We start from the raw sequence: 230,686 nt of genomic DNA on the forward strand, positions 1-230,686 counted from the left end.
CTGGTGCCCGGGCCGGGCAACAACGGCATGCACGTCCACGTCGGCGTGCCGGACCCCGACACCGGCGTGCAGGTGCTCAACCACGTGCGGCCCTGGCTGCCGATCCTGCACGCGGTCACCGCCAACTCGCCGTTCGCCCGGGGAGCGGACACCGGATACGCCAGTTGGCGGTCGATCGAGTGGGAACGCTGGCCCTCGGTGGCACCGACGCCCTACCTGGTCAACCACGAGCACTACCAACGACTGATCCGTCAGCTGATCGGCAGCGGCGTGATGCTCGACGAGGGGATGCTCTACTGGTACGCCCGGCTGTCGGCCAAGTACCCCACGGTGGAGCTGCGCATCGGTGACGTCTGCCCGACCGTCGACGACGCGGTCCTGGTCGCCGCCCTGGTCCGCGGACTGGTGGCGACCGCGCTCGACGACATCGCGGCCGGACGGCCACCGCTGCCCACCGATCATCACCTGCTGGTCGGCGCGCACTGGCGGGCCGCCCACGACGGGTTGGAGGGAGAGGCGGTCGACCTGTCCAGCGGCGAGCTGCGGCCGGCGTGGGACGTGCTGCACCAGCTTGTCGGGCGGCTCGGGCCGGCCCTGGAACGACACGGCGACCACGCCGAGGTGACCAGGCTGTTGGAGGGGCTGCGCCGGCACGGCAGCGGTGCCGCACGGCAGCGTTCCGTGTACGCCCGCAACGGACGGTTGGAGGATGTGGTGAGGGACGTGGCGCGACAGACCCGGGGCGAGGACCCGGCCTGACGAAGGAGTGGGTGCCGTGACGGAACGGTTGATCGTCATCGGCGGTGACGCCGCCGGCATGTCGGCCGCGTCGCAGGCGCGTCGGCGCCGGGGCCCGGACGACCTGGAGATCATCGCGTTCGAGCGGGGGCATTTCACCTCGTACTCGTCCTGCGGCATCCCGTACTGGATCAGCGGCCTGGTGACCGACCGGGAGCAACTGGTGACCCGGTCGCCGAAGACGCACCGCGAGGACTTCGCCATCGACGTGCGGATCCGGCACGAGGTGGTCGGGATCGATCTGGTCCGCCGCGAGGTGGTCGCCCGCGACCTGGACGGCGGCGGTGAGGTCCGCGAGCCGTTCGACACCCTGATGTACGCCGCCGGAGCGGTGCCCAAGAAGCCGGCCTGGGCGCGCACCGACACCGCCGGGGTGTTCGGGGTGCAGACCCTCGACGACGGTTCGGCGCTGCGCAAGTGGCTGGACGCCGACCCACAGCCCCGTCGGGCGGTGGTGGTGGGCGGCGGCTACATCGGCGTCGAGATGGCCGAGGCCCTGGTCCGGCGTGGATTGTCGGTCACCCTGGTCGAGCGCGGCGAGCAGCCGATGTCGACCGTCGACCCGGACATGGCCCGGCTGGTCACCGAGGCGATGCGGGGACTGGGCGTGGACATCCGGACGAACGTACGGGTCACCGATCTGTCGGCACGCGACGGCCGGGTCTGCGAGGTGGTCACCGACGACGGCCCGATCCCGGCCGACCTGGTGGTCCTCGGTCTCGGCGTACGCCCCAACACCGAGCTCGCCGCGGCGGCCGGTCTGCCGCTCGGGCCGACCGGCGGGATCCGGACGGATCGCCGGATGCGGGTGTCCGGGGTGCCCGGGGTGTGGGCCGCCGGGGACTGCGTGGAGACGCTGCACAAGGTCAGCGGGCTGCCCGTGCACGTACCGCTCGGCACCCACGCCAACAAGCAGGGCCGGATCGCCGGGATCAACATCGGCGGCGGGTACGCGACCTTCGCCGGGGTGATCGGCACGGCCGTGACGAAGGTCTGTGACCTGGAGGTGGGGCGCACCGGGCTGCGGGAGGACGAGGCCGAGGCGGCCGGCTTCGAGTTCGTCTCGGTGATCGCCGAGTCGACCAACCGCGCCGGTTACTACCCGGGCGCGCGGAAGATGACGGTGAAATTGATCGCCGAGCGTCCCAGCGGGCGGCTGCTCGGCGCCCAGATCGTCGGCTGGTCGGAGGCCGCGAAGCGGATCGACACCCTGGCCGTGGCGCTGTGGAACAAGATGACGGTGGATGACATGACCGCGTTGGACCTCGCCTACGCACCGCCGTACGCCCCGGTCTGGGATCCGGTGCTGGTCGCCGCCCGCAAGGCGGTGGACGCGCTCGCCCGCTGAGCGCTTCTTGTCGGTGGGGCCGGTTAGCGTGTGCGCGCCCACCCGGTCAGCGGTGGTGCCGACCCCTCCGGAGGAATGCCCATGTCGCAGGAGACGACCTACCTCGAACTGTCCGAAGTGGACGGTGGAGCGCACAAGTTCTACGAGGTGGTGGTCGACGACGCCACGATGACCGTGCGGTACGGGCGGATCGGTGACCAGGGCCAGGTGAAGACCACCGGCTACCCCGACAACGCGCGGGCCCGGGCCGCCGCGGCGAAGAAGATCGGCGAGAAGGTCCGCAAGGGGTACGCCCCGGCGGTGCCCGGAGTACGCCAGAAGCGGGCCGTCTCCCGACGGCAGATCGTCAGCACCCGCTCGACCGCGCGCACCGCTCCGGTGCTCTGGCGGTACGACTCCGGCGCACCGGCCTTCGGCATCTTCGTCGACGGGCGCACCTGCATGGTGGGCAACGAGCGGGGCGTGATCACCACCCTCGACCATGACGCCCGGGTGCTGGACCAGGTCCGCCTGCCCGACGGGGTCAAGTGCATCGTCGCCGACGACGCCTGGATCTACGCCGGCTGCGACGACGGCAACGTCTACGACCTCTCCGGCAAGATCCCCCGGGTGGCGTACGCGATCGCGCCCGACATCGACATCTACTGGCTCGACATCCACGACGGCGTGCTGGGCGTCTCCGACGCCGACGGCGGGATCGCCGCCATCGACCACGAGGACGAGTTCCTCTGGCGGCGGGCCGGGCGCGGCCGGTCGGCCTGGATGGTGCGCTGCGACGCCGACGCCGTCTACCACGGCGACTCGACCGGGGTCAGCGGGTACGACTGGCGCACCGGTCGGGAGCTGTGGCACACCCGCACCGGCTCGGTCCTCTTCGGCTGGCAGGAACGCGACGCGGTGTTCGCCGGCACCGCCACCCGCGAGGTGGTACGCCTCGGCAAGGACGGCGGGTCGGCACGGCGCACCTACCGCGCCGACGCCCCGGTCTTCTCCTGCGCCACCGCCTCCGACGGCCGGTACGTCTTCGCCGGGGACAGCCAGTCCTCGATCTACTGCTTCGCCGCCGACGGCACCCGGCTGTGGAAGCTCGGCACCGGCTGCGGCTCGGCCTACTCGATGCAGTACCACGATGAGCGGCTCTACGTGGTGACCACCAGCGGTCACCTCGCCTGCATCGACGCCAGCGAGCCGGCGATCCGGGCGGCGGAGGCGGGCAGCGTGCCGGAGGTGGTCGACGTCAAGGCACCGGCCCGGTTGCCGGAGCCCGCCGCCGTCACCCAGGTCGAGGTGGTCGGCGACACCGGCGGCGGCGTGGTGGTCGAGTGCGTCGAGCACGGCGGCCGGCTGCGGGTCCACGTGCTCTCCACCGGCTACCGCCGGGACTGGTCGGTGCAGTTCCCCAAGGGCATCCGCGAGCCCGGGGCCCGCTACCTGGTCACCGAGGTACGCGAGTCCGGCCGGGGCGGCTTCTACCGCGCGTACGGCGACATCCGCCGGCTCCGCTGATGCCGGCTGCCACGGTCGTTCGGGCTCGGCCACCATGAGCCGGTGAGCGACGCTGCCGTCCAGCCGGTCGACCCCGGTGCCGTGTCCGGTACCGAGCAGGTCGACCGGCTGGCGGGCCGGCCGTTGTGCTGTCGTCCCGGGTTCGGCGACCATGAGCCGGTGACCGAGGCGCTGCGGATCCCCGACGGGCTCGCCTGGTTGCGCGGCATGGCGGGCGGGCCGCAGTGGTTGGCCGAGCTGCCAGAGCTGTTGGCCACCTGCGCCCGGCGCTGGTCGCTGCGGCTCGGGCCACCCTTCGGGTACGCCTGCGCATCGCTGGCGCTGCCGGCCGACCTGCCGGACGGCACCCGGGCGGTGCTCAAGGTGCAGTTCCCCGACGCGGAGAGCGAGCACGAAGCGCTCGCGCTGCGCCACTGGGGCGGCGACGGCGCCGCCCGGCTGCTCGCCCACGACCCCGAGCTGCGGGCCCTGCTGGTGGAACGCTGTGACCCCGGCACCCCGCTGCACGCGTTACCGCTCGACGAGGCGCTCGACGCCGTGGTGGCACTGCTCCCCCGCCTCTGGGTGCCGGCCGGTCAGCCGTTCCTGTCGTTGGCGGAGGCGGCGGCCGGCTGGGCGGCCCGGCTGCCGGTCAAGTGGGAACGCGTCGGCCGCCCCTACGATCGCCGGCTGGTCGACGCCGCGCTCGACCTGCTGGCCGGGCTGGCCGGCAGCCAGGGTGAGCAGGTGTTGGTCAACCAGGACCTGCACGCGGGCAACGTGCTGTGCGCCGAACGCGAGCCGTGGCTGGTGATCGACCCGAAGCCACTGGTCGGCGAGCGGGAGTTCTCGGTGGTGGCGATGGTGCGCGGCACCGAGCTGGGTCACTCCCGGGCCGCCGTTCGCCGCCGGTTGGACCGGCTCAGCGCCGAGTTGGGGCTGGACCGCGAGCGGGTACGCGGCTGGACGATCGGCCAGACCCTGGCCTGGAGCATCGACGGCGACCGGGTCTTCACCGATCACGTCGAGGTCGCCCGCTGGCTCCTCACCTGAGCCAACTCGCTGAAATCCTGGTCCGCAACGGCCCCGTGGAGGGCGTACCGCACCAAGATTCAGGACTGGCAGGTGGGGCACCAGTAGAGGTTGCGGGCGGTGATGGTGCCCCGGCTGACCGGGGTGCGGCAGACGTGGCAGGGCTGGCCGGGACGGCGGTAGACGTACACCTCTCCCCCGTGCCGGTCGACGCGAGCCGGGCGACCCATCGCCTCGGGCAGGTGCGCGGCGCGGACGGTGTCGATCCGGCCGGTGTCGACCGCGAGCGTCATCAGCTCGACCAGGTCGGCCCAGAGCACCTGCCAACCGGCCGGAGTCAGTTCCCGGCCGGACAGCCTCGGCGGCAGGCCGGCGCGGAACAGCGCCTCGGTCACGAAGATCAACCCGGTGCCGGCCACCACCGACTGGTCCAGCAGCAGTGCCGCCAGCGGCGACGCGCTGCGCGCGATCCGGGCGTACGCCCGCTCCGGATCGGCGTCGGCGCGCAGCGGGTCCGGGCCGAGACGGGCCCGCAGCGCCGCGACCTCCGGCGGGTCGAGCAGTTCACAGGCGGTCGGACCGCGCAGATCGAGCCAGTGCCGGTCACTGGTCAGGCGCAGCCGGATCTGCCCCACCGGCTCCGGCGGCTCCCCGTCACCGTCGGTGACCTTGCCGTAGAGGCCGAGGTGCACGTGCAGCGTCAGCCCACCGGCATAGTGGTGCAGCAGGTGCTTGCCGTACGCCTCGGTGCCGTCCAGCACCTCGCCGGAGATCCGGGCGGCACCCTCGGCGAAGCGGCCCTGCGGGCTGGCGGCGAGCACCTTGTCCCCGGCGAACAGCTCGGCGTGCCGGGCCGCCAGGCGATGGATGGTGTGTCCCTCTGGCACGCCGCCAAGGGTAAAGGAAGGGCACCTTATTAACGCCTGGTGTATAGCAGGGGGCCCTTCTTAACGACACTCAGCGCAAACCGCGCCGCACCTCGTCGACGAAGGCGGCCCAGGCGTCGGGAGCGACGGTGAGCACCGGCCCATGCGGGTCCTTGCTGTCGCGCACGGCCACCACGGCGGGCAGGTTGGTGGCCACCTCGACGCAGTCGCCACCGCTGCCGCCGCTGCGGGTGCTCTTGCGCCAGACGGCACCGGCAAGATCAGACATGATGCTCCTCGATGATCGTCTGGACGAGCTTCTCCGATTCTGCCGCATCCGGGGCTAGCGCTTCCAGGTCTGACCAGACGTGCTCGAAGGCGGCCACCTCCGCCGGCTTGTCGAGGTAGAGCGCGCCGGTGATGTTCTCCAGGTAGACCGTGGTCGGCTCGGTCGACGCCCGGCCGAGGGAGCGCGGGAAGTCCAGCAGGACGAAGGTGCCGGTCTCGCTGGCCAGCGGCGGCCCGGCGGTCAGCGGCAGTACCCGCAGCGAAACGTTCGGCAGCGCGGCGACGTCGAGCAGGTGGCGCAACTGCTCGGCCATCGCCCGCCGGTCGGGAATGGTGCGGCGCAGCACGGCCTCGCTCAGCACCACCTTGAGGGTGGGCGCGCTGGGCAGTCGCCGGACCAGGATGTGCTGTCGCTGGAGGCGCACCGCGACCAGTTTCTCCCGCTCCTCGCCGGTCATGGTCGGATTCTTGCGACGGAAGAGTTCGGTGGCGTATTCGCGGGTCTGGAGCAGCCCGGGGATCAACTCGGCGTCGTATCGCCGGATCAGCGATGCTGACGATTCCAGGCCCACGTAGAGCGAGAACCAGGACGGCACCACGTCACCGTAGGAGTGCCACCAACCCCTCGCGCGAGTTTCCTTCGCGAGACCGGCGACGATCGCCTTCATGTCCTCCGGGACTCGATAGAGATCGCACATGACCCGGGCGTCCACCACCCGTACCGGCACCAGGCCCTTCTCGATGCGCCAGATCTTCTGTCGGGAGCAGTCCAGGGCCGCCGCTGCCGCGTCGAGCGTGACGGCGGCCTCCTCACGCAGCTCGGTGAGCAGCCGGCCGAGCTGACGCCGGGGCACGGTGGAACCGCTTGTTTCATCCGTCATGCAACATCACCGCATTCCTGGAGCAACATCGGACGTTTCCTTTCTCGCCGATTCCGCGTGCATTCATCGCGCGCCATTTCCGATTCAGGCTATTGACGGGGCGAGGAGTTGCGCAAGGCACGCGCCCGAATACATGCTGGCGGCACGCGCGCCTTGACCGGAAATGGCCGGCACACCTCGCCGATTCTCCGGCGGAATTCCTACTTGAATCGTGAAAGAGGATTCCCATGACCATGCACGGGCCGACGCTGCCCACCTGGAGTTGCGCCGGATGCGGCCGGCCCTGGCCCTGCGCCCGGCGGCGGATCGAACTGCGCGCCGAGTACGACCAGGCACCGGTGTCCCTGGCGCTCTACCTGGGTGCCTGTCTCGTCTCGGCCAGCCACGACCTCGGCTGGTCGACCGCCGGCACGCTGCACCAGCGTTTCCTCGGCTGGCTGCGGTGAGCACGGTCAACGCCGGTGACCTGCTGCGCCTCACCCGGGCCGCCAGTGTGCAGTTCCACCGGCCGGTGCTCTTCCGGGTGATCCGCGAGTTGGACTGGACCACGTACGACGGCTGGTTCTGGTTGGACGGATACCAACTCGACGAGCGGGGCCAGGCCGTCGCCCGCCGGTCGGTGTTCCTCCGGCGCGCCGGCATAACCCTGCTCCGGGCCGCACCCCGACCACCCGCGCACCGGCCCGTGCCAGCCGCGCCCCGGCCCGCGCCACCCACGCATCAGTCTGTGCCAGCCGTGCCCCGGCCGGTCGTCGCTACTCGACGGTAGGAGCCTGCCAGCGTCGTCTGGTTCAATTGCCGGTCGGGCCGCCGGCACGGTGGGCACCACGTCGACTCGATGGGGACGGTGGGTCATGACGGATCGGATGCGCCGTGCGGTGGTGGTCGGCAACAGCGACGGGATCGGGCTGGCGTTCACCCGCAGGCTGCTCGCCGACGGCTGGCGGGTCACCGGACTGTCCCGGCGGGACAACCCCATCATCGTGCCCACGTACACCCACCACACCGTCGATGTCACCGCGCCGGACTATCCGGACGTGCTGGGCAAGGCGATCGACGAACTCGGCGGGGTGGACCTGTGCGTCTACGCCGCCGGCATCGGCGAACCCGTGGACCCGACCGACCTGGACGCGCAGACGCGCACCTTCGAGGTCAACCTGATGGGTGCGGTACGGACCACCGCCGTGGTGGTGCCGAGAATGCTGGCCGCCGGAGACGGGCACTTGATCGGGATCTCCAGCCTCGCCGACCGGCTGGTCTCCCGGGAGGCACCCGGCTACGCCGGTTCCAAGGCCGGGCTGTCGTCGTACCTGATGGGTTTGTCGGGGTCGCTACGCCGGCAGGGCGTGCACGTGACCACCGTGCGGTTCGGCTTCGTCGACACCAAGATGGCCAAGGGCTCGTCCCGACCTCTGATGATCCCGCTCGAGCGGGCCGTGGAGATCCTCGCCCGCTGCGTCCGCAACCGCCCCGCCCTCGTCTCCCGCCCCCGCCGCATGGCCCTCCTAACCTCCGCCCTGGCCCCCCTAACCCGCCCCCACTAACACCCCACCCCACCCCACCCCACCCCCACCCCACCCCACCCTCGCCTCGGCGATCTTGCAGTTATGGTCGCGACAAAAGCATGTCAATGGCACATATCGGCGACCATAACTGCAAGATCGCGGGGAACGGGTGGGTGGGAGGGGAGGGCGGGGGTGTCGGGTGGGTGGGGAGGGGGTACCTCCGGGGTGTTGTGGCGTGGCTGGCGATACGGGGCCGATGCCGCCGCCCACGCATCGACCAGGAGGTGAAGATCATGAGATTTCCTTCGCTGTCGCGCCGGACAGAACCGGCGTCGCCGGCAGACGACGAGCACGGCCGGACCGGGACGGTCGCCACCGACACCCGGCCGGACGGGCGACGACCCGACGTCGAGGGCCGTACCGAGGACGGCGCGGTTCGTCAGTCCGACGCGGAGCGGACCGCCGAGGCCCGCGCCGCCACCGCGCGCTCCACGGTTTTCGGTTCCCGCCGCGCCCGTGCCACCGCCGAGTCCGAGAACCCCGACCGGGCTGCCACCACCGAGAGCGCCGCCCGCGACCGGACCGTTGACGGCACGCGCACCGCCACCCCCGACCGGACCGTCGACGGCCACCGGACCGACGGCCTCGGCCGCACCCTCGACCGTGACGGGACCGTCGACGGCAGGGGCACGACCAGCCACGACCGGACCGTCGACGGCAGGCGCACCATCGATGGCGACCGGACCGTCGACGGCCAGCGCACGACCAGCCACGACCGGATCGTCGACCCGGACCGGACCGTGGAGGCCGACCGGCTTTCCGACGCCGGTGAGCGGGACGGCATCGTCGACGCTGACCGGACCGGCGACGCCGGTCGGGACGTACCGCCGGCGCCGGTCGGCCCGCGACCCCGGGCCAGTCTGCTGGCCACGCTCGGCCTGATCGTCGGCGTCGCCGGCATCCTGTTCGTGCTCACCGGCGCCCTCGCCGGGTACGGCATCGCCGTGGGCGCGGCCGGCGCCGTGCTCGCCGTGCTCGGGTTGATCGCAACCCGGCGGCGGCACATCGCCGGCAAGTCCGACGCGCTGCTGGGCATCGGCTTCGGCCTCGGCGCGGTGGTCCTGGGCGTGCTGGCGATGACCGGGCAGTACGACTGGCCGACCACCGACGGCGACATGGTGGTCCGCTTCCGCGAGTGGCTTGATTCACAGTTTGTCGGTCGCCTGTAGAGGGCACATCTTCGCCCGCCGGTGGTTCACCGGCACCGGCCGGTGGAGAACCGGCCGTAGCCCGACCAGCTCTGGTGGTTCACCAGCCGGGCGCACACACTCGTCAGGGGCGGCGGTTCGCCGCCCCTGACGTATGTCCGGGGGCGGTCGCCGGCCCCGGACATCTGCCTCCGGAGAGGCTGGCCCACGGCAGACGCCCAGGGCGCAGTCACCGCCGTCTCGCGACAGCAGCGTCACCGCCACCACCAGGGTGGACCGCCATGCGGCACGAGCTGCCGCATGGCGGCCCCTCGGAGGCGGCCCGACGCCCCAGGTTGCGGCATCCCGCGCGGGGAAACGCCGGGCAGTCGGCGGCACCGGCGGGCCGGTGTGCTGGAGCGGATCCGACTTGCGCAACGAAAGACCGCTGTGTCGGTGTGAAACGCAATGATCTGCCGCTGAATGCAAGGGTTCGCGGTGGATTCTGCTCGTCGGCCACGCATACGGTTGAGCCACGGCGCCAGCCCGTGGGCCGACGGTGGCCGGGCGCGCCCGACTCTTGGAGCAGGACACATGACGATGGACGCCACCCGCCAGCGCTTCTTGATGTGCCGGCCGACGTACTTCGCCGTCGACTACGCGATCAACCCGTGGATGGATCCGACCGCCCCGGTCGACGTCGACCTCGCCGTGCGGCAGTGGGAGCGGCTGCGCCAGGTCTACCTTGACCTGGGCCACACCGTCGAGGAGATCGCACCGGTGCCCGGCCTGCCCGACATGGTCTTCGCCGCCAACGGCGGCACCGTGATCGACGGCAAGGCCATGGCGGTGCAGTTCCGGGACCCGCAGCGCGCCGACGAGGCCCCCGCGTACCGCGCCTGGTTCGAGGCCGCCGGCTTCGAGATGTACGACCCGAAGCACGTCAACGAGGGTGAGGGCGACATCCTGCTGGCCGGTGACCACCTGCTCGCCGGCACCGGCTTCCGTACCGCACACGCCTCGCACGCCCAGCTCCAGGAGGTCTTCGGCTACCCGGTGGTCACCATGCAGCTGGTCGACCCGCGCTTCTACCACCTGGACACCGCGCTGACCGTGCTCGACGAGCGGACCGTGGCGTACCTGCCGGAGGCGTTCTCGCCCGGCAGCCAGGCCGTGCTGCGCCGGCTCTTCCCCGACGCGGTGCACGCCACCATGGCCGACGCGAAGGTGCTCGGGCTCAACGCGGTCAGCGACGGGCGGCACGTGGTGCTGCCCGAGCAGGCCACCGGCCTGGCCGCCCAGCTACGCGACCGGGGCTACCAGACCATCGGGGTCGACCTGTCCGAGCTGCGCAAGGCCGGCGGTGGCCCGAAGTGCTGCACGTTGCGACTCCGTCAGGGAAAGGCGAGCCGATGATCGAGGACATGCTGCGGACCCCCGCCGCGGTGCAGGACGCGGAGCGCCACACCGCGCACAACTACCACCCGCTGCCGGTGGTGATCTCCTCCGCCGAGGGTTCCTGGGTGACCGACGTGGACGGCAAGCGCTACCTCGACTGCCTGGCCGGCTACTCGGCACTGAACTTCGGTCACCGGCACCCGACGCTGATCGCCGCCGCGCACGCCCAGCTCGACAAGCTGACGCTGACCAGCCGGGCGTTCATCCACGACCAGTTCGCCGACTTCTGCCGGGAACTCGCGGCGCTGTGCGGCAAGGACCTGGTGCTGCCGATGAACACCGGGGCCGAGGCCGTGGAGACCGGCATCAAGGTGGCCCGCAAGTGGGGCTACCAGGTCAAGGGAGTGCCGGCCGGTCAGGCCAACATCGTGGTCGCGGAGGGCAACTTCCACGGGCGTACGACCACCATCGTCAGCTTCTCCACCGACGAGGACGCGCGGGCCGACTTCGGGCCGTACACCCCGGGCTTCCGGATCGTCCCGTACGGCGACCTGGCCGCGCTGACCGACGCCATCGACGAGCACACCGTCGCCGTGCTGCTGGAGCCGATCCAGGGCGAGCAGGGCGTGGTGGTGCCGCCGGAGGGCTACCTGCCCGGCGTACGGCGGGTGTGCACCGAGCGCGACGTGCTGTTCATCGCCGACGAGATCCAGTCCGGCCTGGGCCGCACCGGCACCACGTTCGCGTGCGAGCAGGAAGGCGTCGTGCCGGACATGTACCTGCTGGGCAAGGCGCTCGGCGGCGGCATCGTGCCGGTCTCCGCGGTGGCCGCCGACGCCGACGTGCTCGGTGTGCTCAGGCCGGGCCAGCACGGTTCCACCTTCGGCGGCAACCCCCTCGCCTGCGCCGTGGCGACCGAGGTCGTCCGGCTGCTGGCGACCGGCGAGTTTCAGCGCCGCTCCACCGAGCTGGGCGAGCGGCTGCACGCCGGGCTGCGCGGGCTGATCGGCAAGGGTCTGGTCGCGGTACGCGGCCGGGGCCTCTGGGCCGGCCTGGACATCGACCCCGCCCTGATGAGCGGCCGGGATGCCTGCGAACGGCTGATGGAGCGGGGTGTGCTGGCCAAGGACACGCACGGTTCGACGATCCGCCTCGCCCCGCCGCTGGTGATCACCGAGGAGGAGATCGATCACGCGGTGGCGCAGGTAGCCGCCGTGCTGGCCGGCTGAGCGGTCGTACCACCGGACGGGCGTCGGGACCACGGTCCCGACGCCCGTCCGTCGTTCGCGTGGTCGCTCAGCGCGGCAGCCGCATCGCCATGGTCGGCGCCTCGGACATCACCGAGTCCGGGTTGTACGGCGCACCCGCCGGGAACTCGTTCGGGCGACCGAGCTGCACCCCCGGGTACAGCTCGACCATGTCGCCGGCGCCGAGCACCCGGGACTGTTGCGGGGCCAGCGGGATCCGGTCCGCCTCGGCGAGGGAGCCGGCGGGGCGCACGCCCGAGCCGTTGGTGCTGACGTCGGTGGCGACAACGTCCACGCCGCGCAGCTCCAACCGCAGGTGGTTACGGCTGATCCAGCGCCGCGCCTCGTCGTTGAGCCACTGACCGAGCACGATCCCGCCGGAGCCTTCCGGCGCCCGGCCGATCATGACCGGCTGCTCCTCGGTGAGTACGAAACGGCGGCGGATCAGGCCACCGACGCGTACCGCGAGGACCTCGCTGCGCGGCCGGGGACCGGCGTCACGCAGCCGCGAGCCGTGCCGGGGGCAGGTGGGTACGCCGTTGCGCAGCGACGGTGGCGGTTGCCCGGTGGGTGCGCGGTCGATCCGGGCCAGGTCGGCGAAGGCACCGCCACCGCCGGCCCCACCGAACAGGGTGCAGCCGGATTCCGGGCAGCGCCATTCCCGGGAGAGCAGCTTGGCGGCGGCCGGTGCGGGTGGCCCGGCCACCGGGGTGTGACCGCCACCGACGTGGGCGATGAAGACCGGACCGCCGGCCCCCGGCACCGGGGCGACGACCCGGCCCGGCTGCTCCACCAGCCAGGGAAAGCGCCCGCGCAGGCCGTCGAAACGGACCCGGCTGAGCACCGGCAGGCCGAGCAGGTCGGCCACCTCCAGCATCCGGTCACCGGGGTTGTCGAGCACCTCCACCAGGCCGTCGTCGGCCCACCGGCGCACCACCATCCGCTCGTTGGAGGTGAGATCGGCGTCGGAGAGCATCCCCCGGTGCACCACCGCGTACACCGGGACGCTGTCCTCCTCCAGGCTGCGCGCCAGCGCGTCGATGACCATGCCGAGGCGCAGCGAACTGGCCGGGCGTCCGCCGTCGAGATCCTGGTAGCGAATGACCTCGGCCAGGTCCAGCACCGCACGGGCCAACTGCGGGTCGGTGCAGACCCGCCCCTCGATGGCGTCCAGCACCTTGCTGATCTCGAACCTCATCGGGCACCCTCCACGATCTCGTCGATCCGCCGGGCCAACCGCACGTCACGCATGGTGACGCCCCCGGCCGAGTGGGTCACGCAGCGAAAGGTCAGCGTGCGCCACCGGATGTCGATGTCGGGGTGATGGTCCAGTTCCTCGGCCGTCACGGCGACCCGGTCCACCACCGCGATGGCGTCCGGAAAACTGGCCAGTTCCACGGTGCGGGTGATTCCGGCGGGGTCTCCCGACCAGCCCGCCAGCCCACCCAGCTCGTTTCGCACCGCCTCGGCGGTGAGCACCTCTGCCATGGCCGCACCCTACCGGTGCCGGCCGGCACCGCCACCAGCGGCGATCGACCGTCCGGGGGACATCTGCCGTCCCGGACGGTCGTCGCCGACCCGCTCGACACCCGCACCGCCACGATCCGCTGGCACGGGTGCCGCACGCGGCCTCAGGACTCGCGGTCGAACAGCCGCTTGGACCAGAGGTATCCGCCCAGCGCGATCACGGCGCACCAGGCGAGCGCGATCCAGGCGTTGTTCCCGATCGGCGCGTCCGTCAACAGGCCGCGCAGGGTCTCGATGATCGGCGTGAACGGCTGGTACTCGGCGAACCAGCGCAGCCCGACCGGCATCGAATCGGTGGGTACGAAGCCGCTGCCGAGGAACGGCAGCAGGACCAGCGGCATCGGCAGGTTGCTCGCCGTCTCGACGCTCTCACTGACCTGGCCGAGCGCGACGGACAACCAGACGAGTGCGAAGGTCACCGCCGCCAGGAACCCGGTGGTGGCCAGCCACTCGACCGGTCCCGCGGTGGGCCGGAAGCCGACCAGCAACGCCACCCCGATCACGATCGCCAGACCGATCGCAGCCTGGATCATGCTGCCCAGCACGTGCCCGGTCAGCACCGAGACGCGGGCGATGTGCATGGTGCGGAACCGGGCGATGATGCCCTCGGTCATGTCCATGGCGATCGAGATGGCGGTTCCCTGGATCGTGGCCGCGATGGTCATCAGGATGATCGCGGGCGCCACGTAGTTGACGTACGCGGCGCGTCCGCCCGCCGCGCCGTCGACTGCCGCCCCGCCGAGTCCGGCGCCCAGCATGCCGCCGAAAACGTAAACGAACAGCAGTAGGAAGACGACGGGCATCCCGACGAGCATGAGCGTCATCGACGGGTACCGCAGCATGCGCTTGAGGTTGCGGCGCAGCATCGTCGCCGAGTCGCGGAGCGGGTGCAGACGGAGGTTGGCCGGAGCCGGGCCGGCGAGAGTGGAAGTGCTCATCGGGTGGTCACCTTCTCGTTGGTGGAGGTGCCGGTGAGGGCGAGGAAGACGTCGTCGAGATCGGGGGTGTGCACGGACAGCTCGTCGACCTCGATGGCCCGGTCGTCGAGCCGGCCGAGCAGGGTCTTCAGCGAGCGCAGGCTGCCGTCGCTGGGCACCCGCAGGGCGAGCGCGTCGTTGTCGCGCGCCGCCTGATCCAGCACCCGCAGGGCCGCGTCGCGGCCCTGCGGATCGGTGAACCGCAGGCGTACGTGGCCACCGGGGATGCGGCGCTTCAACTCCTCCGCGGTGCCCTCGGCGACCACCCGTCCGCGGTCGAGCAGCGCGATCCGGTCGGCCAGTTCGTCGGCCTCCTCCAGGTACTGCGTGGTCAGGAAGATGGTGACGCCGTCGGCCACCAGTTCCCGGATGGTCTGCCACACCGCCCGCCGGCTGCGCGGGTCGAGCCCGGTGGTCGGCTCGTCGAGGAAGATCAGTTGCGGGCGTCCGACCAGGGTCATCGCCAGGTCGAGCCGCCGCAGCATGCCGCCGGAGTAGGTCGATGCCGGCTTGCCGGCCGCCTCGGTCAGGTCGAAGAGTTCGAGCAGCTGGGCGATGCGCTGCCGGCGCTCGCCCCGGTCGAGGTGGTGCAGGTCCGCCATCATCCGCAGGTTCTCCGCACCGGTGAGCAGCTTGTCCACCGCGGAGAACTGGCCGGTGACACCGATCGCGGCGCGTACCGCGTCCGGCTCGCGGGCGATGTCGTGCCCGGCGACCCGGATGTCACCGGCGTCGGCACCGACCAGGGTGGAGAGGATCTTCACGGTGGTGGTCTTTCCGGCGCCGTTCGCGCCGAGCAGCGAGAAGACCGACCCCCGCGCCACGGTCAGGTCGAGCCCGTCGAGCACGACGTGGTCGCCGAAGGACTTCCGTAGCCCGCTCACCGCGATCGCCGGCGGGGATTGCGTGATCGTCATGGTTTCCCTTTCCGAGCCGGTCGGATGGTCAGGAGCGGTGGATGGTGATGTCGCCGTACGAGGTGCGGCCGCGCACCTCGACCGTCTCGTCGTTCTCGTCGGGTCGGGCGGCGTTCTCCAGCAGGTTGCGCACGTTGCCGAACCCGGTGTTCACCTCTAGCCAGGCGGCGGTGCCCTCGGCGATGCCGATGTCCAGGTCGCCCGCGGCGGTGCCGAGTACGACCGAACCACGGACCACCTCGCCGAGGTGGATGCTGCCGTTGGAGGTCTTCACGTCCACGCCGCCGCCGGCCCGCTCGATGGCGATGGCACCGTTGGCGTTGCGGACCCGCACGTCACCGGAGACCGCGTCGATCGCGGTGTCGCCGTTGGAGTTCTTGACCTCCGCGACGCCGTCGATCCGGCCGATCTGGATCTTTCCGGAGCCGGTGGAGATCTCGGCGTCACCGGTGACGACGTCGGCGGTGACGTGACCGAAGCCCGTGTGCAGGCGCAGCGGGCCGGTGTGTTCGAGCGAGACGTCGCCGGTGGTCTTGAGCCGGCACTGCCCCAGCCGGCCGGCGCAGCGGATGTCGCCCATCTGCAGGTGTGCGTCCACGTGGGAACCGCTGGGCAGTTCGATGGTCAGGTCGACCGCCTTGGTCTTCCTGGAGAAGTCGAAGGTGCGCTTCGGCCCGGTGATCCGGAGCGTGCCGTCGGCGTGGTCGACACGGACCTGGGCGGCGGCCTGCACGTCCGACTCGTCGACCGGGTCGCTCGGGCGTACCTCGACGACCGTGTCGGTCCGGTCGCTGGCAGCGATCCGTACGGTGCTGACGGCGAGCTCGACGGTGACGGAGATCGGTTCGGGCGTCTCGAAAACTGGCATGGTTGTCCCCGCTTCCTGGGTAGGTGGACGTCCCCGCAGGTCGGGGGCGTGACGTGTGGGATGGCGTGCGGTGCGGTCAGCGCACCCAGCCGGTGAAGCCCTGCTTGGCCCGCTTCCCGCCGCGTGGCGCGGGACGCAGGTCGCGGTCGGGCCGCTGCAACGCGGCGGCGGCCGACCGGACCAGCCAGGCGTTGACGGACCGGCCCTCCTTGGCGGCCGCCTCCTCGATCGCGGCCTTGAGTTGCTCGGGCATGCGCACGTTGATTCGCGCCGCCGGGCCGTCCTCGGCGATCAGCAGATCACCCTCCGGCCCGCCGCCGACCGTCGCCGCAACGTCCTCCACGGCCCCGTCCGACTCGGCCGGCGGCAGGGTCACGACGAAGTTCGGGTCGCGCCCGCGCAGTCGTAGTTCCACCGAACCCGGGGCCAGGTCCCGGGTGATCTCGTCGGCGGCGGCCGACAGCGCGTCGAGCAGGGTCATCCGGATCGCCGATTCGAGCGAGCCGGTCAGGCGCTCGACAAGCGCACGCGTCTCCTCGCCGCCGGCTTCGGCGAGCGTGGCGAACTCGCGCCCGAGGTTGCTCACATACGTTGTCAGGTCCATGGTGCCATCATGGCACACAGATGGCACACCAACAAGCCGGATTGGCTCACAAAATGCGCCAGGCGTGGCACCATCAGGTGCCACGCCTGGTCAAGGGTCAGCGTCAGCTCATCCGGCCGACGGCGGTGCGCAGCCGGAGCAGATCGCGGCGGCGGCGCTCGTAGGTGGCCGCCAGCCCGATCAGCGCCAGTCCGGCCGCGCCCAGGAAGGCCCATCGGGGCAACAGGTCCCAGCTACGGGCCAGCTCGTTCAGGGCGAGCAGGACCAGCGTGACCCCGCCGAGCACCACCGGCGCCTGCCAGCGGCGGACCGCCCCGAGCAGCGTCGCGGCGAGAGCGGCGGTGCCGAGCAGCAGCCGTCGCCACGGTTGCGGATCGGCGCCGAACAGCACGGAGACGAGGCTGGGCAGCAGCACGGCGGCCAGGCCGGGGCCGAGGGCCAGCCAGCTGTTGAGCCCCGGCCGGGTACGCAACGCCGCCACACCGGCCGCGAGTGCCACCGCCGCCAGCGGCACCGTGTACGCCTCCAGCGCGTGCACCCCACCCGCCACCAGCAGCAGCCAGACGGCCAACAGTTCGCTGCCGCCGCCGATGCCGGCGAAGACCCAGCGTCGCTCGATCGACTCGCCCCGCCGCAACAGCCGGACGCCCATCACGGCGCCCCACAGCACACAGACCGTCGCGGCGTGTCGAGGTGCGCCCAGGGTGAGCAGCAACGCGAGCAACGCCACCGCCTGCGCGGCGGCGTCCAGCACCCGACGCACCGGTACCGGAGCCGGTCGGGAGGGCAGCACGGCGGCGAGGGCGAGGGTGAGGGCGGCGACGGCGAGCACCGCGAAGGCGGCCACGCGTGGCGGCTGCCCGCCGGCCAGCGGGGCGGTGATCGCGAAACCGGTCGCCGCCGCCACGGCGACCAGCCAGCCCAGGACGCGTACCGGCACCTGGCGCGCGGCGACGGCGACGGCCGTCGCCACGATCACCAACAGACCCAGCCCGCCCAGGGTGCCAGCCCGGGTGGCCTGAAGGTTGAGCATCCCGACCACCGCCAGGACCAGCCCGACCGGCACGGCCGTACCGACGTACGGTCCGCCCGGGTTCAGCAGCGCGACGGTCAGCAGCAGCGCCACCCCGCCCAGCAGGGTCACCGCCGGCACCACGGGCCACGGCGCGGCGGCCGCGACCAGCAGCACCGGCCCGGCTGCGGCCACGAAGGGCAGCACGATTGCGGCGGTCCGCCAACCAGCCGCGCCACCGGCCCGGCCGCCAGCGGCTCGGCCACCACCGCCGTTGTCACGGCCGCCCGAATCAGCACCGGCACCCGCGCCAGCGGAGTTCCGGTGGGACGGCGGCCAGGCGGCCAGGACCGCCGCCAACGCCAGCAGCGTCAGGGCCAGGCCGACCGGGAGCGCGTCCGACGACGGCTGGGTCGCCGGGGCACCGGACCACGGGACGGGCGGCGGTCCGTACGGCGTCAGCAGGGCGGACACCACCGTCGGCACGGCCGCCAGCGCCGCCACCGCGGCCAGACCCAGCCCGGCCACCGGCAGCATCCCCCACGGGCGGGTGCGGAACCCGGCCAGCGCGACCAGCGCCGCCGTCACCGCCGCGTACACCGTCACCCGTTCGGCACCCGGTACGACCAGGGGCGACAGACCGGTCAGCACCGCCACCACCGCGAGCCCGGTCGAGGCGTACCCGGTCAGCTCGGGCCAGGAGCGGCGCGCCGCGAGCAGCGCGACCGCCGGCGCCGCGACGGCGGCCAGCGCGGCCCGGGCCTGCCACCACGGCGGGGCACCGGCACCGATCATCGCGATCGCCGCTCCGGCCGGCACCACCAGCACCGTGGCGGCCAGTCCGCAACCGGCCACGGCCCGACGCACCGGGTCGCCGTGCCGACCGGCCACCGCCACGCCGAGGCCGACCGCCAGGATCACCGCGCAGGCGGCACCGGCGCCGGCCGGCGCGGCCAACCCGACCAGCAGCCCGTGCCCGAGCAATGCCGCGCCGGCCGACGCCGACGCCACCACCGTCACCCGGGACAGCGCCGGCCGGGCCACCGAGGCCACCAACAGCACCGCCCCGACCGCGAGGTCGATCGCGACCACGGCCGGCCACGGTGCGGCCCAGGCCGCCGGCACCGTGAGCGCGGTAGCGGCGAGGCCGACCGCCACCACCGCCGGCCGGGCACCCCGGGGCAACAGCCAGGCGACCGCGGCCACGGTCAGCGCCGCCGCCACCGGCAGCTGCCAACCCCACGCGAACGCCGGACCCGCCGTGGCCCCCCGCCACGGCGGCACCGAACGGACCACGGCGGCACCGGCGAGCAGCACCCCCGCCAGCGCCGTCAGCAGCCCTCCGCCACCCGCGACCAGCAGCGCCCCGGCCCGGGGGCCGGCGCGCCAGCCGGACGGAAGCAGCCGCACCGCGCCGGCCAGCCCCACCGCCACCAGGGCCGCTACCAGCAGCCACACCGACGCGCGCAGCTCCACCACCGGGCGGATGACCGCGCCGGCCAGCACCGGCACCAGCGCAGCGCCCGCCAGTGCCCGCGCCGGCCCGCCGCCGGCCAGCAGGGCCGCGCCCAAGGCGGTCAGCGCCACCAGCAGCATCGGCACGCCGGCCAGCAGCGCCACCCCGCCCGCTCGGCCGACCAACAGCGGCACCAGCGCACCGCCCGCGGCGAGCAGCAGCCAACCGGCGAACCCGACCCAGGCCAGGATGCCGCCGGCCAACCGCATCGCGGGTGTCGTCGCGGCCCCCTCGTCCGCGACGACACCGGTGCGCCTGCGCAGCGTGACCACCACCGCCAGGTCGACCAGCGCCGCCCCGACGAACGCCACCGCCCAGCCGGCCGGCTCCGGACGGAACTCGGCGGCGAGCAACGGCAGCAGCGGCTGGACGACCAGTAGCGCGGCGAACCACGGCACGGCCAGTCGGCTGAGTCGGGCGTAGCCGGCCGCCACCGCCGCGCCGACCGCCGTGACCAACGCGGCGTACCGGCTGCCCGGCCAGGCGGTCAACCCGAACAGGTCCACCGTCCAGGCCGCGTACCCGTCGAGCAGCACCAGCAGCAGCCCGACGGCGGCGAAGGTCTCCGCGGTGCCGCGCAGCCCGCGCCACCGCGCGACCAGCGGCACGGCCAGCAGCAGCAGGGTGAACGCCAGCAGAATCAGTGCCCGCCCGGCCACACCGACCGACGCCCAGGCCACCGCCGTGAAGACCGTCGCCGCCGTGCCGAGCAACAGACCACCCAGGACGAAGAGCAGACCCTGCACGGTCCGGGTGGAGGCTTCCGCCCCGCCGGGGCGTGCCGGCGGCGCGACGGGCGGCCATCCGGCGGCGGGCAGCGCCGGGCCGGCCGAGACCGGCAACGGCGGCACCGCCCCCGGCCGCGCCGGCACGCCGACGGTCCCGGCCGGGGGCGATCCGACGGGGGCCGACCCAGCCGGGAGCGGGCCGGCCGGCAACGATCCGGCGGGAACCGCCCCGACCGGGAACGGGCCGGCCGGGCGAGGTCCGGTGCGGGTCGGGAACTCCGCCCGGACGGCGGCGGCCAGCTCACCCCGCCGTCGCCGGAGGGTCGCCAGTCTGCCGGCCAGTCCCTCGTACGCCTGGCGGGCCTGCCGCACCTCGCCATCGAGCAGGACGATCTCCCGGTCGAGCCGGATCACCTCGGCCGCGGGCGGGTACGGCGGCCGGCCGCAGCCGGTGCAGCCGAAGTCGAGATTCGCCGGTGCGCCGCAGGCCGGGCAGGGGTAGGCGTTGTCCACGCCGTCATCCTCGACGGCGGCACACCTGCGGCGCCAGAGTGCGCGTACTCAGGGACGGGTGTGCTCGAACACCCAGGCCGCGTACCCGGGATGGCCGCAGTCCACTCTGCTGACCAGGATCTCCGGCACCTCGTAGGGGTGGCTGGCCCGCAACTGCTCCACCAACGCGTCGACCCGGTCGGGTGCCGTCTTGAACTGCACCGACCACTCGGTGCTGGTCTCCACCCCGGACCGCCACCAGTACGTGCTGTCCACCTGGCCGCCCACCTGCGCGCAGGCCGCCAGCCGTCCGGCCACCGCGGCGGCGGCCAGCAGATCGGCGACCGAGCGCGCGTCGACCACCGTCGTCACCACGCTGATCTGCTCCACCTGGGCACCCTACGTCTCGTCGTCGTGGTTGGTGGCGATCCACTCGTCCATCCGACTCCACCATTCGTAGAGCCAGTCGATGCGCTGCTGCCGGTCGGTCGGGACCTCCTCGGGCGGCACCGACCAGAACCGCATCACCAGCCGCTTGTCCATCGGCAGTTCCCGCCACACGTCGGTGACGGTGAGCATCCGGTCCAGTCCCGTGTGGGCCACGAAGATCACCCCGGCGTCGGGTGCCGCGTCCAGCGCCGCCAGCAGCCCGCCCGGCTGCGGGGCGAGCACGTGCCGCATCGCCTCCGCCTTCAACGCCATCCGCTCGTGCCCCCGGTCCCGCAGCCGCGCGATGGCCCGCAGGCGGCGTTTCGGGGTGAAGTTGCTGCCCTCGGGAAAGATCACGAAGGCGTCGTCGTCGTCCAGTCCGGTGGCGAGGTGCCCGATCTGCTCGGTAAGCGAGCCCCGGCCGTCGCGGCCCGGCGCGATGAACCGGCTCGGCAGCCGGTTGAGCAGCACGTCGATCGCCGGATCCCACTGGAGGGTGTCCTTGAGCACGATCCGTGGCTCGCGCTGGAACCAGTTCACCAGCGCGTGGATCAGGATGAACGAGTCGCCCGGCCCGGCGTGCCGGCACAGCACCAGTTCCGGTCGGCCCGGCAGGGCGGTGTCCGGGTCGGTACCGACCACGTCGATGCGCAGCCGCAAGGTCCACCGGGCCTGCCAGAAGAACACCCGCAGGAACCAGCCGGCCAGCACGTAGTGGGCACGCTGGAAGGCCGGTGAGCGTACCTGCCAGCCGAAGCCGGAGCCGACCCAGAGCAGGAAGAGGCAGAGCAGCGCCGCCGCGTCCCACACCAGGTAGAAGCAGCCGATCCAGAGCAACCGCAGCGGGCGCAGGTGCCCGGGGACGAACGGGGACGCGGCGAGCGCCAGCAGGGCCCACACCGGCACCGTGGTCACCAGCAGGATCGCCAGCAGCACCACGCCGGGTGCCAGCAGCAGTCGGCGCAGCCAACGCGGCGGTAACGGCATCAGCGTTCCAGGTTCGCCAGGTAGTGCCGGGAGGCCGAGTAGGCGCGGCTGATCCGCCGGCCCACCGCCGCCATGTCCCGGTACGCCCACGGCGTGTCGTCGCGCGGCTCCAGCCCACCGGTCGGCAGCACGTGCACCTCCACCCCGTCGGGCAGCGCGGCCATCTCCCGGGCGAACCGGTGCCGGCGGGCGATCTCGAAGGCGACCTGCGCGATCTCCCAGGGCCGGCGGGGCGGTGCCAACGCCCGTTCGATCCGGCCCACCTGGAGTACGAAGATCCGGCCGGCGCCGGCCGCGACCGCCTCGCCGATCGGGATCGAGTTGACGATCCCTCCGTCCACGTAGTGCTGGTCGCCGATGCGGGCCGGCGGCAGCAGCCCCGGTACCGAGGCGGACGCGAGGACGGCCGGCACCACGGGGCCGCTGACGAACCAGTGCTCGGCGGCCCGTTCGATGTTCGCCGCGCAGCAGCGGAAGGGGACTCGCAGATCGGCGAAGGTTGTCTGTGCGCCGAGTTCGCTCTCCAGCAGCTTGCGCAACGGCCGAGGCGAGTGCAGGTGGGTGCGGGCGGCGAAGCGCCGCAACTGCCGGGCGACCGAGTCGCCGTACACCTCGCTGGCCTCGGGAGAGGCCCAGAGCCGTACCAGCCGGTCGGTCACCGCCTCGGACGGGTCGGCGGCCACCAGGGCGCCGTTGACCGCCCCGATCGACGTGCCGAGCACCATGTCCGGCTTGATCCCGGCCCGGAACAGGGCCCGCAGCATGCCCACCTCGACCGCGCCCAGGACGCCCCCGCCGCCGAGCACGAAAGCCACCGGTCCCCGCGCCATGCCGTTCATCCTGGCACGGCCGCGCCGCGGTGGCCCCACCCCGTACCTTCCCGCGACGTCGAGCGCCGGCGGCCCCGGGCGACGCCCACCCGCGGTGTCGGCCGCGGTACCCGTCGCGTCCGGGGCCGTTGACAGGTGGGCAACATTCGCGCAACCTGATACCGCTCCCACCTATGAGGCAGGTGCGATCCGTGAAGCCAGCACTGCAGCCCGGCCGGTTGCTGGCCACCAGATACCGGCTGATCGACCAGATCGGCGCCGGTGGCATGTCGGTGATCTGGCGGGCCCACGACGAGGTGCTCGACCGGATGGTCGCCCTGAAGGTGCTGGCCCCGTCGCTGGCCGCCGACGCCCGGTTCCGGGACATGGTGCGCGAGGAGGCCCGGGCCGCCGCGCAGCTGGTCCACCCGAACGTCACCTCGGTGCACGACTACGGCGAGACCGTGTCGCCGGACGGCGCGATCACCTCCTTCGTGGTGATGGAACTGCTCTCCGGTGAGGAACTGGAGTTCCGGCTCACCGAGGGACCGCTGCCGTGGCCACAGGCGGTGGAGATCGGCGCCCAGGTCGCCGATGCGCTCGCCGCCGCCCACCGGCTCGGCATCGTGCACCGGGACATCACCACGGCCAACGTGATGATGACCCAGGTCGGCGCGAAGGTGCTCGACTTCGGCATCGCCACCCGGATCGGCGCGCCCGACGACGACGAGGACGGTGCCACCTTCGGCACCCCGGCGTACGTGGCACCGGAACGGCTCGATGGTGCTCCGGCCCAACCCGCGACCGACGTCTACTCGCTCGGGGTGCTGCTGCACGAGACCCTGACCGGGCGGGTGCCGTATCCGGCGGACACCTGGGACGAACTCAGCGCCGCGCTCGCCACCGGCTCACCGCCAACCCTGGCGGGGGTGCCGGGGTTGCCTCCGACGGTGGCCGAGGTCTGTCTGCGTTGCCTGTCCCGGAATCCCGCCGACCGCCCCACCGCCCGGCAGGTCGCCACCGTGCTGCGCGACCAGATGCTGCCCGCCGATCCCCAGGCCAGCACGATGCTCTCCCCCACCGTCACCCTGCCCATGGTCGGCGCGAGCAACACCGCTGCGCCGATCCCGGTCTGGGTCGTTCCGTCGGTCGCTGCGGCCGGGTCCCCCGGCCCCGCCGGTCTCCACCCCGGCATCGACGGTGTCAGCGGCCGGGTGGCGCCCGCCCCCGGTGGCGTCACCGGCGGGACCGGCGACCGTCCGGGTGCGGACGACGCCGATGACGCCCGGGAGCGTGGCGCGGGAGCCGAGAGCGCGGGAGCCGCGCCGGAGCCCGGCGCCGACCCCGGACGGGGACGACGACTGCCCCGCCCGGTGCACGTCGCCGGTGCCGACCCCGGGCGACGACGGCTGAGGCGGCCGCTGCTCGTCGCGGCCGCCGTGGCCGTGCTGGTCGCGGCGGCGCTGGCGGTGCCGGCGCTGCTGCCGGAGAGGGGCGGACAGCCCACCGTTCTCCCCACCGCCGGGCCGACCGTGACATCCGACCCGGTCCTGCCGGACGGCACCGCCAGCGCCGAGCCGACCGCCGCACCGCCGAGCACCTCGCCCACGCCACCGGTGTCGACCGGCGTACCGAGCCCACCCGTTGGCGGCGACAGCCTCGTCGAGGCTGCCAACCGCCTGGAAGCGCTGATCGGTGCCGGGCTCGCCGACGGCGGCATCCGCGACGACGTCGGCATCGACCTGCGTAACGAGCTGCGCAACCTGACCCGGGCGGTGGCCGGCGGCGAGGGCGAGTTGGGACCGGGCGTCGCCCGGCTACGTGAGAAGGTCTCCACCCGCCTACGCGAGGACGGCCTGAGCCCGGCGTACGCGCGGCAACTGGACGCGGCGATCACCGCGCTCGGCGCCGCGCAGGTCTGATCGGCGCGGACCCGGTCAGGCCGGGGCGATCCGGGCCGGCTCGCGCCCCGCGTGCGGCGTCGTGGCGGCGAGGAACCGGCGGTACACCTCCTCGTAGCCGACGGCCATCCGATCCGTGGAGAACGTTTGCGCCACGTGCGCCACGCAGTCCTCCGGGTCCAGAGTGGACGCCCGCTCCAGCGCCGCCGGCAGTTCCTCCGGCCGCTGGCAGATCAGCCCGCTCACCTCGGGACGGACCAGTTCCGGCACCGCGCCCCGGTTCAGCGCCACCACGGGTGTCCCGGTCGCCATCGCCTCCAGCATCACGATGCCGAACGGCTCCTCCCACTGGATCGGCATGATCAGACAGCGTGCCTCGACCAGCAGCCGCAGCACGGCCTTCCGGTCCGCGTCGAGCACCACTGTCACGTCCGGCCCGAGCATCGGCCGGATCACCTCGTAGTAGTAGCGCCGCTCGGCGGGCTCGCTGCACTTGCCGGCCAACACCAGTGGCAGTCCGGCCGCCCGGCAGGCGCGGATGGCCAGTTCCGGCCCCTTGTCCGGGCTGAACCGGGCGAGCCACAGCACCGGCCCGTGACTGGGGGCGTCCTTACGCGGGAAGTCGTCGAGGCTCATCGCGTTGTGTACGGTGCCGACCCAGGGCAGGTGCGGATTCAACGCCCGCTGGGTGTGTGAGATCGCCACCAGGCCCACTCCCCGGTCGGTGTCGCTGAGCACCGTGCCGTACTCGCCCACCGGGTTGCCGTGCACCGTCGCCACGGTGGGCACGTCGCGCCGCCCGGCCACCAACGGACCGATCGTGGTGTGATCGTGCACGATGTCGAAGTCGGCCGCACTGAGCAGGTGGTTGACCCGGGCCAGGTGGGCAAGTTCGGGCAGCGCCTCACCGAGGCGGTCGAACTGCAACTCGTCGAGGGTGGCGAGGAAGTCGGCGGCCGTGCCGTGCCCGGCACCCGCGCCCATCAGGGTCACCGCATGCCCTCGGGCGATCAGACCGTCGACCAGTCCGGCCACCACCTGCTCCAGGCCGCCGTAGCCCGGTGGCGGCACCGACAGCCAGGGTGGCACGACCATGGCGATCCGCAACCGGTGCTCGCGCGCAAGGTTGTCGGCCACGTGCCCTCCCTGTCGCTCTCCGGAGGCCGTCGCCCCCGAACGGCTTCCGGGGGTGGGATCGAGCGTCTTCCCGGTCCCGGCGTCCACAAACCGGACGCCGGCCGTGGTCAGCCGGCCGTGGTCAGCCGCCCACCAGCAGTTCGTCCCGTACCGCGCACACGCCCTCGGCCGACCACGCGATCCGTTCCGCCTGGTCCCTCTCCCACCAGGAACGCACCACTCCGCTCAGGGTCACCGAGTCGCCGCTTACCTGCACGGTCACCCGTTCCGTGCCGATTCCCCGCATCAGGGCCCGCTGCACGGCACTGCGGATCCCGTCGACGTCCACGGGGGCGGTGGGCCGCACCTCGACCAGGTTGGTGACGCCCCGTACGCCCCGCAGCCGGCGCAGCTCCCGCTCCGCGGTACGCCGCTGCCAACCGAACTCCACCTCGCCGCGCAGCATGAGCCAACCGTTGGAGACGGTGAGGTCCAGCCGCTCGGCCGGCACGAAGCTGTTCCACTCCAGCGCCCGGCTGGCCGCGAGCGCCAGTTCGCCGTCGGTGATCTCAACCGGCCCGGTCGGGCGTACCTCGATGTCGTCGGCGACCGCCCGCACACCGCGTACCCGTTGTGCCCCGCGCACCGCCGCCCACCTGCGGGCGGCGCTGTCCACGCCGCCGGTGAGCGTCACCACCCCTTCGTGCACGCTCACCCCGATGTCGGTCGAGCGCACCTGGGCGTCCCAGGCCAGTTCGTCGAGCACATCGCGCTGGATCCGGTCGTCCGTCCGAGTCGCCGTCACCGTGGTCATGGCACCCCCATCCGCCGCCACGAGGTCTTCTCCGCCGAGGCTGCCGTCGGGCAGGGTGAGCCCGGCTCACCCGCTCCGGGTGAACCGGTCCCGCAACGGAGGAAGGGCGGCGGGTGTCGCGGCCAACCCCCTTGGCCGCGCCACCCGCCGCCCCGGAGGGAGGAAGCAGGTTTCTGTCCGTTAGGACGCTTCGGCGAGCGTCACGGTTGCCGTCGCCTCGGCACCGTTTCGCTGGTAGGTCACCTCGACCTGGTCACCGACCTTGCCGGCCTGGACGGCGGCCACCAGGTCGCTGGAGTCGTTGATCACCTTGTCGCCGAACCGGGTGATCACATCGCCCTGTTGCAGCCCGGCCCGCTCGGCCGCGCTGCCCGGGTTGACCGCGCCGACCAGAGCACCGCCGTCGGGCGCGGCGTTCACGCTGACCCCGAGCGACGGGTGGCTGATCTTCTCGCCACGCTGGAGCTTCTCCGCGACGTCCTTGGCCTTGTTGCTCGGGATGGCGAAGCCCACGCCGATGTTGCCGGTGTTGCCCTGTCCCGCGGTGGCGATCGCGGTGTTGATACCGATCACCTCGCCCCGGGTGTTGACCAGCGCCCCACCCGAGTTGCCTGGGTTGATCGGAGCGTCGGTCTGCAGCAGCCCGGAGATCGAGCTGACCGCCTGGCCGGGGAGCTGCTGCCCGCCACCGGCCTGGATGGTGCGGTCCCGGGCGCTGAGGATCCCCGCGGTGACCGAGCCCTGCAGGCCGAGCGGGCTGCCCAGCGCGAGCACCTGGTCGCCGACCTGCATCGCGTCGCTGTCGCCGAAGGTGGCCGGTTGCAGATCGGTCAGTCCGTTGGCCTTCAGCACCGCGAGGTCGGTCTTCGGATCGGTGCCGACGACCTCGGCCTGGGTACTGGTGCCGTTCGCGAAGATCACCCGGACGGTGTCGCCGCCCCCGGCGATCACGTGGTTGTTGGTCAGCACGTAGCCGTCGGCGCTGAGCACCACGCCGGAGCCCTCACCACTGCCGGTGCTGATGGAGACGACGCTGTCCTGCACCGACGCGGCGATGCGCGGCAGGTCGGCACCGTCGATCACGGGCGCGGCGTTGTAGGTGCGGGTGATGCCGCCGCCGTCGCTCAGCGCCAGGGCGAGCGCCCCACCGGCGACGCCGCTGCCCAGCATCAGCGCGAACACCGCCACGCCGGCACCGGCCAGCTTCGCGATCCGGCCGGGGCGGGGCCCGCTGGACGGGGTGGGTGCCCACGGGCCCGGCTGACCGGGGTGGCCGCTCGGCGTGCCGGCGACCTGCCCCGGATACCCGGGCTGCCCGACGCCGGGCGAGGTGGGCTGAGCACCGCTCCAGCCGGGCTGGCTCGGATACCAGGGGGCACCGGGGTAGCGGGCGCCCGGCTGGTACGGGTGCTGGTAAGCATGCTGGTGCTGGTGAGGGCCGGCCGGCGCCCAGGTGGGCTGACCGGAGACCGGCTGCGCCGGCGGGTGCGAGCCGGTCCCGTCGCCGGGGCCGGGCCGGGCCGGCGCGTCCGGACCGCCAGGACCGCCCGACGACGGGTCGACGGCACGCACCGGAACCGTCGGCGCCTCGACCGTCGGCTCGGCGTCGCGCTGAACGGCAGGCGGGGAGTCGGACCGCGCGTACTCGGCGCGGGACAGCTCGGATTGCGACGGCTCGGCGTCGGTGGGGGCCGGCCGGCGCGGGTCGGACTCGTACTCGGTCATGCTCCTACCTTCTCCCATCGCTCTGCGTCCCGCCTTGGACCGACCTGAGGATTGGCTGAAAATCACTCATGGTCAATGTCCGTGGCCGGTGCGAGTGGCAGACGTACCCGGAAGGTGGCGCCACCGCCGGGCGTACCGGTCACCTCGACCGTGCCCTGGTGCACGGTCACCAGCGCGGCGACGATGGCCAGCCCGAGACCGGTGCCGGTGTTGCCGTCGGTCCGGCGGGTACGTGAGGCGTCCACCCGGTAGAAGCGCTCGAAGACCCGTTCCGCCTGCTCGGCGTTGAGCCCCGGGCCGGTGTCGGCAACCTCAATCACCGCCAGGTTGCCGGGCTCGGCGCGCAGCCGCAACGTCACCGCCGCCTCGGGCGGGGTGTGCCGCAACGCGTTGGTCATCAGGTTGCCGATCACCTGGCGCAGCCGGGCGTCGTCGCCCCGCACCACCAACGGCCCGGAGCCGGGCTCGATCTCCAGGTCGATGCGCCGGTCCGGGGCCATCGCCCGGGCCGCCGCGACGGAGTCCGCGGCCAGCACCGGCAGTTCCACCGGCGCGAGCGACAGCGGCCGTTCGCGATCCAACCGCGCCAGCAGCAGCAGGTCCTCGACCAGCAGTCCCATCCGGGCCGCCTCGTCCTCGATCCGGCGCAGCAGGTCGGAGGTCTGCTCCGGGGCCCGGGCCGCGCCCTGGCGGTACAGCTCGGCGAAGCCGCGGATGGTGGTCAGCGGCGTACGCAGCTCGTGCGAGGCGTCCGCCACGAACTGCCGCATCCGTTCCTCCGAGCGACGGGCCCGGGCCTCGGAGGCGCGGGCCGCCTCGGCGGCCTCCCGGGCGACGACCTCGGCGGACCGGGCGGCGGACTCCGACGCCGCCCGCGCGGTGAAGGCCATCTCGATCTGGCTGAGCATCGCGTTGAGGGCCCGGGAGAGCCGCCCCAGCTCCGACGTCGGGCAGGGCTGGCCGTCCTCCGGATCGGGTACCCGCCGGCTCAGGTCGCCACCGGCGATGGCGGCGGCGGTCCGTTCGATCTCCACCAGCGGCTTGAGGCTGGTCCGGACGATCGCCGCGCCGATCGAGGCGAGCAGCACCAGCACCGCCCCACCGACCAGCATGTCGATCCAGATCAGCCGCTTCACCGCCCGGTCCACGTCGGTCAGGTGCTGCCCAATCGCCGCCCACTGGCCGTTGGGCAGCTCGGTGTAGAGAATTCGCCAGCGCACCTCGCTGCCCTGGGCGCGGACCGTGCGCGGCTCTCCGGCCAGCCGTGCAAAGCCTGCGGCGTCACTCGGCCACGAAGGCAGGTCGGCCGTGTCGAACCGCCGGCTGTCGAAGTCATAGCCGATGATCCCGCCGGTGCTGCTGCTGGTGACCACCACGAGGTAATCGGTGGGAATGCCAAGCGACCCCTGCCGGCCGGCAACCACCGCGCTCTCGATGGTGCGAGCGGAGCCAGCCAATTCGTTGTCAACCTGCTCCACCAGGTAGCTGCGGAGAAAAAAGGTGGTCAGTGAGCTGATCACCAGCAGCGCGGCGGCGACCAGGGTCAGCACGGCCGCCACCAGCTTGACCCGCAGCGGAACCGAGCGGATCCGGAGCTTGGCCTGTTGTAACCCGTTCACGCCGCCGGCTTGCGTAGCACGTACCCGACGCCGCGCAGGGTGTGGATCAGTCGGGGGTCGGTCGTGTCGACCTTGCGACGCAGGTACGAGATGTACGACTCGACGATGTTGTCGTCGCCCCGGAAGTCGTAGTTCCACACGTGGTCGAGGATCTGCGCCTTGGACAGCACCCGGTTGGCGTTGAGCATCAGGTAGCGCAGCAGCTTGAACTCGGTCGGCGAGAGCTGCACCCGCTGACCGGCGCGGTACACCTCGTGGGTCTCCTCGTCCAGTTCCAGGTCGGCGAAGGTGAGCCGGGCGGGTGCCTGCTCGCCGGTGCTGGTACGACGCAGCACCGCCCGGATCCGGGCGGTCAACTCCTCCAGGCTGAACGGCTTGGTCACATAGTCGTCCCCGCCCAGGGTGAGCCCACGGATTTTGTCGTCGGTGGCGTCGCGGGCGGTGAGGAACACCACCGGCGTACGCGTGCCGCCCTCGCGCATCATCCGGATCACCTCGAAGCCGTCGAGGTCCGGCAGCATCACGTCGAGCACCACGAGGTCGGGCCGGTGGTCCCGGGCCGCGCTCAGTGCGGCACTGCCGCTGGTGGCGGTGGCCACGTCGAACCCCGCGAAACGCAGGCTCGCGGAGAGCAGTTCGAGGATGTTGGGATCGTCCTCGACGACGAGCAGTCGCGCCTCGGTCTGGGTAGCGGCCATGCCGCCCATCATCCGCGCAGACACTGCGTCGGCGCTGGGCGGAGCCTGAAAAAAACCTGTGAGCGGCGTGGGTCGCGGGTCAGGCGGCCAGCGGCAGCTCCCGCTCCGGCGTACCGTCCGGCGAGCTGCCCGCCACCTCGGTGCCGGCCCGCGCCGACGACCCGCCGACCGGCGGCCGGGCCGGCACGGGCGGCACGGTTCGTACCGCGTCCGACCGCGCCGGCACCCGTACCGGCGCCGCCTGCGGAGCCACCCGCGCGGCTGGCGACGACGGTACGAGATGCACCGCCGATTCGGCGACCCGGGCGAGCGCGCGCCGATCGGCGGACCGCCCCGGGTGCAGCGGCGCGGCGACGTCGACACGGACCGTCAACTCCCGGGCGGCGAGCATCCGCCGCACCGACCGCAGCAGGGTCTCGTCGCCGACGAACGCCGGTGCGGTGGTCGTCTCGCCGGTCACTCCGCAGCGGTAACCGATCCGCACCGGCACGACGGGAGCCCCGGCGTCGATCGCGGCCTGGAACATCGCCGGCCGGAAGCCGGTCTTCGGCCGGCAGGACGTCGCGGCACCGCACCAGGTGGTGCCTTCGGGGAACACCGCGACCGAACGGCCCGCCCGCAACGCGGCGGCGACCCGTCCCACCGTCGCCGGCAGCTCGCGGGGGCGGGAACGGTCCACGAAGACGGTGCCGGCCGCCCGGGCGAGCAGCCCGATCAGCGGCCATCGCCCGACCTCGTGCTTGGCCACCAGCCGGGCCGGCGCGACCGCGAACAGAGCCAGGATGTCCCACCACGAGACGTGGTTGGCGACGACCAGGGCACGGCGCCGGGGCAGCCGACCGCGCACCTCGAGGCGTACGCCGCAGGCCCGTGCGGTGGCCCGTGCCCAACCGCGCAGCGCGGCCTGCCGCTCCCGGACCGGCAGCACCGGGAGCAGGACGGCCAGGCCGACGCCGAGCCCGAGCATGCCGAGCAGACCGGCGGCGCGGCCCAGTTGCCGGGCCGCCGGGACGGCGGGGGCCTCGCCGGGCCGGGGCAGGCAGTCGGGGCCGCAACCGGAACTCGGCCGCCACAGCGGATGCGCCAGCGTGGTCACGGCTGCCCGCCGAGGAAGTGCCGCAGGTAACGCGGGTTGATCCGGTCCATGGAGAGCAGTACGTAGAAGTCGGCCACCCCGAAGTCAGGGTCGTACGCCGGCTCCCCGCAGACCTGGGCCCCCAGCCGCAGGTACCCGCGCAGCAGCGGCGGGACGAGCTTGGCCGCCCCCGTGACCGACTCGGTCGGCACGCCCGGCTCGGCGAACCAGGGCCGCAGTGGACGGACCCGCAACGGCGGCGGTGACAGGTGCTTCGCCCGCGCCTGGGCCCAGACCTCGGCGGCGGCGAGCCCACCGTCGGACACCGGCACGGAGGCACACCCACCGAGCCAGCGCAGCCCGCGCAGGTGCAGGTAGCGGGCGATGCCCGCCCACATCAGGTTGATCACCGCGCCGCTGCGGTGCTCGGGGTGCACGCAGGAACGGCCGGCCTCGACCAGGTGCGTACGCAACGGATCGAGCGCGGTCAGGTCGAATTCGCCCTCGGCGTACCGGAGGTTGGTCCGCCCCGGCGGGAGCAGTCGGTACGTCCCGACCACCGCACCGGTGTTCTCCTGGCGCACCACCAGGTGGTCGCAGTACGGGTCGAAGGCGTCACGGTCGAGGCCGGCCGTGTCCGGGGACACGGTCGCGCCCAGCTCGCCGGCGAACACCTGGTGGCGCAGGCGTTGCGCGGCCTCGACCTGGCTGGGGTCGTCGGCGATCGAGAGGGTGTAGCCGCTGGTCGTCAGTGCTACGTCCGCGGCGGGCAGAACGGCCATGCGTTCTGTGTAGCGCCCGATCGGTTGCCGGCCCTGGTGACCAGCGGTGTCGATCCGGTGAACGCCGGTCGGCGACCGGTCGCCGACCCGCTCCGGCGGCGGGTACGCGGGCGTGCGAGGCTGCCGGTGTCCGGCGACGCGGCCGGGCGGCGTGGCGGAGGGAGTCCCGATGATCATCGAAGGGCGCTTCAACGGACCACCCGGGTCGGGCAACGGCGGCTGGAGCGCCGGTGTCTTCGCCACCGCGTACGGCGGGGACGCGCCGGTCGAGGTGACGCTGCGTCGACCGCCGCCGCTGGACACCCCGTTGACGCTGGTCGACGGGGAGGTCCGCGACCCGGCCGGCGAGGTGGTCGCGCGGCTGCGCCCGGCGGAGGATCTCGACCACACCGTGGTGGCACCGGTGGACCTGGCGACCGCCCGGGCCGCCTCGGCGGCGTACCCCGGGCTGGTGGACCATCCCTTTCCCGACTGCTACGTCTGCGGCCCACGACGCGCCGACGGCCTGCGGATCTTTCCGGGACGGCTGCCGGACGGCCGGACGGCCGCCCCGGTGCGGGCACCCCGGCAGGTCGGGGCCGCCACGGTCTGGGCCGCCCTGGACTGCCCCGGCGGCTGGGCGGTGATCGGTGCCGGCCGGCCGTACGTGCTCGGTCGGATCGCGGCCCGGATCGAGGCGTTGCCCCAGCCGGACGACGAGTGCGTGGTGACCGGGGCGGTGATCGGCACCGAGGGCCGCAAGGCGTTGGTACGCACCAGCCTGTACGCGCCGGACGGCCGCCCGCTCGGCCATGCCCGGGCCACCTGGATCGCCGTGTAGACACGGCCGTCGATCGGCTCGTACCTGGGGATGAGACGGCTCCTGCCTGAGGCGGATCACGATCTCCCGAACGAGCCCGATTGAATTACTTGACCATTAACGTCACGCTGTGCAACGGCGCACCCCGGCGCCGACACGGGAGGAGAACGATGACCGACGGGCAATCACGCCCCACCAGCGACGCGCAGATCGTGGTTTCCGGCCTGACCAAGCAGTACCGCAACGTGCTCGCGGTCAACAACCTGTCGTTCACGGTCGAACCGGGTCGGGTCACCGGCTTCCTCGGCCCGAACGGCGCGGGTAAGACCACCACCCTGCGGATGTTGCTGAACCTGGTCACCCCGACCGCCGGAGCGGCGACCATCGGTGGCCACCGGTACCCGGATCTGGCCGACCCGCTGCGACACGTCGGCGCGGTGCTGGAGGCGTCCAGCGCACACAAGGGCCGTACCGGCGTCAACCACCTGCGGGTGATCTGCGCGGCGGCTGGGCTGCCTCGGGAGCGGGCCGACCAGGCGTTGGAGCTGGTCGGGCTGACCCCGGCGGCCAAGCGCAAGTTCAAGGGATACTCGCTGGGCATGAAGCAGCGGCTCGGCATCGCCGCGGCGATGCTCGGCGACCCCCGGGTGCTGATCCTCGACGAGCCGGCCAACGGCCTGGACCCGGAGGGCATCCGGTGGATGCGCGGGTTCCTCAAGGGGCTCGCCGCCGAGGGGCGCACCGTGCTCGTCTCCAGCCACCTGCTCTCCGAGATGCAGCTGCTGGCCGACGACGTGGTGATCATCGCGGCCGGGCAGCTGGTCCGGCAGGGACCGGTCGAGCAGGTGATCGGGTCGATGGCGCAGGGCGTCCGGGTCCGGGTACGCACCCCGCAGGCCGACGCGCTCACCGCCGCGCTGGCGGATGGGCCGGCCACGGTGGAGAACGACGGGCAGGGAACCCTCCTGATCGGCGGGGTCGACGCGCCGACGGTGGGCCGGGCGGCCCTGGCCGCCGGGGTGGAACTGCACGAGCTGACCACCGAACGACCCGACCTGGAACGCGTGTTCCTGGAGCTGACGGCCGGAAAGGCGGGCATCCGATGAGCAACCTCGTCCGCTCCGAACTGCTCAAGATCCGTACGACCAGCACCTGGTGGTGGCTGGCCATCGGGGCGTTCCTGTCGATCGCCCTGGCCTTCGCGTTCAACGCGTGGCTGGCCAGCGAGACGCTCAGCGGTGGTGGCGAGGAGTTCGGCTTCACCGGCGACGCCGCCTCCGCGCCGGCGCAGGCGGCGAACCTCTACACCTCCGGTCAGTACCTGGGTCTGATGTTCGTGATGCTCATCGGCATCCTCATGGTCACCAACGAGTTCTTCCACCAGACCGCGACCACCACGTTCCTGGCCACTCCGCGGCGCACCTCGGTGATCGTCAGCAAGCTCATCGCGGCCAGCCTGCTGGGCTTCGCGTTCTGGCTGGTGACCACGCTGATCGACCTCGCCGCCGGAGCGACGTTCCTGACGTTGAACGACTACGGCACCCAGCTCGGCGAGTGGGAGGTCCAGCGGGCACTGCTGCTCAACCTGATGGCGTACGCGATCTGGACGGTCCTCGGCGTGGGCATCGGCACGCTGATCACCAACCAGCTGGGGGCGGTGATCACCGCCTCGGTGCTCTACCTGATCGGTACGCAGGTGGTGGGGCTGCTCTTCCTGCTGCTGGCCAACGTGCTCGACAACATGTCGATCATCAAGTGGCAGGTGATCTGGCCGGCCGCCGCCTCCCAGGTCATGATCACACCCGGGGAGAACGAGATGCTGCCCGCCTGGTGGGTCGGCGCGCTCGTGCTGGTGGGCTACGCCGTGGTCAGCGGCGTGGTCGGGATCCTCATCACCCGGCGCCGCGACATCTCCTGACACCCCGACGCCGGACTCGGTTCGGCGTCCCGACGACGGGCCCGGCCCACCGGTCAAGAACCGGCGGTCCGGGCCCGACGCCGCTCGGCGGCCCGGCAACGCGGGTCGGACCGGACGGGGAGGTCATAGCAGCGATCAAGGGAATACGCAGCGCTTACCGAACTTCTGGCATCTTCTGTGAATCCGACCACGCGACGGAGGCGGAAATGCCCCGAGGATCGGTACGGCGTAGCCTGGGAACCGTCCTGTGCGCCCGTCCCGGCGTACCGGACGCCGCGTGACACACAAACCCGCGTGAAAGAGGCGATTACCGGCCGTGTCGACCCAGCAGACTTCGCAGGAGAACCCACTGGCGGGTTTCGGCCCGAACGAGTGGATCGTCGAGGAGATGTACCAGCGTTACCTCGCCGATCCCAGCAGCGTCGACCCGGCCTGGCACGACTTCTTCGCCGACTACCGCCCCGGCAAGGGCAGCACCCGCACCGCGGACGGCGACGGTCGGGCGACCACCACCGAGCCCGGCGACACCGCCCCGGCCGCGGCCGAGGTGGCCCCGAAGAAGGCACCCGCCGCCAAGAGCGAGGCCGCCAAGGCCGCACCGGCGGACAAGAGTGAGGCCCGCCCGGCACCGGAGACCTCGAAGCCGGCCCCCGCCACGTCGAAGCCGGCCGCCGCGAAGCCGGCCCCCGCCAAGGCCGCGTCGGCGAAGAGCCAGCCGACCCGGATCTCCCCCACCGCCGGCGGGCCGCAGACCACGCCGCTGCGCGGCGTCGCCGCCAAGATCGTTCAGAACATGGACGCGTCACTGGCCGTGCCGACCGCCACCAGCGTCCGCGCCGTGCCGGCCAAGCTGCTGGTCGACAACCGCATCGTGATCAACAATCACCTAGCCCGGGGACGCGGCGGCAAGGTCAGCTTCACCCACCTGATCGGCTACGCCCTGGTCCGGGCGCTGGTCGCCCACCCGGAGATGAACAACTCCTTCGCCGAGGTCGACGGCAAGCCGGTAATGGTCCGCCCGGAGCACGTCAACCTGGGCATCGCCATCGACCTGACCAAGCCCGACGGCAGCCGCAATTTGGTGGTCCCCTCCATCAAGGCCTGCGAGCAGATGGACTTCCGGCAGTTCTGGCAGGCGTACGAGGACGTCGTCCGGCGCGCCCGCCGCAACGAGCTGACCATGGAGGACTACTCCGGCACCACCATCTCGCTGACCAACCCCGGCGGCATCGGCACCGTGCACTCCATGCCGCGACTCATGCAGGGCCAGAGCGCGATCATCGGGGTCGGCGCGATGGAGTACCCGGCCCCCTACCAGGGCATGAGCGAGGCCACCCTGGCCGAGCTGGCGGTCAGCAAGGTCATCACGCTGACCAGCACGTACGACCACCGCATCATCCAGGGCGCGCAGTCCGGCGAGTTCCTCAAGGTCATGCACGAGCTGATGCTCGGCGAGCACGGCTTCTACGACCAGATCTTCACCTCGCTGCGCATCCCCTACGAGCCGGTGCGCTGGATGCGCGACGTCGCGGTCGACAGCGAGGGGCAGATCAACAAGACCGCGCGGGTCCACGAGCTGATCCACTCCTACCGGGTGCGCGGGCACCTCATGGCCGACACGGACCCGCTGGAGTTCAAGATCCGCAAGCACCCGGATCTGGACGTCCTCCAGCACGGGCTGACCCTCTGGGATCTCGATCGCACCTTCCCGGTCAACGGTTTCGCCGGCCGGCAGCGGATGAAGCTGCGGGAGATCCTCGGCGTGCTGCGCGACTCGTACTGCCGCCGCGTCGGCATCGAGTACATGCACATCCAGGACCCGGCCGAGCGCCGCTGGATCCAGGAACGGGTCGAGCGCAAGTACGAGAAGCCGCCGGCCGGCGAGCAGAAGCACGTGCTCAACCGGCTCAACGCGGCCGAGGCGTTCGAGACCTTCCTGCAGACCAAGTACGTCGGTCAGAAGCGCTTCTCGCTGGAAGGCGGCGAGTCGCTCATTCCGCTGCTCGGTGAGGTGCTGGAGGCCGCCGCCGAGGGCGGGCTGGACGAGGTCGTCATCGGCATGGCCCACCGGGGCCGGCTCAACGTGCTGGCCAACATCGTCGGGAAGCCGTACGAGAAGATCTTCTCCGAGTTCGAGGGGCACCTGGACCCGCGTTCCACCCAGGGCTCGGGCGACGTGAAGTACCACCTGGGGCAGAACGGCAAGTTCACCACTCCCGACGGTGACCACGCCGTGAAGGTCTCGGTGGTGGCCAACCCGTCGCACCTGGAGGCCGTCGACCCGGTGCTGGAGGGCATCGTGCGGGCCAAGCAGGACCGCATCGATCTCAAGCTGGAGGGCTACACCGTGCTGCCGTTGGCGGTGCACGGCGACGCGGCCTTCGCCGGCCAGGGGGTGGTGGCCGAGACGCTCAACCTCTCCCAGCTACGCGGTTACCGCACCGGCGGGACGGTGCACGTGGTGGTCAACAACCAGGTGGGCTTCACCACCGCCCCGGAGTACAGCCGGTCCAGCCTCTACAGCACCGACGTGGCCCGGATGATCCAGGCTCCGATCTTCCACGTCAACGGCGACGACCCGGAGGCAGTGGTCCGGGTCGCCCGGCTCGCCTTCGAGTACCGCCAGGCGTTCAACAAGGACGTCGTCATCGACCTGGTCTGCTACCGGCGGCGTGGGCACAACGAGGGCGACGACCCCTCGATGTCCAACCCCCAGATGTACCGGATCATCGACTCGAAGCGCTCGGTCCGCAAGCTCTACACGGAGGAGCTGATCGGGCGGGGTGACATCACCGTGGAGGACGCCGAGGAGCTGCTGCGCGACTACCAGGCGCAGCTGGAACGGGTCTTCAAGGCCACCCGGGACGCGGCCAGTACGCCGCGCCAGCTGAGCCGTCCGGCCCGGCAGGACGAGCCCGAGCCGCAGGTGGAGACGGCGACCGAGGCGTCGGTCATCAAGGCCATCGGCGAGGCGCACGTCAACCTGCCCGAGGGCTTCACCCCGCACAAGCGGATCCAGCAGTTGCTCGACCGGCGGGCCCGGATGGCCGTCGAGGGCAACATCGACTGGGGTTTCGGCGAGATCATCGCCTTCGGCGCGCTGCTGCACGACGGGGTCACCGTGCGGCTCGCCGGGCAGGACTCGCGCCGGGGCACCTTTGTGCAGCGGCACGCCTCGATCGTCGACGCCGAGACCGGCGACGACTACCTGCCGCTGAAGTCGCTCACCGGTGACGGTGAGCGCTCCCGGTTCTTCGTGCACGACTCGCTGCTGAGCGAGTACGCCGCGATGGGCTTCGAGTACGGGTACTCCGTGGAGAACGTCGACGCACTGGTCTGCTGGGAGGCGCAGTTCGGCGATTTCGTCAACGGTGCCCAGACGGTGATCGACGAGTTCATCTCCTCCGGCGAGGTGAAGTGGGGCCAGCGCTCCGCCGTCACCCTGCTGCTGCCGCACGGCCACGAGGGCCAGGGTCCGGACCACACCTCCGGACGCCCGGAACGGTTCCTCCAGCTCTGCGCCGAGGACAACATGCGGGTGGCGAACCCGACCACCCCGGCGAACTACTTCCACCTGCTGCGCCGCCAGGCTCTCTCGCCCAAGCGCAAGCCGCTGGTGGTGTTCACGCCGAAGTCGCTGCTGCGGCACAAGCTCTGTGTCTCCTCGGTGGAGGACTTCACCACCGGCACCTTCTCCCCGGTGCTGGCCGATCCCGCGGCCACCGCGCCGGAGCAGGTCAAGCGGGTGCTGCTCTGCTCGGGCAAGGTCTACTACGACCTGTTCCAGGCCCGGCAGGAACGCGGCATCACCGACACCGCGATCATCCGGCTGGAGCAGCTCTACCCGATGCCGGTGGAGGAGATCCGGTCCGCGCTCGCGCAGTACCCGAACGCGGAGGACTTCGCCTGGGTGCAGGAGGAGCCGGCCAACCAGGGTGCCTGGTCGTTCGTCGCGCTCAACCTGCTGGAGCACCTCGACGGTGTCCGGCTGCGGCGCATCTCCCGTCCGGCCGCCGCGGCTCCGGCCGTCGGGTCGGCGAAGATGCACGAGGTCGAGCAGCAGGCGCTGATCGAGGCGGCGCTCCCCCGCCCCTGACGAGAACTGACCCGGTCCCGTCCCGCCCTCTGGTGGGGCGGGACCGGCCGGCTTCACCGGGGGACGCCGGTGAGGAAGCGAGTGGACACATGTACTTCACCGACCGGGGCATCGAGGAACTGGTCGAGCGGCGCGGCGACGAGCAGGTCAGCCTGGAGTGGCTGGGCGAGCGGCTGCGTGACTTCGTCGACCTGAACCCGGAGTTCGAGACTCCGATCGAGCGGTTCGCCACCTGGCTCGCCCGGCTCGACGACGAAGACGACGACTGATCAGCGTGTCCGCCACCTGGCCAGCCGTCCGGCGTACCCGATCGGGGCGGCGGGGGTCGACGAGCCGACCCGGCCGCCGGAGCGTCGTGGCGGCCGGCGTCGCCCTGACGCTGCTGCTCGCCGGCTGTTCCGACGAGCCCGCCCCGTCACGGATCCCGGACGCGACCGGATCCGCGCCACCGCCCGCGCCCTCGGTGTTCTACCTCGACCCGACCAACCCGGCCGAGGTGGAGGCGCAGCGGCGGGCGGCTCGTGGCGAGTCGGCCGAGGCGGAGGCGTTACGCGCGATCGGCGGTCGGCCGAGCGCGAAGTGGTTGACCGGCGGTGCGGTCCGCGACGAGGTCGACGCCTTCCTCGGGCAGGCCGCGATCGCCGGCCAGACACCCGTGCTGGTGGTGCACAACGTGCCGCAGCGGGACTGCGGCCGACGCGGCGAGGGCGGTGCCCGTACCGGCGCGGAGTACCAGGCGTGGATCCGGGAGGTCGCCGCCGGCGTCGCCGGCCGTCAGGTGATCGTCGTCCTCGAACCGGGCGCGCTGCCCGACGCGGTGGCCGGCTGTGTGGGTGACCCCGCCGACCGGCTCGCCCTGCTGCGCGACGCGGTCGCCGTGCTGGCCAGCACCGGAAAGGCCCGGATCTACCTCGACGCCGGGCATCCGGGGTGGATCCGCGACGTCGAGGCGTTGGCGGCGGCGCTGCGCCGCGCCGGGGTGACGCGGGCCGACGGCTTCGCGCTCAACGTGGCGAACTTCGCCCGCACCGGGGACAACGTCAGCTACGGGCACCGGATCTCCGACGCGCTCGGCGGCGAGACCACGTTCGTGATCGACACCAGCCGCAACGGCAACGGCCCCTATCCCGCCGAGCGGGTCGACGGCGCGCCGAGCTGGTGCAACCCGCCAGGGCGGGCGATCGGCGAGGAGCCGACCGCCGACACCGGCCTGCCCCGGGTGGACGCTTTGCTCTGGATCAAGTTCCCCGGCGAGTCCGACGGCGACTGCCGTCCCGGCGAGCCGCCCAGCGGCGAGTTCTGGCCCGCGTACGCCATCTCGCTGGTCAGCTCCTGACCCCGTTGATCATGAGGTTGGCGGCAGGGAAACGGACAAAATCCCCCGCTAACTTCATGGTCAACAGGAGTCGGCAGGGGTGGGAGTGGGGGTCAGGCCGGTACGGCGGAGCTTCTGCCAGCCCAGGCGACCACCGGTCAGGGCGGTGGTCACCGACTGGATCATCACCAGGTACATCAGTTGCCGGTACACGAACTGCTGCAACGGCAGTACCCACAGCACGCCCAGCTTCTCCCGATCCAACCGGAACGCCACCACGGCGGTCAGCGTCTGCAACGCGAGCATGACCAACCAGGCCACCGCCGTCGCGGTCCGGTCGAGGAAGAACAGGCCGTAGAGGGCGAGCAGGTCGATCACCGGCGCCAGCAGCGGCAGGACCACCCCGAACACGCTCAGGAACAGCAGACAGCGTCGGGTGAAGCGGCCGGAGGCACCGCGGTCGACGAGCGAGCGGCGGTGCTTCCACATCGCCTGCATGGTGCCGTAGCTCCACCGGTACCGCTGCTTCCACAACTGCCCCAGCGTCGCCGGAGCCTCGGTCCACGCCCGGGCCGTCTCCTCGTAGACCACCTTCCAGCCGGCGCGGCCGAGCGCCATGGTGATGTCGGTGTCCTCGGCCAGGGTGTCGTCGGTCATGCCACCGGCGTACCGCAACGCCTGCCGGCGGAAGGCGCCGATCGCCCCGGGCACGGTGGACATGCAGCGCAGCGTCTCGTACAGCCGTCGGTCCAGGTTGAAGCCGATGACGTACTCGATGTGCTGCCACTTGGCGATCAGGCTGTCGCGGTTGCCCACCTTGACGTTGCCGGCGACCGCACCCACCTGCGGGTCCGCGAACGGCTGGACGAGCCGCCGCACCGAGTCGCGTTCGAACACGGTGTCCCCGTCGACCATCACGATCAGTTCGTGCCGGGCCAGTGCCACCCCGGTGTTCAACGCGCTCGGCTTGCCGCCGTTGGGCTTGCGGACGACCCGGACGTTCGGCAGCCGGAGCGCCTCCACGATCTCCGCCGTGCCGTCGGTGGAGCCGTCGTCGACGACGATCACCTCGATGCCGCCCGGATGGTCGCCACCGGCAAGCGAGCGGACGGCCGCGGCGATCCCCTCCTTCTCGTTGTACGCGGGCACGATCACCGACACCGGCTCGGTCACCGGCGGTCCCCACGCCCAGTCCGGGGCCCGGCGGCGACGGGCGTGCCGGCCGGCGAGCGCGAGCAGCAGCACGGTACGACCCACCGTCAGCGCGCCGACCGTGAGGAAGATCGCGCCGAGCCAGCCCAGCGTGTGGTCCGCGCCCCGCACTGCCCAGATCAGCATCCGGCCACGCCAGCGCTCTCCCGCCGTGGCGACCTGACCGGCCTCGACCCGGTGGTCGATGCCGGCCTCGGCGAGGGCGAGGTTCAGTCCCTCGGTGACCGTGACGAAGCGGTAGCCACGCTCCTTCATGAGCGGGATGAACCGGTCGAGCGCGGCCACGGTCTGGGCCCGCTCGCCGCCCGCGTCGTGCCAGAGCGTGATCGCTCCCGAGTAGCCCGTTGGTGTGACGTTGGTGATGATTTCGTCCACCCCGGGCAACGCCCAGTCCCGGCTGTCGGTGTCGTTGAGCACGCTGAGGTAGCCGAGCTCACCGGCCTGCGTGAACACCGGCCAGTCCAGGTCGTCGATGGCCGCCGCGTAGGAGGAGTACGGGAACCGGATCAGGGAGGTGCGGATCCCCGCCGCACTGGCGATGGCCAGCCGGGTCTGGGTGTACTCCATCCGGCGTCGCCAGTCGGGCAGCACGGTCAGGTCGGGGTGGGTGAAGGTGTGCACGCCGATCTCGTGCCCGTCGCCGGCCAACGTCCGCACCAGGTCCGGATGCCGGGCCACCTGCGAACCGACCACGAAGAAGGTGGCCGGCACCTGGTGGGCGGCCAGGACCCGCAGCACCTCGCGAGTCCAGACCGGGTCCGGTCCGTCGTCGAAGGTGAGCGCGACGGTACGCGGCGGCAGCCGGTACGACCGGCTCTGTCCTTCCGTGCTGCTGATGATCGGACCGCCGGACACCACCGTCGTCGGCACCTCACGCTGCCCGTCGTGGGTCTGCCGACGGTCCGGCGCGAAGGACGCGTTGGCGTACGCGCCGACGAGCAGCACCGCCGCCAGGACCGCGCAGAGCACGCCGAAGAGGGTCCAGCTCGGCGGCGGTACGACGCGGCGTCCTCGTACCTGCCGCCGGGACCGGGGCGCCGGCGGTTCAGCCATCGACGCGGACGGCCTGGTCGACGACGACCGACGGGTCGACGGTCGGTGGTGCCGGTTCCGTGTTGGGCGGTTCGACGCTCGGCGTGGTCGCGGGTGCGGTCGACCGGGAGGGTCGTGGTGACGCCGGTGTCGACGAGGGGCGGCCGGGTGTCGTCGGCGCACTGGTCGCCGTCGCGGGAGCCCGGGACGGGGTGGTGGCCCGGGGACTCGGCGCGGCGCTGCCCGTCGCCCGGGGCGTGGCCGTCGTGGGTGACGGCTCGGCGGCGGGGATCGAGGGGGCCGGTGGCGGCTGCCAGGGCTGGCGGGTCGGCTCCACGAAGGGCAGCACCGTGTCGGCGTTGACCGGGCCGCCGGCAAAGCTCGCCACGACCAGTCCGGTGTAGATAAGACCGACCAGGCCCAGGGCGTACGCGATCCAGCGCAGCCGGGAGCGGCGCCGGCCGCTCGGATCGACGAAGACCGGCTGCGGCTGGGGCACGGCGGCCATGACGGTGGTCGGGCTGTCTCCCGGTATCACCATGGTGGGTGCGTCCACCACCGTCTGCCGCACCACGGTCGGCGCGTCCACCACCGCCGGCCGCACCACCGTGGGCGCGTCCACCACCGCCGGCCCCACCACGGTCGGCGCGTCCACCACCGCCGGCCGCGCCATCGTCGATGCCTCCGCCGCGGGGGGCCGCACGGCGGTCGACGGGTCCGCGAACCACGGCGACGGAGTTGGTTCGTCGGCTGCGGTTCGCTCGACTCCCCGCGCGCCGCTCGCCGTATCAGCGCTGGTCAGAGGGTCCGCAGTCATGGCCGGGAGTCTAGGAGTGAGCAATTCTCGGCTTGTTCGCGGAGCCCGAGCATGCGACGGGAATCCCACTTCGCGGACGACCTCCAGCGCCAGCGTGAGCGTCGGCACACAGCGGGTCACGACCGCCTCGACCAGGGGGAGCACCGAGCGGCCGACCCGGCTCGCCCGCGCCCACCGAAACCCGCCTCGATCAGGTCGAACGGGCCGTCCACCGTCGTGCCGGCGGTCACGCCGGGTCGCCGGTCCGGCTTCCGGCATGGTCGGTCGGGCCGAAATAAAGATCTTCCTGGCCGAGCCGGAGATCGGTGAGCCGTCCACCCCTGCCCGGGCGGGCACCGGACGACCCGGGCGGGCGGGTCCGAGGACCCACGCGGGAGTAACCCTGATCTTGTAGCGTGAGTGCCGTGGCCCGGAGCGTTTACCTGACCAGTGTCGGCTCGGGCGGGGGGAAGTCGACCATCGCCCTCGGCCTCGCCGAGTTGCTGTCCCGACAGGTCGGTGGGATCGGCGTGTTCCGTCCGCTGGTGGCACAGGACCGACCCGACCCGATCCTCACCCTGCTCAGTGAGCGGTACCGGGTGGGGCTGCCGGTCTCGGACCTGCACGGCACCACCTACGCCGAGGCCACCGCCCTGGTCGCCGACGGCCGTCGGGAGGAGTTGATCTCCCGGATCGTGGAACGCTACCGGGACGTGGAGCGGCGGTTCGCGGCCATGGTGGTGATCGGCAGCGACTTCGCCGCCGCCGGTGACACCGCCGGCCCACGCGAGCTGGCCTTCAATGCCCGGCTGGCCACGGAGTTCGGCAGCGTGGTGGTGCCCGTGGTCGACGGGTACGGGCAACAACCGACGGCGATCGCCGCCGCCGCCCGTGGCGCGTACCACGATCTCGCGGACCTCGGCGCGACCGTGCTCGCGGTGCTGGCCAACCGGGTTCCCGGCCCGATGGCGCTGCCCCGGCTGCCGGTCCCCGCGTACGCCATTCCCGAAGTTCCCAGCGTGTCCGCGCCGACGGTGGCGGAGGTGGCCGGGGCGCTGGGCGCCACCCTGCTGGCCGGGGACGAGACCGCGCTCGCCCGTGACGTGCTCGACTACGTCGTCGGGGCGGCCCACGTGCCGACCCTGTTGGAGCACCTGACCGAGGGCGCCCTGCTGATCATGCCGGGTGACCGGGACGACCTGCTGGTGGCGGCGAGCGCCGCGCACGTGGCCGGTCAGGTGTCACTGGCCGGGCTGGTGCTCACCCTCGGTGTGCCGCCCGACCCCCGGGCGATGCGCCTGGTGGAGGCGTTGAACGCCCGGCTCGCCGTGCTCTCGGTGCCCAGCGACAGCTACCACACGGTGGCCGCGTCGAGCCGGATCGAGGGCCGGCCCAGCGCCGGCAACCCCCGGAAGGTGGAGGCCGCGCTCGGCGCCTTCGAGACGCACGTGGACACCGTCGAGCTGGCCGGCCGGCTACGGGTCAGCCGCTCCGCGCGGGTCACCCCACTGATGTTCGAGTACGACCTGATCGACCGGGCGCGGGCCCGGCGGCGGCATCTGGTGCTGCCGGAGGGGACCGAGGAACGAATCCTGCGCGCCACCGAGATCCTGTTGCGCCGGGGGGTGGCCGACCTGACCCTGCTCGGGCGGACCGAGGAGGTCGCCCGACGCGCCCGGGAGCTGGGCGTGGACATCGGCGAGGCCCGGGTGGTGGACCCCGCGAGCAGCCCGTGGCGTGACGAGTTCGCCGAGGCGTACGCGAAGCTGCGCGCGCACCGGGGGGTCACCGCCGAGCTGGCGCACGACATCGTCGCCCAACCGAACTACTTCGGCACCATGATGGTGTGGGCGGGTCACGCCGACGGCATGGTCTCCGGTGCCACGCACACCACGGCGGCGACCATCCGGCCCGCCTTCGAGATCGTGAAGACCATGCCGGAGGTCTCCGTCGCCTCCAGCGTCTTCTTCATGCTGCTCGCCGACCGGGTGCTGGTCTACGGTGACTGCGCGGTCAACCGCGACCCGGACGCCGCCCAGCTGGCCGACATCGCCATCTCCTCGGCGGACACGGCGGCCCGGTTCGGCATCGAACCCCGGGTGGCGATGCTGTCGTACTCGACCGGCAGCTCGGGCGCGGGCGCGGACGTGGAGAAGGTGGCGGCGGCGACCGAACTGGTCCGTCGACGCCGGCCTGATCTGGCCGTCGAGGGCCCGATCCAGTACGACGCGGCCATCGACCCGGCCGTGGCGGCCACGAAGCTGCCCGACAGCGCGGTCGCCGGGCGCGCGACGGTCTTCATCTTCCCCGACCTCAACACCGGCAACAACACGTACAAGGCGGTGCAGCGCTCCGCCGGGGCGGTGGCCGTCGGGCCGGTCATGCAGGGTCTGCGCCGGCCGGTCAACGATCTCTCCCGGGGGGCCACCGTGCCGGACATCGTGAACACCGTGGCGATCACCGCCATCCAGGCCGCGGCGCTCGCGGACGCGGCACCGTCGGCCGACGAGGCGGCGTCGTGAGCAAGGTGCTAGTGATCAACAGTGGGTCGTCGTCGGTCAAGTACCGGCTGTACGACGGCGACCGGGTGCTGGACAAGGGCACCGTCGAACGGATCGGTGAACCCGCCGGTGGGCCGAGCGACCACACCGGTGCGATCCGGCAGATCCTGAACGGACTGGACCTCGGCGGTCTCGCCGCGGTGGGTCACCGGGTGGTGCACGGCGGCCGGCGGTTCACCGCGCCGACGCTGGTCGACGACGCGGTGCTGGCCGCCATCAGCGACCTGGTGCCGCTGGCCCCGCTGCACAATCCGGCGAATCTCGCGGGTATCGAGGTGGCCCGCCAGGCGCTGCCGGGGGTGCCGCAGGTCGCCGTCTTCGACACGGCGTTCCATCACACGCTGCCGGAATCCGCGGCCACCTACGCGATAGACCACGAGGTCGCGCAGCGGTACGGCATCCGACGGTACGGCTTCCACGGCACCTCCCACGCGTACGTCTCCCGGCGCACGGCAGAGCTGCTGGACCGCCCGTACGAGGAGATCAACACGATCACCCTGCACCTGGGCAACGGAGCCAGCGCGTGCGCGGTCGCCGGTGGCCGAAGCGTCGCCACCTCGATGGGGATGTCGCCGCTGGAGGGCCTGGTGATGGGTACCCGCAGCGGCGACCTGGATCCGACCATCGTGTTCCACCTGCGCCGTGAGGGCGGACTCGGCGTCGACGAGATCGACGACCTGCTCAACCACCGCAGCGGCCTGCTCGGGCTGAGCGGGGTCAACGACGTACGCGAACTGCTCGCCCGGCGTGCCGCCGGGGACGAGTCCGCCGCGCTCGCCTTCGACGTGTACTGCCGCCGGATCACCGGCTACGTGGGGGCGTACTACGCGCTGCTCGGCCGGGTGGACGCGGTCACCTTCACCGCCGGAGTCGGCGAGCACGCGGCACCGGTACGCGCGGCGGCGCTGGCCGGGCTGGACCGGCTCGGCATCACCGTCGATCCGGACCGGAACGCGGGCAGCGGTGACCGGCGCATCTCACCGGACGGCGCGGAGGTGGCGGTCTGCGTCATCGGCACCGACGAGGAGCGGGAGATCGCCCGGGCCGCCCGCGAGGTAATCACGACCGCGAGCTGACCTCCGCTGGGCACGATCCAGTCGCCCACCGCCCTGCCGGCAGGTCCGGCTGTCCGACGGGCGGTCCGGCAGGTCGGCGGGCGGTCCGGCAGGTCGGCGGGCGACGGGCTGACCTGCGGTGGCCGCCAGCCGAGGGGTCAGCCGAAGGCGAGCCAGGTGGCGAGGGCGACCAGCACCACCGCGACCACGGCGGCCCCGATGATCAGACCCGTACGCGACGCGGTCTCCGCCGGAGCCTCCGTGTTGGCGAAGGCGCGGAACGCCTCGGTGTTGCCGCTCGGGTCGGTGTAGTTCTCAGCCATGCCGGGAACCTTAGCGAAACCGGTCCAGCCGGGATGTCCGGTGCACCCGTACGCCCGCGCGAAGGGCCGCTACCGGCGACCGCGCCTCGGCGGATGTGCCGGCGATCTACCGTGATGCCGTGGAGATCAGGCGGGGGGCGACCGCGCCGACGGCGTTGCTTACGGTGTGGCTGATGGCGTGGCTGGCCGGCTGCGCGACGCCCCGCGAGACGGTGGCCCTGCCGGCGCCGACCCGACCGGCGCCTCAGGTGCCGTACGCGGTGGGGGTCCGGACGTTCACCATCGACCCGGGATCGGAGCGTCCCCTGCCGGTGACCGTGTGGTACCCGGCGCAGGGCACCCGGGTGGCCGACGGGCGGTTCCCCGTGGTCGTCTACAGCCACGGCCTGGCCAGCCTGCCGGAGCTGCACTCCGGGCTGACCGCCCGGTGGGCCGCCGCCGGTTTCGTGGTGGCCGCACCCACGTACCCGCACACCCGGCGCGGTGCGGCGCGGTTCTCCCGGGCCGACGTCCGCCACCAGCCGGCGGACGGATGGCGCGTGATCCGGCACCTGGCGCGGCTCGACGGTCGGGCGGACGACGCGCTCGCCGGTCATCTCGACGTGCAACGGGTGGCCGCCGCCGGTCACTCGGCGGGCGGCTTCACCACGGCCGGCATGTTCACCGCGGGACATCCGACGCGACTGCGGGCCGGCATCGTGATCGCCGGTGGTGGGATGGCGGGCAGCTTCGCGGGAGCACCCGCTCCCATGCTCTTCGTGCACGGCACCGCCGATTCGGTGGTGCCGTTGAGCGTCGGCCGGGCCGCCTACCACCGTGCACCGGGCCCGGCGGCCTTCCTGAGTCTGCTCGGTCAGGGACACGGCGAGTACCTGGTCCCCGGTCGGCCGGGCTTCGCCCAGGTGCTGACCACCACCACCGATTTCCTGCGCTGGACCCTCTACGGCGACCGGGAGGCCGCCCGCCGCCTACCCACCCGCGCCCTCCTACCCACCGTCACCACCTTCGAGACCCGCCCACCCCCCTAGATCCCCCGCGATCTTGCGCTTTCTGTCGGGGCAGATCCGCTGTTGTCCGGCAATTCGGCGACCGAAACTGCAAGATCGACGGGACTGGCCCGGCGGTGGTGGAGATCCGGGCGGGCACAATCGGAGTCATGTCCCGTCGCGCCGCCTCCGTTCTGATCGCCACCACCCTCTTCGCCAGCGCCTTGGTCGGCTGTTCCAGCGACCGTGGGTCCGTCGAGCGGGCGGATACGCCCACTCCGCCGGCCAGCCCCTCCGTTGCGCCCTCGGCACCGGCGATCCCCGCCGGCAGCGCCCCGGAACGCACCTTCGCCGTCGGCGTACGACAGCTCAAGCTGAACCGCGACGGGGACCGGCCGCTCCCGCTGACCGTCTGGTATCCGGCCGCCGGTCGGGCCGGCGACGACCCGGCGACCGGTGCGGACGCCGCCGACGGGAGATTTCCGGTGGTGATGTTCAGTCACGGTCTGGGTGGCCGCCCCGCCGACTACGAGGCGCTGCTGACCCGGTGGGCCGCCGCCGGTTTCGTGGTGGCCGCGCCCACCTTTCCGAACACCTCCCGCCGTGGCGACAACAACAACGTGCTCGACGTGCTCAACCAGCCGGCCGACGTGTCCTACGCCCTGACCCGGCTGCTCGCCCTCGACGAGCAGGACGGCGACGCGCTGCGCGGCCGGCTGGACACCGACCGGGTGGCCGCCGCCGGGCACTCGGCCGGCGGGGTGACCACCATCGGGCTGTTCACCACCGGCCGCGACGAGCGGCTGGCCGCCGGGATCGTCTTCGCGGGCACCGCCCTCGGGGTGGGCACGACGTTCGCCGGTGCGGCCGCACCGCAGCTGTTCGTGCACGGCGAGGCCGACGAGGTGGTGCAGTACGCCGCCGGCAAGGCCGTGTACGACAAGGTGCCCTGGCCCAAGGCGATGTTGAGCCTGCCCGACGGTGACCACGGCCGGGCCCTGCTGCGTGGTGAGGGCGCCGCGCTGAGGGTGGTCGCGGACACCACCACGGAGTTCCTGCGCTGGACGCTCTACGGGGACGCCGAGGCCAAGGAGCGCATCCCCACCGCCGCCACCCGCGACGACGTGGCCACCCTCGACAACCACCTGTAGGCGAAGGAAGGGCCCCTTCTTAACGCCTCAGGTAGAGCAGGGGCCCCCGCTTAACACTCGGCTCACGCGGTGTGGTCGATGACCACCTTGCCGAAGATGTCCCCGGAGTGCAGGCGGGCGAAGGCGTCGCCGACCCGGCTGAACGGCACGACGCTGTCCACCACCGGGCGCACCCCCCGCTCGGCGCAGAAGGTCAGCAGGGCGGCCAGCTCGTCCGGGGTGCCCATCGAGGTGCCCAGGATCTCCAGCTGCATGGCGAAGACCCGGCGGAGGTTGACCTTCGGCTCGTGGCCGGCCGTCGCGCCGGAGACCACGATCCGGGCACCCGGAGCGGCCGACTTCATCGAGTGGTCGAAGGTGGCCGCACCGACCGTCTCGATCACCACGTCGACCCGCTCCGGCAGCCGTACGCCCGGTTCCACGGCGGTCGCGCCCAGCTCGGCGATGCGTTCCCGCTTGGCGGCGTCACGGCTGGTCGCGTACACCCGCTTGCCCATGGCGACGGCCAGCGCGACCGCCGCGGTGGCCACGCCGCCCCCGGCGCCCTGGACCAGGACGGCTCCGGCGTCGTCGACCCGCCCCTTGGTGGTGAGCATCCGCCACGCCGTCAGCCACGCCGTCGGCAGGCACGCCGCGTCGGTCGCCGCCAGCCCCGCCGGCAGCGGCAGCAGGTTCCACCGGGGTACGGCCACCCGCTCCGCCAGCGTGCCGGGGAAGTGCTCGGAGAGGATGGACATCCCGCGTGGATCCCCCGGAGTCGGCACGACCGGGTAGACGACCACCTCGTTGCCGTCCGGGTCCACTCCGACCGCGTCGCAGCCGAGGATCATCGGCAGCTGTTCGGCACGCAGTCCGACGCCGCGCAGTGACCAGAGGTCGTGGTGGTTGAGCGAGCTGGCCGTGACGCGCAGCGTCACCCAGTCGTCGTCCGGCAGGTCCGGCTCGGGCCGCTCACCGACGGTGAGCGCGGCGAGCGGGTCGGCGTCGTCGAAGCGGGAGGCGAAGGCGGCACGCATGATCCGCACCGTAACAAGCTGAGCGCCCGTTAAGAAGGGCCCCTTCCTATACGCGAGGCGTTAAGAAGGGGCCCTTCCTTACACCTCAGGCGCGGGCGACGCCGTCGCGACGGGCCGCCTCGGCGACCGCTTCGGCCACTGCCGGTGCCACTCGTGGGTCGAGCGGTGAGGGCACGACGGCCTCGGGCGTGAGTGTCTCGGCCACCACGGAGGCGATCGCGTCCGCCGCGGCGACCTTCATGGCGTCGGTGATCCGGGTGGCCCGGGCCTCGAGCGCGCCCCGGAACACGCCCGGGAAGGCCAACACGTTGTTGATCTGGTTCGGATAGTCACTGCGGCCGGTCGCGACCACCGCGACGTGCCGGGCGGCCACCTCCGGATGCACCTCCGGGGTGGGGTTGGCCAGGGCGAACACGATACCGCCGGGGGCCATGCCGGCCACCGCTTGCTCGGGGATCAGACCGCCGGAGACTCCGATCAGCACGTCGGCGTCGCGCAGCGCCTCGGTGACGTCGCCCTCCCGGTTGTCGGCGTTGGTCAGCTCCGCGAGTTCGGCCTTCGTCCCGGTGAGGCCGGAGCGCTGTCGGGAGATGATGCCCCGGGAGTCGCAGACCACCACCCGCTCCGGGTCCACACCCCCGGCCACCAGCATCTTGGTGACGGCCACGCCGGCCGCTCCGGCGCCACTGACCGCCACCCGCAGGTCGCCGAGCTTCCGGTTGAGCAGCGTCGCGGAGTTGCGCAACGCCGCCAGCACGACGATCGCGGTGCCGTGCTGATCGTCGTGGAAGACGGGGATGTCCAGCGCCTCGTCGAGTCGCCGCTCCACCTCGAAGCAACGGGGAGCGCTGATGTCCTCCAGGTTGATGCCACCGAACGACGGCGCGAGGGCGGTGACCACCGCGACGATCTCGTCGACATCCTGCGTGGCCAGACAGACCGGTACCGCGTCGACCCCGCCGAACTGCTTGAACAGCACGGCCTTGCCCTCCATCACCGGCAGCGCGGCACTCGGGCCGATGTTGCCGAGACCGAGCACCGCCGAGCCGTCGGTGACGACCGCGACGGCGCGCGAGGCCCAGGTGTAGTCATGGGCGAGGGCCGGGTCGGCGGCGATCGCCTCGCAGACCCGGGCCACACCCGGGGTGTACGCGAGGGAGAGGTCGTCCCGGCTGGTCAGCGGCACTGTCGAGACGACGGCCATCTTGCCGCCCCGGTGCAGTTGGAAGACGGGATCAGCAGGGTCCACGGTGGACGAAGACATGGTGACTCCAGAAAGATCTAGCAGCTGGACCAGCCGGTCGGGGCGCACGGTGAGGCGAGCGAGCGGCGGCGCGCGGTACGGGGGGTCACCCGGGCACTTTCCGAGCATAGTCACGCCCCGGGGTCCAGTATGTGAGCAGGGTCATAACGGTTGTGACGGCACCCGGCCGGGTCGGGGCCAGTACCGGGCCACCACCCGGCCCCGCACGTCGGCCACGCCGTACGCCCGGGAGTCGTCGGTGACCAGGCCGTTGTCCCCGGAGAGCCACCATCCGCCGTCGACGGGGCGGATCGCGCGCTTGACCACCAGCAGGTCGGGTCGGCGGCGGAAGACCGCGATCACGACGTCACCCGGCCGGATCGGCCGGCCACCCCGGCGCACCAGCACCGCGTCGCCGTGGCGCAGCGTGGGTGCCATGGAGGGGCCGGTCACCAGCACGGCCGACAGCGGCCAGCGCAGCCGGGGGGCGGACACGGGGTTTCACCTCCAGCGGCCTCGGGGACCACCGTCCAGGAGTAATGTCGTCTTGGATCATCGCAAACTTCCCATGGAGGATCCCGATGCGACTTCCACGCATCCTTACGCCCCGCGTGAGCGCCAGCGCCCACTGCGACCTGCCCTGCGGCGTCTACGACCCCGCGCAGGCCCGCATCGAGGCCGAGTCGGTGAAAATGATCTGCGAGAAGTACCAGGCCAACACCGACCCGGAGTTCCGCACCAGGGCCATCCTGATCAAGGAGCAGCGGGCCGACCTGGTCAAGCACCACCTCTGGGTGCTGTGGACGGACTACTTCAAGCCGCCGCACTTCGAGAAGTACCCGCACCTGCATCAGCTGTTCAACGAGGCCACCAAGCTGGCCGGCGCAGCGGGCGCCAAGGGCGCCACCGACCCGAGCAAGGCGGACGAGCTGCTCCAGAAGATCGACGAGATCTCCAAGATCTTCTGGGAGACCAAGCAGGCGTGACGTCGCCCGCGCACGCCAGCTGAACCTGTCTCACCGCGTCGGCGGCCGACGTGTCCCACGCCGGGACGCGTCGGCCGCCGACGCGTGCCAGCCGCCGGTCCTTCCGGTGTGGTCCCGTCCGGGCGGTACGGCCGCGCGCCGCGCTGACCGTCCTCAACCGCACGGCGGCCCGAGCGGGTAGAGTCCCCGACCGGGGGGATGAGTGGTGACTCAACTGACCGGGCAGCCGATGACCGATGACGACGTCGTGCACCTCACCGTGCCCGCGGACGGTGGATACCTGAGCGTCCTCCGTACCGCCACCGCGGGTCTCGCCGCCCGCCTCCAGTTCGCCCTGGACGAGATCGAGGATCTGCGCATCGCGGTCGACGAGGCGTGCGCGATGCTGCTCGCCATCGCCGCCCGGGACGCCGAACTCGACTGCCGTTTCCTGGTCACCGAGGACGCGCTGACCGTCGAGGTGACCGTGCCGACCGTGCGCGATTCCCGACTGCCGGCGGAGTCGTCGTTCGCCTGGAAGGTGCTCACCGCGCTGACCACGTCGGCGGCGGCGAGCGCGACCGACGGCCGAGCCACCATCTCGCTGCTCACCCGCCGCGCCTCCGGCTGGTGACCCGGCTCGCGGGTCAGCTCATTCGAAACCCAGGGCGCGGGTGGTCGGCGGGCTCACCAGCAACCAGGTGACACCGGCACCGAGCGCGATCAGCGGTACGCCGAGCCAGCCGAGCCCGCCCTGGAGCATGAACCAGCCGATCGGCAGGAGCATGAGTTGCAGCACGATGGCCGGCGCGCGGGCACCGGCCCGCCGCCGCAGCAAGGCACCGCCCAGCGCCCAGAGAGCGACCGCCGCACCGACGGCGAAGGCCGTGACCAGCAGCGCCGACGTCAGGTCGGTGGTGTCGGCGGTGAGGTCGGCGAAGATCAGCCACGCGGCGACCAGCCCGACGGCGACCGCCTGGCCACGCAGCAGCCGGACCGCCCAACGGAGCGTGACGGGGGTCGGGTCGGAGTCGATGGTCACGCGGTCGCGATACCGGTGAGGCCTCGGAGTACAGTGCCGCCCATGCGGGCCGTCCTGCTGGTCAATCCAAAGGCCACCACCACCAGTGAGCGCGCACGCGACGTGCTCGTCCGAGCGCTGCGCAGCGAGGTCGACCTCTCCGTGCGCTACACCCGACAGCGCGGCCACGCCACCACGCTGGCCCGGGAGGCCGCCGAGGAGGGCGTCGACGCCGTGGTCACCCTGGGTGGCGACGGAACGGTCAACGAGGTGGTCAACGGGCTGATGACCGCGGCCACCGCGGGTGGTGCCGCGCCGACCGCCGAGCGGCTACCGGCGCTGGCCACCGTGCCGGGTGGCTCGACGAACGTCTTCGCCCGTGCGCTCGGCCTGCCCCGGGAGTGGCCGGAGGGCGCCAGCATGATCCTGGAGGGACTCAGGCTGGGCCGGCATCGCACGATCGGCCTCGGCCTGGCCGACGACCGCTACTTCACCTTCTGCGCCGGCTTCGGGCTCGACGCGTCGGTGATCCACCGGGTCGAGGAGTCTCGCCGTCGTGGGCGGGTTCCCTCCCCCTCGCTCTACTTCCGCGCGTTCACCGCGCAGTTCCTGCTGGGCAACGAGCGGCGGCATCCGGCGATCCAACTGGAGCGGCCGGGCGAGGCGACCGAGGGCGAGCTGGCCACGATCATCGTGCAGAACACCGCCCCGTGGACGTACGTCGGAGAGCGGGAGGTGAACCCGAATCCGGCGGCGTCGTTCGATCTCGGGCTCGACATCCTGGCGCTCCGCCAGCTAGGCGTCGCCAGTACGACACGCACCGTGACGCAATTCTTCTCTTCGACACCCGACCCGCGAGGCCGTCAAGTGCTGCGACTGCACGACGTGGCGGAGTTCACGCTGGTCGCGAGCCGTCCGCAGGCGTTCCAGCTCGACGGCGACTATCTTGGCGAGAGGGAAAAAGTCAGATTCACCTCCGTTCCCGCCGCACTCAGAGTAATCTGTTAGGTCTCCGGTACCACCGGGGTGAGGTGGACGGCGCGACCCCCGCGCGGCGGCTGCGACACCCAGGGAACCATGCCGGAAATGTCAGCAATGTGCGGCGGACTGTACTATATTGATCCTCGACTGTGATACGACGGGTAGCCGGAGGGATCTGGAACCCGGACAAATGGGTTGTGGGCTTGCTCACCGTCCGGAGTTTTTCCGAGCGCCACCCTTGACATCGCGTGAGTTCGTGAAAGTATTCACAAGCGAACTTGAGTTACCGGGACATTGCCTGGACATGCTCGGCAAGTTGAGCTTTTCCAGCGGTATCCAGGAGCCAACAGCCTGCTCACGCAGTGCCGAAATGGCGGACGCGAACCGTCACCGTCGGCATTGCGGATGCATATAGGAAAAGCACCAAGAAGCAACATCTGCCACCCACCCAGAATGAGGAGTGTTGCCGCCATGGACTGGCGTCACCATGCTGTCTGCCGCGACGAGGACCCGGAGCTGTTCTTCCCGATCGGGACGTCTGGTCCGGCTCTCCTGCAGGTCGAGCAGGCCAAGGCCGTCTGCCGGCGCTGCTCCGTGACCGACCAGTGCCTGCAGTGGGCGCTCGAGTCCGGTCAGGACGCTGGCGTCTGGGGCGGGATGAGCGAGGAGGAGCGGCGCGCCGTCAAGCGTCGCGGCGGCCTCCGGGTGCTGCGCGCTCACTCCGCCTGACCACCACACACGTACGAAGCGCGACGCCCCGGCCGGCCCAGCCCGCCGGGGCGTTCTGCTGCCCGCTCGGGTCGGCGGCACGTCAGGGGTGGACGCGGCGGAGCACCAGGTCCACCAGGTCCGGCACGTCGGTCAGCGGGGACGCCACGGCGACCGCGCCGGCCTCCCGGGCAGACGCCGTCACCGCGTCGTGGAACAGCCCGGGGGCCAGGAAATAGGCCGCCACCGCCACCCGTCGCGCGCCGGCCGCCCGGAGTCGGGCCACCGCCACGCCGGCATCCGGCGGCGCCGCCGAGGCGTACGACACCCGGGTTGGAAGGTTCAGGGCCGTGCCCAACGCGGCGGCCACCCGCCCGACGGATCCCCGTGCCGCGGCGTCCCGGGTGCCGGCGGCAGCCAGCACCACGGCGTCGCAGCCGCCCGGCTCCGCCTCGCTCAGCCGTCGCCGCAACCCGGCCAGCAGCGCCGGGTCCACCTCGCCCCCCACCGGCCCGAGCACATCGGTGACCCGCACCCGGATCGGTGGCCCGGATCGTTCGGCCGCCGACACCGCCGCCGGGATGTCGACCCGACGGTGGTAAGCGGCGGTCAGCAGCAGCGGCACCAGAACAACCCGGGAATGCCCCGCCTCGGCCAGTCGTCGCAGCGCCTCGGTCGGGCCGGGCTCGGTGTGGTCGAGCCAACTCGCCACCACCGGCGCGCCGGGGCGAGCGGCGGCGACCGCCCGGGCCAGGGCCCTGGTCGCGTCGGCCGCGCGCGGATCGCGGCTGCCGTGGGCGACCAGCAGCAGCGGCTCGCCAACCGACCCCGGCCCGCCGGCCGGCCGGGGCGCGCTCGGCCCGGCCGGGCCGGTTCCTCCGGTCAGACGTGCAGCCCGCACTCGGTCTTCTCGAACATGGCCCAGCGGCCGGCCCGTGGATCCTCGCCGGCTCCGGTCCGGCGGGTGCACGGCCAGCAGCCGATCGAGCCGTAGCCGCGCCGGAACAGCTCGTTGACCGGCACGTTCCAGCGGGCGATGTACGCGTCGACGTCCGCCTGCGTCCATGCCGCGATCGGGTTGACCTTGACCTTGCCGCGACGCGCGTCGAAGGTGACCACCGGCGTGTTCGCGCGGGTCGGCGACTCGTCGCGGCGCAGACCGGCCGCCCACGCGTCGTAGCCGCTCAGCGCCCGCTCCAACGGCTCCACCTTGCGTAGCTGGCAGCATTCGTCCGGAGACCTGTTGAACAGCCGGGGTCCGTACTCGCCGTCCTGCTGGCCAACCGTCAGGCGGGGCCGAATGGACCGCACGTTCACCGGCAGTGTGCGGGCCACCTCGTCGCGGACGGCGAGGGTCTCCGGAAAGTGCAGCCCGGTGTCGAGAAAGACGACGTCCACCCCGGGCGCGACCCGGGAGACCAGGTGGGCGAGGACGGCGTCGGCCATCGAACTGGTCACGCAGAACCGGTCGCCGAAGGTGTCGGTCGCCCACCGCGCGATCTCCAGAGCGGGCGCGCCCTCCAGTTCCCGGCCGGCCCGCTCGGCCAGCGTCCGCAGCTCGTCCGGGTCGCGTCGGGACGGGTCGACGGTGGTCGAGGCACCGGTGCCGACCAGGCCGAGGCCGGCGGCGGAGACCAGGGCGCTCATCGGTTCACCGCCCGGGAGAGCAGGCCGGTGAACCGGACCGTGAAGACCCGGGCGCAGGCGTGGCACTCCCAGGCGCCGTGCCCCGTCTCACTCGGTCGCAGATCCTCTTCGCCGCAGTACGGGCAGTACAGCGGCACGGAACGAGTTCCACCACTCATCGCAGTTCCTCCTCGTCGACCCGAATCACCCAGTTGGCGAACGTCTCACCCTCGGTCCGGCCGGCCAGGTAGCGCACGGCCAGCCGCTCGACGTACGCGGGAAGTTCCTCGGCGGTCGTCTTCAGGCCACGCAGCTTGCGCCCGAAGCCCGCGGTACGCCCCTCGGCCATCCCGAGCCCGCCGCCGAGGTGCACCTGGAAGCCCTCCACCTGGCGGCCGTCCGGCCCGGTCACCAGCTGACCCTTGAGACCGATGTCGGCGACCTGGGTACGCGCGCAGGCGTTGGGGCAGCCGTTGATGTGGATGGAGATGTCGGCGTCGAAGTCGCGCAGCCGCTGCTCCAGCCGGGCCACCAGTTCCTCGCCGCGCGCCTTGGTCTCGACGATGGCGAGCTTGCAGTACTCGATGCCGGTGCAGGCCATGGTGCCGCGCCGCCAGGCCGACGGCTGGGCCTCCAGGCCGATCTCGCGCAGGCCCGCGACCAACGACGCCGTCCGCTCCGGCGGCACGTCGAGGACCAGCAGCTTCTGGTACGGGGTGAGTCGCACCCGGTCGCTGCCGTGCGCCTCGACCACGTCCGCGAGCTGGGCGAGTTGGGTGCCGGAGACCCGGCCGACCACCGGGGCGGCACCGACGTAGTCGCGACCGTCCCGCTGGCGGTGCACGCCGATGTGGTCGATCGGCCGCTCCGGCAGCTCCGGGGCGGGACCGTCGAGCAGCGTCCGGCCGAGGTACTCCTTCTCCAGCACCTCCCGGAACTTGGCCACGCCCCAGTCGGCGACGAGGAACTTCAGCCGGGCGCGGTGACGTAGCCGGCGGTAGCCGTAGTCGCGGAAGATGCCCACCACCCCGGCCCAGACGTCCGCTACCTCCGACAGCGGCACCCAGGCGCCGAGCCGCTGCGCCAGCATCGGGTTGGTGGACAGCCCGCCGCCGACCCACAGGTCGAAGCCGGGGCCGTGCTCCGGGTGGTCGACACCGAGGAAGGCGATGTCGTTCGCCTCGTACGGGGTGTCCACCAGCCAGGAGATCGACGACTTGAACTTGCGCGGGAGGTTGGAGTACCGCTTGTCGCCGACGTACCGCCGGACGATCTCGTCGATGGCGGGAGTGGGGTCGATCAACTCGGCCTCGGCCACCCCGGCCACCGGGCTGCCCAGCACGATCCGGGGGCAGTCGCCACACGCCTCGGTGGTCTGCAGCCCGACCGACTCCAGGCGACGCCAGATTTCCGGCATGTCCTCGACCCTGATCCAGTGGTACTGGATGTTCTGCCGATCGGTGATGTCCGCGGTGTCCCGGGCGAACTCACGTGAGATCTCCGCGATCGTGCGCAGCTGCGCCAGACTGAGCTGGCCGCCGTCGACCCGTACCCGCAGCATGAAGAACTCGTCTTCCAGCTCGTGCGGCTCCAGCACGGCGGTGCGCCCGCCGTCGATGCCCGCCCGGCGCTGGGTGTAGAGGCCCCACCACCGGAACCGGCCGCGCAGGTCCTGCGGGTCGATGGAGGCGAAACCGCGGTGGGCGTAGATGTTCTCGATCCGCTGGCGGACGTTGAGCGGATCGTCGTCCTTCTTGATCCGCTCGTTGGGGTTGAGCGGCTCCCGGTGCCCGAGCGCCCACTGGCCCTCGCCACGGGGGCGTCGGGGCGTCCGCGGGGCACGGGCCGGAATCTCGCTGACTGCCATCGCGGCGTCCTCCGTTGTCTGCTGCGCCTCGGTGGGGCTGCGCGGGCGCGACGACCGACTCCCGGAGGGGGCCGTGGACGGCGATGTCTCTGTACGGCCGGCGCGCTGCGTGCCCGAGGCAGGGATGGTCGGGCGTCGTCAGTGAGCCGGACAGATGGCGCTGCGCACGCGGCCGTAATCGACGTGGCGTCGAGCCACGAAGCGGCGCACGACAGCGGCAGTCATGAACGTCATGCTGCCACACCCCGCCCGCAGCGGCCAATGACCACGTGCGGGATCCCACATCACGGGCGGTCGCTGTCGGCACCCGCGAGCGTCACCGTGTGGCAGGCTCGCGACGTGGGGGATTTGCCCGAAAGGTCAATTCCGCCGGGCGGAACCGGTGTTCGGCTGGGCGGGGTGCGACTGCACTCGGTGCCGGTGTGGCTGGTGCCGGCGGCTGTCACCCTGCTGGTGACGCTCATCGGGCTGGACGCCGCCCAGCTGTGGCGCGACGAACTGGCCACCTGGAGTGCCGCCACCCGGAGCCTGACCGGCCTGTTCCGGCTGGCCGGCACCATCGACGCCGTCGCCGGCCCCTACTACCTGCTCATGCATGCCTGGGTGACGGTGGCCGGCGACTCCGCGGCCGTGCTGCGCCTGCCGTCCGTACTGGCGATGACCACGGCCGCCGGGCTGACCGCCGTCCTCGGGCGGAGCCTGTGGGACGCCCGCGTCGGCACCCTGGCCGGGCTGCTGTTCGCGGTGCTCCCCGGCACCTCCCGGTACGGCCAGGAGGCCCGGCCGTACGCCCTGGCGACCGCACTCGCCGTGCTGAGCACGCTGCTGCTGGTCGAGGCGGTACGGCGGCCCACCCGGCGTCGCTGGGCCGGCTACGCGGCGGCGACCGCCGCCCTCGGGCTCACCCACCTGGTCGCCCTCACCCTGCTCGCCGCCCACGCGGTCGCCGTACTGACCACGACCACCGGCGGCCGCGCGGCGGCGGGCCGAGTGACGCGGTGCTGGCTGGCGGCCCTGGTGCCGGTGGTGGGGGTGGTGGTCCCGCTGGCGTTGGTGGCTCGGGCGCAGCGCGCCCGGCAGCTCGACTGGGTGGACGCAGCTCGCCCCGCCGACCTGGCGGCACTGGCCGGTGGGGTGGCGCAGAGCGGCGTGGTCGGCGGGATGCTGGTCGGGCTCGCCGCCCTCGGCACCGTCCTGGCCGGTCGCCGGGGCCGACTGCCGGCAAGCTGCGTCCTGGCCCCGGTGCTGCTGCTCTTCCTCGCCGGGCTGGTCGTTCCGCTGTGGGTACCTCGCTACCTGGTCTTCGTGGTGCCCTTCGGCTGTCTGCTGGCCGGCGCGGCACTGGCGGCGGCCCGGCTGCCGGCGGCGCTGACGGTGGTGGCCCTGGCCGGTCTGCTCGGCCTGCCCGAGCAGGCGGCGCTGCGCCGTACCCACGAGTGGCCGCGCAGCGCGGCGGTGGACTACCGGGGAACGGCCGAGATCGTCGCGGCGGGCCAGCGCCCGGGCGACGCGGTGGTCTACTCACCCCGGGAGAGCTGGCTCTTCCTCGATCTCGGCCTGCGATACCACCTCGGTGGGCAGCTCCCACACGATGCGCTGCTGGTCGAGGCAGCGGAGCGCCGGGGCGACCTGTGGGCCGCCGAGTGCGTCCGTCCGGCCGAATGCCTCGCCGGCACCGACCGGGTCTGGCTGGTGCTGGCCGGCCGGCGGGGCGATCCGCTGGCCGCCGTGCCCGGAGCCAAGGGGGATGCGCTCCGCACCGAATTCACGGTCGCGCAGGTCTGGGCGCGCCCCGGCCTGACGCTCGCCCTGCTGACCCGCCGCGACTGACCCCTCCCACCCCGGCCCGCGGCAGACCGCCCGGTGTGCCTGGGTCACCCGCCGCCCCGGCCCTCGGGGGCGCTGCGGGCCAGCGGGATCGCCAGAAAGGCCTCGGTGCCGCCCGCACCGCCGGGACGCAGCTCGATGGTGCCACGCAGCTCCCCGGTGACCAGCGCCCGCACGATCTGCAGCCCGAGTTTGGCGCCACCCTCGGCGTCGAAGCCCGCCGGCAGGCCACGGCCGTTGTCCGCGACGGTGACGTGCAGCATCTTGCGGAGCCGGTGTGCCGACACCACCACCTCGGGCTTCGCCGGTCCGGTGGTCACCGGGGCGTCGTCACCGGCCGGCGGGAAGCCGTGTTCGACGGCGTTGAGCAGCAGTTCGTTCAGCACCATCACCAGCGAGGTGGCGATCTCGGCCGGCAGCACGCCGAAGGTGCCGGTACGTCGCATCCCGACGGTCACCTCCGTCGCGGCCACCTCGGTCGCCGCGTTGGCCACCCGGTCCACGATCCCGTCGAACTCCACCGCCTCATCGCTGGACATGGCGAGCGTCTCGTGCACCAGGGCGATCGACGCCACCCGGCGGACCGACTCCTCCAAGGCCACCCGCGCCTCGGGCATGGACACCCGACGGGCCTGCAGGCGCAGCAGCGCGGCAACGGTCTGCAGGTTGTTCTTCACCCGGTGGTGGATCTCCCGGATGGTGGCGTCCTTGGTGATCAGCGCCCGGTCCCGGCGGCGTACCTCGGTGATGTCGCGGACCAGCACCAGCGCGCCGATCGGCACACCGGCGGGCATCAGCGGCAGGGCCCGGGTGAGCATGGTCGCCCCACGAGCGTCGATCTCCCGCCGGGGCGGTGCCTCGCCGCGCAGCGCGGCGAGGATGCCGTTCGCGGCATCCGTGCCCTCCAGGGGATCGCCGGCCAGCCGGCGGTGCAGCACCGCGAGATCCTCGCCGACCAGGTGCGCCGCGTGACCCAACCGGCGGTACGCCGACTGCGCGTTGGGGCTGGCGTAGGTGACCTTGCCACCGGCGTCCAGCCGCACCAGCCCGTCGCCGACCCGCGGTGCCGAGGTGGTCTCGCCCGGGTGCCGGGGCGGCGGGAACGTGCCGTCGGCGATCATCTGCGCCAGGTCGTCGGCGGTGGTGAGGTAGTTCAGCTCCAGTTGGCTCGGCGTACGGGCGGTGGAGAGGTTCGTGTCCCGACCCACCACGGCGATCACCTCGCCGGATTCGCCGTCGGCGGTACGCAGCCGGACCGGGATCGCCTCGTGCCGGGCGGGCACGTCGCCGTACCAGACCGGGTCGCCCTCCCGCCAGATGCGCCCCTGCCGGTAGGCGACCTCCAGGTGGGCCACCTCCGGACCGCCGACGATCCGTCCCACCTGGTCGTCCTGGTAGGCGGTGGGCGCGGTGGTCGGGCGGACCTGGGCCACGCAGAGGAAGCTGCCCTCGCCGTCGACCGGTACCCAGAGCAGCAGGTCGGCGAAGGAGAGATCGGACAGCAACTGCCAGTCACCGGCGATGCGGTGCAGGTGGTCGATGTCGATCGGGCGCAGTCGGGTGTGCTCCTCGGCGAGATCACGCAGCGTTGACACGCCGACCAGCGTGCCACGCCGACGGTCACATCGTCGCGGTGACCTTCTTCAACCCGCGAGGCGCGTCCGGATCCTCGCCCCGAGCCAGCGCGAGCGACAGGGCCAGCCGCTGCAGCGGCAGGATGTCCAGCAGTGGGGCGTACCGCTCGTCGACCTCGGGCACGGCCATCCGGGTGGTGCCGTCCACCTCGGCGGAACCGACCACGACCACGTCGGCGCGGCGCTCACCGAGCCGGGGCAGCACCTCGCCCATCGACCGCCCACCCGGACCCGAGCCGACCACCGCCAGCACCGGTACGTCCGGGTCGGTCATGGCCAGCGGCCCGTGCAGCAGGTCGGCGCCGGAGAACGCCAGCGCCGGCAGGTACGACGTTTCCATCAGCTTCAGTGCCGCCTCCCGGGCGGTCGGGTACGCGTACCCCCGGCCGGTGGTGACGAGTTGGGCGGCGAAGCGGTAACGCGGCGCGAGCTGGGCCGGGACGGGATCGGTCAGGGTGCGCGCGGCCAGCTCCGGCAGATCGGCCAGTGCCCGGCGTTCCTCGGCGGGCAGCGCCCCGTCGCCGGCCCGGATGCCCTCCACCAGCATCAGCAGGGCGAGCAGTTCGGCCGTGTAGGTCTTGGTGGCGGCCACCGCACGCTCGTGTCCCGCCGCTATGTCGACGGAGAGTTCCGCGGTCGTCGCCAACGGGGAGTCCGGCGCGTTGGTGACCGCGAGCGTGAGGGCACCCGATTCGCGGGCGGCCCGGAGGACCTCCGTCAGATCAGGCGAGCCGCCGCTCTGGCTGACCCCGACGACCAGGGCGTCGGAGAGGTCCGGCCGGGCGCCGAAGAGGGTGACCGCGCTCGGCGAGGCCAGGCCGGCCGGCAGGCCGAGGCGGATCTCGCTCAGGTAGGCGCCGTACAGCGCGGCGTGGTCCGAGGTGCCCCGCGCGGTGAAGACCACGTGCCTGGGTCGGCGCTCCGCCACGACCGCGGCCACCCGGGCGATCGGCGTGGCGTGCTCGGCGGAGAGCAACCGTTCGTAACCGGTCGGCTGCTCGTCGATGTCGGCGGCCATGCCGCTACCTGGGCGCGTCACGGAAACTCCTCCCCTGCGCGCGATCCGCGCGTTTGCTGCTCAGTTTTGCACTCTTCAGCCCGTCTGAGCAATAAAACGAACAGCACTGCGCATTGGATCACCAAAACTGGGTGTCGTCCCCTACGCTGACCCGACCTCACCGCGCAACCGGTACCGACGAGCGAGAGGAACACGTGGCCGAGGGAACGGACGACCGGGCGCTGCCGGCGACGGAGGAACTCACCCTGGCCCGGCGGGCCCTGGACTCCGGTGAGCTGACGCACGCCGCCGACCATGTCGCGGCGGCGTTGGCCCGGGCACCGACGCTGCCCGAGGTGCACGAGACCCTCGCCCGGCTGGCCGCCGCCAGCGGCGACGGGGGCCTCGGCCTGTTCCCGTTGCAGCACCACACCTTCGTCGGCGCGGTGGTCGCCCGCGCACATCTGCTCGCCGCGGCGGGCCGCCCGGCCGAGGGTCTCGACCTGCTGGTCGCCGCCACCGCGCACGCCCCCGGGGCGGACTGGGCGGGGGTGCCCTGGGTCACCTCGCCCGAGTTGGCCGAGCGCCTCGGTCCCGAGCAGGCGGCCCGGGTGCTGATGCAGGTCTGCGCCGCCACCCCGGATCCGGTTCCGCCGTCGAACCGGACGGCCCTCGCCGCGTACCTCACGCTCGCCCGCAACGCGATCACCGTCCACCCGGAGCACGCCCTGCTGCTGGGCACGGCCTCCGCGCTGGCCCGACGGGTGGGCGAGGTGCCGCTCGCGGTCCGCTGGGCCAATCGGGGCGTACGCGCCGCGCCGTCGAAGATGGGTGAGGTCTGGCTCGGGTACGCGCTGCGCAACGCCGGCCGGACCCGGGAGGCGCTCGCCGCGCTGCGACGCGCCGTCGAGCACGACCCGGACGACCTGGCCGTGTACGCGGACATCGCCGGCACCCTGGCCGACCACGGCCGGCTGGAGGAGGCGCTGAGCTGGATCGAGCGCGCCCTGGCCCGCAACCCGTCCTTCGACTGTGCGGTGCACACGGCACATCGGCTGCGGTTCCAACGTGACGGTACGGTGGGTCACCTGGTGGCGCTGGCGGACTTCATCCGCGACCATCCCGACGACTCGCACGAGCACGGCGACCTGGCCGAATGCTGCCGCGGGCGCCCCTGGCTGGGTCAGCTGACCCCGGTCGCACCCGCCACCGGGCCGGCCGCCCTGGCCGGGCGACCCGACGCCGGGCACATCGGCGGGGCGGTCCCGGTGCCCGCAGCGGCCCGCCCCGCGCCTCCCCCACCATCGGCCGAGGCGGCCCGCCGGCTGCGTGAACTCGCCCATCCGGCCTGGCCGCACCCACCGGCGGCGTACGACGCGGCGGTCGGCCTGGCCACGCTCGACCTGGCCGATCTGCTCGGTCTGCTGGCCCATCCGCCCGAGACCCCGCAGACGGCGCTGGGCCGGGTCCTCGCCGGCCAGGACCCGGCGCTCTGGCTGCGGTGCGTGCAGGTGTGGGTCTGTCTCGGGTTGCTGCACCACCGCACCGACGAGCCGTGGGCGGACTCGACCCGGCGCCGGGTTCTGGTGGAACTCGCCCAGGAGGTGGAGGAGGTCGCCGAGGCTGCCCTGTTCGCCCTGGTCACCGCCGCCTGGGTCGATCCGTCGGTGCGGCCCGACGTGGCCCGGCTGGTCGCCGTGCGACTGGCGGCGGTGGCGGAGGCGGCCCGGCATCGTCCGGTGCCGAACGCCGCCTCCCTGGCTCACCTGGCGCTGGCCACGCCGGACCTCGACCCGCAGACCGTCGCCCTGGCCAGAACGCTGGCCGGCGTCACCTCCGGCCGGCGTCGTCGGTCGCTGCGGGCCCTGCTGCGCCGGCTGCTGCGCCCGTGGCGGGCAGGTCCGCCACGGGCGACGTGATCGTCAGGCGGCCGGAGCCTTGGCCAGGTCGGTCTCGGCCTGCTCCGGCCCGCTGCCGCCCGGCGTCGGCTCGTTGCTCGTCCGCAGCGGGATCTCCCGGATGAACCAGGCCAGCACCGGGACCACGACGGCGAAGAGCACCGCCCAGAGGAACACGTGCGAGATCGCGTCGGCGAGACCACCGAGCACCACCTCGCGGGCCTGCGCGGGCAGTTCCCTGAGCTGCTCGATGTTCATCGCCGCGCCGGCCTCGCCGCCTCCGCTGAACGCGCCACCGGCAGCGGAGCCGGCCAGCCGGTTGGCGAAGATGGCACCGAACAGCGAGATGCCGAACGACCCACCGATGGAGCGGAAGAAGGTGGCCGCCCCGCTGGCCGCCCCCAGGTCCTTCTGGGCGACGCTGTTCTGCGCGATCAGCATCGACGTCTGCATGAGGAAGCCCATGCCGACGCCGAGCACGACCATGTAGAGCGAGGACTGGGTCTTGCTGGTGTCCACGTCCAGCAGGCTCAGCAGGGCGAGCCCGAGGCTCATCACCACGCCGCCGACGATCGGGAAGATCCGGTACCGGCCGGTCCGGGTGATCGCCCGGCCCACCACCAGCGACACCACCAGCATGCCGAACATCAACGGCAGCAGCAGCAGGCCGGAGTTGGTGGCCGAGGCACCCTGCACGGTCTGCTGGTAGAGCGGCAGGAAGTTCATCGCGCCGAACATCGCGAAGCCGAGCAGGAAACCGATCACCGAGATGAGGGCGAAGTTGCGGTTGGCGAAGAGCCCCAGCGGCAGGATCGGCTCGGCGGCCCGCCGTTCGACGAAGCCGAAGGTCACCAGCGTCACCACGGCCAGGCCGGCGAGGCCGAGGATCTGCGGCGACGCCCAGGCGTACTCGTGACCGCCCCAGGTGGTGATCAGCACGATCGCCGTGATGCCGACCGACAGCAGCGCGGCACCCAGCCAGTCGATGCGGTGTTCGGTGCGGTACTTCGGCAGGTGCATGGTCGCGGCGAGCAGCACCAGCGCCACACCGCCCAGCGGCAGGTTGACGTAGAACGCCCAGCGCCAGGAGAGGTTGTCGGTGATGAAGCCGCCGACCAGCGGACCGGCCACCATGGCGATGGCCATGATGCCGGCGATCATGCCCTGGTAGCGGCCACGCTCGCGGGGCGGCACCAGGTCACCGATGATCGCCATCACGCCCACCATCAGGCCACCGGCACCCAGGCCCTGCAGCGCCCGGAAGGCGATCAGCTGGACCATGCCGTCGTCGGGGCCGCCGAGGAACCCCGAACCGGACATGCCGCACAGTGCGGAGCCGATCAGGAAGATCACCACCGCGGTGAGAAAGACCGCCTTGCGCCCGTAGAGGTCGCCGAGCTTGCCCCAGATGGGAGTGGAGACGGTGGTTCCCAGCACGTAGGCGGTCACCACCCAGGTGAAGTGGTTGAGCCCACCGAACTCGCCCACGATGCGCGGCAGGGCGGTGCTGACGATCATGTTGTCGAGCATCGCCAGCATCATGGCGATCATCAGGCCGAAGAGCACGACCCGGACATTGGGTCGCGCGGCAGCCTGGGTCTGTTGGCTCATCGGTAAGCTCTCCCCCCGAGATGCGGCGCACTTACTTGCCGCCCGGCTAGCCACCTTACTAGCCGCACGGTAAGTTGGACAGACGACGACGGCAACCGGATTGGCAGGTACGGGTGAGCCAGAGCACAGGCGGCACGCGGGAGCGGATCAAGGCCGTCGCCCTGGAGCTCTTCACCGAGCAGGGCTACGAGGCGACCTCGCTGCGTGAGGTCGCCGAGCGGCTCGGAGTGACCAAAGCCGCGCTCTACTACCACTTCAAAAGCAAGGACGAGATCGTCAGCAGCGTCGTGGAGGACCGGCTGGAACGGATGGACGCCCTGATCACCTGGGCCGAGAGCCAACCAGCCACGCTGGCCACCCGGCGAGCCGTCGTCGAGCGTTACGCCGACGCCATGTTCAGCGGCGAGCAGCCCTCGGTGATGCGCTTCTTCGAGCAGAACCAGACGGCGCTGAAGAGTCTCTCCGCCGGGCGGGAGCTGCGCGGCCGGATGTTCCGGCTGGCCACCGCGCTCTGCCAGGGTGACGAGTCCCCCGGTGCCCAGCTCCGCGCCGTGCTGGCCCTGTTCGCCGTGCACAGCAGTTGGTTCGCCGTACGCACGCCGGACATCACCGACGCCGAGCGCAAGCGGGTGGCCCTGGAGGTCGCCGACGAGTTGCTCGCCGCGATCGCCGCACCTCCCACCCGGCCTTCCTGACCGGGCCCGGGGCGGACGGGATCAGGCGAGGGGAAGGCGCAGGGCCAGCAGGTCCACCCCGGGCAAGGGGCTCCAGTCCCGCTCGGGCTCGCGGACGAAGCCACGCCTGCGGTAGAGCCGCTGGGCCGTCTCGGCGTGACCCGCGCGCACGCAGATGGTCACCGCGGTGCAACCCAGCTCGGTCGCCCGTGCGACGCACGCCTCGACCAACGCGGCACCGGCTCCCCGCCCCTGTGCCGCCGGGTCCACCGCCAGCATCCGGAACTCCGCCTCCCCCGGACCACACATCTCGGCGTACGGGGTGCCGGGCAGCACGAAGGTGACCGAGCCGAGCAGCTGACTGGTCGCCGGGTCCACCGCTACCAGGACGTCACCGTGCTCCGCCCGGGCGGAGACGTCGGCCAGCACGTCGGCGTAGCCGGTCTCGCCCTTGAGCTGACCGTCGGCCTCGTACGCCGCGACGGTCAGTCGGGCCACCCCGGCGAAATCGGCCGGCTCGACCGGGCGGATCAGCAGCTCACTCAACCGATCACCGCGATCAGGTCACCGTCCTGGACCACGTCGCCCTCGTTCACCGCGAGCTGCTGCACGACACCGTCGGACTCGGCGATGACCGGAATCTCCATCTTCATCGACTCCAGGATCACCAGCGTGTCCCCCTCGGACACGGTGTCCCCGGCCGACGCGACGACCTTCCAGACGTTCGCCACCATCTCGGCGCGGATCTCCTCGGCCATCTTCGGCCCCTTCTCTCGCGACTCCTGCGACGTATCCAATCATGAGCGGGCGGCCGGTGGGCGCGGAGCGGCCCCGGGAGCAGTCCACCCGTAACGTCCGCACTAGCATCAACGGGTCGGACCCGGACGCCGGCCGGGCGACAGTGCCCCCGGCGGCGGGGTCGTGCGCAGCCGATCCGGCCATCACGAGGAGGTCACCATGGCGAAGAAGGCCCGTAAGAAGAAGGCCCGTAAGAAGAGCGCCGCGAACCACGGCAAGCGCCCCAACTCCTGAGCCGGTGGGCGGCTGCCCGCCGCGATCGGACGACGGACCACCGGTGCCCGGGTCACTTCCGACCCGGGCACCGGTGTGTGTCGACGACGGTCAGTCGGCCAGTTCGCGCGACTCGGTGGTCTCGAAGACGACGAGTTCGCTCAGCCGTATCCGCAGCCGCTCGCGCAGCTCGTCCGGCGCGGACTCGTTGCCGCAGCAGCGGGCCACGAGCGCCTTGACCTCCTGCTCGATGCCGTACTCCCGCAGGCAGGGGCCACACTCGTCGAGGTGGTGCCGGATCAGCGTCCGGCGCTCCTGCGCGCACTCCAGGTCGAGGTAGAGGTAGACCTCGGCGAGGACCTCACGGCAATCCGTCTCGTGCGGTTCTCCACAGCTCACGTCACACCTCCCGGCCGGTGGCGGTCGAACTCCGGGCCGGCTGGGCCGCGGAGAAACCCCGCTCCGCGGCGTACCCCTCAAGCAGCTTGCGCAGATTACGACGCCCGCGGTGCAACCGCGACATCACCGTGCCGATGGGCGTGCCCATGATGTCGGCGACCTCCTTGTAGGAGAAGCCCTCGACATCGGTCAGGTAGACAGCCAGCCGGAACTCCTCCGGCAACTGCTGGAGAGCCTCCTTGACGTCGCTGTCGGGCAGCCGGTCGAGCGCCTCGGTCTCGGCCGACCGCAACCCGCTGGAGGTGTGCGACTCCGCCTCGGCCAGCTGCCAGTCGGTGATCTCGTCCGTGGGGGCCTGCACCGGTTGACGCTGCCGCTTGCGGTACGAGTTGATGTAGGTGTTGGTCAGGATCCGGTAGAGCCAGGCCTTCAGGTTCGTGCCCTGCTCGAACTGGTGGAAGGCCGCGTACGCCTTCAGGTAGGTCTCCTGAACCAGGTCCTCGGCGTCTGCCGGGTTACGCGTCATCCGCAGGCCGGCCGCGTACAGCTGATCCACGAATGGCATCGCGTCCCGCTCGAACCGGGCCCTGCGCTCGTCGGTCTTCTCCGTGGTCAACCGCACATCCCCTCGGGTCGGATGCTTCCCCGCCGAGGATACGCGCACCGACCTTCCGGGAGATTCGGTTCCGACGGGTGTGCCCGCCGCCACCTCCGCCGGTGGCACCGCCGCCGGCCAGTTCGGGCCGGTCAGCAGCTGCTTGAGCTGCTGCGCCCCCCGCTCGTCGCGTTCCCGGATCCGGATCTCCGTCGGCACCGGTCACCCCCCTCGCACAGTGTTCGTCCGAGGTGTTCAACACGCGCCGTGGGTCGGGGCATTCCGGCACGGCCCCGGCGTTCCTGGTCCCCGCGACGGCGGTGCGACCGACGCTGGGACCAGGAAGGGCCTGGGAGCCCGGTGCCGCCGGCCGGACCGGACACGGGGACACCATCGGGTGCAACGAAGCGGCGCGGTCGACGGACACGGCACCGCTGCCGAGCGCAGACCCGGTAGCGCCGCGCTGACGGGTCAGGCTCTGGCCCAGCCCTGTCCGCGCAGCCACCCCAGGGTCAGGGCGGCCGTGGCGGCGGGGTCACCCCGCAGATCGTGCCGCTCCCCCGGCCGAACCACCACGCGCACCTGCGGGCCTGGCTCCGGTACGCCGAACGGATCCCGGTCCCCGTTGACCACCAGGGTCGGCAGGCCGGTCGCCAGCTCGCCGGCCCGACTCCGCTCCGGCCGGCCGGGCGGATGCAGGGGGAAGGCGAGGGCCACCACCCCGGCGGCGCCTACCGCGGTGGCCGTCCGACAGGCCACCCGCGCTCCGCTGGAGCGACCACCCACCACCAGCGGTACGCCCGGGTGCCGCTGCCGCAGCACGCCCAGCACGGCGGCCCACGCCTCGTCGAGGTGCCCCGCCGGAGCCGGCGCGCGTCGGCCGGCGACCCGGTAGGGCTGGGTCACCCGGGCGACGACCAGGCCGGCGGCCACGGCCGCGTCCCGGAGCGCGATCAGATCCGGTGCGTCGACCCCGCCGCCCGCCCCGTGTCCCAGCACCAGCAGGGCACAGGGCGGGGCGGACGGCGGGTCGGTGTCGACCCGCGCGGGGCCGCGCGGGGTGTCGAGGACGTCGTCATGTGGCACCGCACCATTGAACCCTTTTCCACCTGGCCCGAGCGGCGCGTGCACGCCGCCTCCGACCTCGTGGTCGGGTGGACCGTGCGGGGTGGTTGACGGGTCGTCGAGACCCTCCGGGGCTCGCCCCGGCGGTCAGCTCAACGGCACCAGCGTGAGCAGTCGGTCCCGCACCGGCGGGCCGGCGTCGCCGGCGGCCTCCGGATCGGGTTGCACCTCGCTGCGCCAGGCCACCAGCATCGCCCGTCGCTCCCGTGGGGTGGTGCCACCCCACACACCGTGACAGTCGCCGACCTCCAGCGCCCAGGCCAGGCAGGAACCCTGCACGTCGCAGCTGCGGCACAGGGCCACCGCCGCGTCGGCCGGCTCGTTCGGCGCTGGAAAGAACGTCTCCGGGTCGACACTCTGACACGTACCTCTGGTACGCCAGGCTTCGTCCTGTCGCCGTTCGCGCAGGGCCCGCAACAGTCGCGGATCACGTCGCGCGGCGGCCACCTCGTGCGGACGGGGCATACGCGCCCGTGTCATCCACCCACCTCCCCCGTGGGACCAGCAAGATCGATGAACATCGTTCACCCGACGCGAACGACACCCATCACCGGCGCTGTGTTCTATCGCACTTCCACACACGGGGACAAGACTCTGCCGGGAAGTTGGCAGAACGGTCGAGTCACCTTTCACCCGTAACCGCAGCAAATCACTCCCGACAATGTGCGGGGTGTGATCAGAAGAGCGTCATCTCCTCCGACTCGACGCGGCGCGTCAACGGCACCCGGGCGGTCAGCTCCGGGCCGTCGTTGCGTACGTCGCCCACCGCCTGCCCCACCGGTCGCACCTCCAACCCGGCCAGCCAGTCCGGCGACGGCGGGACGAGCAGTTCCGCGGCGTCAGCGGCGCCGTCCAGCCAGGTCGTCCAGCGCTCGGGAGGTAGCAGCAGCGGCATCCGGTCGTGCACCTCGGCCAGTTCGCCGACGGCGGCGGTGGTCAGCACGCTGAAGGTCAGCAACGCCCGGTCGGTGGTCTCCCAGACCGACCAGATGCCGGCGAAGGCGAGCACCGAGCCGTCGCGCGGAGTCATGTAGTACGGCTGCTTGGTGCCGCCGGCCAGCCGCACCCACTCGTACCAGCCGTCGGCGGGGACCAGGCACCGGCGGCGCGCGAAGGAGGGAGCGTACGCCCGGCTGGTGGCGACCGTCTCGGCGCGAGCGTTGATCATGCGGGCGGCGCCGGCGGACGACCGGGACCACGGTGGCACCAGACCCCAGCGTCCCATCGTGAGCGCGCGGTGCCCGTCGGCGCTGACCCGGACCAGCGGCACCGGGTCGGTCGGCGCGACGTTGTGGTCGGCGACCAACCCGTCCCCGGTCTCGTCGACGGCCTCGAACAGGCCGCTGAGGTCCCCGGCGCTCCGGGTCGTGGCGTACCTCCCGCACATGCCGCACACGCTAGCGCGCCGCCCGCCCGGCGGCTGTCCCGTTCCCCGGGAGTGACGGCCGACGGTAGCGGCACCGGAGCCGAGACGCGGCAGAATGTAGCCGTGGGGAACCTGACCGCGACCCGGCCGCTACAGCCGTGGACCGCACCGACCGCCAGCGATCCGGTCTCGGCGTCGCTGCGCCTGCCCGGCTCCAAGTCGATGACCAACCGCGCCCTGGTGCTCGGCGCGCTGGCCGCCGGCCCCGCCACCCTGAGCCGGCCGCTGCGGGCGCGGGACACCGAGCTGATGGCCGCGGCACTGCGGGCGATGGGCGCGCACGTGTCGATCGCCGACGACGACCGCTGGCTGGTCCGACCGCACCGGCTGGTCGGCCCCGCCCACGTCGACGTCGGGCTGGCCGGCACCATCATGCGCTTCGTGCCGCCGGTGGCGGGACTCGCCGAAGGGCAGGTCACCCTCGACGGTGACCCGCAGGCCCGCACCCGCCCGCTCGGTCCGCTGATCGAGGCGCTGCGCTCCCTCGGGGTACGCATCGACACCGCCGGGCCGGACAGCCTGCCCCTGGTGGTACTGGGGGCCGGTCGGGTCACCGGCGGCGAGGTCGTCATCGACGCCTCGGCTTCGAGCCAACTGGTCTCGGGGCTGCTGCTGGTCGCGCCGCGCTTCGATCGTGGGCTGGTGGTTCGGCACGTCGGCCCGCCGGTGCCGTCGGCGCCGCACCTACGGATGACCGTGCAGATGCTGCGCGCCGCCGGTGCCGCGGTGGACGACAGCACCCCGGATGTCTGGGCGGTCGAGCCCGGGCCGTTGACCGGGCGCGGCTGGGAGATCGAGCCGGACCTCTCCGGTGCGGTGCCGTTCTTCGCCGCCGCCCTGGTCACCGGCGGCGAGGTGACCCTGCGCGGGTGGCCCGCCCGCGGCAGCGCCCAGCCGGTGGAGCGACTGCGCTCGCTGTTGCAGCAGATGGGCGGGACGGTCAGCCTCAGCACCGAGGGGCTCACCGTGCGAGGCACCGGCACGGTGAAGGGTCTGCGCGCCGACCTGTCCGACGTCAGCGAGCTGACCCCGGCGCTGACCGCGCTGGCGATGCTCGCCGACTCGCCCTCGGTGTTCACCGGCGTCGGCCACATCCGTGGCCACGAGACGGACCGGCTGGCCGCGCTGACCCGGGAGTTCACCGCGCTCGGCGCGGACGTCACCGAATCGGCCGACGGCCTGGAGATCCGACCCCGACCGCTGCGGGGCGGCGTGTTCCGCACCTACCATGACCACCGGATGGCGCACGCGGCCGCGGTGGCCGGTCTCGCCGTGCCCGGCATCGAGCTGGACGACGTGGCGTGCACCTCGAAGACCATGCCGGAGTTTCCGACACTATGGTCGGCAATGGTGACCGGTAAGAACTGAGGCGGAAGAAGGGTCGGTCCTGGCGAGCAGGCGACGAGAGTACGACGAGGACGACGTCCGGGTCCGGCCCGGCAGGTCCTCGCGTCCGCGTACCCGGACCCGGCCACGCCACGCCGACGCGAGGGACGGCTTCGTCATCGCGGTGGACCGCGGGCGGTACACCTGCGTGCTGGCCGGTGCCGGACGGGACGACCCCACCGTCACCGCGATGCGCGCCCGTGAACTGGGGCGCAAGTCGGTCGTGGTCGGCGATCGGGTCGGACTGGTCGGCGACACCTCCGGCGGGGCGGGGGCACTGGCCCGCATCGTCCGGATCGAGCCGCGCCGGTCCGTGCTCCGGCGCACCGCGGAGGACGACGCCAGCACCGCCGAAGGGCGGCTGGAACGGGTGGTGGTCGCCAACGCCGACCAACTCGTGATCGTCAGCGCGCTGGCCGACCCGCCGCCGCGAACCGGGTTCATCGACCGCTGCCTGGTGGCCGCGTACGACGCGGACATCGAACCGTTGCTCTGCCTGACCAAGGCCGACCTGGCCGGGCCCGAGGCGGTGCTCGACTACTACACCGAACTCGAACTGCCGTACCTGCTCCTGCGGCCGGACTCGTCGCTGGACGCGCTGCGCAGCCTGCTCGCCGGCCGGGTCTCGGTGCTCGTCGGGCACTCCGGGGTGGGCAAGTCGACGCTGGTCAACCGCCTGGTGCCGGAGGCCGACCGGGCGGTCGGCACGGTCAGCGCGATCGGCCGCGGTCGGCACACGTCGACCAGCGCGGTGGCGCTACGGCTGCCCGCGCCACCCGACGCGCAGGAGGATCCGGGTTGGATCGTGGACACCCCGGGCGTACGCAGCTTCGGCCTGGCCCACGTGTCGGCCGAGAGCCTGCTGCACGGTTTTCCCGATCTGGTCGAAGCCACGGCCGACTGCCCGGCGAACTGTCCGCACACCGCCGACGAGGCCGACTGCGCGCTGGACAACTGGGTCGCGGCGGGGCGGGCCGACCCTCGCCGGCTGACCTCGTACCGCCGGCTGCTGGCCTCCCGCGCCGGGGAGCCCGACCCGCGGACGGAGCCCGACCCGCGCGGACGCCCGGACTGAACCGGCGGTCCCGCCACGCCGGGCCGTCGTCGCGACGCCCGTCGGACGCACCGCCGCCGTGGCATCCGCCGGCCCCCGGCGCCGCTCCCGCGCCGACGTCGCTACCGTGTCCGGCATGACCGGGTACGACGACGACCTCGCCCTCGCCCACCGGCTCGCCGACGCCGCCGACGCCATCTCGACGGCCCGGTTCCGCTCGCTGGACCTGCGGGTCGAGTCGAAGCCCGACCTGACCCCGGTCTCCGACGCGGACACCGCCGTGGAGCGGCAGATCCGTGCCCTGCTCGCCGAGCACCGCCCCGACGACGGCCTGCTCGGCGAGGAGTACGGCGCGACGCCCACCGCCGGTAGCCGCCAGTGGGTGGTGGACCCGATCGACGGGACCAAGAACTTCGTCCGGGGCGTGCCGATCTGGGCCACCCTGATCGCCCTGCTGGAGGATGGCCGTCCGGTCGCCGGGCTGGTCTCCGCGCCCGCGCTGGGCCGGCGTTGGTGGGCAGCGCTGGGCACCGGAGCGTACGCGGGCCCGGACGCCTCCCGGGGTGCGCCCATCCGGGTGTCCGGGGTGACGCGGCTGGCCGATGCCAGCTTCTGCTACTCCTCCCTGGGCGGCTGGGAGCAGATCGGCCGGCTCGAACCGGTGCTCCAACTGATGCGGGACACCTGGCGCAGCCGGGCCTACGGCGACTTCTACGGCTACATGCTGCTGGCCGAGGGTGCACTGGATGTGATGGTCGAGCCCGAACTTTCGCTCTGGGACGTGGCCGCGCTGATACCCATCGTGACCGAAGCGGGGGGTACGGTCACCGACCTGGCGGGCCGTCCGGCCCCGGCGGGCGGCGACAACAGCACGCTGGCCAGCAACGGCGCACTGCACCCCGACATCCTCGATCGGCTGGGTCGACCGGACGCGCACTGACGCCCGGTAACCTCTATCCTCGCCAGGTGGCTACCTCGGGTTGGTGTTTCCTGGCGGCGATGATCGTCGCGTACGGCGTCGCCAATCTGTTGCAGTCGGTCGCCGCCGCCCGTACCACGGTGCATCACACCTTCGATCCCGGGTTGCTGCTGCGCCTGGCCGGGCACCGCACCTACCTGGTCGGGCTGGCCTGCCAGGTCGCCGGTTTCGTCCTGGCCTTCCTGGCCCGGCGGGACCTGCCGCTGTTCCTGGTGCAGGCGAGCGTGGCGGCCGGGCTCGGAGTCACCGCCATCCTCGGCGTGGTCGTGCTGAAGTGGCGGCTGCCGGTGGCCGAGGTGGTCCTGCTGGTGCTGCTCTTCGCCGGGATCACCGCGCTGGTCCTCTCCGCCCGACCGGCCCCGTCGAAGGGCCTCGGCACCGCGGGCATGATCGCCCTGCTGGCGACCCTGGCGGTGATCGCGGTGCTGGGCTTCTTCGCGGTCCGGCTGCACGGCGCACCGGGGTCGGTGGCGCTCGGGTCACTCGCCGGGCTGGCCTTCTCCGCCGCGGCGGTGGCGGCCCGGCCCCTGGCCTCCGCGTCGAGCTGGGACGCGTTTCTCACCGACCCGCTGCTCTACCTGCTCGTCGGCCATTCCGTGGTCGGCCAGCTACTGCTCGGACTGGCGATGCAGCGCGGTTCCACCACGGCGGCGGTGGCGGCCATGGACGCGGCCGGTGCGGTGCCCGCCGCCATCGTGGGTCTGCTCCTGCTCAACGACAAGATCTGGCCGGGCCGAGAGTGGCTCGCCGGGATCGGTTTCCTGGTCACCCTCGCCGCCGTCATCGGGCTCACCCGGTACGCCGAGCCCCAGCACGCCGTCGCCCGGGAGACGACCCGGGCGGTGGTGGGCACCCCGCCGCCGCTGGTCGCGCAGGCCACGCCCCCGGGGTGCGAGGTGGCGGGTGCGACCGGCGGAGCCGGCGCCCCGGTGCCTCAGGCCGCCTCGACCGGCCTGCGCCGGCCCACCACCCGCTCGTAGAGACGCTCCAGGGCGCTGGTCGTGCGTTCCCAGGTGTAACTGCACCGCACCCGGTCGACCGCCGCGTGCCCGTACGCGAACCGGCCGGCGTTGTCGGTGAGCAGCCGACGCAGCGTCATCCCCAGGGTGCGTACGTCGCCCGGTGGCACCAGCTTGCCGGTGACCTCGTCGACCACGGCGTCGGCGATGCCACCCATGGCGTAGCCGACCACCGGGACACCGCAGGCCATCGCCTCCAGCGACACCCGACCCGCCGAGGAGTAGTGCGGGGTGCAGGCCACCACGTCGGCGGAGCGGTACCAGGTGGCCATCTGGTCGTGCGGCACCGCACCCACCAGGTGCATCTGCTCGCCGACTCCGACGCGGTCGGCCAGCTCGCGCAGCCGACGGGCCTCGGCGTGGTTGGCCAGCCGGTCGGCCGGCGGCCCGCCGGCGATCACCAGCTCCGCGTCGCCGACCAGGCGCATCGCACGGATCAGGTCGTCCTGGCCGTGGCCGCGCCAGAGCCCGCCCACCGAGAGGATCCGGGGTCGCTGGTCGCGCGGTGCGGCCTCGCCGTCGGGGTGGAAACGCTCGGTGTCGACACCGGTCGGTACCAACGCGACCGAGGTGCGCTGGAGGCCCATCCGGGTCAGCTCGTCCACCTCGTCGTTGCTCTGGGCGATCGCGACGTCAACCGCCCGGGTCAACGCCCGCTCAAGCGGGATCCGGGTCCCCGGCCCGTCGTATCGCGAGCCGAGATGGCGCAGCTGTTCCATGCCGATCGAGTGGAAGGTCTGCACCATCGGTATGTCGGTCTCCCGCACGGCGTGCGCGGCGGCCAGGCCACCGATCCAGTAGTGACCGTGCACCACCTCGGGCGTCCAGTCGCCGGACCAACGGTCGGCGAGCCACTGACCGAACTCGGCCACGTAGGGCACCAGCTCGGCGGTGGAGATCGGCGCGACCGGTCCCACCGGTGCCCGTTCCACCCGGTAGCCGTCCACGGTGTCGGTCTCCGCCACGTCAGGATCGTCCCGGCGGGTGTACACCCGCACGTCGTGACCTCGCCCGGCCAGTTCGGCCGCGACCCGTGCGATGTGCTGGTAGGTGCCGACGACGATTCCGTCGCCGAACGGCGGCGTAGCGGCGTGGGCACAGACGAGGCCGACGCGCATGGGTCACCTCCATGCGGATGGGGCGGTGGTCTCCGGTCAGAGCGTCCCATTAACCGGCCTCCGAAGAGCCGAAACCTCGCAGATCGGAGACACGGTCGACGGCATGACCCGGACATGACGGGGTACCGAGGAGGAATGCCCCTAGCCCGAGCACTTGCCGACGCCACCGTCGTCATCACGGGTGCGTCCAGCGGCATCGGTGCGGCCACCGCGTACGCCCTGGCGCGCCGCGGCAGCACGGTGGTGCTGGCCGCGCGTACTGAGCCGGCGCTGCGGGAGGTCGCCCGGAACTGCCGTGAGCTGGGCGGTCGCACGCTGGTCGTGCCGACCGACGTGACGGACGCGGACGCCGTGCGACGGCTGGCAGGTACCGCCGTGGCGGAGTTCGGCCGGATCGACGCCTGGATCAACAACGCCGCGGTCGGCAGCGTCGGGCTGTTCGACGAGATCCCGGTGGAGGAGTTCCGCCGGGTGGTGAACGTCAACCTGGTTGGCACGGCCAACGGCATCCGGGCCGCGCTGCCGCACCTCACCGCGGCCGGCGGCGGCGTCGTGGTCAACAACGCCTCGGTACTGGCCGAGGTGGCGATCCCGTACCAGTCCCCGTACAACGCGGCAAAGCACGGTGTCCGGGGCCTGGCCGACACGATCCGCCAGGAACTGCTCGCCACCGGCCGGGGGTCCGTCTCGATCTGCACCGTGCTACCGGCCACCATCGACACCCCGTTCTTCCGGCACGCCGCCAACCACAGCGGCCGGCAGCCGGTCCCACCTCCGCCGGTCTACCCGCCCGAAGTGGTCGCGGAGACGATCGTCCGGCTGCTGCGGCGGCCCCGGCGGGAGGCGTACGCCGGTGGTTCCGCCCGCCTGATCGGCCTGCAGTGGCGGCTCGCCCCGGCGCTGGCCGAACGACTCCTCGGCTGGTACGGCCGGTACACCCAGTTCGGGCCGTCGGCAGCGGCGGACAGCGCCGGCAACGTCTTCCGTCCCCACGCCGAGGCGACCACGGAGGGTGGCTGGCACGGTCGACGTCGCCAGCTGGTCCGGCTGACCGCCGCCTTCGGCCTCGCCGCCGCCGGCACCGCTGTCGGCACGGTCGCCGCGTTGGCCCGCAAGCTGCCCCGCTGAGCGGGTGGGAAGGGCGCCGTCCGGTTTCCGTGCGGTCATCCGCCTCGGCGGGCCGGTTACGGCGGGAGGGCAACGGGTAGTGGTCTGTCATGCGCGACGACGAGTACCCGACCCCCGTGTCCGATCCCGAGGCCGACGGCCTGCCCGACACCGCCGACGACGATTCGACGGCCGGGGACGACGTGCTGACCGGGCGGGAGGCGGACGGCCCGGCGCCGGCCCAGTTGCCCGGTGACCGGACGCCCGTTGCCGTCGACGAGTTCGGCACCACCGCCGAGGAGCAGCTCGACGGCGAGTCGCTGGACTACAAGCTCAGCCGGGAACAGTTCGAAATTCCGGTGGACGATCCGCTGGCCGGCCCGGTCGATCCGGACATCGCGGCCGAGGCGGACAGCCGGGAGCAGGCGGCGCAGGCGCAGTTCGACGCCGACGTGATCGATCCGGGTCCCACGTCCGACCCGAAGTCGCCGGTGTCGATCTACGACCACGACCGGCTGGGCACCAGCGCGGACGCCACCGTGGGCCGGCTGGTCGAACCGGACGAGGGGACGCACACCGACCAGGAGACCGATTCGATCGCGTACGACGCGGGTGCGGCCGGTGGTGGCGCCAGCGCCGAGGAACTGGCCATCCACGAGACCCGGCCACCACACTCGGTCTGATCCCGCTCAGCCCCGTTCACCCGTCCAGGCCGCGTTCGATCGCGTACCGGGTGAGTTCGACCCGGTTGTGCAGTTGGAGCTTGCCGAGCGTGTTCTGCACGTGGTTCTGCACCGTACGGTGCGACAGCCCGAGCCGCTCGGCGATCTGCTTGTACGACATCCCCTTGGCCACCAGACGCAGCACCTCGGTCTCCCGGTCGGTGAGCCGGGGTGCCGCGTCCTCGGCACCGGTCGCCGCGCGCTCCCCGACGGCGGCCAGCCGGCGGTACTCGCCGAGGACCAGCCCGGCCAGACCGGGTGTGAAGACGGGCTCCCCCGCCGCGGTGCGCCGCACCGCCTCCAGGAACTCCGCCAGCCCGGCGGACTTGAGCAGGTAACCGGTGGCTCCGGCCTTCACCGCGTCCAGGACGCCCTGCTGCTCACCGCTGGCCGAAAGCATGAGCACCCGTACCTCCGGGCGGGCCGCGCGCAATCCCTGGATCACCTCCACGCCGGAGATGTCCGGCAGTTGCAGATCCAGCACCACCACGTCGGGACGCGCCGCGGCGACCAGCCGAACCGCCTGCCGGCCCTCTCCGCAGGTGGCCACCACCTCGTGACCGGCCTCGGCCAGGTCACGGGCGACCCCTTCGCGCCACATCGGGTGGTCGTCGACGACCATCACGCGCACCCCGCTCACGGCCACCTCCTCGGCACGATCAGTTCCACCTCGGTGCCCGTACCGGGTGCCGAGGTGATCCGGGCGGTGCCACCGAGGTCGGCCAGCCGGCCCCGGATGGCCTGGGTCACGCCCAGCCGCCCCTGCGCCGCCGCCTCGTCGAGACGGTCGGGCGGGAAGCCCGGTCCCTCGTCGCGGATCGACACGGTCACCGCCGAACCCTCGTCCTCAACCAGCATCCAGGCCCGACCGCCGCCGTGCCGGGCCACGTTGTCCAACGCCGCCGCGGCGGCCGCGGCCAGTTCGCGAGCCACCACCGGGGGCAGCGGCACCGGGGTCGCCGGGGCGGACAGTGACACGGTGGCCGAGGCGTGCCGGCCGAGCAGCGTACGCAGGTCCACCGGCGCATCGGCGGCACCGGTCCCGACCGTTCCGGTGCCGGAGATCAACGACCGCAGCGCCACCTCCTGCTCGCCGGCCAGCCGGGCCAGCTCACCCGCCTCGCCGTCGAGGTGGGCACCACGCCGCTGGACCAGGGCGAGCACCTGGAGCACCGAATCGTGGATGTCCCGGGCCAGCCGTTCCCGCTCACGCGTGGCGGCCTCCAGCTCGACCGCCCGGTGCAGTCGTTCCCCGGCGGTCACCGTCAGCCGGGCGACGTGTCCGACCACCACTCCGGCGAGCAGCATCAGGATCGCTCCGTTGAACGCGCTCGGCGTCACCATGCCCCGCGTGCCGAGGTCGGTCGCGCCGAGCACCAGGGCGGCCGTCGCTCCGCGCCGTCGCCCGCCGCAGACGGCCCAGGCCAGCACCGGCCCGCTCAGCCAGGCCACCGGGAGGGTCGGCAGCCCCGCGTCGAGCGCCGGCCGGCCCATCACCCACGGGGTGGCCAGCAGGATCGCCACGACGACTCCCAGGTCGGCCAGGAGCAGTGGCCACCCCCGCCGGGCCGGGACCGCGTAGCCGATCGCGGTGACGGCGGTCCAGACCGCCATGACCAGCACCAGGGCCCCGGCGGCGAGCGGATGCGCGTACCGGTCCGCGTCCCGGATCAGCACCACGCAGACGTACGCCAGGGAGGCCACCCGGAAGACCGCGACGGCGCGCCAGAGCGGGACCTCGAAACCACCGGGCGCGGACACGTGCGTCACCCTGCCACAGGGGGTCGCGGGCTTCGCACGCCGATGCAGCTCCGCTAACCCTGACGTACGGTGTTAAAAGCCGCGTAAACCTCTGCGATCTCTGTCAGGACGGGGCCATGACGAACGCAGAACCCCGCACACCGCGTACGGTGGTGCCCATCGAACACGCCCTCCTGACCGCCGACGCCTTCGACCAGGCGCAGGTGACCGAGCTCCGCCACTCGGTCGCCGGCTGCGCGCGCGCCGCCGGGCTGCGCGATGAGCGGCTGGACGACTTCGTGCTCGCGGTCAACGAGCTGATCACCAACGCGGTACGGCACGGCGGAGGTCAGGGCTGGTTGCGGCTGTGGAAAGAGCCTGGCCTGGTGTTGTGCGAGGTCTCCGACCACGGGCGAGGCATCGACACGCGGAGTCTCGCCAACCGGAGCAGGCCGGCGCCCGAGACGGCCGGCGGCTGGGGTCTCTGGCTGGCCCGCGAGCTGACCGACGCGATGGACGTCGAGACCGGGCCGGCCGGCACCACGGTACGGATCATCACCGCGACCGTCCCCGCCGAGCAGCACGTCGGCCGCCACCGCAGCGAGTGAGTCGGGTCACTCCCAGCGGTTGCCGGTCAGTTTCTCGTAGACGTCGACGTAGCGGGCGCGGGTGGCGTCGACCACGTCCGCGGGTACCTCGGGCGCGGGGCTCCTCTTGTCCCAGCCGCTGCTCGCGGCCCAGTCCCGCACGTACTGCTTGTCGTAGGAGAACTGGGTACGACCCGGCTGGTAGAACTCGGCCGGCCAGAACCGCGACGAGTCCGGGGTGAGCAGCTCATCGCCGAGCACCAGGGTGCCGTCCGACGCCCAGCCGAGCTCGATCTTGGTGTCGGCGACCAGGATGCCCCGGTCCGCCGCCAGTTCGGCACCCCGGCAGTACACGTCGATGGTCAGCTGCCGCAGCCGTTCGGCGGTTTCCGCACCGACCTTGTCGACCACCTCGGCGAAGGTCATCGGTTCGTCGTGCTCACCCACCGGCGCCTTGGTGGACGGCGTGAAGATCGGCTCGGGCAGGATGGACGCTTCGACCAGCCCGCGCGGCAGTTCCACCCCGGAGACCTTGCCGGTGCTCTCGTACTCCTTCAACCCGCCGCCGGTGAGAAAGCCGCGGGCGACGCACTCGACGGGGACCATGTCGAGCCGGCGACACCGGATGGCCCGACCGGCGAACTCCGGCGGCACGTCGGTGGCCGAGATGACGTGGTTGGGCACCAGGTCGGCCAACTGCTCGAACCACCACAGCGACAGCGCGGTGAGCAGCTTGCCCTTGTCCGGTATCGGGGTCGGCAGCACCACGTCGTAGACGGAGATGCGGTCCGAGGCGACCAGGATCAGGTCCTCGCCCTCGGCGTAGACGTCCCTCACCTTGCCCGAGTGCAGAAGTTCCACGCGGACAAGTAGACCACGCGTCGGGCCCACCGCCGCTGGCGGTCCACGCGCCGGTGAACGGGGCGCGGCCCCTCACGGCCCGGCGAGGTGCGAGCCGTCCGGTCAGCGGCGGCGTCGGGTCATCCGGATCACCAGCAGGACGATCACGGCCACCACCGCCAAGCAGCAGAGCAGGCTCAGGAAACCGAAGAAGCCGCCTCCGCGCCCGCGGCGCCGGGCCGCCTCGACCACCAGCTCTCCGGTGCCGGTCGAGGCCCACGCCGCGACCGGAATGAACACCGACAGCACGACCGTACCCAGGAGCGTGCCGAGCCGCCCCCACCACCTACCAAAGGAAGACATGGGCTCATCCTCGCCGAGACACGCAACCTCGACCGGCCGAACGGCGCCCATGTCGACCTCGGAGACGCCCCCGGAAAGAACAGAGGCCCCGGACGGATCCGGGACCTCTGCGTAAAAGTAGCGGGGACAGGATTTGAACCTGCGACCTCTGGGTTATGAGCCCAGCGAGCTACCGAGCTGCTCCACCCCGCGTCGGTAGAACCAGCCTACCCCATCGGTCGCCATCCTCATCCGGCGCCCCACCCGTAACACCGAACTCGGAGCGTCCGCCCCCGCCGGGTGACCGAGGGGAGGTGCCGATAGGCGAACGAAAAGAGGCCCCGGACGGATCCGGGACCTCTTTCTCGCAGTAGCGGGGACAGGATTTGAACCTGCGACCTCTGGGTTATGAGCCCAGCGAGCTACCGAGCTGCTCCACCCCGCGTCGGTAGATCCACCGTAGCGCACCACCCCCGGCCGCCGCAAAACGACTCCGGAACGGCCCGGGTTCACCCCGACCGTCCGGGGGTCGCACCGCCGACACGACGGAGCCCGCGGCGGCGAAGGTTCGCCGGACCGCGGGCTCCACCACTCGCTTGATCAGCCGGTGGGTGACGGGCTGCCGGCCGGGGCACCGTTGCCACCGGCGGCCTGCTGAGCCTGCTGGAACGCGGTCAGCGCCTCGTCCAACGCGGCCAGCGCGCGACCGTACCGCTCGAAGTCACCGGACGCCTGCGCGGCCCGCACCTCGGTGATCGCGGCCTGCACCCGCTCGGCCGCCGCCCCGAGTTCGCCGGTGAGCGGTGGCGCGTCGCCGGGCGCCGGCGTGGGGGTCGGCGAAGGCGGCGGCTCCTCGCCGTCGGGCGGCGGGTCCTCACTCTGGGCCGGCGGCGGGTTGCCGGCCGCCGCCCGCTTGCCCTGCTCGACGAGCTGCTTGATGCCGTCGGCCGGGTTGTCGGCCAGCACCACGAACGATCCACCGTCACCGTAGGAGAGCAGCACCTTCTGCAACAGCGGGTACGCGTCGGTCTGGTTGCTCTTCACGTAGACCGGTTCCACGTAGAGCATCCCGTTGTCGAACGGCAGGGAGAGCAGGTTGCCGTACTGCACCTGGGCCTGGTTCGAGGAGAGCAGGTTCAGCTGCTGCCGGATGTTGGCGTTGTTGGTCATCTGCTGGTGCACCTGCACCGGACCGGAGACGCGGGTCTGGTCGGGCAGCTCCAGCACCTGCAACGTCGGCCGCCCGTCCTCGTACGACCCGGAGACCAGGGCGGCCAGGTTCTGCCGACCGTTCGGAGTGAGCGCACTGGTCAGCTGGAAGCGGGGCGCCTCCTGGCCGGGGAACTGGGTGTAGAGGTAGTACGGCGGCTGCTTCACCCCGCTGTCCGGCGCGTCCGGCACGTTCGGCACCTGCCAGAAGTCCTGGCCGGAGTAGAAGTCACCGGGGTTGGTGACGTGGAACCGGGTCAGCAGGTTGCGCTGCACCTTGAACAGGTCGGCCGGGTACCGGAAGTGGTCGGCCAGCGCCGGCGGGATCTCGGCGCGCGGCTTGATCAGATCACCGCCGAAGGCCTTGTTCCACGCCTTGAGCACCGGGTCGTTCTCGTCGAACTCGTAGAGGGTGACCGTGCCGTCGTACGCGTCGACGGTCGCCTTCACCGAGTTACGGATGTAGTTGACGTTCTCCCGGGCCAGCTGGATGGTGCCCCGCCCGGTCAGCTCGTCGGTGGTCTCCTGCTGGAGGTTGACCCGCTCGGCGTACGGGTAGGTCGCGGCGGTCGTGTAGCCGTCCACGATCCACTGCACCCGGCCGTCCACGATCGCGGGGTACGGGTCGCCGTCCAGGGTGAGGAACGGGGCGACCTTCTCCACCCGGTCCCGTGGGTTGCGCACGTAGAGCAGCTTGGAGTTCTCGTTGACCGCCTCGGAAAGCAGGAAGTTCGCCTCCTGCTCCTTGATCGCGTAGAGCAGCCGCCGGGTGAACGAGCCGACCTCGACGCCGCCCTCACCGGTGTAGGTGTAGTACGACTCGCGCCCCTCGCCGCTCTCTCCGGCGGGCCGGTCGAATTCGGCCGGGTTGGCGTCCGGGTTGGGCTTGCCGACGATGGCGTAGTCGCCGTCCGACATCCGCTCGCCGTAGTAGATCCGGGGTTGGCTGGCCGGGATCAGGTCGGTGGGCGAGGAGCAGGACTCCTGCGACCGCTCGCCGAGGAAGCCGGAGACGAAGTAGGGCTGGCCACCGCAGATCACCCGGTTGGCCGGAGCGGCCACCACCCCGTAGCCGTGGGTGTAGACGGTGTGCCGGTTGATCCAGTTGCTCTGTTGGGCGGTCAGCTCGCCGTAGTTGATCTCACGCACGCCGACGACGTAGTCCTGGGTCTCGCCGTCGACCGTGTACCGGTCGATGTCGAGCTTCGGGCCGAAGTCGTAGAAGCCGCGGACCTGCTGGAGCTGGGTGTAGGTCTCGCTGACCAGCTGCGGGTCGAGCAACCGGGCGTTGGGCACCACCGAGGTGTCGGTGGCCAGGCTCTCCTGCGGGGTCAGGTTGTTCGCCGAGTAGGCAGAGGTCTGGGCGATGTCCAGACCGAACGACGCGCGGGTGGCGTCGATGCTGCGCTGGATGTACGGCGCCTCCTTGTCCCGGGCGCTGGGCTTGACCTCGAAGGTCTGCACCGCCCAGGGGTAGATGCCACCGATCGCCACCGCCGAGACGCCGAGCAGCGCCAGTGAGATGCCCGGCCAGACCAGGTTCCGCATCCAGGCGTTGGAGAACACGATGATCGCGATCGCCACCACCACGGAGATGTAGGCGAGGATCTCCTTGGCCGGCAGCAGCGCGTTGATGTCGGCGTACCCGGCGCCGTAGACCCCCACGCCGTCGTTGTACTCCAGCAGCATCGCCCGGCGGTCCAACACGTATGCGACGGCCTTGAGCAGCACGAAGACCGCGACCAGAGTGCTCAGGTGGGCCCGAGCGGCGTTGCTCATCCGGTCACCCACGCCCTGCAGGCGGACCCCGCCGAAGAGGTAGTGCACGGCCAGCGCGCCGATCAGCGCCAGCACCACCGCGGTGAAGCCGAGGCCGAGCAGGAACCGCCAGAAGGGCAACTGGAAGACGTAGAAGCCGACGTCGACACCGAACTCCGGGTCGTCGACCCCGAAGTTGCCGCCGTGCAGGAAGAGCAGCCACTGGTTCCAGCGGCTCTGCGCCGACAGGCCGGCGAAGAGGCCGACGGTCGCCGCGGCCACCGCGATCCAGAGGCCCAGCCGGGGACCGAGCAGCATCCGGTAGCGCTCCAGGGTCGCCTGTTCCGGCGAGTGCGGTCGGAGCCGTGGTCGTAGCCGCTGCGCGAGCCAGAGGTTACCGCCGACGATCGCCGCCATCGCCAGGCCGGCGGCCAGGAAGAGCAGCAGTCGGGTGACCAGCACGCCCCGGAAGACCTCGGTGTAGTCCACCTCGGAGAACCAGAGCCAGTCCGTCCAGGCCTGCACCCCCCAGCCGAGCAGGGTGAACAGGACGAACACCCCGATCAGGACCCCGATCGTGACGCGTCCGCGTCGGCTCATCCTCGGCAGGGGGCTGCTGCTACGCATGACCACTGTTGGCTCCGCACGCTCGTTATGATCGGCTCCGACCAGGCACCCAGAGTACGGGGTGTTCCTGAGAGCGTGAGCGCAAGGTTATGCCGCGCGGTTCAACAGTGCGTCGGCTCACCGCCGGAACGCAGCGTCTCCAGCGCCTCCAGCGCCTCGTCGAGCGAGCCCACCTTCACCAACGGCAGGTCCGGCTGCCGGTTACGGACCGCCTCGGCGCAGTTCGCCGCCGGCACGAGGAAGGCCGTCGCGCCCGCCCGCTTCGCTCCGACCAGCTTCTGCGGGATGCCGCCGATCGGGCCGACCTGTCCCGAGTCGTCGATGGTGCCGGTGCCGGCGACGACCCGGCCGCCGGTCAGGTCCTCCGGGGTCAGCTTGTCGATGATTCCCAGGGCGAACATCAGACCCGCGCTGGGACCGCCGATGTCCTTCAGATCGAAGGAGAGGGTGAACGGGTGCGGCTGCTGCTGCTCGATCTCGATCCCGATGCGGGGCCGGCCGTCCTGCTCCCGGCTGGTGATCGTGTCGGTCCGCGCGGCGCCGTCGCGGGTGTACCCGATCCGCAGGGCCGTCCCCGCCGGCTTGGCCCGGATGAGTTCGGTCAGCCGCGAGGCCAACGGCACCGGCTCGCCGTCGACCGAGGTCACCACGTCGCCGGGGCGCAGCACCCCGGCCGCCGGCCCGTCGGCGGCGACCGTCTTGACCACGACCTGCACCTCGTACCCGAGTTCCCGCAGCGCGGCGGTCTCCGCGCTGGTCTGCGAGACCTGGAAGTCCTCGGCGTTGCGCTGCTCGACCTCCTCCTGGCTCTCCCCCGGCGGGTAGACCAGCTCGCGCGGCACCACCGCCTGCTCGTCGGAGAGCCAGCCCTGGATGGCCGAGCGGAGCTTGACGCCGGGCTGCACCCCCACCGTCGTCAACCGCAGCTGGCCGGCGGAGATCGAGGTCTCCCGACCGGTGACCTGGATGACCTCCTTACCGTCCTCCTGGCCCAGCGTGTCGACGGTCGGGCCGGGGCCGAGCACCACGTACGGAACGGGCGCGCCGAGCACCCCGATACTGAGCAGCGCGGTGAGCAGAGCACCGAGCAGGACGGTCACGCCGCGACGTCTCATGCGGCAGAGCGTACCGAGCCCGGCGAGGGCTCCCGGCCGGCACGACGAACGACTTCGCCCTCAGCGCAACCGCGGTGGCGGCGTCGTGGAGCGCGGCGCGCGTACCGTAGACGTCGTGCCTGATATTCCGTTCGGTTTCGCGCTACCGGGTGGGCAGCCGCCCGACCCCAACGACCCCGCGCAGATGCAGCAGTTCATGTCGCAGTTGCAGCACCTGCTCTCCGCGTCGGGGAGCGGGCCGGTGAACTGGGACCTGGCCCGTCAGGTGGCGGCCAGTCAGCTCGCCGCAGCGGGCGACCCGGCCGTCTCGCCGTACGAGCGGCACGCGGTGGAGGAGGCGCTGCGCATCGCCGACCTCTGGCTGGAGCCGGCCTCCGCGCTGCCCTCGGGCATCCGGACGACGGTGGCCTGGAACCGCAATGAGTGGATCTTCAAGACGCTGGACATCTGGCGCAAGTTGTGCGATCCGGTGGCCAGCCGGATGGTCGGGGCGATGGGTGACCTGGTGCCGCCGGAGGCTCGGGCCCAGCTCGGCCCGATGCAGTCGATGGTGGCCACCCTCGGCGGCGCGCTCTTCGGCGGTCAGCTCGGCCAGGCACTCGGGTCGCTCGCCGCGGAGGTGCTCTCCGCCGGTGACATCGGGCTGCCGCTCGGCCCGGCCGGCACGGCCGCGCTCATCCCGGCGAACATCAAGTCGTACGGCGAGGGCTTGGAGCTGCCCGAGGACGAGGTCCGCCTTTACGTGGCCCTGCGCGAGGCGGCGCACCAGCGGCTCTTCGAGCACGTCCCCTGGCTACGGGGGCACGTCCTCAACGCCGTCGAGACCTACGCCGCCGGCATCCGGGTGAACCGGGAGGCGATCGAGGAGGCGATGGGGCGGGTCGATCCGACCGACCCGGAGTCGATGCAGGCGATCGCCCTGGAAGGCATCTTCACCCCGGAGGACAGTCCGGCGCAGAAGGCGTCACTCGCCCGGCTGGAGACCGCCCTCGCCCTGGTCGAGGGTTGGGTCTGCCACGTGGTCGACGGGGCGGCCGCCGGCCGGCTGCCCAACGTGGTGGCGCTAGGCGAGGCGTTCCGCCGACGCCGGGCGGCCGGCGGCCCGGCCGAACAGACCTTCGCGGCGCTGGTCGGGCTGGAGCTACGGCCCCGCCGGCTGCGCGAGGCCGCGGCGCTCTGGGCGGCGCTCACCGAGCACCGGGGAATCGCTGGTCGGGACGCGCTGTGGGGACACCCTGACCTGCTCCCGTCCGACGACGACTTCGCCGACCCGGTGGCCTTCGCCATGGCCGACGTGGACCTGATGACCGAGTTGGAGAACTTCGACTTCTCCGCGCCGGGCGGCCCGGAGGAGAAGGCACCGGGCGAGACGGACCGCGGTGACGACGCCGGGGACGGCGAGAACCGCTCCTGATCCCCCGCGCCGGCCGGCCGGTCACCCGCGCGCCGGTCGGCGCGCGGCGTCAGCCGGACCCGGTCGGCGCGACCTCACCCGCGCCGTCGGCGCGCGGCGTCAGCCGCGCCGGTCGGCGCCGGAGAGCAGGGCCCGGGTGTGTTCCCAGCCGCTGAGCGCCGGATCGAGCCGGGCCAGGTCCGCCGGGCCGCGTAGTCGGTGCCAGGAGGGCGTCACCGCCAGGTCACCGGGGCGGGGTGCGGCCGCGCGGACGGCCGCGGGCATCGCGGCGTTCAAGTCCAGCGGCGGCAGCCAGGACGGTACGGGTAGTCGGGCCGCCACCCCGAGCAGCCCGGGCAGGCCCCCCTCGACCGGGGCGACCGCGACCGGTCGGCTGGTCAACGGGCGCAGCAGCTTGCCGACGGTGAGCCCGGGCAGGTCCGGTGCGTCCCCCGCGACGACCGCCACCTGCTCGTAGCCGTCGGCCGCCGACGGCTGTCGACCGCCGGACGCCTCGGACCGGTTCGCCCCGCCCGGCCCGGCCGCCTCGGACAGCGCGGCGAACACGGCGTTCGGGGTCGGCTCGGGCACCTCGTACACGGTCGTGCCGGGCCAGATCACGGCGTCGGCCAGCCAGCGGTCCGCTCGCGTGACCGCCACGGCGGTGTCCACCTCGTTGAGCGTGGCGAGCAGGTCCACCACGTCCTCGGCGAGCGCCGTGCGCCAGTCCACCGGGTCGACACCGGGTGGCGCCCAGGCGACCGGCGCGAGCAGCGCCACCACCACACGTCGGGCCATCCACCGACCCTACCGCCGCGTCCCGGACGGTGACCGGGTCGCCCCGTGCGCCCTGCCCCACCCAACCGGAAGTGCAACTTCCCTGTTGTTGTCGTCTCCCCGCGCCCGGAGGGGACAACTTCCCTGTTGTTGCACCCTCTGCGGACCCGGACGGCGACTGGGTCGCCCCTTGCGACGTGTCGGAACGGGAGTAACGGGAGTGCAGCGGCGCTGTTGTCGCGGTCAGGGGGTGCCGGCGACGGCCGCCACGCCCTCCAGGTAGCCACGCGCGCGTTCGGTCTTCGGGTACCGGCCGACCAATGCCCAGAACTGCGCGTTGTGACTGGGCACGATGAGGTGGACCAGTTCGTGCAGCAACACGTAGTCGATCACCCAGTCCGGCATCTCCTGGATCCGGTGTGACAGCCGGATTGAGCGGTCCGCCGGAGTGCAGGAGCCCCACCGGCCGTTCTGGTTGCTCACCCACCGCACACTGGCCGGTACGGCCTGATTGCCGTACTCGGTGAGATATAGCTTGATCAGTCGGCCGGCGCGGGCCAGCAGCTCGGCGTCGGAGCGAACCAGGCGCCCCTCGCGGGCGGCCAGCCGGGCGAGCATGCGGTCGACCCACTCGCTCTCCTCGGCCCGGGAGAACTGGTCCGGGATGAGGACGACAACCCGCTCCCCGTCGCGGTAGGCGGACACCGTGCGTCGCCGACGCTGGCTGCGCCGTACCTCGACGACCGGCTTCCGCGGCCCAGCCATCAGTGGACCGCGCAGCCTCGGTTTGCTGTCACGTTGGCAAGCTAATGCGTTGTGACCAGGGGTCCGCAAGAGTCAACCCCCCGACACGCGTCCGGAAAGTGGGGATTGGTCGCCAGGAGTCCCGAAAATTTTCTTGCCGAAGCGGCGGGAGCCCGTCACGGTCACCCTTCGTGGTGACCGGCGAGGTGTCATACCCGGGCCACCCACCACGGTAAGTGATCATCGCACCAGGGCGCGCATCGGGGTCCGAAACCCCGCGACCGGGGTGCCACCAGCGCAATTGCGGCCGCCCGGTCGGCGTGTCCCCGGCAAACTGGCTGATCTGGCCTGATTCGGCGTGCACACTCTCGACGTCGCCTTGCTCACAGTGGCAATGCGCAGCTGACATGGAACCGCCCACACCTGGGTAGGGTCCGCCAACCGGTGGTCACGTGGGTGGCCGCCGGACAAGGACCCGGCGCCGGGCGCGCTGAGCGACCCGCCACCGGGAGACCACCGGGTCGGTATCGACCGGTGGACGAGACGAGGAGGGCACACCGTGGCCGACCAGGCCCAGACCTACAACGGTTACTGCGTCAAGTGCAAGGAGAAGCGGGACTTCGAGGGCCGCGTGGAGGTCTCGAAGACCGGCATGAACATGGCCAAGGGCAAGTGTCCGGTGTGTGGCACAACAGTGAACCGCATCCTGGGCAAGGCGAAGGTCTGACGTACGCACGCGAATGGGGGTGGCCGGTGGCCGCCCCCATTCGCGTACTCCGGTGACTGTCGGACCACCGACTTCGCTACCGGCAGGTTGTGGATAACTCGCCAAATCCTGTGGACAGCCCTGGATCTGGGACCGGCCACCTGTGGACAACGATCGACGGATAGCAGGGACACGGTCACTGTTCGTACCCATGACGCGGTCCTGCGAACGTCCCCCGTTCCCCCGTCCCCGCCTGTTGCCCGGGCTCACCCGTGTATGGCGCGATCGGCACACCCTTCAACTCGGCCTCGGTCGAGAGCGGGCCGTCCTGGTCGAGGTCGCCGACCCTCGGGCCATCCGCCTGCTCGACCTGCTCGACGGCACCCGCAGCGAACGACAGGTGCTCGCCGGGACCGGTATCCGTCCGGAACACGCCCGTGCCCTGCTCGACGCCCTGCGCGCCGCCGGCCTGGTGGTGCCGGCGCACACCCTCGTACCCCGGGACCTCGCCGGACCGCGACGGACCCGGCTCGCCGCCGAGACCGACGCGCTGGCGCTGGCCGCCGCCCGGTTGCCGGGTACGCCCGCCCAGGTGCTCCGGCGTCGCCTGGCCGCCCGGGTGACCGTCACCGGTACCGGTTCGCTCGGCGCCGCCATCGCGGTCGCCCTGGCCCAGGCGGGCGTCGGTCATGTTCATCCCGACCTGCCGGGATCGGTTCGGCCGGTTGACCTCGTCGGTACCGGCATCGCCGCCGCGGAGATCGGGCGTCCGCTCGGCGCTGCGGTCCGGGCGGCGGTACAGCGCACCGCCCCCGGCACGGGCACCGGTCCGCTCCGCCGGCCCCGACCCGACCTGGTCGTGCAACTCGGCACCGACCGGCCGGCCGCGCTGCTGGCCGCCGGTCACACCCAACGGCGGCAACCGCATTTGATGGTGGACGTCCGGGAAGGGGTCCCCACGGTAGGTCCACTGGTCCGCCCGCCGGCCGGCCCCTGCCTGCGCTGTCTCGACCTGCACCGAGCCGACCGGGACCCGGACTGGCCGGGGCTGGCCGCCCAACTCGCCGGCGTCCCACCCGCCCCGGCCTGCGCCGCGAGTCTCCTGCTGACCGCGACCGGGTACGCCGTCAGCGAGGCGCTGAGCCAGCTCGACGGCGGCACCCCGGAGACCCTCGGTGGGGCGATCGAGGTGGTGGCGCCGGGCAACCTCCGACGACGCTACTGGCCGCCGCACCCGCGCTGTCGGTGCGGCGGGTGACCGGTGCACCGGGTCGGAGGCGGCCGCACGGCAGCAACAGGCCGGTCGAGTCGGTAACAATGACCAAGTGACCGACATCCCGCGCCGGGCCGTGTCCCGGACCGCCAAACTCGCCGCTCTGCCGCTCGGCTTCGCCGGTCGGACCGTCCTCGGCATGGGAAAGCGCGTCACCGGGCTCGCCTCCGACGTGATCTCCGCGGAGATCCAGCAGCGCACCGCCGAGCAGCTTTTCAGCGTTCTCGGCCAGCTCAAGGGTGGCGCGATGAAGTTCGGTCAGGCGCTGTCGGTGTTCGAGGCCGCGCTCCCGGAGGAGATCGCCGCGCCGTACCGACAGGCGCTGACGAAACTCCAGGAGGCCGCGCCGCCGCTGCCCGCCGCCAGCGTGCACAAGGTGCTGGCCGAGCAGTTGGGGCCGGCCTGGCGGGACCGGTTCGTGAGTTTCGACGACGCACCGGCCGCCGCGGCCAGCATCGGGCAGGTGCACCGCGCGGTGTGGCGGCTACCGGACGGCAGCGGCCGGAACGCCGCCGTGAAGATCCAGTACCCGGGTGCCGGCGACGCCCTGCTCGCCGACCTCAAGCAGCTCTCCCGGTTGGGCGGCATGTTCCGGGCCATCCAGCCCGGACTGGACGTCAAGCCGCTCCTGGCCGAGCTGCGGGAACGGATCACCGAGGAATTGGACTACGAACTGGAGGCGGAGTCGCAGCGGGCCTTCGCCGCCGGATATGCCGACGACCCGGAGATCTACGTGCCGGAGGTCTACTTCGCCTCGCCCCGGGTCCTGGTCACCGAATGGATCGAGGGCACCCCGCTGGCCGACATCATCCGGTCCGGCAGCGAGGAACAACGTGACGAGGCGGGTCGGCTGATGGCCACCCTTCACCTCTCCGCGCCGGCCCGGGCCGGGCTGCTGCACGCCGATCCGCATCCCGGCAACTTCCGGCTGCTGCCCGACGGCCGGCTCGGGGTGATCGACTTCGGGGCGGTCGCCCGGATGCCGGAGGGCACACCGGAACCGATCGGCCGCATCGCCGGGCTGGCCCTGCGCGGTGACGCCGACGAGGTGGTCGCCGGCCTGCGGTCCGAGGGCTTCGTCAGCACCACGGAGCCGATCGACGCCCACGCGTTGCTGGAGTTCCTGCGTCCGATGCTGGAGCCGATCGCCGCCGACGAGTTCCGGTTCACCCGGGCCTGGCTGCGCGGCGAAGCCACCCGACTGGCCAGCCCCCGCTCCCCGGCGTACCAACTCAGCCGGCAGCTCAATCTGCCGCCGTCCTACCTGCTCATCCACCGGGTGACACTCGGATCGATCGGGGTGCTGTGCCAACTGGAGGCCAAGGCCCCCTACCGGGGCATCCTGGAACGCTGGCTGCCGGGCTTCGCCCCGGTCGGCTGACCGGGGTCACCCGGCGGCCCCCCGTTAACAAGGGGCCCCTTTACTACCGGAGGCGTTAACAAGGGGTCCTTCCTTACATGCGCGGCGGGCGGGGACCCTTGGTCCCCGCCCGCCGTCTGCGGTGTGGTCCTACAGAACGCCCAGTTCGCGGGCTGACCGGGCGCGGCCGGTCATGGCGACGGTACGGGCGGATCGGGTTGCCTCAGTGCTCGTGGTGGTGCGACCGGCCTGAGGCCGGAGCATTCGAGCCCTCGACAACGCTTCGTGGAGTAGGTACATGTCGGCTCCGTTCGGAAGGTGCAGCATGGTGGTCAGCTCTCTCTCGGCCGGTGCGACACCGGCGGGGTTGGTCCGGTTCGGGAACATGTCAGGCAGCCAGCCGGACAGCGCTGCGTGACGTGGCGAGACCGTTGGCCGCCAGCCGCGCCTCGGCCTCGACCCGCAACTCGGCGTCTCGGGCGAGGTCCTCCTTGCGCGGGCGACCACGGGGCCGCTTACGCGGTACGACCGCGCCACGCTCGAAGATCTCGCCGCCCCAGACGCCCCACGGCTCGGCCCGCTCGACCGCGCCGGCCAGGCACTCGACGCGCAGCGGGCAGTCCCCGCAGAGCGACTTGGCCAGTTCCAGCTCGGTGGGCGAGTCGGAGAACCACAGGTCGGGGTCGAACTTCCGGCAGGGCAGGTTCGCCTCCACCTCGACGCTCAGGTCGAGCGGGGCCAACGCCAGACTCATCGCCCGGTCACCTCTCTCTCACTGCGATCTCGTGGATCGCGGTTCCGACGTACTTCGGCGGTGCAAAAAAACTGAGGCCGCGGATCCCGGTATGCGGGTTCCGCGGCCTCGAGGTGAGCCGGTTGGTCTGTGGTCAGACCGGTCTACCTCGAGGTGGAACACCGCGGACGTCCATCCGCTTGTTGACGCCATCGACGCCCTTGCCCGTGAAGCCACTGCTCCCCTGGAGCCCGTTCGTCACCGGTGCGAGGATCAGCTCGGCCTGAATCTCGGCCCGGTGCACCTGGGGAGCCCACGGTCGCGCAGCGACAGCGGTGGCCCGGACTTCCGCCACCGGAGCGGCGGTCGCCAGGGCAGCCGACAGCGGAGCGACGGCAACGGGCAGCGCCGTCGGACGCTGGTTGATGTAGCTCTCCATCGGTGCCACCTCCTTGACGTTCACTCGTGGTCGACCCGGACACATACCCCGTGAGCAGCCCGAACAGGGCCCCCTTCCGAGGTGTGCACTGAGGCTATGCCGGTCGGTGGGGCGAGGGCAAACGAATTAACGGTCAGATTCAGAAAGTTTTCTGTGGGCAGATCTCGTCGACCGTCGCGCCCCCCACCAGCGCCAGCACGGCCTCCCCGTACAGGCCCAGCTTGCGCGGCCCGATCCCGGCGATCGCAACCAGTTCCTCGGCCCGGCCCGGCCGTCGCTCGGCCAACGCCACCAGCGTCGCGTCGGTGAAGACCACGTAGGCGGGGACCTTCTGCGCCCCGGCCACCCGGGACCGCCATTCACGCAGCCGCTCGTGCAGCTCGTCGTCGATGTCGGAGGGGCAGGTGGCGCACCGTCCGAGCTTGCGGTCCGGCCCGGCGAGCAGGGTCGTACCGCAGATCCGGCAGGACACGATCCGGGTGGCGGCCCGCCGCTGCGGTTCGCGCGCGGACCGCCCCCCGCTGGCCCGTTCCGCCACCGTGGTGGGCGCCAGCTGCGGCAGGAAACGGCACGGCCGACGGGGGCGGCCACCCGGTGAGCGCGCTGAGGCGTACGACAGCCAGAGCCACTGGCGGGCCCGGGTGATGCCGACGTAGAGCAGCCGGCGTTCCTCCTCGACCTGCTCGGTGGTGCGCGCGTACGTGGTGGGCAGGGTGCCCTCGGCCAAGCCGACCAGGAAGACCGCGTCCCACTCCAGCCCCTTGGCGGAGTGCAGGGAGGCCAGCGTGACCCCGTCCACGGTCGGTACGTGCTGCTGGGCCGCCCGCCGGGCCAGTTCCTCAATGAAATCAGCCAGGGTGACCGGACGCTCCACCGTGGCGGCCACCCCCAGGGGCAGGATCTCGGGCGTGGCGGCGTACTCCTCGGCGAGCTGCACCAGCGCGGCCAGCGCCTCCCACCGCTCGCGGGCGACGCCACCCGGCGGTGGGGAGTCGGGGGTCCACCCGACGCCGGCCAGCGCCTCGATCACGGCCGCCCGCAGGGGCGTCTCGCCGGACAACGACCGGGTGGCCGCACGCAGTGCCACCATCGCCTGGCGTACCTCGGCGCGCTCGAAGAACCGCTCCGCTCCCTGCACCAGGTACGGCACACCGGCCTCGGCGAGCGCCTTTTCGTACGCCTCGGACTGGGCGTTGGTGCGGAACAGCACGGCGATCTCGCGGGCCGGCGTGCCGGCGTCGATCAAGGCGCGGCAGCGGGCGGCGACCGCGACGGCCTCGGCCGGCTCGTCGGTGAAGATCCGCCGCTCCGGCTCCGGCCCGGTCGGGCGCTGGCCGACCAGTTCCAGGCGCAGCCGCGCCTCGGTGCCCCGCGCCTGCGAGATGACCGCGTTGGCCAACCCGACCACCTGCGGGGTGGAGCGGTAGTCGCGGACCAGCCGGACCACGGTCGCCGACCGGTGCCGACGCGGGAAGTCGACCAGGTACGCCGAGGTGGCCCCGGTGAACGAGTAGATGGTCTGGGAGGCGTCGCCGACCACGGTCAGGTCGTCCCGTCCGCCGAGCCAGGCGTCCAGCAACCGCTGTTGCAACGGGTTGACGTCCTGGTACTCGTCGACGACGAAGTGTCGGTACTGGTTGCGGACCTGCTCGGCGACGTCCGGATGCTCCTCGATCCCCCATACGGCGGCACGCAGCACGTCCTCGAAGTCGATCACCCCGCCGGTCCGCTTGAGCCGCTCGTACGCGGCGAACACCTCCGCCACCTTCGCCGGCTCGTGCGGGGTCTCACGCAGCGCCTTGGCCGCGGCCACCACGTACTCCGCCGGCTCGACGAGGGAGGACTTGGCCCACTCGATCTCACCGGCGAGGTCGCGGGCCGCGGTCCGGTCGGCTCGTAGACCGGCTCGCGCCGCCGCGAGGGTGACCAGCCTGACCTTGCTGTCCAGCAACTCGGGCATGGCCCGACCGTCGAGCAGCCGGGGCGCGAAGTAACGCACCTGGCGCAGCGCCGCCGCGTGGAAGGTACGGGCCTGTACGCCGGCCACGCCGGCCACGGCCAGTCGCTGACGCAGTTCCGCGGCGGCGCGTGCGGTGAAGGTGACCGCGAGCACGTGCCGGGCCGCTATCTCGCCGGTCAGGGCCCGGTACGCGATCCGGGACGTGACGGCCCGCGTCTTGCCGGTACCGGCTCCGGCGAGCACGCAGACCGGGCCGGCGGGGGCGGTCACCGCCGCGCGTTGCTCCGGATCGAGCCCGGCGAGCACGCGTTCGGACGCGGAGTTAACCACCACAGCGGGGAATTGTCGCAGCTTCCCCCGACGTTGCAGCGGATAGCCTGTGCTTGATCGGCAAGCCACCGGGCGCGACGTTGGAGGATCTGACCATGCTGACGATGTATTCCACTCCCTGGTGCGGCTACTGCCACCGGCTGAAGTCGCAGCTCGACCGGGAGGGGATCGCCTACGAGGTGGTCGACATCGAGCAGGATCCGGCGGCCGCGACGTTCGTGATGCAGGTCAACGGTGGCAACCAGACCGTGCCCACGCTGCGCTTCGCCGACGGCAGCGCACTGACCAACCCGTCCATCGCCCAGGTCAAGCAGCACCTGGCGAGCATCGCCGCCTGACCGCACCGCCGCGCTGAGCGCGCTCGCCCGGTTGAGCCCGCCTCGCCCGCGTCGCCCGCGTCGATCATGAACCTGTTGCCCGGGTAAACGCTTACCCGGGCAACAACTTCATGATCAACCACACGGGCTCGGGCGGGGTGAGCGGGTCCGGGGGCAGGGTCAGCGGTCGGGGGTTGTGGGGGTGAGGGCATTGAGGTCGGCCCGCCTGGCCTCGGGTGCCGGGCGTTGAGCGGGGATCCGGGGTCGCACCGGCGGGCTCAGGTGCCGCCCGCGCCAGAGGTAGTTGCCGGCGAGCAGGGTGGCCAGACCGACCGCCGCGAAGGCCAGCCGGTAGTCGAGCAGGCCGACGACCAGTGCGCCCATGCCGATCGAGAACGCCTGCGGGCACCTGACCACCGCCTCGGCGGCGGCGGCCACCCGGCCGAGCAGTTCCGGCGGGGTCCGCCGCTGGATCAGGGTGTGCAGCCCGACCAGGGTCAGCGGCAACGACAGGCCCGCCAGCAGCACCGCGGCGAGGCCGAGCCCCAGATTCGGGTACGCAAGCATCAGCGCTGCGGGTCCGAAGAGCGCCACGCCGACGGCGAGGGCACCCAGTTCACCGACCCGGCGCAGCACGGCGGCGGAGAGCAGCCCGCCGACCAGGCCACCGATGCCCTGCACGGTGAAGAGCACGCCGACGAACGCGGGGTCCCGCCCGAGCCCCCGGTCGACGTACGCGAAGATCAGCGACTCGGTGAAACCCATCACCAGCGAGCCGAGACCGTATCCGAGCAGGGCCCGCCGTAACGCCGGCTCGTTGGCGAGGTGGCGGAGCCCGGCGATCAGTTCCCCGGGCCAGCGCGGCTGAGGATCGGCGGCGTCGACCGGTGCGGCGGACGAGTCGTGGGAGGTGACGACCGACCGTGGCGCACCGACCACCACGGCGGCGACCAGGAAGCCGACCATCCCCACCACGGCCAGCAGCCAACCGCCGAACGCCACGTAGAGCCCGGCACCGGCGAGCGGGCCGATCAACCGCAGCCCCTGCCGCGCCGTCTGCAACGCCCCGTTCGCCTCGCCGAGCAGCTCCGGCGGCACCAGTTCCCGGACCAGGCGGCTGAGCACCGCCCCGACGGTCAGGTTCGACAGCCCGTACAGCGCGGCGACCGCGTAGATGAGCCACATGTCGCCCGCGTCGCGGACCGCGAGGAGCGGGGTGAGCAGCAGCGCCGTCGCGAGGTTGGTGACCACGAAGAAGGGCCGCCGGGGGTATCGGTCGACGAACCAACCGACCAGCGGCGCGAGCGTGCGGGGCGCGAGGATGACGAAGATCGTGGCACCGGCGAGTCCGTCCGATCCGGTGAGGTCCTTCACCCAGACCGCGAGCGCCAGCAGCAGGATCGACTCGGCGGTCATGCTGGCCAGCAGTCCGCCGAAGAGCAGGCGGAAGTCCGGGCGACTCAGGACGGTACGCATTGAACCTCCGGTGGCACGACTCGGGGGCGGTAGCCGGACCCGGCGACGCGGAGCGCGCCGACCGGGGGTCTGTCGGGTCTGCGTATTTCTGATGACACGCCCTCCGCCGGTACCTCCGGCGCCGGTCGCGACGTCCATACTGACCGTGGGGGGCGAATTTCATACAGTTACCGTCGCGTCCGCGGCGGTCGACGGAAAAGAGGACACTGTGCCTCCTGCCGCACCCAGCCCGATCCTGCGTCGCCGCCGGCTCGGCGGCGAACTGCGCCGCTTGCGCGAGGCTGCCGGGCTCACCGGCGATCAGGTCATCGCACGCGTCGGCTGGGCCTCCGCTTCCAAACTGTCCCGTCTGGAGAACGGTCGTAGCCGACCCGACCCGGGCGACGTCCGGGACCTGCTCGACCTGTACCACGCCGATGACGCGCTCCGGCTGGAACTGCTCGGCATCACCCACGAGGCCGGCGACATGCGTGGGTGGCTGAAGCGGTATCCGGCGATGACACAGCAGCAGCGCGGTTTCGCCGAGCTGGAGGCGGGCTGCGTCGAGATCTCCGAGTACAACCCGGTCCTGGTGCCGGGGTTGCTTCAGACCACCGGGTACGCCCGGATGCGAATCTCCTCGGCTCGGCAGGTCGACCAGGCTGCCGGCGCCCCGGAGGCCGACGAGGAGATCGAGACCGAGATCAAGGCCCGGTTGGCGCGACAGGCGGCACTAACCCGGGAGACCGACCCGCCCCGCTACACGGCGGTGCTGGAGGAGACCGCGCTCGGTCGCCGGGCCGGGCCACCGGAGGTGCTCCACGAGCAACTGGCGCAGCTCTGCGAGCTGGCCATGCTGCCGAACGTCACGCTGCACGTGCTGCCCCGGGACACCCCGATCGGCCAGTGGTACCTCCCACCGACCGCGTTTTCGGTCTATCGGTTCGCCGATCCGCTGGATCCGGAGACACTCGCCATCGAAGGCGGCTTCACCGACGTCATGTCGACCGAGGTAATCACCCTAAATCGCTATAAAGTGGTGTTCGAGTGGCTGTGCACGGCGGCACTCTCCGCAACGGACACCCTTTCCTGGCTGATGGAGTCGTCGGGACGGCTGTCCATCGCGGCGACCCCGCCCACTGTGGCGAGTGGCCCGGCAACGGCGCCGGCTCAACGCCGCAGATCGTCCGGGCGCCTGACGGACCGGTGACCGATGCCGGCCCGCCGTCGGGACGTGCGGTGCCACTCGTTCCATCGGTTCACCTCAGGAGCGCAACGATGAACGAGTTCCGCAACACACCGGCCGTCCTCGCCCAACTCGCGGGGGCGCCCTGGCGCACCAGCACCCGCAGCCAGACCTCCAACTGTGTGGAGGTCGCGCCGCTGTCCAACGGTCCCGCAGCGGTGGCGCTGCGCGACAGCAAGGACCGCGGCGGCCCCGTGCTGCTGTTCGACCGGGCGGAATGGCTGGACTTCATCTCCGGTGCCAGGAGCGGGCAGTTCGAAAAGCCCTAGCACGCGGACGTCCCGCGGGGCCGCCGGCGATCGAGCCGGCGGCCCCGTCGTCGTCAAGCCCGGCGCAGCAGGGCACGGCCTTCTCGAACACCGCGCTGAACTGGGATCGGATGATCGGTCGGGCCTGCGGACCAATGGGCGAGTTTCACTTGCTGGGACGCGGGGCGGGCGTACGATGGCGGGGTAGTGACGTGGAACTTCCACGGTTCCACCCGTCGCGACACATCGGAGACCCACATGCGGTTCCTGATCGTTCGCACCGACATCCGCGCCGCCGCCGACGCTGACATCGCGGCCGCCTGGGCCGGCGGTCAGCGGCTGCGGGACGAGACCGCCCGACCCGAGCCACGCCGCCAGGTGGTCCGCGCCGAGGACCGTGACGCCGCGCTGCTGCTGGCCCGCGCGATCGCCACCGTGGGCTCCGTGCGCTCCGGTAAGCAGCGGGTCAAGGTGCTGCCGCTGGACGACCCACGCCGCCGACGCACCGATCCGGGTGGGCCCGGCACCTGATCCACCGCCCGTCCGTCGTGGTCGACCGGCTCCCCCGCCGTGTTCCTCACCAGCCGACCACGACGGGCCCGTGTCCCCGGCCCGTGACCGCCGCGGCAACGACGGTCACGGGTCGGGGCCGCACCCTTCAGCAGTGGCCGTCGAGCCAGCGCTGCACCAGGAACAACGCGATCGACGACGCCGGGGGCAGGAGCAGGCGGACGCCGTCCGCGTCAACCGGTCGGCCGGCGAGCGCCGCCCCGATCTCCCGTCGGGAGAACCAGCGGGCATGGGCGATCTCGGCGGGATCGAGTCGCATCGGGTGCGCCGGGTCGGCGATGGCCAGGAAGCCCAGCATCAGCGAGCCGGGAAACGGCCACGCCTGGCTGCCGGCGTAGGTGATGTCGGAGACCGGGACGCCGACCTCCTCACGTACCTCGCGCAGCACCGCGGCCTCGGCCGACTCGCCCGGCTCCAGATAGCCCGCCAGGCAGGAGAACCGCCGGTGCCCCTCCCGGCTCGGCCAGGTGGCGTTGTTACCGAGCAGGCAGCGGCCATCCAGGCCGTCGACCCCGTCGTGTACGAGCACGATCATCGCCGGGTCGGTACGCGGCCACACCCGCTCGCCGGTGCGGTCCACCCGGGACCAGCCGGCCTCGTCCGCCCGGGTCGGCTCCCCGGTGACCGGGTGGTAGAGATGTCGCAGATGCCAGTTGGTCAGCGCCAGCGCCGTGGTGAACAGCCCGGCGTCACGGTCGCTGAGCAGGTGCCCGATCTCCCGCAGATGGGCCGGCCGGCTCCCCGGCATCTCCGCCAGGGCGGCGTGCACACAGAAGACCGGCACCCCGTCCGGCTCGACGCCGAGGAACATCGCACCGGCCGCGAGATCCGACGGCAGGTCGCCGGCCGTCGCCAGCACCAGGGTCGGTGCCGAGTTGTCGGTACGCACCAACGCCCGCCCACCCGCCTCGACGTCCAGGATCAGCACCCGCGCCCCGGCCCACGCCTGCGCCAGCCACTGCGGGTCGGTACGCCGGTGCGCCGCGCGGTCCAGCGTGGAACGGGCCAGCGGCGGGCTGCTCGCCGCCCCTCCCCCGCTCACGACGGCCCTCCGCCGCACCGGCCACGTCGGTGCGGCGGCAGCGTACGGCGATGACGATGCGGGCGCTGCCCCTCGGTCATGACGGGACAGGGACGGTCTCAACCGGGGCCAGCGTGGCCAGCGAGGCGCCGACCCGCTCGGCGTCGCCGAGCACGACCGTGACCGCCCGGGACGGGGCGAGATAGCGAGCCGCCACCTCGGTGACGTCGTCGACGCTCACCTTCGCCAGCCGCGCCGCGTGTTCGGCCAGGAAGTCCAGCCGCAGCCCGTTGCCGGCGTACGCGCTCACCAGCGACGCCAGCCCGGCCTGCGTGGAGATGCCGAGCTGAAGTGTGCCGAGGGCGTACTGTCTGGCCTGCTCCAGTTCGTCCACGGCCGGCGGCACCGTGGCGAGCCGGCCCAGCTCGTAACTCGTCTCCAGCAGCGCCGGTGCCGTCACCTCGGTGGCCACCTCGGCGGCGGCCACCAGCACCGACCCGGCCACCGAGTGCTCGATCAGTGAGTGCGGACCGTACGTGTAGCCCTTGTCCTCCCGGATGTTCTCCACCCAACGGGACGAGAAGTAGCCACCGAAGACCAGATTGGCCAACTGCAACGCGGCATGGTCGGGATGGGTACGCGGCACCGCCGGCAACGCCACCCGCATCGACGACTGCACCGACCCGGGCCGGTCGACCAGCAGCAGCGGACCCGGCTCCAGCGGTGGGGCGGGCGGTACGTGGGCCGCGTGCCCGGCACCGTCCCAACCGCCGAGGGCCTTCTCGGCCGCGTCCAACGCCCGCTCCGGGCGCAGGTCGCCGACCAGCACGAGCACCGCACCCGCCGGATGCACCCACTGAGCGTGCAGCGTGCGCAACGCCGCCGGACGGACGGCTCGGACCTGGTCCGGATCCGGCGTCTGCACGGCGTACGGGTGCCGGCCGAAGATCCGCCGGAGCAGTGCCGTACGGGCCAGGTGCGCCGGTTGGCTCCGGGCGACCTGGATCCCGTCGACCAGCCGGTCCCGCTCGACCCCCACCCACCCGGCCGGGTAGCTGGCCCCGGTGAGGACCTCCGCGAGGATCTCCAGCATCCGGTCCAGCCCGGTGGCCAGGCCGGCACCGGAGATCATCAGCCGGTCCGGGTCGAGCCCGGCGGAGAGCCCGCCACCGATCTTCTGCAGCTCCGCGGCGATCTGCACACTGCTCATCGTCTCCGTGCCGGAGAGCAGGGTCTGCGCGAGCAGGTGCCCCCGGGCCAGATGGGCCCGACCGAAGGGCATCCAGAGCCGCAGCTCCACCAGTGGGACCGCCGGACGGCGTACCACGATGACGGTGAGTCCGTTGCCCAGCGTCCGTTCGGCCTGCTTAGGCAGCTTGAGCCGGCGGGTCGGACCCAGCGGAGGCAACGATCGCAGACCCGGCTCACTCCTCGCACTCACCGGGCACCTCCGGGAATGACCTCGATGGACGCGCGGCGCTCCGGGCGCAGGGTGGCGGCGGCGGCCCGGACCTGCTCGTCGGTGACCTCGCCGATCAGCCTGGGCAGTTCACCGAGCAGCTCCGGCTCGCCGCGCTGCTGCTCCAGCACCGCCATCCGCAACGCACGGCCGAGCACCGCGTCGGTGTCGCGCAGCAGGTGGGTGGCCATCCGCGCCTGAGTCCGGGCCAGCTCGCCGTCGCCGAGCCCGTCGTCGGCCAGCCGATCCAGTTCCTCGTCCACGGTGCGCAGCACCTTGTCGATGTCACCACCGGGCGGCAGGTGCGCCTGGAGCAGCAACGCGGTGGGGTCACGTACGTCGAACGGATCGCCCATGAACCCGAGATAGCCGCCGACGCTGGTCACCGAGCGGTCCCGATGCACCAGCCGCTCCACCAGCCGCGACGCGTCACCGTCGGTGAGCACCTCGGCCAGCACCACGTACGGAAGGTAGGCGGCGAAATCGCCGACCGGATCGGGCACCCGCCACGCCGACGCCACCGCCGGCAGCGGGGCCAACTGGTCGGTGTACGCGGTGCGCCGCTCGGCGGTCAGGTCCGGCTCGGCGAAGTCCGGCCGGTCGGGTGCCGGACGGGCCGGTACGTCGCCGAAGTGCCGCTCGATCAGCGTGACCGCCTCGGCGGTGTCGATGTCCCCGCTGACCGCGAGCACCGCGTTGCCGCTGGCGTAGTAGCGCCGGAAGAAGTCGACGGCCTCGGCGACGGTGGCCGACTCCAGATCGTCGAAGGAGCCGTACCCGTCGTGCGCGTTGGGGAAGGTGTCGAACAGCACCGGCGGCAGGGTCAGCCAGGGAAATCCGCCGTACGGCCGGTTCAGCACGTTGACCCGGATCTCCTCCTTGACCACGTCGACCTGATTGCGCAGGTTCTCCTCGGTCAGCCGAGGGCCGCGCATCCGATCGGCCTCGAGGAACAGCGCCCGTTCCAGCGCGTTGCTCGGCAGGGTCTCGAAGTAGTCGGTGTAGTCGAGGTGGGTGGAGCCGTTGAAGGTGCCACCCGCGCCCTGCACGTGCCGGAAGTGGGCGAGCTTCTCCAGGTTCTCCGAGCCCTGGAACATCAGGTGCTCGAAGAGGTGGGCGAAGCCGGTACGTCCCTCCGGCTCCGAGCGGATGCCGACGTCGTAGACGACCGCCACCCCGATGACCGGGGCACTGCGATCGGGAGTCAGGACGACCCGTAGGCCGTTGTCGAGGGTGAACCGCTCGACCGGATACCTCGTCGCTGGAATTCTCGCTCTGCGGGTCGGCACGGATCCGACCCTAACGTCTCGGCGCGCCCGCCGACGCCGGGGCACGAGGAAGCGCAGTTCGGTCAGCCCTGCGCGCGAGCACCCGGCCGGGCTCCGCCCGTCAGCCGGACGCGTTCCCCGGATGGTCCGTCGGCACTGGCCCGTGCAGATCCACCAGGCCGGACGGGGCGGAGCCACCCGGCGTGACCGGCCACGGCCCGAACGCCACGGCCGTGGCCAGCACCAGCCCGACGACCGCGACCGCGATCACCAGGAGAAGCTCACGCGCCGCCGAGCCCACCATGGTCGTCCTCCCCGCACCGCACATGAGCCCCCCGGCTCATCCCCCGCGACCAGGGTTGCCGAGCCGGAACAGGATGACAGTCGCCCACCCGACGGTCGGGCGGCTGATTGCCGACTCAGTGGTGCGTCACCCCGAGCAGCGTCCGCCGTACCCCGGCGCGCCGGCCCGGAGAACACGGACGGCCGGGTCGCCGCGGTGCGCAGTCGCACGGCGGTGACCCGGCCGATACCGGGTGACCCGAGGGTCAGAGCGGACGGATGTTCTCCGCCTGCGGGCCCTTCTGGCCCTGCACGACCTCGAACTCCACGCGCTGGTTCTCGTCGAGGCTGCGGTAGCCGGAGGACTGGATCGCCGAGAAGTGGGCGAAGACGTCAGCGCCGCCGCCGTCCGGGGTGATGAAGCCGAAGCCCTTGTCAGCGTTGAACCACTTGACGGTGCCAATAGCCATGCTTGTTTCGTCTCCTTGACGGAACGTCAACCCCGCACCTGTTGCGGGGTCGAAAGAGGGTTGTCCCAGGCGAAACTGCCCGAAACGCCTGTCGCCGCTGGTCGCCCCGCCCGGAGAACCCGGACATGACAAAGAGCGCCTGGGGCCACAATCCGCCAGGCGCAAACAGAGCTGGTAACCAAAACTGCAACGGAGGAACCCTACCACGGATCCGGCGCCACGCCAGTGCCTCAGGACGACTCGGGAACCGACCTGATCAGCCCGGTCAGCCCGGCGACGTCGAGCAGATCCGCCGGCCGGACCGTCACCCCGTCCCGGACGTAGTGGAACGCCGCGCCGACCCGGTCCACCGACACCCCGGCCAGTTCCGCCCAGGCCAACCGGTAGACCGCCAGCTGCACCGCGGCCACCTCGGCGGCGGCTCCCTCCGGCCGGGCGCCCGTCTTCCAGTCGACCACGTCGAAACGGTCGCCGGGACGACGGAACACCGCGTCCATCCGGCCGCGGACCACCACGCCGTCGATCACCGTGGCGAATGGCACCTCCACCTCGACCGGCGTACGGTCCGCCCACTCGCTGGCCAGGAAGCGTCGCTGAAGCTCGGCCAGTTCCTCGTCCGGCGCGGCGTCGGCATCCGCCGCTCCCGGCAGCTCATCGGTGTCGAGCAGCCGATCCGCCCCGAACCGCTGTTCCAGCCAGGCGTGGAACGCGGTGCCCCGACGGGCGTACGGGTTCGGCTCGGTCGGCATCGGCCGGCGCAGCGCCCGGGCCAGGGCCGCCGGATCTCGGCGCAACGCGACCAGCTGCGTCACCGACAGCTGCTCCGGCAGCGCCACCTCCACCGGGCCGGCGAGCCGGCTCAACTCCGCCCGCTCGGCCAGCAGCAGGTCGGCCTCGCTCCGCCACCTGGCCACCTCCGGATCCGAGTCCGCCTCGTCGTCCGGTCGGGCCTCGTCGCCGTCGGTCAGGAAACGGCGTACCAACGCGGCCGCCTCGGCCAGCGCGGGACGGCGGGGACCGAGGGGATCCGCCGGCCACTCGGCCCGCAGCACCACCTCGGAGGTCGGATTGACCGCGTCCGGTGCCGGCTCCGGGGTCCACTCGTCGACCAGGTGACCGGCCCCGGCGTCCAGACCGGCATCGTGCACCTCGCGCAGGAACGCCGACGGGCCGCGCGGTCGCTTGGTGCCCTCACCCCACCAGTGACCGGAGCAGAGCAGCAGGCGGCGCGGCCGGGTCACCGCCACGTACGCCAACCGCCGCTCCTCCCGCTCGTCGTGGACCCGCCAGGCGTCGGTGAAGTCCTCCACCGCCCGGGCCACCCCGCGCTGGTCGTCCGCCTCGACCAGGTCCAACTCGGGCAGCCCGTCGGCGTCTCCCCGCAGCGGGAACGGCAGCACACCCAGGCCGCCGAGCCAGTGATCCGAGTTGCGGACCGGCCCCGGCCACACGCCACGGCTGAGCCCCGCCACCGCCACCACGTCCCACTCCAGCCCCTTGGCGGCGTGCGCGGTGAGGATCTGCACCGCCCCCTCGACCACCTCGACCTCGCCCGGCGCGAGTCCCCGCTCCTCGTCCTCGGCGGCGGCGAGGTAGGCCAGGAAACCGGCGAGCGTGGCGGCCGGTGACTCCCCGCTGAACCGGGCCGCCACGTCGCCCAGCGCGTCCAGGTGGCCCCGGGCCAGGCCGGCGTCACCGGCACCGTCGCGGCCGGCGCGCACCGCCACCTCCACGTCCAGCCCGGTGGTCCGCTCCACGTCCGCGATCAGTTCCGGCAACGACTGGTCCAGCCGGTAGCGGAGCAGGCCCAGTTCCCGGGCGTACGCCCGCAGCCGCGCGTACCCCTCGGCCGAGTACGCCTGCGCGGGCCCCAGATCGGCCAGCGCCTCCACCAGGGTCGCCTCGTCGAGGCGGTCGGGAGTGATCTCCGGAGTGCCGTCGTCGGCGAGCCGTCGGCGAGCCGCCGCGATGGCGCGGGCCCGGCGGTGCAGGGCCACCAGGTCCCGTGGCCCGATCCGCCACCGCGCGCCGGTCAGCAGGCGCAGCAGCGCCGCCCCGTCGGTCGGGTCGGCCAGCACGCGCAGCGTGCAGACCACGTCACGTACCTCCGGGGTGTCCAGCAGCCCGCCCAGCCCGACCACCTCGACCGGCAAACCACGGTCGCGCAGAGCCGCGGCGATCGCCGGGATCTGGCTGCGCAACCGGACCAGCACCGCCGTGGTCGGGCGTCGGGTGACCGGGATCTGTTCCGGCAGCACGCCCGGAGTACCGGCCGCGCCCCGCCACGCGGCCAGTAGGCTGTCGGCGATCCAGCCGGCCTCGTCTGCGTACGTCGGCAGCAGCGCGCAGTGCACGGTGCCGGCGGCGGCCCCGCGCGGGCTGCGGTGCGGGATCGGCTCGTCGACGCCGAGTGCGGCGTGCAGCTCGGGCACCTGGGCACCGGCCGCGCGCAGCGGCGTGGCCAGGGCGTTCGCCACGGCGAGGATCTCGGGGCGGTTACGCCAGCTGGTGGTCAGCCCGAGCACCCGCGCCGGCCCGCCATCGACGCGGGCGAATTCGGTCGGGAAGCGTTCCAGCGTGCCGGCGCTGGCTCCCCGCCAGCCGTAGATGGACTGGCATGGGTCACCCACCGCGGTCACCGGATGCCCGCCGCCGAACAACGCGCCGAGCAGCACCACCTGGGCGTGGCTGGTGTCCTGATACTCGTCGAGCAGCACCACCCGGTAGCGGCTGCGCTCGATCTCACCGACGCCGGGGTGGTCCCGGGCGACCCGGGCCGCCCGGGCGAGCTGGTCGGCGAAGTCCATCGCCTCGAAGTCGTCCTTACGGCGGGCGTACGCGCGCACCAGCGGCAGCAGCTTCAACCGGGTCTGCTGGAGGGCGAGGGCTTTGCGTACGCCGGCGTAGATCCGCCCGGGGCGGGACTGCACGTCGGCGAAGAACCGACCGGTCCAGGCGGCCAGCTCGTCCGGCTTCACCAGATGCTCGTCCAGCTCGCCGGCGAGCGCCAGTACCGCGTCGGTGACGGTGCTGGGCATCCGGTCCACCTCGGACATGTCCCCGTCGTAGTTGCGCACGATGAGGTCGACCAGCTGCCAGCGGGACGCCTCGGTCAACAACCGCGTGGCGGGCTCGTAGCCGGCGCGCAGGCCGTGCTCGGTGACGATCCGCCCGGCGTACGAGTGGTAGGTGGCCACCGTCGGCTCTCCGGCGAGTGGGTCGTCGAGCGGGTTCCGCTCGCGTCGGCCCAACCGGCGAACCAGTTGGTCGAGCCGGACGCGCACCCGGTTCGCCAGCTCACCGGCGGCCTTGCGGGTGAAGGTGAGACCGAGCACCTGTTCCGGCCGGACGTACGAGTTGGCCACCAGCCAGACCACCCGGGCGGCCATCGTCTCGGTCTTGCCCGAGCCCGCGCCGGCGACCACCAGCAGCGGCTCCACCGGCGCGGAGATGATCGCCGCCTGTTCCCGGGTGGGGGCCGGCAGCCGGAGCAGCTTGGCCAGTTCCACCGGCGTGTACCGGGGACCGGCGTCAGCCGCGCGGGGTGCAGGTGGCGTGGACTCGAACAGGGCGGGCTGGGTCACGGTTCGACCACCTGCCGCCCCTGCCCGGAGACCGGGCAGCTGGTGCGCACCGGGCACACCCGACACTTCGAGTTGGCGACGGCCGCGAAGGTCGAGGCGGCCATCGTGTCGGCGGTACGACGGACCAGCGCGGTCGCCCAGCCGGCCTCCGGGCCGTCGGTGGTCGGCGGCTGGGACTGCTCCCGGGCGTCCTTCGCGGCGGTGCCGAGCTGCACCAGCGCCGCCCCGCCGGGTTCGTCGCCGAACTCGGCGAACGCGCCCGCCTCCACCGCCGCCTGGTACGCACCCAGCTGCGGATGCTCGGCCACCTCGCCTTCGGTGACGGCGGTGGACTTGCCGGTCTTCAGGTCGACCACCACCAGCCGACCGTCGGCGTCGACCTCCAGCCGGTCCACCCGGCCGGTCAACTCGACCGGTCGATGCGGGTCGTCGAGGCGGACCGCGAACTCGTGCTCGATGGCGAGCAGCCGGCGCGGGTTCGCGGCCAGCCAGCGCAGCAGCTTGTCGACCATCGCCTCGGCACGGGCCTGCTCCGGCCCGACCATCCACCGCGCGGCCAGCTCGATGGCATCGAAGCGGGCGGCCACGTAGTCCAGCAGGGTTCCGCGGTCGGCGCTGGCGTCCTCGGCGAGCATCGCCGCCGCGTGCACCAGGTTGCCGACGCCCTGCGCGGTGCCGGTCGGCGCGCTGCCACCGTGCCGTTCCAGCAGCCAGCGCAGGCTGCACCGCAGTGCGCTCTCCATCGCCGACGGGGTCACCCGCACCGGCTCGCCGTCGTCGACCAGTGGCCGGTCGTCGGAGAGCGGTCGCAGCCCCCACCAGTCGTCGGGGTGCGCGCCGGACACCCCGGCGGCGGCCAGCCGGGCCAGCTCCGCCGCCGCCGCGCGCCGCCGGTTGACCGGTGCCGACGGGTCGACGACCGCGGTACGCAGCTCCGCCACCAACGCGGGCAGCGTGAGTGCCCGGGGCGGCCGGCTCAACGGCAGCCGGGCCGGCGCGGGACCCTCGCCCCCGGCCTCACCCGCCGGACCGCCGTCGTCCGGGACACGATCCGCCGAGGTGCCACCGGGCTGCGGCTCGTCCGGTGGCCGGGTCGGCGACGGCGGACCGGCGGGACCGCCGGAGGCGTCTTCCGGGCCGTCGGTGGGGCCCAGCTCGTACAGGAAGCGGCTGGGTTGCTCCTCGTGGTCGTCGCCGCCCACGGACGCGGAGGCGACCGCGCTGACCAGCAACCGCCGCCGGGCCCGGGTCACCGCGACGTGGAACAGCCGCCGCTCCTCGTCGAGCAGGGCGGAGGTCTGCCCCACCAGGTTGGCCACCGCGGCCGCGTCATCCGCGCGGCCGGCCAGCACGTCGACCAGGCGCTCCGAGCCGAGCAGGCTGCCGCGCAGCCGCAGGTCAGGCCAGACGCCCTCCTGCACCCCGGTCACCGCGACCAGGTCCCACTCCAGACCCTTGGCGGCGTGCGCGGTGAGCAGTCGCACGGCGTCACCCCGGTCGGCGGTCGGTGCGAGCGTGTCGGCCGGCAGTTCCTGACCGAGCACGTGGTCGAGGAAGACCTCGGTACGCGCACCCGGCAGGCGGTCGGTGAACCGGGCCGCGGCGTCGAACAGAACCAGCACGGCGTCCAGGTCACGGTCGGCTGCCTCGGCCCGGCGACGTCGAGCGAGATCACCCTCGCCCGCCACGTTCGGGCCCCGGCTGAGCGCGGCCGACCACAGCTCGGCCAGCCCACTGGCCCGCCAGACCGCCCAGAGGACCTCCTCGACGGTGGCGCCCGGTCGGCCGGCCGCCTCCCGGGCGACGGCCAGCAGCCCGGCCACCGTCTGGGCGGGCTCGGCCCAACGCCGCTCGACCCCGGCGAGCTCGGCCGGATCGCTCAGGGCCTCGATGATCAGCTCGCCGGAGGGACGGCGGTCCCCCCGGGCCAGGGCGAGGGCCCGCAGGCCCTGCCGCAGCCGCCGTTCGGCCAGCGGGTCGGCGCCACCGAGCGGTGAGTGCAGCAGCGCGACCGCGGCCTCCTCGTCGAGCCGCTCCGGCTCCAGCGCGCAGCGCAGCAGGAGCAGCAGCGGCGCGACCGCCGGTTGCAGGTGCAGCGGAAGATCCTCGCCGTGCACCACGGTCGGCACGCCGGCCGCGTGCAGTGCCCGACGCAGCCCGGGCAGCTGCCGGGCGGTGGAACGGACGAGCACCGCCATCCGCGCCCACGGCACCCCGTCGAGCAGGTGTGCCGCCCGCAACGCGTGCGCCAGCCAGGCCGCCTCGCTGGTGGTCGAGGAGAACGTGCGTACCTCCACCGTGCCCGGTGGCGCGTCCGGCAGCGGGTGCAGTCGCCGGTGTGCCGCTGGTCCGCGCAGCCGTCGGGCCAGCCGGCTGGTGGCGGCCAGCAGTCGCTCGCCCGCCCGGTAGCTGGTGGTCAGCAGCACCTGCGCGGCGGGCGCGCCCGAGGCCGTGCGGAACCGGTGCGGGAAGGCCGTCACGCCGCCCGGGTCGGCACCTCGGAAGGCGTACGTCGAGGAGTCGGGATCGGCGAAGGCGACCAGGGGAAGCCCGCCGCCGGCCACCGTGCTCAGCAGCTCCAGCTGCGCGGGGTCGGTGTCGGCGAGCTCGTCGACGTAGACGTACGCCAGCCGACGCCGCTCGGCGGCGAGCAGCTCCGGATCGTCCCGCAGCATTCCGGTGGCGGCCCGGACCAGCTCCGCCGGATCGTAGGCGACGGAGCCCCGGTTGGCCACGTCGCGCAGGGCCAGCACGGCGACGTACTGCCGCAGGAACCGGGCGGCGGCCGGCCAGTCGGCGCGGCCCAGCCGCTCACCGAGCCGGGCCAGCTCGACGGGACCCACCCCCCGCTCGGCGGCGCGCATCAGCAGGTCGCGCAGTTGGGCGGCGAACGCCCGGGTACGCAGTGCCGGCCGCAGGTCCTCCGGCCAACCGACCGGGTCGTCGTCAGGCTCCGCGCCGACCACGTCCAGCAACTCCCGGATGATCAGATCCTGCTCCGGGCCGGTGAGGAGCCGGGGCGACGGCTCGCCGCGCTCGGCGGCGGCACGTCGTAGCAGACCGAAGGCGTACGCGGGGAAGGTGCGCACCAGCGGCTCGCGCAGCACCCGCTGCCCGGTCGCGGCGATCCGCGCCTCGATCCGGTGTCGCAGGTCAGCGGCGCCACGCCGACTGAAGGTGAGCACCAGGATCCGTTCCGGGTCGACGCCCTCGCCGACCCGGGCGGCGACCGCCTCGACCAGGGTCCGGGTCTTCCCGGTGCCTGGTCCACCCAGGACGAGCATCGGTCCGGCCGTGTGGCCGACGACCTCGGCCTGCCGCGGATCCACCCGATCGGCGATCTCCGGGTGGCCGGTGCCGTCCGGGGTGGCGTGGCCGGGGACCGCCGGGTCGATGTGGTCGGGGACCGTCCCGGGGTGGGCCGCGTCCGGGTGCGACCCGGCGGACGGGTCACTCCCCTCGGTCGGCCCGGCGGGCCGACGCACCAACCGGTACGCCTGCATCCCGCCATCCCATCACGTCCCTGCGACACCACCAGACCCGCCACACCCTCCCGTGACATGCGGCAAGTGGGGACGGCCCGGGCTCCGGGGACGGCCTCCCGACGGACTCAGGTGAGGTGGGATTCGAGGAGGTCGAGGGCGCCGGGGACGGTGTCGGCCAGCCGGAGCAGGTCGAAGCCGGCGGGCTTGAGAAATGTCTGCTCGGTCAGGTTGCGCAGCCAGTCCAGCAGCGGGCCGTAGAAGCCGTCGGTGTCGACCAGCACCATCGGCTTGTGGTGCAGGGCGAGCGTCGCGGTCGTCCAGACCTCGAAGAGTTCGTCGAGGGTGCCGAGCCCGCCGGGGAGGGTGAGAAAGGCGTCCGACTTCTCGATCATGAGAATCTTCCGGCTGGCCATCGAGTCGGTGACCAGTAGTTCGTCGGAGGCGAGGTCGGCGACCTCCAGGTCGACCAGCGCCTGCGGGATGACGCCGATCGTGCGACCACCCGCAGAGCGGGCGCCGTCGACCAGCGCACCCATCATCCCGACACAACCGCCACCGCTCACCAGCGTGTGCCCGCGTCGGGCGATCTCCGCACCGGTTTCGGTCGCCAGATCCAGCCAGCGCTGGTCGAGCGTGCGCGACGAGGCGCAGAACACGCAGACCGCGGCCACCGGTCAGCGTCCCGTGGGGTCGTCGGTCACGGTCGACCCGTTGGCGGCGGCCTGCTGGTCGGCGGCGGTCCGGGCGACCGCCTCCTCGCGTACGGTCTCCTGCTCGACGTTGAGGGCGGCCTCAGCCTCGACGATGTGCCGCACCGCCGCGGCCACGTCGTCGGTGACGCAGATCAGCTCCAGGTCAACCGGGCCGATCTTGCCTTCGGCGGCCATGGTGTCGCGCAACCAGTCGAGCAGGCCCTGCCAGTAGTCCGCACCCATCAGCACCACCGGAAACCGGGTGACCTTCCCGGTCTGCACCAGAGTGAGCGCCTCGAAGAGTTCGTCCATGGTGCCGAAGCCGCCGGGCAGCACCACGAACGCCTGGGCGTACTTGACGAACATCGTCTTGCGGGCGAAGAAGTAGCGGAAGTCGATGGCCAGGTCGACCCACTCGTTGATGCCCTGCTCGAAGGGGAGCTCGATGCCGAGACCGACGGACTGGCCACCCGCCTCGCTCGCCCCCCGGTTGGCCGCCTCCATCACCCCGGGACCGCCGCCGGTGATCACCGCGTAACCGGCCCGAGCCAGCGCCGCGCCCAGCGCCTCGGCGAGCTGGCACTCCGGGCTGTCCGGCTTGCTGCGCGCCGAGCCGAAGACACTGACCGCCGGGGGCAGGTCGGCAAGGGTGTCGAAGCCCTCCACGAACTCGGAGAGGATGCGCAGCGCCCGCCAGGCGTCCTTGGTCTTCCAGTCGGCCCGCGCCCGGGAATCCAGCAGCCGCTGGTCCGCAGTGCTAGTGGTGATCGACTGGCGACGGAGTGTGACGGCGCCGCGATGCCGCTCCTGTCCTCGTTCGCGCCCGCTGCTCTGGGTCATGCAAGCAACCGTAGTGGAGTCCGGCCGGAGAACCCGGCAAACACTTCGTGATCTTGTGCAACCAAATCGCTTTCCCGTACGTCTTACTATTCACATACCGGGTATGCCCCGGCGCGCGGGCTTCGGGGGAGGGAGACAGCGTGATCAACAACAACGAGCGGATCCGGATTCGTCGCCAGATGCAGCGGCGCATCCGGGACGTGGTGGCCGAGCGCCGCCGCGCCCGCCTGCTCGAGAACCCGCCCGAACCGCCGGCCGAACCCGGTGCCGAATCCCACCTGACCGCCGTCTGACCGTCGCGGCACGGTCGATCGCGGCACCGCCTCCCGTGGTCAGGCCGGGGCGAGCCAACGGTGCAGCGTGGCCGCGCCATCGCGGATCTTGCTGATCTCCACGTGCTCGTCCGGGTGGTGGGCCAGGTTCGGATCGCCCGGCCCGAAGTTCAACGCCGGGATGCCCATCGCCGCGAACCGGGCCACATCGGTCCAGCCCAGCTTGCCGATCGGCGCGGCACCCACCGCCGTCAGGAACTCCCGCGCGGGCGCGGCCTCCAGCCCCGGCAGGGCACCGGCCGCGGAGTCGGTCACCGTCAACTCGTAGTCCGTGAAGACCTCGCGCAGGTGCGCCTCGGCCTGCGCGGGCGTACGGTCCGGCGCGAAGCGGTAGTTGACCTCGATCTCGCACCGGTCCGGCACCACGTTGCCGGCCACCCCGCCGTGGATGCCGGTCGCGTTCATGCCCTCCCGGTACTCGCACCCGTCGATGGTCACCCGCCGCGCCTGGTACGACGACAGACGGCGGAGCACTTCGCCGGCACCGTGAATCGCGTTGACGCCGTGCCAGGAGCGGGCCGAGTGGGCCCGGACCCCGGTGGTCACCACCTTCGCCCGGATGGTGCCCTGACAGCCGGCCTCGACGATGCCGTACGTCGGTTCCAGCAGCAGCGCGAAGTCGGCCTCCAGCCACTCCGGGTACGCCTGCGCCACCAGGTGCAGCCCGTTGTACCTCGACTCGATCTCCTCGGCCTCGTAGAAGAGGTACGTCACGTCGTAGCGCGGCTCGGGCAGGGTCGTCGCGAGATGCAGCGCGAAGGCGACCCCCGACTTCATGTCCGAGGTGCCACAGCCGTACATCAGGTCCCCGCGCAGCGTCGACGGGAAGTTGTTGTTCAGCGGCACCGTGTCCAGGTGCCCGGCCAGCACCACCCGGGAGGCCCGCCCCAGGTCGGTGCGGGCCATCACCGTGTTGCCGTGCCGGTAGGTGGTCAGGTGCGGCACCACCCGCAGGACCTCCTCCACGCAGTCGGCGATGGCCTTCTCGTTGAGGGACACGGACTCGATGTCGACCAGCGCGCGGGTCAACGCCACCGGATCGGCGAGGACCTCGGGGGTAAGCGGGTTCTCCATGGTCCGCACGGTACCGTCACAACCGGCGCCCGCGAGACGCGAGCCCTTCGGCGCAGCGCGAGGAGCGCCTACGGGCCCGCCGTCGCGAGCAGCAGCCAGCCCAGATGGGAAACGAGGGGTGAGTAAGTGACGTCCACACAATCCGCGTGGGGCATCGGCCTGGCCACCGTCACCGCCGAGGACCAGGTGCTCGACACCTGGTACCCGACCGGCAAGCTGGGCCTCGGCGAGCTGCCACTGGTCGCCGGTGAGGACGAGGCCGACGTGCTGGACCTGCCGCCGGGCGCGATCGGCGACCGGGCCCTGCCGGGTCTGCGTACCGTCCAGGTGGTCACCGTCATCGGTTCGCTGGACGACCCGATCAAGGACGCGGCCGACGCGTACCTGCGGCTGCACCTGCTCTCCCACCGCCTGGTGCGGCCCAACGAGATCAACCTCGACGGCATCTTCGGCAAGCTGGCCAACGTGGCCTGGACCTCCGCCGGGCCGTGCCCGCCGGAGCGGGTGGACGAACTGCGGGTCATCGAGCGGGCCGCCGGCCGCCACCTCGGGGTGTACGGGGTGGACAAGTTCCCCCGGATGACCGACTACGTGGTGCCCTCCGGTGTGCGGATCGCCGACGCCGACCGCGTCCGGCTCGGCGCACACCTGGCCTCCGGCACCACGGTCATGCACGAGGGCTTCGTCAACTTCAACGCCGGCACGCTGGGCGCCTCCATGGTCGAGGGGCGCATCGTGCAGGGCGTGGTGGTGGGCGACGGTTCGGACATCGGCGGCGGCGCCTCCATCATGGGCACCCTCTCCGGCGGCGGCACCGACAAGGTGCGCATCGGTGAGCGCAGCCTGGTCGGTGCCAACGCCGGTGTCGGTATCTCGCTCGGCGACGACTGCGTGATCGAGGCGGGGTGCTACATCACCGCCGCCTCGAAGATCAGTCTGCCGGACGGTCGGGTCGTCAAGGCGCGCGAGCTGTCCGGGGTCGACGGGCTGCTCTTCTGGCGCAACTCGGTCACCGGCGCGTTGGAGGCCCGCCCCCGTACCGGCCGGGGTATCGAGCTGAACGCCGCCCTGCACGCCAACGACTGACATGAAAGGAGGGGCCCCTTCCTAACGCCTCGTGTATAGGAAGGGGCCCCTCCAATCACCCGGGTGGTGGGCCCGACGCCACGGCGCCGGGCCCACCGGTGCGGCTCACCGCAGGCGGTACGCCTGGATGATCCGCTGGGTGACGGTGTTTCCGGCGGTGTCGCGGGCGGTGGCCCGCAGCGACACGTGGCCGGAGCCACGCGGGTGCTGCACGGTGGCCTCCCAGCCGCTGCCGACCTTGCGCAGCTTGGCGCGCTGCCAGCTCTTGCCGCCGTTGTAGGAGACCTCGACGGTCAGCGCCGCCGTCTTCGCCCCCGCCGCGCCGGGCTGGCGCTGCACCGCGACCGGAATCACGAAGGACCGGCCGGCCGGTGCCGCGTTCCGTTCGTCCAGCTTCGGCGCGAACCGGATCACCGAGGCGGGCAGCCGCACCGGATCGTCGCCCCGGGCGTGCCGGGACCGGAACGTCCAGGTGGCGGCGACCTCGGTGCTCAGGTCGGTGAAGCTGCGCTTCGCCGAGGTTTCCAGCCGGTACCTGGCGGATCCGGCGGGCACCTCGAACTGACCCCAGCCGTGGTCGGCGATCTCATCGACCAGCTTGCCGTTGCGGTACAACGCGGTACGCGAGACGTCGGCCAGCGAATGACCCTGGTGTGCCGCCGCGTCGCTGTACATGGGCACGGCCAGGGTGATCAGGTCGCCCTGCCGGGTCAGACCCTCGTCCGGCCAGCGTGGGGTCCGGAACGACGGCCCGTAGGGCGCGGCGCTCCACACGTCCCGGTAGGTCCGCCCACCCCGGTACGCCGCCGGCTCCGACGACGCCAACAGGGCCACCGGTTCGAGCCACGGCACGTCATCGCTCCGGGTGCCGAACCACAGATCGGTCTCCCAACGCACCCCCTTGGTGTTGTAGTACTCCACCCGGTGCCCGGGCACCTCGACGGGCAGTATCGCCGCCCAGCCGCCCAGGTCGGGCTCGATGACGGCGAAGGCCGACCGCTCGGCGACCGTCCCCGGGTAGCCGTCCCGGAACGTCTGCTTGACGGTGGCCAGGTCACTGCCGCGGTAGTGCTTGGTCAACCCGTTGGGCATCCGACCCGGAACCATCTCGGCGAGGGCGTAGAAGTACCGGCTGCTGGCCGCCTCCAGGTCGGCGAACTGGCTGGTGAAGCCGGCGATGAAGTGGTCCGCCGAGGTCCGCCGCCCGATCTGCCCGGCGAGGACCCCGTCGAAGTCGTCGGCGACCACGCTGAACCCGGCTCCCCACTCGTCGGCCAGGAAGGTCGCGTCGACGGTGACCAGCGCCGGCGTCGCCGACCGGTCCGGCACGGTCATCCGCACCGGTCCCGCCGTGCGGGTGTCGACGGTGACCTTGGTGTCCTTCTTCACCACCAGCTCCGGCCGGGCCATCAGCGCCACGCTCTCGCTGTCCAGGTCGAGCACGAAGCTCGCCAGCCCGTAGCGGCCCTTGGGCACGCGCACCTCGGCGGTGCCGTCCGGGTCGTACGCCCAGAGGTCGACGTACTCGTCCAGCCCGACCACGATCGTCACGTAGTCGTCCGGAACCCCACCACCGCGACCCACGTGGCGCAGGGTCAGGTTGTAACTCTCCACCTCCTTGTTGACCGCCATCGGGGTGGTGGCCAGCAGGTCGCCGGAGCGGGCGACGATCCGGCCGGTGTAGTGGCCGTCCGGGCTGTCGACGCTGGTGTCGACGGTGACGGTGGTCGACGCCGTACCGCCCGCCGGCACCTGGACCGACTCCGCACCCAGCGTGAAGATGCCCGCCGCCGCCGGTTGCCCGTCCGGTCCGGTCGCCTCGACGCTGAGGTCCAGCGTGAGCGGCGTGGAGCCGGTGTTGCGCCAGGTCACCTCGCGCTGGATCGGCTCGTCGTCGTCGTGCGGCCAGAGCGTCCGGCCGAACGAGACGCTCGCCGGCTCGCTCACCACCGACTGGGTGATGGCCCGCGCCACGTCCACCCGGCCGGCACCCTGCTGGTACGCGGTCAGCTCCGGATGTGGCCGGGCCGAGGCCATCAGGGTGGCCTTGAGCTGGTCGGCGGTGGCGTCGGTGAGCTGCTGGGCGAGCAGCGCCGCCGCGCCGGCGACGTGCGGGGCCGACATCGAGGTGCCGGAGAGCGAGACGTACTGCTCGCCGACCGGGTCACCGAGTTCCGTGCCCTGCCCCCGGGCGGCCACGATGTCCACTCCCGGGGCGGTGATGTCCGGCTTCAGCGCGTCGTCGCCGACCCGCGGGCCCCGGCTGGAGAAGTCGGCGAGCTGGTCGTCCCGGTCGACCGCGCCGACGGCGAGCGCCGCGTCGGCGCTGGCCGGCGAGCCCACCGTGCCGGTCCCCCCGGCGTTACCGGCGGAGATCACGAAGAGGGCGCCGGTCTGCTCGGTCAGCGTGTTGACCGCCTCCTCCAGCGGGTCGACCTCCGGGGTGTCCATCCCGCCGAGGCTGAGGTTGACCACATCGGCCTGCGCCTCGGTGGCGGCCCACTCCATACCGGCCAGGATGGCGGACTCGGTGCACCCGTACTCCTCGCAGACCTTGCCGGAGAGCAGGGTCGCGTCGGGGGCCACACCTCGGTTGCGACCGCCGGAGGCGGCACCGCTGCCCGCGATGATCGAGGCGACGTGGGTACCGTGCCCCACGGTGTCGCCCGGATTCGTCTCCTCGGTGAAGTTCCGCGCCTCGGCGACCCGGCCACTCAGGTCGGGGTGCGCGGCGTCGACGCCGGTGTCCAGCACCGCGACGCGTACCCCCTGACCGGTGTAGCCGGCCTGGTAAGCGGCGGGCGCGCCGATCTGCGGCACGCTGTGTTCCAGCGTCAGCTGTCGCCGGCCGTCGAGCCAGATCCGCTCGACACCCCCCGCCGCGTCGAACCGGGCAGCGCCGCCACCGGCGACCGCGGCCCAGAGCTGGCCCGTCTCTTGCTTGTCGGCGGTGGCCGCGACACCACCGATGGCCGCCAGGTCACGGGTGACGGTCACCCCGTCGGGCGCGCCCGCCCGCCGGGCGGCCGGCCCGTAGGTCATGAGCAGCGGCAGGTGGTCACGCCGCGCGTCGTCGTAGCCGGCGGCGATCAGTCCGGCCACGTCGAAGAGTCGGCGGTCGACCCGCCCGTCCCGGATCAGCGGCAGGGCGTCCTGCGGCACCACCCAGAGGTGGTCCCGCTGCCGCTGGGTGAGGAAGCGGATGCCCTCCCGGCCTTCGGCCGGGCGTACGCTCGCCCCGTTCGCGGTGACCGTGACCCGGTCACCGGTGAGCAGGGTGACGGTGGCCGGTGCCGGGCCGCCGCCCGGTTGGCCCGTCGTGGCCTGGGTCGGTGGGGCCGCCGTCGGCGGGGCCGGTGCGGCCGTGGCCGCCGCCGGTACGCCGAGCATCAGACCCAACACGAGTCCGATGGCGGTCACTTTGCTCCTTCGTCGCAACTGAATCCTCCTTTGGAGCGTCTTCATCGATGAGAGGCACATCGACTCCCATCAGAGTTGCATACTGAGTATGCAAAAGGGAGTCAAGAATTCGACGAAGTTGAGTCCCGGCGGTCGCGACGCCCCGGCATGATCGGACGGATGACGTCCATGAAGGAGCGCATGCTCGCCGGCGAGCCGTACCTCGCCGACGACCCGGAACTGATCGCCGACCACCTCCGCGCCCTGCGCCTGATGGAACGGATCAACACCAGCGGCGTCGACGACCACGAGGGCCGTCGGGCGGCCCTGCACGACCTGCTCGGTGAACTCGGGGAGGGGACCGGGATCCGACCACCCTTCTACTGCGACTACGGCTACAACATCCGGATCGGACCGCGCGGCTTCGTCAACTACCACGCGGTCTTCCTCGACGTCGCGCCGATCACGATCGGCGCCGACGTGCAGGTCGGCCCGAACGTGCAACTGCTCACCCCGACCCACCCCGTGGAGCCGGAGCCGCGCCGGGCGAAGTGGGAGGCGGCGCGGCCCATCACCATCGGCGACAACGCGTGGCTCGGCGGCGGGGCGATCATCCTCGCCGGGGTCACCGTCGGTGAGAACACCGTCGTCGGTGCGGGTGCCGTGGTGACCCGAGACCTGCCCGCCAACGTCGTCGCGGTCGGCAACCCGGCCCGGCCGGTACGTCAGCTCGACTGACCCACGATCCGCCTTCTAGCTGCACAAACACCGTCACGGTGAATGGCGCCGGACCGAGCGATCGGGCACTGTAGGTGACATATCCGTCACCTGGAGGCCTGGTATGGGAGGTCGGATCCTCGAACTGCGCGTACACGGAGTGTCAAACACCCCGCCCGCCGAGACCCTGGGCCTGACGGCCGAAGCGGGCGGCGAACCACCACAGCCACGGCTCGTCGCCGGTACCTCTGTCACCGGCTTCTACCGCTCGGCGACGGCTCCGCCGCTCGACCCGATCGTGGTCGAGGCGTACAGCTGGGGGCAGTTGACCTCCGGCGCGCGGACCGCGCGGGACGTGGGGCGGGCCCTGTGGACGCTGCTGCTGCCCTTCACCCTGGCCAACGTGGCGTTGCACGCCCGGCCGGGGATACCAGCGGACCCCGCCACCGAACGGCTGGCCAGCCGTTCCGGAATGACCGCCTGGCTGATCCGGCTGTTCTGCCTGAGCCTGACCGGCACCCTGGTGCTCGCGATGACCGGCGTTGGCGTCGATCTCATCGGCTGGCAGTGCCGGGACGAGGCCTGCCTGAGCCGGATCCCGGGACCGTGGGAGTTCCTCGCGGACCCCTGGTGGCAGCAGGGTGGCCGGGCCCTCGCCGTGGGTCTGACCGTGCCGCTCGCCCTGATCGGGGTACTTGGCGTGGTCACCTGGCGGACCTACCAGTACGAGTCGGTGATGCCGGCCGACCCGATCACGGATCCGCCGGGACGCCGGACCCCGCCGCCGGTCGACGCCGACCTGCCGCCCGCTCAGCCGGTGCCGGAACCGCCGCCCCTGCCCGAGCCGCCGCCCGGGCCGCTGACCAACCCGCTGCAGGACCCGACGTTCTGGGGAGGCGAGGGGCAGCTACGCCGGGCGGGCGTGCTGCACCTGTGCACCGGCGCGGTGGTGGCAGCGGCGGTCCCGCTCGGCACGGTCTCGGTGCTCGACCCACCACACGGGGTACGGGCGTTGGTCACCTGGTCCGCCGTGGCCGCGTTCACCGCCGTTGTGACCATCACGCTGGTGGCCATCGGCCACCCCTTCCTGACCCGCCGCGACGGCGCCACCCCGCTCGGCGGGTGGAGCATCGCGGTCATCGTCCTCACCGGAAGCGGCCTGGCCGGCACCTTCGCGGTGCTGCTGCTGCCCGACGGGGGCGGGATCACCCCGCTGACCGAGCTACGCCCGGCGGTGGGCTGCGACGACGACCTGTCGCAGCCCGGGTGTCTGACGGATCGGTCGCTACCGGGTTTCGATCGGACTCTCGCCTGGGTGGGCACCGGTCAGCTGCTGCTGCTCATCGCGATCGGCGCGACCGCCCGCTCCGGGCGGCGCGGGGGTGCCGCTCCGGCCGCCGCCGCGCTGCTGATCGCCTTCGCCGGTGCCTGGTGCAACGGTTGGCTGCCCGGGGCTCCATCGGCACCGGTGCAGCTGTGGCAACTCGCGCTGCCGCTGCTGGTCCTCGCCGCGATCGGCCTGCTGCTGCCACGGACCCGGCCCACCAGTGTCAAACAACCGCTCGAACCGCACACCGACCTGGCCTGGCGTGGTCGGGCGCCCGCCGTCATCGCCGGCTTCGGCTGGTTGCTCTGCCTCGCCTACGGCGCCGGCGTGCTCTACTGGGTCAGCGACCGGGTCAACCGCGAGGACGCGGCCAACGGCCGGCTCCTGGTGGTACCGCCGACCCCGGTCAACTGGGCCGGCCTGACCTTCGCCGTCGCGCTGCTGGCGCTCGCCCTGGTCGCCGTCCGGGCCGCCGTGCTCTTCCGCCGACTACGACGGCAGGAGTACGCCGAGCTGAAGGCCCGCGGCGGCCGGCTGTCCGCACACGACCTGAGGCGTGGCCGGGACGTCAGCACCCATCAGGCGCTGCACCGGCTGGTCGGCGAACACGCGCTGCGTCTGATCGGCTGGTACGCCGGCGCCATGGCCGTCCTTGCCATCCTGGGCTGCGCGGCCGTCCTCTCCTTCGCCCTCCCCGACAAGACGGCGGGCGGCACGTCCCTGGTGGTCGACGCCACGAACGACATCGGCCACGCGCTGCTCGGCTGGCTGCCGGTGGCGGTGGCGGCCGTCGGTCTGCTCGTCTACCGCAAGGACAGCATCCGCCGCTCGGTCGGCGTGATCTGGGATGTCGGCACCTTCTGGCCGCGCGCCGCGCACCCGCTCGCGCCACCGAGCTACGCCGAGCGGGCGGTGCCCGAGCTGCTCACCCGTACGGCCGGCCTGCTCGCGCTGGCCGAGCACGATCCGCGCCGGATGGACGGCATCATCCTCTCCGGGCACAGCCAGGGCACCGTGATCTGCGCCGCGGTCATCCTCCAGATGCCGAGCCGCTGGCGACGCCGGGTCTGGTTCTTCTCCTACGGCTGCCAGCTGACCCGCCTCTACGGGCGGATCTTTCCCGCCTACTTCGGGCCGGACCGGTTACCGGTGCTCGCCAGGTCGTTGGCCCGCCCCGGCGGCGGAATCCGGTGGACGAACTTCTGGCGGGACACCGATCCGCTCGGGTGGCCGGTCACGGCGGGAGAACGGGACATCGCGGTGACCGACCCCGAGGCGCTGCACCCGAGCGACGGCGAGGTCGCCGACCCACCGATCCGCAGCCACAGCGGCTACCCGGAGGCCACCGAGTTCCACCGGGAGAGATCCCGGGTGGCGTGGTTGCTGCGGCGGGCGCTCCCGTCACCCCGGCGGGGGCTCGGCTAGGCGCACCACCAGGTCGGCACGATCGGCGGTGCCGGCCACCAGCACCGCGTTGGCCTCGTCGCTGCCCATCGCCCAGGCCCGGGCGTCCGGCTCCGACCGCCCATGCGCCACGTGCCGGGCGATCAGCCGACGCCGCCGCAGGTCGGCGTCGAGATCGAGGAACCACGCCTCGTGCAGCAGTGCGCGTACCTCGTCCCAGGGCCAGTTCGGAATCAACAGGTAGTTGCCCTCGGTGACCACCAGCCGGACCTCCGGCGGCACCTCGATCGCTCCGGCGATCGGCTCCTCCAGGTCCCGGCGGAACTCCGGCGCCCAGACCGAGGTCGGTTCCTTGCGCCGCAGGCGACGTAGCAGCGACACATAGCCGTTGGCGTCGAAGGTGTCGATCGAGCCCTTACGCAGGGCCCGGCCGAGCCGACCCAGCTCGGCCTGGGCGAGGTGGAAGCCGTCCATCGGCACCAGCCGGGCGGCCGGACCGACCGCCTCCACCACCTGCGCGGCCAGCGTGGACTTACCCGCCCCGGGGGCGCCGGTGATGCCGAGCAACTGCCTCGGGCCGGCGTCGGCCAGTGCCCGGGCACGCTCCATCAGCTCCTCGACCGGCAGCACCTGAGCGAGGGTCATCAGGACAGGACCGGCCGGCTGATCGTGAACCGGGCCCGGACGGCCGCATGCACCCCCTGCGCCTGCGGGTCGAGTTCCAGCTCCGGCGGGCCGCCGGCCTCGACGCCACCGGCGTCGAACGCCATCCGCGCCATCATCGGCTGGGCGGTGCCGCCCTCGTCGGACAACTCGACCAGGTCGGTCACCTCAGCTCCGAGCGCCTCGGCGTACTCGCGGGCCCGTTGCAACGCGTCGCTGATCGCGGCGTGCCGGGCCTGGCGGTAGGCCGGGCTGTCGGGGCGCAGTGACCACCACGGGCCGGCCACCTCCACCTGGTCCTGGTCGGCCAGCCGCAGCATCAACTCACCGAGGGCGGTGAAGTCGCTGACCGTCACCGTGGTCACCACCGAACCGTGCCAGGCCACCACCCGCTCGCCGGAGCGCCGGGTCTCGGGCCGCACCCGCAGCTCGCCGGTCTCACGTCGATCGATCGTCGGGCCGTACGAGTCGAGCAGGACCCGGATCGCCGCGGCCCGCTCGGCCAGCCGGGTCAACGTCGGCTCCCGCTCCCGGTCACGGGCCAGCGCGGTCACGGTGAACCGGGCGATCTCCGGCGCCACCTCGCGGTACGCCTCCCCGCGTACGGTCACCACCGGTCCGTCCACCATGCCCTCACCCTACTGGCGTGCCCGACGCCGCGCCCACCGATGTGCCAGGCGTGGCGGCACGTTCAGGCGCGCGGGAGATGGGCGGTGTAGCAGACGCCGCCCGCCTCGGCCCGGCACCCGCTCAGGTGGCCACCGGCCGCCCCGACGCCGTACAGCCAGGCCACCTCGGCGGCCTCCGCGTCCGCCGGGAACGACCGGACCTGCTCGTCGTACGGGCGGTTTCCCAGCCGGGCGGCGCCAGCCTCGGCGTACCGGGCGGTCAGCGCGTCGGTGTCACCGGCGCGCAGGGCGCCGGCCAGTTCGTCGAGGAACGCGGTGACCCCGGAGAGCGCGGCCAGTACCTCGTCGCGGTTGCCGCGCAGCATGTTTCCGGTGCGCTGGGGCGGGGTGCCCGCCACCCGCGTACCGTCCCGGAAGCTCCCGGCGGCCAGGGTCAGGACCGCGTCCCGCAACGGCGACCGCTGCGCCGCGCCGGCCAACGCCCCGGCGAGCAGGTGCGGCACGTGCGAGGCGAGCGCGACCACGGCGTCGTGCCGGTCCGCCGCCATCGGCACCACCCGGGCGGCGAAGACGTCGGTGACCAGGGCGGCGAGGCGACGGAACGCGGCCAGGCCGTCCGGCGCGGGGCAGAGCACCCAGGCGGCGCCGGTGAACAGGTCCGGCTGCGCCGCCGCGAGACCGGCCCGGTCGGTGCCGGCCATCGGGTGACCCGGCACGAAACGGCGGGTCAGCCCCTGAGCCACGGCGAACCTCGCCAGCTCCGCCTTGGTGCTGCCCACATCGGTGAGCAGACAGTCCTCGCCGGTCGCGGCGGCCACCTCGGCCAGCGTCGTGGGCAGTGTGGGCAGCGGCCCGCCGAGAAACACCACATCCCGGTCGGCGACGGCGTCGGCCAGTCGCTCCGCCGTCGGTACGCCGGCCAGCCGGGCCTGCCGGCGGGTCTGCTCGTCCGGATCCCAGCCCGTCACGTCCACTCCGGCGGCGTGCAGCCGGAGCAGCACCGATCCACCGATCAGGCCGGTGCCGACCACCGCCGCCCGCAGCCGTGCGTCAGGTCTCAGCACCATCCGCGTACCTCGGCGTTCCGATTCGTCACGGAGCCGGCCGGCCCCGCGGCGGCGTGCCTGCCGGATCCGCGCGAACTGCCACGATGTCCGCCGGCACGCCCTGCGTCCGCGCCGAGGATAGCGCCGTCCGGACCGGTACGTGTCGCCCGGCGGTCAGGCTCGTACCTCGTACGCCCTGTCGCGGAGGCGACCGAACGCGCCCGCCGGATCCGCCCCGATCACGTCGAACTGCCCGGCGGGCGAGTCCGGGACCGGAAGGGGGTTGTCCCGCAAACCTCCACGTCGTACGGTCCCCTGCGCCGCCCGCCACCCCGGCGGGCGCCGAACGGGGAAGGAACGACCATGGCCGCGACGTACCGGGCCCTCGCCTCGGTGGTCATGTTGATCGGGTTCTACGTGGTGGCGCTGCTTCAGCTCGCCGCCGTCGCGGCCCTCGGCGTGTGGCTGTACGGCCACACGAACGGACTGGTCACCGGGAAACTGCTGCTGCCGCTGGTCGTCGCGCTGGGTGCGGTGGCGGTCGGGCTCTGGCGGGCGATCCGGACGAAGAACGAGCCCGCGCCGGGTCTGGTGCTCGACGAGCGGGACGCCCCGCAGTTGTGGGCCACCGTCCGGGAGCTGGCCGACGCGGTCGGCACCCGGGCGCCGGACGAGATCCGGCTGGTGCCGGAGGTGAACGCGGCGGTCGGCGAGCAGAGCCGGCTGCTCGGGCTGATCGGTGGACGGCGCACCCTCTACGTGGGTCTGCCGCTGCTCCAGGCGATGCGGGTCGACCAGCTCCGCTCGGTGCTGGCGCACGAGCTGGGTCACTACTCCGGCAAGCACACCCGGCTCGGCGGCGTCGCCTACCGGGGACGGCTGGCGATCGAGGGCACCATCGAGCGGATCAAGCCGCGCAACCCCATCGGGCTGGTCTTCAAGGGGTACGCGAGGCTGTACCTGATGGTCGACAACGCCGCGTCGCGGCGGCAGGAGCTGGAGGCCGACCGGGCCTCCGTCCAGCTCGCCGGCCACGAGGCCGCCACGTCCGCGCTACGGAGCCTGCCGGCGCTCGACGCGGCCTGGAACTTCTTCACCGACCGGTACGTGGACTCGGGTTGGCAGGCCGGCCTCGCCCCGGATGATCTGTTCGGCGGCTTCGGGCAGCTGCTCCAGGCCCGCCGGGACGAGATCGACAAGCTCCAGCAGGACGTACCGGACCGCGCGCCGTCCCGGTGGGACACGCACCCGCCGGTCGGCGTCCGGATCGAGGCGATGGCCCAACTGCCGGCCGGCGCGGCCAGCGTCGACGATCGACCCGCACACGTGCTGCTCGCCGACGTCGCGGACGCCGGCCGCCGGTTGCAGAGTCTCGTCATCGATCTCGGCAACCGTCAGGTACTGCCATGGCCGGAGTTCACCCACGCGGCGATCGCGGCCGGAGTGCAGCGCCAGGCGGACGGCATCTACCGGGCGGCAGGCCGGTTCACCGGCGCCCCCGAGCCGGGTCTCACGACCGTGCTCGACCTGGTCCGGGCGGGCCGCCTGGGCGAGTTCGCCGAGCAGTTCTTCAGCGCCGCCACCCGTCGGGAGGCGGCGGCACGCTTCGCCGGGCCGATGGAGATGCTGCTGGTCAACGCGACCGTCCGCGCCCGGCGGGCCCGCTGGCAGCTGTCCTGGGGCGGTCCGGCGCAGTTCGTCGGCACCGGCGGTGAGCCGCTGGACCTGGCCGACATCGCCAAGCTGGCGGTCTCGGCGGAGACCGTCGACGAGGCCCTGGCCCGGCTCGCCGAACTTGGCGTCGACCCGGCAGCGGCGACGGTGGTGCAGAGCCGGGCCACCGCCGACAACGCCGGTGTCATCGGCGCCATCGGCAACGTGAAGGTCGACGGGGTGCAGCACGACCTGCTGGTGCTCGATCGCGGTCTGATCATGGTCGCCGGCCCGGGTAAGGCGGGCGACGGCGAGAAGCGGCTCACGGCGCTGCTCGAATCGACGCCGGTCGCCGACCTGGCCCGCACGCACACCTTCCTGCCCTACGAGGAGTTGCGCTCGGTGGCGGTGACCCGGGAGATTCCGCTGAAGGCCGAGCTGACGCTGCACGACGGCCGGACCATGACCCTGCAGGAGCTGTACGGCAGCGTGCTGCTGGAGCGGCACAGCCGGGACAACCTGCTGCGGGTGTTCGAACGGATCAACGGGGACTGAGCCGCCGACGCCGCTGCGGCCCGCGCACCCCGGATGTCCTGGGGCGGGCCGCAGCGGCTGTCCGGACGTCCCGGGGCGAGGCTCGGTCGACAGTCGCCCGGTCGTGGTCAGGACAGGCGGGCGGCGACCGCCGCGATCCGCTCGTCGGACTCGGTCAGCGCCGCGCGGACGTACTGCCGCGCACCGGGGCCGTAGAAGACCCCGGCGGCGACCAGAATTCCCCGCCGGGCCAGCCAGTCGACGGTCGCCCAGCAGTCCTCACCGCGGGTCAGCCACAGGTAGAGACCGGCCTCGGAGTGCTCGACGGTGAAGCCGGCAGCGGTGAAGGCGGCCCGCAGCGTCGTCCGCCGGGCGCGGTACCGCTCCCGCTGCTCGTCGGCGTGCCGCTCGTCACGCAGGGCCGCCACCATGGCCGCCTGCACCGGCGCCGGCACGATCATCCCCGCATGCTTGCGGATCTTGAGCAGCTCCGCCACCAGCACCGGGTCGCCGGCCACGAAACCGGCCCGGTAACCCGCCAGGTTGGAGCGCTTGGACAGCGAGTGCACGGCCAGCACCGAGTCGTAGGAGCCGCCGCACACCTCCGGCGACAGCACCGACACCGGCTCGGCGTCCCAGCCCAGTGGCAGATAGCACTCGTCGCTGGCCACCACCGCGCCGCGCTCACGCGCCCAGTCCACCACCTTGCGCAGATGGGTGGCGGGCAGCACCCGACCGGTCGGGTTGCCCGGCGAGTTGACCCAGACCAGGCGCACCCGGGACGTCGGACCGACGGCGGTCAGTGAGTCGGCGCGTACCGTGGTCGCTCCGGCCAACCGCGCGCCGTCCTCATAGGTCGGATAGGCGATCGACGGCACCACCACGACGTCGCCCGGCCCCACCCCCAACAGCGTGGGCAACCACGCCACCAGTTCCTTCGACCCGATCGTCGGCAACACCCCGAGCCCGTCGCTGCCGGCACCGCAGGCCCGCGACACCCAGGCCGCGATCGCGTCCCGCAGCGCCGGGGTGCCGGCGGTCAGGGGGTAGCCGGGCGCGTCGGCGGCGTCCGCCAGGGCCCGCCGGATCACCTGCGGCACCGGATCGACCGGCGTACCCATGGAGAGGTTGATCAGGCCGTCCGGATGCGCCGCGGCCAGCGTGGCCGCGGCGTCCAGGGTGTCCCAGGTGAACTCGGGCAGCCGCGACGAGACCGGGGCGGGCCGGTTCAGTGGCCCTCGCCGCGGGGCGGCTGCGCGGCGACGAAGGACGCGTCCTTCTCCACCTTGCCGATCTTCGAAGCGCCGCCGGGCGAGCCCAGGTCCTCGAAGAACTCGTAGTTGGCGCCGGTGTAGTCCTTCCACTGCTCCGGGACGTCGTCCTCGTAGAAGATCGCCTCCACCGGGCAGACAGGCTCACAGGCACCACAGTCGACGCACTCGTCGGGGTGGATGTAGAGCATCCGGTTGCCCTCGTAAATGCAGTCGACCGGGCACTCCTCGATGCATGCCTTGTCGAGCACATCCACGCACGGCTCGGCGATGATGTAGGTCACCGGTCTTCTCCTCCGCAAGACACGCCGCGATCACCCGCGACGGTAAGAGCCTAGTATCTCGCCGGGGAGGAGGTCGATCGTGCTCCGAGAGCAGGACGTGGGACACCGGATCGTGGTGCGGCGTCGCGTCGGTGTTCGCGGTGGTCGCCCGGTGTACTCCGACGCCCTGGGCGAGCTGGTCGAGCTGACCGAGACCCATCTCACGCTCGCCACCCGGCAGGGGCGACTACGCGTACCCGTGGCCGACGTGCACCGGGCCAAGCGGGTTCCGGCGACGCGGCGGCCGACCGCCGCCGCCATGGTCGAACTGGAACTCGCCGCCGACGAGGCATGGCCGGCGCCCGTCCGGGCGCGGCTCGGCGACTGGCTGCTGCGCGCGGCCGACGGCTGGACCGGCCGGGCCAACTCGGCCCTGCCCGTGGGTGATCCGGACCGTCCGCTACCGGCCGCGTTGGACGCGGTCGAACGCTGGTACGCCGGTCAGGGCCAGCCGGCGATGGTCAACACGCCGCTGCCGCTGGCCGCGCCGGTCGGCACCGAACTCGACCGGAGAGGCTGGGACGCCCGTCCGCTGGTGCTGGTACAAACCACCCCGCTCGCCGCCCTGACCGGCTTCGTAACCGAACCCGGGACCCGGCCGGACCCGGACGGGACGGCGGACGCGGCCCGCCGGATCGAGGTGGAACTGGCGCCCGGGCCGACGGACGACTGGCTCGCGGTGGCGGCCGGCCGCAAGGGCGGACTGCCGGACGCCGCCCGGCACGTCCTCACCGCCGTGGACCAGGTCCGCTTCGCCCACGTGTACGCCGACGGCCGGCTGGTCGCGATCGGCCGGGGGACGGTGACCGGCCGAGGGCGTTGGCTCGGGCTGTGCCTGATCGAGGTGCTGCCCGCCGCGCGCCGGCAGGGGCTAGCCGTCCGACTGATCCGAACGCTCGCCGACTGGGCCGCCGACGCCGGGGCGACCGACGTGTTCCTTCAGGTGGAGCAGAGCAACGTCGGCGCCGTCGCGCTCTACCGCAGGCTGGGCTTCACCACCCACCACACCTACCTGACCCGCGTCGCGCCGCACTGACATCGTCCACGGCAGGCCGGAGACGGACGCGGGGCGGACCGGCGTCGAGGGGGCCCGGCCTTCCCGGCCGAACGGGCCGGGGTCAGCGGCGGACCACTCGGCGGGGCTTGGCCGCGCTGGTCTCGGCGAACCGCTGGAGGCTGCGCGACCGGTGATCACGGCCGAGGGTGGTCAGCAGCAGGTAACCCAGCATCGCCCCGGCGGTGGTCGCCACCAGGTAGAGCCCGATCTGCGCGAAGAAGGTGCTGCCACCGCCCGCGAACGGGTTGTTGCCGACCAGCAGCGGCCCCACCAGCACGGTCAGCCCGAGCGCGACGCCGATCGCGGTCGCCACGTCACCGGCCCAGTGGGCCAGCCGACGCCGCTGACCCCAGACGAAGGCGACACCGGCCAGGATCAGACCGATCACCACGAACATGCCGAGTGACACCCGGTCGGCGGCGCTGTCGTCGCCGTCGAAGCCGAACCGGATGACCAGCCGGGCGACCACGTTGACCGCGAACAGTGCGATCGCGAGCACGCCAACCGCGCGCCACCGCTGTCCCATCACACGCCTCCCGCCGTACCGCCCGCCCGGATGGCGGGTCTCCTGGCAGGAATATCTATCACCCGTCGCTGAGCGTCGTCAGTACCGTCCGGTAGCCGGCGCGAGGATCGACCGGAACGCCATCACCGCGAAGGTCATCGCTCCGGCGACCACCAGGGTGAGACCGACCCAGTTGCCGACGAGCAGCACGTCGCCCTCGCTGGTCCGGTCCGCGGCGATCACCATGATCGTCACCCAGGGCAGCGCGGGCAACGCCACCGCCCAGCGACGACCGACCGTTTCGACGGCGAACCAGCTCAACGCGATGTTCGCGGCCACGGCCACGAGCACCGCGGCCCCGACCAGGTACCCGCCGACCCGCAGCGGGGCGAGCAACAGCTCCAGCACCGCGGTCACCACCGCGGCCACGACGGCGACCGCACCGCCCATCACCCGCAGGCCGATGTCCAGCGGACGCCGCCACATCCGGCGCGGCCGGGGCGGCTCCTGCTCCTGCGGGACGACCGACATCGCGGCGGGCAGGGTCACCGGTGGCCGGCCGAGGTGACCGGTGTGCGGCCGGAGTCGCCGACGGCGTCCGGGCCGCCGGTCACGTCCAGCCCGGCGAACAGATCAGACTCCCAGCCGTACGGGCCGCTGCCCGGACCCTTCTCTCCCAGCGCCAGGGTGAAGTACTCCACCCCCATGAACTCGGCCCCGAAGTTGCCGGCGATCGAGTACAGCCAGGAGGTGGCCGGGATCTGGGTGGCGTGGGCGCGCATCGCCGCCTCCTTCGCGGCGTGCTGCTCGGTGGCGTCGATGCGGGCCGCGATCTCCTCGTCCGGGGTGCAGAAGGGCAGATCGGTGGCGTCGGCGATGCCGGCGAAGGGGTTGTCCGACGTCTCCGCGAAATGTGTCATGCCCGCTTCCAGCACGCTGCGCGGCATCGCCGTCCAGTAGACCTTCGCCGGAGCGAGCCCCTCGGCGGCGGCCAGTTCCACGGCCCGCATCGTCACCCGGTGCGCCTGGATGTGGTCGGGGTGGCCGTAGAAGCCGTTGTCGTCGTACGTGATGACCACCTGCGGGCGGATCTCCCGGATGACCGTCAGCAGATGTCCGGCGGCCTCGTCCAGATCGGCGCTCCAGAACGCCCGGGGGTGCTCGTTGGTCGGCAGGCCCATCATGCCGGAGTCACGGTAACGCCCGGCCCCGCCGAGGAAGCGGTGGTCGGTGACGCCCAGCTCGGCGCAGGCGGCGGCCAGCTCGGCGATCCGGTACCCGCCGAGCTGGTCGGCCTCGGCGGCGGCGAGCCCGGACAGCTCCGGCACGTGGATCTCGCCTTCCTCGCCGAGAGTGCAGGTCACCAGGGTGACGTGGGCACCCGTGGCCACGTAGTGGGCCATCGTCGAGCCGGTGCCGATGGACTCGTCGTCGGGGTGCGCGTGGACCAGCAGCAGGCGGCGGTCAGGCAGCGTCGTCACGACGGTCACTCTAACCGGCGGTTCTCGCCTGCCGGCCCCGACGCGTCCGCGCAGGTCGCTCACATCGCGCTCGGTACCCGCCTACGATCTGGCCTGTGGACTTTCCCGAGCTGGCCGCCCGCACCCGCAGGTTCAGCCACGGGGCGCCCCGCGCCGTCTCCGTGGCCGACGACGGCGCCCGGGTGGTCTTCCTACGCTCGGCGGGACCGGAGGATCCGGCCGACGCCCTCTGGCTGCTCGACGTGGCGACCGGCACGGAGCGGCTGGTCGCCGATCCGGCCACCCTGCTCGGCGCGGAAGCCGACCCTGACGCGCTGAGCCCGGGCGAACGGGCCCGGCGGGAGCGGCTGCGGCTGAGCGCCTCGGGTATCGGCTCGTACGCCCTCGACGCGGCCGGTCGGGTCGCGGTGTTCGCGCTGGCCGGCCGGCTGTTCCGGGCCGATCTGGTGCACGGCGACGTGATCGAGGTGCCGGCCGTCGGGCCGGTGCTCGACCCGCGACCCGACCCGAGCGGGCAGCGGTTGGCCTACGTGACCGACGCCGCCGAGGGGGTACGCCGGGGCGAGCTGCGGGTGATCGACGCCGACGGCGCCGACGCCATCCTGGCCGGCGAGGACTCCGGGGTGCTCTGGGGGCTGGCCGAACACATCGCGGCCGAGGAGTTCGGGCGGCACCGTGGCTACTGGTGGGCGCCGGACGGCCGGTCCGTGCTCGCCGCCCGGGTCGACGAGTCCCGGCTGCCCCGCTGGCACCTGCACGATCCGGCGCGGCCGGAGAGCCCGCCCGTCAGCGTCGCATACCCGATGGCGGGTGGCCCGAACGCCGAGGTCAGCCTGCACCTGCTCGATCTCGACGGCGGCTGGGTCGACGTGCACTGGGACCGGGAGACCTACCCGTACCTCACCGCGGTGCACTGGGGCGAGGGGGCCCCGCTGATCACCGTGCTGCGCCGCACCCAGCAGCACGGCCTGGTGCTCGCGGTCGACCCGCGTACCGGGGAGACCCAGGTGCACGCCGAGCTGGCCGACCCGCGCTGGGTCGAGCCGATTCCCGGCACGCCCGCCCACCTGCCCGACGGGCGGGTGCTGGTCGGCGGCGAACTGGCCCACGACGGGTACGACGCGCGCTGTCTCTTCGCCGACGGCACGCTGCTCACCCCGCCCTCGCTGTACGTGCGTCGGGTGATCGGCCGGCTGGCCGCCGGGAGCGGTCCGGCGGACCTGCTGGTCGAGGCGAGCGACGGCGAACCGAGCGAGCAGCACCTGTTCCGGGTCCGGACCGGCATCGGCGGCGGCGTCGACGCCCGCCGGCTGACCAGCGACGCCGGCTGGCACGTCGGGGCGGTCGGGGGCGACGTGCTGGTCATCGGCAGCGCCTCGCTGGACCACCCGGGCGTCCGGTGGACGGTCCTCCAGGGCGATCGGGAGGTGGCCACCCTGCGGTCGCTGGCCGCCACACCCAGCTACTCCCCGCTGCCGCTGCTGGAGCGGGTGACCGACCGGCGGCTCCCCGCCGCGGTGCTCTACCCGGACAACCACGTCACCGGCCGGCGACTGCCGGTGCTGCTGGACATTTACGGCGGTCCGGGGCACCAGGAGGTGGTGGCCGCGCGCTCGGCCTGGCTGGAGCGGCAGTGGTGGGCCGACGCCGGGTTCGCGGTGGTGGTGACCGACAACCGGGGTACGCCGGGCATCGCCCCGTCGTACGAGAAGTCCATCCACCGGCGGGTGGCCGACGTGATCCTGCTCGACCAGGTGGAGGCGCTCACCGCGCTCGCCGACAAGCACCCGGACCTGGACCTGGGCCGGGTCGCGGTACGCGGCTGGTCGTTCGGTGGCTGGCTGGCCGGGCTGGCGGTGCTGCGGCATCCGGAGCTGTTCCGGTGCGGCATCGCCGGAGCGCCGGTCACCGACTGGGCCCTCTACGACACCGCGTACACGGAGCGGTACCTGGGCCTGCCCGCCGACGCCGAGGACGTCTACGCCCACCACTCGCTGGTGGAACTGGCCGCCGAACCGGTGACCGACCCGGCACACGCCCGTCCCCTGCTGCTGGTCCACGGCATGGTCGACGACAACGTGGTGGCGGCGCACACGCTGCGCCTGTCGGCGGCGTTGCTGGCAACCGGCCGGCCGCACTCGGTGCTGCCGCTGACCGGTGCCACCCACATGGCGACCGGTGGCCTCGCCGAACGTCTCCTTCGCCTGGAACTCGACTTCCTCCGCACCCACCTCGGGGCGTGAGCCGGCTCCACGGTCTGACGGTGCTGACCGCGTGACCGTCGGTGACCGCCGCCTGCCGCACCGGCCGCACGAACGGTGCGACCATGGGTGCAGCCAGCCAGGCAGGATCCGGCGAGACGAGCGGAGGTGACCGTGACCGTGGCGGTGTTCGACCACGAGGGCCCGTGGACCGAGGAGGAGTACCTCGCCCTCGGCGAGACCTCCCAGCGCGTCGAACTTTTCGACGGGAGCCTGCACGTGACCCCAGCCCCCACCCCACGCCACCAGCGGATCTCCAGAAAGCTGGGCAACATCCTGGAGACCGCAGCCGAGTCCGTCGGCTTGGAACTGCTGGAGGCGGTGAACGTTCGGCTGCGACCGGGACGCGTCCCGGTGCCCGATCTGGTGCTCACCGCGCCGGTCGACCTGGACGATCCGTATATCGAGGCAGCCGACGTACGGCTGGTGTGCGAGATCATTTCGCCCGGCAACGCGGCCACGGACAATGTTCTCAAGATGCACTACTACGCCGCCGCCGGAATCGAGTGGTACCTGCTGGTCGAGCAGACGACCGGTGCGCTGCGCCTCTACCAGAAGCGTGGTCGCCACTACGTCGAGCATCAGGCGGTCAAGCGGGGTGGGGTGCTGCACCTGAACGCGCCCGTCCGGGCAACGATCCGCCCCGAGGATCTCGTCCCCTGACGGATGTCGGTCGGCTCGCCTAGGGTCGGGCCATGAGTGAGTTCGACGTGGCCGAGGCGGCCGTGCAGGCCGCGCTGGACGCGGGCGCCCGCTACGCCGACGTCCGGGTGATGCACCGGCGTTACGAGTCGATGACCGCCCGCAACGGCGACATCGAGTCGCTGGCCCAGGACGAGAGCGTCGGGTTGGGCGTGCGCGCGCTGGTCGGTTCCGGTTGGGGTTTCCACGCCGTACCGGAGCTGTCCGAGCCGGCCGCCCGCGACGCCGGTCACCGGGCCGCGCGGACCGCCGCGGCGAGTGGTCTGGTTCCGGGCCCGCCGGTCGACCTGGTCGCCGTCACCCCGATCACGGCGAGCTGGTCCTCGCCCTGCGAGGTGGATCCGCTCGGCGTCTCCCTCGCCACCAAGGGTGACCTGCTGGTGGCGGCCACCCGCGCCATGGCCGAGCACGGCGCCGACCTGACCGAGGGCCTCTACCAGATCTGGGACACCGCGAAGTGGTTCGTCTCCAGCGAGGGGCACCGCATCGACCAGCGCATCCGCGAGTGCGGCGGCGGCATCTCGGCCACCTCCGTCGGGGAGGGCGAGACACAACGCCGGTCCTGGCCCAGCTATCGCGGCCAGTACGGCACCACCGGCTGGGAGCTGGTCGACTCGCTGGACCTGACCGCCCACGCGGCACAGATCGCCGACGAGTCGCGGGCGCTGCTGACCGCGCCGCTCTGCCCCGCCGGCGAGACCGATCTGATCCTCGGTGGCGAGCAGCTGGCCCTGCAGATCCACGAGTCGGTCGGGCACGCCATCGAGCTGGACCGCATCCTCGGCTGGGAGGCGGCCTTCGCCGGCACCTCGTGGCTGGATCTCGCGCAGCTCGGCTCGTTGCGGTACGGCTCCGAGCTGATGACCATCACCATCGACCCGACCATTCCCGGCGCGCTGGGCAGCTTCGGCTACGACGACGAGGGCTCACCGGCGGTCAAGCGCGACGCGGTGCGTGACGGCCGGTGGGTGGGCGTGCTGGCGGGCCGGGACTCGGCCGCCGTCGCCGGCCTCGATCACGGCGGCAGCGTACGGGCCGACGGGTGGGCCCGGTTGCCGATGGTCCGGATGACGAACGTGGGTCTGGAGCCGGGCCCGCACACCCTGGATGAGATCGTCGCCGCCACCGACGAGGGGGTGCTGATGGACGTCAACCGGTCCTGGTCGATCGACGACAAACGGCTGAACTTCCAGTTCGGCTGCGAGATCGGTTGGGAGATCCGGAACGGCCGGCGCGGGCGGATGCTGCGCAACCCGACGTACACCGGCATCGGTCCACTGTTCTGGCGTTCGATGGACATGCTCTCCTCGGAGACGGTTCCGTGGGGCACACCGAACTGCGGCAAGGGCCAGCCCGGCCAGGTCGGGCACACCGGGCACCCGTCCGCGCCGGCCCGCTTCCGCAACGTCCGGGTGGGGGTACGCGCGTGAACGAGCGAGGCGGTGGCGTGAGTGGCGTCCCGGCGTGGGCCGGTGACACCGAGCTGGACGTCGCCGGGTACGTGGTGGATCTGGTCACCCGGTCGGCCGGGGCCGCCGCACAGGCCGAGGTGACGGTGACCCGGGCCGAGTCGGCATTGACCCGGTTCGCCAACTCGGCGATCCACCAGAACGTCGCCGGGTCCTCGGTGGAGGTTCGGCTGCAGGTGCACCTGGCCGGGCGTACCGCCACCGGCAGCGGAAACGCGGTCACCGCCGCCGGGCTGCGCGCGCTGGTGGAGCGGGTGCTGACGGCGACTCGCTTCGCTCCACCGGATCCGGCCTGGCCGGGGCTCAGCTCCGCGACGCCGGTGGCTCCCGCACCCGGGTGGGATCCGGCCACCGCCCACGCCGGGCCGGACGAGCGGGCCGCCCTGGTCCGGGCGTTCGTCGACGCGGCCGGCGGCCTGGAGACCGCGGGCTACTGCCGCACGGGGTTCCGGGTGGCGGCGTTCGCCAACTCGACCGGCCACTCGGCCAGCGCGCAGGCGGCCGAGGCGGCGATGGACGGGATCGCCCGGACCGGTGGCGCGGACGGCACGGCCCGGCACCACGTCGACCGGATCGCCGATCTCGACGGTGCCGAGCTGGGCCGGCGGGCCGCCAAGAAGGCACGCGCCGCGGCGCACCCGGTCGAGCTGCCACCCGGGCGTTACCCGGTGGTGTTGGAGCCGGCGGCCGTCGCGGACCTCCTGCAGAACCTGGCCTGGTACGGCTTCAACGGCCGGCGGTACGCCGAGCGACAGTCGTTCGCCGTGCCCGGCGCGGCCCAGTTCGACCGCGCGGTGACCCTGGTCGACGACCCGCTCGCCGCCTCGGGGCTGCCATTCGATCTGGAGGGCACGCCGAGCCGGGCACTGACCCTGGTGGACGCCGGCACCACCGTCGCCGTGGCCCACGACCGGCGCAGCGCCGCCGAGGTGGGTGTCTCCTCGACCGGTCACGCCTGGGTAGGCGGGACCACCTTCGGCCCGATCCCCCGTAACCTGCGGCTGCGACCCGCCGGCAGGACGGCCGACGGGACCGGCGCGGCCGGCGTCACCGAAAGCCTGGGCACCGCCGACTCGGCCGTGGGCGGCGCGATCGCCGACCCGGACACCGCCGCACTGGTCGCCCGGACGGAGCGTGGTCTGCTGGTCAGCGACCTCTGGTACACCCGGGTCCTGGATCCGTTGAGCCTGGCCGTCACCGGCCTGACCCGCAACGGACTGTGGCTGGTCGAGGACGGTCAGGTGACCCGTGCGGTCCGCGACCTGCGCTTCACCGAGTCGTACCCTCGGGCGCTCGGACCCGGCGCGGTGCTGGAACTGGGCCGGCGGGCGGTACGCCTGCCGGACCGCGTGGACGGTGGCTGGTGGGAAGCGCCGTCGCTGCGGCTGGCCTCGTGGAACTTCACCGGGGGTGCGTCCGGCTGATTGGCCCGTCCGCCGCTGGACGATCTTTTCCGCACGCTCGCATATCGATCTTGGCAGGAGGCTTTCCAAAGAGCGGGACACACGGGACACTGCCTTGCGCGGACGGCCCGCCTAGATCGGCGTAACGTGTGTCACTTAGCTGCTCCGGTACGCCCGGTGCGGTCGTTGGTGTGCGCATGACGCGGTGCGCGGGGGCGGGTTCGCCCGGTCCGCACGCCGCCCCGGAAGTGTTCCGCCGCCCGTGACAGGGCCCCGTCAGGGAGACGACGCGAATGACATCATCGGCAACGAAACCGGGTGGTGTGCGCGCACGCGCCGCCATCGCGGCGAAGACGTTGCGGACGGACCGTTGGTGGTTTGCCCCGCTGATCACCGTCATCGGGCTCAGCGCGTGGGTAGCGTACGCGACGGTCCGGGTCTTCATGCACAAGTGGTACTGGGTCGAGGACTACCACTACCTGACCCCGTTCTACTCCCCGTGCGTGACCGACCGGTGCCTGCCGGAGGCCTCCCACTTCGGGCAGTACCTGCCCGGCTGGTGGATCATCCCGGACGCCGCGTTCACCCTGCCGTTCCTGCTGCTGTTCCGGCTCACCTGCTACTACTACCGCAAGGCGTACTACCGGTCGTTCTGGCTCTCGCCGCCGGCCTGCGCGGTGCCCGACGGTCACGCCTCCTACGGCGGTGAGACCCGGTTCCCGCTGATCGTGCAGAACTCGCACCGGTACTTCTTCTACTTCGCCGCGATCATCTCGCTGATCAACACCTGGGACGCGATCCTGGCCTTCCACAGCCCCGAGGGCTTCGGCTTCGGGCTGGGCAACCTGATCCTGCTCGGCAACGTGGTCATGCTCTGGGCGTACACAATCTCCTGCCACTCCTGCCGTCACATCATCGGCGGGCGGCTCAAGCACTTCTCCAAGCATCCCGTCCGCTACCGGGCCTGGGGCTACATCTCCTGGCTCAACGTCCGGCACATGCAGCTCGCCTGGATCACGCTCGGCACGCTGGCGCTGACCGACTTCTACGTCATGTCCGTCGCCGCCGGGTGGATCTCCGACCTGCGGTTCATCAACTGAGGGCCCCTGACATGACGACCACTACCACTCGCATCGAACGACACCACTACGACGTCGTCGTGATCGGGGCCGGCGGCGCCGGCCTGCGCGCGGCGATCGAGGCCAGGCTGGCCGGCAAGAAGACCGCCATCATCTCCAAGTCGCTGTTCGGCAAGGCGCACACGGTGATGGCCGAGGGCGGCGCCGCCGCGGCCATGGGGAACGTGAACAGCCGGGACAGCTGGCAGGTGCACTTCCGGGACACCATGCGCGGCGGCAAGTTCCTCAACAACTTCCGGATGGCGGAGCTGCACGCGAAGGAGTCGCCGCAGCGGATCTGGGAACTGGAGACGTACGGGGCGCTGTTCGACCGCACCAAGGACGGCAAGATCTCGCAGCGCAACTTCGGTGGCCACGAGTACCCCCGGTTGGCCCACGTCGGCGACCGGACCGGCCTGGAGCTGATCCGCACCCTCCAGCAGAAGATCGTCTCGTTGCAGCAGGAGGACAAGCGCGAGCACGGCTCGTACGACGCGCGGATCAAGGTCTTCTCCGAGACCACCATCACCGAGCTGCTGCTCGACGGTGACCGCGTCGCCGGTGCCTTCGGCTACTACCGGGAGTCCGGCGAGTTCGTCCTCTTCGAAGCGCCCGCCGTGGTGCTCGCCACCGGCGGCGTCGGCCGGTCCTACAAGGTCACCTCGAACTCCTGGGAGTACACCGGGGACGGTCACGCGTTGGCGCTGCGCGCCGGGGCCACCCTGATCAACATGGAGTTCCTCCAGTTCCACCCCACCGGGATGGTCTGGCCCCCGTCGGTCAAGGGCATCCTGGTCACCGAGTCGGTCCGTGGTGACGGTGGCGTCCTGAAGAACTCCGAGGGCAAGCGGTTCATGTTCGACTACGTCCCCGACGTCTTCCGCAAGCAGTACGCGGAGACCGAGGAGGAGGCGGACCGCTGGTACACCGACCCGGACAACAACCGGCGTCCGCCGGAACTGCTGCCCCGCGACGAGGTCGCCCGGGCGATCAACAGCGAGGTCAAGGCCGGTCGGGGTACGCCGGCCGGCGGCGTCTACCTGGACATCGCCTCCCGGCTGCCGGCCGAGGAGATCCGCCGTCGCCTGCCGTCGATGCACCACCAGTTCAAGGGGCTGGCCGACGTCGACATCACCAAGGAGCCGATGGAGGTCGGCCCGACCTGCCACTACGTGATGGGCGGCGTGGAGGTCGACCCGGACAGCGGCGCCGCGTACGGCTCGGTACGCGGCCTGTTCGCCGCGGGTGAGGTCTCCGGCGGCATGCACGGGTCCAACCGGCTGGGCGGCAACTCCCTGTCCGACCTGCTGGTCTTCGGCAAGCGCGCCGGAGGGCACGCGGCCACCTACGTCGACCAGCTCACCGGCCGACCCCGGGTGGCGGTGGCCGCGGTGGAGAACGCGGTGGAGACGGCGCTGGCGCCCTTGCAGCGGGACACCGGCGAGAACCCGTACACCCTCCAGCAGGACCTCCAGGCGGTGATGGGCGACCTGGTCGGCATCATCCGGCGGGAGGCCGAGCTGGAGGACGCGCTGGTCCGCCTGGCGGAGCTGCGCGAGCGGGTGGCGAAGGTCAGCGCCTCCGGCGGCCGGCGCTACAACCCGGGCTGGCATCTGGCGCTCGATCTGCGCAACATGCTGGTCGTCTCCGAGTGCACCGCCAAGGCGGCGCTGGAGCGCCGCGAGTCGCGCGGCGGCCACACCCGCGAGGACTTCCCCACCATGGATCCGCAGTGGCGCCGGATCAACCTGGTCTGCTCGCTGATGGGCGACACCGTCCGGCTGGAGCGCAAGCCGCTGCCGAAGATGCGCCCCGAACTGGTCGGCCTCTTCGACCGGGCGGAGTTGGCCAAATACCTCACCGACGAGGAGCTCACCGAGTTCGACGCCTTCGTCGCCGCCGACGCCACCGCCGCCGCTGTCGCCGCCGAGGGCGACGCCGAGAAGGAGAACCGCTGATGGGTACGAAGCGCCAGTTCCGGATCTGGCGGGGTGACGCCGAGGGCGGCGACCTGCAGGACTACACGGTCGAGGTCAACGAGGGCGAGGTGGTCCTCGACGTGATCCACCGGTTGCAGGCCACCGACGCGCCCGATCTGGCCTGCCGGTGGAACTGCAAGGCCGGAAAGTGCGGCTCCTGCTCCATGGAGATCAACGGGATGCCCAAGCTCGGCTGCATGACCCGGATGTCGACGTTCGAGGAGAACGAGACGATCACGGTGACCCCGTTGCGCACGTTCCCGGTCATCCGGGATCTGGTCACCGACGTGTCGTTCAACTACGAGAAGGCACGGGAGACGCCCGCCTTCGCTCCGCCCGCCGACCTGTCCCCCGGTGACTACCGGATGCAGCAGGTCGACGTGGAGCGCTCGCAGGAGTTCCGCAAGTGCATCGAGTGCTTCCTGTGCCAGACGGTCTGCCACGTGATCCGGGACCATGACGAGAACAAGCCGGCGTTCGCCGGGCCCCGGTACTTCATCCGGGCCGCGGAACTGGACATGCACCCGCTGGACACCAGGACCGATCGCAAGGATTACGCGCAGACCGAACAGGGCCTCGGCTTCTGCAACATCACCAAGTGCTGCACCGAGGTCTGCCCCGAGCACATCAAGATCACCGACAACGGGATCATCCCCATGAAGGAGCGGGTCGTCGACCGCAGGTACGATCCACTTGTGTGGCTCGGTAGCAAGATCTTCCGGAGGGGTCAGGTGCCTCAGACCAGCGTGACCAGCGGACACTCCCCGGGCGCGGTGCGCTCCAGCGCCGCGGGCGGCGGTGTGCACTCACACGCCGGCGGCTCGCACGACGCCCAGGCCGAGGTGCAGGCCCAGCAGGGCGTGAACTGGCACCGGGAGGTCCCCCACCCGACCGCGCCCGCGGTGGACGCCAGCGGCAAGCTCCCCCTGACGGAGCTCACCTTCGACCGCGCCGCCGCCCCCTCGCCCTTCGGCGACGACGTCACCTTCCCGCTCCCCCCCGAGCACCTCAACTTCGCCCACCCCGACCAGGACGAACGCAACCACTGACACCGCCCCGCACTTCCCGCGTTGATCATGAGGTTAGCGGCAGTAATCGATCTCCACGATGCCGCTAACCTCATGATCAACAGGGTTATCCACAGGGGCTGCGGTAGGCGTGGGTGGGTCGGCAGGCTCGGGGGTGGATAGACGGGGACGGATTCGGCGGGTTGCGGGGCCCAGTCCCCGCTGGAGACCCGCACCAGGCTGCGCTGTGTCGACGGTCGGGTGCCGCCTGACGCGCTGCAGATTGAGATACGCGACGACGACGGACACCTGCTCGGCGTTGGCGACCTCGGCTGGCGTGCTCCCAGAGTGATCGCGGAGGCGGACGATCAAGGCCCGCACGCCGGCCGGAAGATCCTCCGCTCCACCTGGCAGGACACCCTCGACCCGGCCTACATCCCCTGGATCGTCTGCCAACCCCTCTCCACGTCCCAGCGCCGTTGATCATGAGGTTAGCGGCATCGTGGAGATCGAATACTGCCGCCAACCTCATGATCAACGCAGAGGGTGGGGTTGGGGTGGGGACAGGAGAGGGCGGAGGGCGGCGACGATGGGGGCGTCGGCGGGGAGCCAGGTGACGGTGTCCAGTTCGGCTGCGGAGAGCCAGCGCAGGGCGGAGTGTTCGAGCGCCTGCGGTTGGTCGCCGTGCAGCAGGCGGGCCGCGTACACCTTGAGCACCGACCGGCCGTGCGCCATCCGGACGTCCCGGCCGACCCGCTCGCCGATCTCCACGCGTACGGCCAGCTCCTCGACGCACTCACGGGCCAGCGCCACCGTCTCGCTCTCCCCCGGCTCCACCTTGCCGCCAGGGAACTCCCACATGCCCGCCACCTCCGGCGGGGCGGAACGGGCGCAGGCCAGCACCCGCCCGTCCCTGATGATTGCCGCGCCGACGATCACCTTCGGATCGCGCCGTACGGCGTGTCCGCCGCCGTTCGCCCGTTCGGTCCGCACGGGCGTCCAGGGTGCCAGATCAATCGGCGGTTTGGGTAGCTTGGTCGTCCGTCAGGCCAGGAATACCCGGAAGTGTGGGCGTGGACACACCCTCCGTGCGACGTAAGACTAGAGAGCACCGACAAAGACACGGGGCGGCGACGATTTGGCCACAAGCCGGCAACGAAGCCTGGGAGGTGCGGTGATGCGTGCGCTGTTCGGCGGTCGGACCAAGCACGACTACCTCAGCGACGCCCTCACCCTACTGTCCGGTTGGACGCGTGAGGGTGAGCAGATCCGACGCACCCTCGTCATCGACGACACGCAGCACGCGGCGCTGACCGAGCGGGTCAAGGTGGTCGCCGACGCGCTGCACCTGCGCCCGGAGATCAGCCGGCGCGCCGATCACACCCAGATCCGGGTCGGACACGACAACGTGCCGCTCTCCGAGGGCGAGGTCCTGCTGGCAGCCCGCATCGAGGACGCCTACCGCGCGGTGACCGAGGACTGACTGGCGCACGCTGCCTACCGTGGGCGCCATGGCCAACGCGACCTATGACCGCAAGGAGCAGTTCCAGCAGATCCAGAGCGGGCTGCTCGACGGGGAACAGATCATCGCCGTCTACGACGCCATCGGCACCGGTACCGGCTTCATCGGCCTGACCAACCGGCGCGTCATCATCCAGGACCGCTCGTTCGTCGGCAAGAAGTATGCGATCACCAGCATCCCGTACTCGAAGATCACCAGCGTGAGCGTGGTCAGCAACAAGTCCTGGGGCGGCTCGTTCTTCTCCACCGGCGCGATCGCCGTCCACGTCGGCACGCACACCTACGAGGTGGAGTTCCGGGGCGACCAGAAGAGCCACCACGTGCACAACGTCATCCTGCACTACATCAGCTGACCAGCCGCGAGCTGCCGAGCCCGGGTGAATTCAGTTGCCGCCCGGCCAGCAGGGCCGTTGACTCACGAGCGAACCGCACGAAGGGAGCGACGACATGAGGCACGCCACGACACCCGTCCAGCGAGCAGACACCGTCAACCCCGTCGAATCGAGGCTTCGTGCGTACGTGGAAATCAGCGAAGAAGGTGCCGTGCGGCGCCGGTAGCAACGACGGAGGCCGCTGATGTCGGTCTTCGACGACCCGGGACACTTCGGCCGGCTCTGGGCCGACACCTACGACCTGCCGGGCGGCCTGCCCGACCCGGCGCCAGCGGTCGACTTCCTCGCCGGCCTGGCCGGCGAGGGGCCGGCGTTGGAACTGGCCATCGGTACGGGACGGGTCGCCCTCCCGCTGGCTGAGCGCGGGATCACCGTGGAGGGGGTCGAGGCGTCGCCGGAGATGGTCGCCAAGATGCGGGCCAAGCCCGGCGGCGCGAGCATCCCGGTGGCCATCGGCGACATGGCGGACGTGCCGGTGACCGGTCCGTACACCGTGGCGTACCTGGTCTTCAACACCCTGTTCAACCTGGTACGGGCAGAGCGGCAGGCGGACTGCTTCCGCAACGTCGCGCGGGTGCTCGCTCCCGGCGGCGCGTTCGTCATCGAGACGTTCGTGCCCGATCCGGCGGACTTCGACCGGGACGAGCAGGTGCAGATCCGGGAGGTGACCGAGGACTCGGCCACCATCAGGCTGCACAGGTACGACCGTGCGGCGCAGACGTTCCTCCGGCAGACGATCACGTTCGACGCTGCCGGGGTGCACCTGCACCCGTTCGCGATGCGTTACCTGTGGCCGGAGCAGATCGACGAACTGGCGGAGCGGGCCGGACTCCGGCTCGCCGAGCGGTACGCCGACTGGGACCGGACGCCCTTCGGCCCGGACAGCACCTCGCACATCTCGGTCTACCGGCTCGGGTGACAACGATGCGGGTCCGGGTGCCGGGCCCGGCACCCGGACCCGCATCAACGCGCCACAGCAGGGCCGCCCCGCCACCGGCCGCGGGCTGGCGTCGACCCGGGATACTTTGCCTCATGCCGACCCGTACGTCGTTCCTGGGCCGACTGCGCCAGATCCGTGACCGCGGTCGGGGCCGGTGGCTACGCCGGACGCTGCTGGCCGGCGCAGCGGTCGCCCTGCTGCTGGTCACCGCGAGCTGGGCGAGCGTCAACTGGATCCGGTCCGGCGCCGAGGGGCACACCTACCTGGCGGCGACGGTGCCCGAGGCGCCGGTGGCCCTGGTGCTCGGCACCCGGGTGCAGCCCGACGGCACCCCGGCCCCGTTCCTCGCCGCCCGCCTGGAGATCGCCCGCGAGTTGTACGCCACCGGCAAGGTGCGGGCGATCCTGGTTTCGGGCGACAACATGCGCCACGAGTACAACGAGCCCGAGGCGATGCAGCGCTGGCTGGTCGAGCAGGGCGTGCCGGCCGACAAGGTGGTGCTCGACCACGCCGGCTTCGACACGTACGACTCGTGCGCCCGTGCGAAGCGGATCTTCGGGGTGGACCGGGCGACGGTGGTGACCCAGCAGTTCCACCTGGCCCGCGCCGTCACGGTCTGCCGTCATCTCGGCATCGACGCCAACGGCGTCGGTGACGAGACCGCCCGCGAGCTGAGCCACCGCACCTGGCGGATCAGCTCTGCCCGCGAGTACGGCGCCGGCCTCAAAGCCGCGCTGGACGTGCTCTCCGGCCGCGACCCGGTACACCTCGGCAACCGCGAGACCGGCATCGACGACGCCTTGAGCACCGGCTGAGAGTCGACCCGGCGACCCGGGCAAGGTCGGCCACCCGGCGACGCTGGTCAGGCCACGAGAGCGGCCGGCGCTACGCGACGAAGCGGGTACGGCGGCGCCGGGCGACCAGGTAGGCGACTCCCCCGAGCAGCAGCATCATCCCGCCGGCGGCGACCACCGTTGCGGTAGACGCACCGGTCACCGGCAGCCCGCCGCCCTGACCGTCGTCGTCGCCGGGAACGCCCGGACTGGCCGGCGGGACGTCCGTCGGCGTTCCGGTGGGGTTCGGGGTCGGCGTGGCCGTCGGGGTCGCGGTGGGCGTGGCCGTCGGGGTCGGCGTCGGGGTGGTCTCGAGTACGACGCCGACGAAGCCGAGCGGGTTCGGTGGCTCCAGCTCCACCAGCGGCGCCGACGGGGTGGCCAGGGTCAACGGCGCGCCGGTACCCCGGACCGCGCTGGTCCCCTGCCCGGCCCAGCCATCTGCCAGTTTCTGGATGCCGCCGAGTCGGTCGACGTACTCCGCGCTGCGCCAGAAGTGGATGATCGAGGAGATGTTCTCCGGCCGGGCGTCCGGCTTCGTGGAGATGCCGGCGCCCAGCGCCGCCAGGCTCGCGCCCGGAGGAAGCGCGACGTCGAACTCGCACCAGGCCGACTCCAGGTTGCTGTCGACGGCATACCAGCAGTTCTCGTAGGTCTTCGAGAAGTCCAGGTCGTTGAGGATCCGAACGTGGACGACCAGGCCGTCGACCGGCGCGTCTCCCCTGTTGGTCACGCCGATCAGGGCGGGTACGTCCGCACCCTGGCCAACCCGGTAGCCGCGGCGGCCGTCAATCTGCGGAAGCTGCTCGGTGCCGGCCGCGAGCCTCGCCGAGTCGGACGTCGGCTGGGCCGGAGCAGCGGAGGCCGGTGCGGCGGCGAGACCGGCCGCGAACAGTGCGGCGCTGAGCGCGAGCAGGGCAGAACGAGACGTGGTCAAGGAAACCCCCGTGGATGTCCGTCGATGACCGCGTCACGATACCGGCACCGGGTTAAGCCGAGCAGAACGCCATCGGTCGATCTGGAGAGCAACGTTTCGAGGGCGCTCCGGATCGCTCGCCGCCTACACGTTGAAGCGGAACTCCACGACGTCGCCGTCCTGCATGACGTACTCCTTGCCCTCGATGCGAACCTTGCCCGCCGCCTTGGCCGCGGCCATCGAACCGGCCTCGACCAGATCGGCGTAGGAGACGACCTCGGCCTTGATGAAGCCGCGCTGGAAGTCCGAGTGGATCACCCCGGCGGCCTCCGGCGCGGTCGCGCCGATCGGCACGGTCCAGGCCCGCGCTTCCTTGGGGCCGGCGGTGAGGTACGTCTGGAGACCGAGCGTCCGGAAGCCCACCCGGACCAACTGGTCCAGCCCTGGCTCGGACTGCCCGATCGACTCCAGCAGCTCGCGGGCCTCCTCCTCGGGCAGGTCCACCAGCTCGGACTCGATCTTGGCGTCCATGAAGACCGCCTCGGCCGGTGCCACCAGCGCCCGCAGCTCGGCGAGGAACTCGGCGTTGTTCAGCTCGGCCTCGTCGACGTTGAAGACGTACAGGAACGGCTTGGTGGTGAGCAGGTGCAGCTCACGCAGGTGCTCCAGCTCGATGCTGGCGGCCACCGCGCCCGCGTACAGGGTGGTGCCGCCGTCCAGGACCTCGACGGCCTGGCGGGCGGCGGCCACCGCGGCGGCCCGGTCCTTGCGGAGCTTGGCCTCCTTCTCCAGCCGGGGCAGCGCCTTCTCCAAGGTCTGGAGGTCGGCGAGGATCAGCTCGGTGTTGATCGTCTCGATGTCGTCGGCCGGGGAGACCTTGCCGTCGACATGTACCACGTTCGGGTCGGAGAAGGCCCGCACCACCTGGCAGATCGCCGAGGCGTCCCGGATGTTGGCCAGGAACGCGTTGCCCCGCCCCTGCCCCTTGGACGCCCCGCGTACCAGACCGGCGATGTCGACGAACGACACCGGAGCCGGGATCACCTTCTGCGAGCTGAAGATCTCGGCGAGCTTGTGCAACCGCTCGTCCGGCAGCCCGACCACGCCGACGTTGGGCTCGATGGTCGCGAACGGGTAGTTCGCGGCGAGCACGTCGTTCTTGGTCAGCGCGTTGAACAGGGTGCTCTTGCCGACGTTGGGCAGGCCGACGATGCCGATGGTGAGACTCACGACGAGCCAGCTTACGCGCTCCACCGCCCCACCCGGGCAGGTAGGCCCGGCGCGGCCGACGCAGGGGGCGCTCGAATGAAGTGGGGTCAGTCCCGCTCGGCAGGAACGGCCTGGCGCGGCGGCCCGCTCCCCGCGAAAGGCAGCACCCGCGGCGCCAGTTCACCCGCTGCGGCGAGCGGCAACGCGAACCGGTCGGCGGCCACCGGGCTGGCAGCGTACGACTCACGCAGCATCCAGTGGACCTCGTCGGCCGTCCAGCCCAGCGCCGGCCGGGCCGCGATCTCCCGGAGCAGCCGCAGCGCGGCCCGGGTGTCGTCGTCGTAGAAGCGCATGCACCAGTGGTGCACCCACATCCCCAGCGCGCGGATTCCGTCGTGGTCCAGCGAGCCTACGAGTCGCCCGCAGGCGGTGTCGCCGAAGGCGCGACCGGGGTCATCGGCGCGGTCCCGCTCGATCGCCCCGACAGCGGCGGGGGCCACGGCACGCATGCGGTCGTAGAAGCTCTGCACCACTGTCGTGTCGAGCGGGGGGTGCTCGTGTCCCGACGTCGCCCGACCCGCCACGCTGACCATTGCCGCACCCTTCTGGAGTTGGTGGCCGCACGCTACCCACCACAACCGACACTTTCGATGATCGAGGAGCTGTACGGCCTGGTCCGATTTCCGCGAGCCGGGCGGGCGGGAGCAGGGGCATCATCGGTGACGTGGAACTGGACTTCGAGCGGTGTTACCGGGCCGTCGACAGCCGTGACCAGCGGTTCGACGGCTGGTTCTACACCGGCGTGACCTCGACCGGGATCTACTGTCGGCCGTCCTGTCCGGCGATGACCCCGAAGCGACAGAATGTGCGTTTCTTCCCCTCGTCGGCGGCGGCCCAGCGCGCCGGGCTGCGGGCCTGCCGTCGCTGCCGCCCGGACGCTTCCCCGGGCTCACCCCAGTGGGACGTACGCGCCGACGTGGTGGGCCGCGCGATGCGGCTGATCGCCGACGGCGTGGTGGACCGTGACGGGGTACCCGGGCTGGCCGCCCGGCTCGGCTACACCGAGCGGCACCTGCATCGCCTGCTGCGGGCGGAACTCGGCGCGGGGCCGCTGGCGCTGGCCCGGGCCCAACGCGCCCAGACCGCCCGCACCCTGATCGAGACGACCGGACTGGGCCTGGCCGAGATCGCGTTCGCCGCCGGGTTCGGCAGCGTCCGGCAGTTCAACGACACCGTACGCGAGGTCTACGGCGCGTCCCCGTCACAGCTGCGTACCCGCAACGGCACGACGGTCGGTGGGGCGGGCACCGTCACCCTGCGGCTGGCGTACCGACCGCCGTTGCACGCCGCCGCGTTGCTCGACTTCCTCGCCCGGCGCACGCTGCCGGGGGTGGACGAGGTCGTCGACGGGACGTACCGGCGGGGGTTGCGGTTGCCGCACGGCCCAGGCGAGGCCGAGCTGATTCCGGCGGACGGCTACGTGGCGGCTACGCTGCGCCTGACCGACCTGCGCGACCTGGCCCCCGCGGTGGCTCGTTGCCGGCACCTGTTCGACCTGGACGCGGACCCGGTCGCCGTCGACCAGACGCTCGCCGCCGACCCCGCGCTGGCCGCGACGGTGACGGCGGAGCCGGGGGTACGTGTCCCCCGCGCGGTGGACGGCTTCGAGGCGGCCGTCCGCGCCATCGCCACCCAGCAGGTCTCCCTGGCCTCGGCCCGCACGACCCTGACCCACCTCCTTACCCACGGGGACCGCCCCGACGGCAATGGTGATCAAGGAATTCTGGCCTCCGAGAGCGCCTCCGGACGGCGCGAAACTCTTGATCAACCGGAGTGGGCGCGGGGTGGGACGCTGCGGGGGTTCGCCACGGCGGAGGAGGTGCTGGAGGTGGCGGATTCGGGGTTTCGGATGCCGGCGGGGCGGCGGGAGACGATCCGGGCGGTGGCCCGGGCGGTGGCGGCCGGCGAGCTTGACCTGGAGCCGGGCGGGAACCGGGAGGAGACGACGCGGCGGCTGACCACGATCCCGGGCATCGGCGCTTGGACGGCGGGCTACCTGGCCATGCGCGCACTCGGCGACCCGGACGCGTTCCTCCCCACCGACCTCGCGGTCCGTCGGGGCGCCGCCGCCCTCGGTCTTCCCGACAACCCGAAGGCCCTCGACACGTACGCCGCCCGCTGGCGCCCATGGCGGTCGTACGCGGTGATCCGTCTCTGGCGATCAGCATGAGCCGCCTCGCGGCCAGCATGAGCCCATCCAGCCCGACCTTGGAGAGCACCATGACCAGCGTGATCAGCGCGAGCAGCACCATCGACAGCACGGTCGTCGACACTCCTGTCGGGCCGTTCAGTGTCCTGACCGGACCTGACGGCGCGGTGCGGGCGGCCGGTTTCACCGCGGACCCGGCGATGCTGCTGCCGCTCGTGCACCCGAGCCTGCGTGGCGAGCCGCGACGACGGCCGGACCTCGGCCCGGTCACCGCCGCCGTCGCCGCCTACCTCGACGGCGATCTGGCCGCGATCGACGACGTCCCGGTCGACCAGCACACCGGCGGCGTGTTCATGTCCCACGCCTGGCAGGTGCTGCGTGACGTGAAGCCAGGCGAGCCAGTCACCTACACCGGGTACGCCGCACTGGCCGGTCGCCCCGCCGCGGTACGTGCCGCCGCGGCGGCCTGTGCCCGCAACGCCGCGGCGCTCTTCGTCCCCTGTCACCGGGTGCTGCGCACCGACGGGACGCTGGGCGGCTACCGCTGGGGGCTGTCGGTGAAACGCTGGCTCCTCGACCATGAACGGCGCGGTTAGGTGTTCTGTCCATGGATGACGCCGGCATTGCATCACCCTCAGCAATCGTCACGCTACGCGACACAGATCCGCCCGCAGCCGCGCGCCGGGCATTCCCCTAGCCCACGCTTTGCTCTGCTTCAACGGACGCAATAGCCGTTGAGCAGGGGCGGCGCATGGGCGCGGCGTCGGCGATGGACTCTCGGCCCGACACGGAGGGTGACCATTGCGTGGGTTGAAGCAGAGCAAAGGGACGGTACCGCATTAGGCACGGCGGTCGAGCCGACACGAAGCGTCAGAGTGCGGCGAGAGCGGGTGCGGTCCGGAGCCACGAGACGGCGGGACGGGACGGCGGGACGGGACGGCGGGGGCGGGGGCGGGGGCGCAATGGGCAGGGCGGGCAGCTGACAGCAAACCGACAGCGGCTTCGTTGCCAAATGCGGCTACCGTCGGGTAGTGGCTGCGGGGAGCGGCGGCGGCCCGGCCGACCGGGGCGAGGTCCGTCGACATCCCCTGCGCAACCTCTGGCGGCTACGCAGCTACCTGCGTCCACACGCGTTCGAGTTCGCCTGGTTGATGCTGGCCGGCCTCGCCGCGACCGCGGCGGGCATCGCCGTACCCCTGGTGGCGCAACAGGTGGTCGACGGGCCGGTGGCCCGGCGCGACCTGACCGGGCTGTTCCAACTGGCCGGGTTGGCGCTGCTGCTGGGGCTGGCGGAAGCCCTGCTGATCTTCATCCGTCGGTGGGTGCAGTCGTCGTCCTCGGTGGCGATGGAGGCGACCATTCGCGCCGACGTCTACGCCCACCTGCAACGGCTGTCGGCCAGTTTCCACGACCGGTGGCCGTCCGGTCAGCTGCTCTCCCGGATCACCAGCGACCTGTCGGTGCTGCGCCGGTTCCTCTCCTTCGGACTGTTCTTCCTCGTCCTCAACGTGGTCACCTACCTGGTCGTGGTGGTGCTGCTGATCCGGCTGCACCCCGCGCTCGGCCTGCTGGTGGCGGCCAGCGCGGTGCCGCTGTTCCTGATCGCCCGCCGCTTCGGGCGGCACTACCACGCCGCGTCCCGTCGGATGCAGGACCAGCAGGGCGACGTGGCCACGCTGGTGGAGGAGACCGCGCAGGGCCTGCGCACGATGAAGGCGTACGGGCGGGGACCACAACTGGCCGCCCGATTCGCCGCCAGCACCGAGACCCTGCACGACATCGGGATCGGCAAGGCAAGGCTGCTCGCCCGCACCTCTGCGCTGCTCGACCTGGTGCCGAACCTGACCCTGGGCATCGTCCTGGTGGCCGGCGCCGCCGCGGTCGCCGATGGGCGGCTCTCCATCGGTCAACTCGTCGCCTTCGTCAGCCTTCAGCTGATGCTGATCTGGCCGGTGCAGTCGCTGGGCTGGATCATCGCCAACGGGCAGGAGGCCGCCACGGCCGCCGACCGGATCCAGGAGGTGCTGGACACCCGGCCGGCCATCGTGGACGCGCCGGTCGCCGTCGCGCTGGCTCGCTCGACGGTCCGCGGTCGGCTCCGCTTCGAGGGGGTGGGTTTCCGCTATCCCGGTGCCGCCGTCCCGGTCCTGCGCGGCGTCGACCTCACCGTCGAACCCGGTGAGACACTGGCCGTCGTAGGTGCCACCGGCAGCGGCAAGAGCACCCTGTTGTCCCTGGTGCCCCGGCTGCACGACGTCAGCGCGGGCCGCATCACCCTCGACGGGCACGACCTGCGCGACCTGCGGCTGGCCTCGCTGCGCGGACTGGTCGGCTTCGCCTTCGAGGAGCCGACGCTGTTCTCGATGTCGGTGTGGGAGAACCTGACGCTGGGCCGACCCGACGCCGGCGAGGAGGAGGTCCGAGCCGCCCTGGCCCTGGCTCAGGCCGAGTTCGCGTACGACCTGCCGTGGGGACTGCGCACCCGGCTCGGGGAGCAGGGTCTGTCGCTCTCCGGCGGCCAGCGGCAACGACTCGCCCTGGCCAGGGCGGTGCTGATCCGACCGGCCGTGCTCGTCCTCGACGATCCGCTCTCCGCGCTCGACGTGCACACCGAGGCGTTGGTGGAGTCGGCACTGAAGCGGGTGCTGCGCGACACCACCGCCCTGCTGGTGGTGCACCGACCCTCGACCATCGCCCTCGCCGACCGGGTGGCGTTGCTGGAGCACGGCCGGATCAGCGCCGTCGGCACCCACACCGAGCTGCTCGCCACCGTACCCGCGTATCGCGGGTTGCTCTCGGCCGAGCCGGCCACGCCGTCGATGGCGCGGACGCGGACCGGTCCGGTGCCCGGCGGTTCTCCACTGGTGCTCTCGTGACCGCCGAATCGGCTCCACCGGATCCGCCGGCCGACGCGGACCCGGCCCACTGGCGGGGCGTGGCCCCGGACCCGCACGCCGACCGCAGCCTCGCCGAGGACACCGATCCGGCGGCGGTGGCCCGGCTCCGGACGCGCAGCCGGACACTGCTGGCGGACGTGCTGCGTCCGCACCGGGCTCGGATGGGCGGTGCGGTGGCGCTGCTGTTGACCCAGAACGCCGCGGCCATGTCCGGGCCGTACCTGGTCATGCTCGGCATCGACCGGGCGATCGAGCCGCTGCGGGCCGGCGAGCCCGGACCGTTGATCGCCGTGGCCGTGTCGTTCGCCGCCGCGACCGGCATCGAGTACGCGGCCCGGCGGGGTTTCCTCACCGTCTCCGCCCGCATCGGTCAGGCCGTCCTGCTCGACCTGCGTCAACGGGTGTACGCACACTTCCTGCGCCTGCCGGTGGCCTTTCACGAGCGGTACACGTCGGGCCGGATGATCTCGCGGCTGACCAGCGACATCGACTCCATCGCCGAGCTTGTGGACGGCGGTGTCGAGAGCCTGGTGATGGCCGCCCTGACGATCGTGTCGGTGGCCGGCATCCTGCTCTGGCTGGACCTGCCTTTGGCCGCGGTGACCCTGCTCGCCTTTCCGCTGCTGTTCTGGCTGTCCCGTTGGTTCGCCCGCACCTCGGCGTCCGCGTACCGCCGCACCCGGGAGTCGATGGCCCTGGTCATCGTCCAGTTCGTCGAGTCGATGCGGGGCATCCGGGCAGTTCAGGCGTACCGGCGTCAGGCCCGCAACCAGCACATCTTCGATTCGGTCAACGACGACTACCGTCGGTCCAGCCGGCACGCGTTCCATCTGATCGCCACGTACTCGCCGGGCATCAAATTGATCGGCAACGTCACCGTGGCGGTGGTGCTCTGCTACGGCGGCGCCCGGGTGCTGGGCGGCGAAACCGGGGTCGGCGTGCTCGCGGCCTTCCTGCTCTACCTGCGCCGGTTCTTCGAACCGATGCAGGAGCTGAGCCAGTTCTACAACTCCCTCCAGTCGGCGACGGCGGCGCTGGAGAAGCTGGCCGGGGTGCTCGACGAGCGGCCCTCGGTCGCCGAGCCGGACCGGCCCGTGCCGCTGCCCGAGGGCCCGGCCCGGGGCGCGGTCCGCTTCCACGCGGTGTCGTTCGGGTACCGCCCGGACGCGCCGATCCTCACCGGGCTCGACCTGAACATCCCCGCCGGGCAGACCGTGGCTCTGATCGGCCCGACCGGTGCCGGGAAGTCCACCGTCGCCAAGCTGCTCGCCCGGTTCCACGACCCGGACCTCGGCACGGTGACTTTGGACGGCGTGGACCTGCGCGAGGTCGCCGACGCGGAGCTGCGGCGGGCGGTGGTGCTGGTGACTCAGGAGACCCACCTGTTCGGCGGCACGGTGGCGGAGAACATCCGGTTCGGTCGCCCGGACGCCGACGACGCCGCCGTCGAGGCCGCCGCCCGGGCGATCGGCGCGCACGACTTCATCGCGGCGCTGCCCGACGGGTACGCCACCCAGGTGCACCGGCGCGGCGGACGGCTCTCCGCCGGGCAGCGGCAGCTGGTCGCCTTCGCGCGGGCCTTCCTGGCCGACCCGGTGGTGCTGATCCTCGACGAGGCCACCTCGTCGTTGGACGTACCGACCGAGCGTCTGGTGCAGCACGCGCTCGGCACCATTCTGCGGGACCGGACCGCGCTGGTGATCGCGCACCGGCTCTCCACCGTGGAGACCGCCGACCGGATGCTCGTTCTCGACCGGGGCCGGGTCGTCGAGGACGGCCCACCGGCCGAGCTGATCGCCGAGGGCGGCCGCTACGCCGCTCTGCACCGCCAGTGGCGCGAATCGCTGCTCTGACCCGTTCGGGACGCTAATGGTGTGCCCACGACGGTCCCGGTGCCTACGATCTACGGATGACCGATACGGCGAGGACGGCCCGCACCGGCGTCCCCGAGCGTCCGATTCTGGACGGGCTCGAGGAGACCTGGTCGCGCCGCTGGCAGGAGGAGGGCACGTACGCGTTCGACCGCAACAGGCAGCGGTCGGACGTATACGCGATCGACACCCCGCCGCCGACCGTATCTGGCGAGCTGCACATGGGGCACGTCTTCTCGTACACCCACACCGACCTGGTCGCCCGGTTCCAGCGGATGCGCGGCCGGACGGTCTTCTACCCGATGGGCTGGGACGACAACGGCCTGCCCACCGAACGCCGGGTGCAGAACGTGTACGGGGTGCGCTGTGACCCCTCGCTGCCGTACGACCCGGACTGGCGGGCGCCGGAAGCCCCGGTGGACGACGCCGCGCGCCGCGACCCCAGACCCGTCTCCCGGCGCAACTTCATCGAGCTGTGCGAGCGGTTGACCGTCTCCGACGAGCAGGTCTTCGAGGCGCTGTGGCGACGGCTCGGCCTCTCGGTGGACTGGTCGCTGATGTACACCACCATCGGGCCGGCGGCCCGGGCCACCTCCCAGCGGGCGTTCCTGCGCAACCTGGCCCGGGGCGAGGCGTACCAGGCCGAGGCGCCGACCCTGTGGGACGTGGGTTTCGCCACCGCCGTGGCCCAGGCCGAGCTGGAGGACCGGGAACGCCCCGGCGCCTACCACCGGCTGCGCTTCCACGCCCCCGGCGGGCGGCAGGTGCTGATCGACACCACCCGGCCGGAGCTGCTGCCGGCCTGTGTGGCGCTGGTCTGCCACCCCGATGACGAGCGGTACGCGGACCTGGTCGGCGCATCCGCGCGTACCCCGGTGTTCGGGGTCGAGGTGCCGGTGCGCGCGCATCCGCTGGCGGACCCGGCCAAGGGCACCGGCATCGCGATGGTCTGCACCTTCGGTGACCTGACCGACGTCACCTGGTGGCGCGAACTTGCCCTGGACACCCGGGTGGTGATCGGCCGCGACGGCCGGCTGCTGCCGGAGCCACCGCTCGGTGTGCCCGCGCAGCCGTACGCGGCGCTGGCCGGGCAGACCGTGAACGGCGCCCGGCGTACGGTGGTCGAGCTGTTGGCCGAGGCGGGTGACCTGGTCGGCGAGGCACGCCCGATCACCCACCAGGTGAAGTTCTACGAGCGGGGCGACCGGCCACTGGAGATCGTCTCGACCCGGCAGTGGTACCTGCGCAACGGTGGCCGTGACACCGACCTGCGGGAGGAGTTGCTGGCCCGCGGGCGGGAGCTGCGCTGGGTGCCGGAGCACATGCGGCACCGCTATGAGCACTGGGTGGGCGGACTGACCGGCGACTGGCTGGTCAGCCGGCAACGCTTCTTCGGCGTGCCGGTGCCGGTGTGGTACCGGCTCGACGACGCTGGCGAGCCGGACTGGTCCCAGCCTCTCACGCCGGAGGAGTCCGCGCTGCCGGTCGACCCGTCCGAGGACGCCCCGCCGGGGTACGACGAGTCGCGGCGCGGCGTGCCGGGCGGCTTCGTCGGCGACCCGGACGTGCTGGACACCTGGGCCACCTCGTCGCTGACCCCGCAGATCGTCGGCGGCTGGGAGCGTGACCCGGACCTGTTCGCCCGGGTCTTTCCGATGGACCTGCGCCCGCAGGGGCACGACATCATCCGTACCTGGCTGTTCGCCACGGTGGTCCGGGCGCACCTGGAACACGGCACCCTGCCCTGGCACACGACGGAGCTGTCCGGCTGGATCCTCGACCCGGACCGCAAGAAGATGTCGAAGTCCAAGGGGAACGTGGTCACCCCGATGGCGCTGCTGGAGCAGCACGGCTCCGACGCGGTGCGCTACTGGGCGGCCAGCGGCAAACCCGGCACCGACCTGGCCTTCGACCCGGCCCAGATCCGGATCGGGCGACGGTTGGCCACCAAGCTGCTCAACGCGTCGAAGTTCGCGCTCGGGTCGGGTGCCGCCGATGCGCTGCGCGCCCCGGCGACCGAACCACTCGACCGGGCGATGCTCGCCGAACTGTCCGCCGTGGTGGCGACCGTGACCGCAGCGTTCGAGGGGTACGACCACACGGCGGCGCTCCAGGCCACCGAGTCGTTCTTCTGGCGGTTCTGCGACGACTACATCGAGCTGGTGAAGGAACGCGCCTACGGCGACGGTACCGGGGCCGACTCGGCCCGGGCGGCGCTGGCCACCGCGCTCTCGGTGCAGTTGCGGCTGTTCGCCCCGGTGCTGCCGTACGCGACCGAGGAGGTCTGGTCGTGGTGGCGGTACGGTTCGGTGCACCGGGCACCGTTCCCGACCACGTACGAGGTGGGGCGGGCCATCCAGGGCGACGGTGATCCGCAGTTGCTGCGGCTGGCCGCCGACGCGCTCGGGCAGGTCCGGCGAGCCAAGTCCGAACGGAAGCTGTCGATGAAGGCCGAGGTGCCGCTGGCCGAGGCGCTCGGTCCGGCCGCCCTGCTCGACCAGCTCACCCAGGTCATCGACGACCTCCGGGCGGCCGGCCACATCGGCAAGCTCGACCTGCTCCCCGACCGCACCCCGGAGCTGGTGATCGCCTGCGCCTTCTAGATGCGTGCAAGGAAGGGCCCCTTGTTAACGCCTGGTGTAGAGGAAGGGCCCCTTTTAACAGCGCCGGCCGGAGGTGCCCGGGCCCGTCAACTGTTAATAGGGGGCCCTTCCTCTACCGGAGCCGTTAACAAGGGGCCCTTCCTTACACCCTCAGCTGGTTTCGCCGGCTACGGAGAAGGAGCGTAGGCGGTCGATCGAGAGGAAGGTGGCCGCGACGATGATCAGTGCGGTCATCACCGCCGCCACCGGTACGGACACCGTCGTGCCGAGCAGGTCGGTCGGGGCGAGCCGGTCGGCCAGGGCGATCACGTAGTGCTGGATGGAGAGCACCCGGGTACCGGTGACCACGTTGCTGAGCAGGCCTTCCCAGATCAGCACGTAGACCAGACCGAGCAGTACCGGTCGCCGGGTGAGCAGGCTGGCCGCCACGAACAGTGCCGTGTAGGCCAACGCACCCACTGACGCGGCGACGGCGAGCGCGACGCCCAGGCGTACCGAGTCGGCCAGCAGTCCCGCCGCGAACAGCGGGACCGCGACGGTGACCGCGGTGACCCCGGCCGCGACGGCCAGCTTCGGCAGCACGATCTGCCAGCGCGGCAGCGGGGTGGTGAGCACGTGCACCACAGTGCCGTCGTCGATCTCGGCTCCGAGCACCCCGGTGCCGACGATCAGGGCGACCACCGGCAGCACCACCGCCAGCCCGAGGCCGACCAGCACCGGTGGTCCCCAGTCGGTGGGAGCCACCCCGAGCCCCCGGGAGAGCACGGCCAGCACCACCAGCAGGACGGGCAGCGGCAGCAGCAGCAGGAACCGGCGTCGCCCGAACAGGCCGCGCGCGGTGATCCAGGAGACAGTGGACATCAGGCCTCCACCAGATAGGAGAAGACGCTCTCCAGGGATTCGTCCTCGGGTATCAGCTGCCGCACCCGTACGCCGCGGGCCAGGGCGACCTTCGGCAACATCCGGGTGAAGGCGCCGTAGTCACCGGCGCGCACGGTCAGGCCGTCACGCCCCAGCTCGACCCCGGTGACGGACGCCTCGGCCATCAACGCGACGGCCAGCGCCCGGTCGTCGGTGGACCGGATGGCGAAGACGTGCGGCCGGTTGGTCATCAGCCGCCGGATGGTCCGGAAGTCACCGGAGGCGGCGAGCCGGCCGGCGACCATCACCTGGACCGTGCCGGAGACCTGCTCGACCTCCTCCAGGATGTGCGAGCTGAACAGGATGGTGCGACCCGCGTCGCCGAGGGAGTGCAGCAGCTCCATCATGTGCAGCCGCTGGCGTGGATCCATGCCGTTGAACGGCTCGTCGAGCAGCAGCACCTGTGGATCGTGCACCAGCGCCGCCGCCACCCGGGTGCGCTGGCGCATGCCCTTGGAGTACGTGCCGATGCGGCGGTTCTGCGCGTCGGCCATCTCCACCAGGTCGATGGCGCGGCGGGCCGCCGCCTGCGGATCCGGCAGCCGGTGCAGCTTCGCGGTGGAGAGCACGAACTCGTACGCGGTGAGGAAGCTGTGCACCGCCTCCCGTTCGCTGACCAGGCCGAGCCGGCGGTAGACCTCCGGGTTGCGCCAGGTCGGCCGGCCGTCGAGGGTCACCTCACCCCGGGACGGGGCGAGGAAGCCGGCCATCATGTGCAGCAGCGTGGTCTTGCCCGCGCCGTTGGGACCGAGCAGCCCGGTCACCCCCGGCCCCAGGCTCATGCTCACGTTGTTGACCGCGACCACGTTGCCGTACCAGCGGGAGACCCCGGCGAGGTCGAGGGTGCTGGTGGCGGTGGCCGCCGGTGCGGCGGAACTCGTCGTGGTCATCGTGCGGCCACCTTCCGGTAGCGGGCCAGCAGCAGGGCGACGCAGCCCGTCACGAGCGCGACGGCGGCCAGCGCGTACACCGGGCCGAACGGCCCGAGGTCGAGTTCGGGGCCACCGGGGTCGGTGATCAGCAGGTCGCGCATCGTCCAGATGCCGACGCCCTGCACCAGGGTGGACGGCGAGGCGAGACCCGCCAACTGGTTCGCCGCCTGCGAGGGCAGGATCGACAGGGTGCCGACGATCGGCGTGGTCATCAGGAACACGGCGACGATCCCGCCGGCGGCGAAGGCCCGCTTGCCGGTCAGCGAGGCGACCAGCAGGCCGACCGAGGCGAAGACCACCGCCCACAGCCCGGCGTAGAGCAGCCCGGGCAGCAGGTCGAGCAGCTCGTCCCAGACCGCCCCCATGCCGTCGGCGGTGAACGCACCGCCGAGGAACATCAGCAGCTGCGGCGCGCCGAGCAGCAGGAAGAGCGCGGTGACGAGCGCGAGCAGCTTGGCCAGCGGGTAGTCGCCGTGTGGCAGGGGCCGGGAGAAGTACAGCGGCAGGACACCGCTGCGCATGTCCCGGGAGACCAGCTCGGGCGCGGCCACCGCGACGAAGAAGATGACCAGCCAGCTCATCGCGTCGGCGAACTGGGCGTACGTCATGATCACTTCGCCGACCTGGCTGCGGATCGCGGTCACCGCGGCGGCCACCATCAACACGATGCCGACCACCAGCCAGGGAAAGATCTTGGCTTTGGCGCTGCGGCCCAGCCCGAAGGTGGTCCGGACGCCGTGCAGGTACATCGCGCCGAAGACGTGCCGACGGCCCAGCCGGTGGCCGGTGTAGCGCTGGTAGCCGATGTCGTGGATGACGCCGGTCGGCTCAGGCATGGCTGTTCTCCCTCCGGGCGAAGAGTTCGGCCACCCGGTGCCGGCGCTGGTCCAGCCGGTGCAGGGGCAGGTCCAGTTCGGCCACCGCACCGAGGATCAGGTCGTAGGTGTCCTGGTCGGCCAGCGGCACGAGCAGCAGCCGACCCTCACGGCTCACCGGCAGGTCGAGCGCGGCGAGCCGGGCCGCCAGCGCCTCGGTGCCCTCGCTGACCTCGACCGCGAGCACGTCGGTGGCCGAGGTCATGGCGGCGATGTGGTCGGCCCGCAGCAGCCGTCCGCCCTCGATGGCGACGAGGGTGTCGCAGATCCGCTCGACCTCGCCCAGCAGGTGCGAGCAGACCAGCACGGAGATGCCGAACTCGGTGCCGATCCGCTGCACCAGGGCGAGCATCGCGTCGCGACCGGCCGGGTCCAGCCCGTTGGTCGGCTCGTCGAGCAGCAGCAGGTCGGGATCGTGCACCAGCGCCTGGGCGAGCTTGACCCGCTGCTTCATGCCGGTGGAGTAGCCGCCCACCGGGCGGTGCCGCTCCTCGTGCAGCCCGACGTGGCGCAACGCCTCCGAGGCGCGCTCGCGGGCGACCGTACGCGGCAGGCCGCTGATCCGGCCCAGATGGGTGACCAGTTCGGCGGCGGAGAGGTCGGGCGGCAGGCAGTCGTGCTCCGGCATGTAGCCAACCCGGGCCCGCACCGCCGCCGTCTCGGCGGTCGGGTCGAGCCCCAGCACCTGTATCCGGCCGCGAGTGGGCGTGAGCAGGCCGAGCAGCAGCTTGATCAGGGTCGACTTGCCGGCGCCGTTGGCGCCGACCAGACCCACGATTCCTGGTTCAACCGCGACCGTCAGATCCGACAGTGCGGTGACCCCGCCGCCGTAGACCTTCGTCAACGACTCGGTTGCGATCAGTGTCACGCCGCCAGCCTAGAGCGGCCGGACAATGTGCCGCGCTCCGGAAGCAACCCCCGTTTCCCCTGATACCGGCGCACCGTCACCCCTTAGGGAGATCGGCTGAACGCCAGCGTCGATCCGTGGCACGACACCGCCGGGCGCCGCGCACCGGCGGACATCCTGTCCCCCAGGATCGGGCCCGCTGATACACAATGGACCTCACGATCCGCCCGTGCGGCGGCACGCCGGGTGACGGGAGAGCCATGACCGCTGGGGCCCTCAAGGTGAGCGTGGTGGTGCCGACGTACAACCCCGGCGCCTGTCTCGACCGGCTCGTCGAGTCGTTGCTGCGCCAGTCGCTGCCGGCGAACGAGTTCGAAGTGATCTTCGTCGACGACGGCTCCACCGACACCACGCCCGCCCGGTTGGACGCGTTGGCCGACGCCCACCCGCACTTCCACGTGCTGCACGCCGAGCACTCCGGCTGGCCGTCACGCCCGCGCAACCTGGGGGTGGCGCGGGCGCGCGGCGAGTACGTCCAGTTCGTCGACGACGACGACTGGCTCGCGGACGAGGCCCTGGCCCGGCTGTACGGGTACGCGGCGGAGAACGGCGCGGACATCGCCATCGGCAGGATGGCCGGGCACGGTCGCTCGGTGCCCCGCGAGCTGTTCCGGGTCAACCGGCCCGACGCCACGCTGGCCGACGCACCCCTGATGGAGAGCCTCACCTGCCACAAGATGTTCCGCCGGGCGTTCCTGCTGGAGCACGACCTGCGGTTCCCGGAAGAGGAGCGCAAGCGGCTTGAGGACCATCACCTGGTCACCCGGGCCTACCTCCTCTCCCGCCGCACCTGCGTGCTCGCGGACTACACCTGCTACCACCACTCACGGCGGCCCGACGGCGACAACCTGACCGCCACCCGGATGGAGCCGCAGGGCTACTTCCGCAGCCTGCGTGAGGTCCTCGACATCGTCGACGCGCACACCGAGCCGGGCCCGCTACGTGACCGGCTGCACCGGCGCTGGCTGCGGACCGAGATGCTCCGCCGGCTGCGCGGCAGTCGGCTGCGCAACGCACCCCGGGACTGGGTCGACCAGGTCGTGGCGCAGGTGCGGCAGACCGCCCGGGATCGTTTCGCACCGGAGGTGGCCGGCGCTCTGCCGACCCTGGACCGGGCCGTCGCCGCCCTGGCCGACCAGGGCCGCGTGGAGGATCTGTTCCGCATCGCCGAGTGGGAGGCGGGCATCCGCGCGAAGGTCCGCCTCAAGGCGTACGAGCTGGCCGACCACCGGCTCACCGTCACGGTCAGCGGGCGACTTCGCAGCGGCGACCGGCCCGTGTCGTACACCCGCACCGCCGACGGTCGGGATCTGCTGACCCTGCCGGTCGACGACCTGCCGGTCGAGCTGCTCGACTGCTCGGACGAGCTGCTGGCTCCCACCGCCGAGCTGCGCCGGGCCAGGCTCGACCTGGTCGCCCGGCGGGTCGCCGACGGCGACGAGTTCTACCTGCCGGTGAGTTTCGAGGTGGAGCGGGTGCCGCATCGCTGGGGCGGGCTGCGCCTGCTGTGGCGGGGCGACACGACCATCGACTTCCGCACCCTCAACAACGGCCGGACCGAGGGCGAGTGGATCTTCAAGGCGCGGCTCACCGGTTCCGGGTGCGAGGCAGACGCGACGTTGCCGCTGGCCGTGTCGTGCGCCACCGACGGTGCCTGCCCGGTGGTGGTCGACAAGCGGGAGAGGCCGCCGGATCCGGCACCCCCGGCCCCCCGCACTGGGCCGTGGCAGCGGCTGACCCGGGCGGTACGACAGCGGCTGGGCCGCGGCGCCGGGCGTCCGGTCCGCATCTCGTGACGCGTGCGGTGCTGACAGGACCACACGATCCGCGACACACTGGCACGATGTTCAGCCGTCTGCTCCGCACCCCGTTGACGTGGATCGCGATCACCGTGCTGGCCGCCGGGTCGGCCTTCGGCCTGTACTGGTTCCAGCCCTGGAAACTGCTCACCGACTCCGAGGTGGCCGAGCAGTTGTCCACGGTCGCGCCACCGGCCGCCTCCGGCGAGCCGACCTCCGCACCGCCCACCGGTACCGCCACCTCGACCCTGGTCAGCTCCGGTGACTTCATCAGTCACGAGCATGAGACGTCCGGCGGCGCGCGGATCGTGCGTACCGCCGACGGGCGACACCGGCTGGAGCTGGTCGGGTTGGCCACCTCCAACGGGCCGGACCTGCGGGTCTGGCTGACCGACCAGCCGGTCGTCGAGGGCAGGGACGGCTGGCACGTGTTCGACGACGGCCGCTGGGTCGAGCTGGGGCGGCTCAAGGGCAACCGCGGCGACCAGGGTTACGAGATCCCGGCCGATGTCGAGCTGACCGACCTGACCAGCGTCTCCATCTGGTGCAAGCGGTTCGCGGTCTCGTTCGGGGCGGCGGCGCTGAGCCGGGCGGGCTGAGCGGATCGAGCGGCTCCGGCGGCTGTCGGAAGCGGCCCGGGACCGGGCCGTCGGCTGACGCTGTCGGCACCGGCCGCCCGGCCCACGGGGCGGCAGGAGTGGCGCTCTCGACCGATCGGCGACCGGCTGCGAAACTGTGTGCCGGTCGCCGGAGTTGGGGGTCTGATGAGCAACGGGTGGGTGCTGCCCGACGAGGTGCTGCGGGAGGCACCGACGTACACGCCACGTCCCGGTGAGCTCGCGGATCTCGAGCTGCTGCTGATGGGTGCGTACGCGCCGCTGACCGGGTTCATGACCCGGGCCGACCTGGTCTCGGTCAGCCGCCGGGGGCGGCTCGTCGACGGTGCCCCGTGGCCGGTGGCCGTCTCCCTCCAGGTGCCCACGACGCTGGTGCAGCAGCTCGATCTCACCGAGCCGGACCGCCGGACCCTCGTGCTCACCGACGGTGAGGGCGCACCGATGGCGGCGCTGGAGGTGGCCGACGCCTGGACGGTCCGCGACGGAGTGGCCGGGGTCGGGGGCACCGTTCATCGGCTGGGCGACGGCGGGCACGGCCCGTTCCGGCGGCTGCGTCGTACGCCCGAGGAGATCCGTCCGCTGCTGCCACCGGGCCGGGTGCTCGGGGTGGTCGCGGACCGGCCGCTGCACCGGCCGCAACTGGCCCAGATCGCGCACGCCGTACGCACTCTCGGTGCGCATCTGCTGGTCATGATTCCGGTGAGCGAGGACGGCACCGGCGGCCTGCCGCCGGAGGCACTGGTACGCAGCGTCTTCGCCGCCCGTGACCGGATGCCACCGGCGACCCTGGTCGCCGTGCCGTTCTCCCGGCGGCGGGACGAGATCAGCGACGCCCTGCTGCTGGCCCGCGTCTCCGCCGCGTACGGCGTCACCCATCTGCTCTCCACCGGAGAGATGCTCTCCGGGGCCGGGCTGCGGGTGCTGGTGCCCCGGGAGTTGGCGTACGACAACCGGGACGGCCAGTGGCGTTGGCGCGAGGACATCCCGCCGCGCAACCGGCGGCTGGCGCTGAGCCAGGAGGAGATCAACGACCTGCTGGACCGGGGCTTCCCGCTGCCCGAGTGGCACACCCCACCGGCCGTGGCGAAGGAACTGAGCCGGGCCCGGCCGCCCCGTCGGCACCGCGGCCTGGTGGTGTTCCTGACCGGCCTCTCCGGTTCCGGCAAGTCGACCGTCGCCCGTGGACTCGCCGACGCGCTGCGCGAGGAGGGCGAGCGTACGGTCACGCTGCTCGACGGTGACGTGGTGCGACGCGAGCTGACCGCGGGGCTGGGCTTCAGCAAGGCCGACCGGGACACCAACGTGCGTCGGATCGGATGGGTTGCCGCCGAGATCGCCCGGCACCGGGGCATCGGCATCTGCTGCCCGATCGCCCCGTACGCCCAGGCACGGGCGACGGCCCGGGAGATGGCCGTGGCGGCGGGCGCGGGGTTCGTGCTGGTGCACGTCGCCACCCCGCTGGAGGTCTGCGAGCGACGCGACCGCAAGGGCCTGTACGCGCGGGCCCGGGCCGGCCTGCTCACCGGGATGACCGGCATCGACGACCCGTACGAGGAGCCGACCGACGCGGATCTGGTGCTGGACACCACCGAGCTGACCGTGGACGAGGCGGTGCAGCGGGTCCTGCACCACCTGACCGAGACCGGGTGGGTGGAGCCCCGCCTGCCGGCCGTCTGACCACGGCACCGCCCCCTTCCGGTGACCGACCCTGGACGCTAGTGTTTGTCTCTGTTCGGAGATGTTCGTTCACGTGAGGCGTGAAGAGAGGCCGATGCTCGCGCAGCAACGCCATGCGGCGATCCTCGACCGGGTCCGCGCCAGCGGCGGCGTACGCGTCGGTGAGCTGGCCGCCGAGTTCGGCGTCTCCGACATGACCATCCGTCGTGACCTGGACGTGCTGCACGAACGTGGTCTGCTGGCCAAGGTGCACGGTGGCGCCACCGTCGCCGGGGCCACCGACGAGCCGGGGTTCCAGGCGAAATCCGTGCGTCAGCAGGCCGAGAAGGCGGCCATCGCGGCGCATGCCGCGCGACTGGTCCGGCCCGGGGCCGCGATCGCGCTCTCCGCCGGCACCACCACCGCCGAACTGGCCCGACGTCTGGTCGACGTGCCGGCCCTGACGGTGGTGACCAACTCGCTGCCGGTGGCCGACATCCTGCACGAACGGGGTCGCGACGACCAGACGGTGGTGCTGACCGGCGGGGTACGGACCCCCTCCGACGCGCTGGTGGGGCCAGTGGCCGTCGGCGCGGTGCGTACCCTGCACCTGGATCTGCTCTTCCTCGGCGTGCACGGGATAACCGAGCGGACCGGTTTCACCACGCCCAACCTGACCGAGGCCGAGACGAACCGGTCCCTGGTCGCGGCGGCGGACCGGTTGGTGGTGCTCGCCGACCACACCAAGTGGGGAACCGTGGGCATCTCCGCCATCGCCGCGCTGGCCGAGGCGGACGTGCTGGTCACCGACGACCGGTTGGCGCCGGAGGCGCGCCGGCTGCTCGGCGACCGGGTCGGCGAACTGGTCGTCGTGCCGGTCCCCCGGGGCGGGACGGCGCGATGAAGCGTACGGCGATCAGCCTTGCCGACGGCCGCGAACTGATCTACTTCGACGAGCGTGACGACGCCGTACGGGACCAGCCGGACCGACGCCCGCTGCCGCCTCCGCCGCCGGCCTCCCAGTTGCGCTACGACCCGTTGACCGACGAGTGGGTGGCGCTCGCGGTGCACCGACAGACGCGGACGTTTCTGCCTCCGGCCAACGAATGCCCGCTCTGCCCCTCGACCGTGGACCGGCTCAGCGAGATCCCGGCCCCGGACTACGCGGTCGCGGTCTTCGAGAACCGGTTCCCGGCACTGAGCGGGCGGGTGGTCGCGGAACCGGCCGCGATCACGCCGTTCACCGCCGCCCGACCGGGACAGGGGCGCTGCGAGGTGGTCTGCTTCACCGACGACCATGACGCCTCGTTCGCCGCGCTGCCGCCCCGCCGGGTACGCACCGTGCTGGACGCGCTGGCCGACCGGACCGCGGTGCTCGGCGGGCTTCCCGGCGTCGAGCAGGTGTTCTGCTTCGAGAACCGGGGCGTGGAGATCGGAGTGACGCTGCATCACCCGCACGGCCAGATCTACGCGTACCCGTTCGTGACCCCGCGGACCCGGTCGCTGCTGGGCGCGGCCCGCCGGCACGCCGAGCGCACCGGCGGTGGCAATCTCTACGCCGACGTGCTCGCCGCCGAGCGCGCCGCCGGCGAACGGGTGGTGGCGACGAACGAGCACTGGACGGCGTACGTCCCGGCGGCCGCCCGGTGGCCCTTCGAGGTGCACGTGGCGCCGCACCGGGCGGTGCCCGACATCCCGGCCCTGAGCGACCCGGAACGTGACGCCTTCGGGCCGCTCTACCTGGACCTGCTGCGCCGCTTCGACGGGTTGTTCGACGCGCCCATGCCCTACATCGCCGCCTGGCACCAGGCACCGGTACGCGTCGAGCGCGAGCTGGGGCATCTGCACCTGCAACTGTTCAGCGTCCGGCGGGCGGCGGACAAGCTGAAGTACCTGGCCGGCTCCGAATCGGCGATGGGTGTCTTCATCAACGACATCGCTCCGGAACGGGCCGCCGAGCTGTTGCGCGCGGTGTGACGAGCCGGCCCACCGGTCGTCGGCCCTTACCCGCCGGGCACAGGGCGCGGGGGGCCCGGGACAGGGCCCCCCGCAGGGAAGGGACGGCTGGCTGTACTCGACAGCCGGGAAGGCTGGCTGCTGGGCACGCGCGTCGCGCGGTGGCGACGGTCAACCTTCCTGGACGGGACTGGCATCTCGTCCACTCAGGTCAACGAGGCGCGCCGGGCGGAGTGACGCCGGCTGGCGCGTCCCGCGACGACACGCCGGCTGGGCACCGGACGCGCCGGGCCCGCCGGCACTGTGGCCGGCGGGCCCGGTGAATGCGGAGGTTCCGCGGGACCGGCGGGGCTGCGGCGTCACCGCCCCACTGCCGGTACCGGTCAGGCGGCCAGGCGGCGCGCCAGGTTCTCGTCGAGCGTGTTCATGAATTCGTCGGTGGTCTGCCAGGGAGCGTCCCGCGAGATGAGCAGCGCCAGGTCCTTGGTCATCTGGCCGCTCTCGACGGTGTCGACGATGACCTGCTCCAGAGTGTTGGCGAACTCGGTTACCGCCGGGGTGCCGTCGAGCTTGCCCCGGTGGGCCAGGCCACGGGTCCAGGCGTAGATCGAGGCGATCGGGTTGGTCGAGGTCTTCTCGCCCTTCTGCCACTGCCGGTAGTGCCGGGTGACGGTGCCGTGGGCGGCCTCGGCCTCGACGGTGCGGCCGTCGGGCGAGAGCAGGACCGAGGTCATCAGGCCCAGCGACCCGAAGCCCTGCGCGACGGTGTCGGACTGCACGTCACCGTCGTAGTTCTTGCACGCCCAGACGTATCCGCCCTCCCACTTGAGCGCGGCGGCGACCATGTCGTCGATGAGCCGGTGCTCGTAGGTGAGCCCGGCGGCGTCGAACTCCGCCTTGAACTCGTTCTCGAACACCTCGGCGAAGATGTCCTTGAACCGGCCGTCGTACGCCTTGAGGATCGTGTTCTTGGTGGACATGTAGACGGGGTAGCCGCGGTCCAGCCCGTAGCGGAACGAGGCGCGGGCGAAGTCCCGGATCGAGTCGTCGTAGTTGTACATGCCCATGGCGATGCCGCCGCCGGGGAAGTTGGCGACCTCCATCTCGACCGGCTGCGAACCGTCGGCCGGGGTGTAGGTGATGGTCACCGTGCCCGGGCCGGGGACGACGAAGTCGGTGGCCCGGTACTGGTCGCCGCGGGCGTGCCGGCCGATGATGATCGGCTTGGTCCAGCCGGGGACGAGCCGCGGCACGTTGGACATGATGATCGGCTCACGGAAGACGACGCCGCCGAGGATGTTGCGGATGGTGCCGTTCGGCGACCGCCACATCTTCTTCAGGCCGAACTCCTCGACCCGGGCCTCGTCCGGAGTGATGGTGGCGCACTTGACACCGACGCCGTGCTCCTTGATGGCGTTGGCGGCGTCGACGGTCACCTGGTCGTCGGTGGCGTCACGGTGCTGGATCGACAGGTCGTAGTAGTGCAGGTCGACGTCGAGGTAGGGCAGGATCAGCTGCTCCCGGATCTGCTTCCAGATGATCCGGGTCATCTCGTCGCCGTCGAGCTCTACGACCGGGTTGTTTACCTTGATCTTCGCCATCGGCCGGCGCTCCTCTCAGGGGACATCCTCAAGCAGTACGAGCGTACTGCAAACCACCTGCCACCCCCCACTCACCCCGACGCCAGCTGACCCGAGACCCAGTTGACCAAGAGGTTCGCGTCCGGAAGTGGCCTTCATCGTGACGCAAACCTCTTGATCGACGTGGCGAGGCAGGCGGGGGGTCACATGGAGGCGATGTCGGACTGCTTGGCGCGGACGGCCTCGGCGGCCTCCTTGAGGGCGGCCAGCTCGTCGGCGTCGAGGTCGGTCTCCACCACGCGCTTGACGCCCTGGGCACCGATCTCGGCCTCCACACCGAGGTAGACCCCGGAGATGCCGTACTCGCCGTCGACCCAGGCGCAGACCGGCATGACCTCGCCGGAGTCCTCCGCGACGGCCTTGGCCATCCGGGCCGCGGCCGCCGACGGGGCGTAGTACGCCGAGCCCGTCTTGAGCAGCGCCACCACCTCGGCGCCACCATTGCGGGTACGGACGACCAGGTCCTCGATCTGCTCGGCCGGCATGACCTCACGCAGGGGCTTGCCGTCGACGGTGCTCTTGGACGGAACCGGGACCATGGTGTCGCCGTGCGAACCGAGGGTCAGGGTCCGTACCGACTTCACCGGTACCTCCAGCGCCTCGGCGACGAAGTTGGTGAACCGTGCGGTGTCCAGCATGCCGGCCTGGCCGAGCACCCGGTTGCGGGGGAACTGGGTCGCGATCTGAGCCAGCGCGGTCATCTCGTCGAGCGGGTTGGAGACCACGATGACGACGGCGTTCGGCGCGTACTTGGCGACGTTCTCGGCGACCTGGCGGACGATCTTCGCGTTGGTCTCCAGCAGGTCCATCCGGCTCATCCCGGGCTTGCGCGGCAGGCCGGCGGTGATGACCACGACGTCGGAGCCCTCGATGCCCTCGTAGCCCTCACCGTTCGGACCGGTCGTGATGCCCACGACCTTGGTCTCGAAGCCCTCCACGGCACGCGACTGGTTGAGGTCCAGGGCGATGCCCGCGGGCTTGCCCTCGATGATGTCGGTGATCACGACGGTGTCGAAGACGTCGTACTCGGCCAGGCGCTGCGCGGTGGTGGAGCCGTAGAAGCCGGCCCCGACGACAGTGACCTTCTTACCCATGGTCGTCCCACTCCCTGATACCAGTCGGTTTTCCGGACCGTATCAGCCATCCTGGCACCGAGCGGGCCAGGGGCGGACGGTTATGACCACTCCGGGGTTTTCGTACCCACGGTGCAGGGCACGCGGCTCACGCCTCAGCCGCGCTCGGCCCGCTCCACGACGTTGGTGAGCAACATGGCGCGGGTCATCGGGCCCACCCCACCCGGCATCGGCACCAGCTTGCCGGCCACCTCGGCGACCTGCGGGTCCACATCGCCGGTGTAGCGGCCCTTGCCGTCCGGTCCGATCACCCGGGTGATGCCCACGTCGACCACGACGGCACCGGGGGTGACCATGTCCGCGGTGAGCAGTCCGGGCACGCCGGCCGCGACGATGACGATGTCGGCGGCACGGGTGTGCGCGGCCAGGTCGAGGGTGCCGGTGTGGCAGAGGGTGACCGTGGCGTTCTCGCTGCGCCGGGTCAACAGCAGCCCCAACGGGCGTCCGACGGTGTTGCCCCGGCCCACCACCGCCACGTTGGCGCCGCGCAGCGGCACCTCGTGCCGACGGAGCAGTTCCACGATGCCGCGCGGGGTGCAGGGCAGCGGCGCGTCGTAGCCGAGCACCAGCCGGCCCAGGTTGACCGGGTGCAGACCGTCGGCGTCCTTGTCCGGGTCGATCAGCTCCAGCACCCGCTGCGTGTCCAGGTGCGCCGGCAACGGCAGCTGGACGATGTAGCCGTGACAGGCCGGGTCGGCGTTGAGCTCGGCGAGGACCTGGTCGACCTGCTCCTGGGTGGCGTCGGCCGGCAGTTCCCGGCGGATCGAGGCGATGCCGACCTCGGCGCAGTCCCGGTGCTTGCCGTTGACGTACGCCTGCGAGCCCGGATCGGCCCCGACCAGCACCGTACCGAGCCCCGGCACGGTGCCCCGTTCCGCCAGCGCCTTGACCCGCGCGCGCAGCTCGTCCTTGATCTCGGCCGCGGTCGCCTTGCCGTCCAGAAGCCTCGCCGTCACGACCAGATCGTCTCACGCCCGACGCCGCCGGCTCCGGCGACCTCGGACCTGCGTCGAAGTCCCTGGCCGGCCTGCGGCGGGCCCAGACGACGGCCGGCGGCGTCGGTCCTGGACGACCGGCCCGACCAACCAGGCAGATTACTTTGAGTGAGGTGTTATTAGTCACCCAGCGTTACCAGCTGTGGGGCGCGCCACAGCCGCTCCGGATTACCGGGGATGAAGCCGCACAATTCGGCGATCATGACCAAGCGTCACCAGTCACCCCACAGCACATCCGGGGCCGCCCCAACCGAGCAATATCTTCGCACTTCCCGGCCCGCTTGAGCGGTTCTGACATAGCACGCGGGCGGTGGCCCGACAAGGCAGGGGGTGGCGTTCTGTTACACGTTCGCAACCGCTACGTTGCCGAGTCGCGGCACACGACCTACCGTTGCCGATCGTTGCGCAGCGTCACCCAATGCCGGGCCCGATTGCGCAGAGTGATTGAGATGAGGAGGCTAGATGCGTGTTCGTAGGCTCGCTGCCTGGACCGCCCTCCCGCTCGCGGTGACCCTGGGCCTGGTGGCCTGCGGCTCGGGCGGCGATGGCGGATCCGGCGAGAGCGACCCCAACGCGGCCGTGCGGATCGAGATCGCCGAGCCGCAGCACCTGGTGCCGACCAACACCAACGAGACCAGTGGCTCCCAGGTGCTCGCCGCCCTGTTCAGCCCGCTGGTCGACTACGACGAGGCCCACCGGCCGTACGAGGTCGCGGCCGAGTCGATCACGTCCGAGGACAACACCACCTGGACGGTCAAGCTCAAGGACGGCTACACCTTCCACAACGGCGAGGCGGTCACCGCCGACAACTACCTCGACGCCTGGAACTACGGCGCGTACGCCCCGAACGGCCAGAACTCCAGCTACTTCTTCGAGAAGATCGCCGGCTACGACGACCTGCAGGGCGAGAGCCCGAAGGCCAAGACGCTCAGCGGGCTGAAGAAGGTCGACGACCTGACCTTCACCGTCACGCTGTCGCAGCCGTACAGCGAGTTCAAGTCGATGCTCGGCTACACCGCCTTCTACCCGCTGCCGGAGGCCGCCTTCTCCGCGCCCGGTGAGCTGGCCGAGGGCTACGAGCAGGCGCCGATCGGTCAGGGCCCGTTCAAGATGAAGGGCACCTGGCAGCACGACGCCAAGGTCGAGGTCGAGCGGTACGACGCCTTCCCCGGCGAGCAGCCGAAGGTGGCCGGCGTCGAGTTCCGGATCTACCAGCAGCTGACCGCGGCGTACGCGGACGTGCTGTCGGACAACCTCGACGTGATCAAGACCATCCCGACGGAGAACCTCTCCACCGCCGGCACCGACCTGGGCGACCGTTTCCTGCAGAGCCCGGCGTCGTCGCTGCACTTCCTGGCGTTCCCCACCTTCCAGGAGGAGTTCAGCAACCCGGACGTGCGCAAGGCCATCTCCATGGCGATCGACCGTGAGGAGATCACCCGGTCGATCTTCAAGGACTCGCAGCAGCCGGCCCGCTCGTTCGTCTCCCCCGCCGTCGCCGGCTACCGGGAGAACACGGTCGGCGCCGCGGGCGAGTTCGACCCGGCCAAGGCCAAGGCGCTCTACCAGGCCGCGGGCGGCCCGTCGAAGATCACCCTGTCCTACAACGGCGACGGCGGCCACAAGGACTGGATCGACGCAACCTGCAACCAGCTCAAGGCCAACCTGGGCGTGGACTGCGTGGGCAGCGCCGAGCCGAAGTTCGCCGACCTGCTGACCAAGGTCAAGGCCAAGCAGCCGGTCGGCCTGTTCCGGATGGGCTGGGTCATGGACTACCCGTCCATGGAGAACTACCTGGGCCCGCTGTACAGCAGCAACGGTTCCTCGAACTACTACGGCTACAGCAACCCGGACTTCGACCGCCTGCTCGCCGAGGGCGCCAGCGCGCCCAGCGAGGAGGAGGCGATCAAGAAGTACCAGCAGGCCGAGGACCTGTTGGCCGAGGACCTGCCGGTCGTGCCGCTGCGGTTCGGCCAGAACAACTTCGGCCACTCGACCAAGGTCAAGAACGTCGAGATGGACCTCTTCGACCGGATCGACCTGATCAAGATCGAGGCCGTGAAGTAACAGCGACGCAGGCGGGTCGGGTCATCGCGAGGTGACCCGACCCGCCACGCGGTTCGCCCCTTTTCAGAGAGACTGCCAAGTATGTTCCGCTTCATCGTGCGGCGTCTGCTCCAGATGTTCCTGGCCTTCTTCGGAACCACGCTGATCGTCTACGCCCTGATGTTCGCCGGCCAGGGCGACCCGATCCAGGCTCTCGCCGGTGAACGCCCGGTCACCGCCGCACAGCGGGCGTACCTCACGGAGAAATACCACCTCGACGCCACCGGCGTCGGCGGCTTCTTCTACCGGTACTTCGACTACATCTCCAACCTGCTCCGCGGAGACCTGGGCGAGTCGCTCACCGGGCGGTCGATCGGCGACATCCTCGCCACCGCCTGGCCCGTCACGATCAAGCTGGCCCTGATCGCCATCGCGGTCGCCGTCATCTTCGGGGTCACCGCGGGCGTGCTCGCCGGCATCCGACGGGCCAGCATCTTCGACAACGCCACGCTGCTGCTGACCCTCCTGGTGCTCGGCATCCCGACCATCGTGCTCGCCCCGCTCGCGCAGTACTTCCTCGGCGTGAAGTGGCAGCTCTTCCCGCCCACCGCCGGTGCCGACCCCGACTTCCGCGCCTTGCTGCTGCCGGGCATCGTGCTCGGCTCGCTCTCCCTGGCCACCGCGCTCCGGCTGACCCGTACCTCGGTGGCCGAGAACCTGCGCGCCGACTACGTGCGTACCGCCCGGTCCAAGGGGCTGCCGACCCGGCGGGTGGTCAGCGTGCACGTGCTGCGCAACTCGCTCATCCCCGTGATCACGTTCCTGGGCGTCGAGGTCGGCAACCTGATGAGCGGGGCGATCATCACCGAGGGCGTGTTCAACATCCCGGGCGTCGGCTTCAACCTCTTCCGTGGCATCCGCACCGAGGACGGCCCGCTGGTGGTGGGCATCGTCAGCGTCCTCGTCGTGGTCTACCTCGTCTCCAACCTGGTGGTGGACGTCCTGTACGCCGTCCTGGACCCAAGGATCCGCTATGAGTGACCGCCGAACCCGCACCCTCAGCGACCGGACCGAGGGGTGGCGATGAGCGACTTCGAGACGGTGGCGGCGTCGGAGAACCAGGCCGCCCGGCGCGGGCCGTCGGGGGAACCGGGCACACCGAACCAGGTGGGTCAGCCCCGCAAGCCGCGCAGCCTGGCCGGTGACGCCTGGCGCGACCTGCGCCGCAAGCCGATCTTCTGGATCAGCCTGATCCTGGTGCTGCTGGTCACCGCGATGGCCGCGGTGCCGGGGCTGTTCACCAGCAACGATCCCACCGACTGCGTACTGGCCCGGCAGCACGCCGCGCCCTCCGGCGGGGCCATCTTCGGGTACGACTTCCAGGGCTGCGACACGTACGCCCGCGCGGTCTACGGCGCCCGCGCCTCGCTGCTGGTGGGCGCGCTGTCGGCCCTGCTGACCGGCCTGATCGCGCTGGTGGTGGGGATGCTCGCCGGGTACTTCGGCGGCTGGGTCGACGCGGTGCTCTCCCGGGTGATCGACATCGTGCTCGGCATCCCGCTGCTGCTGGCCGCGATCGTCCTGCTCAAGCGCGTCGGCAGCGACAGCGCCACGGTACGCATCGGCGCGGTCATCTTCGTGCTGGCGGTGCTCGGTTGGACCACCGCGGCCCGGGTGGTGCGCTCCTCGGTGATCACCGCCCGCGAACAGGACTACGTGGCCGCGGCCCGGATGCTGGGTGCCGGCAACGGCCGCATCATGTGGCGGCACATCCTGCCGAACGCGCTGGCCCCGGCGATCGTGGTGCTGACCATCGCCCTCGGCTCGTTCATCGCCGCGGAGGCGACGCTGTCGTTCCTCGGCATCGGGCTGAGGGAGCCGACCATCTCGTGGGGCATCGACATCAACAACGGCCGGGTGCACATGCGGGAGTCGGCGACCCCGCTGGTGGTTCCGTCGACCTTCCTGGCGCTGACCGTACTGGCCTTCATCATGCTCGGCGACGCGATCCGCGACGCCTTCGACCCGAAGCTCCGGTGACCCCCTCATGAGTGAGAACGCCGTCCGGCCGACGCCGGCCTCGCCCACCCCGCCGGGCGGGCACCTGCTGGAGGTACGTGACCTGCACGTCGAGTTCCGCACCGGCGAGGGTGTGGCCAAGGTGATCAACGGGGTCAGCTACCACCTGGACCCGGGCGAGACGCTCGCCGTGCTGGGCGAGTCCGGCTCCGGCAAGTCGGTCACCGCCCAGGCCATCATGGGGATCCTGGACACGCCCCCGGCACACGTCAGCGCCGGCGAGATCCGCTACCAGGGCCGGGACCTGCTGGGCCTGCCGGAGGAGCAGCGCCGGCAGATCCGGGGCAAGGAGATCGCCATGATCTTCCAGGACGCCCTCTCCGCGTTGAACCCGGTCTTCCCGGTCGGCTGGCAGATCGGCGAGACGCTGCGCCAGCGGCTCGGCATGTCCCGCGCCGACGCCCGCCGCCGTTCGGTGGAACTGATGGACCTGGTGCAGATCCCCGGCGCGGCGCGGCGTCTCGGTGACTACCCGCACCAGTTCTCCGGCGGCATGCGGCAGCGGGTGATGATCGCGATGGCGCTGGCGATGGAGCCGAAGGTGCTCATCGCCGACGAGCCCACCACCGCGCTGGACGTCACCGTGCAGGCCCAGATCATGGACCTCCTCGCCGACCTGCGGCGGGACCTGGACATGGCGATGATCCTGATCACTCACGACCTCGGCGTGGTGGCCGACGTCGCGGACCGGATCGCGGTCATGTACGCGGGTCGGATCGTCGAGCACGCCGACGTCCGGTCGCTGTACCGGGCACCCGCCCACCCGTACACCAAGGGGTTGTTGAACTCGATCCCGCGCCTGGACCAGCGGGGCGGGAAGCTGTCCACGATCCGTGGTCTGCCACCCAACCTCATGCGCATCCCCAGCGGTTGTCCCTTCCACCCCCGGTGCCCGTACGTGCAGCAGGTCTGCGTGGACGTGGTGCCGCACGACCTGGTCCTCGGCGACGGCCGGACCAGCGCGTGCCATTTCGCCCAGGAGGTACGTGATGACCGCGCCGGCTAGCCCGACCACGGTCCGCGGCGAGACGCTCCTCGACGTCAACCACGTGGTCAAGCACTTCCCGATCACGCAGGGCGTGCTGTTCAAGAAGAAGACCGGTGCGGTCAAGGCCGTCGACGGGGTGAGCTTCCAACTGCGCCGGGGCGAGACCCTGGGCATCGTCGGCGAGTCGGGCTGCGGCAAGTCCACCCTGGCCCGGCTGCTGATGCGGCTGGAGAAGCCGACCGCCGGTCGCGCCACCCTGGCCGGCCAGGACCTGTTCGCCGCCTCCGGCGGCGAGTTGCGTCGGATCCGGCGCAACATGCAGATGGTCATGCAGGATCCGTACACCTCGCTGAACCCGCGGATGACCGTCGGCGACATCATCGGCGAGCCGTTCGAGATCCACCCGGAGGCGGCTCCGAAGGGCAGCCGCCAACGTCGCGTCCAGGAACTGCTCGACGTCGTCGGGTTGAACCCGGAGCACATCAACCGCTATCCGCACCAGTTCTCCGGCGGCCAGCGGCAGCGCATCGGCATCGCCCGGGCGCTGGCGCTCCGGCCCGAGGTGATCGTCTGCGACGAGCCGGTCTCCGCGCTGGACGTCTCCATCCAGGCGCAGGTCATCAACCTGCTGGAGAAGCTCCAGGACGAGCTGGGCCTGTCGTACATCTTCATCGCCCACGACCTGTCGGTGGTCCGGCACATCTCCGACCGGATCGCGGTGATGTACCTCGGCCGGATCGTGGAGATCGGCACCGAGAACGAGATCTACGAGCGCGCCACCCACCCGTACACCCAGGCGCTGCTCTCCGCGGCACCCGTGCCGGACCCGGACGCTCGGGAGCACCGCAGCGTCATCCGGCTGCGGGGGGACGTGCCGAGCCCGGCGGATCCGCCGAGCGGTTGCCACTTCCGCACCAGGTGCTGGAAGGCGCAGGAGATCTGCGCCCTTCAGGACCCGCAGGCGGTGCTGCGGGCCGCCGACCCCCACCCGTCGGCCTGCCACTTCGCCGAGCTACGCCCGGGGGTGTGAAGAACGCACTCCCTCCCTAGTGGATCGCACCGCGCCGATCCTTTGTAGAAGAAGCACCCGATGAAGGATGTTGCGCCCCTGCCCACTCACTAGGGTCTACAGCCGTGACGCAGGTGGCGCTTCGGCCGACGACGGGCCCCACGGTCGGGGTCGCCGCGAGGAACAGCCGGATCACCGTGCGGTACGTGCGGGCCACCGTCGCGGTCGCCGCCCTCGGCACCGCCTGGTGCGTCGCGAACTTCACGGTCGGCGCCGGCACCGAGGCGCTCGCGTACACCTTCGTTCCCGTCGGCGGGGTCCTCGCCGCCGGGTCCGTCGTACACCTGCTCCGCCGCGCCGACCTCGACCCGGTCACCCGGCGCTTCTGGCGCGCGCTCCTCGTCGCGGCGGTCACCATCACCATCGGGTACGGCTGGCTGGCGCTGGACATGCTGACGCACGCCACCGAGGCCCGTACCCGAAGCATGCCGTTGCCGGCGGCGGCCTGCGTGGCGTTCGGATTCGTCGTCGCCATCTGGGCGGTCGCCCGGGTGCCCGTCGTCGAGGCCGGCGGGGTCGAGCGATGGCGCATCCTGCTCGACCGCATGATCGCGTTCCTCGGCTGCGCGGCGCTGCTCTGCTACGTCGGGCTGGCCCCGATGCTGACCGCCGACGAGGCGTGGAGCCCGCAGGCGATGGCGCTGGTCGGGCTCGCGTTCCTGGTCGCGGTCGGTGCCGCGACCAAGGTGTCCTTCGTCGCCGGTGGCCCGGTGGATCGCGTCGCCCTCCGATTCGTCGCGGCCAGCGGCGGTGTCACCGCCGGGATCGTCGCCGTGCTCGCGGTCCGGTACGGGTACGTCGCCGCCATTCCCTCCCAGGCGGTCGTGATGCCGCTGACCCCGGTGTTCTTCACCCTCGGCGTCACGGCGCAGTGGCGGGCCGAACTCGGCATCCGGCGCGATCAGGCCCGCAACGGCATGCTGCTGCCGTACCTGGCCGTGGTGGCGGTCGACGTGCCGTTGCTCGCGGTCGCGTTCGGCGCCCCCCTGACCTGGCCCGTCCGGGTGGTCCTGATCGCCGCCGTGGTGGTGACCGCGCTGGTCAGCGCCCGGCAGTTCATCGCCTACCGGGAGAACGCCCGGCTGCTGCGGAACACCCGCGTCCAGGAGGAGCGCCTCCAGTACGAGGTCAGCCACGACGGCCTCACCGGGCTGGCCAACCGGGAACTCTTCCGGGACCGACTCGCGGCCGCGCTCACCGCGACGACACCAGCCTCGGTGCTCCTGGTCGACCTGGACGATTTCAAGACCGTCAACGACCTGCTCGGGCACGGCGTCGGTGACCGGCTGCTCGTCTCGGTCGCCCAGTTGCTGCGCGCCGAGGTCGGCGACGACGGCCTGCCGGTACGGGTCGCCGGTGACGAGTTCGCCGTCCTGCTCACCGGCGCGGACGCCGACCCGGAGGAACTGGCCGGCCGGCTGCTGGCCGCGCTCGACCACCCGATCAGCCAGCACCGGCTGCTGGTGCAGGCCAGCATCGGCATCGCCGACGCCACGCCCGGGGCCACCGTCGACTCGGTGCTGCGGGACGCCGACGTCGCCATGTACACGGCCAAGCAGCGCGGAAAGGCGAGCTTCGTACGCTACGTGGACGGCATGGGCGAGCCGGTACTGGCGCACATGCAGCTCGGCGGCGAACTGCGGCGGGCCTTGGACGACAACGAACTGCGGGTCGTCTACCAGCCGATCCTGCGGCTCGACGACTACCGGTTGGTCGGCGTCGAGGCGCTGGTCCGCTGGCACCATCCGAGCCGCGGCGTGGTCAGCCCGGCCGAGTTCATCCCGGCCGCCGAGCGGACCGGTCTGATCGTGCCGCTGGGCCGGTTCGTGCTGCGCGAGACGTGCCGCCAGGCGGCGGCATGGTCACTGGAGTTCGGGCCGGACGCACTCCGGGAGGCGGGCCTGAACGTCTCCGCGCGGCAACTGCACGACCCCGACTTCGTCTCCGACGTGACGGCCGCGCTCGTCGAGAGCGGACTGCCCTGCGACCGGCTGGTGCTGGAGGTGACCGAGTCCGCGGTGCTACGCGGTCAGCAGGTCTCCCGCACCCTCTTCGAACTGGACCGGATGGGGATCCGCCTCTCGCTGGACGACTTCGGCACCGGCGAATCGTCGCTGAGCCTGCTACGGGCCTTCCCCGCCTCGATCGTGAAACTCGACAAGTCCTTCGTCGACGGGATCGAGATCGACGACGGCCAGGCCGCGGCGGCCGACGCCCGGCAGGCGGTGGCCCGGGCGGTGATCCAGCTCGCCCACGCCCTCGGCCTGGAGACCGTCGCCGAGGGCGTGGAGAACGTCGAGCAGGTCGCCGTGCTCCGCGACCTCGGCTACACCCATGGCCAGGGTTATCACCTGGCCCGGCCGATGACCGCCGACGGCATCTCCGGCCTGCTGGCCCGGCAGCGGACCGTGGCAACCGTCCAACCGCCAACCTGAACGGGACTGGCGGGCTGATTTGCACGGGATGGCAGATGTGCCAGCCTGGCTGGGTGACCAAGGGTGACAGTGAGCTGACGGGCTGGGATTTCTTCATCTCGTACACGCAGGCGGACCGGTCGTGGGCAGAGTGGATCGCGTGGCTGTTGGAGGAGGACGGCCATCACGTGTTGGTGCAAGCCTGGGATTTCGTGCCGGGCACTCACTGGGTCCAGGGAATGCAGGACGGAACGACCCGCGCAGCGCGGACGATCGCCGTGCTGTCGCCGGATTATCTGACGTCCGTCTACGGGAGTGCGGAGTGGCAGGCGGCATGGGCGGCGGATCCGGCCGGCCGTGACCGCAAGCTGCTCACGGTGCGGGTGAAGGAGTGTGAGCGGCCGGGCCTGTTGGCCAACGTGGTGGGCATCGACATCCATGGTGTACCCGAGGCGAAGGCGAAGGCCCGGTTGCGGACCATGGTGACGCGAGCCCTGGCGGGGCGCGCCAAGCCACCGAGCCCGCCCGCCTTCCCTGGCGGACGGGCAATACCCCGAGAGACACGGTTCCCCGGAGCCCTACCCACGGTGTGGAACGTCCCGGCCCGCAACCCACATTTCACCGGACGTGATCGGGATCTGAAGGCGCTGGCAGATGGGTTGGCGGCGGGCTCGCCGCTCACCGTGCATTCGATACGTGGGCTAGGCGGAGTCGGCAAGACGCAGCTCGCCGTGGAGTACGCGTACCGGCAGATGGGCCACTACGACCTGGTGTGGTGGGTGGCGGCGGAAGAACCGACGGCGGTTCCTGACCAGTTCGCCCGCCTGGCACAGCAGTTGGGAATGGAGACGGACACGGATCCGGAGACGTTGCGGGTGGCGGTGCATGAAGCGTTGCGGGAGGTCCCCGGATGGTTGCTCGTCTTCGACAACGCCGACGAGGTCGAGCAGGTGCGCCCATGGCTGCCCGCCCTTCCGCTGCCGCCGGGGATCCCCGGTCATGTCCTGGTGACCACCCGCCGACGTGGCTTCTCGGCGCTCGGGCGCGTGCACGACCTGGACGTGTTGGAGCCGGGTGAGGCGGTGGAGCTGATGCGAGCACGGGTACCGACTCTTCCGGATGAGGTGGCGCTGCAGATCGCCACGGAGTTGGGGCGGTTGCCATTGGCGTTGGAGCAGGCCGCCGCCTACCTCGATCAGACCGGCATGTCGCCCACGGACTATCTGCACCTGCTGCGGACCAGAGCGCCGGAGCTGTACAGCCGGGGCAGGTCCGTGCACCGGCCGGAGACGGTGGCCACCGTGTGGGAGTTGAGCCTGGAACGACTGACGGCCGACAGCCCGTCTTCCGTCCAGCTACTGGACGTGTGTGCCTACCTGGCACCGGAGCCGATCCCGCTGGACATGTTCACCGGCCACCACGATCGACTGCCGGAGCCGTTGGCAACCACCGCCCGGGATCCCCTGCGCTTCAACGACGCCGTCGCCGCAGTGGTGGACTACTCGTTGGCAAAGCGCACCGAGTCGGGTTTGCAACTGCACCGCCTGGTGCAGGCGGCATTACGGCGCAGGCACGGGCGGCACGCGCCCGACACCGAGGAAGTGAACGGCTGATGGAGGTGTCGGTGGTTGATCCGTTGGCGGTGGCGTTGAGCCTGCTGGAGGACTATGCGCCCGGCGGCGATGTTCTAGCGTCGCCGGAAAGCTGGCCTCGCTGGTCGATTCTGCTGCCGCACGTGCTGACCGCCGTCGACCATCTGCCCTATGACGGCGGTGACGATCCCGATATGGCGCGGATCTGCTCTTTTCTCCTGGATCGCGCCGCGACGTTCCTGCAAGCCCAGGGCCGCTACGTGGATGCCCGACCGCTGTTCGAGCGGGCCCTGACCATCGGCGAAGCCGTACAAGGACCCGACCACCCGACCGTCGCCACCTATCTGAACAACCTCGCACTGATCCTGCAGGCCCTCGGAGACCCGGCAGCGGCACGACCACTGGCCGAACGAGCACTCACCATCGACGAAGCCGTACACGGACCCGACCACCCGACCGTCGCCACCAATCTGAACAACCTCGCACTGATCCTCCGGGACCTCGGAGAGTCGGAGGCGGCACGACCACTGGCCGAACGAGCACTCACCATCCACGAGACAGCCCACGGACCCGACCACCCGACGGTCGCCACCAATCTGAACAACCTCGCACTGATCCTCCGGGACCTCGGAGAGTCGGAGGCAGCACGACCACTGGCCGAACGAGCACTCACCATCGGCGAAGCCGTATACGGACCCGACCACCCGACCGTCGCCATCCGGCTCAACAACCTCGCACTGATCCTGCAGGACCTCGGCGACCCGGCAGCGGCACGACCACTGGCCGAACGAGCACTCACCATCGACGAAGCGGTATACGAACCCGACCACCCGACCGTCGCCATCGATCTGAACAACCTCGCACAGATCCTGCAGGACCTCGGAGACTCGGAGGCGGCACGACCACTGGCCGAACGAGCACTCACCATCCACCATGGAGCAGGTCCTAATCGACGGCGCTCGGAGGAGACGGACCGGTGAACCCACCCGACACCGCTACCCTCGCCTACTGGAGCGAGCATCGCGAGCAGTTGCGGCAGTCCGAGAATCAGCGTGCGATCCTCACGAACTACCTGCTGGCCATCACGGCCGCACTCAGCGGTCTCATCGCGCAACAGAAGTTCGCCATCACGACCCTGCCCCTGTCGATTCTCATCGCGCTGTCGGGTCTGTTCGGCGCGGTAGCGGCCGCCAAGTACCACGAGCGGGCCGAATACCACCTCCAGCAGGCGCGTGCCCTGACCCGGGCGCTCAAGGACCGCGGCGCGCTGGCAGACAGCGACGACCTGATACGGGAATACCGGGAAGCGCACTACCAGCAACACCCCCGCCTGCACCGAGTGCGGTTGCACGACCTCTGGATCGCAATCCACTGCGGAATTACTGCCTACGGAGTCGGCCTGATTATCACTACCCTCGCTTAGTGGTCGGATTCCCAACACTGGCGACGGTTGGTGGGCGAGTGGATTGATCGATGGGGGTGTCGGTGGTTGATCCGTTGGCGGTGGCGTTGAGCCTGTTGGAGGACTATGCGCCGGGCGGCGATGTTCTAGCGTCGCCGGGAAGCTGGCCTCGCTGGTCGATTCTGCTGCCGCACGTGCTGACTGCCGTCGACCATGTGCCTCATGGCGGTGGTAGCGATCCTGATATGGCGCGGAGCTGCTCCTTCCTCCTGGATCGCGCCGCGACGTTCCTGCAGGCCCAGGGCCGCTACGTCGAGGCCCGACCGCTGTTCGAGCGGGCGCTGACCATCGACGAAGCCGTCCACGGACCCGACCACCCAACCACCGCCAGCCGGCTGAACAACCTCGCACTGATCCTGCAGGCCCTCGGAGACCCGGCGGCGGCACGACCACTGGCCGAACGAGCACTCACCATCGACGAAGCAGCCCACGGACCCGACCACCCGACCGTCGCGATCGATCTGAACAACCTCGCGATGATCCTGCAGGACCTCGGAGACCCGGCGGCGGCACGACCACTAGCCGAACGAGCACTCACCATCGACGAAGCAGCCCACGGACCCGACCACCCGACCGTCGCCATCGGTCTGAACAACCTCGCGATGATCCTGCGGGACCTTGGGGACCCGGCGGCGGCACGACCACTAGCCGAACGAGCACTCACCATCCACGAAGCCGTACACGGACCAGACCACCCGCACATCGCCATCGGGCTCAACAACCTCGCGATGATCCTGCGGGACCTGGGAGAGCCTGGTGGCGACACGGCCGTTAGCTGAAGGGGATGACCTGGTACGACCCGGCAGGCCGACCCTGCCTGGGCATTCGATCCAGATCTTGGACAGTTCCCGTTAGCGAGGAACGGAAATTGTCCAAGATCTCGCATCCCCATCTCAGCCTTTGAACAGGTGCTCACTGGGCGGGAGGGGCGAGGGGCGGACACAACGGATCCCGGGTGCTGCCCGCCCGTTTACGCATCAGCCTTGCCTGGATCCGTCAGGGCACCCGGCCGAATCCTCACATTGAGGGTTTCCATATCGAAGCTTGAGGAAGGGGCACTGGCCCGCGTCTCGCTGCACCGTGCCGGACCTCTCCCAGGCGGTCTAGTGGAAGAAGTGGCGGGTGCCGGTGAGGTACATGGTGACGCCGGCCTGCTTGCAGGCGGCGATCACTTCCTCGTCGCGGATCGAGCCGCCGGGCTGCACGATCGCCCGGACACCGGCGTCGATGAGGATCTGCGGTCCGTCGGCGAACGGGAAGAACGCGTCCGAGGCGGCCACCGCACCCCGCGCCCGGTCGGCGCCGGCCCGGCTCACCGCGAGGCGGGCCGAGTCGACCCGGTTGACCTGCCCCATCCCGACGCCGACGGTCGCGCCGTCGTGGGCGAGCAGGATCGCGTTGCTCTTCACCGCGCGTACCGCCCGCCAGGCGAAGGCCAGGTCGGCCAGGGTCGCCGGGTCGGCCGCCTCGCCGGTGGCCAGCCGCCAGGTGGTCGGGTCGTCGCCCTCGGCGTCGATCGCGTCGCGCAACTGCACCAGTACGCCGCCGGTGACCTGCCGCCACTCGGCCGGGCGCGGCCGGAAGCCGGGCGCGCGCAGCAGCCGGATGTTCTTCTTGGCCTGGAGCACCTCCGCCGCGCCGGGCTCGTAACCGGGGGCCACCACGACCTCGGTGAAGATCTCGGCGATCTGCCCGGCCAGCTCGACCGAGACCGGCCGGTTGACGGCGATGACCCCGCCGAAAGCGGAGACCGGGTCGCAGGCGTGCGCCTTGCGGTGCGCCTCCGCCACGTCCGCGCCGACCGCGATGCCGCACGGGTTGGCGTGCTTGATGATGGCCACCGCCGGCTGGTCGGCGAAGTCGTTCGCGGCCCGCCAGGCGGCGTCCGCGTCGACGTAGTTGTTGTAGGACATCTCCTTGCCGTGCAGCTGCTCCGCCTGTGCCAGCCCGGCCGGCCCCGCCGGGTCGGTGTAGAGGGCGGCCGCCTGGTGCGGGTTCTCGCCGTAGCGAAGCACCGACTGCCGTCGCAACGCCAGGCCGGCGAACGCGGGCCAGCCGTCGGCGTCCGGCGCGACCGACGCGGCGAACCATTCGGCGACGGCCACGTCGTACTCGGCGATGTCGGCGAACGCGCGGGCCGCCAGCGCCCGACGCTGCGCCAGGGTGAAGCCGCCACCGTCGAGGGCGGCCAACAGCATCGGGTACGCGCCCGGATCGGTCACCACCGCCACCGAGGCGTGGTTCTTGGCGGCCGCCCGGACCATCGCCGGGCCACCGATGTCGATCTGCTCGACGCACTCGTCCTGGCTCGCCCCGGAGGCCACGGTGTCCTGGAACGGGTACAGGTTGGACACCAGCAGGTCGATCCCCGCGATGCGGTGCTCGTCGAGCTGGGCGGTGTGCGCGTCCTTGCGCAGGTCGGCCAGGAGCCCGCCGTGGATGGCCGGGTGCAGCGTCTTCACCCGTCCGTCGAGGATCTCCGGGAAGCCGGTCACCTGCTCCACCGGGGTCACCGGCACCCCGGCGGCGGAGATCGTCGACGCCGTGCTGCCGGTGGAGACGATCTCCACACCGGCGGCGTGCAACGCCTTGGCCAGCTCGGCCAGGCCGGTCTTGTCGTAGACGCTGACCAGTGCCCGCCGGATCGGGCGGAGCCCGTCCTGGATGGAACTCACGGAACCGTGACCTTTCTTCCGGTGATCGTCCAACCTTCACGGACCAGCCGACCCACCTGCTCGACGAGTTGGCTCCGCTCGGCTTCCTTGATGCGCTCGGTGAGCGTGTCGACGTCGTCATCGTCGCGTACCGGCACCGCCACCTGCGCCACGATCGGGCCGGTGTCCATCCCGGCGTCGACGAAGAAGAGCGTCGCGCCGGTCACCTTGACCCCGTAGGCGAGGGCGTCGCGCGGGCCGTGGATGCCGGGAAACGCCGGCAACAGGGTGTTGTGCGTGTTCAGGTAGCGGTCGCCGAAGGCGGCGAGGAAGGCGGGGCCGACCAGTTTCAGGAACCCGGCCGAGATGACCAGGTCGGGTCGATGTTCGGCCACCCGTGCGGTGAGCGCCGCGTCCCACCGCTCGCGATCGGGGTGATCCTTGACCCGCTCGACGAAGGTCGGCACACCCGCGGCCACGGCCCGGTCCAGGCCCGCGATCCCGTCGCGGTCCGCCCCCACGGCGACCACCCGCGCCCCGTACGCCGGATCAGCGGTCGCGTCCAGCAGGGCCTGCAGGTTGCTCCCGGAACCGGAGACGAGCACGACGAGGCGGGCGGGCTGGGTCACCGGCACACCCTATCCGGCCGCCGGCCGGCGCCCATCCGCTGGGCGGCACGGTGTCGCATGACTGTCGTACTGGCCCGGACCGGGTACGCTGCCGGTCGCTTGGGACCGGCGCGTGTCCGGCCCACACCCGTCAGCGAACAACCGTGAGGAGCACGTCGTCATGCAGCCCGAATACCCGTCGCAGCCGCAGCAGCCGGTCGACAACAACATGACAATGTCGATCGTCGCCATCTTCCTGTTCTGGCCGCTGGCCATTCCGGCGATCATCAACGCCTCGAAGGTCAACCCGCTGCTCCAGCAGGGTGACTACGCCGGCGCCCAGGCCGCGGCGGCCGAGTCGAAGAAGTGGTCCAAGTGGGCCCTGATCGTCGGCATCGCCTGGCTCGCGATCGTCCTGGTGTGCTGCCTGGGCGGCGGCCTGCTGGGCGCGCTGAACGGCAACAACGCCAGCGGTTACTGAGCGTCGGATGCAGCCCGGTCACCCCGGTCAGGACCCGTACGGCCAGCAGCCGCCGTCCGGGGACCCGACCGCACCGCCGCCAGCCAATCCGTACGCCCCGCCACCGGCCAATCCGTACGCGCCGCCACCGGCCAACCCGTACGCCCCGCCGGCCGACCCGTACGGTCAGCAACCTCCGGCCGACCCCTACGGTCAGCAGCCCCCGGTCGACCCGTACGGCCAGCAGCCCCCGGCTCCGGGTCAGCCGCCGGCCTCGCCCGCGCCCTACGACCCGTACGCGCCCCCGGCCGGGCCGCCGGCCACCGGGCAGCCGCCTGCCTACGGGCAACCGGCCTACGGACAGCCTGCCTACGGGCAGCCGGCGTACGGGCAGCCGGGCTACGGGCAGCCGGGCTACGGGCAGGGCTACGCCGACCCGTACGCCCCTCAGCCGTACGGCGGCACGCCGATGTACCCGAACGCGGGCTTCACCGGTATGCAGGGACAGCAGAACACCCTCGGCCTGGTCGCGATGATCCTCGGTATCGCGTCCATCCCGCTGAGTTGCTGCTACCTCGGCATCCCACTGGGGCTGGCCGCGCTCGTCACCGGCTGGCTGGGTAAGCAGAAGGCCGACCAGGGATTGGCCGGCAACTCCGGGCAGGCACTCGCCGGCCTGATCTGCGGCGCGGTCGGGGTGGTGCTGGGTCTGCTCCAACTGGTGGGGCTGGCGGTGAACTTCGGCTCCCTCTATTCCTGATCAGCCCACCCACGTCGAGGGGCGTCCCGGAGCTTCCGGGACGCCCCTCGCTCCTCCGAGGCCGGTCAATCGCCAAGCACGGCCCCGCCTGCCGAAGTCCGCCCCCTCGGGCGCCCCAACGCGCGGAGACCGCAACAACAGGGAAGTTGTCCCCTCCCGACGCCCCGAGACGACAACAACAGGGAAGTTGCAGCCTCGCTCGGCGAAACGCGAGGCAGGGACGAAAGCTGCCGCCGGGACGCGCGGAGACCGCAACTACAGGGAAGTTGTCCCCTCCGGACGCGCCGACACGACAACAACAGGGAAGTTGCGGCCTCGCTCGGGGATGTGCGAGGCAGCGGCGACAGCTGCCGCTCCGGCGGGCGGGGAGGACGGCAATGCGGTCTCGCTCGGGAGCGAGAGGCGGGGGCGGCTGCGAAGGAGGGAACCTCAGGTTGCGAGGCGGGTCAGCCAGCGGGTGGCGGCGGCGCCGAGCAGCGCGCCGCCGCTGGTGACCAGGAACGCCGCCAGGGCCACCTGCCAGCCGACCGGTCCGACCTCCGCCAGCCGGCCGGCGCCGAGCGGCCCGCCGGAAGCCTCCGCGGCGATGCCCAGCAACAGGCCGGCCACCGGGCCGGTGAGCGCGGCCGGCACGAGCAGCCGCCGCCACGGCAGTGCCGCCCGCTCGGCGACGGCCAGCCGCAGCAGCCGACGCGCGAGCAACCAGCCGGTGGCCATCCCCACCAGGACGGGCAGCGCGAGCACGGTGACCGCGCCGAGCCCGTCGACCGGCCCGCCGGGCAGGCCGGCGAACAGGGGCAAGGCCGGTAGCGCACCGACCGAGACCTCGCTGGTGCGTACCGCCGTGTCGGTGCCGACCGCGAAGCCGGGGCCGAGCAGATAGCTGGTCGACCAGACGCTGACGTTGGGCGCGTACGCGAGGCTCACCAGGGTGATGCCGGCCTGTCCGGCCACGCCGGTGCGGTAGGCGCCGATCAGGTCAGCCGCGTCACCACCACCGGTCGCCACGGCCAGGCCCGCCACCGCGGCCCCCGCACCGAGGAGCACCAGGGCTGCCACCAGGCCGGCGCGCACGCCCTCACGCAGCGGCACCGGCGCCTGCAGGGCGAGAACCTCGGCCATCCCGGTGGTCCGGGCGGCTCCCACCCCGGCCGCGAGAGCGCCGATCGCCAACAGGGTCAGCCCGGCACGCACCGGCGACACGCCCGGCCCGCCGGCTTTCACCAGCACCGCGGCGAGCGCGCCCAGCAACGCGTACGCGACACCGACAGCCGTCGCGGCGGCGAGCGTAGGGCCCGGCGACCGGCTGCCACGGGCACCGATCGCGCGACTCACATGCACCCCGGCCCGGGTGAGCCGCCACACCGTCAGCGCGGTGACCGCGAGCGGAGCCAGCCCCAGCGGACCGTTGGCCGTGGTCAGCGGCACCCCGTGCCCGAGCAGCCAGCCCGCCGCCCCCGCCCGCACGGCGTCGAGCAGGCTGCCGGCACCCTCGCTAAGCTGGAACAACCAGAGCACCAGCGCCACCGGGAGCCAGGACGTGACGGCGGCCCAGCCGGCAGCCACCAGTGCGGCTACCGCGAGTGGCGCACGGCTGCGGCCCGGTGGTGCCGCCCGCGCAGCGGGCACCCGGCGCGGAGGGCCGGCTCGACCCGGCGGCCGGGCGCCGGCTCCACGGGGCTCGGTGGCCCGGCGAGGCTGGTCAGGGGTGACAAAGGACATCGGCTCTACTCTGGCATGCCGTGCCGACGTCGGCTGCCCGACACCCGCCCCGGCCCCGCCGTTCGATACCGTGAAACGCCCTCGAGACGGCACCAGTTCGCCTGATCCGGTGTGGGCGAGCAACCGCTCCTCTAGCCTCGGCACAGGGGCCGTGACCCAACTCGCGGCAGCATGTGACTGGAAGGGGAGTCGTGAACGCTCCGTATCCACCGCCCCCGCCGCCGCCCGCCGGCCGGGACCGGACGACCCTCTGGGGCGTGCTGGGCATCGTGACCGGTGTGCTCTGCTGCGGCATCCTGGGTATCGTCTTCGGCTGGTTGTCGATCCGCGACGCGCGACGGTACCGGCAGTCGCCGGTGCTCGGTTACGTGGCCATCGCGCTGGGCGTGCTGAACATCGTGGTCAGCCTGATCCTCCGGGCGACCGGGAACTACCCGTACTGGAACCGCTGAGGGGCCGACCTTTCGGTCGGCCCCTCAGCGACCGTACGGACGGTCTCTGGCGCGTCTTCGGCTCAGCCGGCGGACATGATCTCCCGCATGAGCTTGGCCGTCTCGGTCGGCGTCTTGCCGACCTTGACTCCGACGGCCTCCAGGGCCGCCTTCTTCGCGTCGGCGGTGCCCGCCGACCCGGAGATGATCGCACCGGCGTGCCCCATGGTCTTGCCGGGCGGAGCGGTGAAACCGGCGATGTACCCGACCACCGGCTTGCTGACGTTGGCCTTGATGAACTCCGCGGCCCGCTCCTCGGCGTCGCCGCCGATTTCACCGATCATGACGATGGCGTCGGTGTCCGGGTCGGCTTCGAACGCGGCCAGGGCGTCGATGTGGGTCGTCCCGATGATCGGGTCGCCGCCGATGCCCACGCAGGTCGAGAAGCCGATGTCGCGCAGCTCGTACATCATCTGGTAGGTCAGCGTGCCGCTCTTGCTGACCAGGCCGATCCGGCCGGTGCCGGTGATGTCGGCCGGGATGATGCCGGCGTTGGAGGCACCCGGGGAGGCGATGCCGGGGCAGTTCGGCCCGATGATCCGGGTCCGCTCACCCTTGGCCACGTTGTACGCCCAGAAGGCGGCGGTGTCGTGCACCGGCACGCCCTCGGTGATCACCACGGCCAGCGGGATTCCGGCGTCGATCGCCTCGATGACCGCGCCCTTGGTGAACTGCGGCGGCACGAAGATGACGGTCACGTCCGCGCCGGTGTCCTTCATCGCGTCGGCGACGCTCGCGAAGACCGGCAGCTCGGCGCCGTCGAAGTCGACGGTGGTGCCCGCCTTGCGCGGGTTGACCCCACCGACGACGGTGGTGCCGGCGGCGAGCATCCGCCGGGTGTGCTTGGAACCCTCGGAACCGGTCATCCCCTGGACGATGACCTTCGAGTCCTTGGTCAGCCAGATAGCCATGTGTCAGACCCCCGCAGCCGCCAGCTCGGCGGCCCGCTCGGCCGCGCCGTCCATGGTGTCGACCCGCTCGATCAGCGGGTTGTTGGCGCCGTCCAGGATCGCCCGCCCGGCCTCGGCGTTGTTGCCGTCCAGCCGGACGACCAGCGGCTTGGTGACCCGCTCGCCCCGCTGCTCCAGCAGCTCCAGCGCCTGCACGATGCCGTTGGCCACGGCGTCGCAGGCGGTGATGCCGCCGAAGACGTTGACGAAGACGCTCTTGACCGACGGGTCGGAGAGCACGATCTCCAGACCGTTCGCCATGACGGCGGCGCTCGCGCCACCACCGATGTCGAGGAAGTTGGCGGGCTTCACGTTGCCGTGCCGCTCGCCGGCGTAGGCGACCACGTCGAGCGTGGACATGACCAGGCCCGCGCCGTTGCCGATGATGCCCACCTCACCGTCGAGCTTGACGTAGTTGAGGTCCTTCTCCTTGGCGGCCTGCTCCAGGGGGTCCACCGTCGCCTGGTCGACCAGCGCCTCGTGGTCGGGGTGCCGGAAGCCGGCGTTCTCGTCCAGCGAGACCTTCGCGTCCAGCAGCAGCAGCTTGCCCTCGGCGGTCTTGGCCAGCGGGTTCACCTCGACCAGGGTGGCGTCCTCGGCGACGAACGCCCGCCACAGGCCCACCGCTACGTCGACGACCTGGTCGGCGACCTCGGCCGGGAACCCGGCCGCCTCGACGATCTCCCGCGCCTTCGCCTCGTCCACGCCCTCGACGGCGTCGATCGGAGCCTTGACGACCTTCTCCGGGGTCTCGGCGGCGACCTGCTCGATGTCCATACCGCCGGCGACGCTGGCGATGCAGAGGAACGTGCGGTTCGCCCGGTCGAGCAGGTACGAGAAGTAGTACTCCTCGGCCACGTCCGCGGTCACCGTGATCATGACCTTGTGGACCGTGTGACCCTTGATGTCCATGCCGAGGATGTCGGTGGCGCGGGCCACCGTCTCCTCCGCGCCCTCGGCCAGCTTGACGCCGCCCGCCTTGCCTCGTCCGCCGACCTTCACCTGCGCCTTGACGACCACCCGGCCGCCGAGGCGTTCGGCGATCGCGCGGGCCTCCTCCGGGGTCGTGGCGACGCCGCCGGCGAGCACGGGAAGCCCGTGCCGCTCGAACAGGTCCCGCCCCTGGTACTCGTACAGGTCCACGATTGCGCGTCCCGTCCCGTCTCCGCGGCGCACCGTCGCGCCGCCACCAGCGTATGGAAAGAAAACAGTGTGATGCCCGACATCAGTTGAAGTTGACTCAGGCCGTCGAACCCTCTCCGCCGCGACCGCACACCGCAGCCGGCCTGGTGGTCCCCCGGACCGCCAGGAGATGTCGGAAAGGGTTCATTGGGCGCAGCCTAGCGATGCCGGCACGTCCGGCAACCGAGCGGGTGCGCGGTGTGCGGTAATGCACAGCCCGGACCGACACCGCGTCACCGACGGGCACGTCACGGCGTCGGTGGGCCACGGACGTCACCCGTTCGAGCGATCTTGCCTGGGCGTCCACGCATCTCGGCCGTCCCGCGTAACCGGACCGCAGGGACGTCGTTGAGTCAGGTGTCGGAGCGCTGGAAAGCGCGAGGACGGAAACGGCCGATGCCCTGTCGGTCGAGGGGTGGCGGCGGGGCATCGTGCATAGAGGGGCCGGACGTGTGAGGGGTGCGTCCGGCCCCTCCCCTGTGCTCAGGCCACCGGCTGGGCGACGTTCTCCCGAACCCACTCCACGATGGACTGGGTGGTGGCGCCCGGGGTGAAGATCTTGGCCACGCCGAGCCGCTCCAGTTCCGGCAGGTCGGCCTCCGGGATGATGCCGCCGCCGAAGACCACGATGTCCCGGGCCTCCCGCTCGTCGAGCAGTTCGAGAACCCGCCGGAACAACGTCATGTGCGCCCCGGAGAGCACCGAGAGACCCACGGCGTCGGCGTCCTCCTGGATCGCGGTCTCCACGATCTGCTCGGGAGTCTGGTGCAGGCCGGTGTAGATGACCTCCATGCCGGCGTCACGAAGGGCGCGCGCCACCACCTTGGCGCCACGGTCGTGGCCGTCCAGGCCCGGCTTGGCGACGACGACCCGAACACGAGAGCTCATCTGGGCATCCCTTTCACCGGCTCCGCGGCAATCACCTGAACGAACGGTAACCCGCCCGGACGGGACCGGGAAACCGGGGCCGCCCAGGTGGCGCGGCGACCGTGCCGGGTCGCTGCTCCGGGCGGGTGTCCCCGACGCGCCACCCGGCCAGCCCTGCCATCTCACCGGGCCGCGACCGCGACCTCACGCAGAGGCACGACCGACGTAGCGGGCGTCAAGCGGGACGACTCCGCCGTTCGGTCACGGTCTGCGACGAACGGACGATAACGGGGACAGGCCGTCGCACCCTAGAGCCGTGACAATCTCGGACGGAAAGGGACAGAACGTTGCAACTAATTCGGCGCTCCGGCTTGTGACAGGCCTGACGGTTGGCTACCGTGTCCACGGTTGTCATCAGGTCTACGGACGGGTGACGACGCGAACAGTCGACGCACGGTCGCCAGATCCGGACGACGGCTGATCCGCATCGGAACCCCGACAACGGAGGGTATGCGTGCGCCAGCGCCTGTCGTCTGAGCCCGATCGATATCGCGGCCGCCGCCGCGTACCCACCCCCCCACGCAGCCGCTACGCAGCGGTAGTCACCACCGCCTTCGTCGGTGCCGGAATGGTGGCGCTGGGCGCCAGCGCGATGCCGGACGCCAAGGACGTCAGCCCGTCGGTGCTCGACGAGCTGAAGCAGGCGTCGATCAGCAGCCAGGGCGTGGCGGAGCGCGCCGACGCCGCCGAGCGCGCCTCCCGGGACGGCCGCGACGCCCCCGCCGAGAGCGCCGCCGACTCCGGCGTGTGGCTGCTCCCCCTGCAGGGCTACGACTTCAATTCCCCGTACGGCATGCGGTGGGGCAAGCTGCACACCGGCGTCGACCTGGTGGCACCCGAGGGAACCCCGTACGTCGCCATCCACGAGGGAACCGTCACCAAGGCCGGCTGGTTCGGCGGCTACGGAAACGCGGTCATCGTCCAGCACGCCGACGGTAGCGAGGCCATCTACGGCCACTCCTCCGCGCTCAGCGTCCGCGAGGGGCAGCAGGTCAAGGCCGGTGACCAGCTCGGCCTGGTCGGCAACACCGGCCACTCCTACGGCTCCCACCTGCACCTGGAGATCCATGTCAAGGGCGAGCCACTCGACCCGGTGCCGTGGCTGCAGGAGCGCGGAGTGGACATCAAGCTACAAGTCGAGGCAATCTACAGCGAGGTAGCCGCGTCCTGACCGGCCGTGACGCCCGTTGACCGCCCGGATCGATCGATCCGGGCGGTTTCATGTCCAGGGCTGCGGATCGAAGTGTCCCAGCCCACAGCGCAGATTGTGACCGGCGACACAGCTCTCGACCGGATCTCCAACGGGCAGCCGGGGACAGCGACGCACAGAACCTGACAGCGGGGCCCGTGCTCCCGCCGTCCGCTCACACCCCCGGTACCCGGCGTCGTCCGGACCGACACCAGGATTTCGAGGTCACGTACCACTCGAACCAGTGAGGTCCGTACCCGTGCAGGACGACAGCCCCACCCCGACCCGCAGGATCCCCCACGCCCCGGCCCGCCACCGGCGACGCCTCGGCCGGCGCTCCCGTCTCCTGGCCGTCGGAGCGGTCGTCATGGTGGGGGTAGCCGTCGCGGGTGCCGTGGTGACCGACCGCGACGACCAGCCGACCACCAGCCCGGTCGCCCTGGACGCCCAGGCCCGGGCCGAAGCCGCCGAGCGGGCCGACCGGTCGGCCCGGGAACCCGCCACGCTGGACAGCGCGACACCTGGTCCGTCGGCGAGCCCGACTCCGACCGTGAGCCCCACAGCGAAGCCCAGCCCGAAGCCGAAGGCCAGCCGGACCGCCACCGCGACGGCGAAGCCGACGAAGAGCGCGAAGCCGAAGCCGTCCTGGGTGATCCCGATGGCCGGCGCCGCCATCACCTCGTGCTACGGACCCCGGTGGGGCACCCTGCACGCCGGCATCGACTTCGCCATGCCCGCCGGTACTCCGGTCCGCGCCGCCTTCGGTGGCACGGTGACGAAGGCCGGCGACGTCGGCGACGGGTACGGCATCTCCGTGGTCATCGACCACGGCAACGGCTACCTCACCCACTACGCGCACCTGAGCACGGCCAGGGTGGGCGTCGGCGAGAAGGTCGACACCGGGCAGACCATCGGCCTGGAGGGCTCCACCGGTGACTCCACGGGCCCGCACCTGCACTTCGAGGTGCACCAGGGCCAGATGTGGAACCAGATCGACCCCGCGCCGTTCCTGCGCGCCCGGGGCATCGACGTGGCCTGCTGACCCGTGTGCATGCGGCCCGGCGCATCGGGGATGCGCCGGGCCGGCAGCGGTCAGATCTTCTCGATGGGGGCGTGCCGCAGCACCAGCCACAGCGTCTGGTCGCCGAAGTCGATCTGTGCCCGGGCACCCGGGCCGTGCCCCTCCACGGCCACCACCCGGCCGAGGCCGTACCGCTGGTGGTTGACCCGGTCCCCGGCGGTGACCTTCGGCCCCTGCGGTAGCTCGCTCGCGGTGGCCAGCCGGCTGCCGTCCACTCCGAGCCTGCGGGCCAGCTGCTGCGCCCGGGGGGTGCCGCCGGCGAAGCCGCCGCGCCCGCCGGTGGCCCGCTCCGCGCGGCCGCCCACGCCGCCACCACCGCCGCCCCACGAGGTGTACGAGCCTTCGGTCCGCTCCCAGCGGACCAGCTCGGGCGGCAGCTCCTCGACGAACCGCGACGGGGGGTTGTAGGACGGCTGGCCCCACGCCGAACGGGTCACCGCCCGCGAGAGGTAGAGCCGCTGCCGGGCCCGGGTGATGCCGACGTAGGCCAGCCGCCGCTCCTCCTCCAGCTCCCGGGTGTCACCCAGCGAGCGCAGGTGTGGGAAGACCCCGTCCTCCAGACCGGTCAGGAACACCACCGGGAACTCCAGGCCCTTGGCCGTGTGCAGCGTCATCAGGGTGACCACGCCCTGGTGCTCGGGGTCATCGGTGGGCACCTGATCGGCGTCGGCGACGAGCGCGACCTGCTCCAGGAAACCGGCGAGAGTGGCCCGCTCCCCCTCCGCACCGGTCGCCTCGATCCGCTCGGTGTACTCGCGGGCGACGCTGACCAGCTCCTGGAGGTTGTCGACGCGCCCCGCGTCCTGCGGGTCGAGGCTCTCCTCCAGCTCGGTCAGATAGCCGGAGCGGGTCAGCACCGCCTCCAGCACCTCCTCGGGAGTGCCGTCGACGGCCAGCTCACGGGCGGAGTCGAGCAGCGCGACGAACTCGGCGATGCCGTTCGCAGCCCGCGTCGAGATGCCCGGAGCGTCGCCGGCCCGCCGCAGCGCGGCGCCGAAGGAGATCCGGTCCCGGCTCGCCAACGCCTCCACGCACGCCTCGGCACGGTCGCCGATGCCCCGGCGTGGGGTGTTGAGGATCCGGCGCAGGCTGACCGTGTCGTCGTCGTTGACCACCGAACGCAGGTAGGCCAGCGCGTCCCGGACCTCCTTGCGCTCGTAGAAGCGCACCCCGCCGACGACCTTGTACGGCAGGCCGACGCGGATGAACACCTCCTCGAAGACCCGGGACTGGGCGTTGGTGCGGTAAAAGACCGCCACGTCGCCGGGACGGGTGTCACCGGCGTCGACCAGACGGTCGATCTCCCGAGCCACCCAGTCCGCCTCGGCGTGCTCGGTGTCGGCGACGTACGCGACGATCGGCTCACCCGCACCGGCGTCGCTCCACAGTCGCTTCGGCTTACGGGAGGTGTTGCGGTCGATCACCGCGTTCGCGGCGTTCAGGATGGTCTGGGTGGAGCGGTAGTTCTGCTCCAGCAGGATGGTGCGGGCGTCGGTGAAGTCGCGCTCGAACTCCAGGATGTTGCGGATCGTCGCGCCCCGGAAGGCGTAGATGGACTGGTCCGCGTCGCCGACCACGCACAGCTCCGCCGGATCGAGGCCGTCGGTGCCGGAGACCAACTCCTTGATCAGGACGTACTGCGCGTGGTTGGTGTCCTGGTACTCGTCGACCAGGACGTGCCGGAACCGGCGACGGTAGCTCTCCGCGACGTGCGGATGCGACTGGAACAGGTGCACCGTCGTCATGATCAGATCATCGAAGTCGAGTGCGTGTGCCTCGCGTAGCCGCCGCTGATAGAGGGCGTACGCCTCGGCGAGGGCGCGCTCGTTGGGGCCGTTCGCCCGTCCGGCGAAGGTCTCCGGGTCGACCAGCTCGTTCTTCAGATTCGAGACCTGGGCGGCCAGGCCGCGTGCCGGATAACGCTTCGGATCGAGGTCCAGCTCGCGGGCGACGAGCTGCATGAGCCGGCGGGAGTCGTCGGCATCGTAGATCGAGAAGGTGGACTTCAGGCCGGCGTGCTCGTGCTCGGCACGCAGGATCCGCACACAGGCGGAGTGGAACGTGGAGACCCACATCAGCCGGGCCCGCGGACCGACCAGCGCGGTCACCCGGTCCTTCATCTCGCCGGCGGCCTTGTTGGTGAAGGTGATCGCGATGATCTCGCCGGGGTGCACGTCCCGCGCGGCGAGCAGGTACGCGATCCGGTGGGTCAGCACCCGGGTCTTGCCGGAGCCGGCGCCAGCCACGATCAGCAGCGGCGAGCCCGCATGGGTGACCGCGTCCCGCTGGGGACCGTTGAGCCCCTCCACCAGCTGCGCCGGGTCGAGACGGCCGGGCACGGGCCGATGGGGCGGCAGCGCCCGGGCAGGCTCGGGATCGGGCGGGGACGCGGGGATGTCGAAGAGAGGATGCATCGCACGGCGAGTCTATGCCGCCGGCCGGACAGGACCGGACCACGGCACCCACCGCCCGGATGTAAGGAAGGGCCCCTTGTTAACGCCTGCGGTAGAGGAAGGGCCCCTTGTTAACGCCTTTCCTTGCGCACCAACCGGCGGGGCGGCATACTCGACAGCGTGTTCGACCAGCGCTTCTACTTTTACTACGGCACCGGGAGTCCGGCAGCCGTAGGTCGCGCCTGATCGATCAGACCTACGAAAAGCCCCGGGCTCTCGGAGCCCGGGGCTTTTCGTGTCCCGGGATCCGGGCACCGGGCACCACATCGCGAGAGGTACCCGAAGATGACAGACGTGATGGAGCAGAACGGCGGCGCCGACAGGTCCGGCACGATCTCGAACGGCGCCGGTCCGACCGGGCCCGCAGCAGGCACCCCGGCGACCGGCACCGCCGAGCCGGACGCCGCCGCCCGAATCGCCGAGATCCGGGTACGGATCGACGAGATCGACCGGACGCTGGTCGAGCTGTGGCAGGAACGGGCCGCGCTCTCGCGGGAGGTCGGTGCGACCCGGATGGCGTCGGGCGGTACCCGGCTGGTCCTCTCCCGCGAGCAGGAGATCCTGGAGCGTTTCCGGGCGGCCCTCGGCGCCGACGGAACCCAGCTCGCCCTGCTGCTGCTGCGGGCCGGTCGCGGTCCACTCTGACCGCCGGCACGCCCGCGCGCACGGGTCGGGCGGCGGGCGAACGCGCCGGTCACGCCGACCGCCCGCTCGACGGGGGTCCGCCGGGGGGACGGGATGTGGACCGGGGCGCCGGCTGCTGGTGACGGCCGACGCCCCGAGTCACTGAGGAGGCACTACCTTCACCGCCGCTCCCGGTACGGATGGTCGGGAGCCGACGGCGTCTCTGGGGCTACTCCGTCGCGTGCACCACGTCGCGTACCTCGGCGAAGTGGCAGGCGCTCGGGTGGCCCGACTTGTCGCGGATCTGCAGCAGCGGCTCCTGCTCGGCGCAGATGTCCTGGGCCTTCCAGCAGCGGGTGCGGAACCGGCAGCCCGACGGCGGGTTGGCCGGCGACGGCACGTCGCCGGTCAGCACGATCTGGTCCCGGTGCCCGCGCAGCTTCGGGTCCGGCACCGGCACCGCCGACAGCAGCGCCTGGGTGTACGGGTGCGTCGGCTTGTCGTAGATCTCGTCCTCGGTGCCGATCTCAATGATCTTGCCGAGGTACATCACCGCGACCCGGTCGGCGATGTGCCGGACCACCGACAGGTCGTGGGCGATGAAGATGTACGACAGACCCAGCTCGTTCTGGAGCTTCTCCAGCAGGTTGATGACCTGCGCCTGGATGGAGACGTCCAGCGCCGAGACCGGCTCGTCGCAGAGGATGATCTCCGGATTGAGCGCCAGCGCCCGGGCGATGCCGATGCGCTGCCGCTGGCCACCGGAGAACTGGTGCGGATAGCGGTTGATGTGGTCCGGGTTGAGACCGACCAGTTCCAGGAGTTCCTGCACCTTGCCCCGCCGGCCGCCCTTGGGCACCACGTCCGGGTGCACCTCGAACGGCTCGCCGATGATGTCACCGACGGTCATCCGAGGGTTGAGGGAGGTGTACGGGTCCTGCATCACCAGCTGGATGTTGCGCCGGCCCCGACGCCGTTCCTCGGCGCCGACCTCGGACATGTTCCGGCCCTGGACGAACAGGTCGCCGGAGGTCGGCGTCTCCAGCCCGACCAGCAGCCGGGCCAGGGTCGACTTGCCGCAGCCGGACTCACCGACGACGCCGAGCGTCTCACCGCGACGCAGCTGCAGGCTGACTCCGTCGACCGCCTGGACCGCACCGTACTGCTTCTTGAAGACGATGCCCCGGGTCAGCGGGAAGTGCTTGACCAGGTCCCGGGTCTCGAGCACCACGTCACTCATCGCCCTTGACCTCCTTCCAGAAGTGGCAGGCAGCCGTCCGGCTCGGCGACACCTGGTACAGCGGCGGCGCCGGATCCTTCCGGCAGACCTCCTGCGCGTACCGGCACCGGGGGTTGAAGGCGCAACCCGGCGGGATGTTCGTCAGCGCCGGCGGCAACCCCTTGATGGCGCTCAGCTCCTGGCCCTTGAGGTCCAGGCGCGGAATCGACTCCAGCAGGCCCTTGGTGTACGGGTGGGCCGGGGTGGCGTAGATGTCCTCCACACCGGCTTCCTCGATGACCCGGCCGGCGTACATGACCGAGATGCGGTCCGCGACGTCGGCCACCACACCCATGTCGTGGGTGATCAGCACCAGGCCCATGTTCCGCTCGCGCTGCAACTCCGCCAGCAGCGTCATGATCTGCGCCTGCACGGTCACGTCCAGCGCGGTGGTCGGCTCGTCCGCGATCAGCACCTCGGGGTCGAGCGCCAACGCCATGGCGATCATGACGCGCTGCCGCATACCGCCCGAGAACTGGTGCGGATAGTCGTTGACCCGCTGCTTGGCTGCCGGGATCTTGACCAGGTCCAGCAGCTCGACGGCGCGAGCCTTGGCGTCCTGGCGGGACATGCCCCGATGCTTACGGAACAGCTCGGCGAGCTGGAACCCGACGGTGAAGACCGGGTTCAGCGCGGAGAGCGCGTCCTGGAAGATCATCGCGATCCGGTTCGCCCGCACCTTGCGGCGCTCCGACTCCGGCAGCTTGAGCAGGTCCACACCCCGGTAGAGGACCTGCCCGCCAGTGACGAAGCCGGGCGGGGTGTCCAGGATGCCCATGATCGCCTGAGCGGTCACGCTCTTGCCGCAGCCGGACTCACCGAGGATCGCCCGGGTCTCGCCGGCCCGCAGGTCGAAGCTCACCCCGTTGACGGCGTGTGCGATGCCGTTACGAGTGCGGAACTCCACGTGCAGATCCTTGACCTGCAACGGCAGCGCGTTCGGGTCGACACCCGCCAGCGCGTCCATCTTGACGTTCACATCAGTGCTCATGCCGGCACCTCGCTCCACTCCGTGCCGCCATGAGGCACGACCACCTGTGCTGATGACTCGCTCGCTGAGACTCGCTCATCGGACTCACCGGAACTTCGGGTCGAGGGCGTCACGCAGGGCGTCACCCATGAGGATGAAGGACAGCACCGTGCCGACCAGCAGACCGCAGGGGAAGAGCAGCAGCCACGGGTCCTCCAGGAAATAGACCTGGTGCTGGCTGATCATGATGCCCCAGGACTGCGTGGGCGGCTGGAGCCCGACGCCGAGGAAGGTCAGCGTGGCCTCCGCGGCGACGAACGAGCCGAGCACGATGGTGGCGTAGACCAGCATCGGCGCGATCGCGTTCGGCAGGATGTGCCGGAACATCAACCGCGAGTTGCGGGCTCCGACCGCCTTCGCCGCGTGCACGTAGTCCAGGTCCTTGGAGGAGATGACGCTGCCCCGGGTGATCCGGGCGATGGTCGGCCAGGCCAGCAGGAACAGCACCAGCGTGAGCGTCCAGATGTTCTGCTTCTTGATGACGGTGAGGAACACGATCGCGCCGAGCAGGAACGGCAGCGACAGAACGATGTCCATCACCCGGGAGATGATCCCGTCGACCCAGCCGCCGTAGTAGCCGGCGAGCAGGCCGAGGGTTCCGCCGAACAGCACGATGCCGCTGGTCGCCATCACCGCGATCACCATCGACGGCCGCGCACCGTAGATCGCGTGCGCGTAGTAGTCACAGCCCAGGACGTCGAAGCCGAAGGGGTGTTCCCAACTCGGGGAGATCCGGGACCGGGTGGTGCTGCACGCCCGGGGATCCTGGCTGGTCCACAGCCGCGGGAAGGCCGCCATCGAACCGACCACCAGCACGTACAGGCTGGCGATCACGAAGATCGGGTCCCGCAGCAGCTGCCGCCGGGCGTCCGCCCACAGGCTGGCGTTGCGCTCCTTGCCGCCCGGCCCGTCCGCCGTGGGGCCGTCACCGGCAACCGGCGCGCCGCCGACGGCGGTGCCGGCGCTCGTCAAATCGCTCATGCCGACACCCCGCACCGCTCCGTGCCGCCATGAGGCACCACCGCGCTGAGCCTGATGATCCGCTCGCTCATGTCCACACCTCGTTTCGCTCCACCCGGCCACCGGGACCGGTTGGGGAGACCCTGCGTCCGCATCGCCACCTCGGTTGCGTCACTCATAGCGGATCCTCGGGTCGAGCACGGCGTACAACAGGTCGACCAGCAGGTTGGCCAGCAGCACGACCAGCACCAGCATGGTCACCACGCCGATGACCACCGACGATTCCCCGGTGCGCGCCGCCAGCGTGACCAGTCGACCGATGCCCGGCACGTTGAAGATGGTCTCGGTGACCACCGCGCCCGCCATCGCGGCGCCGATGTCGACACCCAGGAAGGTGATCACCGGGATCAGCGAGTTACGCAGCGTGTGCACACCGATGACGCGCTTGGTGGCCAGGCCCTTGGCCTTGGCGGTACGGACGTAGTCGGCCCGGATGTTCTCCATGATGCTGGTCCGGGTCAGCCGGGCGGTGACCGCCAGCGACGTCGCACCGAGCACCATGCCCGGGATGATCAGGCTGGCCCAGGGATAGTCCGGCTTGAAGCCGGGGGTGAAGACGCCGACCGAGATCAGGTCGGGGATCCAGTCCTGGCCGCGCAGCACGTTGCCGAACTTGACTCCGACGAACTCGCGCACCACGAGGCCGAGCACGAAGATCGGCACCGAGATCACGAAAACCGTGCTGATCTTCACCAGGTAGTCGACGAAGCTGCCGCTGCGCAGCCCGGCGAGCACGCCGGCCGCGATACCGACGATCGCCTCGAAGAGGATCGCGATGACCAGCAGCTTGAGGGTGAACGGCAGGGCGTCCGCCACCAGCTCGGTGACGGGGCGCTGGCGCAGGTTGATGCCGAAGTCCGGCGGATAGGTCAGGAAGATGTTCTGCAGCCGGTCGGCGAAGAGCCCGAAGCAGGGGTTGCCCCGCTGACCGAGGCAGGGGTCGTCGTAACCGAGCCGCTCGGTGATCGCCTGGAGCAGTGCGGGCGGCGGCGTCCGGTCGCCGAACAGCGCCCGGGCCGGGTTTCCGCTGAACTGGATCGCCAGCGAGGTCAGGTAGTGGAGCAGGAACATGGTGCCCAGCACGGTGGGGATGAACTGGAGCAACCGTCGGATGACGTAGCGCCCCATGTCGGGGTCTCCTCTCGGCGCTGACGTGGCGGCAACGATCACCCTGGTGGGGAGACCGTTGCCGCCACGTCTATTACGGCGGGATCAGGCGGTTGAAGCTCAGTTCTGCTTCAGCGAGGTCGCACCGTAGTCGGCGTCCGAGACAGCGTTCCAGACGAACTGGTCCACGTTGTCGCTGTAGACCGCCGCCACCTTGCTCCACCACATCGGGATGACCGGCAGGTCTTCGCCGAGGAAGTCCTCACCCTTCTGGTAGGCCGGGATGGCGTCCTGGATCGAGTCGGCCGCGTCACCCTCCTTCATCAGAGCGTCGAAGTCGGCGTTGCTGTAGGTGGAGTTGTTGCTGCCGGCACCGGTGCCGTACAGCGGGTACAGGTAGGTCTCCATGAACGGGTAGTCCGGGCCCCAGCCGAGGCGGAACGGACCGGTGAACTTCTTCTTGTCCGCGGTGTCGAGGTACTCCGGGAACTGGAGGTTCACCTTCAGCTCGTAGTCGATGCCCAGGGCCTCCTTGATCTGGTCACCGACCGCCTGCAGCCACAGGTCGTGACCGGCACCGGCGTTGGCCCAGAGGGTCAGCTTCTTGCCGGCCGGCCAGCCGCCAGCCTCGGCGAGCAGCTGCTTGGCGCGCTCGACGTCCTTGGTGCAGTACTTGCAGACGCCCTCGCGGGCACCCTCGAAGGTCGGGGCGACGAACCCGGTGGCCGGGGTGAACCGGCCGTCGAAGACCGCGTCGATGATCGACTGGCGGTCGAGCGACAGCGACAGGGCCTGCCGGACCCGCTTGTCCTTGAAGGCGTCGTCGTAGAGCGGCATGCCGACGTAGGTGAAGCTGTCACCCGGCTGCTCGTACATCCGGTCGCCGTACTGCGCCTTGGCCTCCTTGTAGCGGGCCGGAGGCAGCGTGTACATCACGTCCAGCTCGCCCGCCTGGAAGGCGGAGTAGCCGGCGTCGACGTCGGCGAAGATCTTGTACTCGATGCGGTCCGGCTTGCCGGGCTCGCCCTTCCAGCTGTCGCTGCGGACGACGTTGATCCCGACGTTGTGCTGCCAGCTACCGTCCATCTTGTAGGGACCGTTGCCGATCGGCTTCTCGTTGCACGCCGCGATGTCGTCGACACACGCCTGAGCCATCGGGAAGAAGCCCGGGTAGCCGATCGTGGTCGGGAAGCCGGAGAACGCCGACTCGAGCTCGACGGTGAAGGTCAGGTCGTCGACCTTCTTCAGGCCGGACAGCTCCTTGGCGGCCGGCTCCGGGGCCTTCTTCGGGCCGTCGCCGTCCGGGTCCTCGGACTGGACGTCCTTGATGCCGGCGATCCGCTTCATGAAGTAGCCGTTGTTCTGGGCGTTCGGCGAGTAGGCCGCGAAGTTCCACGACCGGATGAACGCGTCGGCGTTCACCGGCTCACCGTTGTCGAAGACGTAGCCGCTCTTGAGCTTGATCGTCCAGAGCTTCTGGTCGTCCGACTCGACCGACTCGGCCAGGTCCATCTCGACGGCGGAGGTCTCGGCGTTGTACTTGACCAGACCGCGGAAGAGCTGGCGGATCACGTACAGCGACGGCTCGTCGTCACCACCGGACGGCGTCAGGAACGCCGGCTCCGACGCGTAGACGCGCAGCGTGCCGCCGGCCTGACCGGCCGACTCGTTGTCGTCGCCACCGCCGCCACAGGCGCTGGCCAACATAGCGGTGGCGGTCGCCGCGACCGCCACCTTCAGGAATTTCCCGCGCATGGGAGTGCCTCCTCAGGGCGCTCGGCTCACGAGGGGGTTGTGAGGTGCCTGCAACTGTGACACCCGATGCGCCCAGGCGGGAAGGCGTGTTATCAACCCGATACCCGCCCGGGACGGTGCCGACATCGACTCCGAGGCGCCTTTGCGCCACGCCGCAGGCATGGTATGAGCTGCTCGTCAACCACGTTTCCACGCTCAGCCGACCGCCGCATGACGTCGGGTCGACGACCCCGCGAACCCGGCGGTGCATCGACGTGAATCTCGCCACTCCTGTCCGGATGCTACCCGAAAGTATGAGCCTGATTCCAGACCAGCAGCCGATCAGCGCGACACCGAGCGACGATTCGATGACCCCGAAAGCCTCCGACCCCGGATCCGCGTTGATGGGATCCGGGGCCGGACTCGGGGCGTGGTCGATCAGGCCGTGAAGTGAACCCTCCGGCGCCGCAGCACCAGGACGGTGACCGCGCCGGCGAGGAGCAGCACCAGTCCGGCGGCGATCGCGGTGACGATCGGCGCACCGGTCAGCGGCAGGCCCCCGTCATTGGAGGCCGGCGAGGTGGAGGGGGCGGGGCTCGACGGCGACTCCTCGGGAGTGCTCGGGGTCGGTTCCGGCGACGGGGACTCCCCCGGGGTGGACGGCGTCGGCTGCGGGGTCGTCGGCGCGGGGTTGCTCGGGGTCGCCGTCGGCGTCGGCGCCTCGGTGAAGGTGGCGGCCGCCTTGGCGGTCACCGTGGAACCGGTGCTACCGCCCAGGATCAGCTTCTGCGCCGCCTTGCGCCCGGTGTAGAGGAACACCCGGCCGAAGGAGACCGAGTCGGCGGCGGAGGCGGTGACACCGACCTCGCCGGCCTCCTCGGTGGTGAGCCAGAACTGGCTCCCGTTGCTGGTCGTGGTCACCGGCGCACCCTCGGCGTCGACGGCCGACCCGCCGGTCACCGCCAGGGTGATCTCACCCGCCGGCCCCTTGACCGTGAAGGGGCCGGCCTTCTCGCCGACCGTCGCGGTGGCCGTGGTCGGATCGATGCTCAGCTCGGCCTTCGGCTCGGGCTGGTCGGTGGCGTTCGCGATCAGGTAGTCGTGGACCTTCTTGATCACGTCGTACTTCGGCTTGCTGATCAGGTCACGTCCAGCGGCCCAGTCACCGAGCACGATGCCGTCGCTGAAGTGCCACACGGCCGTCTGGGTGCCGAAGTAGAGCAGGTTACGACTCTCCTGCTCGTTCGTGCCGGCGGGCATGGTGGCACCGGCGGCGGCCAGCAACGCGGCCGGGTCGGCGTTGGGGTGACCGTGGGTGAGCACCCACTGGACCTTCGCGAGGTTCTTCACCTGGGACTCGTCCCAGGTGCCCTCCTGGTAGGTGCCATCGATGGCGACGCTGGTGTGGTAGTCGATGCAGAAGGCCGGGACGCGCTTGCCGTCGATCTCGATGGCCAGTGCCGACGTCCGCTTGACCTTGCCGTCGAGCAGCAGCTTGACGCTGCTACCCGGCACCGCCTTCGCCACACCGGTGGCCGGGTCGTCGGCGGCTGCGGGGGCGGCGGCACCGAGCGCGAGCGCGCCCCCGGTGACGGCGGCGAGCGCGATCCGCGCCCAGCGCCGTCCTCGTTGTCCGATCATGAGTTTCGTGCACCTCTCGGGCAGGAAGTGACCCGCGTACGCGCGGGCGGCCGGAGTCGCCCTTCCCGCGGGATGAGCGGCATCCGCGCGCGGGAAGGCGAGAGGCATTATCGACCGGCACTAGATCATTTGTCACGCCCTACGACCTGATCGGCCGCATATGCCGGAATTTCGGTTACACCAGTCGCCGGTCCGCCGCCCACCGGGACAACTCGTACCGGTTGGACATCTGGAGCTTGCGCAGCACGTTGGAGACGTGGGTCTCGACCGTCTTGATCGAGATGTACAGCTCCCGGGCGATCTCCTTGTACGCGTACCCCCGGGCAAGCAGCCGCAGCACCTCGCGTTCCCGGTTGGTCAGCTGGTCCAGCTCGGGATCGGCGACCGGCGCGTCCGGGCGGGCCGCGAAGGCGTCCAGCACGAAACCGGCCAGCCGCGGGCTGAACACCGCGTCCCCGTCGGCCACCCGCCGGATCGCCGCGGCCAGTTCGTCCGGCGAGATGGTCTTGGTCACGTAGCCCCGGGCACCAGCCCGGATCAACCCGATCACGTCCTCGGCGGCGTCGGAAACGCTGAGCGCCAGGAAACGCACCTGGGGATGGGTACGTCGCATCGCCTCCAGCACGGCCCGGCCGCCACCGTCGGGCATGTGCACGTCGAGCAGCACCACGTCCGGTCCGGTGGCCGCGATCCGGCTGACCGCCTCGGCCACCGTGCTCGCCTCGCCCACCACCTCGACGTGCGCGCCGAGTTCGGCGCGTACCCCCGCCCGGAACATGGCGTGGTCGTCGACCAGGAACACCCGCAGCGGTCCGGGCCCGGTGCCTTCCGGTTCGACCGGTCGCGTCGACTGCTCGGCCATCATCTGTCCCTTTCCGCCGTGGCCGAGTCCCGGGAGATCGGCAGGATCAACCGGACCTCGGTCCCCTCTCCAGGCCGGGAGCGGATCTCCGCCCGGCCACCGTGCCGCTTCATCCGCCCGACGATCGAGCCTCGGACACCGTGCCGATGGTCCTCCACGGTATCCGGGTCGAACCCGACACCCCGGTCCCGTACGAAGACACTGACCTGTTCGGGCTCGACCTCCGCGTAGAGCGAGACGGTCTGCACCCCGGCATGTCGGGCGGCGTTCACCAGCGCCTCACGTGCCGCGGCCACCAGCGCGCCGACCCGCTCGTCGGTTTCCCGGTCGCCGACCACGACCGCCTCCACCGTCATCGCGAAGGTGTCCTCGACCTCGGCCGCGGCCTGTTCGAGCGCGGCCGCGAAGCGTTCGGTGGGTGACGCGGTGGGCTTGTAGAGCCAGTTGCGCAGCGAACGCTCCTGACCCCGGGCGAGCCGCTGCACGGTCTTGACGTCGCTGGCGTTGCGCTGGATCAGTGCGAGGGTGTGCAGCACCTGGTCGTGCACCATGGCCGCCAGTTCGGCCCGCTCCTGTTCACGGATGCGCCCCTCGCGCTCCGAGCGGAGCTGGTTCCAGGTGCGCCAGAGCACCGGCGCGGCCACCACCCCGACACCGGCGAGCCCGACCAACGCGAAGATCACTCCGTTGATCACGGCGTCGAGGTTCTGCGCCGGGGAGTAGACCGCGGCCACACCGATGATGCCGACCGCGACCAGCACCCCACCGCCGACGAAGCGGAGCACGAACGCCCGCCGGTCACTCTCCTCTATCACCGCGCCCAGCCAGGGCACGGGCATCGACTCGCCCCACTGCCGCCGCCGCTCGGGCGTGGACTGGTGCCAGATCACGCCGGCGCCGACCGCGATGATGGCGACCAGCCAGCCCGCCGTGCCGGTCGCACCGACCGAGTCGAAGACCATCACCTGGATCAGCAGCACGCCGAGCCCGATAGCCACGAACGGCAGCAACTGCCCGACGTCGCGGCGAGGCGGTACGGCGGTGTCACCGGGTCGTAGCGGCACCACCGCCCAGAAGGCCGCGTAGAGCAGCAGACCGAGCCCGCTCAGCCCGAGCAGCACCATGAAGGCGATCCGGACCCGGACCACCGGTACGCCGAGATGCTCGGCGATGCCGGCGGCCACCCCGGCGGCCATCCGGTGCTCCGGAGCGCGGTAGAGGCGGGGTGGTTGGCTGACGGTGCTGATCGCGGGCTCCCTGGTCAGGACGGGTCGGGCCGGACGAGACGCGAGGGTTTCCGGCGCCGATCCGATCGTCACACGTGGCGTGGTCGCCCGACCACGGGGACGCCCCCGACATTCGGACCGACCGTTTCTCAGGGTGGGGTCAGGGTCGTCTCCGGAGGTCGCTCGGGCGTCGGGCGCAGCAGGATCGAAGGCATGACCGATGATGCTGCCCAGCCGCACCGGCCGGGGCCGACGGATCCGGAGCCCGCGTCTCCGGGGTCCGCCGGGCCGGCCGCACCCGAAGCCTCCGGTGCCGGGACGGACGCCGCGCCCGCACCGGCCGGTGGGCGGGCACCCACCGGTGAGACGGCGTGGGACGGCGCACCGCCACCCGCCGCCGGGCCAGCGCCGACCGGCGGGACGGCGTGGGACGACACCGCCGCACCACCGCCGACCGGCGGAACGGTGTGGGGCGACACCGCCGGGTCAGCATCCGCCGGGCCGGGGGGGCCGGGCGGATCAGGCGAACCGGGCGGGCCGGGCCGGCACGGCGGACCGGGCGGGCCAGCCGGGGCTGGCGGGCCGGGCGGCGGACCGCCACCGGGGGGTGGGCCGGGTGCGCCCTTCGGCGGTGCCGGCTTCACCTCACGGTACGGGCTGGTCCGGCCCCGCGAGGGTCGTTACCTGGCGGGCGTCTGCGCTGCCGTCGGCCGGGCCACCAACACCGACCCGGTGCTCTGGCGGGTACTGCTGGCGGTCCTCGGCTTCTTCGGCGGCGTCGGCATCCTGGTCTACGTCGCCGCGTGGTTGATCATCCCGGGTGAGGGCGACAGCGCCTCGCCCGTCGAATCCATGCTCGGTCGCGGGCGCTCCAGCATGTCCCCGGTCACCGTGATCGTGCTCAGCGTGGTGGTCGCGGTGGGCTTCGGCTTCGTCGTCACCGACGCGTTCCGCGCCGTGCTGCTCGGCGCGGCCATCCTGGTCGGTGGAGCGCTGCTGCTCAACCGCCAGCAGCGCGAGTCCCGACCCGAGCCGACGGCGACCGCGTTCGGCATGCCCGGCGCGGGTGCCGCACCGAGCCCACCCCCGCCACCGGGACCGGTGCCGCCGGTCAGTTATCCCGGGCCGGCCGCCTACCCGGCCGCGTACCCGGGCTTCGGCCGCACCGCGACGGTCGCGCCACCCGCGTTCCACCCGCCCGGGCCGGTCTCCGGCGTTCCCTCTGCACCACCGCCCGGGCCGCCGGGGCCCGGCGGGCCGGAGGCGACCATGCAGGTGCCACCGGCACCGGTGTGGCCGACGAGCGCCGCCGCGTCGGGTCCACCGGTCGCCCCGCCGACCTACCGTCCACCCTTCGCCCCGCACGGCCCCTACGCCGGGCCGCCGAAGGTGGCGCCACCACCACCGGCCAAGACCAAGCCGCCACGCAAGCCCCGGGAACGATCGGCTCTCGGCGCGGTGACCTTCTCGCTGATCTTCGTTGCGCTGGGGCTGGTCGGGATCCTCGACCTGCTGGACGTCTTCGGCATCGGCGCCTCGGCCTACTTCGCCGCCGCACTGGCGGTGATCGGCCTCGGCCTGCTCGCGGGCACCTGGTTCGGGCGGGCCCGTTGGCTGATCGCGCTGGGTCTGGTGACCGCCGCGGCCTTGGCCGTGGTCACCGTCGTCGAGTCCTACGACCGGGTCCGCGGGGTGGACGGCGCCGTCACCTGGGCGCCGACGGATCACCGCGACCTGGCCGTCCGGTACGAGCAGAGCTTCGCCGACGCGGTACTCGACCTGCGGGCGATCGACTTCAACCAGAAGGAGACGGAGATCACCGTCGTCATCAATTTCGGCGAGGCCACCGTGGTGGTGCCACCGAACGTGGACGTGACGGCGACGACGCAGGTGACTGCCGGTGACGCGAACATCCTCGGCCAGCGGGCCCGAGGCATGGACAACCGCCTCGCGGAGGTTGTCGATCTCGGCCCGGACGGCGCCGGGGGCGGGAAACTGCGCCTGAACCTGCACGTCAACGCCGGACACATGGAGGTGACCCGGTGAGGGCCCACCGTACCGACCTGGTGTCGTTCGCCTTCGGGCTGCTCTTCCTCGCCCTCGCAGCCTGGTGGCTGCTGGCCCAGGTGCTCGGTCTCGTCCTGCCACCGGTCGGCTGGTTCCTGGCCGGCGGGCTGATCCTCGTCGGCGGGCTCGGCCTGATCGGCGCCCTGCGCTCCAGCCGGCACAACAGCCGACCGGCGCCTGCCGACACCGACGGTGACGCCTCGGGGGCGGGCGACGGGGACGCCACCGACACTCTCCCGGAGCCGGCCGATTCCGACATCCCGACGTTGTCCAGTCCGCCGGCCTCGGAGGCGACGGACGACACCGAGCCGCAGGAGGACCGTACGCTCGATCTGTTCGGCGGGGACGAGACGCCACCGCCCGGACAGCCGCGCCGCGACGCCTGACCGTGCGGCGGCGGTCGCCCGCCGCCTATGCTGGCCGGTGTGCTCCCGCCAGCGCCGGCCGGCCCGCGCCCGCAGGGCATCCCCGCGGTTCGTCAGCTTGCGCGGGCCGTCCCTGGCCAGGCCGACCTCCCCGCCGGCGGTGACCTCAGCGTCAGTCGCCTCTACCCGTCAGGAGCCCGTTCGACATGACCCAGTCCCCCGCCGTGCGTACGTCAGACCGATCCGGTCCGGTCCGCCTCGGCGAGCGCGCCGCCCGTACCCTCGTCTCCGAGCTTGCCCGGATCAACGACCCGAAGGCCGCCCTGCTGGTCGGCGCGGCCCCGGAGTCCGCGGTGCTGGCCGCGGCGATCGAAGCGATGCTTCCCGGCGACACCCTCACCGTGGTACCCGCCGAGCGGGTCAGCGCCACGGCGCTGCGGGAGCACGTCACCGCCCAGGGCCGCTGGGTCGCCGACCGGGTCAAGGTCGTGGAGAGCCTCGCCGAGGCGGAGCCCGCCGCGGTGGTCATCGTCGCCGAGCCGTTCGCCGGCACCGCTGACGAGGCCCGCACCGCCATCGAGGCGGTCACCAAGTACCTGACCGACGGCGCGGTGCTCAGCGTGGCCGCTCCCGTCGCCCGGACCGCCGGTGCCGCCGCCGAGCTGGACCGGCAGGGTGCGCTGCACGGCGTCGGCGAGGACCTGGTGCTGCGCAACAACCCGCCGGTACGCGTGTACCGGCTCCGCTTCACCCCGGCGGACGCTGCGGTGGCCGAGCAGCTCGCGCCCGCGTACCGGCCGTCGAGCGTGCCGCTCACCCGCGACATGCACATCGATTCCAACGGGGTCGCCGCCGCCGGTATCGCACTCGGGCTGGCCGCGTTCACCCGGCTGGCCCGGCCGAAGTCGAAGCTCTGGCTGCTGCCCGCGCTGGCCGCCGCCCCGGTGGCCGCCTTCTTCCGGGACCCGGAGCGGGATGTGCCGGAGGACCCGTCGGCCGTGGTGGCCGCCGCCGACGGTCAGGTGCTGTCGGTGCAGCGCCTGACCGACGAGCGCTTCGGCGACAGTGAGTTCCTGCGGATCGCGGTCTTCCTGTCGGTGCTCGACGTGCACGTCAACCGCGCCCCGGTGGCCGGGAAGGTGGTCGACTACTTCGTCGCCGACGGTGGGTTCGTGAACGCGATGAAGCCGGACGCGGAGCACAACGTGGCTGCTTACACGGTGCTGGACACCACGCACGGCACGGTGGTGGTGGCGCAGCGGACGGGCCTGATCGCCCGCCGGATCGTGCAGCGCGCTCCGGTCGGTGCCCTGCTGGCCCGTGGCGAGCGCTTCGGGCTGATCCGCTTCGGCTCGCGTACCGACGTCTACCTGCCGGCGGACGCCGCGGAGCCGCTGGTCGGGCCGGGCGACAAGGTGATCGGCGGATCGAGCGTGATCGCCCGCTGGCGCTGAACGCGCGGACACGGCGGTATGGAAAGGGGCGTCGCGGGCTGGCCGCGACGCCCCTTTCCATGGCTGGGGATCAGACGATGGTGCGGCGCTGCCGCAGCCAGAGCACCGGACCGCTGATCAGGTATCCGACCACGATCAGCCCGAAGGTGAGCCGGACGTCGATCAGGGCGCCGACCACCGGAGCGAGCCAGACCCACGGCGGCAGCTTGACCAGGCGGGCGAGCTTGGCGTACGGGAAGCTGCTCACCATGGTGAAGGCGAGCAGCGCCACCCCGGCGATCTGCACCGCGCCCGGCACCGGCATGCCGATCACCACCATGAGGGCCAGCACGGCGGCGGCCATCGTGGTGGGTACCCCGGAGAAGAACCGCCCGTCCTTGGGCGAGACGTTGAACCGGGCCAGGCGGATGGCGGCGCAGGCGGCGACCAGCGCTGCGGCCACCGCGGCGGCGGCCGTCGGTGCGGAGCCGGCCAGTGACGCGTAGACCACCACGGGTGCGGCGAGGCCGAAGGAGCACATGTCGGCCAGGGAGTCCATCTGGGCACCGAACGGGCTGGACACCCCGAGCTTGCGGGCCAGGGCACCGTCGAGTCCGTCGAAGGCGACGCAGGCGATCAGCAGAAGCGCGGCCAGTCGAACCTCGCCCTGCATGGCGACGAAGATCGCGTTGATGCCGAGCAGCAGGCTGGCCAGGGTGCAGGCGTTGACCAGGGCGAACTTCACCTGGCGGGCCCGTGTCCGCTCGCCCGGGAGCAGCGGGACGGAGGTCGCCTCCGGCTCGGCCAGCACCGGTGCCGTGACCGGATTGGCCGGGGCCGGCCCGACCAGCGGGCTGACCGGGGCGATCGTCTCGATCCCGGCGCGGTCGAACCGCTTCAGGCCGTACCGGCGGCGTGGCCGGTCCTGGTACCGGGGCTCAGGCAACACGTCGGTCGCGCCGTGCAGTTCCGCACCTCGGCGGCCGACGCGAACCAGCAGGACCTGGCGGGCGAGGGTGCCACTGCGGCGCAGCGGGCCCGTCCAGCTTCGCCCTGCGGGACGCGGGCTGTCAGTCGTACGACGCCGGCGCCATGGGGCTCTCGGCACGTTTCCTCCATCACCGGATCAACTGGCCGCCGTGGTGGCGGGTGTCCGGCTGTCTCGTGCCGGACCTTTCCTGGCCCGGCAGCCGTTTTGCGGAGTACACCATCGCACAGGGGGGTGGGGGTTGGCGATAGCTGCCGGCGGTACTTATATCTCCCTTAACCGCGCGAACCGCCGCCTTGTTCCCATCCCGGGCACCGACGCCCGTTTTCTCCGTCGACCCTCACTCGACTGTACCGGAGGTTGTCCCTCCTGGCCCGGCAGCGAGATCGGTCAGAGCCGACCACCGTGGGTCACCTGGGCGGCGTCAGGACCGTGGCGGCGATCTCCGTCAGCGGGAGATCCCGCAGGTCGGAACGGGTGAACCAGGCGGCGCGAGCGGTGGAGCCGCCGGCCAGCTCGGTCACTGCCGGCTCGGTCGGCATGTCGACCTCCACCCGGTACAGGACCCGGATGCCGTGCCAGTCGAGCGGCCGACCCTCCGGACCGAGGGCCGCCGGATCGTGCAGGTTGTCCACCCCGATCAGCTCGGTAACCCTGCCCAGTTGGCCGGACTCCTCGACCAGTTCCCGTAGCAACCCGGTGACGGGCTGTTCGCCGTGGTCGGTACCACCGCCGGGCAGATGCCACCGCCCTGCACCCGGATAGCCCTCGGCGATCAGCGTCAGCAGCACCCGTCCGGCGGGATCGGTGACCACCCCGTACGCGCCGAAGCGCTGGCGACGGTCGACAGCGGGTTCGGCGAACGGCGCCCGACGACGCAGCGCGTCGGGCGGTAACGGAACGACCGGCAGGCCGAGCGCCTCGGCGGTGAACGGCAGCAGCGGCAGCTCGGCCGCCTCGTCGGGGGTCAGCCAGCGGGCCGGGCCGATGCCGCCGTCCTGCTCGGCACGCAGCCGCCCGGCCACCGGCACCGCGTCGAACACCATCCGGTCGGTGTGCAGGGCGACCCCGAGCCCGGGGTACGGCATCACATCCGCGATGACCGCGCGCAGCCCGGTCACCTCGACCATCAGCCCGGTCTCCTCGGTGACCTCACGGACCACCGCCCGCGCGGGATGTTCGGCATGTTCCAGCCCGCCTCCGGGCAGCGACCACACCCCGGGGAGGTCCGCCGCCGTAGCGCCGCGCACCAGCAGCACCCGCCGCTCGGCGTCCCGCAGCACCCCGTACGCCCCCACCCGCCGTACCTGCTTCACCGCGTTCACACCCCCGCCCCGCCACCACCGCGTCGATCATGAAGTTATCGCCGCACGCCTGGCGTGTCCCGACAATAACTTCATGATCAACGCGAAGCCGCGGGGGTTGCGGGTGGGTCAGGTGAGGCGGGCGGCCTGGACGGCTTCGGCGGTGACCTCGGTGAGACGGTCGGTGGGGAGGGCGCCGAGTTCCTCGCGGGCGAACCAGCGGGCCTCGCAGGTCGAGCCGCCGACGTCACCGACGGTGGGCGGGGCCGGCTGGTCGACCACCACCCGGTAGAAGGCACGCACCCCGTGCCAGTCGATCGGATAGCCCTCCGGGCCGAGCGAGGCCGCGTCCCGGTGACTGGCCACGCCGAGCAGCCCGACGAGCCGGCCGGTCTGCCCGGTCTCCTCGACCAGTTCCCGGATCAACGCCGCGCCCGGCTGCTCGCCGTAGTCGGTGCCGCCGCCCGGCAGGTGCCAGCAGCCGGCCCCGGGGTAGCCGTCGGAGACCCGGGTCAGGAGTACCCGCCCGTCCGGGTCGGTGACCACGGCGTACGCGGCGAAGCGCTGCGCCCGGTGCAGCCCGTCCGGACCGGGCACCGCGTAGAAGGACGGGAACTCGGGTGGCTCGTCGGGCACGATGTCCGCCGACGAGGTGGGCAGCCCGAGGGCGCGGGCGGTGAACGAACGCAGCGGCAACCGTCGCGCCTCGTCCAGGGTGAACCAGCGGGCCAGGTCGGTCGGCCGGTCGACCCGGTCGGTGAGCGAGCCGCCCCGGACCGACACCCGGTAGACCAGCCGGTCGGTGTGGATGGTGATGCCGCGCTCGGGCAGTGCCCGCATGTCGGCCAGCACGTCGTGCAGGTCGGAGACGGCCACCGACAGGCCGGTCTCGGCGGCGGTCTCGCGGACGACGGTGTGGTGTGGGTCCTCGCCGTGGTCGACCGCCCCGCCGGGCAGGGACCACGTGCCAGGGGTGCCGGAGCGCTCCGATGCGCGGACCAGCAACACTCGGTCTACGGAATCAGTACAGACTGCGTATGCCGCGATCCTGCGAAGCGGCTCCAGCATGGTGGTCACGGGGCCAAATTCTCCCCGCCACCCGTTACCGGTGCGGAAAAGAGTCGGATTCCTGACTGATCACTCGCCCCTGAGAGTCGGTTCAGGGTAAGGATCCGGGCGGTCACCGAGGTCGATACGCTCCGCGACGGGGACCGTGGAGACATGACTTCCACGCCTCAGGCTCCGTACCGGCAACTGCGCCGCCCGACCACCGACCGGATGATCGCCGGTGTGGCCAGCGGCCTCGGCCGCTACTTCGCCGTCGACCCCACCCTGGTCCGGGTGGCCTTCGCCGTCGTCACGCTGGCGACCGGCGGGATCGCCGCCCTCGCGTACCCGATCATGTGGTTCCTGATGCCCGAGGAGCCGGCCGGCGCACCCGCCTGGCCGCACCCGGCGACCAACGCTCCGCACGGACCCGCCGGCACCCCGCCGCAGCCCGCCGCGACGCCCCACCCCGCCTGGCCGTTCCCCGGACCGACCGGGCCGGCGCCGAACGCCGGACCGCCGGCCGCTCCGGCACCGGCCACTTCGCCGCCGACGGCCACCCCGCCGGTGCGACCCGAGAACCCGCCGGCAACGCCCGAGGTCGGGGCGACGCCGGAGCCGACGTCGCGGCCGGCGCCTCAGCCGCCGGCGTGAGGCGGGGTCACCGCGCTCCGACGGCGCCGGGCATCACTCCCACTCGATGGTGCCCGGCGGCTTGCTGGTGACGTCCAGCACCACCCGGTTCACCTCGGCCACCTCGTTGGTGATCCGGGTGGAGATCCGGGCGATCACCTCGTACGGCAGCCGGGACCAGTCGGCGGTCATCGCGTCCTCGCTGGAGACCGGGCGCAGCACCACGGGATGCCCGTAGCTGCGCCCGTCGCCCTGCACGCCGACGCTGCGCACGTCGGCCAGCAGCACCACCGGGAACTGCCAGACGTCCCGATCGAGGCCGGCGGCGCTGAGCTCCTGACGGGCGATGAAGTCGGCCCGGCGGAGCACGTCGAGCCGCTCCCGGTCGACCGCGCCGATGATCCGGATGGCCAGGCCGGGGCCCGGGAACGGGTGTCGCCAGACCATCGCCTCGGGTAGCCCGAGCTGGAGGCCGAGCGTACGGACCTCGTCCTTGAACAGCGTGCGCAGCGGCTCGACCAGGGCGAACTTCAGATCCTCGGGCAGCCCGCCGACGTTGTGGTGACTCTTGATGTTGGCGGTGCCGGTACCACCGCCGGACTCGACCACGTCCGGGTAGAGGGTGCCCTGAACCAGGAACTCGACGTCGCCGTGTGAGGCGATCTCCCGGGCCGCGGCCTCGAAGACGCGGATGAACTCCCGACCGATGATCTTGCGCTTCTGCTCCGGGTCGGTCACCCCGGCCAGCGCACCGAGGAACCGGTCGGCCGCGTCGACCACCTTCAGCTTGATGCCGGTGGCCGCGACGTAGTCCTTCTCCACCTGCTCGGCCTCGCCCGCGCGCAGCAGACCGTGGTCGACGAAGACGCAGGTCAGCTGGTCACCGACGGCCCGGTGCACCAATGCGGCGGCGACCGCCGAGTCCACCCCGCCGCTGAGGCCGCAGATGACCTCCTTGGCACCGACCTGCTCGCGGATCCGGGCCACCTGCTCGTCGATGATGTTCTCGGGCGTCCAGGTCGGCTCGATCCCGGCGATCTCGTAGAGGAACCGTGTCAGCATCTCCTGCCCGTGCGCGGTGTGCCCCACCTCCGGGTGGAACTGCACGCCGGCCCGTCGCCCGGCCACGTCCTCGAAGGCGGCGACGGGCGCGCCGGCGGACTCGGCGGTCACCGTGAAACCCTCCGGAGCCTCGGTCACGCAGTCACCGTGGCTCATCCACACCGGCAGATCGGGCGGCAGGTCGCGGAGCAGTACCCCGGGGTCGAGCAGGCGGGGGCGCAGCGGGGTGCCGCCGTACTCCCGGCTGCCGGTGCGGGCCACGGTGCCGCCGAGGGAGCGGGCCATCGCCTGGAACCCGTAGCAGATGCCGAAGACCGGCACGCCCGTGGTGAACAGCGCGTCGTCGACCTGCGGGGCGCCCGGCTCGTAGACGCTGGCCGGGCCGCCGGAGAGGATGATCGCGGCGGGGTCGCGGGCCAGCATCTCGGCCACGGGCATGGTGTGCGGGACGATCTCGGAGTAGACCTTCGCCTCGCGTACCCGGCGCGCGATCAGCTGGGCGTACTGGGCACCGAAGTCGACCACGAGGACAGGACGCGGCAGGCTCATAGCCGGCAATCCTACCGAGCGTGACGTCCCCTCCCCCGACCACCGCCCTCGTCGACGCTTCCTCGCGGAGGTCAGGGGTGGCGGAGGGCGGCGGGGGCGGTTGGGGGGACGGCGGGGTGGTGTGGGGGGACGGGGGCGAGGCGGCGGTACGCCGTGCCGAGCGGGGGGCGAGGGTCGGGGTCGCCCTTGTTGGGCCAGAGGGACATCGCGCGCTCGGCCTGGGCGGTGATCGTCAGGGACGGGTTGACGCCGAGGTTGGCCGAGACGGCGGCACCGTCGACCACGTGCAGACCGGGATGGCCGAATACCCGGTGGTACGGGTCGATCACCCCGTCGGCCGGTGACGCGCCGATCACCGCTCCGCCCAGGAGGTGCGCGGTCAGCGGGATGTCGAACGGTTCGGTCAGCGCGCCGCCGGGCGTACCGTCGATCTCCTCCGCGAGCAGCCGGACCGCCTGATTCCCGGCCGGAATCCAGGTCGGACTGGGGTCGCCGTGCCCCGGACCGGCGACCAGCCGACGGCCGAACGGCCCGCGCCGGAGCCGGGTGGTCAACGAGTTGTCCGCCGACTGCATGACCAGGGCGATCACCGTACGCTCCGACCAGCCGCGGACGGAGAGCATCCGGGTGGCCAGCCGGGGCTGCCGGAGCAACTGCCCGAGCCAGCGACGCAGCCGGTGCGGCCCACCGTCGACCAGCAGCGACTGGAGCAGCCCCATCGCGTTCGAGCCCCGGCCGTAGCGGACCGGCTCGATGTGGGTCTGCGGATCCGGGTGGAACGAACTGGTGATGGCCACCCCCTCGGTGAAGTCGACCCCGCGCTCCCGGGCCCGCCGGTGCGGCACGGAGGCGCCGAGGATCGCCTCCGAGTTGGTCCGGGTCAGCTCGCCGAGCCGGGACGAGAGCCCGGGCAGGTCGCCGCGCTCCCGCATCTCGTGCAGCAGCCGCTGGGTGCCCAGCGCCCCGGCGGCGAAGACCACCTGATCGGCGTGGATCACCTGCCGCCCGCGGCGCAGCCAGGCGCCGGTGCGTTCGGTGTGCACCTGGTACCCACCGTCGACCGGTCGGACCGCGGTCACCGTGGTCACCGGATGCACCCGGGCACCGAGCCGCTCGGCCAGCCAGAGATAGTTCTTGACCAGGGTGTTCTTCGCCCCGAAGCGGCAGCCGGTCATGCAGGCGCCGCAATGGGTGCAGCCGGTACGTTCCGGGCCGGCGCCGCCGAAGTACGGGTCGGCGGCCCGCTCTCCCGGTCGTCCGATGTGCACGCCGACCGGGGTGGCGTGGAAGGTATGGCCCACCCCCATCCGCTCGGCGACCCGCCGCATCGCCCGGTCCGCCCCGGTGATGACCGGGTACGTGGTCACCCCGAGCATCCGCTTCGCCTGGTCGTAGTGGGGTGCCAGTTCGGCCCGCCAGTCGGTGAGGTCCCGCCACTGCGGGTCGGTGTAGAAGGCGTCCAGCGGCTCGTAGAGGGTGTTGGCGTACACCAGCGAGCCGCCACCGACACCGGCCCCGGACAGCACGAGCACCCCGCCGCCGGCCCTGCGGCCGGCCGCCCGGAGCAGGGTGATCCGTTGCAGCCCGAAACAGCCCAGCCGAGGTGCCCACAGGAAGCGGCGCAGCCGCCACGATGTCTGCGGGAACTCGTCGTCGGCGAACCGCCGGCCCGCTTCCAGTACGCCGACCGAGTAGCCCTTCTCGGCCAGACGCAGCGCCGCGACGCTGCCGCCGAAGCCCGACCCGATCACCACCACGTCGTACCGCATGCACGCATCATTACTCGTGAGTAGATCTCGCGCCAGGACCGGATTCCGCGCGATCATGCTCCGCACCCGCGTCAACTACACCGGGCCGGGACGCAACCACGAGCCCGGCTCACCGCGTTGGACCGGTACCGGTGCAACGCGGTACGACGTTCGCGGTCGAGCCGAGGCGGAGTCCAGAGGAGGCGGGGGATGATGGTGCTCGGAGGGGATCGGAGACGGTTGGCGCTGGCGCTGGCCGGTCTGGTCACGCTGGCGGTGGTCGCGGTGATCGGCGTGGTGGTGGCCCGCACGGTCGGCGACGACCGCCGGACGCCGACCGCCGCCCCCGGCAGCCCGAGCGCCTCACCCAGTGCCAGCGCCAGCCCCAGCCCGCCACCGGGGGTCGACATCACCGGCCCGCTCAACCTGCTGCTGGTCGGCATCGACACCCGGGTCAGCGTGCCCGGCTGGGAGCCGCACGCCGACGCCGTACTCATGCTGCACGTGCCGGCGGGGCTGTCCCGGGCCTACCTCTTCTCCCTCCCCCGCGACCTGGTGGTGGACATCCCGGCGTACGAACCCGCCGGCTACCGGGGTGGGCGGACCAAACTCACCCACGCGATGAGCTACGGCAGCCGGGTACCGGACCGGCCGAAGCAGCCGGACCCCGCCCAGGGGTACGAACTGCTGCGCCGCACGGTCAGCGAGTACACCGGCCTACGCATCGACGCAGGCGCCGTGCTCACCTTCGGCGGCTTCGACAAGCTCGTCGACAGCCTGGGCGGCGTGGACATCAACGTCGACCAGCGGGTCGTGTCGCGACACCGGCAACCGGACGGCAAACACCGGAAGCCGGGCCCCGGCGTGGGCGGTTACGTCGGGCCGCAGATGGTCTACGAGCCCGGCGAGCGGCACCTCAACGGCTGGCAGGCGCTCGACTACGCCCGCCAGCGTTACCTGCCCGGTGGTGACTACGCCCGGCAGCGCCACCAGCAGCAGCTCATCCGCGCGCTGATCGGCAAGATCCTCGACGAGGACCTGGCCCGGCAGCCCGAGCGGGTCGACCAGATGGTCGCGGCACTCGGTGACGCGCTGCTGTACGTGGGGGGACGGCGGATCGTGGACTTCGCGTACGCCCTCGGCACGCTGTCGCCGCAGGCGCTCACGCTGGTCGGGCTGCCCGGAGCGTCGGTGGGCCGGGGCAGCGCGTACCGGGGCGAGGAACTGACCTCCGTCGGCCGTCGCTTCCTCACCGAACTGCGCGCCGGCAAAGTCGACGCGTTCCTGGCCGAGCATCCCAAACTGAAGGTGCCCGGCTGAGGGGACTTCGACACGGGCCTCAGGGCAGGCCGGGTGCGGCGGTGCCGGTCAGCCAGGTGTCGAAGAACGAGCCCAGCTCACGTCCAGAGATCCGCTCGGCCAGGGCGATGAAGTCGGCGGTGACGGCGGTGCCGTCCCGGCGCTCGCTGGTCCAGGCCTGCAGGATCTTGAAGAAGGCGTCGTCGCCGACGGTACGCCGCAGCGCGTGGACGGTCAGCGCCCCGCGCTTGTAGACGGCCGTGCTGAACATCCGGCCGGGGCCGGGGTCGAGGGTGGGGCGGGACCAGTCGGTCATCCCGTACTGGATCTCGAAGTTGCGCTGGGCGCTACGCCCGCCGTCGTGCTCCTCCCACAACCACTCGGCGTAGCTCGCGAAGCCCTCGTTGAGCCAGATGTCGCCCCAGCGGGCCAGCGCGACACTGTTGCCGAACCACTGGTGAGCCAGCTCGTGGGCGACCACGCCGTAGTTCGGCTCGCCGCCACGGAAGAAGCCCGGCCCGTAGACCGGCCGGGACTGCGTCTCCAACGCGTACCCGATCCGGCTGTCGGAGACCACCACGCCGCCGTACGACTCGAAGGGGTACGGCCCGAAGCGGGTGGCCAGGAAGTCGGCGATCTCGCCGGTCCGGGCCATGGAGGTCGCCGCCGGACCGGTGTCCGGCTGCCCGGCCGGCACGGCGGTGACGATCGGTCTACCGGCGTGGTCGCCGGTCCGGACCCGGTAGTCGCCGATCACCAGCGTGGTCAGGTAGCTCGCCATCGGCGAGCGCTCGGCCCAACGCCAGGTGGTCCAGCCGTCCGCGCTGGTCCGCTCCCCGGGCACTCCGTTGCTGAGGGCGGCGAGCCCGTCGGGGACGGTCACCTCGATGTCGTACGTGGCCTTGTCCGACGGATGGTCGTTGACCGGGAACCAGGTGGCCGCCGAGTGCGGCTGGCCGAGGGCGATCGCGCCGTCGTCGGTGTGCTGGAAGCCGCCGCTGCCGAGCACACCGTCGGCGATCGCTCCGGGTACGCCGCCGTAGGCGACCTCCACCGTGAACCGGCTACCGGATTCGAGCCCCCGGGCCGGGGTGACGACCAGTTCGCTGTCGTCCCGCCGGTGCTCGGCCGGGACACCGTCCACAGTGACCGAGCTGACGTCCAGGCCGGACAGGTCGAGGTTGAACCGGGACAACCCCTGGGTCGCGGTCGCGGTGATCTCGGCGCGGCCGCTGAGCCGGTCGTCCGCCGGGTCGTAGCGCACCCCGAGCCGGTAGTGGGCGACGTCGTACCCGCCGTTGCCGCTGCCCGGCACGTACGGGTCGGCGAGATCCGCACTGCCCGCCCGGAACCCGCCCGGCTCCGCCGCGTCCCGGTCACCGGTGCAGCTGACCAGCACAACGGCCGCCGCCACGGCAGCGGCCACGCCCGCCGCACCGGCCCCCCACCACCCACCAGACCTGCTGTTCACCAGCCCGAGCCTACTGCGCCGGCTCCGTCGATCATGGAGTTGTGGCACGTGGCGAACCGGGCATCACCCACTCAACCGGGTGCCACACCTGCATGATCGACGGGCCGCAGGGCCGCAGGGCCGGTGCGTCAGCGGTCGAGGACCAGGCCGACCTTCTGGAACTCCTTGAGGTCGCGGTAGCCGCACTTGGCCATGGCGCGACGCAGGCCACCGAAGAGGTTCAGTTGGCCGTCGGGTTCGTCGGCGGGGCCGAACAGGAGGCGCTCCATGGATCCGAGGGGGTCGCCGGCGGTCTCGAAGGCACCGCGCGGCAGTGACGGGTGGCTGGCCGCCGAGTGCCACCAGGCCCCGCCGGCCGGCGCCTCCTCGCACAGCGACAGCGGCTCGCCGAGCATCACCGCGTCCGCGCCGCAGCCGAGCGCCTTGGCGATGTCACCGGAGGTACGGATGTCGCCGTCGGCGATCAGGTGCACGTACCGCCCGCCGGTCTCGTCGAGGTAGTCGCGGCGGGCCGCGGCGGCGTCGGCGATCGCGGTGGCCATCGGCACCCGGATGCCGAGCACCGACTCGGTGGTGGACCACTCGTCACCGCCGATACCGACGATCACGCCGGCCGCGCCGGTACGCATCAGGTGCAGGGCCGTCTTGTAGTCGGTGCAGCCGCCGACGATGACCGGAAGATCGAGGTCGGCGATGAACTCCTTGAGGTTCAGCGGCTCGTCGGTGGTCGAGACGTGCTCGGCCGAGACGATGGTGCCCTGGATGACCAGGATGTCGACGCCCGCGTCGAGGATGACCGGGGCCAGCGCCAGGGTGTGCTGCGGGGAGACCCGCACCGCCACCGTGCCGCCGCCCTCGCGCAGTTCACGCACCCGCTCGGTGATCAGATCCGGCCGGATCGGCTCGGCGTACACCTCCTGGAGCCGCTTGGTGGCGCGGGCGTCCTCGTCCAGGCCGCCGAGCTCCTCCAACACCTTGCTCGGATTCTCGTAGCGGGTCCACAGCCCCTCGACGTTGAGCACGCCGAGACCGCCGAGCTGGCCGAGCCGGACGGCCGAGGCCGGGCTCATCGTCGCGTCCGACGGGTGACCGACGCAGGGAATGCCGAACTGGTACGCGTCGAGCTGCCACCCGGTGGAGACGTCGTCGACGTCCCGGGTCCGGCGAGACGGCACGATGGCGATGTCGTCCAGGTGGTAGCCGCGCTGCGCGGTCTTGCCCAGCCCGATCTCGACCACGTCACGCATGGGGCACTCCAGGTTTTTCGGGGGTGGTGGGAGGGGTCAGCGGGTGTGGTAGTTCGGTGCTTCGACGGTCATCTGGATGTCGTGCGGGTGGCTCTCCTTGAGCCCGGCGGCGGTGATCCGGATGAGCTGACCCCGCTGGTGCAGCTCGGGGATACTCTCCGCGCCCGCGTACCCCATCGCCAGCCGCAGGCCGCCGACCAGCTGGTGGGCCACCCGGGCCAACGGCCCACGGTACGGCACCTGACCCTCCACGCCCTCCGGTACCAGCTTCTCGTCGCTGGTCACGTCCTGCTGGAAGTAGCGGTCCTTCGAGTACGACTTGGCCTGCCCTCGGGACTGCATGGCACCGAGCGAGCCCATGCCGCGGTACGCCTTGAACTGCTTGCCGTTCACGAAGATCAGCTCTCCGGGGCTCTCCTCGCAGCCGGCCAGCAGGCTGCCGAGCATCACCGTGTCCGCACCGGCGACCAGCGCCTTGGCGATGTCGCCCGAATACTGGATGCCGCCGTCGCCGATCACCGGCACACCGGCCGGGCGGGCCGCCCGCACGGCCTCCATGATCGCGGTGATCTGTGGCACGCCGACCCCGGCCACGATCCGGGTGGTGCAGATGGCACCCGGGCCGACGCCGACCTTGACGCCGTCGGCACCGGCCTCGACCAGCGCCTTCGCGCCCGCGTAGGTGGCCACGTTGCCGCCGACGATGTCGATGGCGACGTCCTTCTTCAGCCGGCTGACCATCTCCAGCACCGCGCGCTGGTGGCCGTGGGCGGTGTCCACGATGATGACGTCGACCCCGGCGTCGACCAGCACCCGGGCGCGCTTGTACGCGTCCTCGCCGACCCCGATGGCCGCCGCCACCCGCAGCCGACCCGCGTCGTCCTTGGTGGCGCTCGGGTACTGCTCGCTCTTGGTGAAGTCCTTGACGGTGATCAGCCCGCGCAGCTTGCCGGCGCCGTCGACGATCGGCAGCTTCTCGACCTTGTGCTGGCGCAGCAGGCCGAGCGCCTCGTCCTTGCTCACGCCCACCGGAGCGGTGACCAGCGGGGCGGTGGTCATGATCTCGCGGACCGGCGTTGCCGGGTCGGAGACGAAGCGCATGTCCCGGTTGGTGACGATGCCGACGAGCTGGCCGTCACCGTCGACCACCGGCACCCCGGAGATGCGGTAGCGGCCGCAGAGCTGGTCGACCTCCCGCAGGGTGTCGCCCGGGCTGGCGGTCACCGGATTGGTGATCATGCCGGACTCGGAGCGCTTGACCAGGTCGACCTGGAGCGCCTGGTCCTCCACCGACAGGTTGCGGTGCAGCACGCCGAGGCCGCCCTGGCGAGCCATCGCGATCGCCATCCGGGCCTCGGTGACCGTGTCCATCGCGCTGGACACCAGTGGGATGGAGAGGGTGACGTTGCGGGTCAGCCGGGTGATCGTGTTCACCCGGCTCGGCACCACGTCGGACTCGCCCGGCTGGAGCAGCACGTCGTCGAAGGTCAGCCCCAGCGGCACCACCCTGGCCGAACCGCTGGGCAGCTCGGGCAGATGGCCGCCCAGCTCGCCACCCTCGATTGCGGAGGAAAGGTCGGTACGGGGCGAATTCTCCACGATTGCTCTCCTGAGCTGCTCGAACCGGGCTTCAGCGAGGTGGCACGGGGGGCACCGGCGAACGCCGGGCGAGGGGTGCGTCAGCCTCATCGTACCCACTGAAGCTTTCTCGACCTGAACCGCGCGGCACGAACCCGATGCCGGCTCGCGCGACCGGGGACAGGCGTCGGCGGTGGCATAGGTCTACGGTGAAGGGGTGCACGACGATCCCATCGACCCGTTCACCGGCGACCCGACCGATCCGGCGGCCGACCTGGACGCCCCCGCCGACGACGACGCGCCGCTGGACCCGCTGACCGACGTCGAGCGTCAGGACGTGCTGGAGGACCTCGCCGACCTGGAGATCTACCAGGCGCTGCTGGCTCCGATCGGCGTACGCGGGCTCGTCATCGAGTGCGAGGACTGTCGAGAACCGCACTACTTCGACTGGGACCTGCTCAAGGGCAACCTGCGGCACCTGCTCAGCTCCGGCCGCCCACGCGTGCACGAGCCGGCCTACGACCCGGACCCCGACCACTACGTCACCTGGGACTACGCCCGCGGCTACGCCGACGGTGTGCACGACACCCTCAGCGAGGGCACCGAGGACCAGCCCGGCGCCGGTAACTGAACTCAGGCCACCAGTCCGGCCCGGAATCCGGCGGCCACGGCGTGCGCCCGGTCACGGGCCCCGAGCTTGCGGAACAGCCGCCGGGCGTGGGTCTTCACGGTGTCCTCGGAGACGAACAGTTCCCGGCCGATCTCGGCGTTGCTCTTGCCCTCGGCCATGCCGAGCAGCACCTGCAGCTCCCGCTCGGTGAGTCCGATCGCGGACCGGTCGGTTCGGGACGGCGACGGGGACTTCTCCGGCTCGGGTTCTGTCCCCGGCTCGGCGGGGTCGTCGCCGCGCTGCGCCGGCACCACCGCCGGACCGCCCGCGGCGTCCGTATCCGGCCAGGCGGTGGGCGCATCGCCACCGGTACGCCCACCGGGTGCCGGTCGTGCCGGGCTGCCGACCGCCGCGGCGTCCCGGGCGGGATCCGCGATCCGGTGCCGGTTGGCCCGGCCGGGCGCGGCCAGCAGCAGCAGCGCCTTGGCGACGGCGCTGGTCAGGTCGTGGTCGACACCCTGGATCAGCCCTCGTGCCCCGGCACCGATGGTCGCCGCCGCCGCCTCGGACTCCTCCGCACCGAGCAGCAGGACGGCGGCCTGTGGGGCACGGGCCAGCACCCGGCGGACGAAGCCGGCGCTGTCGGGCCGGGTGAGGGCGGTGTCGGCGAGCACCACGTCGGCGGGACGCTCCGCCAACCGCAGCATCACCTCGGGATCAGAGACCGCCGTCCGCACCGCGCCGGACAACCCCAGCCGCGCCGCGGCGGAAGTCAGGTGCTGCGCCGCGAGCGGCGTTCGAACGCACACGAGAACGGTACGCACAGGCATCTCCTCTCCGCAGACGAGCAGACCATGAGCGGCCACGGTCGGGAGGAGGTTCCGGGCAATCCTCCCAACTTTTCCGACAGATAGGGCATATGCGGCAAGCTGCGAAGATGTTCTGGATCAAAGACGTGTGAGTTGTGAGGCGCCCGGGTAGGGAGGGGCCAGGCCGGGAACGGTGCGCCTGCGCGGCCCGCCGCCCGGACAGCCGGCCACAAGCGTCTCGCGGTGCCGCGCGAGAGGAGGGGTGCTGATGTCGAACGTACGTAGACTGCCCGGACCCATCATCGACCTCTGGGACTGGCAGCGGCTCGGTGCCTGCCGAGGCCGCGACAGCGCCCAGTTCTTCCACCCCGACGGCGAGCGGGGCTCGTCCCGGCTGCGCCGGGAGTCCTCCGCCAAGGCCGTCTGCCGCACCTGCCCGGTCCGCGCCGAGTGCGCCGCGCACGCCCTTTCGGTACGCGAGCCGTACGGCGTCTGGGGTGGCTTCAGCGAGTCCGAGCGGCTGCGGCTGCTCGCGGTCGGCTGGGAGGACGTCGCCGACCGCCGGCAGACCCGGGTCGACGTCAACCGGCTGGAGGCCCGGCTGGGCAGCTCGCACCGGTCGACGGTGCCCACCCAACGCAACGTGGCCTGACCAACCGCACCGATCCCCCGACGCCGCGTCCCACCCGGACGCGGCGTCGCCGTGCCCGCCTCACCGGCCCTCCCGACCACGTTGATCATGAGGTTGTTGTCGCCCCGTCCGGCGTGTCGATGACAACAACTTCATGATCAACCGGTTCGCCAAGGGGGTATCGGTGCGGGCGGGGGGCGAATCAGGTGATGGTGAGTTTGACGGTGTGCCAGCCGGTGGCGCCGTCGGGGGCGACGTCCTGACGTTCGGCGGTCTGGGTCTCGCCGGTGCTGTCCGTGGCGCGTACCTGGAGGATGTGCTCGCCCGGGGTGGCCTCCCATCGCCACGACCACTGCACCCAGGTGTCCACCGAGACCGTGGGGGCCAGCTCGGCCTCCTGCCACGGACCCTCGTCGACGCGTACCTCGACGCGGTCGATGCCCCGGTGCTGCGCCCAGGCGACGCCGGCGACGGTGACCGGGCCGGCCGCCGGGCGGTTGCGCGGGCGCGGCGTGTCGATCCGTGACTGCGTCTTCACCGGCCCCTGCGCCGACCAGCCCCGGGGCACCCAGTACGCGTCGAAGTCGGCGAAGCTGGTCAACTCCAGCTCGGTGATCCACTTGCACGCGGACACGTAGCCGTAGAGTCCCGGCACCACCATCCGGACCGGGAAGCCGTGCTGCACCGGCAGCGGCTCGCCGTTCATCCCGACGGCGAGCAGCGCGTCCCGCCCGTCACGCAGCACGGCGGTCGGGGTACCGCAGGTCCAGCCGTCGACCGAGCGCCCGACCACCTGGTCTGCCCCGTCCAGCGGTGCCACCTCGTCGAGCAGTTCCCGGATCGGTACACCGAGCCAACGGGCGTTGCCGATCAGATCGCCGCCCACCTCGTTGGAGACGCAGGCCAGGGTCACGTACCGCTCCACCAGCGGCCGGGCGAGCAGATCGGCGTAGCTCAGCGTCACCGGGTTGCGGACCCGGCCGTGGATGCGCAACCGCCAGGTCTCCGGATCGACCTGCGGCACCACCAGCGCCGTGTCGATCCGGTAGAAGCCACGGTTGGGGGTCACGTAGCTGGCCAATCCGGGCACGGTGAGGTCGGCACCGGCCGGTAGCGGCGGCGCGGCGGAGACCGGAGCCGGCAGGGTGATCGCCTCCCGGGCCGCCGACACCCCCCGGCGGCCGGCCAGCCAACGTCCGGCGACTCCCCCGACGGCGGCCGCACCGAGCACGGTGCCGACACCGGTGAGGAACCGCCGTCGCGAGTCCGGATCCACCGCCCGTCCCGGATCCGCCGTGTCAGGCCGGTCTCCTGTCGGAGCCGGGTCGCCCCTCTCCGCCCCCGACGGCATCTGGGCGCTCTCCCCGGACGCGGTCGGGCTGACAGGCGTCGGTGAGGTCCACGGCCAGGGGTTCAGCTCCAGCGGGCCGGCGACGAACGCCCACAGCGCCACCCCGCCGACCACCGCCCCGACCAGCGACGGCAGCACGTCGACGCCGTCCGCGCCGGCCCGGGTCAGGGCCGCCGCGGCACCGATCGCGCCGAAGACGGCGATGCCGGCCAGGGCCACCGTCAGCCGGCGGACAGCCAGCAGGCCCAGCAGGGCGGCGAAGCCGGCGAGCAGCAGCGCCGTCCCGACCAACAGGGCGATCTTGTCGTACGTGCCGAAGACCGCGATCCCGAACCGTTTGATCGGCTCGGGAGCGGTGTCCACCACGAGGCCACCGACCGCGACGAGCGGCGACGAGCGCGGGCCGGTCAGAGCGGCCACCACCTCGGCGCTGCCGATGGCCGCCGCCGCGGCGGCGATACCGGCCAGGGCTGCGTACCGGGGTGTCGTACTGCTCACCCGCCCAGTGTTTCCCACGGACCACCGGTCCGGTAGTCGCCGTCAGCGTTCGTGACCTTGCGTCACCGGTACCCGGGCCCTCCGTTACACCGCCGGGCACCCGGCGCAAAGCGCGTGGGGCGCGCCGTCTTGTCGACGGTGCGCCCCACTTCCGGCGTACGGCAGGCTCAGAAGCCCGGGCCGTGCTGGTGGCTGTGACCGTGGCCGTGCGAGTGGCCGTGGCCGCCCGCGGCAGGCTCCGGCTCGGCCGGCTTCTCCACCACGAGGCTCTCGGTGGTGAGCAGCAGACCGGCGATCGAGGCGGCGTTGGTGACCGCGTTGCGGGTCACCTTGACCGGGTCGATGATGCCGGACTTGGCCAGGTCGACGTACTCACCGACGGCGGCGTCGAGGCCGTGGCCCCACTCCTTGCCGGTGACCGTCTGGACGACCACGTAGCCGTCGTGGCCGGCGTTCTGGGCGATCCAGCGCAGCGGCTCGACCAGCGCCTTGCGCACGATCGACACGCCGACCTTCTCGTCGCCGGTGAAGCCGAGGTCGTCGTCGAGCACCGGCAGGATCTGCGCCAGGGCGGCACCGCCACCGGGCACCGTGCCCTCCTCGACCGCGGCCTTGGTCGCGGCGATGGCATCCTCGATGCGGTGCTTGCGCTCCTTCATCTCGACCTCGGTGGCCGCGCCGACCTTGACCACCGCGACACCGCCGGAGAGCTTGGCCAGCCGCTCGGCGAGCTTCTCCCGGTCCCACTCGGAGTCCGAGGCCTCGATCTCCTTGCGGATCTGGGCGACCCGGTCGGCCACCTCGCTGGCCTGGCCACCACCGTCGACGATGGTGGTGTTCTCCTTGTCGACCACGATGCGTCGGGCGCTGCCCAGCACCTCCAGGCCGACCTGGTCGAGCTTGTAGCCCAACTCGGGGGCGACCAGCTCGGCGCCGGTGAGGATCGCCATGTCCTGGAGCATCGCCTTGCGGCGGTCGCCGAAGCCGGGGGCCTTGACCGCGCAGACCTTGAGGGTCTTGCGGATGGCGTTGACCACCAGGGTGGACAGCGCCTGACCCTCGACGTCCTCGGCGATGATGAGCAGCGGCTTGTTGTTCTGGAGAACCTTCTCCAGCAGCGGCAGCAGCTCCTCGATCGCGGAGATCTTCTGCGTGGTGATGAGGACGTAAGCGTCCTCCAGGACCGACTCCTGCGCCTCCGCGTCGGTGACGAAGTTCGGCGAGATGAAGCCCTTGTCGAACTGGAGGCCCTCGGTGACGTCCAGCTCGGTCTGCAGGACCGAGCCCTCCTCGACGGTGATCACACCGTCACGGCCGACCTTCTCCATCG

The 230,686-nt window shown here is 71.9% G+C and carries 204 protein-coding genes, 2 tRNA genes and 2 pseudogenes (2 of these 208 only partly in view); 95 read left to right on the forward strand and 113 right to left on the reverse strand.

What is annotated here, in order from left to right:
- From SM447_RS20980 to SM447_RS20995, 4 genes are all read left to right on the forward strand, one after another.
- On the forward strand, positions 1-759 hold the 3' portion of the coding sequence (locus SM447_RS20980; protein WP_474574544.1) for a carboxylate-amine ligase. The gene continues 390 nt to the left of window position 1, outside the view; the window shows 759 of its 1,149 coding nt (coding positions 391-1,149); its start codon lies off the left edge, out of view; it ends in the stop codon at positions 757-759.
- A gap of 16 nt (positions 760-775) precedes the next feature.
- Entirely contained in the window at positions 776-2,146 is a 1,371-nt protein-coding gene (locus tag SM447_RS20985) for an FAD-dependent oxidoreductase (protein ID WP_474574545.1), read from the forward strand.
- A gap of 81 nt (positions 2,147-2,227) precedes the next feature.
- On the forward strand, positions 2,228-3,652 hold the full coding sequence (locus SM447_RS20990; RefSeq protein WP_474574546.1) for a WGR domain-containing protein: 1,425 nt from the start codon (positions 2,228-2,230) through the stop codon (positions 3,650-3,652).
- A 42-nt stretch (positions 3,653-3,694) separates the two neighbouring features.
- Positions 3,695-4,684, forward strand: coding sequence for an aminoglycoside phosphotransferase family protein (locus SM447_RS20995; protein WP_474574547.1), 990 nt, complete (start codon positions 3,695-3,697; stop codon positions 4,682-4,684).
- Positions 4,685-4,743: 59 nt separating this feature from the next.
- Here the strand turns inward: SM447_RS20995 and SM447_RS21000 are convergent, their stop codons facing one another.
- The 3 genes from SM447_RS21000 to SM447_RS21010 all read right to left on the reverse strand — a co-directional run bounded on the left by SM447_RS21000 (position 4,744) and on the right by SM447_RS21010 (position 6,698).
- Entirely contained in the window at positions 4,744-5,550 is an 807-nt protein-coding gene (locus SM447_RS21000) for an Fpg/Nei family DNA glycosylase (protein WP_474574548.1), read from the reverse strand.
- Positions 5,551-5,620: 70 nt separating this feature from the next.
- Positions 5,621-5,818: a DUF397 domain-containing protein gene (locus tag SM447_RS21005; RefSeq protein WP_474574549.1), complete on the reverse strand. Its 198-nt coding sequence runs from the start codon at positions 5,816-5,818 to the stop codon at positions 5,621-5,623.
- Positions 5,811-6,698, reverse strand: coding sequence for a DUF5753 domain-containing protein (locus SM447_RS21010; protein ID WP_474574550.1), 888 nt, complete (start codon positions 6,696-6,698; stop codon positions 5,811-5,813). Before SM447_RS21010 ends, SM447_RS21005 begins: the two co-directional genes overlap by 8 nt.
- 227 nt (positions 6,699-6,925) lie before the next feature.
- Between SM447_RS21010 and SM447_RS21015 the strand changes: the two genes are divergently transcribed.
- The 6 genes from SM447_RS21015 (at position 6,926) to rocD (ending at position 12,017) form a co-directional block, all read left to right on the forward strand.
- Entirely contained in the window at positions 6,926-7,144 is a 219-nt protein-coding gene (locus tag SM447_RS21015; RefSeq protein WP_474574551.1) for a hypothetical protein, read from the forward strand.
- Complete coding sequence (locus SM447_RS21020) at positions 7,141-7,467, forward strand: hypothetical protein (RefSeq protein WP_474574552.1); 327 nt, start codon at positions 7,141-7,143, stop codon at positions 7,465-7,467. The genes SM447_RS21015 and SM447_RS21020 overlap by 4 nt, the downstream gene beginning before the upstream one ends.
- 85 nt (positions 7,468-7,552) lie before the next feature.
- Positions 7,553-8,242 carry an SDR family NAD(P)-dependent oxidoreductase gene (locus SM447_RS21025; protein ID WP_474574553.1) on the forward strand — a complete coding sequence of 230 codons (690 nt, stop codon included), beginning with the start codon at positions 7,553-7,555 and terminating at the stop codon, positions 8,240-8,242.
- A gap of 254 nt (positions 8,243-8,496) precedes the next feature.
- Positions 8,497-9,432, forward strand: coding sequence for a thrombospondin (locus SM447_RS21030; RefSeq protein WP_474574554.1), 936 nt, complete (start codon positions 8,497-8,499; stop codon positions 9,430-9,432).
- A gap of 558 nt (positions 9,433-9,990) precedes the next feature.
- Positions 9,991-10,806, forward strand: a complete 816-nt coding sequence (gene ddaH, locus SM447_RS21035; RefSeq protein ID WP_474574738.1) for a dimethylargininase — start codon at positions 9,991-9,993, stop codon at positions 10,804-10,806.
- Complete coding sequence (rocD, locus tag SM447_RS21040) at positions 10,803-12,017, forward strand: ornithine--oxo-acid transaminase (protein ID WP_474574555.1); 1,215 nt, start codon at positions 10,803-10,805, stop codon at positions 12,015-12,017. The genes ddaH and rocD overlap by 4 nt, the downstream gene beginning before the upstream one ends.
- Positions 12,018-12,084: 67 nt before the next feature.
- On the opposite strand, the gene SM447_RS21045 is transcribed toward rocD, so the two are convergent.
- The 10 genes from SM447_RS21045 to SM447_RS21090 form a co-directional block, all read right to left on the reverse strand.
- The gene (locus SM447_RS21045) at positions 12,085-13,233 is read right to left on the reverse strand and encodes an FHA domain-containing protein (RefSeq protein WP_474574556.1); all 1,149 of its coding nucleotides are present in this window, start codon (positions 13,231-13,233) and stop codon (positions 12,085-12,087) included.
- Positions 13,230-13,523, reverse strand: a complete 294-nt coding sequence (locus tag SM447_RS21050) for a 4a-hydroxytetrahydrobiopterin dehydratase (RefSeq protein ID WP_474574557.1) — start codon at positions 13,521-13,523, stop codon at positions 13,230-13,232. Before SM447_RS21050 ends, SM447_RS21045 begins: the two co-directional genes overlap by 4 nt.
- A gap of 143 nt (positions 13,524-13,666) precedes the next feature.
- A complete protein-coding gene (locus tag SM447_RS21055; protein ID WP_474574558.1) occupies positions 13,667-14,500 on the reverse strand; it encodes an ABC transporter permease in 834 nt (277 codons plus the stop codon).
- Positions 14,497-15,456 (reverse strand): ATP-binding cassette domain-containing protein, encoded by a 960-nt coding sequence (locus SM447_RS21060; RefSeq protein ID WP_474574559.1) that lies wholly within the window; start codon positions 15,454-15,456, stop codon positions 14,497-14,499. Before SM447_RS21060 ends, SM447_RS21055 begins: the two co-directional genes overlap by 4 nt.
- A gap of 28 nt (positions 15,457-15,484) precedes the next feature.
- Entirely contained in the window at positions 15,485-16,324 is an 840-nt protein-coding gene (locus tag SM447_RS21065) for a DUF4097 family beta strand repeat-containing protein (protein WP_474574560.1), read from the reverse strand.
- Positions 16,325-16,400: 76 nt separating this feature from the next.
- Entirely contained in the window at positions 16,401-16,928 is a 528-nt protein-coding gene (locus SM447_RS21070; RefSeq protein WP_474574561.1) for an Arc family DNA-binding protein, read from the reverse strand.
- Positions 16,929-17,031: 103 nt separating this feature from the next.
- A complete protein-coding gene (locus tag SM447_RS21075) occupies positions 17,032-20,697 on the reverse strand; it encodes an SCO7613 C-terminal domain-containing membrane protein (protein ID WP_474574562.1) in 3,666 nt (1,221 codons plus the stop codon).
- Between the two features lie 48 nt (positions 20,698-20,745).
- Positions 20,746-21,066, reverse strand: a complete 321-nt coding sequence (gene cutA, locus SM447_RS21080; RefSeq protein ID WP_474574563.1) for a divalent-cation tolerance protein CutA — start codon at positions 21,064-21,066, stop codon at positions 20,746-20,748.
- A gap of 9 nt (positions 21,067-21,075) precedes the next feature.
- Complete coding sequence (locus tag SM447_RS21085; protein WP_474574564.1) at positions 21,076-22,092, reverse strand: 1-acyl-sn-glycerol-3-phosphate acyltransferase; 1,017 nt, start codon at positions 22,090-22,092, stop codon at positions 21,076-21,078.
- The gene (locus tag SM447_RS21090; protein ID WP_474574565.1) at positions 22,092-22,922 is read right to left on the reverse strand and encodes a patatin-like phospholipase family protein; all 831 of its coding nucleotides are present in this window, start codon (positions 22,920-22,922) and stop codon (positions 22,092-22,094) included. The genes SM447_RS21085 and SM447_RS21090 overlap by 1 nt, the downstream gene beginning before the upstream one ends.
- A 191-nt stretch (positions 22,923-23,113) precedes the next feature.
- Between SM447_RS21090 and SM447_RS21095 the strand changes: the two genes are divergently transcribed.
- Positions 23,114-24,823, forward strand: coding sequence for a serine/threonine-protein kinase (locus SM447_RS21095; RefSeq protein ID WP_474574566.1), 1,710 nt, complete (start codon positions 23,114-23,116; stop codon positions 24,821-24,823).
- Between the two features lie 15 nt (positions 24,824-24,838).
- Here the strand turns inward: SM447_RS21095 and SM447_RS21100 are convergent, their stop codons facing one another.
- The 7 genes from SM447_RS21100 to SM447_RS21130 form a co-directional block, all read right to left on the reverse strand.
- Positions 24,839-25,897 (reverse strand): glycosyltransferase family 4 protein, encoded by a 1,059-nt coding sequence (locus SM447_RS21100; RefSeq protein ID WP_474574739.1) that lies wholly within the window; start codon positions 25,895-25,897, stop codon positions 24,839-24,841.
- A 163-nt stretch (positions 25,898-26,060) separates the two neighbouring features.
- Positions 26,061-26,732 carry a BON domain-containing protein gene (locus SM447_RS21105; RefSeq protein ID WP_474574567.1) on the reverse strand — a complete coding sequence of 224 codons (672 nt, stop codon included), beginning with the start codon at positions 26,730-26,732 and terminating at the stop codon, positions 26,061-26,063.
- Positions 26,733-26,912: 180 nt separating this feature from the next.
- Positions 26,913-28,457 carry a S1C family serine protease gene (locus SM447_RS21110; RefSeq protein ID WP_474574568.1) on the reverse strand — a complete coding sequence of 515 codons (1,545 nt, stop codon included), beginning with the start codon at positions 28,455-28,457 and terminating at the stop codon, positions 26,913-26,915.
- 62 nt (positions 28,458-28,519) lie between these two features.
- Positions 28,520-30,076 (reverse strand): HAMP domain-containing sensor histidine kinase, encoded by a 1,557-nt coding sequence (locus SM447_RS21115; protein ID WP_474574569.1) that lies wholly within the window; start codon positions 30,074-30,076, stop codon positions 28,520-28,522.
- Entirely contained in the window at positions 30,073-30,774 is a 702-nt protein-coding gene (locus tag SM447_RS21120) for a response regulator transcription factor (RefSeq protein ID WP_099853003.1), read from the reverse strand. Before SM447_RS21120 ends, SM447_RS21115 begins: the two co-directional genes overlap by 4 nt.
- A gap of 79 nt (positions 30,775-30,853) precedes the next feature.
- Positions 30,854-31,870, reverse strand: a complete 1,017-nt coding sequence (locus SM447_RS21125; RefSeq protein WP_474574570.1) for a lysophospholipid acyltransferase family protein — start codon at positions 31,868-31,870, stop codon at positions 30,854-30,856.
- On the reverse strand, positions 31,867-32,631 hold the full coding sequence (locus SM447_RS21130) for a GNAT family N-acetyltransferase (protein WP_474574571.1): 765 nt from the start codon (positions 32,629-32,631) through the stop codon (positions 31,867-31,869). The genes SM447_RS21125 and SM447_RS21130 overlap by 4 nt, the downstream gene beginning before the upstream one ends.
- Positions 32,632-32,800: 169 nt before the next feature.
- On the opposite strand from SM447_RS21130, the gene SM447_RS21135 reads away from it, so the two are divergent.
- The 6 genes from SM447_RS21135 (at position 32,801) to SM447_RS21160 (ending at position 40,780) form a co-directional block, all read left to right on the forward strand.
- Positions 32,801-33,451 carry a hypothetical protein gene (locus SM447_RS21135; protein ID WP_474574572.1) on the forward strand — a complete coding sequence of 217 codons (651 nt, stop codon included), beginning with the start codon at positions 32,801-32,803 and terminating at the stop codon, positions 33,449-33,451.
- Positions 33,452-33,600: 149 nt separating this feature from the next.
- Positions 33,601-34,536: an ABC transporter ATP-binding protein gene (locus tag SM447_RS21140; protein ID WP_474574573.1), complete on the forward strand. Its 936-nt coding sequence runs from the start codon at positions 33,601-33,603 to the stop codon at positions 34,534-34,536.
- Positions 34,533-35,348 (forward strand): ABC transporter permease, encoded by an 816-nt coding sequence (locus SM447_RS21145; protein WP_474574574.1) that lies wholly within the window; start codon positions 34,533-34,535, stop codon positions 35,346-35,348. Before SM447_RS21140 ends, SM447_RS21145 begins: the two co-directional genes overlap by 4 nt.
- A 316-nt stretch (positions 35,349-35,664) precedes the next feature.
- Positions 35,665-39,444: a multifunctional oxoglutarate decarboxylase/oxoglutarate dehydrogenase thiamine pyrophosphate-binding subunit/dihydrolipoyllysine-residue succinyltransferase subunit gene (locus SM447_RS21150; protein WP_474574575.1), complete on the forward strand. Its 3,780-nt coding sequence runs from the start codon at positions 35,665-35,667 to the stop codon at positions 39,442-39,444.
- A gap of 89 nt (positions 39,445-39,533) precedes the next feature.
- On the forward strand, positions 39,534-39,713 hold the full coding sequence (locus tag SM447_RS21155) for a DUF6104 family protein (RefSeq protein WP_131303737.1): 180 nt from the start codon (positions 39,534-39,536) through the stop codon (positions 39,711-39,713).
- Between the two features lie 86 nt (positions 39,714-39,799).
- Positions 39,800-40,780 carry a glycoside hydrolase family 6 protein gene (locus SM447_RS21160; protein WP_474574576.1) on the forward strand — a complete coding sequence of 327 codons (981 nt, stop codon included), beginning with the start codon at positions 39,800-39,802 and terminating at the stop codon, positions 40,778-40,780.
- Between the two features lie 60 nt (positions 40,781-40,840).
- On the opposite strand, the gene SM447_RS21165 is transcribed toward SM447_RS21160, so the two are convergent.
- Positions 40,841-43,024: a bifunctional polysaccharide deacetylase/glycosyltransferase family 2 protein gene (locus SM447_RS21165; protein WP_474574577.1), complete on the reverse strand. Its 2,184-nt coding sequence runs from the start codon at positions 43,022-43,024 to the stop codon at positions 40,841-40,843.
- Complete coding sequence (locus SM447_RS21170; protein WP_474574578.1) at positions 43,017-43,820, reverse strand: hypothetical protein; 804 nt, start codon at positions 43,818-43,820, stop codon at positions 43,017-43,019. The genes SM447_RS21165 and SM447_RS21170 overlap by 8 nt, the downstream gene beginning before the upstream one ends.
- Positions 43,821-44,215: 395 nt before the next feature.
- Here SM447_RS21170 and pta point away from each other — a divergent pair, with 395 nt between their 5' ends.
- Positions 44,216-46,321 carry a phosphate acetyltransferase gene (pta, locus tag SM447_RS21175; RefSeq protein ID WP_474574579.1) on the forward strand — a complete coding sequence of 702 codons (2,106 nt, stop codon included), beginning with the start codon at positions 44,216-44,218 and terminating at the stop codon, positions 46,319-46,321.
- Positions 46,318-47,436 carry an acetate/propionate family kinase gene (locus tag SM447_RS21180; protein ID WP_474574580.1) on the forward strand — a complete coding sequence of 373 codons (1,119 nt, stop codon included), beginning with the start codon at positions 46,318-46,320 and terminating at the stop codon, positions 47,434-47,436. The genes pta and SM447_RS21180 overlap by 4 nt, the downstream gene beginning before the upstream one ends.
- 137 nt (positions 47,437-47,573) lie before the next feature.
- Here SM447_RS21180 and SM447_RS21185 read toward each other — a convergent pair whose 3' ends face one another.
- On the reverse strand, positions 47,574-47,738 hold the full coding sequence (locus SM447_RS21185; protein ID WP_474574581.1) for a hypothetical protein: 165 nt from the start codon (positions 47,736-47,738) through the stop codon (positions 47,574-47,576).
- A 173-nt stretch (positions 47,739-47,911) separates the two neighbouring features.
- Here SM447_RS21185 and SM447_RS21190 point away from each other — a divergent pair, with 173 nt between their 5' ends.
- Both SM447_RS21190 and SM447_RS21195 read left to right on the forward strand, forming a co-directional pair.
- Positions 47,912-48,766, forward strand: a complete 855-nt coding sequence (locus tag SM447_RS21190; RefSeq protein WP_474574740.1) for an alpha/beta hydrolase family protein — start codon at positions 47,912-47,914, stop codon at positions 48,764-48,766.
- 128 nt (positions 48,767-48,894) lie between these two features.
- Positions 48,895-49,875, forward strand: coding sequence for an alpha/beta hydrolase family protein (locus SM447_RS21195; protein WP_474574582.1), 981 nt, complete (start codon positions 48,895-48,897; stop codon positions 49,873-49,875).
- Positions 49,876-49,937: 62 nt separating this feature from the next.
- Here SM447_RS21195 and SM447_RS21200 read toward each other — a convergent pair whose 3' ends face one another.
- From SM447_RS21200 to SM447_RS21210, 3 genes are all read right to left on the reverse strand, one after another.
- On the reverse strand, positions 49,938-50,900 hold the full coding sequence (locus SM447_RS21200; RefSeq protein ID WP_474574583.1) for a zinc-binding dehydrogenase: 963 nt from the start codon (positions 50,898-50,900) through the stop codon (positions 49,938-49,940).
- A 76-nt stretch (positions 50,901-50,976) separates the two neighbouring features.
- On the reverse strand, positions 50,977-52,155 hold the full coding sequence (locus SM447_RS21205; RefSeq protein WP_474574584.1) for an NAD(P)-dependent malic enzyme: 1,179 nt from the start codon (positions 52,153-52,155) through the stop codon (positions 50,977-50,979).
- Between the two features lie 141 nt (positions 52,156-52,296).
- Positions 52,297-52,629 (reverse strand): S24/S26 family peptidase, encoded by a 333-nt coding sequence (locus SM447_RS21210; protein ID WP_474574585.1) that lies wholly within the window; start codon positions 52,627-52,629, stop codon positions 52,297-52,299.
- Positions 52,630-52,715: 86 nt separating this feature from the next.
- Between SM447_RS21210 and sodN the strand changes: the two genes are divergently transcribed.
- Both sodN and SM447_RS21220 read left to right on the forward strand, forming a co-directional pair.
- Positions 52,716-53,120, forward strand: a complete 405-nt coding sequence (gene sodN / locus SM447_RS21215) for a superoxide dismutase, Ni (protein ID WP_099849980.1) — start codon at positions 52,716-52,718, stop codon at positions 53,118-53,120.
- 205 nt (positions 53,121-53,325) lie between these two features.
- The gene (locus SM447_RS21220) at positions 53,326-53,733 is read left to right on the forward strand and encodes an ATP-binding protein (RefSeq protein ID WP_474574586.1); all 408 of its coding nucleotides are present in this window, start codon (positions 53,326-53,328) and stop codon (positions 53,731-53,733) included.
- An 18-nt stretch (positions 53,734-53,751) separates the two neighbouring features.
- On the opposite strand, the gene SM447_RS21225 is transcribed toward SM447_RS21220, so the two are convergent.
- Positions 53,752-54,141: a hypothetical protein gene (locus SM447_RS21225; RefSeq protein WP_474574587.1), complete on the reverse strand. Its 390-nt coding sequence runs from the start codon at positions 54,139-54,141 to the stop codon at positions 53,752-53,754.
- 42 nt (positions 54,142-54,183) lie between these two features.
- Between SM447_RS21225 and SM447_RS21230 the strand changes: the two genes are divergently transcribed.
- Entirely contained in the window at positions 54,184-55,128 is a 945-nt protein-coding gene (locus tag SM447_RS21230) for a diacylglycerol/lipid kinase family protein (RefSeq protein ID WP_474574588.1), read from the forward strand.
- A 444-nt stretch (positions 55,129-55,572) separates the two neighbouring features.
- Complete coding sequence (locus tag SM447_RS21235; protein WP_007072794.1) at positions 55,573-55,830, forward strand: WhiB family transcriptional regulator; 258 nt, start codon at positions 55,573-55,575, stop codon at positions 55,828-55,830.
- An 82-nt stretch (positions 55,831-55,912) separates the two neighbouring features.
- Here the strand turns inward: SM447_RS21235 and SM447_RS21240 are convergent, their stop codons facing one another.
- From SM447_RS21240 to SM447_RS21255, 4 genes are all read right to left on the reverse strand, one after another.
- Positions 55,913-56,620 carry a sirohydrochlorin chelatase gene (locus SM447_RS21240; RefSeq protein ID WP_474574741.1) on the reverse strand — a complete coding sequence of 236 codons (708 nt, stop codon included), beginning with the start codon at positions 56,618-56,620 and terminating at the stop codon, positions 55,913-55,915.
- 71 nt (positions 56,621-56,691) lie between these two features.
- On the reverse strand, positions 56,692-57,456 hold the full coding sequence (locus SM447_RS21245; protein WP_474574589.1) for a phosphoadenylyl-sulfate reductase: 765 nt from the start codon (positions 57,454-57,456) through the stop codon (positions 56,692-56,694).
- Positions 57,453-57,614: a hypothetical protein gene (locus tag SM447_RS21250; RefSeq protein ID WP_474574590.1), complete on the reverse strand. Its 162-nt coding sequence runs from the start codon at positions 57,612-57,614 to the stop codon at positions 57,453-57,455. Before SM447_RS21250 ends, SM447_RS21245 begins: the two co-directional genes overlap by 4 nt.
- On the reverse strand, positions 57,611-59,302 hold the full coding sequence (locus tag SM447_RS21255) for a nitrite/sulfite reductase (protein ID WP_474574591.1): 1,692 nt from the start codon (positions 59,300-59,302) through the stop codon (positions 57,611-57,613). Before SM447_RS21255 ends, SM447_RS21250 begins: the two co-directional genes overlap by 4 nt.
- A gap of 390 nt (positions 59,303-59,692) precedes the next feature.
- On the opposite strand from SM447_RS21255, the gene SM447_RS21260 reads away from it, so the two are divergent.
- A complete protein-coding gene (locus tag SM447_RS21260) occupies positions 59,693-61,132 on the forward strand; it encodes a glycosyltransferase family 39 protein (protein ID WP_474574742.1) in 1,440 nt (479 codons plus the stop codon).
- A gap of 44 nt (positions 61,133-61,176) precedes the next feature.
- Here the strand turns inward: SM447_RS21260 and SM447_RS21265 are convergent, their stop codons facing one another.
- Together SM447_RS21265 and SM447_RS21270 are read right to left on the reverse strand one after the other, a co-directional pair.
- The gene (locus tag SM447_RS21265) at positions 61,177-62,724 is read right to left on the reverse strand and encodes a histidine kinase N-terminal domain-containing protein (protein ID WP_474574592.1); all 1,548 of its coding nucleotides are present in this window, start codon (positions 62,722-62,724) and stop codon (positions 61,177-61,179) included.
- 25 nt (positions 62,725-62,749) lie between these two features.
- Positions 62,750-63,781 (reverse strand): SIS domain-containing protein, encoded by a 1,032-nt coding sequence (locus SM447_RS21270; RefSeq protein WP_474574743.1) that lies wholly within the window; start codon positions 63,779-63,781, stop codon positions 62,750-62,752.
- A gap of 194 nt (positions 63,782-63,975) precedes the next feature.
- On the opposite strand from SM447_RS21270, the gene SM447_RS21275 reads away from it, so the two are divergent.
- Positions 63,976-65,679: a tetratricopeptide repeat protein gene (locus SM447_RS21275; protein ID WP_474574593.1), complete on the forward strand. Its 1,704-nt coding sequence runs from the start codon at positions 63,976-63,978 to the stop codon at positions 65,677-65,679.
- A 3-nt stretch (positions 65,680-65,682) separates the two neighbouring features.
- On the opposite strand, the gene SM447_RS21280 is transcribed toward SM447_RS21275, so the two are convergent.
- On the reverse strand, positions 65,683-67,269 hold the full coding sequence (locus SM447_RS21280) for an MDR family MFS transporter (RefSeq protein ID WP_474574594.1): 1,587 nt from the start codon (positions 67,267-67,269) through the stop codon (positions 65,683-65,685).
- 113 nt (positions 67,270-67,382) lie between these two features.
- Here SM447_RS21280 and SM447_RS21285 point away from each other — a divergent pair, with 113 nt between their 5' ends.
- Positions 67,383-67,964: a TetR/AcrR family transcriptional regulator gene (locus SM447_RS21285; RefSeq protein ID WP_474574595.1), complete on the forward strand. Its 582-nt coding sequence runs from the start codon at positions 67,383-67,385 to the stop codon at positions 67,962-67,964.
- Between the two features lie 21 nt (positions 67,965-67,985).
- On the opposite strand, the gene SM447_RS21290 is transcribed toward SM447_RS21285, so the two are convergent.
- Positions 67,986-68,489, reverse strand: coding sequence for a GNAT family N-acetyltransferase (locus SM447_RS21290; protein WP_474574596.1), 504 nt, complete (start codon positions 68,487-68,489; stop codon positions 67,986-67,988).
- A complete protein-coding gene (locus SM447_RS21295) occupies positions 68,486-68,701 on the reverse strand; it encodes a biotin/lipoyl-binding carrier protein (RefSeq protein ID WP_093405215.1) in 216 nt (71 codons plus the stop codon). The genes SM447_RS21290 and SM447_RS21295 overlap by 4 nt, the downstream gene beginning before the upstream one ends.
- Before the next feature lie 199 nt (positions 68,702-68,900).
- On the opposite strand from SM447_RS21295, the gene SM447_RS21300 reads away from it, so the two are divergent.
- Complete coding sequence (locus tag SM447_RS21300) at positions 68,901-68,975, forward strand: 50S ribosomal protein bL37 (RefSeq protein WP_370461611.1); 75 nt, start codon at positions 68,901-68,903, stop codon at positions 68,973-68,975.
- A gap of 90 nt (positions 68,976-69,065) precedes the next feature.
- On the opposite strand, the gene rsrA is transcribed toward SM447_RS21300, so the two are convergent.
- The 5 genes from rsrA to SM447_RS21325 all read right to left on the reverse strand — a co-directional run bounded on the left by rsrA (position 69,066) and on the right by SM447_RS21325 (position 72,460).
- On the reverse strand, positions 69,066-69,353 hold the full coding sequence (gene rsrA, locus SM447_RS21305; protein WP_474574597.1) for a mycothiol system anti-sigma-R factor: 288 nt from the start codon (positions 69,351-69,353) through the stop codon (positions 69,066-69,068).
- A gap of 1 nt (position 69,354) precedes the next feature.
- Positions 69,355-70,167 (reverse strand): sigma-70 family RNA polymerase sigma factor, encoded by an 813-nt coding sequence (locus SM447_RS21310; protein WP_474574598.1) that lies wholly within the window; start codon positions 70,165-70,167, stop codon positions 69,355-69,357.
- Positions 70,168-70,419: 252 nt separating this feature from the next.
- Positions 70,420-71,034 (reverse strand): alpha/beta hydrolase family protein, encoded by a 615-nt coding sequence (locus SM447_RS21315; protein WP_474574599.1) that lies wholly within the window; start codon positions 71,032-71,034, stop codon positions 70,420-70,422.
- A gap of 126 nt (positions 71,035-71,160) precedes the next feature.
- Positions 71,161-71,553, reverse strand: a complete 393-nt coding sequence (locus SM447_RS21320; protein ID WP_474574600.1) for a WhiB family transcriptional regulator — start codon at positions 71,551-71,553, stop codon at positions 71,161-71,163.
- Positions 71,554-71,749: 196 nt separating this feature from the next.
- Positions 71,750-72,460 (reverse strand): SOS response-associated peptidase, encoded by a 711-nt coding sequence (locus SM447_RS21325; protein WP_474574601.1) that lies wholly within the window; start codon positions 72,458-72,460, stop codon positions 71,750-71,752.
- Positions 72,461-72,562: 102 nt separating this feature from the next.
- On the opposite strand from SM447_RS21325, the gene aroA reads away from it, so the two are divergent.
- The 4 genes from aroA to SM447_RS21345 all read left to right on the forward strand — a co-directional run bounded on the left by aroA (position 72,563) and on the right by SM447_RS21345 (position 76,898).
- Entirely contained in the window at positions 72,563-73,867 is a 1,305-nt protein-coding gene (gene aroA, locus SM447_RS21330; protein WP_474574602.1) for a 3-phosphoshikimate 1-carboxyvinyltransferase, read from the forward strand.
- Between the two features lie 136 nt (positions 73,868-74,003).
- Positions 74,004-74,960 carry a ribosome small subunit-dependent GTPase A gene (rsgA, locus tag SM447_RS21335; RefSeq protein ID WP_474574744.1) on the forward strand — a complete coding sequence of 319 codons (957 nt, stop codon included), beginning with the start codon at positions 74,004-74,006 and terminating at the stop codon, positions 74,958-74,960.
- A gap of 115 nt (positions 74,961-75,075) precedes the next feature.
- On the forward strand, positions 75,076-75,879 hold the full coding sequence (gene hisN / locus SM447_RS21340) for a histidinol-phosphatase (RefSeq protein WP_474574603.1): 804 nt from the start codon (positions 75,076-75,078) through the stop codon (positions 75,877-75,879).
- A gap of 59 nt (positions 75,880-75,938) precedes the next feature.
- Positions 75,939-76,898, forward strand: a complete 960-nt coding sequence (locus SM447_RS21345; RefSeq protein WP_474574745.1) for a hypothetical protein — start codon at positions 75,939-75,941, stop codon at positions 76,896-76,898.
- On the opposite strand, the gene SM447_RS21350 is transcribed toward SM447_RS21345, so the two are convergent.
- The gene (locus SM447_RS21350) at positions 76,853-78,055 is read right to left on the reverse strand and encodes a glycosyltransferase (RefSeq protein ID WP_474574604.1); all 1,203 of its coding nucleotides are present in this window, start codon (positions 78,053-78,055) and stop codon (positions 76,853-76,855) included. The two genes, SM447_RS21345 and SM447_RS21350, sit on opposite strands and share 46 nt — an antisense overlap.
- 135 nt (positions 78,056-78,190) lie before the next feature.
- Here SM447_RS21350 and SM447_RS21355 point away from each other — a divergent pair, with 135 nt between their 5' ends.
- Together SM447_RS21355 and SM447_RS21360 are read left to right on the forward strand one after the other, a co-directional pair.
- Positions 78,191-79,183 (forward strand): SDR family oxidoreductase, encoded by a 993-nt coding sequence (locus tag SM447_RS21355; RefSeq protein ID WP_474574605.1) that lies wholly within the window; start codon positions 78,191-78,193, stop codon positions 79,181-79,183.
- 89 nt (positions 79,184-79,272) lie between these two features.
- Entirely contained in the window at positions 79,273-79,845 is a 573-nt protein-coding gene (locus tag SM447_RS21360) for a DUF5709 domain-containing protein (RefSeq protein ID WP_474574606.1), read from the forward strand.
- A gap of 16 nt (positions 79,846-79,861) precedes the next feature.
- Here SM447_RS21360 and SM447_RS21365 read toward each other — a convergent pair whose 3' ends face one another.
- Both SM447_RS21365 and macS read right to left on the reverse strand, forming a co-directional pair.
- Complete coding sequence (locus SM447_RS21365) at positions 79,862-80,506, reverse strand: response regulator (RefSeq protein ID WP_474574746.1); 645 nt, start codon at positions 80,504-80,506, stop codon at positions 79,862-79,864.
- Positions 80,507-80,520: 14 nt separating this feature from the next.
- Positions 80,521-81,645, reverse strand: coding sequence for a MacS family sensor histidine kinase (gene macS, locus SM447_RS21370; RefSeq protein WP_474574607.1), 1,125 nt, complete (start codon positions 81,643-81,645; stop codon positions 80,521-80,523).
- Between the two features lie 116 nt (positions 81,646-81,761).
- Between macS and SM447_RS21375 the strand changes: the two genes are divergently transcribed.
- Positions 81,762-82,232: an ATP-binding protein gene (locus SM447_RS21375; RefSeq protein WP_474574608.1), complete on the forward strand. Its 471-nt coding sequence runs from the start codon at positions 81,762-81,764 to the stop codon at positions 82,230-82,232.
- A 6-nt stretch (positions 82,233-82,238) separates the two neighbouring features.
- On the opposite strand, the gene SM447_RS21380 is transcribed toward SM447_RS21375, so the two are convergent.
- The 6 genes from SM447_RS21380 to SM447_RS21405 all read right to left on the reverse strand — a co-directional run bounded on the left by SM447_RS21380 (position 82,239) and on the right by SM447_RS21405 (position 88,102).
- Positions 82,239-83,072 carry a phosphoribosylaminoimidazolesuccinocarboxamide synthase gene (locus SM447_RS21380; protein WP_474574609.1) on the reverse strand — a complete coding sequence of 278 codons (834 nt, stop codon included), beginning with the start codon at positions 83,070-83,072 and terminating at the stop codon, positions 82,239-82,241.
- Between the two features lie 102 nt (positions 83,073-83,174).
- On the reverse strand, positions 83,175-83,414 hold the full coding sequence (locus SM447_RS21385) for a hypothetical protein (protein ID WP_474574610.1): 240 nt from the start codon (positions 83,412-83,414) through the stop codon (positions 83,175-83,177).
- 118 nt (positions 83,415-83,532) lie between these two features.
- Positions 83,533-83,606, reverse strand: a tRNA-Met gene (locus tag SM447_RS21390).
- A gap of 158 nt (positions 83,607-83,764) precedes the next feature.
- Positions 83,765-83,838 (reverse strand) — tRNA-Met (locus SM447_RS21395).
- A 155-nt stretch (positions 83,839-83,993) separates the two neighbouring features.
- Complete coding sequence (locus SM447_RS21400; RefSeq protein WP_474574611.1) at positions 83,994-86,987, reverse strand: UPF0182 family membrane protein; 2,994 nt, start codon at positions 86,985-86,987, stop codon at positions 83,994-83,996.
- A 101-nt stretch (positions 86,988-87,088) separates the two neighbouring features.
- Positions 87,089-88,102, reverse strand: a complete 1,014-nt coding sequence (locus SM447_RS21405; RefSeq protein WP_474574612.1) for a YlbL family protein — start codon at positions 88,100-88,102, stop codon at positions 87,089-87,091.
- 115 nt (positions 88,103-88,217) lie between these two features.
- Between SM447_RS21405 and SM447_RS21410 the strand changes: the two genes are divergently transcribed.
- Positions 88,218-89,516, forward strand: coding sequence for a zinc-dependent metalloprotease (locus SM447_RS21410; RefSeq protein ID WP_474574613.1), 1,299 nt, complete (start codon positions 88,218-88,220; stop codon positions 89,514-89,516).
- 99 nt (positions 89,517-89,615) lie between these two features.
- Here SM447_RS21410 and SM447_RS21415 read toward each other — a convergent pair whose 3' ends face one another.
- Positions 89,616-90,293, reverse strand: a complete 678-nt coding sequence (locus tag SM447_RS21415) for a hypothetical protein (RefSeq protein WP_474574614.1) — start codon at positions 90,291-90,293, stop codon at positions 89,616-89,618.
- 222 nt (positions 90,294-90,515) lie between these two features.
- Positions 90,516-91,037, reverse strand: coding sequence for a M48 metallopeptidase family protein (locus tag SM447_RS21420; protein WP_474574615.1), 522 nt, complete (start codon positions 91,035-91,037; stop codon positions 90,516-90,518).
- A gap of 538 nt (positions 91,038-91,575) precedes the next feature.
- On the opposite strand from SM447_RS21420, the gene SM447_RS21425 reads away from it, so the two are divergent.
- The 3 genes from SM447_RS21425 to SM447_RS21435 all read left to right on the forward strand — a co-directional run bounded on the left by SM447_RS21425 (position 91,576) and on the right by SM447_RS21435 (position 94,376).
- On the forward strand, positions 91,576-91,743 hold the full coding sequence (locus SM447_RS21425; protein WP_012014940.1) for a DUF5679 domain-containing protein: 168 nt from the start codon (positions 91,576-91,578) through the stop codon (positions 91,741-91,743).
- Between the two features lie 190 nt (positions 91,744-91,933).
- Positions 91,934-92,980 (forward strand): hypothetical protein, encoded by a 1,047-nt coding sequence (locus SM447_RS21430; RefSeq protein ID WP_474574616.1) that lies wholly within the window; start codon positions 91,934-91,936, stop codon positions 92,978-92,980.
- A 67-nt stretch (positions 92,981-93,047) separates the two neighbouring features.
- Positions 93,048-94,376: an ABC1 kinase family protein gene (locus SM447_RS21435; protein ID WP_474574617.1), complete on the forward strand. Its 1,329-nt coding sequence runs from the start codon at positions 93,048-93,050 to the stop codon at positions 94,374-94,376.
- Between the two features lie 367 nt (positions 94,377-94,743).
- On the opposite strand, the gene SM447_RS21440 is transcribed toward SM447_RS21435, so the two are convergent.
- From SM447_RS21440 to SM447_RS21450, 3 genes are all read right to left on the reverse strand, one after another.
- The gene (locus tag SM447_RS21440) at positions 94,744-95,109 is read right to left on the reverse strand and encodes a WhiB family transcriptional regulator (RefSeq protein ID WP_474574618.1); all 366 of its coding nucleotides are present in this window, start codon (positions 95,107-95,109) and stop codon (positions 94,744-94,746) included.
- A gap of 133 nt (positions 95,110-95,242) precedes the next feature.
- A complete protein-coding gene (locus SM447_RS21445) occupies positions 95,243-95,527 on the reverse strand; it encodes a hypothetical protein (protein ID WP_474574619.1) in 285 nt (94 codons plus the stop codon).
- Between the two features lie 139 nt (positions 95,528-95,666).
- Positions 95,667-97,820: an ATP-dependent DNA helicase UvrD2 gene (locus tag SM447_RS21450; RefSeq protein ID WP_474574620.1), complete on the reverse strand. Its 2,154-nt coding sequence runs from the start codon at positions 97,818-97,820 to the stop codon at positions 95,667-95,669.
- A gap of 92 nt (positions 97,821-97,912) precedes the next feature.
- Here SM447_RS21450 and SM447_RS21455 point away from each other — a divergent pair, with 92 nt between their 5' ends.
- Positions 97,913-98,155 carry a mycoredoxin gene (locus SM447_RS21455; RefSeq protein WP_474574621.1) on the forward strand — a complete coding sequence of 81 codons (243 nt, stop codon included), beginning with the start codon at positions 97,913-97,915 and terminating at the stop codon, positions 98,153-98,155.
- Between the two features lie 159 nt (positions 98,156-98,314).
- Here the strand turns inward: SM447_RS21455 and SM447_RS21460 are convergent, their stop codons facing one another.
- A complete protein-coding gene (locus SM447_RS21460; RefSeq protein ID WP_474574622.1) occupies positions 98,315-99,610 on the reverse strand; it encodes an MFS transporter in 1,296 nt (431 codons plus the stop codon).
- Positions 99,611-99,818: 208 nt separating this feature from the next.
- Here SM447_RS21460 and SM447_RS21465 point away from each other — a divergent pair, with 208 nt between their 5' ends.
- The 3 genes from SM447_RS21465 (at position 99,819) to SM447_RS21475 (ending at position 101,614) form a co-directional block, all read left to right on the forward strand.
- A complete protein-coding gene (locus SM447_RS21465; RefSeq protein ID WP_474574623.1) occupies positions 99,819-100,799 on the forward strand; it encodes a helix-turn-helix domain-containing protein in 981 nt (326 codons plus the stop codon).
- A gap of 68 nt (positions 100,800-100,867) precedes the next feature.
- Complete coding sequence (locus tag SM447_RS21470) at positions 100,868-101,104, forward strand: DUF397 domain-containing protein (protein WP_474574624.1); 237 nt, start codon at positions 100,868-100,870, stop codon at positions 101,102-101,104.
- A gap of 237 nt (positions 101,105-101,341) precedes the next feature.
- Positions 101,342-101,614 (forward strand): hypothetical protein, encoded by a 273-nt coding sequence (locus SM447_RS21475; protein ID WP_474574625.1) that lies wholly within the window; start codon positions 101,342-101,344, stop codon positions 101,612-101,614.
- A gap of 127 nt (positions 101,615-101,741) precedes the next feature.
- Here the strand turns inward: SM447_RS21475 and nudC are convergent, their stop codons facing one another.
- The 9 genes from nudC to SM447_RS21520 all read right to left on the reverse strand — a co-directional run bounded on the left by nudC (position 101,742) and on the right by SM447_RS21520 (position 114,754).
- On the reverse strand, positions 101,742-102,695 hold the full coding sequence (nudC, locus tag SM447_RS21480; RefSeq protein WP_474574626.1) for an NAD(+) diphosphatase: 954 nt from the start codon (positions 102,693-102,695) through the stop codon (positions 101,742-101,744).
- 76 nt (positions 102,696-102,771) lie between these two features.
- Positions 102,772-104,115 carry a M16 family metallopeptidase gene (locus tag SM447_RS21485; RefSeq protein WP_474574627.1) on the reverse strand — a complete coding sequence of 448 codons (1,344 nt, stop codon included), beginning with the start codon at positions 104,113-104,115 and terminating at the stop codon, positions 102,772-102,774.
- A complete protein-coding gene (locus tag SM447_RS21490; protein ID WP_474574628.1) occupies positions 104,112-105,422 on the reverse strand; it encodes a M16 family metallopeptidase in 1,311 nt (436 codons plus the stop codon). Before SM447_RS21490 ends, SM447_RS21485 begins: the two co-directional genes overlap by 4 nt.
- A 100-nt stretch (positions 105,423-105,522) precedes the next feature.
- Positions 105,523-105,705, reverse strand: coding sequence for a hypothetical protein (locus SM447_RS21495; protein ID WP_474574629.1), 183 nt, complete (start codon positions 105,703-105,705; stop codon positions 105,523-105,525).
- Between the two features lie 244 nt (positions 105,706-105,949).
- Positions 105,950-106,153, reverse strand: coding sequence for a cold-shock protein (locus SM447_RS21500; RefSeq protein WP_013735772.1), 204 nt, complete (start codon positions 106,151-106,153; stop codon positions 105,950-105,952).
- Positions 106,154-106,383: 230 nt separating this feature from the next.
- Positions 106,384-109,737 (reverse strand): ATP-dependent helicase, encoded by a 3,354-nt coding sequence (locus tag SM447_RS21505; protein WP_474574630.1) that lies wholly within the window; start codon positions 109,735-109,737, stop codon positions 106,384-106,386.
- Positions 109,734-113,240, reverse strand: coding sequence for an ATP-dependent helicase (locus tag SM447_RS21510; protein ID WP_474574631.1), 3,507 nt, complete (start codon positions 113,238-113,240; stop codon positions 109,734-109,736). Before SM447_RS21510 ends, SM447_RS21505 begins: the two co-directional genes overlap by 4 nt.
- 107 nt (positions 113,241-113,347) lie before the next feature.
- Complete coding sequence (locus SM447_RS21515) at positions 113,348-113,893, reverse strand: LOG family protein (protein ID WP_474574632.1); 546 nt, start codon at positions 113,891-113,893, stop codon at positions 113,348-113,350.
- 3 nt (positions 113,894-113,896) lie between these two features.
- On the reverse strand, positions 113,897-114,754 hold the full coding sequence (locus tag SM447_RS21520; protein ID WP_474574633.1) for an LOG family protein: 858 nt from the start codon (positions 114,752-114,754) through the stop codon (positions 113,897-113,899).
- A gap of 140 nt (positions 114,755-114,894) precedes the next feature.
- Between SM447_RS21520 and SM447_RS21525 the strand changes: the two genes are divergently transcribed.
- Positions 114,895-115,047 (forward strand): hypothetical protein, encoded by a 153-nt coding sequence (locus tag SM447_RS21525; protein WP_474574634.1) that lies wholly within the window; start codon positions 114,895-114,897, stop codon positions 115,045-115,047.
- A gap of 39 nt (positions 115,048-115,086) precedes the next feature.
- On the opposite strand, the gene dapE is transcribed toward SM447_RS21525, so the two are convergent.
- On the reverse strand, positions 115,087-116,160 hold the full coding sequence (dapE, locus tag SM447_RS21530; RefSeq protein ID WP_474574635.1) for a succinyl-diaminopimelate desuccinylase: 1,074 nt from the start codon (positions 116,158-116,160) through the stop codon (positions 115,087-115,089).
- Positions 116,161-116,286: 126 nt separating this feature from the next.
- Between dapE and dapD the strand changes: the two genes are divergently transcribed.
- Positions 116,287-117,246, forward strand: coding sequence for a 2,3,4,5-tetrahydropyridine-2,6-dicarboxylate N-succinyltransferase (dapD, locus tag SM447_RS21535; protein ID WP_474574636.1), 960 nt, complete (start codon positions 116,287-116,289; stop codon positions 117,244-117,246).
- 105 nt (positions 117,247-117,351) lie between these two features.
- Here dapD and SM447_RS21540 read toward each other — a convergent pair whose 3' ends face one another.
- A complete protein-coding gene (locus tag SM447_RS21540) occupies positions 117,352-120,711 on the reverse strand; it encodes a S8 family serine peptidase (protein WP_474574637.1) in 3,360 nt (1,119 codons plus the stop codon).
- A 114-nt stretch (positions 120,712-120,825) separates the two neighbouring features.
- On the opposite strand from SM447_RS21540, the gene SM447_RS21545 reads away from it, so the two are divergent.
- Together SM447_RS21545 and SM447_RS21550 are read left to right on the forward strand one after the other, a co-directional pair.
- Positions 120,826-121,383 (forward strand): sugar O-acetyltransferase, encoded by a 558-nt coding sequence (locus SM447_RS21545; protein WP_474574638.1) that lies wholly within the window; start codon positions 120,826-120,828, stop codon positions 121,381-121,383.
- Between the two features lie 103 nt (positions 121,384-121,486).
- Positions 121,487-124,114: a hypothetical protein gene (locus SM447_RS21550; protein WP_474574639.1), complete on the forward strand. Its 2,628-nt coding sequence runs from the start codon at positions 121,487-121,489 to the stop codon at positions 124,112-124,114.
- Here the strand turns inward: SM447_RS21550 and SM447_RS21555 are convergent.
- The 3 genes from SM447_RS21555 to SM447_RS21565 form a co-directional block, all read right to left on the reverse strand.
- Entirely contained in the window at positions 124,091-124,738 is a 648-nt protein-coding gene (locus SM447_RS21555; protein ID WP_474574640.1) for a nucleoside/nucleotide kinase family protein, read from the reverse strand. The two genes, SM447_RS21550 and SM447_RS21555, sit on opposite strands and share 24 nt — an antisense overlap.
- A complete protein-coding gene (locus tag SM447_RS21560; protein WP_474574641.1) occupies positions 124,738-125,385 on the reverse strand; it encodes an SIMPL domain-containing protein in 648 nt (215 codons plus the stop codon). The genes SM447_RS21555 and SM447_RS21560 overlap by 1 nt, the downstream gene beginning before the upstream one ends.
- Before the next feature lie 62 nt (positions 125,386-125,447).
- Complete coding sequence (locus tag SM447_RS21565; protein WP_474574642.1) at positions 125,448-126,452, reverse strand: prephenate dehydrogenase; 1,005 nt, start codon at positions 126,450-126,452, stop codon at positions 125,448-125,450.
- Between the two features lie 342 nt (positions 126,453-126,794).
- On the opposite strand from SM447_RS21565, the gene SM447_RS21570 reads away from it, so the two are divergent.
- A complete protein-coding gene (locus SM447_RS21570; protein WP_474574643.1) occupies positions 126,795-128,639 on the forward strand; it encodes a M48 family metallopeptidase in 1,845 nt (614 codons plus the stop codon).
- Between the two features lie 107 nt (positions 128,640-128,746).
- Here the strand turns inward: SM447_RS21570 and dapC are convergent, their stop codons facing one another.
- Positions 128,747-129,850, reverse strand: coding sequence for a succinyldiaminopimelate transaminase (gene dapC, locus SM447_RS21575; RefSeq protein ID WP_474574747.1), 1,104 nt, complete (start codon positions 129,848-129,850; stop codon positions 128,747-128,749).
- Positions 129,847-130,173, reverse strand: a complete 327-nt coding sequence (gene fdxA / locus SM447_RS21580; RefSeq protein ID WP_089005361.1) for a ferredoxin — start codon at positions 130,171-130,173, stop codon at positions 129,847-129,849. Before fdxA ends, dapC begins: the two co-directional genes overlap by 4 nt.
- 79 nt (positions 130,174-130,252) lie before the next feature.
- Between fdxA and SM447_RS21585 the strand changes: the two genes are divergently transcribed.
- Entirely contained in the window at positions 130,253-131,248 is a 996-nt protein-coding gene (locus SM447_RS21585; protein ID WP_474574644.1) for a GNAT family N-acetyltransferase, read from the forward strand.
- An 82-nt stretch (positions 131,249-131,330) separates the two neighbouring features.
- Here the strand turns inward: SM447_RS21585 and SM447_RS21590 are convergent, their stop codons facing one another.
- The 3 genes from SM447_RS21590 to mshB all read right to left on the reverse strand — a co-directional run bounded on the left by SM447_RS21590 (position 131,331) and on the right by mshB (position 133,264).
- The gene (locus SM447_RS21590; protein ID WP_474574645.1) at positions 131,331-131,795 is read right to left on the reverse strand and encodes a hypothetical protein; all 465 of its coding nucleotides are present in this window, start codon (positions 131,793-131,795) and stop codon (positions 131,331-131,333) included.
- A 78-nt stretch (positions 131,796-131,873) separates the two neighbouring features.
- Positions 131,874-132,305: a hypothetical protein gene (locus SM447_RS21595; RefSeq protein WP_474574748.1), complete on the reverse strand. Its 432-nt coding sequence runs from the start codon at positions 132,303-132,305 to the stop codon at positions 131,874-131,876.
- A gap of 14 nt (positions 132,306-132,319) precedes the next feature.
- Positions 132,320-133,264, reverse strand: coding sequence for an N-acetyl-1-D-myo-inositol-2-amino-2-deoxy-alpha-D-glucopyranoside deacetylase (gene mshB / locus SM447_RS21600; protein WP_474574646.1), 945 nt, complete (start codon positions 133,262-133,264; stop codon positions 132,320-132,322).
- A gap of 86 nt (positions 133,265-133,350) precedes the next feature.
- Here mshB and SM447_RS21605 point away from each other — a divergent pair, with 86 nt between their 5' ends.
- The 8 genes from SM447_RS21605 (at position 133,351) to SM447_RS21640 (ending at position 143,677) form a co-directional block, all read left to right on the forward strand.
- Complete coding sequence (locus tag SM447_RS21605) at positions 133,351-135,498, forward strand: S9 family peptidase (RefSeq protein WP_474574647.1); 2,148 nt, start codon at positions 133,351-133,353, stop codon at positions 135,496-135,498.
- Positions 135,499-135,630: 132 nt separating this feature from the next.
- Positions 135,631-136,179: a Uma2 family endonuclease gene (locus SM447_RS21610; RefSeq protein ID WP_474574749.1), complete on the forward strand. Its 549-nt coding sequence runs from the start codon at positions 135,631-135,633 to the stop codon at positions 136,177-136,179.
- A gap of 32 nt (positions 136,180-136,211) precedes the next feature.
- Positions 136,212-137,648 carry a TldD/PmbA family protein gene (locus SM447_RS21615; RefSeq protein ID WP_474574648.1) on the forward strand — a complete coding sequence of 479 codons (1,437 nt, stop codon included), beginning with the start codon at positions 136,212-136,214 and terminating at the stop codon, positions 137,646-137,648.
- Between the two features lie 17 nt (positions 137,649-137,665).
- On the forward strand, positions 137,666-139,111 hold the full coding sequence (locus SM447_RS21620) for a TldD/PmbA family protein (RefSeq protein WP_474574649.1): 1,446 nt from the start codon (positions 137,666-137,668) through the stop codon (positions 139,109-139,111).
- A gap of 272 nt (positions 139,112-139,383) precedes the next feature.
- The gene (locus SM447_RS21625; protein WP_474574650.1) at positions 139,384-140,190 is read left to right on the forward strand and encodes a hypothetical protein; all 807 of its coding nucleotides are present in this window, start codon (positions 139,384-139,386) and stop codon (positions 140,188-140,190) included.
- Between the two features lie 11 nt (positions 140,191-140,201).
- The gene (locus SM447_RS21630; RefSeq protein WP_474574651.1) at positions 140,202-142,166 is read left to right on the forward strand and encodes a fumarate reductase/succinate dehydrogenase flavoprotein subunit; all 1,965 of its coding nucleotides are present in this window, start codon (positions 140,202-140,204) and stop codon (positions 142,164-142,166) included.
- Positions 142,166-143,236, forward strand: coding sequence for a succinate dehydrogenase/fumarate reductase iron-sulfur subunit (locus SM447_RS21635; RefSeq protein ID WP_474574652.1), 1,071 nt, complete (start codon positions 142,166-142,168; stop codon positions 143,234-143,236). Before SM447_RS21630 ends, SM447_RS21635 begins: the two co-directional genes overlap by 1 nt.
- Positions 143,237-143,455: 219 nt before the next feature.
- Entirely contained in the window at positions 143,456-143,677 is a 222-nt protein-coding gene (locus SM447_RS21640) for a hypothetical protein (protein ID WP_474574653.1), read from the forward strand.
- Between the two features lie 51 nt (positions 143,678-143,728).
- Here SM447_RS21640 and SM447_RS21645 read toward each other — a convergent pair whose 3' ends face one another.
- Entirely contained in the window at positions 143,729-144,187 is a 459-nt protein-coding gene (locus SM447_RS21645) for a (deoxy)nucleoside triphosphate pyrophosphohydrolase (RefSeq protein WP_474574654.1), read from the reverse strand.
- Between the two features lie 184 nt (positions 144,188-144,371).
- On the opposite strand from SM447_RS21645, the gene SM447_RS21650 reads away from it, so the two are divergent.
- From SM447_RS21650 to SM447_RS21665, 4 genes are all read left to right on the forward strand, one after another.
- Positions 144,372-144,677: a 4a-hydroxytetrahydrobiopterin dehydratase gene (locus SM447_RS21650; RefSeq protein WP_474574655.1), complete on the forward strand. Its 306-nt coding sequence runs from the start codon at positions 144,372-144,374 to the stop codon at positions 144,675-144,677.
- A 28-nt stretch (positions 144,678-144,705) separates the two neighbouring features.
- Entirely contained in the window at positions 144,706-145,068 is a 363-nt protein-coding gene (locus SM447_RS21655) for a PH domain-containing protein (protein ID WP_474574656.1), read from the forward strand.
- A gap of 223 nt (positions 145,069-145,291) precedes the next feature.
- Complete coding sequence (locus SM447_RS21660; protein WP_474574657.1) at positions 145,292-146,026, forward strand: class I SAM-dependent methyltransferase; 735 nt, start codon at positions 145,292-145,294, stop codon at positions 146,024-146,026.
- A 113-nt stretch (positions 146,027-146,139) separates the two neighbouring features.
- A complete protein-coding gene (locus SM447_RS21665; protein ID WP_474574658.1) occupies positions 146,140-146,862 on the forward strand; it encodes a SanA/YdcF family protein in 723 nt (240 codons plus the stop codon).
- 70 nt (positions 146,863-146,932) lie between these two features.
- Here the strand turns inward: SM447_RS21665 and SM447_RS21670 are convergent, their stop codons facing one another.
- The 3 genes from SM447_RS21670 to SM447_RS21680 all read right to left on the reverse strand — a co-directional run bounded on the left by SM447_RS21670 (position 146,933) and on the right by SM447_RS21680 (position 149,598).
- A complete protein-coding gene (locus SM447_RS21670) occupies positions 146,933-147,817 on the reverse strand; it encodes an LPXTG cell wall anchor domain-containing protein (RefSeq protein ID WP_474574659.1) in 885 nt (294 codons plus the stop codon).
- A 123-nt stretch (positions 147,818-147,940) separates the two neighbouring features.
- A complete protein-coding gene (gene ychF / locus SM447_RS21675) occupies positions 147,941-149,026 on the reverse strand; it encodes a redox-regulated ATPase YchF (protein ID WP_474574660.1) in 1,086 nt (361 codons plus the stop codon).
- Positions 149,027-149,112: 86 nt separating this feature from the next.
- Positions 149,113-149,598 carry a hypothetical protein gene (locus SM447_RS21680; RefSeq protein WP_474574661.1) on the reverse strand — a complete coding sequence of 162 codons (486 nt, stop codon included), beginning with the start codon at positions 149,596-149,598 and terminating at the stop codon, positions 149,113-149,115.
- 131 nt (positions 149,599-149,729) lie between these two features.
- On the opposite strand from SM447_RS21680, the gene SM447_RS21685 reads away from it, so the two are divergent.
- From SM447_RS21685 to valS, 5 genes are all read left to right on the forward strand, one after another.
- On the forward strand, positions 149,730-151,235 hold the full coding sequence (locus SM447_RS21685; RefSeq protein ID WP_474574662.1) for an AlkA N-terminal domain-containing protein: 1,506 nt from the start codon (positions 149,730-149,732) through the stop codon (positions 151,233-151,235).
- 50 nt (positions 151,236-151,285) lie between these two features.
- Complete coding sequence (locus SM447_RS21690) at positions 151,286-151,810, forward strand: methylated-DNA--[protein]-cysteine S-methyltransferase (protein WP_474574663.1); 525 nt, start codon at positions 151,286-151,288, stop codon at positions 151,808-151,810.
- Positions 151,811-152,245: 435 nt separating this feature from the next.
- The gene (locus tag SM447_RS21695) at positions 152,246-154,090 is read left to right on the forward strand and encodes an ABC transporter ATP-binding protein (protein ID WP_474574664.1); all 1,845 of its coding nucleotides are present in this window, start codon (positions 152,246-152,248) and stop codon (positions 154,088-154,090) included.
- Complete coding sequence (locus SM447_RS21700) at positions 154,087-155,964, forward strand: ABC transporter ATP-binding protein (RefSeq protein WP_474574665.1); 1,878 nt, start codon at positions 154,087-154,089, stop codon at positions 155,962-155,964. The genes SM447_RS21695 and SM447_RS21700 overlap by 4 nt, the downstream gene beginning before the upstream one ends.
- A gap of 56 nt (positions 155,965-156,020) precedes the next feature.
- Positions 156,021-158,585 carry a valine--tRNA ligase gene (gene valS, locus SM447_RS21705; protein WP_474574666.1) on the forward strand — a complete coding sequence of 855 codons (2,565 nt, stop codon included), beginning with the start codon at positions 156,021-156,023 and terminating at the stop codon, positions 158,583-158,585.
- Positions 158,586-158,735: 150 nt separating this feature from the next.
- Here the strand turns inward: valS and SM447_RS21710 are convergent, their stop codons facing one another.
- Genes SM447_RS21710 through SM447_RS21725 form a run of 4 tightly spaced genes read right to left on the reverse strand, consistent with a single transcriptional unit; the run spans position 158,736 to position 162,181 of the window.
- A complete protein-coding gene (locus SM447_RS21710; RefSeq protein ID WP_474574667.1) occupies positions 158,736-159,446 on the reverse strand; it encodes an ABC transporter permease in 711 nt (236 codons plus the stop codon).
- Positions 159,446-160,396 (reverse strand): ABC transporter ATP-binding protein, encoded by a 951-nt coding sequence (locus tag SM447_RS21715; RefSeq protein WP_474574668.1) that lies wholly within the window; start codon positions 160,394-160,396, stop codon positions 159,446-159,448. Before SM447_RS21715 ends, SM447_RS21710 begins: the two co-directional genes overlap by 1 nt.
- Positions 160,393-161,274 (reverse strand): ABC transporter permease, encoded by an 882-nt coding sequence (locus SM447_RS21720; protein ID WP_474574669.1) that lies wholly within the window; start codon positions 161,272-161,274, stop codon positions 160,393-160,395. Before SM447_RS21720 ends, SM447_RS21715 begins: the two co-directional genes overlap by 4 nt.
- Positions 161,267-162,181 carry an ABC transporter ATP-binding protein gene (locus SM447_RS21725; RefSeq protein WP_474574670.1) on the reverse strand — a complete coding sequence of 305 codons (915 nt, stop codon included), beginning with the start codon at positions 162,179-162,181 and terminating at the stop codon, positions 161,267-161,269. Before SM447_RS21725 ends, SM447_RS21720 begins: the two co-directional genes overlap by 8 nt.
- A 239-nt stretch (positions 162,182-162,420) precedes the next feature.
- Between SM447_RS21725 and SM447_RS21730 the strand changes: the two genes are divergently transcribed.
- The 5 genes from SM447_RS21730 (at position 162,421) to galT (ending at position 168,269) form a co-directional block, all read left to right on the forward strand.
- Positions 162,421-164,016: a glycosyltransferase family 2 protein gene (locus tag SM447_RS21730; protein WP_474574671.1), complete on the forward strand. Its 1,596-nt coding sequence runs from the start codon at positions 162,421-162,423 to the stop codon at positions 164,014-164,016.
- Between the two features lie 47 nt (positions 164,017-164,063).
- On the forward strand, positions 164,064-164,618 hold the full coding sequence (locus SM447_RS21735; protein ID WP_474574672.1) for a DM13 domain-containing protein: 555 nt from the start codon (positions 164,064-164,066) through the stop codon (positions 164,616-164,618).
- Between the two features lie 165 nt (positions 164,619-164,783).
- Positions 164,784-166,313 (forward strand): adenylyl-sulfate kinase, encoded by a 1,530-nt coding sequence (cysC, locus tag SM447_RS21740; protein ID WP_474574673.1) that lies wholly within the window; start codon positions 164,784-164,786, stop codon positions 166,311-166,313.
- A gap of 94 nt (positions 166,314-166,407) precedes the next feature.
- Positions 166,408-167,196: a DeoR/GlpR family DNA-binding transcription regulator gene (locus SM447_RS21745; RefSeq protein ID WP_474574674.1), complete on the forward strand. Its 789-nt coding sequence runs from the start codon at positions 166,408-166,410 to the stop codon at positions 167,194-167,196.
- Entirely contained in the window at positions 167,193-168,269 is a 1,077-nt protein-coding gene (gene galT, locus SM447_RS21750; protein ID WP_474574675.1) for a galactose-1-phosphate uridylyltransferase, read from the forward strand. Before SM447_RS21745 ends, galT begins: the two co-directional genes overlap by 4 nt.
- Positions 168,270-168,631: 362 nt before the next feature.
- Here the strand turns inward: galT and SM447_RS21755 are convergent, their stop codons facing one another.
- The 3 genes from SM447_RS21755 to SM447_RS21765 all read right to left on the reverse strand — a co-directional run bounded on the left by SM447_RS21755 (position 168,632) and on the right by SM447_RS21765 (position 171,977).
- Positions 168,632-169,849 carry an NADP-dependent isocitrate dehydrogenase gene (locus SM447_RS21755; RefSeq protein WP_474574676.1) on the reverse strand — a complete coding sequence of 406 codons (1,218 nt, stop codon included), beginning with the start codon at positions 169,847-169,849 and terminating at the stop codon, positions 168,632-168,634.
- A gap of 182 nt (positions 169,850-170,031) precedes the next feature.
- Entirely contained in the window at positions 170,032-170,982 is a 951-nt protein-coding gene (locus tag SM447_RS21760; RefSeq protein ID WP_474574677.1) for a malate dehydrogenase, read from the reverse strand.
- Between the two features lie 134 nt (positions 170,983-171,116).
- On the reverse strand, positions 171,117-171,977 hold the full coding sequence (locus SM447_RS21765) for a bifunctional methylenetetrahydrofolate dehydrogenase/methenyltetrahydrofolate cyclohydrolase (protein ID WP_474574678.1): 861 nt from the start codon (positions 171,975-171,977) through the stop codon (positions 171,117-171,119).
- Between the two features lie 501 nt (positions 171,978-172,478).
- On the opposite strand from SM447_RS21765, the gene SM447_RS21770 reads away from it, so the two are divergent.
- The 10 genes from SM447_RS21770 (at position 172,479) to SM447_RS21815 (ending at position 184,445) form a co-directional block, all read left to right on the forward strand.
- Positions 172,479-174,083, forward strand: a complete 1,605-nt coding sequence (locus SM447_RS21770) for a peptide ABC transporter substrate-binding protein (protein ID WP_474574679.1) — start codon at positions 172,479-172,481, stop codon at positions 174,081-174,083.
- Positions 174,084-174,164: 81 nt separating this feature from the next.
- Positions 174,165-175,103, forward strand: a complete 939-nt coding sequence (locus tag SM447_RS21775; RefSeq protein ID WP_474574680.1) for an ABC transporter permease — start codon at positions 174,165-174,167, stop codon at positions 175,101-175,103.
- A gap of 42 nt (positions 175,104-175,145) precedes the next feature.
- Positions 175,146-176,102 (forward strand): ABC transporter permease, encoded by a 957-nt coding sequence (locus tag SM447_RS21780; protein WP_474574681.1) that lies wholly within the window; start codon positions 175,146-175,148, stop codon positions 176,100-176,102.
- Positions 176,103-176,109: 7 nt separating this feature from the next.
- Positions 176,110-177,147: an ABC transporter ATP-binding protein gene (locus SM447_RS21785; protein WP_474574682.1), complete on the forward strand. Its 1,038-nt coding sequence runs from the start codon at positions 176,110-176,112 to the stop codon at positions 177,145-177,147.
- Positions 177,131-178,159: an ABC transporter ATP-binding protein gene (locus tag SM447_RS21790; RefSeq protein WP_474574683.1), complete on the forward strand. Its 1,029-nt coding sequence runs from the start codon at positions 177,131-177,133 to the stop codon at positions 178,157-178,159. The genes SM447_RS21785 and SM447_RS21790 overlap by 17 nt, the downstream gene beginning before the upstream one ends.
- Positions 178,160-178,263: 104 nt before the next feature.
- A complete protein-coding gene (locus SM447_RS21795; RefSeq protein WP_474574684.1) occupies positions 178,264-180,633 on the forward strand; it encodes a putative bifunctional diguanylate cyclase/phosphodiesterase in 2,370 nt (789 codons plus the stop codon).
- 53 nt (positions 180,634-180,686) lie between these two features.
- A complete protein-coding gene (gene fxsT, locus SM447_RS21800; protein WP_474574685.1) occupies positions 180,687-182,225 on the forward strand; it encodes an FxSxx-COOH system tetratricopeptide repeat protein in 1,539 nt (512 codons plus the stop codon).
- An 11-nt stretch (positions 182,226-182,236) separates the two neighbouring features.
- On the forward strand, positions 182,237-183,184 hold the full coding sequence (locus tag SM447_RS21805) for a tetratricopeptide repeat protein (RefSeq protein WP_474574686.1): 948 nt from the start codon (positions 182,237-182,239) through the stop codon (positions 183,182-183,184).
- Positions 183,181-183,627, forward strand: a complete 447-nt coding sequence (locus SM447_RS21810) for a hypothetical protein (protein ID WP_474574687.1) — start codon at positions 183,181-183,183, stop codon at positions 183,625-183,627. The genes SM447_RS21805 and SM447_RS21810 overlap by 4 nt, the downstream gene beginning before the upstream one ends.
- Positions 183,628-183,677: 50 nt before the next feature.
- Entirely contained in the window at positions 183,678-184,445 is a 768-nt protein-coding gene (locus SM447_RS21815) for a tetratricopeptide repeat protein (RefSeq protein ID WP_474574688.1), read from the forward strand.
- A gap of 324 nt (positions 184,446-184,769) precedes the next feature.
- On the opposite strand, the gene purH is transcribed toward SM447_RS21815, so the two are convergent.
- Together purH and purN are read right to left on the reverse strand one after the other, a co-directional pair.
- Positions 184,770-186,341 carry a bifunctional phosphoribosylaminoimidazolecarboxamide formyltransferase/IMP cyclohydrolase gene (gene purH / locus SM447_RS21820; protein WP_474574689.1) on the reverse strand — a complete coding sequence of 524 codons (1,572 nt, stop codon included), beginning with the start codon at positions 186,339-186,341 and terminating at the stop codon, positions 184,770-184,772.
- Positions 186,338-186,955 (reverse strand): phosphoribosylglycinamide formyltransferase, encoded by a 618-nt coding sequence (purN, locus tag SM447_RS21825; RefSeq protein WP_474574690.1) that lies wholly within the window; start codon positions 186,953-186,955, stop codon positions 186,338-186,340. Before purN ends, purH begins: the two co-directional genes overlap by 4 nt.
- Before the next feature lie 154 nt (positions 186,956-187,109).
- Here purN and SM447_RS21830 point away from each other — a divergent pair, with 154 nt between their 5' ends.
- Both SM447_RS21830 and SM447_RS21835 read left to right on the forward strand, forming a co-directional pair.
- Positions 187,110-187,409, forward strand: a complete 300-nt coding sequence (locus SM447_RS21830; RefSeq protein ID WP_474574691.1) for a CD225/dispanin family protein — start codon at positions 187,110-187,112, stop codon at positions 187,407-187,409.
- Positions 187,410-187,416: 7 nt separating this feature from the next.
- Positions 187,417-188,148, forward strand: coding sequence for a DUF4190 domain-containing protein (locus SM447_RS21835; RefSeq protein ID WP_474574692.1), 732 nt, complete (start codon positions 187,417-187,419; stop codon positions 188,146-188,148).
- A 429-nt stretch (positions 188,149-188,577) separates the two neighbouring features.
- Here the strand turns inward: SM447_RS21835 and SM447_RS21840 are convergent, their stop codons facing one another.
- A complete protein-coding gene (locus SM447_RS21840; protein WP_474574693.1) occupies positions 188,578-189,870 on the reverse strand; it encodes a cell division protein PerM in 1,293 nt (430 codons plus the stop codon).
- A 191-nt stretch (positions 189,871-190,061) separates the two neighbouring features.
- On the opposite strand from SM447_RS21840, the gene SM447_RS21845 reads away from it, so the two are divergent.
- Positions 190,062-190,322 carry a DUF4190 domain-containing protein gene (locus SM447_RS21845; RefSeq protein WP_474574694.1) on the forward strand — a complete coding sequence of 87 codons (261 nt, stop codon included), beginning with the start codon at positions 190,062-190,064 and terminating at the stop codon, positions 190,320-190,322.
- Positions 190,323-190,384: 62 nt separating this feature from the next.
- Here SM447_RS21845 and sucD read toward each other — a convergent pair whose 3' ends face one another.
- From sucD to SM447_RS21860, 3 genes are all read right to left on the reverse strand, one after another.
- Positions 190,385-191,272: a succinate--CoA ligase subunit alpha gene (sucD, locus tag SM447_RS21850; RefSeq protein ID WP_474574695.1), complete on the reverse strand. Its 888-nt coding sequence runs from the start codon at positions 191,270-191,272 to the stop codon at positions 190,385-190,387.
- Positions 191,273-191,275: 3 nt separating this feature from the next.
- Positions 191,276-192,454, reverse strand: a complete 1,179-nt coding sequence (gene sucC, locus SM447_RS21855; protein ID WP_474574696.1) for an ADP-forming succinate--CoA ligase subunit beta — start codon at positions 192,452-192,454, stop codon at positions 191,276-191,278.
- A gap of 522 nt (positions 192,455-192,976) precedes the next feature.
- On the reverse strand, positions 192,977-193,381 hold the full coding sequence (locus tag SM447_RS21860; RefSeq protein WP_474574697.1) for a cobalamin B12-binding domain-containing protein: 405 nt from the start codon (positions 193,379-193,381) through the stop codon (positions 192,977-192,979).
- 493 nt (positions 193,382-193,874) lie between these two features.
- Between SM447_RS21860 and SM447_RS21865 the strand changes: the two genes are divergently transcribed.
- Together SM447_RS21865 and SM447_RS21870 are read left to right on the forward strand one after the other, a co-directional pair.
- Positions 193,875-194,591, forward strand: coding sequence for a M23 family metallopeptidase (locus tag SM447_RS21865; protein ID WP_474574698.1), 717 nt, complete (start codon positions 193,875-193,877; stop codon positions 194,589-194,591).
- Between the two features lie 277 nt (positions 194,592-194,868).
- Positions 194,869-195,651 carry a M23 family metallopeptidase gene (locus SM447_RS21870; RefSeq protein WP_474574750.1) on the forward strand — a complete coding sequence of 261 codons (783 nt, stop codon included), beginning with the start codon at positions 194,869-194,871 and terminating at the stop codon, positions 195,649-195,651.
- Between the two features lie 50 nt (positions 195,652-195,701).
- Here SM447_RS21870 and pcrA read toward each other — a convergent pair whose 3' ends face one another.
- Positions 195,702-198,104: a DNA helicase PcrA gene (gene pcrA, locus SM447_RS21875; protein ID WP_474574699.1), complete on the reverse strand. Its 2,403-nt coding sequence runs from the start codon at positions 198,102-198,104 to the stop codon at positions 195,702-195,704.
- A gap of 324 nt (positions 198,105-198,428) precedes the next feature.
- Between pcrA and SM447_RS21880 the strand changes: the two genes are divergently transcribed.
- Positions 198,429-198,788, forward strand: coding sequence for a chorismate mutase (locus tag SM447_RS21880; protein WP_474574700.1), 360 nt, complete (start codon positions 198,429-198,431; stop codon positions 198,786-198,788).
- Between the two features lie 208 nt (positions 198,789-198,996).
- On the opposite strand, the gene SM447_RS21885 is transcribed toward SM447_RS21880, so the two are convergent.
- The 9 genes from SM447_RS21885 to SM447_RS21925 form a co-directional block, all read right to left on the reverse strand.
- Positions 198,997-200,007 (reverse strand): ABC transporter ATP-binding protein, encoded by a 1,011-nt coding sequence (locus SM447_RS21885; protein ID WP_474574701.1) that lies wholly within the window; start codon positions 200,005-200,007, stop codon positions 198,997-198,999.
- Positions 200,000-201,037: an ABC transporter ATP-binding protein gene (locus tag SM447_RS21890; protein ID WP_474574702.1), complete on the reverse strand. Its 1,038-nt coding sequence runs from the start codon at positions 201,035-201,037 to the stop codon at positions 200,000-200,002. The genes SM447_RS21885 and SM447_RS21890 overlap by 8 nt, the downstream gene beginning before the upstream one ends.
- A gap of 84 nt (positions 201,038-201,121) precedes the next feature.
- Entirely contained in the window at positions 201,122-202,057 is a 936-nt protein-coding gene (locus tag SM447_RS21895; protein ID WP_474574703.1) for an ABC transporter permease, read from the reverse strand.
- Positions 202,054-202,215 (reverse strand): hypothetical protein, encoded by a 162-nt coding sequence (locus SM447_RS21900; protein WP_474574704.1) that lies wholly within the window; start codon positions 202,213-202,215, stop codon positions 202,054-202,056. Before SM447_RS21900 ends, SM447_RS21895 begins: the two co-directional genes overlap by 4 nt.
- On the reverse strand, positions 202,208-203,224 hold the full coding sequence (locus SM447_RS21905; RefSeq protein WP_474574705.1) for an ABC transporter permease: 1,017 nt from the start codon (positions 203,222-203,224) through the stop codon (positions 202,208-202,210). Before SM447_RS21905 ends, SM447_RS21900 begins: the two co-directional genes overlap by 8 nt.
- A gap of 99 nt (positions 203,225-203,323) precedes the next feature.
- Complete coding sequence (locus tag SM447_RS21910) at positions 203,324-204,958, reverse strand: peptide ABC transporter substrate-binding protein (RefSeq protein WP_474574706.1); 1,635 nt, start codon at positions 204,956-204,958, stop codon at positions 203,324-203,326.
- Positions 204,959-205,375: 417 nt separating this feature from the next.
- The gene (locus SM447_RS21915) at positions 205,376-206,578 is read right to left on the reverse strand and encodes a thioester domain-containing protein (RefSeq protein WP_474574707.1); all 1,203 of its coding nucleotides are present in this window, start codon (positions 206,576-206,578) and stop codon (positions 205,376-205,378) included.
- A gap of 175 nt (positions 206,579-206,753) precedes the next feature.
- Entirely contained in the window at positions 206,754-207,440 is a 687-nt protein-coding gene (locus SM447_RS21920) for a response regulator (protein ID WP_474574751.1), read from the reverse strand.
- A complete protein-coding gene (locus SM447_RS21925; protein WP_474574752.1) occupies positions 207,440-208,705 on the reverse strand; it encodes a PspC domain-containing protein in 1,266 nt (421 codons plus the stop codon). The genes SM447_RS21920 and SM447_RS21925 overlap by 1 nt, the downstream gene beginning before the upstream one ends.
- 174 nt (positions 208,706-208,879) lie before the next feature.
- On the opposite strand from SM447_RS21925, the gene SM447_RS21930 reads away from it, so the two are divergent.
- The 3 genes and pseudogenes from SM447_RS21930 (at position 208,880) to SM447_RS21940 (ending at position 212,552) form a co-directional block, all read left to right on the forward strand.
- Positions 208,880-210,712 carry a PspC domain-containing protein gene (locus SM447_RS21930; protein WP_474574708.1) on the forward strand — a complete coding sequence of 611 codons (1,833 nt, stop codon included), beginning with the start codon at positions 208,880-208,882 and terminating at the stop codon, positions 210,710-210,712.
- Positions 210,709-210,891: pseudogene (locus tag SM447_RS21935) on the forward strand (hypothetical protein); the annotation flags it as partial. The gene SM447_RS21930 and the pseudogene SM447_RS21935, both read left to right, overlap by 4 nt.
- A gap of 413 nt (positions 210,892-211,304) precedes the next feature.
- Positions 211,305-212,552 (forward strand): phosphatidylserine decarboxylase, encoded by a 1,248-nt coding sequence (locus SM447_RS21940; RefSeq protein ID WP_474574709.1) that lies wholly within the window; start codon positions 211,305-211,307, stop codon positions 212,550-212,552.
- A gap of 70 nt (positions 212,553-212,622) precedes the next feature.
- Here the strand turns inward: SM447_RS21940 and SM447_RS21945 are convergent, their stop codons facing one another.
- The 3 genes from SM447_RS21945 to SM447_RS21955 form a co-directional block, all read right to left on the reverse strand.
- Positions 212,623-213,564 carry a CDP-alcohol phosphatidyltransferase family protein gene (locus tag SM447_RS21945; RefSeq protein ID WP_474574753.1) on the reverse strand — a complete coding sequence of 314 codons (942 nt, stop codon included), beginning with the start codon at positions 213,562-213,564 and terminating at the stop codon, positions 212,623-212,625.
- Positions 213,565-213,929: 365 nt separating this feature from the next.
- Complete coding sequence (locus tag SM447_RS21950; RefSeq protein ID WP_474574710.1) at positions 213,930-214,835, reverse strand: NUDIX hydrolase; 906 nt, start codon at positions 214,833-214,835, stop codon at positions 213,930-213,932.
- 117 nt (positions 214,836-214,952) lie between these two features.
- Positions 214,953-215,900, reverse strand: a complete 948-nt coding sequence (locus SM447_RS21955) for an NUDIX domain-containing protein (RefSeq protein ID WP_474574711.1) — start codon at positions 215,898-215,900, stop codon at positions 214,953-214,955.
- 144 nt (positions 215,901-216,044) lie between these two features.
- Between SM447_RS21955 and SM447_RS21960 the strand changes: the two are divergent.
- A pseudogene (locus SM447_RS21960) lies at positions 216,045-216,386 on the forward strand (PspC domain-containing protein); the annotation flags it as partial.
- Between the two features lie 171 nt (positions 216,387-216,557).
- Here SM447_RS21960 and guaA read toward each other — a convergent pair.
- Positions 216,558-218,114 carry a glutamine-hydrolyzing GMP synthase gene (gene guaA / locus SM447_RS21965; RefSeq protein ID WP_474574712.1) on the reverse strand — a complete coding sequence of 519 codons (1,557 nt, stop codon included), beginning with the start codon at positions 218,112-218,114 and terminating at the stop codon, positions 216,558-216,560.
- Positions 218,115-218,185: 71 nt separating this feature from the next.
- Entirely contained in the window at positions 218,186-219,883 is a 1,698-nt protein-coding gene (locus tag SM447_RS21970) for an FAD-dependent oxidoreductase (protein ID WP_474574713.1), read from the reverse strand.
- Between the two features lie 192 nt (positions 219,884-220,075).
- On the opposite strand from SM447_RS21970, the gene SM447_RS21975 reads away from it, so the two are divergent.
- Positions 220,076-221,182, forward strand: a complete 1,107-nt coding sequence (locus SM447_RS21975) for an LCP family protein (RefSeq protein ID WP_474574754.1) — start codon at positions 220,076-220,078, stop codon at positions 221,180-221,182.
- 19 nt (positions 221,183-221,201) lie between these two features.
- On the opposite strand, the gene SM447_RS21980 is transcribed toward SM447_RS21975, so the two are convergent.
- The 3 genes from SM447_RS21980 to guaB all read right to left on the reverse strand — a co-directional run bounded on the left by SM447_RS21980 (position 221,202) and on the right by guaB (position 225,478).
- Entirely contained in the window at positions 221,202-222,632 is a 1,431-nt protein-coding gene (locus SM447_RS21980) for a M1 family metallopeptidase (protein WP_474574714.1), read from the reverse strand.
- 128 nt (positions 222,633-222,760) lie between these two features.
- A complete protein-coding gene (locus SM447_RS21985) occupies positions 222,761-223,879 on the reverse strand; it encodes a GuaB3 family IMP dehydrogenase-related protein (RefSeq protein ID WP_474574715.1) in 1,119 nt (372 codons plus the stop codon).
- A 36-nt stretch (positions 223,880-223,915) separates the two neighbouring features.
- On the reverse strand, positions 223,916-225,478 hold the full coding sequence (gene guaB, locus SM447_RS21990; protein WP_474574716.1) for an IMP dehydrogenase: 1,563 nt from the start codon (positions 225,476-225,478) through the stop codon (positions 223,916-223,918).
- Positions 225,479-225,674: 196 nt separating this feature from the next.
- On the opposite strand from guaB, the gene SM447_RS21995 reads away from it, so the two are divergent.
- Entirely contained in the window at positions 225,675-226,088 is a 414-nt protein-coding gene (locus tag SM447_RS21995) for a DUF5319 family protein (protein ID WP_474574717.1), read from the forward strand.
- Between the two features lie 2 nt (positions 226,089-226,090).
- Here SM447_RS21995 and SM447_RS22000 read toward each other — a convergent pair whose 3' ends face one another.
- Positions 226,091-226,891 (reverse strand): helix-turn-helix transcriptional regulator, encoded by an 801-nt coding sequence (locus tag SM447_RS22000; protein ID WP_474574718.1) that lies wholly within the window; start codon positions 226,889-226,891, stop codon positions 226,091-226,093.
- Between the two features lie 253 nt (positions 226,892-227,144).
- Here SM447_RS22000 and SM447_RS22005 point away from each other — a divergent pair, with 253 nt between their 5' ends.
- On the forward strand, positions 227,145-227,528 hold the full coding sequence (locus SM447_RS22005) for a WhiB family transcriptional regulator (protein WP_474574719.1): 384 nt from the start codon (positions 227,145-227,147) through the stop codon (positions 227,526-227,528).
- 181 nt (positions 227,529-227,709) lie between these two features.
- Here the strand turns inward: SM447_RS22005 and SM447_RS22010 are convergent, their stop codons facing one another.
- Both SM447_RS22010 and groL read right to left on the reverse strand, forming a co-directional pair.
- Positions 227,710-229,356, reverse strand: coding sequence for a molybdopterin-dependent oxidoreductase (locus tag SM447_RS22010; protein ID WP_474574720.1), 1,647 nt, complete (start codon positions 229,354-229,356; stop codon positions 227,710-227,712).
- A gap of 167 nt (positions 229,357-229,523) precedes the next feature.
- Positions 229,524-230,686, reverse strand: the 3' portion of a protein-coding gene (gene groL, locus SM447_RS22015; protein WP_474574721.1) for a chaperonin GroEL. The gene runs 487 nt beyond the window's last position; 1,163 of the gene's 1,650 nt are visible here — the last part of the coding sequence; its start codon lies off the right edge, out of view; its stop codon occupies positions 229,524-229,526.

The sequence above is a fragment of the Micromonospora aridisoli genome (assembly GCF_056150025.1).

What these genes read in the sequence shown, in the direction of transcription:
- SM447_RS21055 (WP_474574558.1), bottom strand. Translation starts at nt 14,500, where the DNA reads ATGAGCACTTCCACTCTCGCCGGCCCGGCTCCGGCCAACCTCCGTCTG.
- SM447_RS21545 (WP_474574638.1), top strand. Translation starts at nt 120,826, where the DNA reads ATGACGTCCATGAAGGAGCGCATGCTCGCCGGCGAGCCGTACCTCGCC.
- SM447_RS21050 (WP_474574557.1), bottom strand. Translation starts at nt 13,523, where the DNA reads ATGGCAGAGGTGCTCACCGCCGAGGCGGTGCGAAACGAGCTGGGTGGG.
- SM447_RS21655 (WP_474574656.1), top strand. Translation starts at nt 144,706, where the DNA reads ATGGCCAACGCGACCTATGACCGCAAGGAGCAGTTCCAGCAGATCCAG.
- SM447_RS21185 (WP_474574581.1), bottom strand. Translation starts at nt 47,738, where the DNA reads ATGGCTGAGAACTACACCGACCCGAGCGGCAACACCGAGGCGTTCCGC.
- SM447_RS21100 (WP_474574739.1), bottom strand. Translation starts at nt 25,897, where the DNA reads ATGGTCGTGCCACCCTGGCTGTCGGTGCCGCCACCGGGCTACGGCGGC.
- SM447_RS21745 (WP_474574674.1), top strand. Translation starts at nt 166,408, where the DNA reads ATGCTCGCGCAGCAACGCCATGCGGCGATCCTCGACCGGGTCCGCGCC.
- galT (WP_474574675.1), top strand. Translation starts at nt 167,193, where the DNA reads ATGAAGCGTACGGCGATCAGCCTTGCCGACGGCCGCGAACTGATCTAC.
- SM447_RS21195 (WP_474574582.1), top strand. Translation starts at nt 48,895, where the DNA reads ATGTCCCGTCGCGCCGCCTCCGTTCTGATCGCCACCACCCTCTTCGCC.
- SM447_RS21570 (WP_474574643.1), top strand. Translation starts at nt 126,795, where the DNA reads ATGGCCGCGACGTACCGGGCCCTCGCCTCGGTGGTCATGTTGATCGGG.
- SM447_RS21985 (WP_474574715.1), bottom strand. Translation starts at nt 223,879, where the DNA reads ATGCGTGACGTGGTCGAGATCGGGCTGGGCAAGACCGCGCAGCGCGGC.
- SM447_RS21970 (WP_474574713.1), bottom strand. Translation starts at nt 219,883, where the DNA reads ATGCGGTACGACGTGGTGGTGATCGGGTCGGGCTTCGGCGGCAGCGTC.
- SM447_RS21110 (WP_474574568.1), bottom strand. Translation starts at nt 28,457, where the DNA reads ATGACCGAGTACGAGTCCGACCCGCGCCGGCCGGCCCCCACCGACGCC.
- guaA (WP_474574712.1), bottom strand. Translation starts at nt 218,114, where the DNA reads ATGAGCCTGCCGCGTCCTGTCCTCGTGGTCGACTTCGGTGCCCAGTAC.
- SM447_RS21510 (WP_474574631.1), bottom strand. Translation starts at nt 113,240, where the DNA reads ATGCAGGCGTACCGGTTGGTGCGTCGGCCCGCCGGGCCGACCGAGGGG.
- SM447_RS21915 (WP_474574707.1), bottom strand. Translation starts at nt 206,578, where the DNA reads ATGATCGGACAACGAGGACGGCGCTGGGCGCGGATCGCGCTCGCCGCC.
- SM447_RS21155 (WP_131303737.1), top strand. Translation starts at nt 39,534, where the DNA reads ATGTACTTCACCGACCGGGGCATCGAGGAACTGGTCGAGCGGCGCGGC.
- SM447_RS21325 (WP_474574601.1), bottom strand. Translation starts at nt 72,460, where the DNA reads ATGTGCGGGAGGTACGCCACGACCCGGAGCGCCGGGGACCTCAGCGGC.
- SM447_RS21375 (WP_474574608.1), top strand. Translation starts at nt 81,762, where the DNA reads ATGACGAACGCAGAACCCCGCACACCGCGTACGGTGGTGCCCATCGAA.
- SM447_RS21730 (WP_474574671.1), top strand. Translation starts at nt 162,421, where the DNA reads ATGACCGCTGGGGCCCTCAAGGTGAGCGTGGTGGTGCCGACGTACAAC.
- SM447_RS21890 (WP_474574702.1), bottom strand. Translation starts at nt 201,037, where the DNA reads ATGAGCACTGATGTGAACGTCAAGATGGACGCGCTGGCGGGTGTCGAC.
- SM447_RS21595 (WP_474574748.1), bottom strand. Translation starts at nt 132,305, where the DNA reads ATGTCGGTCGTCCCGCAGGAGCAGGAGCCGCCCCGGCCGCGCCGGATG.
- SM447_RS21555 (WP_474574640.1), bottom strand. Translation starts at nt 124,738, where the DNA reads ATGACCCTCGCTCAGGTGCTGCCGGTCGAGGAGCTGATGGAGCGTGCC.
- SM447_RS21145 (WP_474574574.1), top strand. Translation starts at nt 34,533, where the DNA reads ATGAGCAACCTCGTCCGCTCCGAACTGCTCAAGATCCGTACGACCAGC.
- SM447_RS21590 (WP_474574645.1), bottom strand. Translation starts at nt 131,795, where the DNA reads ATGGGACAGCGGTGGCGCGCGGTTGGCGTGCTCGCGATCGCACTGTTC.
- SM447_RS21650 (WP_474574655.1), top strand. Translation starts at nt 144,372, where the DNA reads ATGCGTGCGCTGTTCGGCGGTCGGACCAAGCACGACTACCTCAGCGAC.
- dapE (WP_474574635.1), bottom strand. Translation starts at nt 116,160, where the DNA reads ATGGAGAACCCGCTTACCCCCGAGGTCCTCGCCGATCCGGTGGCGTTG.
- SM447_RS21010 (WP_474574550.1), bottom strand. Translation starts at nt 6,698, where the DNA reads ATGACGGATGAAACAAGCGGTTCCACCGTGCCCCGGCGTCAGCTCGGC.
- SM447_RS21840 (WP_474574693.1), bottom strand. Translation starts at nt 189,870, where the DNA reads ATGTCCTTTGTCACCCCTGACCAGCCTCGCCGGGCCACCGAGCCCCGT.
- SM447_RS21420 (WP_474574615.1), bottom strand. Translation starts at nt 91,037, where the DNA reads ATGGCTGGGCCGCGGAAGCCGGTCGTCGAGGTACGGCGCAGCCAGCGT.
- SM447_RS21415 (WP_474574614.1), bottom strand. Translation starts at nt 90,293, where the DNA reads ATGGCCCGACGTGTGGTGGTGGCGCTGCTCGCGCCGGTCGCCTGGGCG.
- SM447_RS21860 (WP_474574697.1), bottom strand. Translation starts at nt 193,381, where the DNA reads ATGAGCTCTCGTGTTCGGGTCGTCGTCGCCAAGCCGGGCCTGGACGGC.
- SM447_RS21895 (WP_474574703.1), bottom strand. Translation starts at nt 202,057, where the DNA reads ATGAGCGATTTGACGAGCGCCGGCACCGCCGTCGGCGGCGCGCCGGTT.
- cysC (WP_474574673.1), top strand. Translation starts at nt 164,784, where the DNA reads ATGAGCAACGGGTGGGTGCTGCCCGACGAGGTGCTGCGGGAGGCACCG.
- SM447_RS21030 (WP_474574554.1), top strand. Translation starts at nt 8,497, where the DNA reads ATGAGATTTCCTTCGCTGTCGCGCCGGACAGAACCGGCGTCGCCGGCA.
- SM447_RS21615 (WP_474574648.1), top strand. Translation starts at nt 136,212, where the DNA reads ATGAGTGAGTTCGACGTGGCCGAGGCGGCCGTGCAGGCCGCGCTGGAC.
- SM447_RS21005 (WP_474574549.1), bottom strand. Translation starts at nt 5,818, where the DNA reads ATGTCTGATCTTGCCGGTGCCGTCTGGCGCAAGAGCACCCGCAGCGGC.
- SM447_RS21130 (WP_474574571.1), bottom strand. Translation starts at nt 32,631, where the DNA reads ATGGCCGTTCTGCCCGCCGCGGACGTAGCACTGACGACCAGCGGCTAC.
- SM447_RS21070 (WP_474574561.1), bottom strand. Translation starts at nt 16,928, where the DNA reads ATGGACCTGACAACGTATGTGAGCAACCTCGGGCGCGAGTTCGCCACG.
- SM447_RS21550 (WP_474574639.1), top strand. Translation starts at nt 121,487, where the DNA reads ATGGGAGGTCGGATCCTCGAACTGCGCGTACACGGAGTGTCAAACACC.
- sodN (WP_099849980.1), top strand. Translation starts at nt 52,716, where the DNA reads ATGCGACTTCCACGCATCCTTACGCCCCGCGTGAGCGCCAGCGCCCAC.
- SM447_RS21430 (WP_474574616.1), top strand. Translation starts at nt 91,934, where the DNA reads ATGACGCGGTCCTGCGAACGTCCCCCGTTCCCCCGTCCCCGCCTGTTG.
- SM447_RS21910 (WP_474574706.1), bottom strand. Translation starts at nt 204,958, where the DNA reads ATGCGCGGGAAATTCCTGAAGGTGGCGGTCGCGGCGACCGCCACCGCT.
- SM447_RS21245 (WP_474574589.1), bottom strand. Translation starts at nt 57,456, where the DNA reads ATGAGCGCCCTGGTCTCCGCCGCCGGCCTCGGCCTGGTCGGCACCGGT.
- SM447_RS21405 (WP_474574612.1), bottom strand. Translation starts at nt 88,102, where the DNA reads ATGAGACGTCGCGGCGTGACCGTCCTGCTCGGTGCTCTGCTCACCGCG.
- SM447_RS21135 (WP_474574572.1), top strand. Translation starts at nt 32,801, where the DNA reads ATGATCATCGAAGGGCGCTTCAACGGACCACCCGGGTCGGGCAACGGC.
- SM447_RS21830 (WP_474574691.1), top strand. Translation starts at nt 187,110, where the DNA reads ATGCAGCCCGAATACCCGTCGCAGCCGCAGCAGCCGGTCGACAACAAC.
- SM447_RS21025 (WP_474574553.1), top strand. Translation starts at nt 7,553, where the DNA reads ATGACGGATCGGATGCGCCGTGCGGTGGTGGTCGGCAACAGCGACGGG.
- SM447_RS21255 (WP_474574591.1), bottom strand. Translation starts at nt 59,302, where the DNA reads ATGGCAGTCAGCGAGATTCCGGCCCGTGCCCCGCGGACGCCCCGACGC.
- SM447_RS21760 (WP_474574677.1), bottom strand. Translation starts at nt 170,982, where the DNA reads ATGGGTAAGAAGGTCACTGTCGTCGGGGCCGGCTTCTACGGCTCCACC.
- SM447_RS21235 (WP_007072794.1), top strand. Translation starts at nt 55,573, where the DNA reads ATGGACTGGCGTCACCATGCTGTCTGCCGCGACGAGGACCCGGAGCTG.
- SM447_RS21660 (WP_474574657.1), top strand. Translation starts at nt 145,292, where the DNA reads ATGTCGGTCTTCGACGACCCGGGACACTTCGGCCGGCTCTGGGCCGAC.
- SM447_RS21350 (WP_474574604.1), bottom strand. Translation starts at nt 78,055, where the DNA reads ATGCGCGTCGGCCTCGTCTGTGCCCACGCCGCTACGCCGCCGTTCGGC.
- SM447_RS21205 (WP_474574584.1), bottom strand. Translation starts at nt 52,155, where the DNA reads ATGTCTTCGTCCACCGTGGACCCTGCTGATCCCGTCTTCCAACTGCAC.
- SM447_RS21815 (WP_474574688.1), top strand. Translation starts at nt 183,678, where the DNA reads ATGGGGGTGTCGGTGGTTGATCCGTTGGCGGTGGCGTTGAGCCTGTTG.
- SM447_RS21560 (WP_474574641.1), bottom strand. Translation starts at nt 125,385, where the DNA reads ATGGTGGACGGACCGGTGGTGACCGTACGCGGGGAGGCGTACCGCGAG.
- ddaH (WP_474574738.1), top strand. Translation starts at nt 9,991, where the DNA reads ATGGACGCCACCCGCCAGCGCTTCTTGATGTGCCGGCCGACGTACTTC.
- SM447_RS21045 (WP_474574556.1), bottom strand. Translation starts at nt 13,233, where the DNA reads ATGAGGTTCGAGATCAGCAAGGTGCTGGACGCCATCGAGGGGCGGGTC.
- SM447_RS21280 (WP_474574594.1), bottom strand. Translation starts at nt 67,269, where the DNA reads ATGAGCCAACAGACCCAGGCTGCCGCGCGACCCAATGTCCGGGTCGTG.
- SM447_RS21190 (WP_474574740.1), top strand. Translation starts at nt 47,912, where the DNA reads ATGGCGTGGCTGGCCGGCTGCGCGACGCCCCGCGAGACGGTGGCCCTG.
- SM447_RS21835 (WP_474574692.1), top strand. Translation starts at nt 187,417, where the DNA reads ATGCAGCCCGGTCACCCCGGTCAGGACCCGTACGGCCAGCAGCCGCCG.
- SM447_RS21065 (WP_474574560.1), bottom strand. Translation starts at nt 16,324, where the DNA reads ATGCCAGTTTTCGAGACGCCCGAACCGATCTCCGTCACCGTCGAGCTC.
- SM447_RS21520 (WP_474574633.1), bottom strand. Translation starts at nt 114,754, where the DNA reads ATGACCCAGAGCAGCGGGCGCGAACGAGGACAGGAGCGGCATCGCGGC.
- SM447_RS21690 (WP_474574663.1), top strand. Translation starts at nt 151,286, where the DNA reads ATGACCAGCGTGATCAGCGCGAGCAGCACCATCGACAGCACGGTCGTC.
- SM447_RS21090 (WP_474574565.1), bottom strand. Translation starts at nt 22,922, where the DNA reads ATGGCGCGGGGACCGGTGGCTTTCGTGCTCGGCGGCGGGGGCGTCCTG.
- SM447_RS21780 (WP_474574681.1), top strand. Translation starts at nt 175,146, where the DNA reads ATGAGCGACTTCGAGACGGTGGCGGCGTCGGAGAACCAGGCCGCCCGG.
- rocD (WP_474574555.1), top strand. Translation starts at nt 10,803, where the DNA reads ATGATCGAGGACATGCTGCGGACCCCCGCCGCGGTGCAGGACGCGGAG.
- SM447_RS21320 (WP_474574600.1), bottom strand. Translation starts at nt 71,553, where the DNA reads ATGACACGGGCGCGTATGCCCCGTCCGCACGAGGTGGCCGCCGCGCGA.
- SM447_RS21665 (WP_474574658.1), top strand. Translation starts at nt 146,140, where the DNA reads ATGCCGACCCGTACGTCGTTCCTGGGCCGACTGCGCCAGATCCGTGAC.
- SM447_RS21400 (WP_474574611.1), bottom strand. Translation starts at nt 86,987, where the DNA reads ATGCGTAGCAGCAGCCCCCTGCCGAGGATGAGCCGACGCGGACGCGTC.
- SM447_RS21905 (WP_474574705.1), bottom strand. Translation starts at nt 203,224, where the DNA reads ATGGGGCGCTACGTCATCCGACGGTTGCTCCAGTTCATCCCCACCGTG.
- SM447_RS21635 (WP_474574652.1), top strand. Translation starts at nt 142,166, where the DNA reads ATGGGTACGAAGCGCCAGTTCCGGATCTGGCGGGGTGACGCCGAGGGC.
- SM447_RS21270 (WP_474574743.1), bottom strand. Translation starts at nt 63,781, where the DNA reads ATGGCCGCCGACATCGACGAGCAGCCGACCGGTTACGAACGGTTGCTC.
- SM447_RS21735 (WP_474574672.1), top strand. Translation starts at nt 164,064, where the DNA reads ATGTTCAGCCGTCTGCTCCGCACCCCGTTGACGTGGATCGCGATCACC.
- SM447_RS21365 (WP_474574746.1), bottom strand. Translation starts at nt 80,506, where the DNA reads ATGGTCGTCGACGACCACCCGATGTGGCGCGAAGGGGTCGCCCGTGAC.
- SM447_RS21790 (WP_474574683.1), top strand. Translation starts at nt 177,131, where the DNA reads ATGACCGCGCCGGCTAGCCCGACCACGGTCCGCGGCGAGACGCTCCTC.
- SM447_RS21710 (WP_474574667.1), bottom strand. Translation starts at nt 159,446, where the DNA reads ATGTCCACTGTCTCCTGGATCACCGCGCGCGGCCTGTTCGGGCGACGC.
- SM447_RS21885 (WP_474574701.1), bottom strand. Translation starts at nt 200,007, where the DNA reads ATGAGTGACGTGGTGCTCGAGACCCGGGACCTGGTCAAGCACTTCCCG.
- SM447_RS21140 (WP_474574573.1), top strand. Translation starts at nt 33,601, where the DNA reads ATGACCGACGGGCAATCACGCCCCACCAGCGACGCGCAGATCGTGGTT.
- SM447_RS20990 (WP_474574546.1), top strand. Translation starts at nt 2,228, where the DNA reads ATGTCGCAGGAGACGACCTACCTCGAACTGTCCGAAGTGGACGGTGGA.
- SM447_RS21540 (WP_474574637.1), bottom strand. Translation starts at nt 120,711, where the DNA reads ATGAAGACGCTCCAAAGGAGGATTCAGTTGCGACGAAGGAGCAAAGTG.
- hisN (WP_474574603.1), top strand. Translation starts at nt 75,076, where the DNA reads ATGACCGGGTACGACGACGACCTCGCCCTCGCCCACCGGCTCGCCGAC.
- SM447_RS21470 (WP_474574624.1), top strand. Translation starts at nt 100,868, where the DNA reads ATGAACGAGTTCCGCAACACACCGGCCGTCCTCGCCCAACTCGCGGGG.
- valS (WP_474574666.1), top strand. Translation starts at nt 156,021, where the DNA reads ATGACCGATACGGCGAGGACGGCCCGCACCGGCGTCCCCGAGCGTCCG.
- SM447_RS21345 (WP_474574745.1), top strand. Translation starts at nt 75,939, where the DNA reads ATGATCGTCGCGTACGGCGTCGCCAATCTGTTGCAGTCGGTCGCCGCC.
- SM447_RS21720 (WP_474574669.1), bottom strand. Translation starts at nt 161,274, where the DNA reads ATGCCTGAGCCGACCGGCGTCATCCACGACATCGGCTACCAGCGCTAC.
- pcrA (WP_474574699.1), bottom strand. Translation starts at nt 198,104, where the DNA reads ATGCATCCTCTCTTCGACATCCCCGCGTCCCCGCCCGATCCCGAGCCT.
- SM447_RS21015 (WP_474574551.1), top strand. Translation starts at nt 6,926, where the DNA reads ATGACCATGCACGGGCCGACGCTGCCCACCTGGAGTTGCGCCGGATGC.
- SM447_RS21230 (WP_474574588.1), top strand. Translation starts at nt 54,184, where the DNA reads ATGCGGGCCGTCCTGCTGGTCAATCCAAAGGCCACCACCACCAGTGAG.
- SM447_RS21565 (WP_474574642.1), bottom strand. Translation starts at nt 126,452, where the DNA reads ATGGTGCTGAGACCTGACGCACGGCTGCGGGCGGCGGTGGTCGGCACC.
- SM447_RS21385 (WP_474574610.1), bottom strand. Translation starts at nt 83,414, where the DNA reads ATGTCTTCCTTTGGTAGGTGGTGGGGGCGGCTCGGCACGCTCCTGGGT.
- SM447_RS21120 (WP_099853003.1), bottom strand. Translation starts at nt 30,774, where the DNA reads ATGGCCGCTACCCAGACCGAGGCGCGACTGCTCGTCGTCGAGGACGAT.
- SM447_RS21250 (WP_474574590.1), bottom strand. Translation starts at nt 57,614, where the DNA reads ATGAGTGGTGGAACTCGTTCCGTGCCGCTGTACTGCCCGTACTGCGGC.
- SM447_RS21920 (WP_474574751.1), bottom strand. Translation starts at nt 207,440, where the DNA reads ATGGCCGAGCAGTCGACGCGACCGGTCGAACCGGAAGGCACCGGGCCC.
- SM447_RS21775 (WP_474574680.1), top strand. Translation starts at nt 174,165, where the DNA reads ATGTTCCGCTTCATCGTGCGGCGTCTGCTCCAGATGTTCCTGGCCTTC.
- SM447_RS21360 (WP_474574606.1), top strand. Translation starts at nt 79,273, where the DNA reads ATGCGCGACGACGAGTACCCGACCCCCGTGTCCGATCCCGAGGCCGAC.
- SM447_RS21060 (WP_474574559.1), bottom strand. Translation starts at nt 15,456, where the DNA reads ATGACGATCACGCAATCCCCGCCGGCGATCGCGGTGAGCGGGCTACGG.
- SM447_RS21940 (WP_474574709.1), top strand. Translation starts at nt 211,305, where the DNA reads ATGACCCAGTCCCCCGCCGTGCGTACGTCAGACCGATCCGGTCCGGTC.
- SM447_RS21715 (WP_474574668.1), bottom strand. Translation starts at nt 160,396, where the DNA reads ATGACCACGACGAGTTCCGCCGCACCGGCGGCCACCGCCACCAGCACC.
- SM447_RS21880 (WP_474574700.1), top strand. Translation starts at nt 198,429, where the DNA reads ATGACAGACGTGATGGAGCAGAACGGCGGCGCCGACAGGTCCGGCACG.
- SM447_RS21105 (WP_474574567.1), bottom strand. Translation starts at nt 26,732, where the DNA reads ATGACCACGGTGACGGCGACTCGGACGGACGACCGGATCCAGCGCGAT.
- SM447_RS21440 (WP_474574618.1), bottom strand. Translation starts at nt 95,109, where the DNA reads ATGAGTCTGGCGTTGGCCCCGCTCGACCTGAGCGTCGAGGTGGAGGCG.
- SM447_RS21355 (WP_474574605.1), top strand. Translation starts at nt 78,191, where the DNA reads ATGCCCCTAGCCCGAGCACTTGCCGACGCCACCGTCGTCATCACGGGT.
- SM447_RS21170 (WP_474574578.1), bottom strand. Translation starts at nt 43,820, where the DNA reads ATGACTGCGGACCCTCTGACCAGCGCTGATACGGCGAGCGGCGCGCGG.
- SM447_RS21460 (WP_474574622.1), bottom strand. Translation starts at nt 99,610, where the DNA reads ATGCGTACCGTCCTGAGTCGCCCGGACTTCCGCCTGCTCTTCGGCGGA.
- SM447_RS21770 (WP_474574679.1), top strand. Translation starts at nt 172,479, where the DNA reads ATGCGTGTTCGTAGGCTCGCTGCCTGGACCGCCCTCCCGCTCGCGGTG.
- SM447_RS21630 (WP_474574651.1), top strand. Translation starts at nt 140,202, where the DNA reads ATGACGACCACTACCACTCGCATCGAACGACACCACTACGACGTCGTC.
- SM447_RS21755 (WP_474574676.1), bottom strand. Translation starts at nt 169,849, where the DNA reads ATGGCGAAGATCAAGGTAAACAACCCGGTCGTAGAGCTCGACGGCGAC.
- sucD (WP_474574695.1), bottom strand. Translation starts at nt 191,272, where the DNA reads ATGGCTATCTGGCTGACCAAGGACTCGAAGGTCATCGTCCAGGGGATG.
- SM447_RS21900 (WP_474574704.1), bottom strand. Translation starts at nt 202,215, where the DNA reads ATGAGTGACGCAACCGAGGTGGCGATGCGGACGCAGGGTCTCCCCAAC.
- SM447_RS21475 (WP_474574625.1), top strand. Translation starts at nt 101,342, where the DNA reads ATGCGGTTCCTGATCGTTCGCACCGACATCCGCGCCGCCGCCGACGCT.
- SM447_RS21680 (WP_474574661.1), bottom strand. Translation starts at nt 149,598, where the DNA reads ATGGTCAGCGTGGCGGGTCGGGCGACGTCGGGACACGAGCACCCCCCG.
- SM447_RS21295 (WP_093405215.1), bottom strand. Translation starts at nt 68,701, where the DNA reads ATGGCCGAGGAGATCCGCGCCGAGATGGTGGCGAACGTCTGGAAGGTC.
- SM447_RS21975 (WP_474574754.1), top strand. Translation starts at nt 220,076, where the DNA reads ATGGTGCTCGGAGGGGATCGGAGACGGTTGGCGCTGGCGCTGGCCGGT.
- SM447_RS21500 (WP_013735772.1), bottom strand. Translation starts at nt 106,153, where the DNA reads ATGGCTATTGGCACCGTCAAGTGGTTCAACGCTGACAAGGGCTTCGGC.
- SM447_RS21930 (WP_474574708.1), top strand. Translation starts at nt 208,880, where the DNA reads ATGACCGATGATGCTGCCCAGCCGCACCGGCCGGGGCCGACGGATCCG.
- SM447_RS21165 (WP_474574577.1), bottom strand. Translation starts at nt 43,024, where the DNA reads ATGGCTGAACCGCCGGCGCCCCGGTCCCGGCGGCAGGTACGAGGACGC.
- SM447_RS21455 (WP_474574621.1), top strand. Translation starts at nt 97,913, where the DNA reads ATGCTGACGATGTATTCCACTCCCTGGTGCGGCTACTGCCACCGGCTG.
- SM447_RS21495 (WP_474574629.1), bottom strand. Translation starts at nt 105,705, where the DNA reads ATGGTGGGCTCGGCGGCGCGTGAGCTTCTCCTGGTGATCGCGGTCGCG.
- SM447_RS21445 (WP_474574619.1), bottom strand. Translation starts at nt 95,527, where the DNA reads ATGGAGAGCTACATCAACCAGCGTCCGACGGCGCTGCCCGTTGCCGTC.
- SM447_RS21085 (WP_474574564.1), bottom strand. Translation starts at nt 22,092, where the DNA reads ATGCCGTTACCGCCGCGTTGGCTGCGCCGACTGCTGCTGGCACCCGGC.
- SM447_RS21625 (WP_474574650.1), top strand. Translation starts at nt 139,384, where the DNA reads ATGACATCATCGGCAACGAAACCGGGTGGTGTGCGCGCACGCGCCGCC.
- SM447_RS22005 (WP_474574719.1), top strand. Translation starts at nt 227,145, where the DNA reads ATGTCGAACGTACGTAGACTGCCCGGACCCATCATCGACCTCTGGGAC.
- SM447_RS21785 (WP_474574682.1), top strand. Translation starts at nt 176,110, where the DNA reads ATGAGTGAGAACGCCGTCCGGCCGACGCCGGCCTCGCCCACCCCGCCG.